The sequence below is a fragment of the Pseudoalteromonas sp. HF66 genome, assembly GCF_011806445.1.
Lineage (GTDB): Bacteria > Pseudomonadota > Gammaproteobacteria > Enterobacterales > Alteromonadaceae > Pseudoalteromonas > Pseudoalteromonas apostichopi.
The window spans coordinates 57,672-220,309 of the sequence record NZ_JAATOU010000006.1; the positions used below are offsets into that span (position 1 = coordinate 57,672).

The 162,638-nt window shown below is 41.4% G+C and carries 142 protein-coding genes and 1 tRNA gene (1 of these 143 only partly in view); 69 read left to right on the forward strand and 74 right to left on the reverse strand.

Annotated elements, in window-relative coordinates; all coding sequences use genetic code 11:
- The 4 genes from HCZ11_RS08000 to HCZ11_RS08015 all read left to right on the forward strand — a co-directional run.
- Window positions 1-1,841, forward strand: partial view of a TonB-dependent receptor gene (locus HCZ11_RS08000; protein WP_254869127.1) — the 3' portion only. The gene continues 1,108 nt to the left of window position 1, outside the view; the window shows 1,841 of its 2,949 coding nt (coding positions 1,109-2,949); its start codon lies off the left edge, out of view; the stop codon is at window positions 1,839-1,841.
- 91 nt (window positions 1,842-1,932) lie between these two features.
- Complete coding sequence (locus HCZ11_RS08005) at window positions 1,933-3,474, forward strand: tryptophan halogenase family protein (protein WP_167658155.1); 1,542 nt, start codon at window positions 1,933-1,935, stop codon at window positions 3,472-3,474.
- Between the two features lie 20 nt (window positions 3,475-3,494).
- Window positions 3,495-4,220 (forward strand): SapC family protein, encoded by a 726-nt coding sequence (locus tag HCZ11_RS08010; RefSeq protein WP_167658157.1) that lies wholly within the window; start codon window positions 3,495-3,497, stop codon window positions 4,218-4,220.
- Window positions 4,220-5,230, forward strand: a complete 1,011-nt coding sequence (locus tag HCZ11_RS08015; RefSeq protein ID WP_167658158.1) for a cupin-like domain-containing protein — start codon at window positions 4,220-4,222, stop codon at window positions 5,228-5,230. Before HCZ11_RS08010 ends, HCZ11_RS08015 begins: the two co-directional genes overlap by 1 nt.
- 65 nt (window positions 5,231-5,295) lie before the next feature.
- On the opposite strand, the gene HCZ11_RS08020 is transcribed toward HCZ11_RS08015, so the two are convergent.
- From HCZ11_RS08020 to HCZ11_RS08030, 3 genes are read right to left on the reverse strand one after another with little or no spacing between them, the layout of a single operon-like run.
- Complete coding sequence (locus HCZ11_RS08020) at window positions 5,296-6,321, reverse strand: family 16 glycosylhydrolase (protein WP_167658159.1); 1,026 nt, start codon at window positions 6,319-6,321, stop codon at window positions 5,296-5,298.
- On the reverse strand, window positions 6,312-8,828 hold the full coding sequence (locus tag HCZ11_RS08025) for an exo 1,3/1,4-beta-D-glucan glucohydrolase (RefSeq protein ID WP_167658160.1): 2,517 nt from the start codon (window positions 8,826-8,828) through the stop codon (window positions 6,312-6,314). Before HCZ11_RS08025 ends, HCZ11_RS08020 begins: the two co-directional genes overlap by 10 nt.
- A 9-nt stretch (window positions 8,829-8,837) precedes the next feature.
- A complete protein-coding gene (locus tag HCZ11_RS08030; protein WP_130049588.1) occupies window positions 8,838-10,106 on the reverse strand; it encodes a sugar MFS transporter in 1,269 nt (422 codons plus the stop codon).
- 230 nt (window positions 10,107-10,336) lie between these two features.
- On the opposite strand from HCZ11_RS08030, the gene HCZ11_RS08035 reads away from it, so the two are divergent.
- Genes HCZ11_RS08035 through HCZ11_RS08045 form a run of 3 tightly spaced genes read left to right on the forward strand, consistent with a single transcriptional unit; the run spans window position 10,337 to window position 14,041 of the window.
- Window positions 10,337-11,665: a GH1 family beta-glucosidase gene (locus HCZ11_RS08035; RefSeq protein ID WP_167658161.1), complete on the forward strand. Its 1,329-nt coding sequence runs from the start codon at window positions 10,337-10,339 to the stop codon at window positions 11,663-11,665.
- Window positions 11,666-11,689: 24 nt separating this feature from the next.
- On the forward strand, window positions 11,690-13,021 hold the full coding sequence (locus HCZ11_RS08040) for a glycoside-pentoside-hexuronide (GPH):cation symporter (protein ID WP_130049590.1): 1,332 nt from the start codon (window positions 11,690-11,692) through the stop codon (window positions 13,019-13,021).
- 21 nt (window positions 13,022-13,042) lie between these two features.
- Window positions 13,043-14,041, forward strand: a complete 999-nt coding sequence (locus tag HCZ11_RS08045; protein WP_167658162.1) for a LacI family DNA-binding transcriptional regulator — start codon at window positions 13,043-13,045, stop codon at window positions 14,039-14,041.
- Here HCZ11_RS08045 and HCZ11_RS08050 read toward each other — a convergent pair.
- From HCZ11_RS08050 to HCZ11_RS08070, 5 genes are read right to left on the reverse strand one after another with little or no spacing between them, the layout of a single operon-like run.
- A complete protein-coding gene (locus HCZ11_RS08050; protein WP_167658163.1) occupies window positions 14,028-15,995 on the reverse strand; it encodes a response regulator in 1,968 nt (655 codons plus the stop codon). The genes HCZ11_RS08045 and HCZ11_RS08050 overlap by 14 nt on opposite strands.
- Window positions 15,996-16,045: 50 nt before the next feature.
- Window positions 16,046-16,507 carry a response regulator gene (locus HCZ11_RS08055; RefSeq protein ID WP_130049593.1) on the reverse strand — a complete coding sequence of 154 codons (462 nt, stop codon included), beginning with the start codon at window positions 16,505-16,507 and terminating at the stop codon, window positions 16,046-16,048.
- Window positions 16,507-17,985 carry an ATP-binding protein gene (locus tag HCZ11_RS08060; protein WP_167658164.1) on the reverse strand — a complete coding sequence of 493 codons (1,479 nt, stop codon included), beginning with the start codon at window positions 17,983-17,985 and terminating at the stop codon, window positions 16,507-16,509. The genes HCZ11_RS08055 and HCZ11_RS08060 overlap by 1 nt, the downstream gene beginning before the upstream one ends.
- 22 nt (window positions 17,986-18,007) lie before the next feature.
- Complete coding sequence (locus tag HCZ11_RS08065; protein WP_130049595.1) at window positions 18,008-18,223, reverse strand: histidine kinase; 216 nt, start codon at window positions 18,221-18,223, stop codon at window positions 18,008-18,010.
- Between the two features lie 6 nt (window positions 18,224-18,229).
- A complete protein-coding gene (locus HCZ11_RS08070) occupies window positions 18,230-19,570 on the reverse strand; it encodes a sigma-54 dependent transcriptional regulator (protein ID WP_130049596.1) in 1,341 nt (446 codons plus the stop codon).
- Between the two features lie 216 nt (window positions 19,571-19,786).
- Here HCZ11_RS08070 and HCZ11_RS08075 point away from each other — a divergent pair, with 216 nt between their 5' ends.
- Window positions 19,787-20,299 (forward strand): NUDIX hydrolase, encoded by a 513-nt coding sequence (locus HCZ11_RS08075; protein ID WP_167658165.1) that lies wholly within the window; start codon window positions 19,787-19,789, stop codon window positions 20,297-20,299.
- A 44-nt stretch (window positions 20,300-20,343) separates the two neighbouring features.
- Here HCZ11_RS08075 and HCZ11_RS08080 read toward each other — a convergent pair whose 3' ends face one another.
- The 3 genes from HCZ11_RS08080 to HCZ11_RS08090 are packed head-to-tail and all read right to left on the reverse strand — an operon-like array spanning window position 20,344 to window position 22,500.
- Complete coding sequence (locus HCZ11_RS08080; protein WP_167658166.1) at window positions 20,344-20,850, reverse strand: YgjV family protein; 507 nt, start codon at window positions 20,848-20,850, stop codon at window positions 20,344-20,346.
- A 49-nt stretch (window positions 20,851-20,899) separates the two neighbouring features.
- Window positions 20,900-21,466 (reverse strand): Crp/Fnr family transcriptional regulator, encoded by a 567-nt coding sequence (locus HCZ11_RS08085; RefSeq protein ID WP_130049599.1) that lies wholly within the window; start codon window positions 21,464-21,466, stop codon window positions 20,900-20,902.
- Entirely contained in the window at window positions 21,463-22,500 is a 1,038-nt protein-coding gene (locus HCZ11_RS08090) for a nitronate monooxygenase family protein (RefSeq protein WP_167658167.1), read from the reverse strand. Before HCZ11_RS08090 ends, HCZ11_RS08085 begins: the two co-directional genes overlap by 4 nt.
- A gap of 165 nt (window positions 22,501-22,665) precedes the next feature.
- Here HCZ11_RS08090 and HCZ11_RS08095 point away from each other — a divergent pair, with 165 nt between their 5' ends.
- Window positions 22,666-24,042 (forward strand): NAD-dependent succinate-semialdehyde dehydrogenase, encoded by a 1,377-nt coding sequence (locus HCZ11_RS08095; protein ID WP_167658168.1) that lies wholly within the window; start codon window positions 22,666-22,668, stop codon window positions 24,040-24,042.
- A gap of 206 nt (window positions 24,043-24,248) precedes the next feature.
- Here HCZ11_RS08095 and HCZ11_RS08100 read toward each other — a convergent pair whose 3' ends face one another.
- The 3 genes from HCZ11_RS08100 to HCZ11_RS08110 form a co-directional block, all read right to left on the reverse strand.
- Window positions 24,249-25,322: an endonuclease/exonuclease/phosphatase family protein gene (locus HCZ11_RS08100; RefSeq protein WP_167658169.1), complete on the reverse strand. Its 1,074-nt coding sequence runs from the start codon at window positions 25,320-25,322 to the stop codon at window positions 24,249-24,251.
- A gap of 17 nt (window positions 25,323-25,339) precedes the next feature.
- The gene (locus tag HCZ11_RS08105; protein ID WP_167658170.1) at window positions 25,340-25,654 is read right to left on the reverse strand and encodes a hypothetical protein; all 315 of its coding nucleotides are present in this window, start codon (window positions 25,652-25,654) and stop codon (window positions 25,340-25,342) included.
- A gap of 100 nt (window positions 25,655-25,754) precedes the next feature.
- Entirely contained in the window at window positions 25,755-26,201 is a 447-nt protein-coding gene (locus HCZ11_RS08110; RefSeq protein ID WP_167658171.1) for a hypothetical protein, read from the reverse strand.
- Window positions 26,202-26,453: 252 nt separating this feature from the next.
- On the opposite strand from HCZ11_RS08110, the gene rhlP reads away from it, so the two are divergent.
- From rhlP to HCZ11_RS08125, 3 genes are all read left to right on the forward strand, one after another.
- Complete coding sequence (gene rhlP / locus HCZ11_RS08115; RefSeq protein ID WP_167658172.1) at window positions 26,454-27,266, forward strand: rhombotarget lipoprotein; 813 nt, start codon at window positions 26,454-26,456, stop codon at window positions 27,264-27,266.
- Between the two features lie 88 nt (window positions 27,267-27,354).
- On the forward strand, window positions 27,355-29,412 hold the full coding sequence (locus tag HCZ11_RS08120; RefSeq protein ID WP_167658173.1) for a TonB-dependent receptor: 2,058 nt from the start codon (window positions 27,355-27,357) through the stop codon (window positions 29,410-29,412).
- A gap of 59 nt (window positions 29,413-29,471) precedes the next feature.
- Window positions 29,472-30,710, forward strand: a complete 1,239-nt coding sequence (locus tag HCZ11_RS08125) for an MFS transporter (protein ID WP_167658174.1) — start codon at window positions 29,472-29,474, stop codon at window positions 30,708-30,710.
- Here the strand turns inward: HCZ11_RS08125 and HCZ11_RS08130 are convergent.
- The 5 genes from HCZ11_RS08130 to HCZ11_RS08150 all read right to left on the reverse strand — a co-directional run bounded on the left by HCZ11_RS08130 (window position 30,703) and on the right by HCZ11_RS08150 (window position 36,645).
- Window positions 30,703-31,113, reverse strand: a complete 411-nt coding sequence (locus tag HCZ11_RS08130; RefSeq protein WP_130049607.1) for a GFA family protein — start codon at window positions 31,111-31,113, stop codon at window positions 30,703-30,705. The two genes, HCZ11_RS08125 and HCZ11_RS08130, sit on opposite strands and share 8 nt — an antisense overlap.
- A gap of 1 nt (window position 31,114) precedes the next feature.
- Window positions 31,115-32,128, reverse strand: coding sequence for a fatty acid desaturase (locus HCZ11_RS08135; RefSeq protein ID WP_167658175.1), 1,014 nt, complete (start codon window positions 32,126-32,128; stop codon window positions 31,115-31,117).
- Between the two features lie 47 nt (window positions 32,129-32,175).
- On the reverse strand, window positions 32,176-34,347 hold the full coding sequence (locus HCZ11_RS08140) for a bifunctional diguanylate cyclase/phosphodiesterase (RefSeq protein ID WP_130049609.1): 2,172 nt from the start codon (window positions 34,345-34,347) through the stop codon (window positions 32,176-32,178).
- A gap of 383 nt (window positions 34,348-34,730) precedes the next feature.
- Window positions 34,731-34,815, reverse strand: a tRNA-Leu gene (locus tag HCZ11_RS08145).
- 177 nt (window positions 34,816-34,992) lie between these two features.
- A complete protein-coding gene (locus tag HCZ11_RS08150) occupies window positions 34,993-36,645 on the reverse strand; it encodes an acyl-CoA dehydrogenase family protein (protein ID WP_167658176.1) in 1,653 nt (550 codons plus the stop codon).
- A 141-nt stretch (window positions 36,646-36,786) separates the two neighbouring features.
- Between HCZ11_RS08150 and HCZ11_RS08155 the strand changes: the two genes are divergently transcribed.
- Window positions 36,787-37,287 carry an RDD family protein gene (locus tag HCZ11_RS08155; protein WP_167658177.1) on the forward strand — a complete coding sequence of 167 codons (501 nt, stop codon included), beginning with the start codon at window positions 36,787-36,789 and terminating at the stop codon, window positions 37,285-37,287.
- Window positions 37,288-37,361: 74 nt separating this feature from the next.
- On the opposite strand, the gene lptG is transcribed toward HCZ11_RS08155, so the two are convergent.
- Together lptG and lptF are read right to left on the reverse strand one after the other, a co-directional pair.
- Window positions 37,362-38,429: an LPS export ABC transporter permease LptG gene (gene lptG, locus HCZ11_RS08160; protein WP_130049613.1), complete on the reverse strand. Its 1,068-nt coding sequence runs from the start codon at window positions 38,427-38,429 to the stop codon at window positions 37,362-37,364.
- Window positions 38,426-39,538, reverse strand: coding sequence for an LPS export ABC transporter permease LptF (gene lptF / locus HCZ11_RS08165; protein WP_130049614.1), 1,113 nt, complete (start codon window positions 39,536-39,538; stop codon window positions 38,426-38,428). Before lptF ends, lptG begins: the two co-directional genes overlap by 4 nt.
- 322 nt (window positions 39,539-39,860) lie before the next feature.
- Here lptF and pepA point away from each other — a divergent pair, with 322 nt between their 5' ends.
- The 3 genes from pepA (at window position 39,861) to HCZ11_RS08180 (ending at window position 44,827) form a co-directional block, all read left to right on the forward strand.
- Window positions 39,861-41,375 carry a leucyl aminopeptidase gene (gene pepA, locus HCZ11_RS08170; protein ID WP_130049615.1) on the forward strand — a complete coding sequence of 505 codons (1,515 nt, stop codon included), beginning with the start codon at window positions 39,861-39,863 and terminating at the stop codon, window positions 41,373-41,375.
- A 126-nt stretch (window positions 41,376-41,501) separates the two neighbouring features.
- Window positions 41,502-41,948, forward strand: a complete 447-nt coding sequence (locus HCZ11_RS08175) for a DNA polymerase III subunit chi (protein ID WP_167658178.1) — start codon at window positions 41,502-41,504, stop codon at window positions 41,946-41,948.
- A gap of 23 nt (window positions 41,949-41,971) precedes the next feature.
- Window positions 41,972-44,827: a valine--tRNA ligase gene (locus HCZ11_RS08180; RefSeq protein ID WP_167658179.1), complete on the forward strand. Its 2,856-nt coding sequence runs from the start codon at window positions 41,972-41,974 to the stop codon at window positions 44,825-44,827.
- A gap of 114 nt (window positions 44,828-44,941) precedes the next feature.
- On the opposite strand, the gene HCZ11_RS08185 is transcribed toward HCZ11_RS08180, so the two are convergent.
- Entirely contained in the window at window positions 44,942-46,219 is a 1,278-nt protein-coding gene (locus HCZ11_RS08185) for an outer membrane protein transport protein (protein WP_130049618.1), read from the reverse strand.
- Window positions 46,220-46,555: 336 nt separating this feature from the next.
- On the opposite strand from HCZ11_RS08185, the gene HCZ11_RS19635 reads away from it, so the two are divergent.
- Complete coding sequence (locus HCZ11_RS19635) at window positions 46,556-46,879, forward strand: hypothetical protein (RefSeq protein WP_167658180.1); 324 nt, start codon at window positions 46,556-46,558, stop codon at window positions 46,877-46,879.
- On the opposite strand, the gene HCZ11_RS08195 is transcribed toward HCZ11_RS19635, so the two are convergent.
- The 3 genes from HCZ11_RS08195 to HCZ11_RS08205 all read right to left on the reverse strand — a co-directional run bounded on the left by HCZ11_RS08195 (window position 46,839) and on the right by HCZ11_RS08205 (window position 49,294).
- Window positions 46,839-48,056, reverse strand: coding sequence for an HD-GYP domain-containing protein (locus HCZ11_RS08195; RefSeq protein WP_167658181.1), 1,218 nt, complete (start codon window positions 48,054-48,056; stop codon window positions 46,839-46,841). The genes HCZ11_RS19635 and HCZ11_RS08195 overlap by 41 nt on opposite strands.
- 189 nt (window positions 48,057-48,245) lie before the next feature.
- A complete protein-coding gene (rraB, locus tag HCZ11_RS08200; protein WP_167658182.1) occupies window positions 48,246-48,581 on the reverse strand; it encodes a ribonuclease E inhibitor RraB in 336 nt (111 codons plus the stop codon).
- Window positions 48,581-49,294, reverse strand: coding sequence for a 1-acylglycerol-3-phosphate O-acyltransferase (locus tag HCZ11_RS08205; RefSeq protein ID WP_175580404.1), 714 nt, complete (start codon window positions 49,292-49,294; stop codon window positions 48,581-48,583). The genes rraB and HCZ11_RS08205 overlap by 1 nt, the downstream gene beginning before the upstream one ends.
- A 272-nt stretch (window positions 49,295-49,566) precedes the next feature.
- Here HCZ11_RS08205 and HCZ11_RS08210 point away from each other — a divergent pair, with 272 nt between their 5' ends.
- Window positions 49,567-51,882, forward strand: a complete 2,316-nt coding sequence (locus tag HCZ11_RS08210) for a M66 family metalloprotease (RefSeq protein ID WP_167658183.1) — start codon at window positions 49,567-49,569, stop codon at window positions 51,880-51,882.
- 32 nt (window positions 51,883-51,914) lie between these two features.
- On the opposite strand, the gene parC is transcribed toward HCZ11_RS08210, so the two are convergent.
- Genes parC through HCZ11_RS08245 form a run of 7 tightly spaced genes read right to left on the reverse strand, consistent with a single transcriptional unit; the run spans window position 51,915 to window position 59,713 of the window.
- Window positions 51,915-54,212 carry a DNA topoisomerase IV subunit A gene (gene parC / locus HCZ11_RS08215; RefSeq protein WP_130049623.1) on the reverse strand — a complete coding sequence of 766 codons (2,298 nt, stop codon included), beginning with the start codon at window positions 54,210-54,212 and terminating at the stop codon, window positions 51,915-51,917.
- A 10-nt stretch (window positions 54,213-54,222) separates the two neighbouring features.
- Window positions 54,223-55,323, reverse strand: a complete 1,101-nt coding sequence (locus HCZ11_RS08220; RefSeq protein WP_130049624.1) for a sorbosone dehydrogenase family protein — start codon at window positions 55,321-55,323, stop codon at window positions 54,223-54,225.
- 52 nt (window positions 55,324-55,375) lie between these two features.
- Window positions 55,376-57,265, reverse strand: coding sequence for a DNA topoisomerase IV subunit B (gene parE, locus HCZ11_RS08225; protein WP_130049625.1), 1,890 nt, complete (start codon window positions 57,263-57,265; stop codon window positions 55,376-55,378).
- A gap of 33 nt (window positions 57,266-57,298) precedes the next feature.
- Window positions 57,299-57,859 (reverse strand): YqiA/YcfP family alpha/beta fold hydrolase, encoded by a 561-nt coding sequence (locus HCZ11_RS08230; RefSeq protein ID WP_130049626.1) that lies wholly within the window; start codon window positions 57,857-57,859, stop codon window positions 57,299-57,301.
- Window positions 57,844-58,626, reverse strand: a complete 783-nt coding sequence (locus HCZ11_RS08235) for a metallophosphoesterase (protein ID WP_130049627.1) — start codon at window positions 58,624-58,626, stop codon at window positions 57,844-57,846. Before HCZ11_RS08235 ends, HCZ11_RS08230 begins: the two co-directional genes overlap by 16 nt.
- A complete protein-coding gene (locus HCZ11_RS08240) occupies window positions 58,613-59,071 on the reverse strand; it encodes a DUF1249 domain-containing protein (protein ID WP_130049628.1) in 459 nt (152 codons plus the stop codon). The genes HCZ11_RS08235 and HCZ11_RS08240 overlap by 14 nt, the downstream gene beginning before the upstream one ends.
- 9 nt (window positions 59,072-59,080) lie before the next feature.
- On the reverse strand, window positions 59,081-59,713 hold the full coding sequence (locus HCZ11_RS08245) for an NUDIX domain-containing protein (RefSeq protein ID WP_130049629.1): 633 nt from the start codon (window positions 59,711-59,713) through the stop codon (window positions 59,081-59,083).
- A gap of 150 nt (window positions 59,714-59,863) precedes the next feature.
- On the opposite strand from HCZ11_RS08245, the gene tolC reads away from it, so the two are divergent.
- The 3 genes from tolC to HCZ11_RS08260 all read left to right on the forward strand — a co-directional run bounded on the left by tolC (window position 59,864) and on the right by HCZ11_RS08260 (window position 62,873).
- On the forward strand, window positions 59,864-61,204 hold the full coding sequence (gene tolC / locus HCZ11_RS08250; RefSeq protein ID WP_130049630.1) for an outer membrane channel protein TolC: 1,341 nt from the start codon (window positions 59,864-59,866) through the stop codon (window positions 61,202-61,204).
- 107 nt (window positions 61,205-61,311) lie between these two features.
- Window positions 61,312-62,238, forward strand: a complete 927-nt coding sequence (lpxL, locus tag HCZ11_RS08255) for an LpxL/LpxP family Kdo(2)-lipid IV(A) lauroyl/palmitoleoyl acyltransferase (RefSeq protein ID WP_167658184.1) — start codon at window positions 61,312-61,314, stop codon at window positions 62,236-62,238.
- Window positions 62,239-62,297: 59 nt separating this feature from the next.
- A complete protein-coding gene (locus HCZ11_RS08260) occupies window positions 62,298-62,873 on the forward strand; it encodes a TcpQ domain-containing protein (protein WP_130049632.1) in 576 nt (191 codons plus the stop codon).
- Here HCZ11_RS08260 and glnE read toward each other — a convergent pair.
- Entirely contained in the window at window positions 62,870-65,656 is a 2,787-nt protein-coding gene (gene glnE / locus HCZ11_RS08265) for a bifunctional [glutamate--ammonia ligase]-adenylyl-L-tyrosine phosphorylase/[glutamate--ammonia-ligase] adenylyltransferase (protein WP_167658185.1), read from the reverse strand. The two genes, HCZ11_RS08260 and glnE, sit on opposite strands and share 4 nt — an antisense overlap.
- Window positions 65,657-65,728: 72 nt before the next feature.
- Here glnE and HCZ11_RS08270 point away from each other — a divergent pair, with 72 nt between their 5' ends.
- The 6 genes from HCZ11_RS08270 to ruvX all read left to right on the forward strand — a co-directional run bounded on the left by HCZ11_RS08270 (window position 65,729) and on the right by ruvX (window position 69,989).
- Window positions 65,729-66,622, forward strand: coding sequence for a hypothetical protein (locus tag HCZ11_RS08270; RefSeq protein WP_130049634.1), 894 nt, complete (start codon window positions 65,729-65,731; stop codon window positions 66,620-66,622).
- A 28-nt stretch (window positions 66,623-66,650) separates the two neighbouring features.
- The gene (locus HCZ11_RS08275; protein WP_167658186.1) at window positions 66,651-67,112 is read left to right on the forward strand and encodes a hypothetical protein; all 462 of its coding nucleotides are present in this window, start codon (window positions 66,651-66,653) and stop codon (window positions 67,110-67,112) included.
- 69 nt (window positions 67,113-67,181) lie between these two features.
- The gene (gene rsmE, locus HCZ11_RS08280; RefSeq protein WP_167658187.1) at window positions 67,182-67,916 is read left to right on the forward strand and encodes a 16S rRNA (uracil(1498)-N(3))-methyltransferase; all 735 of its coding nucleotides are present in this window, start codon (window positions 67,182-67,184) and stop codon (window positions 67,914-67,916) included.
- A 68-nt stretch (window positions 67,917-67,984) separates the two neighbouring features.
- Window positions 67,985-68,938 carry a glutathione synthase gene (gshB, locus tag HCZ11_RS08285; protein ID WP_167658188.1) on the forward strand — a complete coding sequence of 318 codons (954 nt, stop codon included), beginning with the start codon at window positions 67,985-67,987 and terminating at the stop codon, window positions 68,936-68,938.
- A gap of 24 nt (window positions 68,939-68,962) precedes the next feature.
- Window positions 68,963-69,520: a YqgE/AlgH family protein gene (locus HCZ11_RS08290; protein ID WP_130049638.1), complete on the forward strand. Its 558-nt coding sequence runs from the start codon at window positions 68,963-68,965 to the stop codon at window positions 69,518-69,520.
- Window positions 69,521-69,539: 19 nt separating this feature from the next.
- Window positions 69,540-69,989 carry a Holliday junction resolvase RuvX gene (ruvX, locus tag HCZ11_RS08295; protein WP_167658189.1) on the forward strand — a complete coding sequence of 150 codons (450 nt, stop codon included), beginning with the start codon at window positions 69,540-69,542 and terminating at the stop codon, window positions 69,987-69,989.
- On the opposite strand, the gene HCZ11_RS08300 is transcribed toward ruvX, so the two are convergent.
- The 3 genes from HCZ11_RS08300 to HCZ11_RS08310 are packed head-to-tail and all read right to left on the reverse strand — an operon-like array spanning window position 69,986 to window position 73,047.
- Window positions 69,986-70,858, reverse strand: coding sequence for a hypothetical protein (locus tag HCZ11_RS08300; RefSeq protein WP_167658190.1), 873 nt, complete (start codon window positions 70,856-70,858; stop codon window positions 69,986-69,988). The genes ruvX and HCZ11_RS08300 overlap by 4 nt on opposite strands.
- Complete coding sequence (locus HCZ11_RS08305) at window positions 70,859-71,992, reverse strand: PilT/PilU family type 4a pilus ATPase (RefSeq protein ID WP_130049641.1); 1,134 nt, start codon at window positions 71,990-71,992, stop codon at window positions 70,859-70,861.
- Window positions 71,993-72,006: 14 nt separating this feature from the next.
- Entirely contained in the window at window positions 72,007-73,047 is a 1,041-nt protein-coding gene (locus HCZ11_RS08310; RefSeq protein WP_130049642.1) for a type IV pilus twitching motility protein PilT, read from the reverse strand.
- A gap of 2 nt (window positions 73,048-73,049) precedes the next feature.
- Between HCZ11_RS08310 and HCZ11_RS08315 the strand changes: the two genes are divergently transcribed.
- The 9 genes from HCZ11_RS08315 (at window position 73,050) to HCZ11_RS08355 (ending at window position 81,313) form a co-directional block, all read left to right on the forward strand.
- Window positions 73,050-73,763, forward strand: coding sequence for a YggS family pyridoxal phosphate-dependent enzyme (locus HCZ11_RS08315; RefSeq protein ID WP_167658191.1), 714 nt, complete (start codon window positions 73,050-73,052; stop codon window positions 73,761-73,763).
- 17 nt (window positions 73,764-73,780) lie between these two features.
- The gene (proC, locus tag HCZ11_RS08320) at window positions 73,781-74,602 is read left to right on the forward strand and encodes a pyrroline-5-carboxylate reductase (protein WP_130049644.1); all 822 of its coding nucleotides are present in this window, start codon (window positions 73,781-73,783) and stop codon (window positions 74,600-74,602) included.
- 21 nt (window positions 74,603-74,623) lie between these two features.
- Window positions 74,624-75,157 carry a YggT family protein gene (locus HCZ11_RS08325; protein ID WP_167658192.1) on the forward strand — a complete coding sequence of 178 codons (534 nt, stop codon included), beginning with the start codon at window positions 74,624-74,626 and terminating at the stop codon, window positions 75,155-75,157.
- Window positions 75,158-75,215: 58 nt separating this feature from the next.
- Complete coding sequence (locus HCZ11_RS08330) at window positions 75,216-75,656, forward strand: DUF4426 domain-containing protein (RefSeq protein ID WP_167658193.1); 441 nt, start codon at window positions 75,216-75,218, stop codon at window positions 75,654-75,656.
- 7 nt (window positions 75,657-75,663) lie between these two features.
- Complete coding sequence (locus HCZ11_RS08335) at window positions 75,664-76,263, forward strand: XTP/dITP diphosphatase (RefSeq protein WP_167658194.1); 600 nt, start codon at window positions 75,664-75,666, stop codon at window positions 76,261-76,263.
- Window positions 76,260-77,393: a radical SAM family heme chaperone HemW gene (gene hemW / locus HCZ11_RS08340; RefSeq protein WP_130049647.1), complete on the forward strand. Its 1,134-nt coding sequence runs from the start codon at window positions 76,260-76,262 to the stop codon at window positions 77,391-77,393. The genes HCZ11_RS08335 and hemW overlap by 4 nt, the downstream gene beginning before the upstream one ends.
- Before the next feature lie 40 nt (window positions 77,394-77,433).
- Window positions 77,434-79,269 carry a DUF885 family protein gene (locus HCZ11_RS08345; protein WP_130049648.1) on the forward strand — a complete coding sequence of 612 codons (1,836 nt, stop codon included), beginning with the start codon at window positions 77,434-77,436 and terminating at the stop codon, window positions 79,267-79,269.
- 99 nt (window positions 79,270-79,368) lie between these two features.
- The gene (locus HCZ11_RS08350; RefSeq protein WP_167658195.1) at window positions 79,369-80,052 is read left to right on the forward strand and encodes a hypothetical protein; all 684 of its coding nucleotides are present in this window, start codon (window positions 79,369-79,371) and stop codon (window positions 80,050-80,052) included.
- A 4-nt stretch (window positions 80,053-80,056) separates the two neighbouring features.
- Window positions 80,057-81,313 (forward strand): lipopolysaccharide biosynthesis protein, encoded by a 1,257-nt coding sequence (locus HCZ11_RS08355; RefSeq protein ID WP_167658196.1) that lies wholly within the window; start codon window positions 80,057-80,059, stop codon window positions 81,311-81,313.
- Here the strand turns inward: HCZ11_RS08355 and HCZ11_RS08360 are convergent.
- A complete protein-coding gene (locus tag HCZ11_RS08360) occupies window positions 81,302-82,018 on the reverse strand; it encodes an SIMPL domain-containing protein (protein ID WP_167658197.1) in 717 nt (238 codons plus the stop codon). The two genes, HCZ11_RS08355 and HCZ11_RS08360, sit on opposite strands and share 12 nt — an antisense overlap.
- 169 nt (window positions 82,019-82,187) lie before the next feature.
- Here HCZ11_RS08360 and HCZ11_RS08365 point away from each other — a divergent pair, with 169 nt between their 5' ends.
- Together HCZ11_RS08365 and HCZ11_RS08370 are read left to right on the forward strand one after the other, a co-directional pair.
- Window positions 82,188-84,857 (forward strand): bifunctional acetate--CoA ligase family protein/GNAT family N-acetyltransferase, encoded by a 2,670-nt coding sequence (locus HCZ11_RS08365; protein ID WP_130049652.1) that lies wholly within the window; start codon window positions 82,188-82,190, stop codon window positions 84,855-84,857.
- Window positions 84,858-84,870: 13 nt separating this feature from the next.
- A complete protein-coding gene (locus tag HCZ11_RS08370) occupies window positions 84,871-85,821 on the forward strand; it encodes an ion transporter (protein ID WP_167658229.1) in 951 nt (316 codons plus the stop codon).
- Window positions 85,822-85,844: 23 nt separating this feature from the next.
- Here the strand turns inward: HCZ11_RS08370 and HCZ11_RS08375 are convergent, their stop codons facing one another.
- The 3 genes from HCZ11_RS08375 to HCZ11_RS08385 are packed head-to-tail and all read right to left on the reverse strand — an operon-like array spanning window position 85,845 to window position 90,993.
- Complete coding sequence (locus HCZ11_RS08375; RefSeq protein WP_167658198.1) at window positions 85,845-90,350, reverse strand: EAL domain-containing protein; 4,506 nt, start codon at window positions 90,348-90,350, stop codon at window positions 85,845-85,847.
- A 15-nt stretch (window positions 90,351-90,365) separates the two neighbouring features.
- Window positions 90,366-90,791: a GNAT family N-acetyltransferase gene (locus HCZ11_RS08380; protein ID WP_167658199.1), complete on the reverse strand. Its 426-nt coding sequence runs from the start codon at window positions 90,789-90,791 to the stop codon at window positions 90,366-90,368.
- A gap of 1 nt (window position 90,792) precedes the next feature.
- Window positions 90,793-90,993 carry a DUF3283 family protein gene (locus tag HCZ11_RS08385; RefSeq protein ID WP_130049656.1) on the reverse strand — a complete coding sequence of 67 codons (201 nt, stop codon included), beginning with the start codon at window positions 90,991-90,993 and terminating at the stop codon, window positions 90,793-90,795.
- 153 nt (window positions 90,994-91,146) lie between these two features.
- On the opposite strand from HCZ11_RS08385, the gene HCZ11_RS08390 reads away from it, so the two are divergent.
- Window positions 91,147-91,848 carry a transporter substrate-binding domain-containing protein gene (locus HCZ11_RS08390; RefSeq protein WP_233786787.1) on the forward strand — a complete coding sequence of 234 codons (702 nt, stop codon included), beginning with the start codon at window positions 91,147-91,149 and terminating at the stop codon, window positions 91,846-91,848.
- On the opposite strand, the gene HCZ11_RS08395 is transcribed toward HCZ11_RS08390, so the two are convergent.
- From HCZ11_RS08395 to zntR, 4 genes are all read right to left on the reverse strand, one after another.
- Complete coding sequence (locus HCZ11_RS08395; RefSeq protein WP_130049657.1) at window positions 91,845-92,090, reverse strand: DUF1289 domain-containing protein; 246 nt, start codon at window positions 92,088-92,090, stop codon at window positions 91,845-91,847. The genes HCZ11_RS08390 and HCZ11_RS08395 overlap by 4 nt on opposite strands.
- Window positions 92,091-92,189: 99 nt before the next feature.
- The gene (locus HCZ11_RS08400) at window positions 92,190-93,320 is read right to left on the reverse strand and encodes a 1-acyl-sn-glycerol-3-phosphate acyltransferase (RefSeq protein WP_167658200.1); all 1,131 of its coding nucleotides are present in this window, start codon (window positions 93,318-93,320) and stop codon (window positions 92,190-92,192) included.
- Between the two features lie 154 nt (window positions 93,321-93,474).
- Entirely contained in the window at window positions 93,475-94,755 is a 1,281-nt protein-coding gene (locus HCZ11_RS08405) for an SO_0444 family Cu/Zn efflux transporter (RefSeq protein WP_167658201.1), read from the reverse strand.
- Window positions 94,739-95,152 carry a Zn(2+)-responsive transcriptional regulator gene (gene zntR, locus HCZ11_RS08410; protein WP_130052199.1) on the reverse strand — a complete coding sequence of 138 codons (414 nt, stop codon included), beginning with the start codon at window positions 95,150-95,152 and terminating at the stop codon, window positions 94,739-94,741. Before zntR ends, HCZ11_RS08405 begins: the two co-directional genes overlap by 17 nt.
- 94 nt (window positions 95,153-95,246) lie before the next feature.
- Here zntR and HCZ11_RS08415 point away from each other — a divergent pair, with 94 nt between their 5' ends.
- Window positions 95,247-96,191, forward strand: coding sequence for a D-2-hydroxyacid dehydrogenase (locus HCZ11_RS08415; RefSeq protein WP_167658202.1), 945 nt, complete (start codon window positions 95,247-95,249; stop codon window positions 96,189-96,191).
- A gap of 162 nt (window positions 96,192-96,353) precedes the next feature.
- Window positions 96,354-96,734 carry a DUF3192 domain-containing protein gene (locus HCZ11_RS08420; protein ID WP_130049661.1) on the forward strand — a complete coding sequence of 127 codons (381 nt, stop codon included), beginning with the start codon at window positions 96,354-96,356 and terminating at the stop codon, window positions 96,732-96,734.
- A gap of 31 nt (window positions 96,735-96,765) precedes the next feature.
- Here the strand turns inward: HCZ11_RS08420 and HCZ11_RS08425 are convergent, their stop codons facing one another.
- The 3 genes from HCZ11_RS08425 to HCZ11_RS08435 all read right to left on the reverse strand — a co-directional run bounded on the left by HCZ11_RS08425 (window position 96,766) and on the right by HCZ11_RS08435 (window position 102,545).
- Complete coding sequence (locus HCZ11_RS08425) at window positions 96,766-97,689, reverse strand: diguanylate cyclase (RefSeq protein WP_167658203.1); 924 nt, start codon at window positions 97,687-97,689, stop codon at window positions 96,766-96,768.
- Window positions 97,658-101,086 (reverse strand): response regulator, encoded by a 3,429-nt coding sequence (locus HCZ11_RS08430; protein ID WP_167658204.1) that lies wholly within the window; start codon window positions 101,084-101,086, stop codon window positions 97,658-97,660. The genes HCZ11_RS08425 and HCZ11_RS08430 overlap by 32 nt, the downstream gene beginning before the upstream one ends.
- A gap of 61 nt (window positions 101,087-101,147) precedes the next feature.
- Entirely contained in the window at window positions 101,148-102,545 is a 1,398-nt protein-coding gene (locus tag HCZ11_RS08435; RefSeq protein ID WP_167658205.1) for a PhoH family protein, read from the reverse strand.
- 299 nt (window positions 102,546-102,844) lie between these two features.
- On the opposite strand from HCZ11_RS08435, the gene rapA reads away from it, so the two are divergent.
- The gene (gene rapA / locus HCZ11_RS08440) at window positions 102,845-105,739 is read left to right on the forward strand and encodes an RNA polymerase-associated protein RapA (RefSeq protein ID WP_167658206.1); all 2,895 of its coding nucleotides are present in this window, start codon (window positions 102,845-102,847) and stop codon (window positions 105,737-105,739) included.
- A 56-nt stretch (window positions 105,740-105,795) separates the two neighbouring features.
- Here rapA and HCZ11_RS08445 read toward each other — a convergent pair whose 3' ends face one another.
- Window positions 105,796-106,026 (reverse strand): hypothetical protein, encoded by a 231-nt coding sequence (locus tag HCZ11_RS08445; RefSeq protein ID WP_130049675.1) that lies wholly within the window; start codon window positions 106,024-106,026, stop codon window positions 105,796-105,798.
- A 133-nt stretch (window positions 106,027-106,159) separates the two neighbouring features.
- On the opposite strand from HCZ11_RS08445, the gene rluA reads away from it, so the two are divergent.
- Window positions 106,160-106,813 (forward strand): bifunctional tRNA pseudouridine(32) synthase/23S rRNA pseudouridine(746) synthase RluA, encoded by a 654-nt coding sequence (rluA, locus tag HCZ11_RS08450; protein ID WP_130049676.1) that lies wholly within the window; start codon window positions 106,160-106,162, stop codon window positions 106,811-106,813.
- An 81-nt stretch (window positions 106,814-106,894) separates the two neighbouring features.
- Window positions 106,895-107,824 carry a DUF3530 family protein gene (locus tag HCZ11_RS08455; protein ID WP_130049677.1) on the forward strand — a complete coding sequence of 310 codons (930 nt, stop codon included), beginning with the start codon at window positions 106,895-106,897 and terminating at the stop codon, window positions 107,822-107,824.
- Here the strand turns inward: HCZ11_RS08455 and djlA are convergent.
- Genes djlA through HCZ11_RS08470 form a run of 3 tightly spaced genes read right to left on the reverse strand, consistent with a single transcriptional unit; the run spans window position 107,807 to window position 110,357 of the window.
- Window positions 107,807-108,679 (reverse strand): co-chaperone DjlA, encoded by an 873-nt coding sequence (gene djlA / locus HCZ11_RS08460; RefSeq protein WP_167658207.1) that lies wholly within the window; start codon window positions 108,677-108,679, stop codon window positions 107,807-107,809. The genes HCZ11_RS08455 and djlA overlap by 18 nt on opposite strands.
- A gap of 23 nt (window positions 108,680-108,702) precedes the next feature.
- Window positions 108,703-109,359 carry an N-acetylmuramate alpha-1-phosphate uridylyltransferase MurU gene (murU, locus tag HCZ11_RS08465; protein ID WP_130049679.1) on the reverse strand — a complete coding sequence of 219 codons (657 nt, stop codon included), beginning with the start codon at window positions 109,357-109,359 and terminating at the stop codon, window positions 108,703-108,705.
- On the reverse strand, window positions 109,356-110,357 hold the full coding sequence (locus tag HCZ11_RS08470) for an aminoglycoside phosphotransferase family protein (RefSeq protein ID WP_130049680.1): 1,002 nt from the start codon (window positions 110,355-110,357) through the stop codon (window positions 109,356-109,358). The genes murU and HCZ11_RS08470 overlap by 4 nt, the downstream gene beginning before the upstream one ends.
- Window positions 110,358-110,460: 103 nt before the next feature.
- Here HCZ11_RS08470 and lptD point away from each other — a divergent pair, with 103 nt between their 5' ends.
- The 7 genes from lptD (at window position 110,461) to HCZ11_RS08505 (ending at window position 119,189) form a co-directional block, all read left to right on the forward strand.
- Window positions 110,461-112,707, forward strand: a complete 2,247-nt coding sequence (gene lptD, locus HCZ11_RS08475) for an LPS assembly protein LptD (RefSeq protein ID WP_167658208.1) — start codon at window positions 110,461-110,463, stop codon at window positions 112,705-112,707.
- A gap of 36 nt (window positions 112,708-112,743) precedes the next feature.
- Window positions 112,744-114,036 carry a peptidylprolyl isomerase SurA gene (gene surA, locus HCZ11_RS08480; RefSeq protein ID WP_130049682.1) on the forward strand — a complete coding sequence of 431 codons (1,293 nt, stop codon included), beginning with the start codon at window positions 112,744-112,746 and terminating at the stop codon, window positions 114,034-114,036.
- Window positions 114,037-114,041: 5 nt separating this feature from the next.
- Window positions 114,042-115,034: a 4-hydroxythreonine-4-phosphate dehydrogenase PdxA gene (pdxA, locus tag HCZ11_RS08485; protein WP_130049683.1), complete on the forward strand. Its 993-nt coding sequence runs from the start codon at window positions 114,042-114,044 to the stop codon at window positions 115,032-115,034.
- Entirely contained in the window at window positions 115,031-115,837 is an 807-nt protein-coding gene (gene rsmA, locus HCZ11_RS08490) for a 16S rRNA (adenine(1518)-N(6)/adenine(1519)-N(6))-dimethyltransferase RsmA (protein WP_130049684.1), read from the forward strand. Before pdxA ends, rsmA begins: the two co-directional genes overlap by 4 nt.
- Window positions 115,821-116,210, forward strand: coding sequence for a Co2+/Mg2+ efflux protein ApaG (gene apaG, locus HCZ11_RS08495; RefSeq protein WP_130049685.1), 390 nt, complete (start codon window positions 115,821-115,823; stop codon window positions 116,208-116,210). The genes rsmA and apaG overlap by 17 nt, the downstream gene beginning before the upstream one ends.
- A 6-nt stretch (window positions 116,211-116,216) precedes the next feature.
- Entirely contained in the window at window positions 116,217-117,032 is an 816-nt protein-coding gene (locus HCZ11_RS08500; RefSeq protein WP_130049686.1) for a symmetrical bis(5'-nucleosyl)-tetraphosphatase, read from the forward strand.
- Between the two features lie 141 nt (window positions 117,033-117,173).
- The gene (locus HCZ11_RS08505; protein WP_130049687.1) at window positions 117,174-119,189 is read left to right on the forward strand and encodes a methyl-accepting chemotaxis protein; all 2,016 of its coding nucleotides are present in this window, start codon (window positions 117,174-117,176) and stop codon (window positions 119,187-119,189) included.
- Between the two features lie 152 nt (window positions 119,190-119,341).
- On the opposite strand, the gene HCZ11_RS08510 is transcribed toward HCZ11_RS08505, so the two are convergent.
- From HCZ11_RS08510 to rplU, 5 genes are all read right to left on the reverse strand, one after another.
- Window positions 119,342-119,719, reverse strand: coding sequence for a DUF3718 domain-containing protein (locus tag HCZ11_RS08510; RefSeq protein ID WP_062566166.1), 378 nt, complete (start codon window positions 119,717-119,719; stop codon window positions 119,342-119,344).
- A 79-nt stretch (window positions 119,720-119,798) separates the two neighbouring features.
- A complete protein-coding gene (folA, locus tag HCZ11_RS08515; protein WP_167658209.1) occupies window positions 119,799-120,290 on the reverse strand; it encodes a type 3 dihydrofolate reductase in 492 nt (163 codons plus the stop codon).
- A gap of 67 nt (window positions 120,291-120,357) precedes the next feature.
- Window positions 120,358-121,512, reverse strand: coding sequence for an Obg family GTPase CgtA (gene cgtA / locus HCZ11_RS08520; RefSeq protein WP_130049689.1), 1,155 nt, complete (start codon window positions 121,510-121,512; stop codon window positions 120,358-120,360).
- Between the two features lie 162 nt (window positions 121,513-121,674).
- Complete coding sequence (gene rpmA / locus HCZ11_RS08525) at window positions 121,675-121,932, reverse strand: 50S ribosomal protein L27 (protein WP_054551015.1); 258 nt, start codon at window positions 121,930-121,932, stop codon at window positions 121,675-121,677.
- Between the two features lie 16 nt (window positions 121,933-121,948).
- A complete protein-coding gene (gene rplU / locus HCZ11_RS08530) occupies window positions 121,949-122,260 on the reverse strand; it encodes a 50S ribosomal protein L21 (protein WP_036965957.1) in 312 nt (103 codons plus the stop codon).
- A gap of 410 nt (window positions 122,261-122,670) precedes the next feature.
- Here rplU and ispB point away from each other — a divergent pair, with 410 nt between their 5' ends.
- A complete protein-coding gene (gene ispB, locus HCZ11_RS08535) occupies window positions 122,671-123,642 on the forward strand; it encodes an octaprenyl diphosphate synthase (protein WP_167658210.1) in 972 nt (323 codons plus the stop codon).
- A gap of 106 nt (window positions 123,643-123,748) precedes the next feature.
- Here ispB and mdh read toward each other — a convergent pair whose 3' ends face one another.
- Window positions 123,749-124,684 carry a malate dehydrogenase gene (mdh, locus tag HCZ11_RS08540; protein ID WP_130049690.1) on the reverse strand — a complete coding sequence of 312 codons (936 nt, stop codon included), beginning with the start codon at window positions 124,682-124,684 and terminating at the stop codon, window positions 123,749-123,751.
- Between the two features lie 225 nt (window positions 124,685-124,909).
- Between mdh and argR the strand changes: the two genes are divergently transcribed.
- Window positions 124,910-125,377: a transcriptional regulator ArgR gene (argR, locus tag HCZ11_RS08545; protein WP_054551012.1), complete on the forward strand. Its 468-nt coding sequence runs from the start codon at window positions 124,910-124,912 to the stop codon at window positions 125,375-125,377.
- Here the strand turns inward: argR and HCZ11_RS08550 are convergent.
- The 11 genes from HCZ11_RS08550 to ampD all read right to left on the reverse strand — a co-directional run bounded on the left by HCZ11_RS08550 (window position 125,374) and on the right by ampD (window position 140,503).
- Window positions 125,374-126,273 (reverse strand): Dyp-type peroxidase, encoded by a 900-nt coding sequence (locus HCZ11_RS08550; RefSeq protein ID WP_130049692.1) that lies wholly within the window; start codon window positions 126,271-126,273, stop codon window positions 125,374-125,376. The genes argR and HCZ11_RS08550 overlap by 4 nt on opposite strands.
- Window positions 126,274-126,325: 52 nt before the next feature.
- Complete coding sequence (locus HCZ11_RS08555; RefSeq protein ID WP_130049693.1) at window positions 126,326-127,369, reverse strand: ABC transporter ATP-binding protein; 1,044 nt, start codon at window positions 127,367-127,369, stop codon at window positions 126,326-126,328.
- Complete coding sequence (locus tag HCZ11_RS08560) at window positions 127,366-129,000, reverse strand: iron ABC transporter permease (protein WP_167658211.1); 1,635 nt, start codon at window positions 128,998-129,000, stop codon at window positions 127,366-127,368. Before HCZ11_RS08560 ends, HCZ11_RS08555 begins: the two co-directional genes overlap by 4 nt.
- Window positions 129,001-129,069: 69 nt before the next feature.
- Window positions 129,070-130,074, reverse strand: a complete 1,005-nt coding sequence (locus HCZ11_RS08565) for a Fe(3+) ABC transporter substrate-binding protein (RefSeq protein ID WP_130049695.1) — start codon at window positions 130,072-130,074, stop codon at window positions 129,070-129,072.
- Window positions 130,075-130,856: 782 nt separating this feature from the next.
- Entirely contained in the window at window positions 130,857-131,498 is a 642-nt protein-coding gene (locus HCZ11_RS08570; RefSeq protein WP_130052202.1) for a tRNA-uridine aminocarboxypropyltransferase, read from the reverse strand.
- 190 nt (window positions 131,499-131,688) lie between these two features.
- On the reverse strand, window positions 131,689-133,113 hold the full coding sequence (lpdA, locus tag HCZ11_RS08575; protein ID WP_054562783.1) for a dihydrolipoyl dehydrogenase: 1,425 nt from the start codon (window positions 133,111-133,113) through the stop codon (window positions 131,689-131,691).
- A gap of 188 nt (window positions 133,114-133,301) precedes the next feature.
- Entirely contained in the window at window positions 133,302-135,197 is a 1,896-nt protein-coding gene (aceF, locus tag HCZ11_RS08580) for a pyruvate dehydrogenase complex dihydrolipoyllysine-residue acetyltransferase (RefSeq protein WP_167658212.1), read from the reverse strand.
- Window positions 135,198-135,206: 9 nt separating this feature from the next.
- Window positions 135,207-137,873, reverse strand: coding sequence for a pyruvate dehydrogenase (acetyl-transferring), homodimeric type (gene aceE, locus HCZ11_RS08585; protein WP_167658213.1), 2,667 nt, complete (start codon window positions 137,871-137,873; stop codon window positions 135,207-135,209).
- 85 nt (window positions 137,874-137,958) lie between these two features.
- Window positions 137,959-138,708: a pyruvate dehydrogenase complex transcriptional repressor PdhR gene (pdhR, locus tag HCZ11_RS08590; protein WP_130049698.1), complete on the reverse strand. Its 750-nt coding sequence runs from the start codon at window positions 138,706-138,708 to the stop codon at window positions 137,959-137,961.
- 378 nt (window positions 138,709-139,086) lie between these two features.
- A complete protein-coding gene (gene ampE / locus HCZ11_RS08595) occupies window positions 139,087-139,938 on the reverse strand; it encodes a beta-lactamase regulator AmpE (protein WP_167658214.1) in 852 nt (283 codons plus the stop codon).
- A gap of 22 nt (window positions 139,939-139,960) precedes the next feature.
- The gene (gene ampD, locus HCZ11_RS08600) at window positions 139,961-140,503 is read right to left on the reverse strand and encodes a 1,6-anhydro-N-acetylmuramyl-L-alanine amidase AmpD (RefSeq protein WP_167658215.1); all 543 of its coding nucleotides are present in this window, start codon (window positions 140,501-140,503) and stop codon (window positions 139,961-139,963) included.
- Between the two features lie 187 nt (window positions 140,504-140,690).
- Here ampD and nadC point away from each other — a divergent pair, with 187 nt between their 5' ends.
- From nadC to yacG, 7 genes are all read left to right on the forward strand, one after another.
- A complete protein-coding gene (gene nadC, locus HCZ11_RS08605; protein ID WP_167658216.1) occupies window positions 140,691-141,539 on the forward strand; it encodes a carboxylating nicotinate-nucleotide diphosphorylase in 849 nt (282 codons plus the stop codon).
- Between the two features lie 493 nt (window positions 141,540-142,032).
- The gene (locus HCZ11_RS08610; protein WP_167658217.1) at window positions 142,033-142,467 is read left to right on the forward strand and encodes a pilin; all 435 of its coding nucleotides are present in this window, start codon (window positions 142,033-142,035) and stop codon (window positions 142,465-142,467) included.
- Between the two features lie 231 nt (window positions 142,468-142,698).
- Window positions 142,699-143,928: a type II secretion system F family protein gene (locus tag HCZ11_RS08615; RefSeq protein ID WP_167658218.1), complete on the forward strand. Its 1,230-nt coding sequence runs from the start codon at window positions 142,699-142,701 to the stop codon at window positions 143,926-143,928.
- 123 nt (window positions 143,929-144,051) lie between these two features.
- On the forward strand, window positions 144,052-144,948 hold the full coding sequence (locus HCZ11_RS08620; RefSeq protein ID WP_130049704.1) for an A24 family peptidase: 897 nt from the start codon (window positions 144,052-144,054) through the stop codon (window positions 144,946-144,948).
- Window positions 144,949-144,950: 2 nt separating this feature from the next.
- The gene (gene coaE / locus HCZ11_RS08625; protein WP_167658219.1) at window positions 144,951-145,550 is read left to right on the forward strand and encodes a dephospho-CoA kinase; all 600 of its coding nucleotides are present in this window, start codon (window positions 144,951-144,953) and stop codon (window positions 145,548-145,550) included.
- Between the two features lie 195 nt (window positions 145,551-145,745).
- Window positions 145,746-147,422, forward strand: coding sequence for a type IV-A pilus assembly ATPase PilB (pilB, locus tag HCZ11_RS08630; protein ID WP_130049706.1), 1,677 nt, complete (start codon window positions 145,746-145,748; stop codon window positions 147,420-147,422).
- Window positions 147,423-147,496: 74 nt separating this feature from the next.
- Complete coding sequence (gene yacG / locus HCZ11_RS08635; protein WP_130049707.1) at window positions 147,497-147,730, forward strand: DNA gyrase inhibitor YacG; 234 nt, start codon at window positions 147,497-147,499, stop codon at window positions 147,728-147,730.
- A 62-nt stretch (window positions 147,731-147,792) separates the two neighbouring features.
- On the opposite strand, the gene HCZ11_RS08640 is transcribed toward yacG, so the two are convergent.
- Complete coding sequence (locus tag HCZ11_RS08640; RefSeq protein WP_167658220.1) at window positions 147,793-148,311, reverse strand: Spy/CpxP family protein refolding chaperone; 519 nt, start codon at window positions 148,309-148,311, stop codon at window positions 147,793-147,795.
- A 171-nt stretch (window positions 148,312-148,482) separates the two neighbouring features.
- Here HCZ11_RS08640 and HCZ11_RS08645 point away from each other — a divergent pair, with 171 nt between their 5' ends.
- The 3 genes from HCZ11_RS08645 to HCZ11_RS08655 are packed head-to-tail and all read left to right on the forward strand — an operon-like array spanning window position 148,483 to window position 151,501.
- Window positions 148,483-149,172, forward strand: a complete 690-nt coding sequence (locus HCZ11_RS08645; RefSeq protein WP_167658221.1) for a response regulator — start codon at window positions 148,483-148,485, stop codon at window positions 149,170-149,172.
- Window position 149,173: 1 nt separating this feature from the next.
- A complete protein-coding gene (locus HCZ11_RS08650) occupies window positions 149,174-150,559 on the forward strand; it encodes an ATP-binding protein (RefSeq protein ID WP_130049710.1) in 1,386 nt (461 codons plus the stop codon).
- Complete coding sequence (locus HCZ11_RS08655; protein ID WP_130049711.1) at window positions 150,560-151,501, forward strand: alpha/beta fold hydrolase; 942 nt, start codon at window positions 150,560-150,562, stop codon at window positions 151,499-151,501.
- Here the strand turns inward: HCZ11_RS08655 and HCZ11_RS08660 are convergent.
- Window positions 151,480-152,388 carry a cation diffusion facilitator family transporter gene (locus HCZ11_RS08660; protein ID WP_130049712.1) on the reverse strand — a complete coding sequence of 303 codons (909 nt, stop codon included), beginning with the start codon at window positions 152,386-152,388 and terminating at the stop codon, window positions 151,480-151,482. The genes HCZ11_RS08655 and HCZ11_RS08660 overlap by 22 nt on opposite strands.
- A 102-nt stretch (window positions 152,389-152,490) precedes the next feature.
- On the opposite strand from HCZ11_RS08660, the gene trmL reads away from it, so the two are divergent.
- Together trmL and HCZ11_RS08670 are read left to right on the forward strand one after the other, a co-directional pair.
- Window positions 152,491-152,955, forward strand: coding sequence for a tRNA (uridine(34)/cytosine(34)/5-carboxymethylaminomethyluridine(34)-2'-O)-methyltransferase TrmL (gene trmL / locus HCZ11_RS08665; protein WP_054550977.1), 465 nt, complete (start codon window positions 152,491-152,493; stop codon window positions 152,953-152,955).
- A gap of 291 nt (window positions 152,956-153,246) precedes the next feature.
- Entirely contained in the window at window positions 153,247-154,944 is a 1,698-nt protein-coding gene (locus HCZ11_RS08670) for a bifunctional diguanylate cyclase/phosphodiesterase (RefSeq protein ID WP_167658222.1), read from the forward strand.
- Window positions 154,945-155,026: 82 nt separating this feature from the next.
- On the opposite strand, the gene gpsA is transcribed toward HCZ11_RS08670, so the two are convergent.
- Genes gpsA through HCZ11_RS08690 form a run of 4 tightly spaced genes read right to left on the reverse strand, consistent with a single transcriptional unit; the run spans window position 155,027 to window position 157,291 of the window.
- The gene (gene gpsA, locus HCZ11_RS08675; protein ID WP_130049714.1) at window positions 155,027-156,034 is read right to left on the reverse strand and encodes an NAD(P)H-dependent glycerol-3-phosphate dehydrogenase; all 1,008 of its coding nucleotides are present in this window, start codon (window positions 156,032-156,034) and stop codon (window positions 155,027-155,029) included.
- 3 nt (window positions 156,035-156,037) lie between these two features.
- Entirely contained in the window at window positions 156,038-156,526 is a 489-nt protein-coding gene (gene secB / locus HCZ11_RS08680; protein ID WP_058586639.1) for a protein-export chaperone SecB, read from the reverse strand.
- Window positions 156,527-156,567: 41 nt separating this feature from the next.
- Window positions 156,568-156,825 carry a glutaredoxin 3 gene (gene grxC / locus HCZ11_RS08685; RefSeq protein ID WP_130049715.1) on the reverse strand — a complete coding sequence of 86 codons (258 nt, stop codon included), beginning with the start codon at window positions 156,823-156,825 and terminating at the stop codon, window positions 156,568-156,570.
- A 34-nt stretch (window positions 156,826-156,859) separates the two neighbouring features.
- Entirely contained in the window at window positions 156,860-157,291 is a 432-nt protein-coding gene (locus HCZ11_RS08690; RefSeq protein ID WP_167658223.1) for a rhodanese-like domain-containing protein, read from the reverse strand.
- 192 nt (window positions 157,292-157,483) lie between these two features.
- On the opposite strand from HCZ11_RS08690, the gene gpmM reads away from it, so the two are divergent.
- The 4 genes from gpmM to HCZ11_RS08710 are packed head-to-tail and all read left to right on the forward strand — an operon-like array spanning window position 157,484 to window position 162,269.
- Complete coding sequence (gene gpmM / locus HCZ11_RS08695; protein ID WP_130049717.1) at window positions 157,484-159,028, forward strand: 2,3-bisphosphoglycerate-independent phosphoglycerate mutase; 1,545 nt, start codon at window positions 157,484-157,486, stop codon at window positions 159,026-159,028.
- A 3-nt stretch (window positions 159,029-159,031) separates the two neighbouring features.
- Window positions 159,032-160,171: a murein hydrolase activator EnvC gene (locus HCZ11_RS08700; protein ID WP_130049718.1), complete on the forward strand. Its 1,140-nt coding sequence runs from the start codon at window positions 159,032-159,034 to the stop codon at window positions 160,169-160,171.
- Window positions 160,172-160,206: 35 nt separating this feature from the next.
- On the forward strand, window positions 160,207-161,475 hold the full coding sequence (locus HCZ11_RS08705) for a S41 family peptidase (RefSeq protein WP_167658224.1): 1,269 nt from the start codon (window positions 160,207-160,209) through the stop codon (window positions 161,473-161,475).
- A 35-nt stretch (window positions 161,476-161,510) separates the two neighbouring features.
- Window positions 161,511-162,269: a divergent polysaccharide deacetylase family protein gene (locus HCZ11_RS08710; RefSeq protein WP_167658225.1), complete on the forward strand. Its 759-nt coding sequence runs from the start codon at window positions 161,511-161,513 to the stop codon at window positions 162,267-162,269.
- Window positions 162,270-162,638: the final 369 nt, after the last annotated feature.

The following is a 162,638-nucleotide window of genomic DNA, read 5'->3' on the forward strand; positions in this document are numbered from 1 at the left end:
CAGACAACTTAAACATTGAGTTTGATGCACACAACTCATCGGCAGAAAGTGCCGGTGTTGGTATTGGCCATGATGCATTTATGATCATCGGTAACACCTCATGTTCATGGTGTGAAAACCCAACCGTCAATATCGACGAAAAAATGGCTGACTTCAGCAAAGGCGAAATTCCGCTAATCGATATGACCTTAACTAATGGCCAAGCAGAAATTTTACCTAGCGACATGGGGACGCTTTTTGCCGGTGTAAACAAAGACACTAACACGAATGACCTTGACCAATATCAACTAAAAGGTACTTGGTATAATGAGGACAGCGGTGCTCTTTCGAGCATTAACTTTGGTATGTCACACACTAAAATCGACTTCCGCACCACGACTGCTTATTCAGGTCAGCTAGCTGCTGGTTGGTGGTTAAACTCTGCTGATTGGTACGATGACAGCATGTTCACTCGAGTAGATAGCTCAGGTTTACTTGACGGTTTCTCTGGCGGTGGTAGCGATAAGCTATTAAATTACTATTATGATGCTGATTTTGATGACATCGTTGCGATTGCAGAAAGCATTGACTGTGATCACCCAGATGGCGGCATTGGTGCATGTAGCTGGCCTGCTGATGTAAATGGTATGGTGCAATCAGGTCCAATCGATGACGATCACCGTGTCAGCGAAGAAACAACAGCCGTATACGCACAAGCTAACTTCGAAACAGAGTTCAACGGTATGCCAGTGAACATCACTGCGGGTTTACGTTACGAATCAACGGATGTTACTGCAAACAGCTTAGAGCGCCCTGCTGTTGCAATGGAATGGGTTAACGGTAACGAGTGGTCATACATTTACGCTGATGAGCGCTCTTTCTCAAATGGTGAAGGTAGCAGCAAAGAGTTTTTACCTAGCATCGATATGAACATCGAAGTAGTTGAAGACGTCATCGCTCGTTTCTCTTACAGCCGAAGCCTTGCTCGCCCTCCAGTTGGCGCGCTTCGTTCAACAACGTCATTTTTAGGTAACCCTAAAGTTGGTCAACGAAAAGTTGCTGTAGGTAACCCAAACTTAAAACCTTATACCGCTGACAATATCGACCTATCACTTGAGTACTACTACGGTGAAGGCAGCTATGTATCAGCAGGTTACTACCGTAAGCAAGTTGATAACTTCTTAGTTAATATTACAACTGAAGAAACGATCGACGGCATTACTGACCCATTCATTGGTGATCGTGCAGAGCAAGCTCGTGAAGATTTAGCAGCAGCAGGTGAGCAACCATCTGACCAAGCAATTCACGATAAGATCAACGAAAACCAAGGTACAGAAGAAGGCACGCCTATCGTTGGTAACGATACAGATCCACTCGCAAGCTTCTTCATTTCGCGTGATAACAACGTTGAAACAGCAAATCTATGGGGCTGGGAACTGGCAGCTCAACATATGTTTGGTGATTCAGGTTTTGGTATTGCAGCCAACGCGACTTTCGTATTTGGTGATGTTGAAGCTGACCGAGATGCAATCGGCTATCAATTTGCTTTACCTGGTTTAAGTGATTCAGCTAACTTCTCAGCAATTTATGATTTAGACGGTTTATCAGCACGTATTTCTTATAACTGGCGTGATGAGTTCTTAACAGGCTTTGACCAACATGCTTCACCTATCTTTACTGAGTCTTACGGCCAGTGGGATATCAATGTGAACTACGCAGTTAATGAAAAACTAACGGTGTTTATTGAAGGTCTAAATCTTACAGACGAAACGCAACGTACCTACGTTCGTTACTCAGAGCAGCTGTTACGTGCAAACCAATACGGTGCGCGCTATAACATCGGCTTCCGCTACTCGTTCTAGCATTTTGTTGTCAAAAAAGCCGCTCAACAGCGGCTTTTTTTTTTCGCAATTATGCTAGTTTGTCTATATAGCATTTTAGGTAGCCTTGAACATGCAACAGAATGAAGTAAAAAAAGTCGTCATTTTAGGTGGGGGTACTGCGGGTTGGTTATCTGCAGGCTTAATTGCTGCCCAACCCCACTTAACTCACAACGCACACATTACACTAATTGAATCGCCAGATATTGCCACTATAGGTGTTGGTGAAGGTACTTGGCCAACCATGCGACAAACCTTAAAAACCATCGGCATTAGCGAAAGTGAATTTATTCAACGCTGTGATGCGTCTTTTAAACAGGGTTCACGCTTTGATAGCTGGTGCGACGATGAAGGCGACGCACATTATTATCACCCATTCAGCTTACCGGTGGCTTATCAGCAATTAAATATTGCACCTTACTGGTTTGCCAACAAAGATGCCGTGAGTTTTAGTCACGCAGTCGCAAGCCAAACCTACTTGTGCGATCACCATAAAGCGCCGAAAAACCACTTACATAGCGCCTATCAAGGTGAAGCAAACTATGGCTATCATTTAGATGCTGGTAAGTTTGCCATGCTGCTGCAACAGCACTGCACTACAAAATTAAAAGTTGAGCATATCGTCAGCCATGTTGAAAGCATCAATAGTGATGAGGATGGCTATATTAGTTCATTACAAACACACGATCATGGCGCTATCACGGGTGATATATTTATTGATTGCTCTGGCACCCACGCAAAGCTGTTACATCAGCATTACGGTATCGAACTAATCGAGCAACAAGATGTGCTATTTAACGACCGAGCAGTTGCCGTTCAGGTACCTTATTTAAACCCGCAACAAGAGATTCTTTCTTATACCAAAGCCACTGCTCAAGATGCGGGTTGGATTTGGGATATTGGCCTACAAAGCCGCCGTGGTCTTGGTATGGTGTACTCAAGCCGCTTTGCCAGTAGCGAAGATGCGAAACATGCACTTAGCAAATACATTGCAAAAACCCAGCCTGGCACAGAACAAAGTGAATTGACATTTCGTGAAATCAGTTTTAACCCCGGCTATAGACGCCGTTTTTGGTATAAAAACTGTTTAGCTATTGGTATGTCTGCAGGCTTTATTGAACCACTTGAAGCCTCAGCGTTAGTCATGGTGGAACTTGGTCTTAATAATTTACTTGCCAATTTCCCCACTCATCGTGCTGCAATGCCGACACTGGCAAAGCGTTTTGATGAGCAATGCCATTATCGCTGGCAACGTATCATTGAGTTTTTAAAGCTGCATTATGTGCTGTCAAAGCGCACTAGCCCCTATTGGCAAGCTCATAAAGAGGCAAACTCAATCCCTGCGCAGCTGCAAGAAAACTTAGCACTTTGGCAATATCAAAGCCCGTGGCTAAACGACTTTGACCGCACTCAAGAGGTCTTCTCTGCGGCCAGTTACCAGTATGTACTTTATGGTATGAAACAACTACCACAATTCCCTGTACTTGCAATGCCAACGGCTATTATTGAGCACTTTAGTGCTAACCAACAACAAGCCAAACGCGGATTACAACAACTACCAACTAACCGCGAGCTGTTAAATCATATTCAGCAATTTGGCATACAACCTATTTAATCTCAGCATTAGGAGGCCCAATGGCCAATCATGTATTACTTGATAACATCAGCCATAAAGACCTAAAAGTCATCACCACACGCGGTGCTAACTGGGGCGATAATATTAGCTGCGCTACCGTATTTCCAAGTGAATTTGCTAAAGTCCAAGCAAATCAACCTATCGTATTTCGTAAGCACCCTCAAACAGGTCAATTCGAAGCCTTAGCTTTATTTGGTTTTGAAAATGGCGAGAACTTACTGCTTAACGAACAAGGTGAATTACAGCTGAGTTACTTACCACTGAGTATGCAGCGCCAGCCATTTTTAATTGGTCAACAAACTCAGTATAACAATGGCATTCCTGAGCAATCACTGGTGGTACATATTGATTTAGATAGCCCACGCATAAGCACACACGATGGCGAAGCAATTTTTCTTGAACATGGTGGTAATAGCGATTATTTAAACCATATTGCTCAAGTACTTAACGCGTTACATCAAGAACATCAAACAATTAACCACTTTTTTGAGCGTTTGCTTAGCGTTAATTTACTCGAATCTTTCAGTATTGAATATGCGGATAAAAATGGCGAAAAAGTCACAGTGAACGGCTTTTATACCATTAACCAACAGGTACTACATGATTTAACCGCTGAGCAACTTAAGCAGTTGCAACAGCAAGGTGACTTGCAGGCTATTTATATGGTGTTGGCATCAATGGAAAAAATCCCTCATTTGCTTAATAGAAAATGGGCTCAGCAGTAATGTTTGCGGCTGCGCCAATAAAAGAATGCCAGGCTTCAAGCATTGCTGATCTTAAACCTTTTTTAGCTGAGCTTACTGAACCACTGGTAATAAGAGATCTCTGTGCTGATTGGCCCCAAGTGATTGCAGCTAAACAAGGCTCTAAAAGCGCTTTAGACTATCTTTTAGGTCTTGCCAATAATGCTCCGGTGCGAAGCTTTAGTAGCGAGGCAATTCATCATGGTCGGTATTTTTATAACGCTGATTTATCGGGGCTTAATTTTTCACAGCACGCCGATAGTCTTCAGGCTGTATTGCAAAAACTAGCATTAAAACTGTCGCAAACCGATAATGATTCGTTGTATATGGGTTCCACTGCAGTAGAGTATTGCGCTCCGGGCTTTAGCCTTGAGAACCCATTAATAGTGACCGATTATAATTGCCTTACAAGCCTCTGGGTGGGGAATCATAGCCAGATTGCGGCTCACTATGACAATGCCGATAACCTAGCTTGTGTTGCAGCTGGTGAACGCACTTTTACTCTAATGCCAACCGATCAGGTCAATAACCTTTACGTTGGCCCGCTGGAGTTTACACCTGCTGGACAAGCAATTAGCTTAGTTGATTTTAGTAACCCAGATTTGAGCCGTTTTCCACGTTTTAAAGAGGCTCTTTCAAAGGCTCAATCAGCTACCCTTACCCCTGGCGATGCTATCTATATACCTGCTCTATGGTGGCATCAGGTTAGCGCGACCAGTCCATTTAATGTATTAGTAAACTATTGGTGGCGACAAGCCCCAGAGTATTTGGCAAACCCATTTGATGCCATGCTGCACAGTATGTTGGCGATTAAAGACTTACCAAACGAGCACAAGCAGAAATGGCAGCAACTATTTAATCATTATGTCTTTGCTGATGATGTGGATTTAGCAAGCCATGTAGCTGAGCCTGTACAAGGGATATTAGCAGATATCGACGAAATAACAGCGAGAAGATTAAGACAGCTATTACTACAAAAGCTCAACCGATAGAATGAACCAAAAGCCAGCTGATACAACGAGTTCGGCGATGTATCTGCAGGCTTTTGGCTCATAATTTACTTACCCTTTATTTGTACTGCAGATGGCTGTGTAGTTGCACAACCAATGCCTGTTTCAATGTTTTTACTACATTGAAAAACACGTACATAATCGACCAGCATTTGCTTAGGGTAACCCGCAAAATCAACGCCTTTGTCATTCACATTTGCAGGCCAGTTTCCACCTACAGCAAAGTTAAGGAGTAAGTGAAAACGCTGATCAAATGGAGCAAACCCCTTATTTTCTATAAACGAGCCGTCTTGTTGTTGTGATGTTGAATACCAATGGTCGTGGTGAAATGTCGCATAATGAACATCATCAACATACCAACGAATTTCATCTTGTTGCCATTCAAGGGCATAAACATGAAAATTATCAGCCGGGTTATCTGCTTCGCTGAAACGATAAGGCGTACCACTGTAGACATTTTCTGGCGCAGGACCACCGTAATGCAAAGTGCCGTGTACGCGTGTCTCAAGGCTACCTGCTGGCGCTGTTTTGTCATCAGTAAGGGTCTTTAGATTCACCGCTTCCATGATGTCTATTTCGCCTGAAGATGCCCAGCGGCCATAATGCCAATCAGTAGGTAACATCCAAATCGCAGGCCACGCCCCTTGTCCTGCAGGCAATTTAGCGCGAATTTCAAAACGGCCATATCGCCAATCAGCTAAGTTTTTAGTACGTAAACGTGCAGAAGTAAAAGGCTGTGTTGCCACCTTTTCTCGCTCAGCATCGCTGCTTACTTCATCGCGATTATGTAAAGGCCCAGTGTATTGCTCTTGCCGAGCAACAATATGCAATAAGCCATTTTTGACAAAACTGTTTTCACTTCGTGCGGTGTAGCATTGCTGCTCATCATTACCGCCACCTCGACAATTGACTTCATGTTGCCACTTAGCCAAATCAAGAGTATTTTGTGAAAATTCATCTTGCCAAACTAACTGCCATCCATCACCTAAGCTAGCTTTGACAGGCTCAGCAGTTTGCTGACAGGCGCTAAGTACACCTGTTAGCAAAATAACGACATATGGTTTTACTGACATGAGACTGAAGAGTCCTGCGTGTGTGAGCTACTTAATGATAATTTAGCAATTGATATTTGCCATGCACCTTCAGTAGCTAACTGCCACGGTGAGAACACTTGCCCAAGCTGCACACCTTGTTCAGCAAAGCAGCTCAAATCAACGGTTAGCGTCTGCCAATCACTTGTACCTTTAACTTGTTTGCTAATATCAAATTGACCGTCACAGTTTTCACCACACTGCATACCTAGCATTAACGGCGCATCAGCAGCTTGATCTACTTTAATTTGCATTTCTAACTGACCAGCTTTTTCAACGTATGAGCGCAGATCCGACGGGAACGCCGCCATTAAACGAACAGCAGCTGCTTCCTTACCATTAAAGCTGATTGCGCGCGCATCTTCTTGCACGTCTTTATCAAAGGTTTTTACGCTAACAGCATTTAATGCTGCACGGCTGCTGGTCATAGCTTGCAGCTCAGAACCACTTTGCAACTGTAGTGACCATGGTGCTTTTACGGCACGTTCAAATAATACTAAGTCTTCTAATTTAGCAGAAACTTGTGATTTTTCGCTCAGGTCATCCGCTAATGTATTTTTATCTTGATAAGTTAAACCAAAGCCATAAGGCAGTAGTGGCGCATAATCTTTATCACCACGATTTTGGTTACCTACAGGATTATTTGGCCATGAAAAAGATAACTTACCTTTAAAGTCATGATTGATAGAGCCATCTTGCTTTTTAAAGATAACATCGCTAATTGCATCACCTTCGCTACCAGGTAACCAAGTTGCAACAAACGCATCACTAGCATTAAGCTCAGCATTCACCCACATTGGGCGACCACTAATAAATAGTGACACCACAGGAATACCCGCATCTTTTAACTTTTTAAGAAGTGCTAAATCAGTTTTATTACCGCGTTGATATTCAAGGTTATCTAAATCACCATTGCCTTCTGCATACGGCTGCTCACCAAATACTACAATCGCAACATCTGGCTTAGTCTCAAAGGCACCATTTTCATCGTATTGAACTTGCCCACCGGCTTGCTCAACGGTTGCTTTAATGCCATCAAAAATAGAGCTACCACCCGGGAAGTCACTATTTTCATTGCCTGTGCCTTGCCATGTAATCGTCCAGCCACCAGACTGCATGCCAATGTTATCAGCACCCTGACCTGCAACTAATACATTTGTATTTGGTGATAGAGGTAATAACGCTTGCTTATTTTTCAAAAGCACCAATGATTCACGTACCGCTTGTTTTGCAATTGCACGATGCTCAGCACTGCCAATAATCTCTGTTTTACCAGAAAGCGGACGCTTAGCTGGGCTTGGTTTATCAAATAAACCAGCGCGCATTTTTACACGTAAGATACGCGTTACCGCATCATCAATTCGGCTTTGCGCAATTTCACCACTTTTCACTTGCTTGATAAGGTTTTCGTATAGTGGTTTCCATGCATCTGTCGGAACCATATACACATCAAGGCCCGCATTTGCGGCTTGTGCACAATTGCCATTAGTACACCCCGGAATTTGACCGTGGCCATTCCAGTCACCGACAACAAAACCGTCAAAGCCCATTTTGCCTTTTAACACGTCGGTAAGTAGATATTTGCTGCCGTGAATTTTTTCACCATTCCAGCTGTTAAATGACGCCATCACGGTTTGTGCACCCGCACCTAAGCCACCAACATAACCTTGCGCATGAATATCAAATAACTCTTGCTCTGATGCCGTGTTATTACCTTGGTCATCACCACCTTCGGTACCGCCATCGCCTAAAAAGTGTTTAACAGTGCTAATTACGCGCTTATCAGATAAGAAATCGTCATCAACCGCGCCTTGCAAACCTCTAACGATAGCTGCTGAGTAAGATTTAACAATTTCAGGGTCTTCAGAGTAGCCCTCGTAAGTTCGACCCCAGCGGTCATCACGCACAACAGCCACAGTTGGCGCGAACACCCAGTCGATACCAGTTACCATCACTTCTTGCGCTGTAGCAGCTGCAATTTTTTCGATTAGCTCAGGGTTATTTGTCGCACCCAAGCCAATGTTATGTGGGAATAATGTCGCACCAATAACGTTGTTATGACCATGTACTGCATCGGTGCCCCACATGGTAGGTATAGAGCTACCATCGAGCGAGTCATCTATAGAGGCTTGATACATTTTCTCAGCAAGGTCAATCCAGTCAGCGGCGCTGGCATGTTTGTCATTGTTAGGGAATGCTCCACCACCATTAAGATAAGAACCAAAGCCATATTTACGCATATCTTCAACGGTAATATCGCGAATTTCTGGCTGGATCATTTGAGCAATTTTTTGCTCTAGGGTCATATTTGTGAGTATTTTCGCAATTTTTGCTTCCATCTCTGGATTTGCTGCAATACCTGTTTCGATGTTTGGCCAAATTTCTTGCTCAGCGTTCACGTTTGTAACCTTGTCTTGCCCACTACAACCTAGCATGCTGACGCTTGCCATCATTAACGAACAGAGAGTGAATGTTTTTTTCAATTTCATTTTTTTCACCTATGATGATTGCTGAGTCTGAGTCGATACTTTTGAGCCAACCAGCGCAAAGTAAGTAATGTATAAGTAACATGCAATTGGTAAAAATAGCGCCATTTGCACACCAATAGAATCCGCTAAAATACCTTGTAATAGAGGAATAATTGCACCACCCACAATCGCTAAACATAAAATGCCTGAGCCTTTAGAGGTGTATTTACCAAGACCATGTAGCGCTAGGCTGAAAATCGTTGGGAACATAATCGAATTGCATAGACCCACGAGTAAAATTGCCCACATAGCAAGGCTTCCCTCACCCGTCATGGCAATCACAACAAGCATTACGGCAAGTAAGCCATGACATGCTAATACCTTACCTGCATTAAATTTTTGCATTACAGCCGCACCAATAAAGCGACCAACCATGGCTCCTGCGAAATAATAACTAATATAATGAGCGGCCTCTTTTTCTGCTAAACCCGCAATATTATCAAGGGTCAAAAAGCCCACTAAGAAGCTACCAATTGCCACTTCTGCGCCCACATACACAAAGATACCTACGGCGCCTAAAATTAAATGGCGATAACGCCAAACACTGCCTAAATCAACAAAGTCTTCTAAATCTTGATGAGCCGCTTCACTGTCACTTTCTTTACCTAGTTTTGGTAGCTTTAAAAATGCGAAGATAACGGCAAGTATTAATAAGCTTAACGACAACATTAAATAAGGTAGCTTCACTTCTTCTGCCGTGGCTTGGCTAATTTCAGATAGAATCAACCAACCACCAAAAATTGGCGCAACCGTCGTTCCTAATGAGTTAAATGCTTGTGTCATAGTCAAACGTGAAGAGGCTGTCTTTTGCGGACCAAGTACGCTTACGTAAGGATTTGCAGATACTTGTAAAATAGTGATACCTGATGCCAGTACAAACAAGGCCAGTAAAAATAGCTCATAAACATGGGCAACAGCGGCAGGGTAAAATAGTGCACAACCAACGGATGCAACCACCAAACCCACAACAATACCAAGCTGATAGCCAATTCGACTGACCAACTTACCTGCCGGAATTGACATCACAAAATACGCACCAAAGAAGCAAAATTGGATGAGCATAGCCTGCGTATAGTTAAGTGAAAACATACCTTTTAAGTAAGGGATTAATATGTCATTTAGACAAGTTATAAATCCCCACATAAAAAATAATGTGGTCAATGATGCCAGTGCGAAGTGTTGCTTTGGCATATCTGCTTGGCTTGAAGCAGCCGAAACAGGAGTTGATACATGAGCCATAATTTTCTTCTCTAGTTAATTATATTTATCAGTTTGTTACAGCAAAATTTGGTACTTAATCACTAACAACAAATAGCGAAATATGTTGCAACATTAAATGTAAGCGCTTACATTTATAACATATTAATCATATTTAGCAATTTATTTGCAGAAAAATTGTAAGCGCTTACAGCCGAGTCTAAACTCTAATCAGCTAAGTCTTACACTAACCCGAAGGACGCGTATCAACTGTGCATAAATCAATTTCACTGTTACCTGATTCACCTTTACTCAAACCCGAGTTCACTTTCGGTGTTGCAACGGCCTCATTTCAGATTGAAGGTGCACGCGAGCAACGCCTCGATTGTATCTGGGATACATTTTGTGAAAAGCCTGGAACCATCGCAGACCAAAGTCATGGTAATGTAGCTTGTGACCATGTTGCTCGTTGGCAGCAAGATGTCGAGATGATTGTAGACTTGAGCGTAGATGCTTACCGCTTATCTATTTCGTGGCCTAGAGTCATGCTTCAAGATGGCTCGGTAAACGAGCAGGGAATGGCGTTTTATGTTCAGTTATTAACAGCTTTAAAAGCACGTAATATTAAAACCTATGTTACTTTATATCACTGGGATTTACCCCAATACCTTGAAGATAATGGTGGCTGGTTAAATCGTGAAACGGCCTATAAATTCAAAGAATATGCCGAACTTGTGACTCGCCATTTGGGTCACCTGGTTGATTCATTTGCAACCTTGAACGAGCCTTTTTGCAGTGCCTATTTGGGTTATGAGGTGGGTGTACATGCACCTGGTATTAAATCACAACAGGCGGGTCGTCAAGCAGCTCATCACTTATTGCTTGCTCATGGCCTTGCCATGCAAGTATTACGTAAAAACTGCCCAGAAACAGAAGCGGGTATCGTATTAAACTTCAGCCCGACCTACCCTTTAACAGCCGATGATATAAAAGCCGCAGAACTTGCTGATCAGTACCATAATCAATGGTATATCAAAGCTGTTTTAGAAGGCGCTTACCCATCTTTATTTAATGATTTAGCTGATGAAGTTAAGCCCACTATTGTTGCTGGCGATATGGCGATAATTAGCCAAGCCGTCGACTTTATTGGCGTTAACTACTATACCCGCATACACTACAAAAATACCGCTGATGGCTGGTTTGAAGAAGCAAGCCTTGCGGGTGTACGTGTTACAGATATGGGCTGGGAAGTTTACCCACAAGGTTTAACTGAGCTTTTGGTATCACTGCATCAGCAATATGATTTGCCAAAAATGTATATCACTGAGAATGGCGCAGCCATGGCCGACACGTTAGAAAACGGTGAAGTGAACGACATTGAACGTGTAGATTATTATCATACCCACTTAAATGCGGTTTGTGATGCAATTCGCCAAGGCGTCGATATTCAAGGCTACTTTGCGTGGAGCTTAATGGACAACTTTGAATGGGCGTATGGCTACGAAAAGCGCTTTGGATTAGTTTATATTGATTATCAAAACCAACAACGCATTTTAAAAGAAAGCGCAAAACAATATCGCACACTACTTAAACAGCGATAAAAATAACAACAATCGAGAACACACATGCTGACTAAAAGAGAAAAAATAGCCTACGGATTAGGCGACACAGCAAGTAATATCATCTTTCAAACGGTGATGTTATTTTTAACTTTTTTCTATACTGATATCTTTGGTATTTCACCCGCTATTGTTGGCACCTTGTTTTTAGTGGTGAGAGTCGTTGATGCAATTACTGACCCATTGATGGGGGCTTTAACTGATTCAACCCGTACTAAGTGGGGAAGTTATCGTCCCTACTTACTCTGGCTTGCCCTACCATTCGGGGTGATCAGTATGATCACCTTCACCACGCCAAACCTACCTGAGTCAGGTAAAGTAATATACGCTTTTGTTACTTACACTTTACTGATGCTGGTTTATACCGCTATTAATATTCCTTACTCAGCGTTAGGGGGAGTATTAAGTGGCGACCCTAAAGAGCGAGTATCTATTCAGTCTTATCGATTTGTATTTGGCATGCTCGGCGGCTTAATTGTCAGTGCCTGTACTTTGCCTTTAGTCAACTGGCTTGGAAAAGGTGACAACGCCACAGGCTATCAACTCACTATGGCCTTGATGAGTGGCTTAGGCGTCATTCTATTTTTAATTTGTTTTCGCTTTACCAAAGAACGCGTTGCGGCTCATAACAGCTCATCATTAAGCTGGAAAAACCGCATGAGCACGCTTTGGCAAAATGGCCCGTTTAAGGTGTTGTGCTTTGCTGCATTTATGCTGTTAACCAGTATGGTATTACGTACAACCCTTGCCATTTACTATGTAAAATATGTACTTGGTGAAGCCGAGCTAGTCACTTATTTTGTTACCATCGGTATGATAGGTAACATTCTTGGTTGTGCTTGTGCGAACCCACTGAGTAAACGAGTTGATAAGAAAACCGCCTATATTCGTTTGCAATATATCTCTGCAGCAATTAGTTGCGTGGCATTTTGGTTGCCTGGCGAGCAGCTGATACTTGCCTTTGTGGTGTACTTTTTATGGTGTTTTTTCACGCAAATGGCGACCCCTTTATTGTGGGCAAAAATGGCTGACACCATAGATTATGGGCAATGGAAAACTGGTGAAAGACTGACAGGCCTTGTTTACGCGAGCGTAGTATTTTTTATTAAGCTTGGTCTTGCCCTTGGTGGTGCAATTGCAGGTTGGTTACTCGCATTTTATGGCTATGAAGCAAATACCGAACTGAGTGAGCAGACACTTTCGGGTATCTTAATTTCATTTACCCTTTACCCTGCAATAGGTAGTATGCTTGTCGCTTTTATCATGAAAAGGTATATTCTTGATAATCAAACAGTTGAGCAGATCAGTGCCGACTTATCGTTAAAGCAGCATCCATAACTTTGTTTAGTAAGGAATAACATGGCCACCATTTATGAGGTGTCGAAACTTGCAGGTGTTTCCCTTGCAACCGTTTCACGAGTAATGAACAACAATGCAAATGTCAGTGATGCCACCCGTAAAAAGGTCACTGCTGCAATGGATAAACTTGGCTATAGACCTAATTCAATTGCTCAGTCATTGGCATCAAATTGCTCTAACAGTGTTGGCTTATTGGTCTCTGAATTACAAGGTCCATTCTACGGGCCTATGATGAGTGGCATTGAAGATACCTTTCGTAATCAAGGCAAACACCTGATTATTGCTGCAGGTCACAGTGATGAAGAACGCGAAAAACAAGGCATTGAATTTCTGATTAGTCGTAATTGCGATGGTCTTATTTTGCATGTTGAAGCAGTTAGCGACGAGTATCTTATTAAACTCAGTAAAGGTCGAACTCCCTTTGTATTGATCAACCGCTATATCAGTGAACTCAGTGACCGCTGTATTCTGCTTAACAATATCAAAGGTGGTTATTTAGCTGCTAAACATGTTTTAGAACATGGTCATAAAAAAATTGCCTACATCAGCGGGCCTCTTTGGAAACAAGATGCCAAAGACCGCCTAGAAGGACATAAGCAAGCACTACATGAGTTTAACCTTGAGTTTGATGAAAACTTATTATTCCAAGGTGATTTTATGGAAGAGAGCGGCTATGAAGGATTAAAAGCCCTCCATCAACAAACGAATCCTTTCACTGCTTTGATATGTGCCAATGATGAAATGGCGGTTGGTGCCATGGCAAGTGCTAGAGATTTAGGTTTAACTTTACCTAAGCAATTATCGATTATGGGTTATGATAACGTGTTTTTCACCCGCCATGTTTACCCACAATTGACTACGGTTAACTACCCAATAGATGAAATGGGTCGTATGGCAGCGGACTGGGTGTTAAATCATGTTTATCAAAAACAAACCCCACCGCTACAAACATTATTTGAACCTGAGCTAGTAGTTAGGCATTCAATTAGCTGTCAATAAGCTCTGATAACAAGCCAAGATTAATCGGCTTTAAGAGGACTTGCTCAATCTCAAGAGGTTCGATTTTTTTAGGCTCTGGCTCTGCGCCACTAACAATAACTAACTTTAAGTTAGGGTGGCGCTGTTTAATTTCGCTTGCTAAATCAAGGCCTTCACCATCTGGCAAGTGCATGTCGAGTAAGACTTTATCAAAGTTTTGATCGTCTTTGAGTGTCGCAAGACACGCAACACAGTTTGGTGCTATTACCGTTTCAACACCTAAACTTTCAAGCAATAACTGAGTGATTTGCGCCGCATCACTGTCATCTTCCACCAATAAATAGCGAGTGCTCTGTATGGTCATTTCAGGGCTGTCATCTTGCTCAACCACAGGTTCAGTTTTACCTTCGCAAATATAATGATTTAGCACTTGGTAAAGCAACCCAGCATCAACAGGTTTTGCAATCATATCGTTAAAGCCAAGCGCACTTAATTCTGTTTTCACCCCTTTCATAGTGGCGGCGGTGAGGGCAATAATGGGCCCTTGATAACCCATTTTGCGAAGCTCAATAGTGGCTTCTTTGCCACCCATAACGGGCATATGCAAATCAATAAATACTATATCAAAAGGCTTACCTGCTTGCTCTGCATTAGCTACTTTTTCAATCGCTTGTTTACCGTGTTCTGCATATTCTACTTCTGCGCCAGTACTGGTGATCATATGACCAACCAGATTGCGTAAATCTTTTAGGTCGTCTACCACTAATACCCGCCCACTTGTTTTAAGCGTGGTTAGTTTTTGCTGAAAATCTGGGTTTGAATCAAAGCGAAGTACTTGGCGTTCAATATCTCGAATGTTGCCAGGGTAAATAGAAAGAGTAAACTCTGAGCCCACGCCTTGGGTTGACTCAAGTTCAATACTGCCTTGCATACGGCTCAGTAGTTCTGAACAAATTGCAAGGCCAAGCCCTGCTCCCCCCACATCTCGGGATTCAACATCAGCAATTTGTTCAAATGGCTTAAATATCAATGCTTGTTTTTCTGCTGGAATACCTAAGCCTGTATCTTTAATGCTAAAAAACAGCATTTCACGCTCCTGGACCCAAGCAGTCCAAGCGCGAACGGTAATTTCACCTTGGTTAGTAAACTTAATAGCATTATTAATGATGTTAATTAGAATTTGGCGCAACCGAGTAGCATCGGTATTGATCACTAGAGGTAGTGCCTGTTGTGACTCAAAATTAAGAGTTAAGCCTTTATCAAGCGCTGAGACACGCATTAGGGTATAAACATCAGTCATTAAACTATCTAAATTGACATCACAGCAGTTTAGTTCAAGTTTATCAGCAGCTATTTTTGATAGGTCGAGGACATCATTGAGTAAGCTCAATAAGTGCTTACCATTTCTATAAATCACGCTCAACTCATTTTGGGCATGTAGATTTTTATCGCTGTGCATGAGTAACTCAGTGTAACCCAAGATGGATGACAATGGTGTACGTAACTCATGACTTAAATGTGCCAAGAAGCGGTCTTTAGAGCGGTTTTCTGCTTCGGCTTTTAAGCGCTCTACACGCTCATCTTCAACATCTCGGCGAGCTAAAGCATAACGAATAGCACGGGCAAAGCGGCTAGAGTTCATCTCACTCTTGACAAGATAATCAACCGCACCAGCATCAAGCGCTGCAGAATCGAGAGCTTCATCAGATTGCCCTGTCAGCATAATAATCGGACCGCGAAAACCGTTATCAACGGCCCGTTTCAGCACTTCTAAGCCATCAGAGGCACCTAAGCGATAATCTAACAAACAAATATCATGCTTGTTTTCGCTAAGCACACTAATGGCTTGTTCTGGGCAGCTTAACCACTCAACATCGAATGTATGGGAACCTAATTGTTCTAGGTAGTCGCAGGTGAGAATATAGTCATCTTCATCGTCTTCTACTAAGAGTAATCGGGTTACCTTATCTAACATTCTGGCTCCTTATGCCAATTAGCTTAATTAAGTATTGTCGCTAATCGAAATTAATCGTTTCGTGATGTTGGCAGCTCTACAAACTCTACCCAGTATTTTCCTAGTGTTTGCATCAATTCGACTAAACCTTCAAAAGTAACCGGTTTCGTGATGTATGATGCAGCGCCTAAGTCATAGCCTCTAACCATATCTTCTTCTTGTTTTGATGTGGTTAAAATCACAACCGGAATGCCCTTCAAGTTAGGGTTCGCTTTGATTGCTTGGAGCGCTTCTCGACCGTCCATGCGCGGCATATTTAAATCAAGTAAAATCAAGCCCGGACGTGGCGATTTTTCTTTTTCACTAAATTTGCCTTTACGCTCAAGATATTCAAGCAGCTCTACACCATCTTCAACAAAAAATAGTTCGTTCAATACACGGCTTTCGGCCAATGCATCTTGGGTTAATAAACGATCATCTTCGTCGTCATCAGCCATTAAAATAGTAATTGGTTTAACTTTATTAAGTGGCATTACGCCTCTCCTTGTAGTGTGAAAAGCGATGTTTCCACAGGTAATTTAATTGTAAAGCTTGCACCTTCATTAACGCGACTATTCGCCGTGATTTCTCCACCATGGCGTTCAACGATTCGGCGACAAACTGATAGGCCTATGCCTGTGCCCTTATATTGAGAGCGACCATGCAAACGCTGGAATGGTACAAATATTTTTTCTAGGTACTCTTCAGAAAAGCCAATTCCGTTGTCTGAAATAGTAATTATTTCCCACTCTACCTCTGCGTTATGAACTTGACTAAACTCTTTGGTTCGCTGGTAACTAATGTTGATTACAGGCGGCACATTTTCACGCCTAAACTTCACTGCATTAGACAGAATGTTTAAGAACAATTGCAGCATTTGGCTTGGATCAGCTTGAATGTGCGGTAACGTATCGAGATTAACAGTGGTTTCAGATTCATTAACCGCGATTTCAAGATCATCAAGTACTTCTGCAACAACCTCATTTAAGTCAGTATCAGTAAAGTCTTTGCCCCGAGTCGTTACTCGTGAAAATTCAAGCAAGTCATTGATTAAGTTAGACATTCGCTGAGCTGCGTTTTTCATGCGATTAATATAATCAATGCCTTTTTCACCGAGATCATCTTTGAACATTTTTTCAAGGCGGTCACTAAAAGCTTGAATCTTTCGCAGTGGCTCTTGTAAGTCATGACTTGCAACAAAAGCAAATTCTTCAAGCTCTCGATTTGAGCGGCTTAATTCATCTGAATAGATGGTCAGCTCTTGGGTGCGCTCTGCTACTTTTGCCGCAAGGTTCTCATTTTGATTTTCAAGTTCAGCTCGGTACTTGGCTTGGTTACGCAAATTGATACGTGTTAACAAGAACATACCAATAATTAATAAAGTGCTAGTAACAGCAGTAATTGCAAATGTTAACTTAGCATCGTCTTTTATTTGCGAGAGTTTAGTGAACTGATCTATCTTGAAATTAAGCTCACGCATTTGAATTTCATCAACTGCTAGGCGAATTTCTTTATATAAGTCGCGACCTTGGTTAGTTAATAACAAACTACGAGCCTTAACGTCTTTATTGGCTAAAGCCAGATCGGTCGTTTTAGTCATTACCGCAATTTTGTCATTTACTAAGTAAAGAAAACGAGCAATGCGATCTGCCTGACCCGGTATTTCTGAATGCAAACTTTTCACAAGCATTATCTGTGCTTGCATCGAGGCAATTGCATCATTGTAAGGCATTAAGTAATCTTCACGATCAGTGAGTAAATAACCACGTTGACCCGATTCAGCTTGCACCAAAGATAAGTGTAATCGCTCAATTGCTGTATTGAGCGAGTTCGTGTTATCTAGGCTGTTTTGTGTTTCAGTGAGCGAGCGAATACTATCAATAGCTAAAAAAGCGTTAGCCACCACGATACAGAGCACCACGGCAATAAAGCCAGCCCAATTGATCGCTATTTTTCCTTTTTGTTTGTGCATTTACTTCCTAATCTATGAGTGCTTAGTCAGCCCCGTGAGTGTCACTTATTTCTTGTAAGTGCTCACTACACTGCTGGCAATTAGCTATTATTTTATTTAATGCCTCAAGTGCTTTTTGCTTTGGCATATCATTTTCTAATACGAGCTTAACTAACTCTGCATTCATTGAAATACGGTTTAGCGGCGCACGAGCGTCGTGCACCATTTTTCGTAAAGACTCGTTATTATTCATAGCCATCCTTTGTTATTTATATTCGCCAATGCCTCCATAAGCATTTAAACGGTTATAAAGAGTTTTAGTACTGATCCCCAGCATTTGTGCTGCAATCGTCTTATTACCTTGTACTTTATCTAAAGTAGCGTGGATCAACTCTTTTTCAACTTCTTCAATAGTTTGCCCTGCAACAACTTGATTTGCTTGGCTCTCTTTATTCACTTTAGAGAACGGAGACTCTAATGATTCAGGCAAGGTAATAGCTGTGCCTTTAGGGTCACTCATAATAAAAGCCCGATGAATAGCGTGGCGAAGCTCACGCACGTTACCAGGCCAATCATGCCCTTCTAGCTCTTTGATTTGCGCTGCTTGCCATTTAAAGTCGGTGCCGTTTTCTTCATTGAGTTGCTCTAAAAAGGCATTGGCGAGCAGTGGAATATCTTCTTTTCGCTCACGTAGCGGTGGAATATCAATGGGGAATACCGCTAAACGAAAATAAATATCTTCACGAATAACATTGTTTTGCGCAAGGTCGGTTAAGGTGCGGTTGGTAGCAGAAATAACACGGCAATTCACTGCTTGCTCTTTGGTGCCACCCACTCGGGTTACTTTTTTGCTTTCAAGAACGCGTAGTAAGTTTGGTTGCATATCAATCGGCATTTCGGTGACTTCATCTAAAAACAAAGTACCACCAGCAGCTTGTTCAAATACACCCTCTTTGCGCGCAATAGCCCCTGTAAACGCGCCCTTTTCATGACCGAACAATTCGCTACCAATCAGCTCTTTTGAAAATGCACCACAGTTGGTTGCCACTAACGGACCATCACATTCAGTCGCATTATGAATTGCCTGCGCCACCACTTCTTTACCTGCACCACTTTCACCCATCAACATCACATTGGCAGAAGTGGCTGCAACACGCTCAATCATAGTATAAAGCTTCTGCATCACCTCAGATTCACCAATCAGGGTGCCAAAATGACGTTTTATTGCTGGTGTTGCTTTTTTCTTAGGGGCTGATTTTTTCGGGTTGAGTACACGCTCGATATCTTCGCGTTGTAAAGGTTTAACAAGATGCCCTACATTAGGTTCACACATCTCTGCTAGCTTACCTTTTACTGAAGGGTGCCCTGAAATTAATGTGACTCGAGGAGATTGACCTATTGCTTTTAAATGCTCAAGTAAATGAAGGCCGCTGCCATCTGGCAACATGAAGTCTAAAAAGACATGATCAAACGTGTTGTTTTCAAACCATTGCTCAGCTTCTGCCAAATTTGCTGCGGTATTTATATTATGCCCAAGAAACTCCACTATGTGACAAACTACATCGCTAAATTCACTGTCATCATCGACCAAAAGTACGTTCAACATATTCATTTCCTAAGCTTTTTTCATCATTCTACGCAAATTTTTTTCGAAAAGAAAACCAAATACGCTAGATACCTAAATAGTTCTTAATTCCAGTTATATTACCTTATTAGTTTCAATTTGGGGTAAGTATAATGAATTAAATGCGAAAAAAAGGTTATTATGGCGCATTCAATATTAAGCTGAGCTGTACTTGCGTTAATTTAAAGTTGTAATCCCATGAAGCTATTAAGAAAAGTAATTCACCCAAGTTTAAGTAATGACTATGGCACGATATTTATTCGTAACACTGCGCGCGCTATCGTATTAAAGGGTGAACAAATACTACTTTTATATACCGCCCGTTATGATGACTACAGCCTACCAGGTGGTGGAGTTGATGAAGGCGAAAGCATTGAGCAAGGGCTTCACCGAGAATTACATGAAGAAACAGGCGCACAACACATCCAAGTAAACCGACCACTGGGGTTATACGAAGAAATCAGGCCTTGGTACAAAGACGACTTCGACTGTGTTCATATCAAGTCTTATTGCTACTTCTGTGAAATAAGCGATGAATTTGCAGAGCCAAAAATGGAACATTACGAAGTGCAAAATGGCATGCACCCTAAATGGGTAAATATTTTTGATGCCATAGCACATAATGAAACCACTATGGTAATGAGTGATAAACAGGGCTTATCAATTCAGCGCGAGACCTTTTTATTAAAGCGAATTGCTGACTCGCTTTAGTTTTATTTAAATGGAAAGCATGCTGTAACACTTTGAATATGCATCTATTGACATGTTTTCATCGCTTTTGGAGCGATATAAAAACGCCAAAGTCCTAGTAAATTACTCAATAAAAACACTGCTTCCATTACCACTGCTACTGGCGAGAAAATCAGAACATTATGTGTTAACCAACATAGTGTACCTAAGAGCATAAAAAGCCTTAGTAACAAATCTTTACTCTGAAACGAAGCATAAGTCTGAATTAAGGTCGCTGTTAGGGCAATAAAACTCACCCAAGTGTGCCAAGTAAATAGCACTGCGCTTATGCTCAAAAGCATAAATGCAATCATCACCCAAGTTTTGCGCGCAAAAATAAAGTAACCATAACGTAGTGCTGCGATCAGCATTAAACATGCTGCACTTAAGTTATCGAGCAGCATAAAGTGCACAGATGTGAGTAAAACAGAGCTAAACAAACAAGCTAAAATTGCTTGTCTTTGTTTAAACTGAAATGAAGCCAAATCGAGTAATGTGGCAATGGCCACTAAGCATTGAGATAAAATAAACATAACGACTCCTGAAAAATCAGCAGTGTAATGTTCACTGTTTTGCTGCGCCTTAACTTAAGTTAAGACGCCGCCTAATTCGTGATAAAGAAATAGCTGAGATCCCTAAATACATAGCAACTTCGTTTAAACTCAGTTGTTCAAGCCAGTGCGGTTTTTGATCCCGTAAATATTGATAACGCTGCTCTGGCGTATTCAGTAATAAAAATGCTTCTTTTGCTTCTTTAAATAGTAGCTGCTGACTAATCAGGTTATGTTTGATTGCTTGCCAGTCGGCTCTCTCGAGTAAAACTAAAGGCACCTTAATAAGCTCAGCATCACGTATTACTTTAAGTTGGTAAAGCGCAGGGGTTTTAGTTAACCAATTACCATAAAGCAGTGCAAATTCATCTTGAAAGTAAAACTCTTTACACTTTTGTACGCCTTGTGATGATGCATGTAATGCGCCAAGCACCCCAGACACAATTAAGTAACCAGCATCTTGTTCGTCGCCTTGTTGTAATAAAACATCACCTTTAGCGCAACGTTTTATAGAGCATTGCCCAGCTAGCTTGTTACGAAATTCACTGGCAAGCTGATGATAACTATCACCTAGCGGAAGTAACTGGGGATCAGTCAAGATTGCCAACCTTGCATTAATAACGTAGTAATTTGCACTGCGTTAATACCTTCTCGAACAATAAAGCGCTCACCACACCAAAGCGGTGAAAAACCACTATCGCCTTTGGCTTCGGCTTTTGAGCGTAATGCGGTCATCGCAATCGACGCATAAGGAAAAGGCGGTGCCTGCTCTGGCATTGCACCTAACTCTTGCATGACTCGGTTGCGAACTCCTCGTGCTGGGCGACCCGAAAATAAGGTCGTCAATTCTGTAGAATCTGGCTCGGCCGTTTTTAATACTTCACGATGTAAAGCACTTGTCGTAGCTTCTTCACAAAGTAAGTAAGCACTGCCTACCTGCACTGCAATCACGCCCAAGGCTTGGTACTGTGCTACATCTTCAGAAGTACAGATCCCCCCTGCTGCAATAACGGGTATATCAAGCTCTACACACTCTCGTACTAATTGCACAGTAGTGGGTTGCAACGATAAATCCATCGATAAAAAATGCCCACGGTGGCCGCCTGCTTCAATCCCTTGTGCAATAATCGCATCGGCCCCATTTGCTTGTAACCAGCGCGCTTCATCTAACGTTGTGGCTGATGAAAGAACAGTCCCGCCCCACGCTTTGATCTGAGAAACAATATCCTTACTTGGCAGACCAAAATGAAAGCTGACAACAGCGGGCTTATGGGGCGCGATAATATCTATCACTTGTTGATTAATTGGCTGACGAGAAGCATTACGGGTTAATTGTGAGGCATCTACATTTAACTCTTCAAAATAAGGTGCTAGCACCCCATGCCAAGCAGTTTGCTGAGCCAATGTATAGTCAGGTGTCTGATGACAAAAGAAATTAAGGTTATATGGCTTATCAGTATTCAGGCTTATGTAATCAAGTTCTGACTTAAGCTGCTCTGTCGAAAGCATAGCACAAGGCAACGATCCAAGCCCCCCGGCTTCACAAACAGCCACAGTCAGCTTAGCATTTTGCACACCCGCCATCGGCGCTTGAATAATTGCAAGTTCAGTATTTAACACAGAATTTGTCATTACGTATTCCTTGTAAGTTTTGCAGCCTGTTGCAGTATTTACATAAAAAGAGAGCGAAGCAAACACAAGATAAAAATAAAGTTATTACAAAACAAAAACATAGAAAAATAAAAAACAGGTATTAGCTTTGCAGACTCTCTCCTACAATTTTGTAAGGAGATAATGATGACTGATACTGTTACTACAATCAATCCAGCCAATGAGCAAACCTTAAATACGTATAATTTATTGTCATTGCAACAAGCACAGAGTGAAGTTGACCAATGCCATCAAGCTTTTTTAAAGTGGCGCACAACATCCCATAAACACCGTGCAAAATTACTTGATCAACTAGCAGAAGTGATTGAGTCTAATCAGCAAGAAATAGCACAACTGATGACAGATGAAATGGGCAAGTTATATCAACAAGGTCTTCAAGAAGTTGAGCTGTGCGCTGCAATTTGTCGCTACACCGCAGAACAAGGGCCTCAAGTGCTTGCTGATGAAAAGCGAGATATGCAGGACGGTCATGCAATTATTAGTTACCAACCAATTGGTGTGATTCTAGGTATCCAACCTTGGAACTTTCCGCTTTATCAGGTTATTCGATATGCTTGCGCTAATATCATGGCGGGTAATACCACGGTGCTAAAACACGCTGGTAATGTATTTGGCATGGCCGAAAAGATTGAGCAAATGTTTTCACAAGCAGGCTTTGATGATTATTGCTTTAAAAACTTACTGATTGACGGCAAAACTGCAAGCGAGCTAATTGCGCACTCAGCTATTCGTGGGGTGACATTTACTGGCAGCGATGAAACTGGCAAAAAAGTTGCTGAGCAAGCTGGCAAACAAGTAAAAAAAACCGTCCTAGAACTTGGCAGTAATGATGCTTATATCGTACTTGATGATGCCGATTTAAATACTGCCATTAGCGCATGTACACAAGGTCGTTTGATCAACAATGGGCAAACCTGTGTAGCAGCAAAACGTTTTATTGTTGTTGATGCGTTATATGATGATTTTAAAGCCTTAATTAAAGAACAATTTGAGCAAGTTGTGCTTGGCGATCCAAATGATGAAAAGACAACGCTCGGTCCAATGGCTCGCAAAGATCTGCGTGATAAACTGCATCAACAAGTTACAGACTCAGTCAATGCTGGAGCTAATATTATCACCGGTGGCAAGGTTGCTGAGCACACCGGCTTTTACTACACCGCTACCCTTCTTGAGAATGTTAAACCAGGAATGCCTGCTTACGATGATGAATTATTTGGCCCTGTCGCATCACTTATCAGAGCAAAAGATAATGCTGAGGCAATGCAAATCGCTAATGACTCTCGCTATGGCCTTGGCGGCGGTATTTTCTCAAAAGACGAACAGGCAGCCATTGAGCTTGCAAAGCAGCACTTTGATACTGGTATGGTCAATATTAACGGCTATGGTCTTGCGCAACCAAACTTGCCATTTGGGGGGGTAAAAGACAGTGGCTATGGCCGTGAACACGGCGGATTTGGGTTACGAGAATTCGTTAATATCAAAACCATTATGGTCAACGATTAAAATAAAAAGGGCTCATATGAGCCCTTTTTTACACCACTTCACTTAATTAAGAGATCAATTTTAAGGTAATAGAAGCTCGTTGATAACAGGCAAAAATTTAGTTATTTAGTTTTTCTAAGTCAGAAATTTTTCATGTAGGTAACGATAGGGTTAATCACTCAAAGTGATTAAGTATTATTGCGGGTTGGTATTACACCTAATATTTATTACTCTTTAAACATTGGCACTTGCTGCTTAGACGCAGCAGGCATTTTCAACTCATCAATCGCTTCCTCTTTGTCTATTTGTTCTAGCTGTTTTTGATTAGCTGAGTCTGGGTTATAAACAAGCTCTGTAAGTAGGGCAAAATGGTCAGAGCCATATTTTTCCAAACGCTCTATTCGCTTGACACTGAACTCATTACTATGAAAAAGATGATCAAGTGGCCAACGCATAAAAAAGTAACTTGCATGAAAGGTGTTAAAAAACCCGCGCCCTTTACGTGGGTCCAATAGACCGCTGATACGCATAAACAAACGTGTGCTGCGTGACCAAGCAACATCATTTAAATCACCAGCAACGATACAAGGTCGCAGTCTGTTTTTAAGTGCTTTCGCTAAGATTATCAACTCAGTATCACGGGGTCGTGAACTGTCTTCTTCTGTTGGACTCGGAGGAGCAGGGTGAATAAAGTGCCCTTGTACTTCTACGCCATCGGCATCTTCAAACAAAATATGAATTGAGGGGATATCGCTTTCTATAAGCTCACTGACTTGCTGGCGTTTAATTTTGAACTTGCTGTACAAGTGCATGCCATAACGATTGTCTTTTGGGCAGTAAACACGATATGGGTACTCTGGTTCTAAACAGCTCAGTTTATTCTGCCAAGTTTGATCAGACTCTAACGTAATGAGGAAATCAGGTTGGTGCGTTTTAACTAAGCCAATGAGTTTGTCATATTCAGTGTTCGACATCAATACATTTGCCGACATGATACGAATACTGTGCTTATCGCTTTTATTGCTTGAGGCAACTTCTTTGTTAGCCAGTTTTGTGTAGGGGTAAATCCATCCGACTTGCAAAATCAGCACAATGATACTTGCAACTGCGCAACCAATAAAAAGCCATGAATCAGTGGTGCTAATTAAATAACCTGCCGCAATTAAACTCGCACAAGCAAGGTAAACCACTTGCAAGCGTACAAAATCACAACTGCGAATTAGATAATGTTGGGAGTATGAAAATGGCAAGATTGAGACCACTAGCAGCATGGCCAATAGTGAACTCAATCCATAAGTCATGATCGATGCAAACAAAATTAGCGGCTCAAAATAGAAATAATTTCTCGGGTGTCTTCCACTAAACGCACGACAGTACCGTCGACTTGAATTGAAATTAGACCATCTCTATCTCGTGATTTAATCACTTTACCGCGGCGGTAAATATCACGGTCTAGGATATCGCCTTTACGTAATTTTTTTTGCCAACCAGGAGGTAAATCACCACCATTATCAAGTTTTTTTTCAAGGCCCGGCGGGAGACTTTTACCTTTATCCTTATCCTTGTCTTTTGCAAGTGCGCCAGCCGTCACTAGGCTTAAACCTATCACTGCAACAGTTAACAATGCTTTCATGCGAGTGTTCCTTCTATTAGTTTCAGTTAAGCGTAGCAAGTTTTTCTGAACTGGATATGAAACAAGCAAAAAAAAAGCCGCTAAGCGGCTTTCGACAGGATTAACGATGGCGAGTGACAATTGATAAAATCTCTCGCGTATCGTGTACTAGATGAATCAGGCGATCGTCGATTTCGATGGCAATAATGCCATTTCGGTCACGACGTTTAATCACTCGACCATGGCGATATATATCACGGTCAAGAATATCACCATGATGATAACGCTTATACCAACCTGGTGGTAAGCCACCACCATGCCCTATTTTTTTGTATAAACCGGGTGGCAAATCACGATAGCTGTAGCGGTCATATCGATCATAGTAGCGATCATGTTTGTCATGATGACAATGCTTGTGGTGTTTCTTATGTTTATGGTGCTTTTTATGCTTTTTACGTTCGTGTTTTTGTTCGTATCTATCATGGTCACGATCATGTTTCGCGTTTGCTTCCATAGGTATCAAACTTAAACCTAAAACGGCAACTGAGATAGTAATTAATTTATTCATAATAGAGACCCTTAACGTTTGCTCTTGGTAAAAAGCCTAACGTTTTAGCCTGAATCATAGATGAAGGGTTACAATTTAAAAACGTAACTATTTACATATCAACACATTAGAAAGCCAATCTTTACATTTCTTTAAACTTCTTTGGCACTATTTATGAAAAACCGGGTCTGAGTTACAGCTCCGTTTGCATCGTTTGTCGTTATATTTACCAACACAAACAAACGCTTCTTCACTACATAATAAGGATAATTTATGAATGTACTAAAATGGTGTTTGATCATTAGCATTACTGCACTAACGGGCTGTAGTGCCATGATGAGTCAATATGGAAATCAAAAAACGCAATCAAGTTCTTTGGTTGAGTACCTTTATCCAGATCAGCAAGACAGAGCTGCCCATCAAGCGACCATCCCAACCTTGAACTTACCTGCCACTGTAGGGATTGCCTTTATCCCTAACAAGTACAATGGTGGCTTGCATCATAGTGACGAAGTGGCACTGCTAAACAAAGTTAAAAAGCAGTTTATGCAATATGACTACATAGACCGCATTGAAGTGATCCCAAGCACTTATTTAAAAGGCGGCGAAGGGTTTACCGCATTAGAGCAAGTATCTCGTTTATATGATGTGGATATTATGGCGCTTGTTTCGTACGACCAGGTGTCGCAAAGCTTAGAAAATAACGCTGCATTTTTATATCTAACTATTGTTGGTTTATATGTGATTCCGGGCAATGAAAACTCAGTACAAACCTTTGTAGATACCGCCGTATTTGATGTAAAAAGCCGAAAAATGCTGTTTCGCGCTCCAGGTATTCATAAAGCAGAGCAACGCAGCACAGCTATTGGCATAGATGAAATGGCAAAAGAGCAGTCGCTGGCAAGCTTTAATGGTGCCGTTGATGACATGATCACAAATCTCGATGCTGAATTGGCGCAATTTAAAACCCGCGTAAAAGAAGAAAAAGTAGCCAATGTCACGCACAGAAATGGTACTGGCGGCAGTAGCTTGTTTTGGTTAGTTGCAGTACTGGCAGGTTTTGCAGTGCATCGCCGAAGCTCATAACAGACAAAGTTATTAATCGCGAAAGCTTTTACCCATCCTAAAAAGCAGTTACCCTTTGGTTTTTGTTGTACCTAACCAAAGGGTTTTCATGAAGTTGTCGATACTCTCAGTGCTTGTGAGCACCTCATTATTTAATCAACAAGCCTTTGCTAATAATGAACTAGAACATATTACAACTACGGCCTCGCGTAGCGAAGTGTTGTCAGATCCATTGCCTGTTGTGGTCAGCAGTATTTCACAAAAGCAACTGGCGCTTATCGCTCCAACTCACATTGAACAAGCCCTTAAACAGGTTGCTGGTGCTAATCTTCAACACGGTAACGGCCAAGAGTATTTACCCGCTTTACGTTCGCCTGTACTTTCTGGTGCAGGAGCCTGCGGCGGCTTACTTACCGCTGAAGATGGTATTCCACTTCGCGCAGCTGGTTTTTGCAACATCAATGAATTATTCGAAGCCCACACTGAAATGGCAGAGCGCATCGAAGTACTGAAAGGCCCTGGCTCTGCTCTTTACGGTTCAAACGCAGTACATGGTGTAGTCAACGTGATCACCCCAGATACAACCTATGACCACAACCAACTTGGTTTTGATTACGGATCGTTTGGCTACACCCGCTACAAACTGGGCACTGGCCGTGATTTTGGCCAGCAAGGTTTAGGCATTAATGCCACGATCACCCGAGATACGGGTTACCGTGATGACGAAAGTGTTGACCAAGAAAAGCTATCACTGCGTCACCGTTTTGATGGCGAAAAACTAAGTGTAAGTACAGGCCTAACCTACACTCACTTAGATCAACAAACTGCAGGCTACATAGAAGGCTTTGAAAGTTATAAAGACGAGCAAATAGCACAGTCTAATTTTGATCCAGATGCGTTTCGTAAAGCGCGTTCTTTACGTATTTGGTCAAAACTAAATTGGACACAAGATGAGGCTAACAACTTTACCCTAACGCCTTATATCCGCGACCAAAACATGACCTTCTTTAAGCATTTTTTACCGGGTACTCCCCTTGAAGAAAATGCTCAGCAAGGTGTTGGCCTTCAATCAAGCTGGCAGCATAAGTTAACTGGTGCAAGCCTCTTAACAGTTGGCTTTGATGGTGAGCTGACAGATGCTGATTTTTTACAATATCAGGATAGCCCGACTCAAGGCTCAGCGTTTTTAGTCGCCACCGTGCCTCAAGGTAAACATTACGATTATCAAGTAACTAGCACCCTATTAGCACCATTTGTTAACCTTGATTGGCAGCTTGATGACTTACTCATCAGTCTTGGTGGTCGATACGAGCGTATGCGCTATGACTACACTAACCATATGTTGGCTGGTCGTACAAAAGAAGATGGCACAGAATGCGCAATGGGCGGGTGCCGTTATTCTCGACCAGAAAGTAGCGTAAATAGCTTTACGAACTTCTCGCCAAAGCTTGGTTTAAGCTATCAATATGCTGATAACCAGTTTATCTACGCCAATGCTTCAGAAGGGTATCGAGCACCGCAAGCGGCAGAGCTTTATCAATTACAACGCGAACAAAATGTTGCAGATCTTAACTCTGAAATAGCTAAAAACCTCGAGCTTGGTTTAAAAGGTCAACAAGCACAACTGCATTATGTATTTAGCATTTATGCAATGAATAAAAAGAACACCATTTTCCGCGACAGTGATTTTTATTATGTCAACGACGGCCAAACCCAGCATCGTGGTGTTGAGCTTGAATTAGCCTATACCATTACACCAAGCTTATCGATGCAAATAGCCGCAAGTCATGCCAAACACACATATAGTTATAATCAGTTACTCGGTGGGGTTAATATCAATGGCAATCTCATTGATACTGCACCACGTAACATTGCAAACTTACAGCTACTTTGGCAAGCAAACGATATAACACGTGTTGGACTTGAGCTGCATACCACCAGCAGCTACTTTACTGATCCTGAAAACCAGCATAGTTACGAAGGCCACTCATTAGTTAACTTAAGAGCAGCATGGCAGCTAACACCTAACTTTACCCTTACTGCACGAATAAACAATTTAACCGATGAGCACTATGCTGAGCGCGCAGACTACACCACATTTAGTGGCGACCGCTACTTTCCGGGTAGACCGCGCAACGCCATGATATCAGCAAGCTATCAGTTTTAAGTAACCGTTTTATTTGGTGAGCTATCTCATAGTTCACCCACGCTGTTTAGTGTTTTGGTATGATAAAAGTACCTATAGCTATCTTTCCAAACAGCGTGTCATCTTCTCAAAACGTAATTCGTAACCTTCTATTAGTACTGGGCATTTTTCTAATTGCAGCCAGTTTACGTGCTCCTATCACTGGGATCGCACCTGTACTTGAACAAATCATTGAACAATTTCAGTTAAGTGCATCACAAGCCGGTATGTTGACTACTTTACCTTTAATCGCGTTTGCTATTGCCTCCCCCATGGCGGCGAGCCTTGCTAAAAAGTGCGGTCTTGAAGTATCGCTGTTCATTGCCCTTGTGCTTATAGGCGTAGGAGTCGTATCTCGCGTTATTGACTCAGCCACAGTGTTATTTATTGGCACTGCAGTGATTGGCGTCGGTATCGCGATTGGTAATGTGTTATTGCCAAGCCTGATAAAACGGGACTTTCCCCATAAAGTGGCTGTTATGACGTCTAGTTATGTTTTGGCAATGGGGATATTTGGCGGAAGCTATTCAGCAATAATCATTCCGCTGGCAGAATATAAAGAACTTGGCTGGCAATTAGCCCTTGCCAGTTATGCCCTATTAGTTGTACTGGCTACTGTTGTGTGGTTACCACAACTTAAGCAACATACCATGCCAAAAAAATCATCTGTGCCAAGTAGTACACAAAGCAAAATTTGGCACTCAGCACTTGCTTGGCAAATCACTTCACTGCTCGGCTTTAACTCATTTTTCACTTATATCATGCTAGGTTGGCTGCCCAGCATTTTAATAGAGGGTGGTCATAGTGCGCAGCATGCTGGTGCTTTACAAGGCGCCTTTCAAGTTGCCTCCGCCCTGCCAGGGATAGTGCTTATTCCGTTACTTGCCAAATTAAAAGATCAACGTATTTTAACTTTAAGCCTTGCGTTACTTGGGGCGCTTTGTTCACTTGGGTTATTAGTTGCACCTAGTTTCGCGATGTTTTGGTCAATCACTCTAGGTTTTTGTTCAGGCGCATGTTTTATTCTAGGTTTATCATTCGTAAGCCTGCGAACTCAAGACTCAATGCAAGCCGCAGCTTTGTCGGGCATGGCACAATGTATCGGATATTTATTGGCTGCAACCGGCCCTATTATTGCGGGTGCCTTACATAGTTATTTTAATAATTGGGAAGGAGCACTTTGGCTGTGTATTGCATCAAGTCTACTGTGTGCTTTGTTTGGTTATTTAAGTGGCCGAAATCTAAGTATCGGCCAACAACAAAAAGGGGCAGCTAATTAGGTGCGGTTTCAAAGATACTCATATCACTTAGGTTATCGAGCCAAGGCTTATGTGAACGATACCAAATATGCGCTTTAGGGATAAGCTCATCAGCTTGCTCTACAGCGCCAATACGTAAGCCATAAATACGCTCACCTGCACCTACAGAAGTCGCGTACAAGGCTGTACCACAGTTACCACAAAAGCCTTGCGCACGCTGATTACCACTTTCGGCTATTTTTATATATTCTTTTGGCTCAGCACCTGTAAAAGTAACCCCATCTGGCACAGACACCACAACAGTGCGAAAAGGCGCACCCGAGATAATTTGGCAATCTGTACAGTGACAGTTAATCACTTTATTTTCATCAACTTCTGCATTGTAAGTTACCTCACCACAATGACAACGACCTGTTACCTTCATATTAAATTCCTTGTTGAGATGACTGCTCTTTTACTGGGTAGTGATTGGCATGTTTTAAGCTTTGTAAGTCATTAAAACGTACCCCATGCTGGGCCATAATAGGATGTATTTTTTTACTGATCAATTGCCTAATGTAAAAGGGCTGATTCGGTACAAAATGGTGGATTGTGTGTGTACGACCAAAATCAAAACAAAATAATTGAAACGGTAAAAACCAGCGACTGGTGATCACATGCGTTTGCTCTAACAAATTATTTACACCACCATAATAATGCATTGAAGATGTCACCAAGTTAAGAGACGTTGAGCGAATGATATTAGGCACGATAAGTACCACCATTAAGAATTCAGCCCCAGTAAGTAACTCTACTCCCCAAGCGGGTAATGTAAATGGCTGCACAAATTGCAGAGCATAGTAAGCAATTACCCCATAAAGAGTCGCAAAATACGCTGTTGCAACAGGAAAGCCAGCATTAAAAACTCGTAAAAACTTAAAGCCACTAATTTCTTTATTAAATCGCTTGGTATTAATTAATAAACCTAGCAAGCCATCAGTGATAACCAACACCCTCAAAAATGGTGATTTTATGCCATTGCCCACTAAGCGCTCCTCTAAATCTTGCGAGGTGCCGGATACTTTATGGTGATGTAAGTGAATTTTTCTGCGATACCAAGGGTTAACCGTATTTGGCCGCATTAGCCACACGGTTAGCATCATCAGGTTATGTGTAAAAGGACGATTACTAAAATACTGCTTATGGATCAGATCATGTTCAAGTTCATGCGATATCGAGGTAATAAAAGCAGCCAAAATGATACACAGCCATGCAGGAATAATAGCTAAATAATAGAGTGTCGCAACGCCGAACAGTGAACATAACGACACGAGTAGAATAGCCATAGCAATCGTATTTTGCTGATTAAGTATAGGATAAAGCGCTCTTAGCGACTGCTCTTCAGCCTTAATAGCTGAAACTATCGTCTTTATATTTTGTTTCGCAGTTGATTTTGACATAGTAAGCTTTTACTAGCAGGTTGATATCAAAATCATACCTTAATTACCTACTGCGCTCGAGGAAATTGCGTTAAAAATGGCAGTATATCGCTTGCTGGCAATGGCTTTGAAAAGTAATAGCCTTGGATATAGTCACAGCCAGCTTCTGTTAGTACAGCCAATTGTTCGCGTTCTTCAACCCCTTCAGCAACAACTTTAATACCCAGAACACGACTCATTTGAATAATTGATTTGACCAGCGCTTCGTCACCTGAATCAACATGTACTTCATCTATAAAAGACTTATCTAGCTTAAGTACATCGACAGGAAAACGGCGTAAGTAGCTAAGAGACGAATAACCCGTACCAAAATCATCTAATGAAATTAAACACCCTGCTTGCTTCAACTGCCTTAACACATCTAGATGATTGGTGTTTTCTGGAGCTAAAACACTTTCGGTTAATTCAAATGAAATTTGGGATGGTTTAACCCCTTGGCTTTTAATAACCTCAAGCCATGTATTACGCTCAGGGTTATACTCAGTAAACTCAAATAAAGAACGGTTTACGTTAAAAACAACGTTTTCATAACCTTTTGCTTCTAACTCTTTCACTTGCTGACAAGTTTTAGTCAACACGAGTTCACCGAGTGGAATAATCACCCGAGACTCTTCAGCCAAAGGAATAAACTCAGCAGGTGATAGCCATTGGCCTTGATTATTCCAGCGTACTAAACTTTCGAATTTAGCAACTGTGTTATTTTCAATATCGATAATAGGTTGAAAATACACTTCAATATCATTGTTTTTCACAGCTTGGGTAAGCTGTTCTACTAACAAATTGTGTTTTTTGACCTTGTTATCCATCTCTTTACAGAAAAACAGGTACTCATCACCTGTTTGCTTGGCATTTAAGGTGGCAAGTTCAGCTTGGCGTATTAAACGACGGGCAACCTTTTCAATTTTATAATTTGAAGTAGCCGTTTCAGTTTGCTCAAATTGACTCATTCCCAGCGTAACTGAAACCTGCTGACTAATACCACCAATCGAAAAAGGTTCAACAAGTAACGCGGTAATTTGTTTGCAAACATGCTCAAGTTCACTAACGTGCTGATAAGTTTGTAAGATGGCAAAGCTATCACCATCAATACGCGAAAAAGCACACTCTTTAAAACTGCCATTAAGCCGTTTTGACAGCTCGCATAGTACCTTATCGCCAAACGTTAAGCCGTAGACTGTGTTGATGTCTTGAAACTTATCAACATCGAAGTAGATCACTGCTAAGTTAGTATTCGCATCATCTTGGTAAGACAAAGACGATATTAGCTTGCATAAATACTCTTTAAAGTAAAAACGATTGGTTAAACCGGTGAGTTGGTCATGGTTTGCGTGAAAATAAATTTTCTGTTCAGCTTCTTTTTTCTCGGTGATATCCAAAATAAACGCAACATAGCAATCTTCACCATTATTTTGCATTTTGGTAATAGATAAAAATTGCGTATACAGCTTACCTTGTTTGGTTTTATTCGTTATTTCACCAGACCACTTACCCTCTGTATTAATTTGATGCCACATCGCTTTGTAAAAATGTGGATCATACTTGTTTGAGCTTAAAATTTTTGGGTTTTGCCCTAATACTTCACTCAGCGAGTAACCGGTCATTTCAGTAAATGCCGTATTTGCATAAGTAATATGTACATTATGGTCGCAAATAAAAATCGCTTCGTGGCTTTGCTCGATAAGTTGATTTGCAAAATCAAGTTTAGCAATAAAGCGGTCTTTTTCGATTTCTCGCTGAATAAGACCTGTAAATAACGAGAAGAAAGACTCTATTTGCATCGCATCGTTTATTTCATGCTGAAATAGTGCGACAAGAATAGTATCTGTTTTGCCAGATATACTTTGTAAAGGCACACCCACATAGGCTTCTATGCCCATATCAACAAGTAACTGATCGTTAGGGAATAGCTGCTGAACTCCAGAGCTGTAACTTGAGATACTACCACACCTTACATCGTTGCATGGCGTACAGCGGATATCGTAGCTGATGTTTTCTACAATTTCGTCATGCTCAGCCAAAGCGATGGTTGTCGCATGCAAAGTCGACTCATCAACTTGAGCTAAAAAAACATGAGAAGCACCAAGCACTTCCGATAAAGACAGGCATATTGCATTATAAAAGTTTTCACTTTTTAAATTTGAAATACTTTCAACTATACGCTTTAAGTCGTATGTACCCACGCTAAGTTACCTTACCCGATATTGTGCACTAAGTGATTGACCTCACTTATAGTTTAGAAAACAAATTGTATTATAAGACGCATGCAAACACCATCGTACTCTAGTCTTAAACGGTTACTTTCCAAGCAAATAAGCACACATTTTTCATGGTTATTTGTAGATCAAACATAGTTTGAACTTGGTCGGTTATAAATAGAACAAAAGTTGCTTTAATAGTGGTGGAGTTGGTACTTAAATTTGAGTTATAAGCTCTGGGTCCTAGGTTCTGGGTACTAGGCGATAGGCGATCACTCGGCTGATAGCTGATAGCTGATAGCTGATAGCTGATAGCTGATAGCTTTCAGGCATAAAAAAACCCTAACCGATTGGCTAGGGTTAAAAAGTGGTACCAGTAGGCGGACTTGAACCGCCACGCCCGAAGGCAACGGATTTTGAATCCGTCATGTCTACCAATTCCATCATACTGGCTTCATTTTTCTTTAACCTTCTAAACACGAGAAGATAAAGAAAAACCACTTTAGAGCAAAAGCTTTTTTAAACTGCTTTTGTCTCTATGCCAAGCATTATACAAAGAATAGGTAAGGCAGCAAGCGTTTTATGCGGTGCCACTACTCAACCGCACAATAATTAAACAAGTTGTTAACTTTAGAGTTTTGGCATCATTCGTGAAACAATAGCCTGACAATCGATGTCATGACTAAGACAGCCGTACTGGCTAAAACTCACTTCATTTAGACGACTCTTCACAAACGCGTCTGCAGTAAGTGGCTCGCCAAATTGTAATAGCGTTGATGCTTGCCAAAGTAGCGCAAGCCTTTCAATTATGCGTCGAGCATGCATTTCGAGATTCGCGGCATCAGTGAGCATTCGTTGTAGTTCATCTAACTTTGTCGCGTAGTCGAGGCTCAAACTGCGTGCCTTTTCAAGCTCATTCATAAGCACCTTCAGAGATTCAGGCTCACGATTAAATACACGCAAAAGATCAAGGCACTGAACATTACCAGAACCTTCCCAAATTGAGTTAACAGGTGCTTCTTTATAAAGTCGACTGATAATGTTGTCTTGCACATAACCCACGCCACCAATACATTCCATAGCCTCATAGGTCTGCTGCACCGCACGCTTACAGATCCAGTATTTACCTATTGCAGTGGCACTGCGTACTAATGCAACTTCATTGCTATTACCTTGATTATCAAGAGCATGTGCAATACGCATGGAAATAGCAAGTGCAGCTTCAGCCTCGATAGCTAAATCTGCCAGTACATTAAGCATTAGTGGCTGCTGGTGCAGGTTTTTACCAAATACACTTCGCCCTGAAGTGTGCCATATCGCTTCTTTCACAGCTTGCAACATCAACGAACTTGAACCAAGCATACAATCATAACGAGTCAAAGCGACCATTTGAATAATAGTTGCAATGCCTCGCCCTGGCTCTCCTAGCAACCAGCCATGCGCGCCTCTGAACTCTATTTCAGAGCTCGCATTCGATTGATTACCTAACTTATTTTTTAAACGCTGAATATACATGGCATTTTTCTCACCCGTTTCGAGCCAACGCGGCACTAAGAAGCAGGATAATTGGTTTTCATCAGTGTTAGCGAGTACTAAAAATGCGTCACTCATGGGCGCTGAGCAAAACCATTTGTGCCCAGTTAAAGCATATAATTGCCCTGCGCCACTTTCATTAATAGCTGCGGCTTTAGTGGTATTGGCTCGAACATCAGAGCCGCCTTGTTTTTCGGTCATCGCCATACCTATGGTGACACCCTTTTTTTCAGACCAAGGCTTATTATCTGGGTTGTAATGATTTGCCATTATTTTCGGTAGCCACATAGCTGCGATATTTTCTTGGCTGGCAATAGCTGGCACACTGGCAAAAGTCATGGTTAATGGACAGCCGGAGCCCGGATCTGCATGATTGTGCAGCACTGCCATCACCGCTCTTACAACATGACTCCCGGCTTTTTGTTGCTGCCAAGGCAATGCGCAGTGCCCTTGCTCTATGGCATGCTGCATCAGCTCATGATAGCTTGGATGATAGTCAACTTGGTCTATGCGTTCGCCAAACCGACTGTGAGTCGTTAATTCTGGTAAGTGTTTGTTTGCTAAAAAACCAGCTTGCAGTAATACGCCACCCACTTGCTCCCCAAACGCAGCTAAATGCACAGTTCCCCACTGCCCTGCAAAACGGTTTTGCCAATACTGTAATACGGTATCAGCCTCGTAGGCATTGTAGTTTTCAAGTGGTTTGGGTTGATTAAATACCTGATGGGTTTCGCTTTGAGAAACTGCCATAATTGTGTGCTCATTTTTTATTATTTTCTCAACTATAGCAGGTCAGACCTGTTTGTCGACTTGCTAAACGGCCGTTAAGTATTTCTTGTTTGCTCGGGACTTTGCTAAACTACTGCGCAATTTAATTGGATGAGATTGTTTATGTCAGCTGAGTTTCCACGTGCCGGTTTCTGGCGCCGCTTTGCCTCTTTAATCTACGATACCTTGGTTATCATTGCCTTTGCGATGCTGACTACCGTACTGTATTTATTAGCTGTTCAAGGGCTAATTTCTTTAGACTTACTAAGCATTGGTGACGCTGAGGATGTATCTGCTTTCATTCAAAACTCGCCATTACTGTATGGCATTCGAAGTGCATTATTGGTAATAGTGAGTATTAGTTTCTTTAGCTACTTTTGGGCTAAGAGTGGCCAAACAATTGGTATGCGGGCATGGCGTTTAAAGGTGCAAACCCTCGATGGTAAATTAATTAGCTGGCAACAAGGTGCACTTAGAGCCATTACTGCGCTATTAGGTTTAGGTAATTTAGTGGTGTTGGTCGATTTTAAAAATAAGCGCGCATTGCAAGATTACATCGCAAAAACTGAAGTGATCACCCTCACCAAAGAAGAAAATAAACGTATTTATCGCTCACTTGATTAAGTGATTAAGCAACACATCAAGTACAAAAAAAGCGTGGCAACAAACCACGCTTTTTTGTGCATTTTAAACGAGCATTACACTCGTTTATTCAATAGATAAGTAGCAAACCCTATAAACAGTAAGCTTGGTAACACAGCACCAACCACAGCTGGAATTTGATAAACCATCACCACAGGACCAAAAATTTCATTGGTTAAGTGGAAAGTAATACCTGTTATTACACCCATGATGATACGTGCACCCATGGTTACTGTGCGAAGCGGGCCGAATATAAACGATAAGGCAACTAACAACATAACGGCTATAGATACCGGTTGCATAACCTTACGCCATAAAGCTAACTCATAAGTGCTGGTGTCTTGCTCATTTTGCTGCAAATAACCTAAATATGACCAAAGCCCAGTAAACGAAAGCGCCTCGGGCTTCACTGATACAACTCCTAACTTTTCAGCGGTCAGCTGCGAGTCGTAAAACTCTTCCTTGTGCTGTTCAGTACTGATCTGCTCAGGTGTGATCACCACCTTATTCACATCACGAAGTAACCAGCCATCTTTACGATTTAATGCCTCTTCAGCCTTTGTGATCTGAGTAAGTTGCAACGACTTATCAAAGTGATACATATGCACGCCACGTAACGTACCTTGCTGGTCGACATCTTCGATATTAATAAAATTGCTGCCATCTTTTGCCCACACACCTTGCTTGGCATTAAAAACATCACCACCATAAATTGCTTGATTGCGTATTTCTTTTGCCTTGAGCTGTGCTTCAGGGGCGCCCCATTCACCAAGCGCCATCATACAAATCGCCATAAACATAGCGGTTTTCATAACTGAAGTAATAATTTGCAGACGTGACATACCCGCGGCTTGCATTACCACCAACTCACTGTTGGATGCTAAAGCGCCAAGACCGGTCAATCCGCCAATCAGTGCAGCCATAGGAAAGAAAATAACCAAATCACCCGGCATGCTGTATATGGTGTAGATCAGCGCGGTTGCAATATCATAGCTACCACGACCAACCGATTTTAACTGCTCAATAAACTTAATCAGGGTACTAATACCCACCAGTACCATTAAAGCAAAACCGGTTGTTTGAATAATGCTGCGGCCTAAATACCAGTCGAGAGTTTTCATCATATGCTTAGCTCCCTCTTAGTCACAATTGACCTTAACCATGCGCCGAGCGGACGACCTTTAATAATCAAGAAACCACCAATAAACAAAGCTGATAAATGGATCCACCACAAGCCAATTGAAGGTGGGATTTTGCCATCTTCAACTGCAAATTTAGCGGCATTCAGTAAAATGAAATACCCTAAATACAAGCTGATTGCGGGCACCAATTTAGCGAATTTACCTTGGCGCGGATTCACCACACTTAGCGGTACTGCTAATAAGGTTAATAATGGAATTGAAAGCGGGATAGCTAAACGCCACTGCCACTGTGCAATGGCTTCAGAGGTTTTCATTTTGAATAAATCAAGCGTTGAAATAGCTTCTAACTTACGGCGCTGATGTTCAATTTCTTGATCTTGAATTTGCACACTGTAACCATCGAACTCTGTTAAGTTTAACGCAGCAGACTCGCCATCTGTTTCGTAGCGCTTACCATCGTTAAGAACAAGTTGCTGTTCACCGTTTTCTTGCTCAATCACCACACCACGTTCTGCATACACCAAACGTGCTAAGTCACCTTTTTCACGATCGGGTAGCTGAGCAACAAATACTTTGTGTAGCTCTTTTCCGCTATTTTCGATGTTGTGAATAAAAACAACCGCTTTTTCGTTTCCAGTTTGCTGAAAACGTCCTGCACGAAGTGCCGATAAGCCAGCATCCGCTTTTGCTTGCTCTTTTAATTGATATTCTTGTTCACTGGCCCATGGCGCAACATAAAGTGTCAGCGCCCCAGCTAAAACAGCCATCGCAGTACTTGAGATAAGTGTGACACGAACCACATACCACTCACTAACACCGCAGGCTTTGAAAACAGTCATTTCGCTGTCAGCATAAATGCGACTGTACGCCAAAATAATACCCAAGAAGATACTCAAAGGCAGTATAAGAGAAGCTAGTTGAGGAAGTTTTAGTGCAATCATCGAAAGCACAAGTTTAGCTGGAAGACCCCCTTCAGAGGCGTCTCCTAAGATAACGACAAACTTTTGAGACACAAAAATAGTCATCAAAGTTAAAAATACGGCGACCTGCGACTTGAAGACTTCAGTGGTCAAATAACGAAAAATTAGCAATGCTCGCCCCTGTTAAACATCGAGTTTCACTGGAATAGTAAGGAATTTTGAGTAAACTAGTTATTTTACTCACTTTATTATATGCCATCAAAGTTAAATATCATACCTAGCAAGAACATATAATCTTGCATAAATGGTGCAGATGGCGTCTATTATGTGATATTGATATTCACATTAAGATAAAGTTCAAAAACACATAAATAGAGTCATAGTTTATGTACTAAGATTAGTGCTATTAAACTAAAAAATGTAAGAAAGGACTCGAAAAAGAATTTCTTACCCTTATAAACTAAGGTTATACGACTCAATATCAGGAGTAACAATGGAATTTAGCGTAAAAAGTGGTAGTCCAGAAAAGCAACGTAGCGCATGTATTGTAGTAGGCGTTTATGAGCCACGTCGTTTATCCCCCATTGGTGAACAATTAGATAAAATCAGTGACGGTTATATCTCAAATTTGCTACGCCGCGGTGACCTTGAAGGTAAACCAGGCCAAGTATTGCTATTACATCATGTACCAAATGTACTGAGTGAGCGTGTGTTGTTAGTCGGTTGTGGTAAAGAGCGTGAGCTTGATGACAAACAATATAAACAAATCATCTCAAAAACGATTAACACGCTAAACGAAACCGGTTCAATGGAAGCAGTATGCTTTTTAACAGAGCAACACGTTAAAAGCCGCGACACCTACTGGAAAGTGCGCCAAGCAGTTGAAACAACTCAAGACTGCTTATACACCTTCAACCAACTGAAAAGCAAAAAGAGCGATCCGCGTCGCCCACTTCGTAAAATTGTTTTCAACGTGCCAACACGCCGCGAGTTAACAATTGGCGAAAGCGCCATTGAGCATGGCTTAGCAATCGCTGCAGGTAGCAAATTATGTAAAGACGTTGCCAACATGCCACCAAATATCTGTAACCCTGCGTATTTAGGAGAACAAGCACAAGAGCTTGCTAATAACTTCGATAATGTAAGCGTTGATATTATTGGTGAAGAAAAAATGGCTGAGCTTGGCATGAATTCATACTTAGCGGTAGGTCGTGGTAGTGCTAATGAATCAGTTATGTCAGTAATCAACTATCAAGGTGGCGACAAAGACCAATCACCTATCGTATTAGTAGGTAAAGGCTTAACCTTTGACTCAGGCGGTATTTCAATCAAGCCTGGCGAAGCCATGGATGAAATGAAATACGATATGGGTGGTGCAGCGGGTGTTATTGGTACTATGCGCGCATTGGTACAAATGCAATTACCTATCAACGTTGTCGGTGTTTTAGCCGGTTGTGAAAACATGCCAGGGTCAAATGCTTATCGCCCTGGTGATATTTTAACAACGATGTCAGGTCAAACAGTTGAAGTGTTAAACACTGATGCTGAAGGTCGTTTAGTGCTGTGTGATGCCCTAACTTATGTTGAGCGTTTCGAACCAGATACTGTTGTCGACGTAGCAACACTTACGGGTGCGTGTATTATTGCTCTGGGTTCACATGCAACGGGCTTACTATCTAACCATAACCCACTTGCCCATGACCTACTTAAAGCGTCTGAGCAAAGTGGCGACCGCGCATGGCAGCTTCCGCTATGGGATGACTATCAAGAGCAACTTGAAAGCCCATTCGCTGATTTTACCAACTTAGGTGGTCGTGCTGCAGGTACGATTACAGCAGCATGCTTCTTATCTAAATTCACCAAAAAATACAACTGGGCGCATTTAGATATCGCAGGTACAGCATGGCGCAGCGGCGGTAAAAACAAAGGTGCAACTGGTCGTCCGGTTCCTATGTTAACCCAGTATTTGTTAAACCGTGCGGGCATAAGTGAAGCAAGTCACGATTAAGCCTTGTCGAAAGCTTAAAACTAACCCTAAATAAGGCGCCAAATGGCGCCTTATTAATTGAAGCAATTCGCGTTCTATGTCAAAATCCCTGCTTTGATCTGTGTATCTGTGGGGACGAAAGTCACTATGAATATGAACGCACAATTTTACGTTCTAAAACAAGATGATAGTGTCCACCAAACGGCAGACGCTGTTTTCGATCTTGCAGCCAAAATTGCTGCAGATCAGTATCGTCTAGGTCATCGCGTATTTATTTACGCCGATAACGCCGACACGGCCCACACAATCGACGACATTATTTGGTCATTTGAACCAGATAGTTTCGTACCTCACAACTTACAAGGTGAAGGCCCTAAAGGTGGCGCTCCGGTTGAGATTGGTATGACTCCACCTGTCGGCAACAGAAAAATATTAATCAACTTAGCTGAACACCTACCGGATTTTATCCGTCGTTTTCAGCAGGTTTATGATTTCGTACCCGTTGAGCCAAATGCTAAACAAGCCGCCCGTGAGCGGTTTAAAAAGCTTCGCCAACTGGGCGCCCATATTGCAACGCAAGAAATTGACATTTAAGCATTTATTTAAGGTTCTGTGTAATGGATAAAACCTATAATCCGCAAGATATTGAACAGTCTTTATACCAAGGCTGGGAAGAAAATGGCTACTTTAAACCGTCTGGCCAAGGTGACGCATACTCAATTATGATCCCGCCACCAAACGTCACGGGTAGCTTACACATGGGCCACGCGTTCCAAGATACCATCATGGATACGCTAACGCGCTTAAAGCGTATGCAAGGCAACAACACATTATGGCAAGTAGGTACTGACCACGCGGGTATCGCAACACAAATGCTTGTTGAGCGTAAGCTTGCTGCTGAAGAAGGTAAAACACGTCACGACCTAGGCCGTGAAGCATTTATCGATAAAATCTGGGAATGGAAAAACCACTCTGGCGGCACGATCACTAAACAATTACGTCGTTTAGGCGCTTCTGTAGATTGGGACCGTGAGCGTTTCACTATGGATGAAGGCCTTTCTGAAGCCGTAAAGGAAGTATTTGTACGTCTTCACAAAGAAGATTTAATCTACCGTGGTAAGCGCCTAGTTAACTGGGATCCTAAACTACACACAGCGATTTCTGATCTTGAAGTTGAAAACAAAGACAAACAAGGTCACATGTGGAACCTACGTTACCCACTTGCTGATGGCGTAAAAACCAAAGATGGTAAAGACTACATCATTGTTGCGACAACACGTCCTGAAACAATGCTTGGTGATTCAGGTGTTGCTGTTAACCCTGATGATGAGCGTTACCAAGACCTAATCGGAAAAGAAATTTTACTGCCTATCGTAAACCGTCGTATTCCAATTGTTGCCGATGAGCATGCAGACATGGAAAAAGGCACAGGTTGTGTGAAAATCACGCCTGCCCACGACTTTAACGATAACGAAGTGGGTAAACGTCACCAACTACCAATGATCAACATCTTCAATAAAGATGCTGCTGTATTAAGCGAAGGCGAAAGCTACACATTCGACGGTAAAGAGCTTGAGTTAGATGCGCCAATTCCAGAGCGTTTACACGGCCTTGACCGCTTTGATGCTCGCAAAGCAATCGTTGCTGAATTTGAAGAACTTGGCCTACTAGAAAAAATCGAAGATCACAGCCTAACGGTACCTTACGGTGACCGTTCTGGCGTAGTAATTGAGCCACTTCTTACAGACCAATGGTATGTTCGCGTAGCACCTCTAGCAGAGCCTGCGAAAGAAGCAGTTAAAAATGGCGATATTAAATTTGTACCTCAACAATACGAGAACATGTACTTTTCGTGGATGAACGACGTACAAGATTGGTGTATTTCACGTCAGCTTTGGTGGGGTCACCGCATTCCTGCTTGGTACGACAACGAAGGTAACGTATACGTTGGTCGTGACGAAGCTGAAGTACGCCGCGATAACAACCTTGCTGATGATGTTGCACTTAAACAAGACGAAGACGTTTTAGATACTTGGTTCTCATCTGCGCTTTGGACTTTCTCAACGCAAGGCTGGCCGGCAAACACTGATGATTTAAAAACTTTCCACCCGTCTGACGTATTGGTAACAGGTTTCGACATCATCTTCTTCTGGGTTGCTCGTATGATCATGATGACCATGCACTTCATCAAAGATGAAGACGGCAAGCCACAAGTACCATTTAAAACCGTTTACGTAACTGGCCTTATCCGTGATGAAAACGGCGATAAGATGTCTAAGTCGAAAGGTAACGTACTTGATCCTATCGATATGATTGACGGTATCGACCTTGAAAGCCTCGTTGAAAAGCGCACTGGTAACATGATGCAGCCACAACTAGCGAAGAAGATTGAGAAAAATACCCGTAAAACATTCGAAAATGGTATTGAAGCACACGGTACAGACGCACTGCGTTTCACCCTTGCGGCAATGGCTTCAACGGGTCGTGATATCAACTGGGATATGAATCGTCTTGAAGGTTACCGTAACTTCTGTAACAAACTATGGAACGCGAGCCGTTACGTATTAATGAATACAGAAGAGCAAGACTGTGGCTTCGCTACAGATGCTGAAAAACAGTACTCACTAGCTGATCGTTGGATTTTAGGCCAATTTGAAGCAACTGTTAAAACCTATACTGAGCATCTAGAAAACTACCGTTTTGATCTAGCAGCAAACACCATTTATGAGTTCACGTGGAACCAATTCTGTGACTGGTACCTAGAGCTTACTAAACCAGTATTGTTTAAAGGTAACGAAGCACAACAACGTGGTACTCGTCATACCTTAATCACAGTATTAGAAAGCCTACTACGCTTGATGCACCCGTTAATGCCTTACATCACTGAAACGATTTGGCAACGTGTTGCGCCACTTGCAGGTATCGAAACTGCCAACACTAGCATCATGGTTCAAGGTTTCCCTCTTTACAATGAAGCAAATGTTGATAGCCAAGCGATGGCTGACCTAGAGTGGGTTAAGCAATTCATTCTTGCTATTCGTAACATCCGTGGTGAAATGGATATCAGCCCAAGTAAGCCTCTATCTGTATTGCTTGCTAACGCGTCTGATGAAGACAAGCGCCGCTTAACGGAAAACGAAGCATTCTTAGCTTCTCTTGCTAAGCTTGAGGAGTTCACGCTACTTGATAACAAAGACGATGCACCAGCGTGTGCAACTTCGTATGTTGGCAACCTTGAGATCATGATCCCAATGGCTGGCTTAATCGATGTTGAAGCTGAACTTGCTCGTATCGCGAAGCAGCTTGAAAAAGCAGAAAAAGGCTTAGCACAAGTTCAAAACAAGTTAGCTAACGAGAAGTTCGTAAATAACGCACCAGAAGCAGTGCTTGCTAAAGAGCATGCTAAACTGGCTGAATTTACAGATGCGAAAGACAAACTATTAGCGCAAAAAGCGAAAATCGAAAGTCTATAACTTACAAGTAATTAAGCGTGATATAAAATCACGCTTACAAAAAAGCCGCGCTATGACATTGTTATAGCGCGGCTTTTTAATGCTCTGTAGCAGCGACTTTACGTCGCGTCACAATTAAAATTTGTAGTTGTACTGAGCACCAACTAGTACTGCGTGACCTTTTGATTCATATTCCCATGAAACATCTTGGCCTAAAGAAGCCGCTAAGCTGTCTTTTTCTGAGAAGTTCTGTGTTTTACCACGAAGGATACTTACACCTAAATCAACATTTGAGTTTTCACTAAATGCGTAGTTACCACCAAATGAGAACCAAAAACGATCTGTATCAGGGATAGAGATTGAAAGGTGTGATTGGTCTGCTGGCGACTCATCGTAGGCAATACCTGCACGAAGTAAAAGTGCATCGCTGTATTGGTAGTCAGTACCAATAGAGTAACGCATTGAATCAGAGAAGTTCTCTGCTTTAGAGAATACTGGCGTTTCTTGGCTTGGTGTATAAGCTTCTAACTTTTGGAAGCTGTCCCAACCAGTCCATAAGATGCTGTAATGTACACCAAGCTTCTTATCAATTTGGTGTGAACCTGAGAACTCAGCAATTGCTGGTAAAGTTAATTTTAACTCACCAGGTACTACAGTACCCGCTAAGCCGCCAACAGCTGCTGGAAGTTGGTTTGAGTACTCACCTTCAAAGTCGATATCAGTTTCGCTACGGTAGTTAAAACCAAAACGACTGTTTTCGTCTAACTGATACATTGCACCAATATTCCAACCAAAGCCGTAGTCGTCACCTTCAAGGTGAGCGATTTGCGTGCTAGCTGGTAAACCAAACGGGTTAGTACCTGCATTACGAACAACTTTAGCATCTGCATAAACATAGTTTAAGCCAAGGCCTAGACTGAACTGTTCATTAATTTTGTATGAAGCGCTTGCATTCATGTTAATTGTAACGATTTCAGTTTCACCTGCGATAGAACCCGCTGCGTAATCGTCTTTAAATTCAGTTGAAAGACCGAAGTTTGAAAAAGCACCAAAGCCTAAAGACACTTTGTCGTTTAAAGGCATAGTGAAGTATCCTGCAGGTATAAATGCAGATGGAGCGATACTATCATCATCGATAGAGCTTTTATCTAAGCCGTACGCAGCACTTTCACCTTTTAAGCTTACATCTGGAATTACCGCAATACCTGCAACTGAAATTTGCTTGTCTTTGAATAAAGACATAAGTGCAGGGTTACGAGCAACAACAGACGCGTCATCAGCAACAGCTGCTTCACCAGCGTATGCACGACCTAAACCTGATACGTTTTGCTCAGCTAATTGGAAAGCTGCAGCAAAGCTGTCAGCAGAAACAACAGCAAGTGATGCTGCAATAAGTGTTTTAGTGAACTTCATAAATCTGTGTCCTCTTGCAAACTTGTGCGAAAGCTAATCCAACAACGAGGGCAACCTATTAGTTAAGCATAAAAGATTAGCGCTGTATGTTGGTATTAGATGTTTTATTCTAATAATTACAAACTTTCGAACATTACCTTAATTAAGATCAAAAAACTGTAATTTTTCGTTATAATTAGGTAAAAAACCGACATTTTAACAACAAGATAACAACTTATTAAAACTCATCAGAGGTCTGATTACAAAAACACCAAGTGATAGTAGTTATCATTTGCATTGACATCTATTTCACGTCCTATTAGACTAAAAATAAAGGTTTTTCTGTAGAGCTTGAGTATGGAAATCGCATTGATTATTGCAGCACTGATATTATGCGGTGTCAGCGTTCATTATTTTTGTAAAGCAAACTATTGCGCTTGTACTAAAGCAGGTGATTGCGATAACCCAGTTAATCACTATTGGCTAGGTGCTATGCTGAGTGCTGTTTTATCGCTTCTATTCTGTTGCGTGGCCTTACATGTGGAAAAAGGCTCTTTGCTTTGGTTGGTATTAATGACAAGTTGTTTTAGTGGTGCATTTATATCAGCAAAACGCAGCGCCAAAAAACGCTGTATTAAGTCTAAACAAGCAGATGCTCTTTTAACAAACGAGCCAAATTAAGCTGATAATCTAATGGTTTGATGCTAGCCATAATTTTTAGTTCTTTTTCTACGCTTAGATCGACATCTTTAGCTGTAATATGGTGCTTGTGCTTAGCATTATAGAAAACCTTTATCTTTGGCTTAATAGGATTTTCGTGGTTACCTTCCATAACTAGCGCTAAGCGCTCATTGTTTAACTTAACGATTGTGCCAACTGGATGCACACCCAAGCATTTAATAAAACGTTGTACTAATTCAGAATCAAACAATTGTTTATTAGCAAGTAAATAACGCAGAGCTGAGATTGGCTCTTCACCCATTTGATGAGGTCTATCTGCAGTCATCGCATCATAAACATCAACAATGGCCATCATTCGTGCTGCGCGACTAAGCTTTTCAGCAGCAATACCACGTGGGTAACCTGTACCATCTAAACGCTCATGGTGATTTACTATCATATCGAGCATTAATGGTGTAATGCCCTTTTCACCTTTTACTAAGCCAAGGCTCTGTGCCACATGCTTTTTAACAACTTGCATTTCATTGTCATTCAAAGCGCTTGGTTTAGATAGTACACCTTGTGGCATTTTCGCTTGACCGATATCGTGCATCAATGCACCCATTGCCAGCTCTTTAATTGTCTTTTCTTTGTAGCCTAAATACTTGGCAAACACACTCACCAAAATCGCGGTGTTGATCATGTGCCGCCAGTTATAAATATGCTTATCTTTGAGGCGAGTTAAAATAGTTAATGCATTGTGATTACGAAATACCGAGCTGACTATATCAACGGCGATATCATCAAGCACCGATACATTCATTTTCAAACCCGATGTAATATCAGAGTAGAAACTTTGCAGTTTTCGGCTATGTTGTTCGTAATGCACGCTGGCTTTTAGAAACTCTTGTTGAACCGTGATCCCTTGCGGTGATCCATTAGCTGCAGGCTTTTGTTCAACTTTTGGTTTAGCTGGTTCAGGTTTTGGTTGGTATTTTTTAGGCAGTGCAACATCGCTTTGTGTAAAGTCGATGAGTAGCTCTTCAACCCCCTCAGAGATCAGGCGTTGAATAATTGTTTTATCACGCACTAAACCACGTGTTTTGATCTTAATACTATTTACATGCTCTTGTTGCTTACTGACACTGTCAACAAACATCCCTGGTACAAGTTCGGCAATGGGTAAGGTAATAAGCATATGTGAGCTTAGCGCATAAAAATATCGAGTTTTTTATTATCGCTAATTGATTACAAATGTCTATAGATTGGCTAGCGAATACGAAATAGGTATGAGTTAGAAAGGAGGAAGTTAGAAAGTTTCTAGGGGAAAGTTAGAAAGTAGCAACTCGCTAACTTTATCCCTGAAAGCTGACAGCTCTCTAGCTGTTTATTCCTGAAAGTAAGTACCCCAGCCGTCGTATTCAACACCTGTTTGCTGAGCAAGTGCTTCTAGCTTATCGACATCTTCCATAATAGCTTCTACGTCAAGCTCACACTCAACAACCACGTCAAAGCTCCATACTTTCTCGCCGTCTTCTAGCTCAAGTTCAGCTGGCTCTTCAACATCGTAGCCTAGTTTAAAAGCGGCTAAAGCTGCTTGCTCTAACTTTTCAAAATTTTCGCTAACAAAGTGGTGTTCCACTTCATAAAGTACTTCAGGATCTGAGCCATCTTCAAGTAATGAAGTAACGATGTCTTCAGTAATTTCGCGCCAATTTTCCATTATTTGTTTCTCACTTGAGCATCTAATTCAGTTATTTTAGCAGCCATAATCTGATGAACATGTGAAGCATGGTCACGAGCAGATACGTCTTTATCAAGATAAATCGGCGCTAACATTTCGAGGTAAATTGTACCATTATCCCAGCGATTTAGCTTAATAGTTTTGTGCGTTGTACTCATACAAACTGGCACAACGGGCACATCAGCACTCATTGCTGTGTGAAATGCCCCTGTTTTAAAAGGTAATAAACCACGACCATAGCTTCGTGTGCCCTCAGGAAACATCCAAACAGATAGACCTTTTTGTTTTATTTTCTCAGCTGATTTAGAAATTGTGCCTGCGGCTTTTGAACGATTTACACGGTCAATCAATATGTTACCCGATAACCAATACAGCTGACCAAAAAACGGGATCCATTTAAGGCTTTTTTTACCTAGGCTTACGCAGTTCTCTGGCACCATGGCAGGTAAAGTGAATAGGTCATAGTTATTTTGATGATTTGCCACATACACAGCAGGGCCTATATTTTTTGGATCATCGTGGTATTTAAGCTCAAGTTTTACACCTAAAATTTTAGCTACCTTGCAAAACCAACCTGAAATAATATGTACATTATTGGTATGAAATGGCTTAACAATACATAAGAGCAAACCAAACACACAGCTTAAAATTATAAATAAAGCCATGAAAATGATGCGAAAAAAAGCTAACAAACGAATTCTCCTCGTACTAAACAGCGCGCATTATAACGTGAAAAGTGCCATAGCCATAGCTTTAAGCGCACATGTGTAAGCCTAAGCAATATATCATCATTTCACTACAAATAATGAGCATAAAAACGACAAACAAACGTGAGAGGCCTCTTTGTATTTACAGATTTTTCTCAAAAAAAATTATGAAGCCTCTTAAAGAGTAATGGCTTTTAAAATGCTAACTTTTTCATACCCCTACCCTATTTATAAACTACAAAAAACGGTAAGTGCTAATGAAAAAAACTCCTATAGTCATAGCGTTACTTGGCTCATTTGCATTGTGTCACTCCTTTAATGTATCGGCCTTACAGACCAATACATTTAATCAAAACGAGTTTCATAGTGACACAACAGGAAACTTCCCAGCCACGGTCCTTTTTGCACAAAACTCAATTACGCCATCACAAAATGGGGTTGAAGACGACATTCAACCTCACTTGGTAGCCGAACGAAGAACGATGATCATGTTTAAGCCACATGATAAATTGAATAATGATGCAAAAATTATATTAAGCGTACTTGATCACAATAATAGCCTGCTTTACCAAACATATATGCGCTCGCCAGAAAACTTCACTAAACCTTTTGGGTTTGAAGATAGTGACAACCCAATTAGTTATAGTGAAGACACATTTTCAACTATAGTCCCCGCATCTGTTGTTAAACCAAATATGCGCCTCTCTTTCCAGTTTGAAGAGAAACAAGGAGAGCTGAAGAACGTTACTGTAGGTGGAAGCTCAAACTTAATCATTAACACAATAGATATTGGTTTACTTACGCCTTATCGTGACAAATTCACATTTCAAAATGATCCAGACTTACATCGACAGTATTTCCAACAAGTCCCGCTCAGTAAATTAACAGTTAATAAGTTCGAGCCGATTCACCTTACTGAAGTAATGTTGCCAAATGGTAACTTACTTACCGACTCAGATCCGAGTAAAGGAGGGGTTTATAGCGGTGATATGCGTCATCAAATCGCAAAGAACTTATTTTCCCACGGTATTAATAACGCTAACTATGGAATTAACGCTTCAGGAATGTCTGGTCCCACTTCACATCCATTCAGTAGTGCACAATTAACCGCTCATAATGCTATCGGTAAATATAGTAATGGTATTTTTGTTCATGGTTTATCCGGAGGGGCTGGAATGGTCACCTTGCGCCGCTCTGAAGGAAATGAGTTTAGCCATGAACTTGGCCATAATTATGGTATGGGACACTACCCTGGTGGTGTAGATGGTGTGTTGCATCGTCCTGCGGATGAACGTAACTCAACCTGGGGTTGGGATGCGGATTTAGATAAATTTATACCTAACTTTTCATCTATAGTAACTTACAAAGACCGTTGCTATAAGGAAACGTGTATTGCGTCTTTTAATGGCCACCAATATGGTAAAGGATCAATGTCTGGTGGTGGGCCAATGTATTACGAATTCAATAAATATACGTTACACACTCCATATGAGCTAAATCGTATTCAGCGTTTTTTTGAAAGCAAAGCTAATTTTTCTCCAAGTTCAATGACAGGTTTCACAAAATGGAATCCTGTTAGTAAAAAAATGGAACCGTGGAGTAATATTGTAGTAGATACAAATACGAAGAGTAATTTGCAAAGAACACCTTACAAGCAAGATGTTGCCATTACGACTCTGATTGGCTTTTATGATCCCAACAAGCAACTTTCAAGCTTTATCTATCCTGCGCTTCATGGCTCATCTGGTGCGGTGTATAAAGATAACTTTGCAAAGTCTAGCTGCCAATTAATTGTGGTCACTGAAAAAGCAGGTACAAAAACTTTTAATTTGCCTGAGAATCGATTAAATACAGATAAAATGAATAAGTTTCATATCAATATCGAACAGTCTGCCAATCCTGTTTTTGCTTCGATTCACTGTGGTTCAAATATCTTAGCAGCTAAAAATTTAAAACCCGCAAAACAAAATTTAGCAACCTCGATAGTCAGTACATTTGACAAGCCAAAAGCCTGTATTGTTAATATCGAAACAAATGAGGAGTTTTGTCTTGAGGATGGGCAAAAAGTAAGTTCTTTACCTGCATTTGTGCACAAGAAGCCAATTTATGTGAGAGCACCACAAGGTTTGCAAGTCATGTTATCTGATTACACTAATTTGTCTTATAACCGTATAGCTACGTTCAATGGAACTGTTGAACATGAAAAACTTAAAAAAGTACTTGCTAAAAATGGCCATTACCTTGACTTTTCTAAGCCAAGATCAATGCGCGTTTTTAGTTCAAAAGAAGCCTTAGGTTGTATTGTGAGCTTAATAGATCAAAGTGAGTACTGCCTCAGTGCAAATGAACGCTCTGGTTACAAACTACCTTCTTTTATTTATAAACACCCAGTTTATATAAAAGCAGCCCCCGGTGTAGCCGTTGTATTATCAGATTGGCCGAACCTCTCTTATCGACGAACAGCTCAATTTACCGGGCATACAAGTCATCAGGAATTAATGGAAGTAAAAGCTGATAATGGTCATTATCTTAACTTTTCTAAGCCGGCATCAATGAAAGTTATAGCGAATTGATGCAAAAAATAAGGCCCTTTCGGGCCTTATTTTTATTCTGTTACTTCTGAAGTTGGCTCTTCATTATCATCAACTTGTGTAAATTCAATAACAGCTTCATCTACCCGTTGTAGACCACGCGGTAACTTGTTACCTCGCCTACCCCGTTCGCCATGGTAATGCTCAAGATCACTTGGTTTAAGTGTCAGTTTTCGCTTTCCTGCATGTAAGGTTACACTACTGCCTTCTGGTACAACCGCGAGCACTTTTACGAACTCTTCACGAGCTTGTACTTTCGCACTAGGAATAGAAATAATCTTATTTCCTTTACCCTTACTAAGCTTAGGTAGATCGCGCAGTGGGAATAACAACATTCGGCCTTCGTTAGAAATAGCCATACAGTAATCTGTCGCTACATCAGTAACTCTAATTGGCGCGAGTAATTCACCGCCTTTAGGTACGCTAACCAGCGCTTTACCGTTTTTGTTCTTACTCACAAGATCTTTAAAGTCGCTAATAAAGCCGTAACCCGCATCTGAAGCCATTAACAACACTTGGTTATCTTCTGCCATCACCACATGCTCAAAGTTAGCGCCAGAGCTTAAATTAAAACGCCCAGTCATTGGCTCACCTTGGCTTCGTGCTGAAGGTAAGCTATGCGCATCAGTCGCAAAAGCACGACCACTTGAGTCAAGGAACACTGCTGGCTGATTACTCTTACCTCGCGCAGAGGCTTTATAGCTGTCGCCTGACTTATAACTTAGTCCTTCAACATCTAAATCATGACCTTTACCGACACGAGCCCAGCCTTTTTCAGATAATACAACGGTGACTGACTCTGAAGGGATAAGATCTTTTTCACTAAGTGCTTTAGCTTCGACACGTTCAACGACAGGCGAGCGACGCTCATCACCGTACATTTCTGCCGCTTCTTGGATTTCTTTTTTCATCAAGGTCGACATACGACGCTCTGAACCAAGAGTTTGCTCTAACTTGTCACGCTCAAGCGCAAGCTCATCTTGCTCACCTTTTATCTTGAACTCTTCAAGTTTTGCTAAATGACGTAGTTTTAACTCTAAAATCGCTTCCGCTTGAATATCAGTTAAACCAAAACGCTCCATTAAAACAGGCTTTGGTTTATCTTCAGTACGGATAATTTCGATGACTTCATCAATGTTTAAAAAGGCCGTTAATAAACCTTCTAAAATATGTAAGCGTGCGAGTACTTTATCTAAACGGTGTTGTAAGCGACGGCGAACTGTTTCGCGGCGGAAAGTTAACCACTCTGTTAAGATACTACGTAAATCTTTAACTTGCGGACGACCATCAAGGCCAAGCATGTTTAGGTTTACACGGTAGTTTTTTTCTAAATCTGTGGTTGCAAATAAGTGAGCCATTAATGGCTCAGCTTTAATGCGGTTTGAGCGTGGAACAATTACAATACGGGTTGGATTTTCGTGATCAGATTCGTCACGTAAATCCGCAACCATCGGCAGCTTTTTAGCATTCATTTGAGCTGCTATTTGCTCGAGCACTTTTGCACCTGAACACTGGTGAGGCAGCGCAGTGATCACTATGTCGCCTTGCTCTTCAGTGTAAATTGCACGCATCTTGATAGAGCCACGTCCAGTTTGATAAATCTTACGAATATCGTCTTTCGGTGTGATGATCTCAGCTTCTGTTGGGTAGTCAGGCGCATGCACTAACTCAAGCAACTCTTCGATTTCAGTCTTTGGCTTATCAAGTAATAAACAACAAGCACTGGCAACTTCACGAACATTATGTGGGGGTATATCAGTTGCCATACCCACCGCAATACCGGTTACACCATTAAGTAAGATATGCGGTAAACGCGCAGGCAATACCATTGGCTCATCGAGTGTGCCGTCAAAGTTTGCGGTCCAATCTACGGTGCCTTGACCAAGCTCTTTTAGTAGAACTTCTGAGAACTTAGATAAACGCGCTTCGGTGTAACGCATTGCAGCAAATGACTTAGGATCATCCGCAGCCCCCCAGTTACCTTGACCATCCACCAGCGGGTAGCGATAAGAAAACGGCTGTGCCATTAACACCATCGCTTCGTAACAAGCACTATCACCATGCGGGTGGTATTTACCTAGTACATCACCCACGGTACGCGCTGATTTTTTATATTTTGCTTGCGCCGATAACCCCAGTTCGCTCATTGCATAAATGATACGACGCTGTACAGGTTTTAGACCGTCACCTACGTGAGGTAAAGCACGGTCCATAATGACGTACATTGAGTAGTTTAAGTAGGCGTCTTCAGTAAAGCGCCCCATTGTTTGTTGTTCTACGCCTTGCATCAGCAAGGTATCTGTATCACTCATTAACGCTTACCTATTTTTTCTTAGCACTAACACGATAAATCGCGTTAGCAAAGTCGTCTGAGATCAATAAGCTGCCATCTGCAAGCTCTGCAAATGCAACTGGGCGACCAAATGTTTCTTCGTTTTGCATAAAACCTGTGATGAACGGGGTGTACTTAGTAATACGACCTTGCTCAACATTCGCTAGCATCACTCTATAGCCTGATTTTTTACTGCGGTTCCAAGAGCCATGCTCAGCAACAAACAGCTGTTCTTTGTATTTCGCAGGGAACTGCTTGCCGTTATAAAAATGAATACCCAGTGGTGCAACATGAGCACCTAATGCAAGAGCTGGTGATTTGTAGTCGGCAATACTTTTACCTTTACCAAACTCAGGATCTAAAATTGCACCTGCGTGAACATAAGGGAAACCATAATGGGCGCCCTCTTCACCTTCACCAACACGGTTAATTTCACAAGGTGGCATATCATCACCCATCATGTCACGGCCATTGTCGCTGAACCAAAATGCATTAGTTGTAGGGTGATAATCAAAACCAACTGAGTTACGAACTCCTTTGGCGATTGTTTTAATTTCTTTTGTATCCACATCTAACGAAAAGATACGACCGTACTTGTCGTCTTCAGCACAAATGTTACATGGCACACCCACAGGCACAATTAGCTCACCCGTTGGCGCAAAACTAATGAACTTCCAACCATGGTGACGATCAGTCGGAAACTTGTCGTAAACCACATCGAATTTTGGATCTTTTAGGTTTTTATCGATGTCTTTAAAACGAATGATGCGTGACACTTCAGCCACATATAAGTCACCGTCTTTGATTGCTAAACCTGATGGCATTTCAAGACCTGTGGCAATAACCATTTTTCTATCAGCCACACCATCACTGTTGTGATCAATCAGAGCATAAACATTTCCTGCTTTACGGGAACCTGCGTAAACAATGCCTCTTTTTGAAACCGCTATTTGACGCGCATTTTCAACATCATCAGCAAACAGACTAATAGAAAAACCATCAGTAACTGTTAACTTATCAAGAATATCTTTTGCCATTACAGGCGCTGATAACAAGCTCAGCGATAATATTGAGGTCAGTATTTTTTTCATTTTTGTCTTGCCCTTTAATTCTTTGCTAGAAACTAGATTGCCACACACTTTATTAAACTTCAGCGCGGTTACCGTGATCTTCTAACCACTGACGGCGGTCTGACGAACGTTTCTTCGCAAGTAACATATCCATCATTTCCATAGTTTGCTCTTCTTCGTCCAAGGTTAATTGCACTAAACGACGTGTATTAGGATCCATGGTCGTTTCGCGTAATTGTAACGGATTCATTTCACCTAACCCTTTGAAGCGTTGAACATTGACTTTACCGCGTTTTTTCTCGGCTTCAATGCGCGCTAAAATACCGTTCTTTTCATCTTCATCAAGGGCGTAATAAACCTCTTTACCAATGTCGATACGAAATAGCGGAGGCATAGCTACGTACACGTGGCCTTGTTTTATTAGCGATGGAAAGTGACGAACAAACAGCGCACAAAGCAAGGTGGCAATGTGTAATCCATCCGAGTCAGCATCGGCCAAAATACAAATTTTGTTATAACGCAGACCAGATAAATCACTTGAGTCAGGGTCGATACCAAGGGCCACAGAAATATCATGCACCTCTTGTGATGCTAAAATTTGCCCTGACTCAACTTCCCACGTATTTAATATTTTACCGCGCAGCGGCATAATTGCTTGGAATTCACGGTCGCGCGCTTGTTTTGCTGAACCACCTGCAGAGTCACCCTCTACTAAAAACAGTTCAGTGCGGTCATTATCTTGAGCGCTACAATCAGTTAATTTACCGGGTAATGCAGGGCCTGAGGTAATGCGCTTACGCACGACTTTTTTAGCAGCACGTAAACGGCGCTGTGCATTTGAGATACATAGCTCAGCTAATAATTCAGCGGTTTCAGTATGTTCGTTTAACCATAAACTGAATGAGTCTTTCACCACACCCGAGACAAACGCAGCACATGAGCGAGATGATAACTTCTCTTTCGTTTGGCCTGCAAACTGCGGGTCTTGCATTTTAACCGACAATACGTAGCTACAACGCTCCCAGATATCATCTGGCGTAAGCTTTACGCCTCGTGGTAATAAGTTTCTGAATTCACAGAATTCACGCATTGCTTCAAGCAAGCCTTGACGCAAGCCATTGACATGCGTACCGCCTTGAGCGGTAGGAATTAAGTTAACATAACTCTCAGCGATCGATTCACCGCCTTCTGGTAACCACACAACAGCCCAGTCAGCGCCTTCTGTTGAGCTTGAAAACTCACCAATAAAAGGTTCTTTTGGTAATACTTCAAAGCCTTTAACTGCTTCAACTAGATAGTCTTTTAAGCCCGTTTCGTAATACCACTCTTGGCTTTCTTTAGTTTGCTTGTTGGTAAACTTTATGCGCAGGCCTGGGCATAATACCGCTTTGGCTTTTAATAAATGATTAAGCTTAGTAAGAGAGAAGTTAGCTGAGTCAAAATAGCTGGCATCAGGCCAAAAACGCACGGTTGTACCTGTGTTACGTTTGCCCACAGTGCCAATCACGTTTAAGTCTTCAACTTTATCGCCGTTTTCAAAGGCCATGCGAAATTGCTGTGCATCACGACGGACGGTAACTTCAACACGAGTCGATAGCGCATTCACAACCGAAATACCTACACCGTGTAAACCACCTGAAAACTGATAGTTTTTATTAGAGAACTTACCACCAGCGTGCAGCTTGGTAAAAATAAGTTCCACACCCGGAATACCCTCTTCTGGGTGTATATCAATTGGCATACCACGGCCATCATCGATAACCTCAAGCGAGTTATCTTCATGAAGGATGACATCTATTTTTGTTGCATGACCTGCCATTGCTTCATCGACACTGTTATCGATAACCTCTTGACCTAAGTGGTTAGGACGAACCGTATCGGTATACATACCTGGGCGGCGTTTTACGGGCTCTAACCCGTTTAAGACTTCAATTGCTTCGGCGTTATAATTTTGCTGACTCATAGTTTTTATATCTTTTATGCGCTTAGCTATGTTTTACGTGATTTTAAGAAAATCTACAATACTTGCAAAGGTTTGTTCGAAGCCGATAAAACTATGATCGCCTCCAAATTCAACGTGTTGCTTACACTGAGAATAATATTTAACCGCCTGCTGAAAAGGCAGTACTTCATCGCCCGTTTGCTGTAACAAATAAATCAATGAAGGGGTGTCTAATTGCGGCAAATATAAACTGCGCAATGCATCCATGTGACGAGTACCAAGTTCATAGTGACTATCTTGATACGGGTTATAATTTTCCCCTAAATAGTTATCGAGTAACTCAAATGGGCGAACCGCAGGATTAATTACCACCGCGGGTATCGAATAACGTTGCGACAAATAGGTCGCATAAAAACCGCCTAATGAACTACCTAGTAATACAGTATCATCATTTAACAGTTGTTCTAATTGTAAAATTGCATGTAACGGCTCATGAGTTAGTCGCGGCACCTGATAATCTACATCGAATTGCGCCATATGCTTACCAAAACGAACTGCTTTATAAGATTGCTCAGAGCTATTAAAGCCGTGTATATAAATTACTCGTTTAGCCATACTACATCCGTGCTTAACAGTAAATTTTGTTGCCCATCAATGTTTAAGTTGATGAGTCGAAATGCAGGGCCTAAGTCCTCTTGCTGCCATGCCATGGTGTGCTTAGTAAATTGTATCGAACTGGCTGGTGTCGCAAACACACTGAGATCACGGTAGTTTTGAGTGTACTCATGATGAACATGGCCATGGAACACGCCAATACACTGCTGACTGTTGACACAGGTATTTAAAAACTGCGGACCATTTTCTAACATATGCTTATCTAAGTAAGCCTGAATAGGTAGCGGATTATGATGACAAAACACTACGCTCGGGACTTGTCCTATCGCCTCGCTTAATTCATTTAAATGTGTTTGTGTTACCCAGCCTGCAGGGGTCGAACCTTTTGAGTTTACCAAAAGTAGTTGCCCACCTAAAAAGGTAATACGTTTACTACTTAGAATTTGTGAACTTGTAAGCGCTTCATATTCAAAAAGTTCATCATGATTACCCGGCAGCCAAAATACCGGACAATTGAGCGCTGCGTCTTCTATTAACTTAGCAAAAAGCTGATAAGACTCACTGCTGTGATCTTGTGTTAAATCACCACCAAACACCACACAATCCGCATTTTGCTCAGCAATAGCCTGTAAACAACGCGCAAAATATGCTGCCGTATTCACGCTAAAGTATTCACCACTAGTATCTTTTGATAGATGGCAGTCAGTGATATGAGCGACTTTTAGCGCTGTTTTATCAAAATGGTAGGCATTACTAAACCAAGCCATTGTTTACATCCCAATTTAAAACTGCTCGGCCATTTTCAACACAAGCAATCAGCCAGTCATACAAAAAGGCATTAAGCTGATATTTTTCATCTTTTTGATGCATGTTCGGGTTTGGATAAGCGTAAGAAGGCTTAATACGCTGATGAAAATCATGATGCACAATTTCGGCTACTTTCGCATCATGGTACATACGCACAGTTAAATACAAAGGCTTAACTGAGGCTAAATTACCCGCCTCTTGGCTAATAGAAATATCTGTGGTGTATTTTGCTGTATCGTCAACTTTAACAGCAAAGGTACTATGGCCTAATTGCACCTTTCGCTCCTGACCTACACGACGCTCATGTGGTAATAGTTTAAGCGCACGCACATAGTTATGCTCACACAAAGTTAAATACTTAGGTAAGCTTTGAATATAACGCTGCTGGGCACTGACATACGACAAAATAATCCCCTATGAGTTTTTCCAATCAGACAGTATACGTTGCTTATTCAGTGCTAACCACTGTAATGAGATAACTGTGGCAGCATTGTCTATTTCACCTTGCTCTAAACGTAACATAGCCTCATCGTATGACATTACATGAGTTTTGATATCTTCATCTTCATTATCTAGACCAAAAATTCCACCTTGATACCCAGCTAAGTCAGTGCGTGCTAAATATAAATACAAACGCTCTGTTGTACCACCAGGGCTTGAAAGGTAAGACATCATAAATTCTAGCTCATTAAGCTCAATGCCCGCTTCTTCAAATGCTTCTCGCTTAGCAACATCTTCGTAATCAGTACTGCCATCAGCCATGCCTGCAATACACTCAAGCAACCAAGGTGACTGCTTGGATGCTAACGCACCTATTCGGATTTGCTCGATTAATAAAACTTGGTCGGTCGTAGGGTCATAAGGAAGTACTGCAACAGCATGACCACGTTCTAATATTTCGCGTTTAACTTCTACCGATTTACCACCAGCAAACAATGCATGATGAAAGCGATAAGTATTAATTTTAAAGAAACCATCATAAACACGCTCAATCGGCTTTAACTCTATGTCATCATGGTTAAATTGTGAGATTGCTGATATTTTCATTCACTATTTCCTTTACGTTTTAAGTAAATGTTACGGCCAATTATATTCTGTTACACTTGGACATGCAGATTTACGTAATTTTTTTTTGGTTATTCATTAAAAAAGAGTACCATGGTGACAGTACAAAATTGTCTAAGGACTGAACGAACAATGAAAAAAACACTACTCGCTGCGCTGATCGGGTTTTCAAGCGCACTGACTGCAACAGCTAGTTATGCTGAAGACTTACTGCAAGTATACGAGATTGCTACGGCAAACGATCCTACCGTACTTAAAGCAAAAGCCCAAGCAGATGCGCAAGCCTATGAGAGCGATCGCGCGTTAAGTGCACTATTACCACAAATTGGTTTAAGCCTTGGTTACCAATCAACCAAATCAGATCTTTATGACGGTAATGATGCAACGGGTTATACCGGTTATGACTATGATCCTGATGAATTTAGCCGTAGTATCAGCTTAAACCAAACACTGTTTGATTTAGGCGCATGGAATTCACTTGGTATTGCAGATAAACAAGCACTACAAGCAAATGCTCAGTACGACTTTGCTCGCCAAGATTTAATCGTTCGTGTTGCTGAGGGTTACTTCAACGTACTAAGTGCAATCGATAACCTTGAGTTCGTACAAGCAGAAAAGCGCGCTATCGAGCGCCAATTGCAACAAACTAAAGAACGTTATGCGGTTGGTTTAACAGCGATTACTGATGTTCACGAAGCGCAAGCTCAGTACGATAACTCTGTTGCGCAAGAAATTGTTGCTAAGAATAGTGTTGAAACAGCTCGTGAGCAGCTTCGCGAAATCACAGGTAAATACCACGCTAAATTAGATATGTTGAATACCGAAACGTTTTCAACGGTTGCACCTAAAAAACAGTCAACTGACTACATCGAAATTGCAAAAGACAACAACTTAAATCTGCAAGTTTCAAAAGTCACGGTTGATATTGCTAAAGATCAAATCGATTTAGCAAAAGCGGGGCATTATCCGAAGCTAACATTAAATGCTTCATATGGTGACAGCCTAACTGACTTAAACAGTAACTCACATAAGCCACGTGAAGATAGTGCTAAAATTGGCGTAAACTTTAGCCTGCCTATCTACTCAGGTGGTGCAACTACCGCTGCAACTGAGCAAGCTCGTGCTTACTATGTCGCGGCAAGTGAAGACTTAGAAGCAAGCTTACGTGCAGTAACCCGCTCAGTTATCACATCATACAACCAAGTGGTATCTGACATCGCAACTTATAAAGCTCTACAACAAGCTGTTGTTTCTGCTGAAAGTGCGCTTAAAGCAACTGAAGCAGGCTTTGAAGTTGGTACACGTACTATCGTAGACGTACTGATCAGCACGCAAAACCTTTATAATGCAAAAAGTAATTTAGCAAACGTTCGTTACCGCTATGTTGTTTCAACACTTCGTTTGAAGCAAGCTGCTGGTACACTAACAAGCGAAGACCTTGCGGCAATTAACCAAGGTTTAAAAGAAATCTAGTAATTTCTTCTAATGAGTCCTTATTTAAAAGCCAGCCTCGTGCTGGCTTTTTTGTATTTTTAAAGACATACAGTTAAACTAGCTTTTTTATTTTCAGAGATTTTTTTGTGGTTAGTTCATCTCCTTTTAAGGCGTCTTTTTTAGGCCCTCGTTACTGGTTAACTTGGGTTGGCGTGTTCTTTTTATATCTTATCTCTTGGTTACCACATAAATTACAACTAGCGCTTGGAAAACTACTTGGTCGTTTAGTACACCGTTTTATGAAGCGCCGCCGTCATATTGCTGAAGTGAATATTCGTTTATGTTTTCCTGATATGCCAGAACATGAACAACGCGAATTAGTACTTAAAAATATGGAAAATACCGGTGTTGCAATGATGGAAACCGGCATGGCTTGGTGGTGGCCCCAGTGGCGTATCAATAAAGTGTTTGGTTCAGTTAAAGGTCTTGAGCACTTTGAAAAGGCTCAGCAAGCAGGTAAAGGTGTGCTGTTACTTGTGCCACACTTTTTACACTTAGAAATGGCGAGCCGTATTATGGGTGTAAAACACCAAGGCATTGGCTTTTATCGCCCACACAATAACCCTTTGATGGAATATTTCACGACTAACGGTCGTCTTCGTTCAAACGAATACTTAATTGGCAAAAAAGATGTCAAAGGCTTATTAAAAGCACTTAAAAATAAAAAAGTTTGCTACTACTTGCCAGATCAAGATTACGGCCGTAAACGTTGTGAATTTGCCCCCTTTTATGCGGTAAAAGAAGCTGCAACAACAACGGGGACGCTGCTATTTTCAAGTAGCCGCAACTGCGAAACGGTGAGTTTAACTAGTCGTCGTGATGAAAATGGTCGCTACCACCTAGAAGTGTTACCTGCTCTTGAAAACTTCCCAAGTGGTGATGATCTTGTTGATGTTACTCATGTAAATCAACGTATGGAGCAAGCCATCGATTTAGCGCCAGAACAGTACATGTGGCTACATCGCCGCTTTAAAACTCGTCCAGACAAGAATGCCCCTTCTTATTACAAGTAGAGTGACATTTTGCTGTTTGTATGGTTTTATAAAGCTAATCAACAACAAGAGTATTAGAAATGTGGTTCTGGGTTAAGCATTTATCACTAGCATTTATTTTAATTGCTGCTGCTATTTACTTTTTATTCGGTAGTGGTCCAGTAATGGACATGAAAGATACTAAGAATGCTGCGGCACAAGGCTTATCGCGCTTTTATGCAGCACTACGTAACCAAGTAAATGACAAAAATAACGAACGAGATAAGTACGTTCTTAAATTGCCTACGCCAGAAACCAGCCTTGATGTAGCACTTTTTGAACGTGAAAAAGTAGTCGATCCTTCATCGCCAAACTGGACTGGAGAGATTCAACCACGTCGTTTTGAAAGTGGTAATACTCTAAAAGATGTACTCGCGGATTATGCCCGCCACGAAGATATCGTGCTGTACTGGTATTTAAGTAAAGACTATGTGGTAAAAGACCATTTTCGCGTTGATAGTAATTTTGTCTCAACACTTTACCAAGTTGGCCGCGCCATCAACGATGATTTCGAAAATGAGGTTTACACTTACTTCTGCTTTAAGCAAAGAGCAGCGGTAATAACCGAGCTGCCCTCAGCTTATGTGCGCGAAAACTGCCGTCGCTTAAAAAGCTAAAACACCTGCTGCCACGCCTGACTAACTAAGTCGATGTGCTGAGTTAACTCAGCACGTGGCGCACAACGCCCTTGCTGATTCAAACTCATCACATGATAGCGTGAACGATACGCAATATACGCAGCGATTAACTCTTGCTGCATTTGTTCACTGATACAATCCAAACGAGCTGCATCAGCTAAAATACGCACATTATCAGACCAAGTAGTTAGCTCAGGGTGCTGCATAGCATTATTCAACACCAAGTACTGAGTGATAAACTCAATATCTGTAATACCGCCCCTATCTTGTTTTAAGTCAAATAGCTCATCATTCCCTTTAGCAAGGTGAGCGCGCATTTTTTCACGCATCTCAACGACATCTGTTTTCAGCTTTTCATTATCGCGGGCTTGGCATAAAACGTCTTTGCGAATTTGTGCAAAACGCTCGCTCAATGAGGTTTGCCCATAAATCATTCGTGAGCGGACTAGTGCTTGATGCTCCCAAGTCCATGCTTGAGTTTGTTGATAGTGATAAAAGCTTTCTAGATTAATAGCCAGTAACCCAGACGCTCCTTCAGGCCTTAAGCGAGTATCAAGCTCATACAAAATGCCAGAAGCGGTGCGAGTATTGAATAAGTGCATTAAGCGCTGCGCCAGCTTTAAGTAGAACTGCCTAGAATCAATCGACTTATCACCATCAGTGTAACTGCTACCATCGTGGTTATGCACAAACACAAGATCAAGATCTGAATCGTAACCGACTTCAAAACCGCCCGTTTTACCATACGCTATCACTGCAAAGCCTTTTTCTTGCTCTGAAGTATTCGCTGGTTGACCAAAGCGCTCAACACAGGCATGCCATGCTATATTTACAGCTTGCTCTACAATAGCCTCAGCAAGCGCAGTAAGGTGATCACTTACTTTCATTACACTAAGAACACCTGTTGCATCTGCTGCGGCAATACGTAATTGATGTGTTTGTTTAAACTGACGAAGTGCTTCCATTTGCAATTCTAAGTCACCATGCTCAATGCGTAAGAAATACTGTCTAATTTCATTTTTGTAAGCAGACAGAGGCGTCGGTTTATAGAGCACCTGAGGATCGATCAGCTCATCAAGTAAAATTGGGTAGCGAGAAATATGCTCACCTATCCATTTACTATGACAACAAAGTGAAACCAGCTGATTTAACGCACCGGGATTTTCGTATAACAGCTCCAAGTAGGCGGTTCGTGAAATGATCTTATTCAGTACTTGGCAAATCATGGTAAAGGCACCACAGCTCGCTTTAGTTACAGTGAGTTGTTTAAGTAAAAGCGGCATTAATTTATCGAGGATATCACGACCTCGACTGCCAATTTTCGCCTTAGTTAATCGCGCTTTAAAATCTTCAAGCGCCGGTTGCCAATCAAGGTTCGGCTCACACATCAGGCTAACATCAGTCATTTCCCAAGCGCTAATATACTCACTTTCACAAGGATCCGCCGTTTCACTTTCAAAGCCAATCACTTGTTCGAATTCACTATGTACTTGGGACATGGTCTGCTCAATGCTAATTAAACACTGATTAAAATCTTCTTTGTTGAGCAAATAACATAAACGTTGTTGGTTTAGCTCGTCATCAGGCAAGGTTTGCGTTTGTTTATCATCGAAAATCTGTAGGTACTGCTCAATTTGACGTAAATCTAAATAGTTCTGTGTTAATAACTCAGCTTCTTTATTCGACATAACTTGGTTGTTTACGAGCTCTTTTAAAGCAACCAATAATGACTGAGTTTGTAAATTAGCTTCACGCCCTCCTCGCACCATTTGCAGAGCTTGCACTATAAACTCCACTTCTCGAATGCCGCCTGCACCCAATTTAATATTGTTTGTAAGGCGCTTTCGGCGTACCTCTTGAGCAATCATTTGCTTCATTTTACGTAACGATTCAATCACCGAGAAATCAATATAGCGACGATAAACGAACGGGCGAAGCAATTCATAAAACTCGTCCCAATAACGATTTTCTGAGCCAATTAAACGCCCTTTTAGCATGGCATAACGTTCCCACTCACGCCCTTGCTCTTGGTAATAGTCTTCCATTGCATTAAAACTCATCACCAAAGGCCCACTTTCACCAAATGGGCGCAGACGCATATCGACCCGAAATACTTGGCCATTTACCGTAGTTTGGTTAAGCGCCATAATTAGTTTTTGCGCCACTTTAGTATAAAACACCTGGGCTTCAATGGAGCGGCGACCACCTTGTGTTGCAACATCGCGTGGATAAGAGAAAATTAAATCAATGTCAGATGAGTAGTTAAGTTCTCCTCCGCCAAGTTTCCCCATGCCTAAAACTAACATTGGCATTGCATTACCGTCATCATCAAGCGGCATGCCGCTGACTTTAGCTACTTGTGCAAATGCCCATTGATTAGCACTATCGATAAGCTGGTTTGCAAGCGCTGAGATATAAGCAATACTGTCAGCAATTGGGTTAGCACAACACAAATCAAGAAAAGCCACTTTCAACCAGTACCTTTCGCGATATAAGCGCAGCTTTGCCATCGCTGCATTGTCGTCAAGTTCGCTAATTTCAGCACTGTTTAACGGAGCTTCAATCTTACGGTTAGTGAGTTCATTATCATCTAGTAACCAATCTTTTAGGTCTGGTTGAGACTGTAAGCAATTCCACGCAAAGTCACTTAAAGACAATAAGTTAATAATTTTCTCTTGCTCCGTTTGCCCTTTATACAGGCTCTCGAAGCGGGTTTGGCCTAACTGATGTAGTGACTCGGTAAGCGCGTGTAAATTACTCATTAAATACTCTCTTTTAACTTGCCAATAACCGTACTAGAATGATTATCAAAGAATTATTTAGCAGGGACCTGCATGTCATATTTATCACTATCTAACACTAGTTTAGTCGCGATTGCTATTAGTTTCGCTGTAATTTGCGTCACTATAGTACTGCTACGTATTCTAACGCAAATCAAAGCAAAACAAGCGCTTAAAGAAGAGCTTGCACAGCATGATAACTTTGCTATGGGGATCAGCTTTGCCAGTGAGATCATGGTTGTTATTGCTACCATTGCCTATATATTTGATGAAATTAGCTTAAGTGCAGCGCAGTCTAACCCGCTCAAGGTCCTATTACTTATTGTGCTGTTATTTAGCTTTATCAAAATAGGTCACTTAATTCACCGTAAATGGATTTTGCATCGCTTTAACGAAGAAGCGGCCATATTAAAACAAAATGTCTGTGCTGCTTTAGTCGACTCAGGCATGTTAATCGCAAACTGTATTATTGCTCTTGGTCTATATAACTGGTGCCATACCCAAGGCTATAGCAGCTTGCTGATCGCCACTGTAAGCTTTTTTGTGCTGCAAGGTATGTTTGCCCTTGATAGTAAAATCCGAGAGTATCGCTTTGCCAAAGCCAACCAAGGTGCATCGCTACAAAGTAATTTTAATCTTGAAAATACTTCTATTGGTATTCGCTATGCGGGTAAGTCTATTGGCCTAGCACTTGCGGGTTATGCTGGTCTTGCCAGTGCATCCTTTATTAGTGGTAAGATGGTAGAAAATTTATTCACTCTAGTATCTCATTGCGGTGCAATGTGGGTATTGTTGTATATTTTGAGCTATATTATTAAATATATATCTTTACCCAATATCGACACATCGTTAGAAGTAGACCACCAAGATAACATTGGCATAGCCTGTATTGAGTTTGCCGTTTTCGGTGCAATAGGCTATTTACTAATAAGTATGTTTTCAATTTGATACGGAAGTTCTTGAATCGTGAGGCGTTATGCCATTTAAAGTTAATAATTATTTATTAGTTGATATCGATAATGAGTTTAGTCGTGCATTTGCTCAGCACTATTTTGCAAATGCCGAAAACTCAACCCTTGTGGTGGCTGGAGCTAATAGCCGTAGCATGGTAAAGCTCATGTTCGATCAACTCGTTAAAGATTATTGCTACTGTGATTTTAGTAATGAGATTAGTGTTTCAGAATTAGCTAGCTATTTACATGAACATCACAACATACAAGGTGTATTGATAAACCAAACTGACTACCAACTGGCAGACGACGCACAAAAGTTTATCTATAACTCATTGCACAAAATACGTTACTTAGTGCAGCAAGAAGGACAAGGATTTGGCTTTACTCCCTGCCCTGATGCAGCTCACATTAATCACTTATCTTGCCAATCTGAAATAGCCGAAACAACTGCCCACGCCTTAACTGCCAAAGATGAGTTTAATTAACAAATAAATAATTGCACCTAAACCGCTGTATACTTACCATATTGCTAAAATTATTGATAAGTGACAGCCATGCGAGTTCCACATATTTACCAACCCTCAGCGATTTCTTTAAACACACCATTAGCACTTGATGATGATGCAGCAGGTCACATTGGCCGTGTATTACGTATGCAAGTCGGTGATAAGGTCTCGATTTTTAATGGTGAAGGAGGTGAATACCTCAGTGAGATTATTGAAGTCAGCAAAAAAAATGTGGTGGTCGAGCCACAAGAATTTATTGATCATGATGTTGAATCGCCTTTAAAAATTCACTTGGGCCAAGGTATTTCTCGTGGCGATAAAATGGATTTCACTATTCAAAAATCTGTAGAGTTAGGTATCACAGAAATCACTCCTATTTTTAGTCAACGTTGTGGTGTAAAACTCAGTGGCGATAGACTGCATAAAAAACACCAACAATGGCAAAAAATTGCAATTGCTGCAGCAGAACAATCTGGCCGCAATTATGTACCAGTTGTACATCCTCCTATCGATATAAAAGAATGGTTAGAGCAAGCAAGTGAAGCAATAAAACTCACCTTACATCCACGTGCTGAGCACAGCATTAAAACTATTCATGTGCCTAGCGAGGGCGTGCGTTTTTTAGTGGGTCCTGAAGGTGGTTTTACCGATGAAGAAATCGATATAGCTAAACAACAAAAATTTGTTGATATTCGTTTAGGCCCTCGTGTTTTGCGGACAGAAACAGCGGCCCTGACTGTGTTAAGCGCACTGCAATTACAGTTTGGCGATTTAGCGAATTGAAAACCGTAAAAACACCCATATATCAAAGTAACAAAACACAGTATGGCATACGATTCTAAGGCAAAATAATGGCAATTAAGTTAGGCATAATCTCTGATCCAATAAGTGGCTTTAATATTAAAAAAGACACTGGCTTTGCAATGATGATGGAAGCACAAAAGCGCGGTTACGAAATTTACTACATGGAAATGGATGACCTGTCTCTGCGTCAAGGTCAAGGCTATGCAACTGCAGCCAAAGCCCGTGTTTTTGATGATGTAAATCACTGGTACGAGTTAGAAGAAAAAGCCACTATTGCTTTAGCTGATTTAGACGTAATTTTAATGCGTAAAGATCCACCTTTTGATACTGAGTATATCTACGCAACCTATATTTTAGAGCGTGCCGAGCAAGCCGGTACTCTTATTATCAACAAGCCTCAAAGCTTACGTGATGCCAACGAGATGCTATTTACAGCTTGGTTTAGCGAACATACCCCTGATACATTGGTAACTCGAAGCCAAGCAGACATTCGTGCATTTTTAGCTGAGCATAAAGATATTATCTTAAAGCCGCTTGATGGCATGGGAGGGGCATCTATCTTTCGTGTTAAAGAGGATGATGCGAATATAGGTGTGATCTGCGAAACATTAACCGAGCATGGTAACCGTTTTGCAATGGCACAAAATTATATTCCTGAAATCAAACAAGGCGACAAACGCGTACTTGTAGTTGATGGTGAAGTGATGCCATATTGCTTAGCGCGTATTCCACAAAATGGCGAAACGCGCGGTAACTTAGCAGCGGGTGGTCGTGGCGAAGCACGCCCTATTAGCGACTCAGACCGCAAAATTGCTGAAGCAGTTGCGCCGACATTGAAAGAAAAAGGCCTTATTTTTGTTGGTCTAGATATCATTGGCGACCGCTTAACTGAAATCAATGTCACTGCGCCAACGTGTGTAAAAGAGATTGAAGCTGCTTATGATATTTCAATCACTGGTCACTTATTTGATGCCATTGAAAGAAAACTGAGCCATACTTAATTTAAACAACAAAAGGGGCGACCTATGCAGTCATTAGAGAATCATTTCTTAATCGCGATGCCGAGCATGCAAGACCCTTTTTTTAAGCGTGCTGTCACTTATATTTGTGAGCACAATCAAGATGGTGCAATGGGCTTGGTGATTAACCAGCCTATCAACATCACTGTGGGCGAGCTACTCGATAAAATCGAAATTGATAACGACAAAAGCAAACAAGCTGCAGGCTTAGCTGTGTATGCTGGCGGACCTGTAAAAACCGATCGCGGGTTTGTTTTACATTCGCCAAAGCCTGGTTATGCAGCGAGTCAAAAGCTCAGCAGTGACATTATGATCACGACCTCAAAAGATGTGTTAGCAAGCTTAACCACAAGTGAGGCACCTGATCAATTTATTATCACTCTTGGCTATGCTGGCTGGGATCAAGGCCAATTAGAACAAGAGCTGTTAGAAAACTCCTGGTTAATTATCAAAGCTGATCCTGAAATCATCTTTAATACTCCAGTCGAAAAACGCTGGGAAAAAGCGGTTTCTATGCTCGGTTTTGATGTCGGGCAATTAAGCTCTGAAGCAGGCCACGCTTAACATTTAAAATTTTAAGACTATGACAAAACGAACTTTTAAGCCGGTGGGTGAACGCACCGTAATGGGTTTTGACTTTGGAACCAAAAGCATTGGTATAGCTATAGGTCAAGAACTCACAGGAACAGCATCAAGCTTACAAGCAGTAAAAGCGAAAGATGGTATTCCTGATTGGCAGCTCATTAAAAAGCAAGTGGACGAATGGCAACCTGATTTAATGGTGGTTGGTTTACCGCTTAATATGGATGGTACGAATCAAGAGGTGACCTTTAAAGCGAAGAAGTTCTCTAATCGCTTACACAACCACTTTGCTATTCCGGTTGAAACTCATGACGAACGACTAACAACTGCAGATGCCAAAGCCCGTTTATTCGAACAAGGTGGCTATCGAAACCTTGGTAAAGGCAATGTTGATAACATGTCTGCAGTGATCATCTTAGAAAGCTTCTTTGAACAATTTTACGGCGACTAGCGCTCTTCGTTAATCACAATATAGTCTTTTAAATCTGGAATAAAGCCTGCCTCTCGGTAGGCTTTTTCAATTGCACCTGATTGACGAAGTTGTGCAAGCCCTTTTTGAATTGCAGCAAAGGCTTCTTTGCCATCGGGATGACTCTTCGAAATGATAAAGTGGCGGCTATCTTTAAGCTGAAGTAAAAGGTTAGGCACAGCAACCAATTCAATATTCTCTAAGGAATAACGATTATTGAGGCTGGGCATCAGGGGCATCATCATAAAATCAACCCACTGCATCGATACAGTGCGGACTTGTCCTAGCCACTCGTCTTCTCTAAGTAATTCTTTCAGTGGCAGAGCCGATAACGTTTGCCAATCGGTTTGCCAGCGTGGCGTTGACACCGCAGTTAATTGCTTAAAGTCAGTAAGCTGTTTTATTTGCAGCGCTTTTTTATTGTTCGGTGAGGTAAAAATGCCCGCAAAATACTCACCATTTCGAATCACAGGCTCTGATATGTACACCGACTCTGCAAGCGACTTTGCATCAACAGACCATACACTATCAAAGCTGAGTAAAAGCTGGCCATCTTCTAACAGCTTGGTATTACGGTAATTAGCATTACCTTTGTGGTAGCGAAATGGCTTAGTGTAGCCGCCTATATTCAATGCTTGTTGAGCTATGATCATATCGACTACATCGCGACGAATGTAAGCACCACTGAAGTCTTTAACTTCAATAGGCTTACGACCATTCAAAAAGCGACTGTAATCGTCATAAACATCATCGCGAATAAAAATAACCACACCTTTATTGTCATTACCGTATACATGAAACGTACTCACTAATAGTAATAACCAGCTGATTAAACTTACTCGCAATCCCATTTATGTGTCACTCTTTCCATCAAGACCATCGATAGTCACGCCTTGTAAAAAGCCTGCGCCACTTTGCTCATTGTTTTGTAGCTTAATCATTAAGCGTAGGTCATTTGGCGAATCAGCATGATGCAACGCATCGGCGTAGTTAATGCGACGCTGCTTATAAAGCTCAAACAATGCTTGATCAAAGGTCTGCATACCCATTTCTTTCGATTTCGCCATGGTTTCTTTGATAGAACCAACATCACCTTTTTTAATAAGCTCTGCCACCATAGGTGAATTTAGCAAAATTTCGATAGCAGCTACACGTCCTTCGCCATCGGCAGTTGGAACCAACTGCTGAGCAACAATAGCGCGAAGGTTAAGTGCTAAGTCGTATTTTAACTTATCGTGCTTTTCTTTAGGTACTAAGTGCATAATACGGTCGATTGCTTGGTTAGCATTATTCGCATGCAGTGTTGCCACACACAAGTGACCTGTTTCTGCAAAGCTTAATGCATACTCCATGGTTTCTTGTGAGCGTATTTCACCAATTAAGATTACATCAGGCGCTTGACGCAACGAGCTTTTTAGCGCTGATTCGAAGCTTTCTGTATCTAAACCTACTTCACGTTGAGTAATGATACTTTTACGATGCTCGTGAACAAATTCAATAGGATCTTCAATCGTTAAAATATGACCTCGCTGGTTGCGGTTACGATAACCTAAAAGCGCAGCGAGCGAGGTCGATTTACCCGTACCTGTACCACCCACAAACAGAACTAAACCACGTTTAGCCATAATCACATCGGTTAAGGTTGACGGCAACCCTAGCTCATTGACATCAGGTATCTGAGTCACGATACGACGAATAACCATACCAGCTCTGTCACGCTGCCAAAAAGCAGAAACACGGAAACGGCCCTCATCAGTTGCAATCGCAAAGTTACACTCTTTAGTATCATGAAATTCTTTACGCTGCTTATCGCTCATGGCTGACTCAACCAAATCGAGTGAAGCTTCATCAGAAAGCTTTTCGTCGGTAAGATGTACTAGCTCACCGTTTATTTTTGCACTGACAGGCAGTTGGCTAGAAACAAACAAGTCAGACGCTTTTTTGTCGATCATAACTTGTAAAAAATGATTTAAAGGTAAAGACATTTTAAATAACTCCGTTAACCACCAAACTGGGTTTTATCCTGTGCTTTAGCACGCGCATCATTGGTTGTAATAATACCGAAGTTAACTAAGCTTGCTAAACATTGATCCATGGTCTGCATTCCATGGGACGCACCGGTTTGAATTGATGAATACATTTGCGCGATTTTATCTTCTCGGATTAGGTTTCGGATAGCAGGAATACCTATCATGATTTCATGGGCTGCTACTCGGCCACCGCCCACTTTTTTAAGTAAGGTTTGTGATATTACGGCACGTAGTGATTCAGACAACATTGAACGCACCATGTCTTTTTCTTCACCAGGGAATACGTCAATGATACGGTCGATAGTTTTTGGTGCAGAAGTAGTATGCAAGGTACCAAACACCAAGTGACCTGTTTCTGCCGCGGTCATCGCTAAGCGAATTGTTTCAAGGTCACGAAGCTCACCCACCAAGATTACATCCGGATCTTCACGTAATGCGCTTCTAAGTGCATTAGAGAAGCTATGCGTGTCACGGTGAACTTCGCGTTGGTTAATGAGACTCAGCTTATTCTCGTGCACGAATTCGATAGGATCTTCGATAGTTAAAATATGGTGATGCTTATGTTGATTAATATAATCAACCATCGCCGCTAAGGTAGTTGATTTACCAGAACCAGTCGGGCCTGTAACCAACACTAAACCACGCGGATTATCGGAAATGGTTTTAAAAATATCAGGCGCACCTAAGTCATCAAGCGTTAAAACATCACTTGGGATAGTACGAAACACCGCCGCTGGGCCACGGTTTGAGTTAAATGCGTTTACACGAAAACGCGCAAGGTTTGGTACTTCAAAAGAAAAATCCACTTCGAGATTTTGTTCGTAGTCCTTACGCTGATTATCGTTCATAATATCGTATACCAGACTATTTACATCTTTTTGTTCTAATGCTGGAATATTAATACGACGCACATCACCATCAACACGTATCATAGGTGATACGCCTGATGACAAGTGTAAATCCGAGGCTTTGTGTTGCACACTAAAGGCCAATAATTCGGTAATATCCATTTATGACTCCACAACCAACTGATAATTATATGGTTACAATAGCAGAACGACTTACATCCGCCTACGCAAGAATTGCTCAAGCTGCAAAAAATAATCGCCGCGATGAGCAATCAATCAACCTATTGGCTGTTTCAAAAACAAAACCTGCCGACGATATTATTGCTGCCTATGAGCATGGCCAACGCCAGTTCGGCGAATCTTATGTCCAAGAAGCGGTAACAAAAGTAACAGCATTGGCTGATTATAAAGACATTATTTGGCACTTTATTGGCCCTATTCAATCAAATAAAAGTGCTCAAGTAGCCTCTCATTTTGATTGGGTGCAAAGTGTTGACCGCACAAAAATTGCAAAACGTCTTAATGAGCAACGGCCAGCCGACAAAGCCCCGCTCAATGTATTAATTCAAGTTAATATTAGTTTAGAAGAGGCTAAGTCAGGCTGCCACCCAGACGAGCTAATGGCACTGGCCGAATTTATCAGTCAATGCCCTAATTTGTGCTTGCGCGGTGTGATGGCAATTCCTGCCAAAACCGACGATGCCCAGCTACAATTACAATATTTTGAGCAATTAAGCGCTTGCTTTGATAAACTAAAGGCCCAATATCCCCAAGTAGACACCTTGTCGATGGGTATGAGTAACGATGTTGAAGCGGCGATTGCTGCGGGTTCAACCATGGTACGCATTGGCACGGATATATTTGGCCAACGAAATTAAAAGGTGATAACAGACATATGTCAGACAAAAAAATCGCATTTATAGGCACGGGTAACATGAGCTACGCCATCATTGGCGGCATGGTAAAGAACGGTTTTGCAGCTAAAAACATCATTGCAACCAATCGCAACCAAGAAAAATTAGCTAAGGTTGCTGCTGATTTCGGGGTGCAAACTACCGCGGATAACAACGCGGCACTTCGCGATGCTGATGTAATTGTCTTATCTGTTAAACCACAAATGATGGGCGATCTTTGCCAATCATTCCAAGACTCTGGCGTTGATTTTAGCGACAAGCTATTTATTTCAGTGGCAGCGGGCCTTAGCGTAAACCGTTTACGTGAAATGCTAGGTCAAGACGTGAAAATGGTGCGTTGTATGCCTAATACACCATCATTACTCGGTCGTGGTGTTTCAGGTCTATATGGCGCAGGCGAAACCGCTGAAGAGCACAAGTTTGTACAACAAGTTTTTGAGTGTACAGGCATTGTTGTTTGGGTTGAGCAAGAGTCACAAATCAACGACATCATCGCTGTTACAGGTTCATCACCTGCTTACTTCTTCTTATTTATGGAAGCTATCGAAGAAAAAGCTAAAGCACTTGGCTTTAGTGATGAAGATGCGCGCCGTTTAGTACAACAAACTGCATTAGGCGCAGCCGAAATGGCACTTTCGCAACCAGACATCAGTATTGCTCAGCTACGTGCAAATGTAACCTCTAAAGGTGGTACCACTCACGAAGCGGTTGAGCATTTAAAATCACAAGGTTTAGTAGGTACTGTTGCAGATGCAATGGATGCCTGTATAGCCCGCGCTGAAGCGATGGAAAAAGAACTTTAAGCTTACTTTTAAGGTAAAATTATGCAAGCCATGCACTTTTTAGTTGGGATTATTTTTGATCTCTTTTTAATGGTGGTCCTTTTACGCTTTTGGTTACAAGCGGCAAAAGCTGACTTTTACAATCCTATGAGCCAGTTTGTGGTGAAAGCCACTTCGTTCGCAGTAAACCCGCTTCGTAAAATTATTCCAGGAGTGGGTGGCTTTGATATTGCTTCGTTAGTGCTTGCTTATTTAGTTGCAGTAGCGAAACTCAGTGTTATTTTTCTGATGTTTTATAATGCTTGGGCGCCAGGTCCGGTATTTATTCAGGCTTTAATAACTGTCGTTAAAGAAGGGTTAAACATACTATTTTGGGTTTTAATTATTCGTGCTTTACTAAGCTGGGTAAGCCAGGGTTACAACCCAATTGAAGCTGTATTCCACCAGCTAACTGAACCTATGTTACGCCCTATTCGTAAGGTTATTCCACCACTAGGTGGTTTAGACTTATCAATCTTAGTGTTGATTATTGGTCTACAGTTTTTACAGTTTCTATTGTTGGATTTAATTGGCTAAACGTTTAACGTGACGCAGTAAGGGGCCGAAAGGCCTCTTTTGTTAAGTGAGATATACCATGAAGCAATTTATTTATTTTTCTTTAATTGTATTAAGTTTATTTACAAGCTATGCCAAAGCGGATGAACAGGCAGGCGCTCAGTACAAGGTACTTGGCCCTTGGGAAGTTCACTACATTGCATTTCCATCGACCTTTATCCAGCCTAATATCGCCAAAAACTACGATTTAGAGCGTAGCCCTAGCAAAGGGATTATTAATATTTCGGTATTAAAAAACAGCGATAAAACAGCACAGACTGCAACTTTAACAGGCACAGCACGTAATTTGCTTGGTAATAAAAAGCCGCTTAAATTTAAAGAAGTTGTTGAAGGCGATGCAATTTATTACCTAGCTCAAATCGATTATAGCAACGAAGAAATCTACCGTTTTGATATCGAAATAAATCAAAATGGCAAAGTACAAACGCTGAAGTTTCAGCAAAAATTTTACGTAGATTAATAGACCTATGAATAACACCTTGGTTTTAGCCACGGGTAACCCTGGCAAAGTAAAAGAGTTGGCAAGTATGCTCAGCCCTCTTAATATTAACGTGGTTCCACAAAGCGATTTTCAAGTACCAGACGTGCCTGAAACAGGCACCACATTTGTTGAAAACGCCATTATTAAAGCGCGCCATGCTGCAAAGATCACTGGCATGCCCGCTATTGCTGATGACTCAGGTCTTGAAGTTGACGGCCTAAATGGTGCACCGGGTGTATACTCTGCACGCTTTGCCGGAACGGGTGCAAGCGATCAAGATAATATCGACAAGCTATTAAAAGAGCTTGCTGATAACCCAGTTCGCAGTGCGCGTTTTTGGTGTGTTTTGGTATTAATGCGCCACGCCGACGACCCTACACCACTTATTTGTAGTGCCAGTTGGGAAGGCGAAATCACCCATAGCCAAGATGGTCAGGGTGGATTTGGTTATGATCCTGTTTTTTACGTACCGTCTGAGCAATGCACTAGCGCTCAGTTAACTAAGGAGCAAAAAAATGCCCTTAGCCATCGCGGCCAAGCTTTAAAACAACTACTTGCGCAATTGCAGCAAAAAGGCGGCCTGTGAGTTTACCGCCTTTAAGTTTATATGTGCACGTGCCTTGGTGCGTGCAAAAGTGCCCATACTGTGACTTTAATAGCCATGGCCAAAAAGGCACAATCCCCGAAAAAGAATATGTTCAGCATCTAATTGATGATCTCAAGGCCGACTTGCACTTAGTGCAAGGGCGTAAAATCCACAGCATATTTATTGGTGGCGGTACCCCAAGCTTATTAACGGGTGACGCTTATACCCGCTTACTAGGTGAAGTCGACAGATTAATTGGCCTAAGTGATGACTGTGAAGTTACCCTAGAGGCTAATCCCGGTACCGTCGAAACAGGTCGCTTTAAAGAGTATGTTGCCGCTGGCATCAATCGTATTTCGATTGGCGTACAAAGCATGCAAAATGACAAGCTAAAAGCCCTTGGCCGTATTCATGGTGCTGACGAAGCAAGCTATGCAGCTAAACAGGCACACCAAGCGGGGTTAAATAGCTTTAACCTTGATTTAATGCATGGCTTACCCGGACAATCTCTTGAAGATGCCTTAAGCGACCTTGAAAAAATCATCGCGCTTAATCCTCCACACATATCTTGGTATCAACTAACGATTGAGCCGAATACTCAATTTGCTTCTAAGCCACCGACCTTACCGCATGACGACACTCTGTGGGATATTCAAGAACAAGGTCAAGCATTGCTGGCAGCTGCAGGTTATGAGCAATACGAGATCTCAGGCTACGCGAAGCCCGGCTACCAATGCCGTCATAACTTGAATTATTGGCGATTTGGCGATTATCTCGGTATCGGCTGCGGTGCACATGGTAAAATTACCGATGAAAATAAAGTCATCACCCGTACGGTGAAAGTAAAACACCCACGAGGTTATATGGATCTTGCCAAACCGTATTTATACGAACAATGGCAAGTAGCAGAAGACGACTTAGCTTTTGAATTCTTTATGAATCGTTTTCGTTTAGTCGAACCCTGCCCCAAAGCTGATTTACCTTTGCTTACAAGTTTGTCACTGCCAAGTCAGGAACAAGCCTTGACTGATGCAATTGCAAAAGGCTTACTAATTGATGATAAAGATAACTGGCAGGTAAGCCAAAAAGGCCACCGCTTTTTAAATGACCTGCTAGAATTATTCGTTTAAGAATTATAATTAAATTTCTAACAACTACAAAGGAACGATAATGCGTAAACTGACCTTCATCGCTGCGGCGGTAAGTGTTGCATTACTTGGCGGCTGCCAACAAATGCAAGAGCAACCGAAGCCTGCACCAAGTGTACAAAGCCAACCTGTACAAAGTGAAATCGATAAAGCAAATGCCTTCTTCGAAGATACTTTTAACCGTGATGTAATGAAAAGCCCTATCTATCAAACATACATGGGCATCAAAAAAGATTACGACAAATGGGACGATGGCAGTGAAGAGCGCGTTTTAGAAGACTTTGAACAAACTAAAGCTGATCTAGTTGCGCTTAAGGCAATTAACCGTGACCTATTAGATGACGCGACGAAAGTAAGCTACGACCTTAAAAAGCAAGATTTAGAAAACGAAATTGCTGATTTCAAATGGCGTCATTACAACTACCCAGTGAACCAAATGTTTGGTGTTCACTCGATGATCCCAGCGTTTTTAATCAACCAACATCAAATTGCTGATGTGTCAGATGCTAAAGCGTATATCTCACGTTTAAATGGTGTTACAACGGTTATTGATCAACTAATCAAAGACCTTGAAGTACGTGCAGATAAAGGCATTATCGCCCCTAAGTTTGTTTTCCCACACGTAATTGATTCAAGCAATAATATCTTACGCGGCGCACCATTCCATGATGGTGAAGACTCAACGTTACTTGCTGACTTTAAACGTAAAGTAAACGCATTAGAGATTGCCGACAGCGAAAAATCAGCACTTATCAGCGATGCAGAAAAAGCCTTAAAAGCAGCAGTAAAACCTTCTTACACTAAACTAATTAACTTCTTAGCTCAGTTAGAAAAGCGCGCTGATGACCGTGATGGTGCTTGGAAATTCCCTGACGGCGAAGCGTTCTACAACAATGCGCTAGCACGTACCACAACAACTGATTTAACAGCGAAAGAAATTCACACAATCGGTTTAGCTGAAGTCGCGCGTATTCACGACGAAATGCGTGAGATTAAGGACAAAGTAGGCTTTAAAGGTGACCTTAAAGCATTCATGCAATTCATGAAAACTGATAAGCAGTTCTACTACCCGAATACCGCTGAAGGTAAACAACGTTACCTTGATGAGGCAACAGCACTTATCGATAACATGAAGTCTCGTCTAGACGAGCTATTCATAGTTAAGCCAAAAGCAGACCTTAAGGTTAAAGCTGTTGAAGCATTCCGCGAAAAAGCAGCAGGTAAAGCGTTCTACCAACAACCTGCACCAGATGGTTCACGCCCAGGTATTTATTACGCAAACCTTTACGATATGGAAGCAATGCCAACATACCAAATGGAAGCACTTGCATACCACGAAGGTATTCCAGGTCACCACATGCAAATTGCTATCGCGCAAGAGCTTGAAGGTGTGCCTAAGTTCCGTAAGTTTGGCGGCTACACAGCCTATGTTGAAGGTTGGGGTTTATACTCTGAGCTAGTACCAAAAGAAATGGGCTTATACGAAGACCCATATTCAGATTTTGGTCGTCTTGCGATGGAATTATGGCGTGCATGTCGCCTAGTAGTAGATACAGGTATCCATGCTATGAAGTGGACTCGTCAAGAAGGTATCGACTACTACGTAAATAACACACCAAATGCGACGTCTGATGGCGTTAAAATGGTTGAGCGTCACATTGTAATGCCTTCACAAGCAACGGCATACAAAGTGGGCATGCTGAAAATTTTAGAGCTTCGTGAAGCGGCTAAAGAAAAACTAGGCGATAAATTCGATATTCGTGAATTCCACGACGTAGTACTTAAAAATGGTGCAGTACCATTAAACGTACTTGAGAAGTTTGTTGACCAATGGGTTGCTAAGAAACAGGCAGCTTAAACAATAAAGACTTGAAAAAGGCCGCTCAGCGGCCTTTTTTATTTATTTAAACAAGTAGTTGAGCTATAAATGTATAAATAATAAAAAGCGAGTATTTCCATGCAAAGCGCGATTGAGCAATTGAACAGCCGACTACAACATCATCAGTTAAAAGAACTCATTGCCGATTACCAAAGTTTATCGGGGGTTTTGCAAGCGGCACAATTACAACATATCTATCAATTAGCTTGCAGTAGTGAAGTTAAATATTTGTTTTTACAAAATGTTGCAGCGCATTTACTCGAAGCAAGCCCGCTACCAAGTGAAGCTGTGGGCTTGATTGATGATATCGATAAATTGAGTTTTTTCACTCCAGGCCTTAAGTTTCAAAATGCCTTTTGCGTAACAGACAACCAAGGGAATACCCTACTACATCATTTATTTACTCAGTGTCAGCCCGATAAACTGCCCTTTAATTATTTGCGCTCGTTAATGTTATTTGAAAGCAACGAGAGCCTAGGAAGTGCGTTAAAAACATTAAATAAGCAGCAGCTCACCCCTATTGGTTGCTTTATAGCGCAAAACACGACAACCCAAATGCTAGCAAAACATGAGTTTTCAGCATTATTAGCCATGATGGAAGTAGACCAAAGCCATAGCCCAACTGCTGTCAGTGCCTTGATAAATACTCTCAAGCATTTTTACAGTGCCAATAAACCAACGAGTACTGATAGCAAAGTTCTACTGTGTGCGGCCTATTTGCAGGTGCCAACGGCGCAGTTATTAAACGCGCTCAATAAATAACTCCATGAATAAGGATGTTGTTAAAGCGTTTTTATCGCTCAGCAGCTTTACAGCCCTTAACCACGGTAGCCGTATTGTACTTACCTTGTGCCTTGCAAGGTTATTAAGTACTGATGAGTTTGGCACGTTCGCGGCATTACTCGCACTTTGTGAAATTCTTTTATTACCCGCGAGCATGGGTTTTGCATCGTCTTTAATGCGTATTAGCTATCCGCTCTTCAAGGCTCAGCAACATGAGTTATTACGCGGCTTAAAACATGTTTATTTAGCTGCATCTTGTTTATTCGGGGTGATTTTTGTCGCTGCTGTGGTGATTAGCTTTCAGGCTATTTCACCACACCAAAGCGCCCAAGAGCATGTGGTTTATTTACTATTACTGGTGCCAATTGGCGCCATTATGCAAAGCCAATCTGCTTTTTTAGTGGCTTTAAACAAACCCCAAATTGGCCTGATAACGCAGCAGTGTATTTTTGAATTGCTAACGGCTGGGTTTTGCTTTTTAGTCTATCTAATACGTGGTGACTTATCTTTAGTCGAGATTTGTATCCTGTTGTTTTGTAGCATCTTATGTGTGGTCATTTATCAATATTGGTTAATCAAAAAAATGATCGTCGCAAGCACTGCCCGCTACCAAACCAAGCAATGGTGTAAAGACTCATTGATCATGCTCGCCAGTGGCGCAGGAACCGTGTTGGTAGCAAAACTCGATGTCTTACTGGTGCATCACTGGTTTGGTGCACAAGGCGTGAGTATCTTCTTTCCTGCAGTAGTGATTGCTGGCTTACTGACTATTTTAGGCAATGCTGCCAACCAATATTTAAAACCCATTTTAATGGCTGATGAGACGACCGAGCAGCAACTTAGCGAGTTAATGAAAGTGGTATGGCGTTTTAACTTTGCCGCTATTTTTCTACTCGCCCTGCTCGCAAAGCCACTACTCACTCTCTATGGCGAAAGCCAATTGCAAGAAGGGTTTTGGATTTTAATGCTGCTGTTACTCGGGCAGCTGTTATTACCAGCAAGAATTTTAGCCAGTAGCATGATCAAGTTAAAAGGGAACCCGCTTATCAACTTGTACGTATTACTTGGCGCAACCAGTGTCACGGTTTTAATGGCAGTACTGTTAAAAGATCAGTTTGGCTTATTGGGGGTGGCTGTGGCATTTAGTGGTGGCTTTATGCTAGGTGCGCTTTGCCGCATGGTTATTGTATGCACACGCATGCGGCTGCCTTTATCTGTGGTATTGGGTTTAGTCAGATAGATAATATTCAACACTGGTAACAACACGCACTTTTTTCAGCTGAGGTGTGTTTGAATCTCTATCTGTTATTGAAAACTGCCCCTGACGCGCTGTTTTAATTTTACCTAATTTAGACTGTGAATCTTTGGCAAATTTCATTGCCACTTCGCGGGCTTTTTCGGTTGCTTCTTGAATCATATTTGGCTTAATTTCATTTAAGCCATTAAATAAATATTGAATACGCGTTTCGTAATTGTCTTGTACTATCGCGATGCCTTGCTTCGCTAATTGGCTTACTGCACCTAAGGCATGTCGCACTTTTTCGATGTCATTTGAATAAACAATGACATTATTACGGGCAATATAACGAAACTGCTGATTCTCGCCGCCATATTCACGGGCTTGCTTATCAATAATGGATTGACTACCAAGACTTATTTCTTCATCACTAAAACCATGTAACTTTAAAAAAGCCACAACCGCATCGCTTTTCTCTTCAACTCGACCAACTAATTTTTCAAGATTATTGTCGGCATCTGAAAACTGTAATGGCCAAATAACGGTGTCAGCTGGCACTTCCATTTCAGCTAAACCTTTAACGTGGACAGTGCGCTCCATACCCTTTACATCAAGGGCCGCACTTTTCAAAATAAAACCTAATCCAAGTAAACCAACCGCTAATGCACACGCTGCAATAACGATATTAAATGGTTGCGCTTTATTCATGCTTTTCTCCTTGATGTAGGTCACTGTTTTTGACTCGAAAAGTAGTTATAAACAGGTTATCTTATGAGTATCACTTTTAATACTTTAGAAGCGTGTCGGTTCTAGTTTGGGTGTATTAAACTTAACAGACCCTGAAGTTTTAACAAACAGCGCAAGCGAAGGAAACAGCATGAGCGTTAAACGTATTAGCCATTTTTTTAATCCTAAATCGGTCGCGGTCATTGGCGCCTCAAATTCCCCTAATCGAGCGGGTTTTGTGGTGATGCGCAATTTGCTACAAGGGGGCTTTAAAGGCCCGATCATGCCGGTTAGTTTAAATCACAGCGCTGTACACGGGGTATTAGCCTATCCAAGCATTGCTGCACTGCCAAAAGTACCCGACCTTGCCGTTATTTGTACTAACAAAAATACCTTAATCAACATCATTAATGAACTTGGTGAGCTTGGCTGTAAACATGCGGTGGTGATTGCTGCGGGTTTAAATGTAGAACAAAAACAAGCATTAAAAGAGGCTGCAACTCAAGCAAATGTGTCTTTACTAGGACCTAACTGCTTAGGCTTACTCATTCCTCATATCGGCTTAAATGCCAGTTTTTCACATACGATTGCCAGTCCAGGAAAACTCGCCTTTGTATCCCAATCAGCTGCCGTTTGTTCAACAATCCTTGATTGGGCCAAAAATAAAGAGATTGGCTTTTCATATTTTGTGTCTGTCGGTGACTGCCTTGATATCGACTTTGATGAGTTACTCGACTTTTTAGGCCGAGATGCAAAAACCAAAGCTATCTTGTTGTATATCGATAATATTGAAGATATTCGTAGCTTTATTTCCGCAGCTAGAGCCGCTGCGTTTAGTAAACCCGTCATTGCCATTAAAACCGGTAAAACCAGTGCGGGCGCTCTTGCTGCAGAGATCCATACTGGTGGCAAGCAAAGCTCAGATGCAGTCTATGATGCGCTATTCCAGCGAGCAGGTATGCTAAGGGTAAACGACTTACGTGAGCTTTTTGCTGCTACACAAACACTGGCAATGCACCCAAAATTACTAAAAGTCGAACAACTGACTATCTTAACAAATGGTGGCGGCCCAGGTGTCATGGCAGTGGATACGCTATTACAGAGCTCAGGAAAACTAGCTGAGCTTAGCGACGAGACCAGAGCGGCGCTTAATAAAGTGATCCCGCAATCAGAGATGACCTCGAATCCGGTGGATATTTTTGGTGACTCAGCACCAAGGCGCTATCAACAAGCCTTAGAAATTTTGCTGCAAGCCAAAGAAGTCAAAAACCTGCTGATCATTCATACCCCTTCTGCGCTTGCACCGAGTGAAGACTATGCTGAGATTATTGTCGAAACCTTAGAAAAAATCCCGAAGATGGCTCGCCCTTATGTTATGACAAACTTTATGGGTGAAGATGCTGCGTATGCCGCACGTAAAGTCTGCGCTAATAATGCCATTCCAACTTACCGTACACCTGAAGGTGCGGTTGGTGCGTTTATGCACTTGGTAAGTTATCGCCGTAACCAAAAGCATTTAACGCAAACGCCAGAATCAAACACCGATGATGCAAAAATAAATAAAGACGCAGCACGCACAGTCGTAAATGAGTTTTTAGCCGAAGAGCAAAGCTATTTATCAACCCATGAAGCAAGCCAAATACTCACTCATTATGGTATTGATTGTATTCAAACTGAAGTTGCTTACACACCAACCGAAGCCAAAGAACAAGCCATAGAGCTGGGCTTTCCGGTAGCGTTAAAACTAATTAGCCCAAGTATTCCCTCTAAATCAGAAGTCGGTGGTGTTGTCCTTAACTTAAATGATGCGCAAGAAGTTGAGCAAACAGCTTTTGCCATGCTGCTACGAATCAAAAATACCTACCCTGATGCCCATATAGAAGGCTTTTCACTGCAAAAAATGGCGCCGCGAGCAGGTGCGAATGAGCTGCGTATAGCTATTAAAACAGAGCCGAACTTTGGCCCAGTAATTTTACTGGGCGAAGCAGGAACTGGACTTGAATTCGCTCAAGCGGCAGTGGCATTACCACCACTTAATATGAACTTGGCAAAATACTTGATTGCTGCGGCGCACGATAAGGGCGTTCTTAAAGACCGTGTTCTGCCAGAAAAAGTCGATAAGTATCGCTTATGCGCCTTGCTAACTCGTATCTCGCAGCTTGTAATCGATCAACCCGATATAATCAGTGTCGAACTAAATCCTATTTTAGCCAGCAATGGACAATTTTTAGTACTTGATGCGACAATTGGCCTGAGCCGTTATAAAGCAAAAGCAAATCGTAAACGTTTGTGTATTCGCCCCTACCCTATTGAACTGGTTAAAGAAGTTACTCTTAAAAATAACACTCAAGCACAATTAAGACCTATAAAACCTGAAGATGAACAAGCACATTTAGAGTTTGATCAGTCACTGAGTAAAGAAGACAGATATAAGCGCTTTTTTGGTGAGTTACCGCAATTTAATCATGATCAGCTGGCAAAAATGACGCAAATTGATTATGACCGAGAAATGGCATTTATTGTCAGTCAAGAGCAAAACGGCTCAGCCTGCACACTAGGGGTTTCTAGGGTGTTGATGGATCCTGACAAGCTAGATGCAGAGTTTGCAATTGTGGTGCGCTCTGACTGCCAAGGTTTAGGGCTCGGTACAATACTAATGAATGCCGCGATTGAGCATTGTAAAAACCAAGGCGTTAAACAAATTGCCGGGATCACCCTGCCGGAAAACACTGGCATGATTGAGCTGGCACGAAAACTAGGGTTTAAGATCACCCGCGATTTTGAAGAAGGCAGCATTAATATGGTGCTAAAACTAAACTAATAAATGGATCATTATTTTGCAGCGGTTAAGAAATTACACAGCGCGCGTTTTTGAAGGCAACGGCAAGTATCGGCGTATAGGTCGTACACTTGACGTGTTCTTAATGTCACTGATCATGATCAATGTAGTGGCGATTGTTTTAGAGTCGGTCGGCCCTTTAGCAAAACAATATCATCACGAATTTTTAATGATTGAGCTGATTTCTGTCGGTATTTTCACCTTAGAGTATGTACTTAGACTTTGGTGTTGTGTAGATAAAAGCGCACATAAAGAAAGCCCGTTAACAAACTCAAAAATTCGTATTAAGTATTTCTTTTCGCCTATGGCGCTGATTGATCTCGTTGCCATTTTACCCACCATTTTAATGGTGTTTGTGAGTGTTGATTTACGTTTCTTACGAGTACTTAGGTTGATGCGGATCTTTAAGCTCACTCGTTATTCACGCGCCATGCAACTACTTTTAAACTCATTTAAAGAAGAAAGCAGTTCCTTGCTTGCGGCGTTTTTTATAATGGCTGTGGTGCTGATCATCGCTTCATGTGGTATTTATTTAATTGAACATGATGTTCAGCCCGATAAATTTGGCTCTATCCCTGCAGCAATGTGGTGGGCAATGGTCACACTAACAACCGTTGGTTATGGCGATGTCGTGCCTGTGACCCCCCTTGGTCGCTTATTTGGTGGCGCTATTACACTCGTTAGTATGGGCATGGTGGCAATTCCAACCGGTTTGTTAGCTTCGAGTTTTTCTGAGCAGCTACGAAAACGTAGACAAGTTTTTACCGATGCGGTACACGAAGCTATTGAAGATGGCCATCTTTCACCCGTTGAAGAGGAACACTTAGAAAACTTGCGTTATAAACTAGGGTTAAGTCAGCAAGAGGCGAACAAAGCGATTCATAACGAACTGAAAAACCGTAATCGTAGCCTTTATTGCCGCCATTGCGGAAAGCGCCAAGATTAACTAAAAGGGTAAAGCGTTTAGCTTTACCCTAAAAACTCATCGCTCCACTGTGTATCTAAAAGCGCTTTCACTTCGTCTCCCGCCACAGGTTTGCTGAACAAATAACCTTGGAAATACTCACACCCTAAAGAACGTAAGAATTGTAACTGGGTGCGATTTTCAACTCCTTCAGCTACACACTCTTTACCTAAACTTTTTGCAAGGGTAAGTGTTGAGTTAATGATAGCCTCATCGCCTTTATCGACTCCGATGTCATTAACAAAGCTCTTGTCTATTTTCAGTACATCGACCGGGAAACGTTTTAAATAGGTCAGTGAGGCATAGCCCGTACCAAAGTCATCCATATAAATACGACAACCTAGCGCTTTGAGCTTTTCCATACTTTGCTGCGCTTTATCCGAATCATGCATCATAACTGATTCGGTGATTTCAAAAACTAATGCACTCGCAGGTACATTAATTGCGCTTATTGATTGATGTATTTTTTCAACCAGATTTTCGCTTTCAAAATCAAGGGCGGAGAGATTAATTGAAATATATAAATCAGGATGCGTAGTACGCCACTGGCGCAATTCAATCAATGCTCTTGATAGAGTTTGCAACATAATTTTGGTAATAAGCCCTGAACTTTCTGCGGCATTAGCGAAGTCTTCAGGTTTATATTCATCATTACTCGGCCAACGTAGAAGCACTTCAAGCCCTGCAACTTGGCAAGTTTCTGCGCTTACTATTGGCTGATAAAAATTACAAAACTCGTGCTCTTGGTAAGCTTTACTTAACTGAGATTCTAAATGCAAAGTGCGCTGCACTTGTAAATTCATTTCTTGCTTATAGAACTGATAACACCCTTCAACATGACTTTTCGCGTGATAAAGTGCCACATTAGCTGCTTTTAATAACGCTTTTGTGTCTTTTGCATCATCTGGGTAAACAGCAACACCGACGCTAAGGTTTACTTTTACCGCTTGTTGGCTCAGTTCAATATGTGTATCAACACAATCCATTACTTTAGCGCATAGTAATAGTAATTCATCCAGCTGTTTAAAATCTTCAGCAAGGATCACAAACTCATCACCATCGAAACGTGCCACACTATCTTGCGGGCGAAGTACATGCTTTAAGCGCTTAGCAACTCGCTTGATTAGTTCATCTGATTCTTCGCGCCCAAGTGAATCATTAAAATGCTTAAAGCGCTTAATATTAACGTTTAATAACGCCACTTTTGTTTGATGATAATCAGCCTGTTCAATAGCGTGGACCACCCGATCATTAAACAAGGTTTTATTAGGTAGGCCGGTTAAAGCATCATAATTAGCGAGTAAATGTAGCTCACTTTCAGCCAGCTTTTGCGCGCTAATATCAGTAACAATAATCACATAGCTATCAAGTTGGCGGTTATTACCTGCTACTGCACTTATTTTTATCAATACTTGGCGCTTTTCACCGCTCGCAACTGAAACTACATCTTCTGCAGAGAAGTGCTCACCAGATTTAAGCTTTTGCATAATGCGCAAGTAATGAATTCGTGTAGGAATTGGCATCCCTAAGGTTAACGAGCGACTAGAACGCGGCTCAGCCGGAAAACCAAATGCATCTTGAAAGGATTTATTGGTAGCTCGAATACGTAAGTTTTTATCTAAGATAAATACCCAGTCTCGTGTTTGTTCGAATGCCGCACCAAACAAGCGAGCATTTTCTTCAAATACTAACTCACGAGTCATATTCGTATAAGTGCCAGCTACTTTTTCAGGAGCATTGCCTTGCCATTCAACCACTTTGCCAAAGTCTTTATACCAACGCCAATTACCATCGGCATGACGCAGCCTGTAAGTACAATTGAAATAACCTTTTTGAGTCGATAAAAACTCTAACCACTCTAAACGGAAGGTTTGTTTATCATGTGGGTGAATCTTTGCTAAATAATCATCTAAGTTTACGCTATCGGTCTCATAGCCGAGCTCATTTTTAAGACGTGGTTGATAAATAATTGGGCTTTGCGATGACCAATCCCATACACCTGAATGACTACCTTCAAGAGCGAGCTTTAATCGCGCTTCACTCTCTTTACTTTCTTTATGAGCTGCTAGCAATATTTGTTGCATTCGATTACGTCTAAATATCCAAGCAGCTACAAATAGTGCAACCAGAATCACATATAAAATAATGAAGTGTGGTGCGCGCCAAACTGGGTATTTTACTTCGATATTCAAAATAGCGGGCGGCGTTAAATCTCCCGTTAATGGATCTTTAGCCCAAACTTTAAGATGGTATTTTCCTGCGCTGAGTTTTGGGAATAACACACGGTTGTTATTTCGTGTGTACGTTTTTTGGCCATCCCCAAGCTGATATTCATAAATAATACGCTCTTGATAATTGAATGCCATTGCCGAAAACGCAACTTCTAATCCTATATCATCATGCTCAAGGACAACACTGTCGATTGGCTGTTTTAACTCAGCGGGTAAATCACGAGACATCAAATCAAGATTAGTGATATTAACGTGATCAATTAAAGCTTGCTGATAGTGGTTATCCATTGGATAAAAGTAAGTAAATCCTTTTAACGTACCATAGACAATTTGCCCTGATTCAAGCTTAGTAAATGCACCACTATTAAACTCGGTTGAGAATAACCCCTCTGAGCCAGTAAACTGTTGAAAGTGCAGATTATTTGGATTTAGTCGCCATAATCCTTTGTGGCTACTCATCCATATCATGCCCGCTTCATCAAGTACCATATCGTAAAGCAATGTACCTAACTTATTCTTTTCTAAATCAATTGTGTAAATATGTTCATAAGTATCGGCATCTAAACCAATCAAACCAAAATTCGATAATGATAACCACAGTACATTGTTGTTATCTATGATGTATGACATCACATTCACAGCCACATTTTCGTGTTGCTCTGGGACTGTATAAATCGTGGTTAGTTCGTATGTGTTAGGATCTACTTGATAGAGAATACCTGCATTATAAAATAGAGGTGCCTCTGGGTTAGATGATAATGCAGGCAAAAAACCGTAAGCTAAGAACGGCTCAAACTCATCAAATTTACCGCCTAACCGGGTGACTTTTTGGCTATCAATATTATAAACAAACATGCCGTAATCAGGATGAACATAGTAAAGGTCACCCGATGGCATCAACAATATGCCATGAACCCAATCATTAATTAAAACCTGTTTCTCTGGATCTGCCGCTTTTACTGGTGTTGCCTGCCCTGTTTTCGGATCAAAACTTAAAACGCCTCGATTGGTATGTAACCATAGCTTATCTTTATAGGGCATTACTTGGTAGATACTAAACTCAGTTGTAATAAGATCGACTTGATAATCCTTTAAGAAAACCTCGCTTTCGTAAGTTTCTAAATCAACCGCTGTTAAACCATTATGCGTAGCAAGCCAAAGGCGATTTTGAAACTCTGTAATACTCCAAATTGAATGATGAGATAATCCATCACCCTTTAATGTATTGGCTGTAACATTGATAAAGTTGTAGTTATCATAAGATTGGTAAAAGGCACCGTCATTTTTGGTTGCTAGCCACATCCCACCAGAACGGTCTTTCACTATATCAATAATGCTGGTATCAGCTAGAGTATAGCCACTTTCTTTTAAGCGCATATTCTTAACTAACTCGCCAGTTTCTAGGTTATATTCAAATAAGCCCTTATCAGTGCCTAAGGTAACTGAGTTAGCCTCTGGAATAATCTTCCAAATATTCAAATCACTGATCAGTGATTTATTTTTAAAGGCGATGTCAGGAGTATCAAACATGGCTTGCAAATTACTAATATCTACCTGATATAGTCCTCTCACAGCCCCAACTAACAAAGTATTGTTGTTTATCACCGAGAATGACTTCACATAGTTTTGGTAGATGTGGCTTGGCTCATTTTGCAAATGTTCTAACTTACGGACCTTGCCAGATGCAAGTTCATAAACATAAGCGCCATTGCTAGTGCCCATAAAGATAAAACCTTGATACGCGTAAAGTTCACGTATAACACTGCTTTTTACCCGCTCAGGAATTTCAAAAATAGAGGTGATTTTTTTCGTTTCTAAGTCTAGCTTGGCAAAATCCCAACCACGCCCTAGCCATAGTGTTTTGTCATCAACCGCCACCATACTAAACACTGACTCAATAAAAATTTGCTCTTCAGTGGTCGGTTTAGCAATAAACTGCTGATAAGTGTCGGTGGTGGGATCATAACGGAATAAACCCGCTTGTAGGGAAGCTATCCAGATATAACCTTGCGGGTCTTGGTAAATACGGTCAATGATTGAGTCTTCAAGTTCACCATTAGGGCCTTTGATATGCACAACCTGATAACCATCGTAACGATTGAGGCCCCCTTCAGTCGATAACCATAAGTATCCACTATTATCGATGAGCATGGTGTTAACATAACTTTGTGATAAGCCTTCACTTGTTGATAAACGTTTTACCTGGGAAAAGGCAGAATGGCTAAACAAGCCACAAGTCAAAATAAAAAATAACGCTATACTGGAGAAGAACTTAGTCATTGACGTTCCAAATTGCTAACTTGGCACTGTGTCACGCGTAAAGTGCATCGCAACTACTTTTCGATGCGCATATACCTCAAACAACGATTGCAAAGAATTGGGTAATGTTAATGCATAGTTAAACCCATTTTGTAGATAAAGATCAATCAGATTTTGGTACACGAAGGTAAAAACGGTTCCTTTTTGTGCATCAGCTACAGTAGTAAGCAATTGTGAGGCTACCTTTTGACCCCGCCACATTTCATCAACATAAAGAGTAGACAAAAACAATTGTCCTGATTGGTCTTGAACCCGGCAGGCAGCAATTATTTCTAACTCTTTGTAAACAACCCACACCTGATCCGCTTTGGTCGCTCGACCACGGGCATTGTTTTTGTCATAAAATTTATTTACTAAGGGCGTTTTAATCGGCTCAAGTAAACAAAATCTGAAGTCTGCCATGTTAGCTCATTAGCGAAAGGTAATGCTCAAATTGCTGCTTAAGAAAAGCTTGCTCAGAGATAGGGCGATTGTTTATTGCAGTATAAACGCCCTCACGCGTGTTTTTTCCGCGCTTTATTTGATAGGCCCAAAAAGACGCTTCGTAATCCAATTGAATTTGATATTTTTGCTCTCGCGGCAATTTACATAAATTGAAACTCATACTTTCTCAGCAATAAATTTTTTGATTTAACAAGTATAACAAAATTAGACCGCTTTAATCGCTTTTATTAGGCTAAAAAGACCACGACAAACTTGATTTTGGAGGCACATATAAGTAGATTAACGAGCAATTTATGTACGCAAGGAATGCACGTTGTCGAAGTATCTTAATTACGGATTTGCCTTATTTTTGCTGCTTTTTTGCTTCTTAAGTAACGCCAGCACAAACTTACTGATTTTTAATCGTCCTGCCGATACACCACAAGCTCGCTATGTTATTGATTTAATGAAAATGGCTTATAAGGAAATAGGTTATGAGGTCCATATTATCGATTTCAATCATCAAAATGCTTTAGTGGCCGCTAACCAAGGTGTGCTCGATGGACAGTTAGGTCGCATTGCTGATGTTAAGGATAATTATCCTAATTTATTGAAAGTCGATTATCCGCTTTTTGATTTTAATTTAGTGCTGCTGAAAAATTGCCAGCAATGTCAATACGAAGAGCTCAAGTCTTTAGCAATTCAATCAAGCTACCCAGCTGCACAGAGTTATATCGAACGTCACCCATTTAATGGTGATGTTATCAAAGTCAGAAATGTCACTGCTCAGCTTAATTTACTAACACAAAAACGTGTTGAAGGGACAATATTGCTAGACTTTTTACTGTCAACTAAGCACCCAAACTTTAATCAAACAGCCTTTCATAAACAAGTGTTAATGCCAATGCAGAGCTATCACTTTGTTCACAAACGCCATAAAGCAATAATTCCACAACTGACCATGGTACTCAAAAAGCTTGATGAAAACGGTACGGTGCACTTTCTAAAATCAAAATACCACCTCACTGAATTTTAAAAATCAAAACCACCTTGCTCAGGGTTTGTTTGCTGCTGTTGTGCTTGCTGTTTTTTCTGAAGGTAACGTTTGTAACGCTGTTGGCATAAGCTAATCACTTTACGCTTTTCCGCGTTAGTAAACTGATTCCAATAAAAACGCTCATCCCGACTGCGATAGCAGCCTTTACAATAGCCTCGGTTATTAACTTGGCATATCCCTTTGCAAGGGCTTGGAATTTCAAATATTTCAATTTGTTGCATCACAAATGCCGGTTAATAAAGAATATTAAAAGTATAGCCTGAAAATTAACCATAAAAAAAGCCACTTTAAAAAGTGGCCTCTTAAACTAACTGTATCGCTTACTCAGACTCGCTTGTAGCAAGTTCTGCTTTACGATGAAATGGTTTTGCATACATCGCTAATACCAAAGGTTTTAACTCTTCTGGCACTTTCGCCATGCGCTCATTAAAGGCAGCGGCATCTTCTTCATCAATTATAGCTTGCGTGCAACCACCCGCTATATAGTTACCTGGGTGTAAGAAAAACGAATCAACTATTTGCTGATCAATCGTTTTTGCAAGCTCCTCAGGCGATTCACAGCCCGATTCAATTGGCTCGCCAAAAGCTAAATGCACATGACCTTTGGCTGTACTAAAGCCTTCAACAATACTGGCAATGTCTTCACCCTGCTGTTTAACATACTGACCATGTTGCTGTTTATGATAAAGCTCTTTCGCTTTAGCAATCGCACATGGCTCGTATTGATAAGAGATAGACACAGGTACAATTTTTAGTTCGCGTACGTACTCAGCAAATTCTTTCTTCTGCTTACGACCTTGTAACTGCAACATTTTAAGTAAGGCTGGATCTGTTTGATCAAAACCGTCTTTTGCTCGGCCTTCTTTTTGCGCTATCCAAATTGAGTGGCCTTCAGCGAGTGAGTCATAGATATAAGCAGACAGCTGCGACAGCGCTTTTAGCATCTCTTTGGGTGCTTTCGCTGAACGCTTCACAATAAAGCTCTTATTTAAACGCATTAACTCAGTGATATAAGGGATTTGCAGTAAATTATCACCAATTGCGATGCGCACTGTCGGCATATTGTGCTTAAACAAGCCCCAATTCACCAGCGCAGGATCAAGCACGATATCGCGGTGATTAGAGATAAATAAGTAGGCTTGTTTTGGATCTAGTTTATCTATGCCAGAAAACGTCACTTCTGAAGTCGTACGGGTAATTAATTTATTTAAATAATCAGCCACTTCATGCTGAACTTGCTCAACCGATGAGGTGTTACCCCATTTTTTACGCAGTTGGCTGCGTACCAATGGACGAGTAAGAAATGGGAAGTTCGATAAAAAGCGCGGTAGGTTATACTTAGCGATTACATCTACAAAGGCATTATCAGCAATCAAACGCGCTACTGAATCAGCTACTTCATCATCATTGTAAGGTCTTATGTCGGCGTATTTATCCACACTTTCACTCATTAAAAACTACTTAAGTTAAAAAACGGCACGCGATGCGTGCCGTTAAAAATAATTGGCGGATTATAACTCAGACAATTTTAAATGCGAACCGAGACGCGATAGTTAACCAACTTAAATCCCAATCAATGTAAAAAAATATTTTTATAACAAATAATTAAGTAATGCTCTTACCAGTTTGAGACGACTTTTTTAATACCATTTTGAGGACCAATCTAAGCATTAAAATCGCCAATACAATACCCGCTGCAAGACTTAACCAATGAGGTAAAACTTCATGCTCTTCGCCCATCATAGGCGCAACCACAAAACCATACTGCGCCACTAAATAATCGGTTAAAAAGCCAAATGCTAGCGCCGTTCCAATTACCCCTAATAGGTAGGCAAATACTGCTCGCTTGCCAAGCTCTTTTCCAACCACACCAAGCGTTGCAATATTAGTTGCTGGCCCAGCTAACATAAACACAAGCACCGCACCGGGGGACACACCACTGAGTAATAAGCCTGCCGCAATAGGTGTCGATGCAGTCGCACAGATGTACATAGGAATACTGATTAAAATGACCACCAGCATCGCAAGGATGCCATTACCCCACTGGCTTAAATAAGATTCTGGTACATAAGTTTGTACTAGAGCAGCAAAGAATAAACCGATCATTAACCAGATCATGGTGTCTTCAAGCAGCTTGTTACAACTAAAACTCGCCGCGCGTTTCAGTTTGCTAAAACGACTTTCAACGGTTTTAGTTGAGTGCTCACTGCTACAACAGCTTTTCTGCGAAGGTGCTTCTTTTTCTGTTGAGCAACTGTGTTGCTGACCCTGTGTTGGTTGCAGTTCCTTGCTACTACAACAACTTGTTTTTTTAACAGGCTCAGGTTCTTTAAGCGTTTGCTTATTACAACAACTTTGCGCGGGCTTAACAGGTGCCTCTTTGCTGCAACAGCTTGATGCGGTCATAGGCTCTGGTTGTTTACTGCTACAACAAGAGTCTGTTTTAGTGCTTTCTTTATTTGGTATTGTGCTTTGCTGTTGATGAAGTTCACTGTCTTTACCTACTAAAACACCTGCCACAATCGCACTGCATACGGCTGCAATAGGGCGAATCACCGCCATAAATGGACCTAATAACACATAAGATACGGAGACCGAATCGACCCCAGTTTCAGGAGTTGATACCAAAAATGCTGTGGTGGCACTTTTTGACGCCCCCGCTCTTCTTAAACCAATTGCCGCAGGGATTACGCCACATGAACACAGTGGCATTGGGGCACCAATAAAGGCCGCTTTCACTGTGGTCCATAAGCCTTCTTTGCCTAAATGGCGATTAAGAAAGTTGGCAGGCAAATACACATTTAAAAGACCTGCGATGAATAAGCCTAGCATTAACCAAGGTGCTGAGAGTAAAAACAGGTGCCAAAAATTAATGAGTAAGTCCATCGATATCCTCCAGCGTCGTTAGTATCGAACAGTTTTCAGCAGGTTCTTCACCGCCACAACATTTATCTGCCAATAATGAAAGTGAGTCATAAAAGCGAGTAAGCTCTGCAATTCTTTGTGCAACGAGATCACGTTTTTGTAACGTCATCTCTTTAACTTCATGGCAAGAGTGCTGATCTTTATGAAATTTAATCTGAAGTAGCTCTTTAATCTCAGCCAAACTAAAGCCAACATTCTTTGCTCTGAGAATAAAAGCCATTTGCTTATAATCATCCTCAGAGTAAAAACGATATCCTACGTCTGAACGCGAACTTGGCGTTAACAAACCATGCTTTTCGTAGTACCTTAGCGTATCTGTTGAGACACCTAACTGACGGGCAAACTCACCTATTTTCATCACCGTCTCCATTGTGAAGCGTTTATTTATTATGCTCACTATAAACCTTGGAGTACACCCCAAGGTCAAGCAATAAATTAAAAAAGGAAAGCACATGAATATTACTGTCCTTGATGCAGCGACATTAGCCAACACTTCGTTAGATGCCTTAGCGCAATTAGGTAAATTAACCTGTTATGACTTAACCAGCCAAGAACAAGTTGTTGAGCGCAGCCAAGATGCAGATGTAGTTATCAGTAATAAAGTGGTGATTGATCAGCACGCCATGGCTAAGCTGACTAAATTAAAACTCATTTGCGTTGCAGCCACAGGTACTAACAACATTGACTTAGAGGCGGCTAAGAAGCATAACATTGCAGTGACAAATGTAGCGGGCTATTCAACACCAAGTGTGGTGCAACATACCTTTACTCTAATCACTAATTTATTGGGTAATACTCACAGATACATTAATGATTGTCAGCAAGGCTTATGGCAAAAAAGCCCGATGTTTTGTCGCCTAGATTACAGCTTTAATGAAATTACCAGCAAAACATTGGCAATTGTTGGTTATGGGTCACTGGGTAAAGCCGTTGCCGACGTAGCACGAGTCTTTGGTGCCAAAGTCATCATCAGTGAGCGTAAAGGCCAAGCACCTCGTGAAGGTCGCGTCAGTTTTAATGACGCCCTAAAAACAGCGGATATTATTAGTGTTCACTGCCCGCTAACTGATGAAACTCGCAACCAAATAGCCGCGGAAGAGTTAAGCATGATGAAACCGTCAGCCATCATTATTAATACCGCCCGTGGTGGTATCATCAATGAAGCTGATTTAGCAGATGCATTGGCTAATAATATCATTGCTGGAGCTGGTGTTGATGTACTCAGCAAAGAACCCGCAGAGCAATCAAACCCGCTAGCACTCTACAAAGGGTCAAACCTATTGCTCACGCCTCACATCGCATGGGCAAGCCAAGAGTCTATTGTTCGCTTAGTTAACGAAATAGCTTTAAATATTCAGGCATTTAATCAGGGCGAGATGCGTAACAGGTTGGTCTAAAAGGCAATATATTAGTCAATAGAGCTAAGTAGTTAGTGACTTTTTACTTAGCCCCATTGCGCAAAATAACATTAACCCAATGATTTTATTAGAAATAAAATTTTTGGCAAGCAGTTTGCTATCAAGGTTTAACTATAAAACAATTTCTTAGGGATAAAAAACATGAAAAAAGCACTTCTAATTGCCGCTCTAACTGCACCATTTTTAACTGGCTGTGTCATCGCTGTTTCTGACGGTGAAGCCGACACTCATTGGGCTGGTAGTTCTTCTAGCTGGGAAAAACAGCATAAAAGTAACCGTGAAGTGATTTCTAATCTCGCATTAGATACAAGCTACCAAACCGTATTAAACAAACTGAATACACCTAACTTTACCGAGTTGTTAAAGCAAGGTGATGATGTTTATCAGGTATTATTCTATGTAACACATAGCATTCATTCTGATGGCAAGATGACTAAAGACGAGTGTACGCCACTCGTATTTAAAAATGATAAGTTAATTGGTGTGGGTGATACAATTTATAAATCGCTAAGTAACGGCTAATTAGCAAGCTAAAGTTAAGAGTAGGCTTTGCCTACTCTGATTCATTTACAGCGATCATTCTCGATACAATTTGATCTCGCCCGGCATCTTTAGCCTGATAAAGACCTAAATCAGCCTCTTCTAGCAAGGTTTGTTCTGCATAAACCTGACCATTTTCTGTGGTCGCAATACCAATACTAATTGTGACATGGTCGGCATTTAGCGACGCTTTGTGTAGAATGTTTAACTCATTCACTGCATTTCGTAGTTTATTTGCAAACGAGATAGCCTCATTGGCAAAGGTATTTGGAAGTACCGCAGCAAACTCTTCACCACCATAACGAGCAACAAAGTCACTGCCTCGCTCACACGCCCCAACTAAGGCATGAGCAATTTTTTTTAAGCAGTCATCACCTGCACGATGGCCATAGCAATCGTTGTAACGTTTAAAATGATCGACATCCATTAATAACACTGATAACGGAGTTTGATCTCGACGACACCGGCGCCACTCTCGCGCTAAGTTTTCATCCAAATAACGTCTATTTGGGATCTCAGTTAAGCCATCAATTGAGGCGAGCATTTCGAGTAAGTCATTTTTTTGTTTGATCAGCAGCTGATTGCGTACACGGGCACGAACGATAGCAGCACTAAATGGTTTCGTGATGTAATCCATCGCGCCTAATTCAAGGCCCTTAGCTTCGTCATCATGGCTGGTATTTGCAGAAATGAATATAACAGGCAACATACTGGTGGCAGCGTTTTCTTTTAACTTAGTTAGCACTTCATAACCGTCAATGCCTGGCATCACAATATCCAAGATCAATAAATCAACAGTCTGCGTTTTTAAAAACGTCAGTGCTTTTTCGCCACTCTCTACACAAAAAACATCATAGTCTTGCTGTAATGTTTTCTCTAATACCAAGCGATTTAACGGATCGTCATCAACAATCAGTACCTTGGCTCTTTTCAACATCAGTAGATCCTTGTTCAATGATAAATGCAATGACCTGTTTTATTTGCCATTGCAATTCATCATTTAATTGCTCGGGCAATTCGCCATCTGCTTTAAGCCTAGCTTCACATTGTTGTGCGCACGCTGACAATCGCTTAAAACCAAGATTGCCAGCTGATCCTTTAACATTATGAACTACACGAACCAACTCATTGGTAGTTTTTAATGTAGAGATTTGTAATAGCTGCTCAGCTGCCATAGTCGCAAACTTCGACAACATAGTTAATACTAACTTAGTATTATTTGCAAACTGAGACATTATAAAAGCTTGATCAAAAAAGACTTCTTTTGGCCTATCCAACTCACTCATTGCTAAAAATAATTTACTGGCAACAATAGGTTTAGTGAGATGCTTATTCATACCGGCCGAAATAGAATGCTCAATATCTTCGCTTTCACTGTGTGCAGTGAGTGCATAAATAGGCATTTGCTCTTTAGTGAAAGACTGACGAATAATACGCGTTGCCTGACAACCATCCATTTCTGGCATCTGAATATCCATAAAAATGAGATCAGGTCTGAGGCTTTTTGCCAGCTCAATGCCTTTTTCACCACTGTGTGCACACACAACAGTGACATCAATTTGCTCTAAAATGCTTTTAATAATGCTTAAATTTAGTGGATTATCATCCACAGCAAGTACTAAAAGTCCAGATAGATCAGTACTAGAAGGCAATGAAACCAGCTCTTTTTTCACAGGCTCTACGGCTTTATCGAGCTGCAAGCAAAAGCAAAATTCACTGCCTTTGCCTTTTTCACTTTCAAGCTTAATTTCGCCTCCCATCAATGCAACTTCGTATTTAACAATCGCTAAACCTAAACCAACCCCCTGATGAGAGCGCGTTAATGATTCATCGCCTTGGGTAAATGCATCAAATAAGCGGCTTTGATCGGCCTTACTAATACCAATACCGGTGTCTTTGACTGTAAAACAAATAAGTTGCTGCTCAGCAGATTCCTCCACCAGCATTAAGTTTAATGTCACTGTACCTTGCTCGGTGAATTTTACTGCGTTAGTGAGTAGGTTAGCTAATACTTGCTGCAAGCAAATTTGATCACCAACCAAGTTATCACTAATACTTTGGTCACATTTGACTTTAAACTCGATATTTTTATTCGCACATAAGGGAGCTGTGATCCCCTGACAGTAATCGATTAAATCAGGCACACTAAAAGGGGCTTTATTAAGTTGTACTTGCGAGCTTTCAGCGCGGGCAAAATCTAGCATACGATTTAATAAGGTAAGCAAGCTATTGGCTGCAGATTTTGCTTGCTCGGCATGGTTACGCTGCGGCTGTGTTAACCCTTGCAGTGCAATCACATCAATTAAGCCTAGTACAGCATTAAGTGGTGTGCGTATTTCATGACTTAGGTTAGCTATAAAACGGCTTTTAGCTAATGTTGCTCGCTCTGCATCATCTTTTGCTTGCACTAAATCCGTCACATCCTGTACATGAACAACATAGTAATCGGGTGTTTGCTCAGCATTCCAAACTAATGACACGCTAATTTGTAACCACCGCTGTTGCTCTTGCTGCTCAAGACTAAAGTGATAAACTTTTTTCTTCTCATGCAGTAACTCTGTCAAGGTATCCTTTAGCGTCTGATAAGATGGCTCTGCAAATAAGTCTATTAATTTGAGGTCATTGGCGTTTTCAATTGCAAAGATTCTACGTGCTGCTTTATTTGCTTGCAGCACCTGATCTTCAAGCGAAACCAACAGCACTCCATTAGCAGCATATTCCATAGCACTGCGTAATTTAGCTTCAGAGCTTTGTAATGCATTAAGCGCATTATGCTGCTCGGTAATATCACGACCAATCGCCATAGTGCCAAGAAATTGCTGATGCTCGTTGTAAAATGGCACAATGCTAAACAGATAACTACTATCTTCTGTGGTCAATCTTTTTTGATAAGCTTGGCGGTCTTTAAGCACTTGCTTTTCAAGCTCGTTTAATTCGCCGTTATCATCACTAATATCACATAATTGCTGGCCCACTAACTTCTCTTGTGGCAAGCCAATATAACGCTCATACGCCTTATTACAGCCTAAAAACGAGCCATCGATATTCTTAAAGTAAATAAGATCCGGCACGTTATTTAGCATAGTATTTAATAACGCTAAGTGACGCTCTTTCGCATCAATACTACGGCGCAATTGTTTTGACTTTACCTGTACTTGGGAATCAAGCGCTTTATTTGCCTCTTGTAAGGATTGAACGAGCTCCTCATTACGACTAAACACCTTTTTCACACGGCTGAACCAAGGCTGCCAATCAACAGGAATCCGATAATGAACTAACGCTTGTTTGCCTTCATCATGCTGCTCAAGGTAATTCATTAAGTGCGTCATCGGTTTTACAAAAATGCGCTGACTCAACCAAAAAACAGCGCTGAACATCATCACTAAAAAAACACTCAAAAATGCGAACTCTAAAAAGATGTCATAGCCAACTGGTTCACTAAGAGCTTGCTGTGATTCATAGAAACGAGTGTAAATAGGTAAGTTGGTAGCTTCTTGTACTAAATGACTATCGTTATTTTTGCGCATATCTACCGCGACATGCGGCCAATGTTCGCTGGCACTAATGGTCGTATTAAGCGTTGCCTTTGAGCTGGCAATAACTTGGTTATCTTGATTGATAAAAATATACTCACCATAGTTAGGCGCTATTTTTTTTAACCAATTAGAAATTGCTTCAAGATCATAAATCAACACAATGTAATCGCGACTATTAGCATCTCTTTGCTTGCCAATTGCAAAATAGGCATGACCATTAATGGTCAACACAGAGCTAGAGGCAAGATTGTTGCTATTTATTAATAAAGGTCGAAATTTGTTATCTAACACACTGGTCAGAAATTCACTTTTTGTTATGCTACGGCGCTTGATGTAAACAAAACCTTGCTCATTAACATAAGCAACACCTTCTAAAGATTGAATAAGTGACAGCGTAGTATTAAAAGAGGGACCAAGCGCAATGACTCGTCGCCATTGATTAATTGCATAAGCCGTTGAGGCAAACTTTCCTTGCCCGACTATCTCCCCCACTCCATCGCCCACACTTTGATAGTAATAGTGATCATATTGATTCACATTACGTGTCCAACTAGGATCAAAATCATAAGAAAGTGGCTGTTCATAAAGCTTGAACATGGTGTCTATGAGGCCATCCGCGGCATTCATCGCATGGGAAAGCTGAGCAGTAATATTATTAAATCCGTTTTGCCTGCTTTCTATCACTCGCTCAAGTTTTAAGTTATACAGGTGTAAACACAAAAAAAACGCCACCAGCAGCGGCACAATAAGTGCCACTGCCAAAGAGCGATAATAATGCTTTAATGGTAAAAAATTCACTGGCTTATATGTACCTTACCTCGTTACAGCTAGGTTAACGAGGCATAAGTATACTGGCAAGCTATAAATTTTCTTCAGCAAAGCTGGCTAACCTGCTACGTACTACACCATTTAAGTTAACAGTAGCACTGCCCTCAAAATCTTTAAAACGTTCAACAATATAAGTTAAGCCAGAGGTCACTGGGGTCAAGTAGTTACTATCGATTTGAGCAAGGTTACCTGAGCAAATTAGCTTAGTGCCTTCGCCACAGCGAGTGATAATAGTTTTCAACTGCGACGCAGTTAAGTTTTGACTCTCATCCAAAATAACAACGGCATTTTGAATGCTGCGACCACGCATAAAGTTTACTGATTTAAACTGTACGTTGGCTTTTTCCATAATGTAATTGCGACTCGAAATTGGGTTTTCATCGCCTTTATGTAGTACCTCTAAGGTATCGGTGATCGCAGCCAACCAAGGCGCCATTTTCTCTTCTTCCGTGCCTGGTAAAAAGCCGATTGATTCAGCAATTTCAGGAGTATTACGGGTAACAATAACTTTATCGTAAATGCCTTTTTCTATAATCATTTCAAGGGCGCTGGCAAGCGCGAGTAAGGTTTTACCACAACCAGCGGGGCCGGTTAAGATCACTAGTTCAATACTTGGGTCAAGCAGTGCATCAAGTGCCATTCCTTGATACACATTCTTTGGTTTAACGCCCCAAGCAGTATGACTCATCAAACGTTCAACACTGATATCTTTTAAAGTAATTTGTTTATCATCGTAGCTTGTTACTCGAGCCGCAAAGTGGTCGCTTTCATCGAGTATGTATTCATTACAGAACACATCGCTAATCGTGCTTTTTGCAACATGGTGATAGGTATCACGGCCTTGTTGTTCTGTTTCGCACTCACCAACATGTTGCCAAAAGTCGCCTTCAATTTTTTTATAGCCACTAGTAAGCAACGCTATGTCATCAATTAATTGGTCAGTTCTGTAATCTTCAACAAATTTAAGCCCGGCCCCTTTCGCTTTGAGGCGCATATTGATGTCTTTAGTTACAAGCACCACTTTGCTGTCGCTATGTTGCTTTTGTAAATGCACAGCACAATTGATAATTCGGTGGTCATTTTCGTTGCCTGGTAAACCTGAAATACTGTCTGCAAATAAATGGTCATTAACGATAATTAAGCGGCCACGAGAATCTGTTTTAGCCTTTTTGTTACTAGGGAGCGCGACACCCTGCAACATTTGCTCTGGCGAAGCGTCCTTTAGCACTTCATCTAAACCACGAATAGCAACACGGGCGTCACGGCTAACGTCATGTTTTCTATCTTTAATGTGGTCGAGCTCTTCTAATACTGTCATGGGGATAACAACATCGTGTTCTTGGAAAGATAAATAAGCGAGGGGTTCGTGGAGTAACACATTGGTATCAAGCACATACATTTTACTATCAAGGTTCGAAGCTTTTTCCATAGCACTTTCCTTACGTTTTATGATTTTTATGCTATACCCAATAAACTAAACAAGCGGCGGATGAAGCTATGGTTTATTCGTCAGGTATATACTCAGTTTAGTCTATTTACGACAAAAGTCCTTTTTATGACAAACAAATATATAATTATTTAACCGGTTAGAATACATACAATTTTTACCTTTAATAATGACTTAAAAAGGTTGACTAAATTTAATTGTGTGCGGCGAGTTTACTGCCTTGAAGTAGCATGGCGTTACAGGTAACATAGCCGCCTTTTTTCTTCATAGACGAGACATACATGAATTTTTCCTTAGGTCAGCGTTGGATCAGTGATACTGAGTCAGATTTAGGATTAGGCACCGTAGTTGCCCTTGAAGGCCGCCAGGTCAGCATTTTATTTCCAGCCAGTGGAGAAAACAGAGTTTATTCTTTAACAGAAGCACCTGTTACTCGTGTCGCATTTAATCCAGGTGATGTTATTCGCAGCGTTGAAGAGTGGGAATTAGAAGTTGAGTCAGTTGAAGAGCAAGGCGAGTTACTATGCTATCATGGCACACGCGTTGATAACGGTGAAAAAGCACAGTTAAAAGAAACTTTTTTAGATCACTTTATCAAATTCAACAAACCACAAGACCGTTTATTTGCAGGTCAAGTGGACCGCTTTGACCGCTACACTCTACGTTACCAAACTTGGCAGCATCAGTTTGAGCGCCAACAATCACCTTTAAAAGGTTTAATTGGTCAGCGAGCAAACCTTATTCCGCATCAGCTTTATATCGCACAAGAAGTCGGTAAACGTTTTGCGCCACGCGTATTACTTTCTGATGAAGTGGGTTTAGGTAAAACCATTGAAGCAGGTATGATTTTACATCAACAAATCATCAGTAGCCGCGCTAGTCGCGTACTGATTGTTGTGCCTGAAAATTTACAACATCAGTGGTTAGTAGAAATGCTACGCCGCTTTAACTTACATTTTTCTATTTTTGATGAAGAGCGTTGCGATGAAGCCTTTGCTGACTCACCAAACGTATTTGAAACAGAACAGTTAGTACTTACTAGCCTTGAATTTTTAAGTAAGAAAAAACGCTGGTTTGAGCAAGCAACTCTGGCTGATTGGGATTTACTGGTTGTTGATGAAGCACACCATTTAAGTATCAATAATGGTAAACCAAGCACTGAATACCAACGTATAGCGGAGTTAAGCCAAGACATTCCAGGCCTTATCTTATTAACTGCAACGCCGGATCAACTAGGCCATCGCAGCCACTTCGCACGCCTACAATTACTCGACCCAGATCGTTTCTACGACTACGATGCGTTTGTTGAAGAAGAAAGTAACTACAAAGAGGTTGCCGAAGCAGCCAACCAATTACTCGGTGAAAAAGGCCTTGATGATGCGTCTCGTGCAACATTAAAAGAGCTATTAAAAGAAACCGATATCACTGATCTTTTAGCCGAAGCAGAGAAAGGTGATGAAACGGCGCGCAACGAAATTTTATCAATGTTGTTAGACCGCCATGGTACGGGTCGCATTTTATTTAGAAATAGCCGTAGCGGTATTGATGGGTACCCAAGCCGTAAGCTTCATGCATACCCTATGGCAATGCCTAAACAATATAAAACGGCGATGTCGGTACTGGGTAACATGGGCGGCATTCAAAATGCTGAGCTAACAGCCCTTCGAGCTTTATTTCCTGAAAAGATCTTCCAAGAGTTTGAAGGTGAAAATGCTAGCTGGGGCGCATTTGACCCACGTGTTGATTGGTTAATCGAAACGTTAAAAACCCTTAAACACGAAAAAGTACTGCTTATCTGTGCTAAAGCCGAAACCGCACTTAGCCTAGAACAGATTCTACGTGAGCGTGAAGCGATTAAAGCCTCTGTTTTCCACGAAGGTATGTCGATTGTTGAACGTGACCGTGCAGCCGCTTACTTTGCCGACGAGTACGACAGCGCACAAATTCTACTTTGCTCTGAAATTGGCTCTGAAGGTCGTAACTTCCAATTCTCGCATCACTTAGTATTGTTTGATTTACCGCTCAACCCTGACTTACTTGAGCAACGCATTGGTCGTCTTGACCGTATTGGTCAAACTCAAGACGTAAACATTCATGTGCCGTATTTTGAAAACACCGCACAGGAAGTGTTATTACGTTGGTACAACGAAGGCTTAGATGCGTTTGAAACAACATCGACAACAGGGCAAATGCTGTATAAAGAGTATGGCGAAGAACTACTTGAGTTTATTGGTGCACACAATTGCGATGAAGAAGAGCTAGACCCACTGCTAGAACAAGTGGCAGGTCAAAATGCCAAGCTTCGTAAGCAAATGGAAAGTGGTCGTGACCGCTTACTAGAGCTGCATTCAAGTGGCCAAGGCCGAGCAGAAAGTCTTGTTGCAGATATCGAAGAGTTAGACGATCAATTTACACTACCAAGTTACATGATCAATGTGTTCGATACTTTTGGTGTAAGCCAAGAAGATAAAGGTGAAAATACCATTATCTTAAAACCAACTGAGCACATGCTAAATCCATCTTTCCCATGTTTAAAAGATGATGGCATCACAGTAACGTTTGATCGCAGCACCTCGCTTTCGCAAGAAGACGCCCATTTCATCAGCTGGGACCACCCAATGGTGCAAGGCAGCTTAGACATGATTTGTGATGATGACTTTGGTACTGCCTCTGTGGCGTTACTGAAAAACAAAAAGCTACCTGCTGGTACCTTCTTTGTAGAGCTCATTTTCATTGCTGAGGCGATGGCGCCTAAAGCACTTCAGGTTGGCCGCTTCTTACCACCAACGCCTATTCGTATCTTATTAGATAAGGGCAGTAACAATCTGGCTGATAATGTTGCTTTTGATGCTTTCAATCAGCAGTTGTCTGCGGTTGGTCGCCAAACTGCAAGTAAATTAGCCAGCGCGCTACAAAGTGCCATTCACCCAATGATCACCAGCGCACAAGGTATGGCACAAACAAAGCTAGAAACACTGCGTGCTGAATCACTAGAGAAAATGCAAACCGCCCTTGGTGAAGAGCAAGCTCGCTTAACAGCACTTAAGCAAATCAATCCGAATATTCGTGATGAAGAGCTGAGCTTCTTTGATAAGCAGCGTAGCGAACTCACTACTTACATCGAAAAAGCCCAAGTTAAACTTGATGCAATTCGTTTAATTGTCGTTTCGCACTAACGTTGAAGCGCTAAACTCAAAACTACAAACGCGATGTGCTTTCACATCGCGTTTTTTTATACAAAAAACACCACAAGGGTAATAATTACGGCCACTGCCGCTAGCTTACAAAATAACTTAGCTAAGCTTTTATTTCTTTGTATTAAATCGTCTTTGTAAGCTTGCTTCAAATATACTGCTTGTAGGTCTGAAAAGCCTTTACAATGCGGACACTCTGGCTCAAGATCATTCACTTCTAAGCCACAACGTGTACAAGGCTTACAGCGAATTAAACCAAGGCGAAACATTCATTTGTCCTTTTCTTTAAACTCCATACCTTAATTTACTGTATCTTAGCTACTACTCAAAAACCAGCACTGGCATTGTGTATGCGCTCATACTCCTTTAAAATAGCGCCCTTGCATATCATCGAGGCTGGCTGTGTTACTCAATTATAATCCCCCAATGACACCTTATTTAAGTATTGTTTATCAAGATGATGACTTACTTATTGTGAATAAACCAAGTGGTTTACTTACTGTGCCGGGAAAAGACCCAAAACACGCTGACTGCCTTATTGCTCGCATTAATCGCGTTTTTCCAACGGCGAAAATTGTTCACCGCCTTGATATGGCTACCTCTGGCATTATTTGTTTAGCTATGCACAAAGAAGCGCATCGTAATTTAAGCATTCAGTTTCAAGATAGAAAAACCGCGAAACGCTACATTGCTCGTGTATTTGGTAAGCTTGAGCAAGAAACTGGATCGGTAGATTTACCACTTATTTGTGATTGGCCGAACCGACCAAAGCAAATGGTTGATCACGACAATGGCAAACCGTCATTAACCCATTTTAAAGTGCTTGAATATGAAGGTAATGCAACTCGTGTTGAGCTGACCCCAATTACAGGGCGTTCTCACCAACTGCGTGTGCATATGCTGTCATTGGGTCACCCTATTTTAGGCGATAAGTTGTATGCTCACCCCGAGGCATTCGCCATGGCTCCTCGCTTACAACTGCATGCCGAAATGCTAACCTTAGCTCACCCAGCCAGCGGTGAAACACTGATTTTTGAAGCTGCTCCTGAGTTTTAAGACAATTCGCTAAATATTTAATAAACACTGCCGATAACCTAGTTAATCACTGATTTAATTAATGACTCAGGTAATATCGGCATGAATTTAAAATCCTCACATCGCTTAGTTTACGCAGCCTGTTTTGCGTTGATTAGCAGCGTGAATGCAGCCGACTTTATCAAACCGACGCCTTGGTCAAGCTTGGTCACAAATGATATTCAACGTTTTTTACCAACTGACGAAGTGCGTCCCCTGCTTGCTGGTGAAGATGAGTTTATCAGCTTATATCGTCAATCGATGGCTGCAAGTCAACGTGGAATTGTGCTCATTATTCCCGATTGGCAGCACTTACCAACAAACAATGCTGGCATTAACTTTTTACGTAAACAGTTAAATGAAATTGGCTATGCAACTCTTGCCATGACTATGCCAGACATTGATTGGCACCCTGCTGACATGGCAATGCCTGAGCCATCTGAGAGCTCTGAAGACGCTGAAGAGTCAACTACGCAAAGCGATGAACAAACTGCTCCTGCCACGCCAGCCCAAGCACAACAAGCGCCTCATTTTGTTACAGGTGCACCCAATATTAGTGAAGCTGTGCTTGATGATTACAAGTTAAAGTTAATAGCCAGGTTCAATGCCTTGTATAACAGTGCAATGGATGAGGGCGGCAACATAGTTGTTGTGGCTCAAGGTGCCAGTGCGGGGCTATTAATTGAGCACTATGCTAGCTTTCCAAATAACGAACTTAACGCCTTTATTAGCTTAGGGAGTTATTTACCCAACAGTATTCGTAACCAGCATCTCAATGCTACGCTATCGACCATCAGCCCACCGTTATTAGATATTTTCTATAGTGAGGGTAACCCTGACACGCTGCAAAGCGTAAAAGACAGGAAACGCTGGGTAAGAAAACACGCAAAATATGACTACCGACAAAGAGAGTTATTTGGTGTGCCTTCAGAGCCTGAGCAGCACGAGAGGCTGCTCAAAGAAGTTGATGGCTTCCTACGCCGCCTTTTTTAAATACTCATAGGCTGCTTGAATATCTTGGCTTTTCTTTACTGCGACTTCCATCATATGTTTTGGTAAACCTTGCGATACCAGCTTATCGGGGTGATGCTGAGCCATGAGTTTGCGATAGGCTACTTTAATATCTCGCGCAGAAGCATCATTGTTTAAGCCTAAAAGAGCCAAAGCTTGCGCGCGATTCATACCATTATTGGGTGGCACACTGTGCCCTCTTTGTTCACTATGACTGCTGCGATTTTGCTGGCTTTGTTGACGTTGCTGCTCATAAAAGCGCTGTTGTTGCTGGCGAAACGCAAATTCGGCTTGGTAGCGCTTTAATAAAAATCCGAACTGAGTGCGCGAAATACCAAGCTGCTTACTCACCTCTTGCAAGAGCTGCTTTTCTTGCTCTGCAAGGTGGCCATCAGAAAAGGCCATTTGAATTTGTATTTCGAGGAATAATTGCAATAAATCATGACGTCGGGCAAAGCGCTCCTTAAAGTCATGAACGGTTTCTTTTAATGAAAAATCCGTTTCTTTACCGCTACGAAAGGCATCTTGAGCTTCACGGCGCTCATCGCCCGATAGGCCCATTTCGTCCATAAACAAACTTGCAGCACGAATATGAGTTTCACTAACGCGACCATTCGATTTGGCAATATGCCCCATTACCGCAAAACAGCTTGAAAAGAAAAGAGCTTGGCGTTCGTTAATGTCATCGCCTTTAAACAAACCAGAAAAACCACCTGCTTTATCAAAGTCTTGTTTTAAACTGCGATCGAACATATGGCCTAGGTATAAACCTAGTAGGGCACCAATAAACTTGCCAAACATAAAGCCAAAACAAAAACCGAGTACTTTTCCCCACATAATTTGGCAAACCTCTGTTGTTATTACAAAGTGAAACGCTGATTTATTTCATCGAGTCTGGCAGGCGTGCCAATGTCATCCCACTGACCTAAATAAAGCTCAGTAGAAACTTGATGCTCTGTGAGTTTTTCTCTCAAAATGGGCCCAAGTGGACGAATACCTGCGCTGAGACCTTCAAAAAAATCAACATGATAGCGGCTTATACCCGAAAAAGTATACTTTTGACTATCTGGGCTTAGATGACTTAGAGCAAAATCACCATCAGGATTATGAGCAGGATTTTCAACAAGGACAATATGCGCCTCCCCTACTTGCAGATGAAGCTGCATCAACGAAGTAACATCGTAATCAGTAAACACATCACCATTGATGACAATAAATTGCTCACCCAATAACGGCAATGCTTGAATAATACCACCGGCGGTTTCAAGACCCCCAGCCTGCTCTTGGCTGTAAGTGATCGATACACCAAACTGCGAACCATCAGCAAAATACTCTGTTATTTTGTCACCTTGCCAAGCAAGGTTAATGACAATATCGGTAATGCCTGCTTGGCGTAAGTTATTAATATGATGCTCTAATAATGGCTTGCCGTTAATCTTTAGCATCGGCTTTGGCATCGTTTCTGTTAGCGGCATCATGCGCTTACCGCGCCCTGCCGCTAGGATCATTGCTTTCATTTCATCTCTTTTGTTAAACGCTGCTTAGTCTGTGGAATAATTATCTGCTCTATCCACTGACCAAGGGCTGTTAACTCTGGGTATTCTTTACTGACATTACTGATGTATGTAAGGGTTGGCAGTACATTACTCAAATAGCCAGACTTACCGTCACGCAATTTCAAACGGCAAAATATACCTGCCGCTTTTAAATGACGCTGCACGCCAGTTAAATCAAACCAACGTTTAAACATCGTAAATGAGATGTCTTGCAAAAGCTTTTGCTCGCAAAATTCGTCATAAGCGTAATGTAAAAGGTAATCGAGCTCTTGCTCTGGCAACTTAAAATAGCAATCTCTTAATAACGAAACAAGGTCATAACACACTGGCCCTTGTACGGCATCTTGATAATCAATGATCGCCCATTGCTGTCCTGTGCGCATAATATTGCGGCTATGGAAGTCTCGGTGAACCGTAACAATCGGTTGTTCAAGGGCATTATTAACTAATAGCTCACAAGCCTGTTGCCACATTTGCTGTTCATCAACAGAAAGTTGCTCACCAATAAAGTTATCAACTAACCAATCTCTAAAAATGCTCAGTTCAAACTGTAAAAACTCACCATCAAATACTTTCATATGTTGGGCAGGTGGGATTTGCGCCCATTGTGCACTTAACTTTATTAAATGTTTGTAGTGTAAAGTGCGGTCTTCGTCGCCCAGTAAATCGGCCAAATGAGTATTGCCTAAATCACTCAATAAGAAGAAACCTTGCTTTTCATCTGCTTGAAGAATTTTTGGTAATTTAAAGCCATGTTGAGAAAACACTTTATTGAGTTCTATATAAGGCGTGTTATCTAATTTATTGGGGTCTGAGTCCATGACGATATAGCTCTGTTCACTTGTATTTACGCGGAAATAACGGCGAAAGCTCGCATCCCCAGTGATGGCGGCTAATTGATATTCATCCTCTTTAAAATGAGGATTTAAAAACTGCTGTAAACTTTTATAACGATTCATTTAGTAAGATATCTATTTTTCACTAAGTCAATTACTGTATTTGCCATTGTTTTCCTTTATTATGTCTAGCTTATATCCAACCAAAGAGCATTAAGGTCATTAAATGAGCAAAACCTGGGGCATAATGATGCTAAGCGTACTTAGCGCACCATCGTTCGCCGAAACTGAACTGACACACAATCTTTGTGGCACTTCAATGCAAACCAGAGCTTGGCAACCGCTCCCTGGCCTTGAACTTAATATGATCGATATCAAATCAGATGATATTGAACTATTGGGTACCCAAAGCGCAGAATTTACCGGTAATGTAGATATTAACACCCTAACGATGAATTTGTCCGCACAAAGTGCACTGATTGACAAACAACGTGGGTTACTTAATGCAACCGGCCCTATCGTTTATCGCGATAAAGTAAGCCAAATTAATAGTTCTGGGCTCAATGCGGATTTAAATAATTCTGAATTAAGCTTGCTTGGTGCTGATTATAAGCTCACCGACCAACTTGGTCATGGTGGCGCAGAAAAACTAACAGTAAACGAGTCTGGCTTAAACCTGATGAACGCAAGCTTTACTACCTGCCCGGGCGAAACACCGGTGTGGGCAATTGAAGCTGACGAAATTGATCTATCCAGTGAAGATGGTTGGGGCGAAACCCGCAATACCGTATTACGGGTATTTGATACGCCGGTTCTTTATATTCCCTATTTTACGTTTCCATTAGATGACCGCCGTAAATCAGGCTTATTAACACCTAACTTCTCAAGTTCAGGCCGCTACGGTATTGAAACCATCACACCGTATTACTGGAATATTGCACCTAATTACGACGCCACCATTACGCCTCGCTATATGTCAAAGCGCGGTTTACAGATTATTAGTGAATTTCGTTATTTAACGGAGCAAAACAACGGTCTTATTGCTGTTGAATACTTAGATAAAGATGATGAAGAACCAAATGTTGACTCGCGTTATCTATTCCATTGGCAGCAGCAAAGCTACTTTGGTGAAAACTGGCGCGGTAATATAGATATTACTAACGTTAGTGATGATAACTACTTAACTGATTTAAATTCTGGTTATGCGACTCGCACAGATACTCAGTTATACCGCACAGGTTCACTAACTCATTTAGGTGACACTTGGCGTACCAATATCAAGTTGCAAAGTTTTGAAGTACTTGGTGATCACCGCGAGTCATACGCGGCACTGCCACAAATTAGCTTTTCGCAAACTGATGCGTATGATTTTTATGGCGTTGATTTAACCCTTGATGGTGAGCTTAGCTATTTCACTAATGATAACGCAGTCATTGATGAAGCAAGTCGTGTTCATATCGAACCGAAAGCAAGCTTTGGTTACCAAGAATATGCATGGTCATTTTTATCTGAATTCAGTTTACTGCATACAGAATATAACCAGCATGGTGATTTAACAGGAACCGACTACGACGAAAAAGTCACGCGTACCCTGCCAAAAGTGCGTTTATACAGCCAATTAAATTTTGAACGTGATACTGGATTTTTCTTTAAAGATGGTATTCAAACACTTGAACCACAAATTCAGTATTTGTACACCCCTAATAAAGACCAATCAAACATTGGCCTTTACGATACAACAAAATTACAAGACGACTTTTTTGGTTTATTTAGAGACCGTCGATTCTCAAGCATCGACCGTATTGCCACTGCGAACCAATTTACGTTAGGTGCGACAACCCGCTTATTTAGCAATGAGAACGAAGAAGTATTTAACTTTAGTGCCGGACAAATCTTTTATTTAAGTAATGACGCAAAACCTACAACACAAGGCATTAATGTTGATACTAACTACAATGCCTTGTTCGCAGCGCAAACCATGTTACATTGGCACCGTCGCTGGTATTTATCAGGTGGGATTCAGTACGACACTGACGGCAAAGATATTATTCAATCAAATATCACCTTAGATTATAAAGGTGACGATAAACAGCTCGTGCAATTGAACCATCGCTATGCAAATGATGTCTCAGGCAATACAATCGAGCAAATTGGTTTATTTACAAGCATTCCGCTATCGCAAGATTGGCAGTTTGTTGGTAGCTACCACCGCGATTTAGAAAGCGGTCGTAGTATTGAAGTTTTCAGCGGTCTTCAGTATGAATCCTGCTGTTGGGCGTTTCAAATCACAGGCCGTCGTCAAATCGAAACAGATTTGAACCAGGCGATTGGTCAAGAACAAGCAACTTTTGATACCAGTATTGGCTTCAATATCGTATTAAAAGGGCTTGGAAGTAAAAGCCGTTATGATGCACAAAAATTATTACAACAAGGTATTTTTGGCTATCGTAGACCGTATTTTCTTAATAACTAGTACCGCAGTACTATTAGCAAGAGTATTAGAAAAAGTATGAATTTAAAAAAATTATTAGCATCTGCATTATTAACAGTTGGCCTATGCCAAAGCGTTTTCGCAACACCTGTCGAAATTGACAAAGTCGTTGGTGTTGTTAACCAAGGTGTTATTCTACAAAGTGAAGTCGACACCATTATCAACCGTGTAAAAACTCAAGCAGCAGAGCAAGGTCAAGAGTTACCGTCTGATGACACGCTTCGAATTCAAGCTATTGAGCGTTTAGTAAACCAAACTCTGATGATGCAACTTGCTGAGCGAATGGGTTTAGAGATCTCTGACTCTCAGTTAGACCAAACACTAGAAAACATGGCTCGTGAGCAAGGCGGTACAATTGCGGATTTACGCCGTACTATCGAAGCAGCAGGTGAAAGCTATACAGCTTACCGTGAAGAAATTCGTAAAGAAATCACCACGCAACAAGTCATGCGTGCGAACGTTGACCGTCGTATTTATATCAGCCCGCAAGAAATCGATAACCTTCTAAAAATCATGGAAACCCAAGGCAAAAGTGCCGAAGAATACGATATCGGTCACATCTTGATTGATATTCCTAGTGATGCGTCAGCAGATGAAATCGCGAGTGCTAAAACTCGAGCAGAAAAGGTTATCGAGTTTTTAAAAGAAGGCAAAGAGTTTAAGCGTATCGCTATTTCATCTTCAAGTGGCTCAAAAGCACTTGAAGGTGGTCAGCTAGGTTGGATGGGTATCAACGAAATGCCATCGCTGTTTGCTGAAGCGGTAAAAGGCCATAAAAAAGACGATATCGTTGGCCCTCTACGTTCAGGTGCAGGTTTCCACATTATCAAAGTGCAAGATGTTCGTGGCCGCCAAGTAGTTGAAACAACTGAAGTTCGTTCACGCCACATTCTAATTAAACCATCAATAATTTTAAGTGAAGAAAAAGCCCGTGACATGCTAAAAGGCTTTGCTAAAGATCTACGTGAAGGCAAAGCAGATTTTGGCGAACTTGCTAAAGAATACTCTGAAGATCCAGGTTCAGCATTGAAAGGTGGTGAATATGATTGGACTGATCCAAGTACTTATGTACCAGAATTCAAAAATACTTTGCTTTCTCTAGATAAAAATGAAATCAGTGAGCCATTCAGAACTCAATTCGGTTGGCACATTGTACAGCTTCTTGACAAGCGTGTAGCAGATAAAACTGAACAAGCTAAGCGCAACCGCGCACATCAGCTACTGTTTAATCGTAAATTTAAAGAAGAAAGTTTCAACTGGCAGCAAGAAATGCGTGAGCAAGCGCACGTTGATATTTTCCCAACAGAATAAAAATTATGACCATTAGAATCGCAATTACCCCAGGTGAGCCAGCCGGTATTGGCCCTGATTTACTTATCAAGTTAGCGCAGCACCAGTGGGATGCCCAACTGGTGGTGATTGCTGATGGTGCGCTTTTAAAACAGCGCGCCAAATTACTTGGCTTAGATATCAACTTAATTGAGTTTGATGATAGCAAAGCGCCAAGCCTTGCACCTGCTGGCAGTGTTTACTTACATCAAGTGGATTTAGGCACTGACGTTGAAGTCGGCGTACTTAATGACGCTAACGGTCAATACGTGTTGGATACGCTACGTATCGCCAGCGAAAAAAACATGGATGGTACATTTGCAGCTGTTGTCACAGGACCTGTCCATAAAGGTATTATCAACAAAGCGGGTATCTCGTTTAGTGGTCATACTGAGTATTTCGCACAGCAATCAAATACTGCCGATGTAGTTATGTTGCTAGCAACAGAAGGCTTACGCGTGGCACTCGTAACAACACATATACCACTTGCTTATGTGTCTCGTGCGATTACTGTTGAACGTTTAAGTAAAGTGGCTACGATTTTAAACCATGACTTACAAACTAAGTTTGGCATTGAAAAGCCGCGTATATTAGTGTGTGGACTCAACCCGCATGCGGGTGAAGATGGCCATTTAGGCACTGAAGAAATTGACACCATAACGCCAACTTTAGAACATCTGAATAACCAAGGTATGAACTTAATTGGCCCATTGCCAGCTGACACCCTGTTTCAAGATAAATATCTATCACAAGCAGATGCTGTGCTTGCAATGTATCACGATCAGGGATTACCTGTGCTAAAATACAAAGGTTTCGGCAATTCGGTCAACATTACCCTTGGCCTGCCATTTATTCGCACCTCAGTAGACCATGGTACGGCACTAGATTTAGCTGGCACTGGTACTGCTGATGTAGGTAGTTTTGAATTAGCGATCCGCGAAGCAATTAAGCTCGCCCATGAAAAAGCACAGAATCAATGACAGATAAAGTACATTTAGGACACCGCGCTCGTAAGCGTTTTGGTCAAAACTTTTTAAACGATGACATGATCATCGACAAAATCGTCACGGCTATTGATCCTAAACCTGAAGACAATTTAGTAGAAATCGGCCCAGGCCTTGGTGCAATCACTGAGCCTGTAGCTGAATTAAGTGGCCATCTAACTGTTGTTGAGCTAGATAAAGACTTAGCAGAACGTTTAACGAGCCACCCATTTTTAGGGCCTAAATTAACAGTGCATCAAGGCGATGCAATGAAGTTCGATTTCAGCTCTCTGATCAAGTCTGACGAAAAGTTAAAGATTTTTGGTAACTTACCTTACAACGTTTCGACCCCGCTGCTATTCCATTTATTTGAGTTCGCAGATAATGTTGAGCACATGCACTTTATGCTGCAAAAAGAAGTTGTCAAACGTATGGTAGCAGGCCCTGGCAGTAAAGCCTTTGGTCGTTTAAGTGTGATGACACAGTATTACTGCCACGCAATGCCAGTGATTGATGTGCCACCTGAATGCTTTAAGCCTGCACCTAAGGTAGATTCAGCGGTTATCCGCTTGATCCCTAAAAAGCCAGAACAACGTTCAGCTAAAAGTACTAAGTTATTAAACACCGTTTGTTTAGAAGCTTTTAACCAACGTCGTAAGACACTGCGTAATAGCTTATCTAACTTACTTACAGCTGAAGAACTAACAGGTATAGGTATTGATATCACTCTTCGTGCAGAAAGCCTATCTTTACAACAATTTATTGATATAGCTAATTGGATTTATGACAACAAGCAGTAATTTAGGTTCTCCAATTAAGGTTTCGGTTGAAACCTTCTATGTAGAAGGTCAATCAGAGCCTGAACAAGATAAATACGTTTTTGCTTACTCAATCACCATTAAAAACCACAGCTTATGTAGCGCTAAGCTTTTAAGTCGTTATTGGTTAATTACCGATGCCAATGGTAAAGAAGTTGAGGTACAAGGCGAAGGGGTTGTTGGTGAAACACCCACTATTGCTCCTGGCGAAAGCTATAAATACACCAGTGGTGCTGTACTTGATACCCCGGTTGGCACAATGCAAGGTCATTACACCATGCGTAACGAGTTTGGTACTGAGTTTGAAGCGCCAATCGACGTTTTTCGTTTAGCCTGTCCAAACATTTTGCACTAGGTAACAATGGCTGATTACGCAATTGGTGACTTACAAGGCTGTTACTGTGAATTTGATACTTTACTCAAACGTGTCAACTTCAACCCAAGCCAAGATCACCTTTACTTAGTTGGCGATATTGTCGCTCGAGGCCCTGACTCACTCGCCTGCCTCGAGCGTCTTTATAAAATGCAAGGCAGTGTAACCATTACCCTTGGTAATCATGACTTACACCTTATTGCCTGTCATTATTTAAATAAACCAGCAAATCCTAAAGATAAGCTTGATGCTGTTTTTTCTAGTCCAAAACGCTCTGAATATATTCATTTTTTGCAACAACAGCCTTTAGCCTTGTGGCTTGAACGCTACGACATGCTAATAAGCCATGCCGGCTTAAATCCAAATTGGTCGATTAAAAAAGCATTAAAGCGCGCTCGCTTTGCAGAAAGTTGCTATCAAGGTAGCGATGCCAATCATTACTTTGCCAATATGTATGACTCCCATCCATTAGAATGGCAATCAACGATGAGTAATGAAGCCAAGTTTCGTTATATTGTTAATTACTTCACTCGTATGCGTTTTGTAAATTTGCTCGGTGAGCTAGATTTCAGCAATAAAACCAGCGTTAGTGAAGATAGCTCAATACTACCTTGGTTTGAGCATCCGAATATTTCTGAACTCAATCAACAGATCACATTTGGTCACTGGGCCGCTTTAGAAGGTAAAGTAAACGCCGAAAATATTCATGCCCTCGACACTGGCTGTGTATGGGGAGGCGCAATGACACTCATGGAACTCAGCAAAAAAGACTGTTTTGTCGAAAAATCCCACTCTTTTATCTAAATAAACTGAAAAATAGCTGAACATCTGTTAGATTTATAACAATTAAAGTTGATTTAATTTAAAGCTAATTAAATTTAATTACTTAACTAATTGGCAACCTTGCCGATAAGTGTTGATTAGTACTATTTTCTGGAATTACATATGAACTTGACCGTTAGACAGCGAATTTGGGGTGGCTTTATTGTTATTACGTTACTCCTGCTATTTATTGGTGGTAACTCGTTGATCAGAATTACCAACATTGATCAATCGACACAGCGAGTTAATCAGCTGTCATTACCGGCTCTCGACAAAAGTTATGAGTTGCAAGTTGAATTCATTTTGATGAGTAAGTCAGCGCAAGCGAGCTTTTACACTACATCACAAGATGAATTAGCTGCACTTAGAAAAAACTTTAACGAACAGAAAAAGCGTTACGATAACTCCTACCAAGATTTACAACAGGTAGTTAGTAACGATCCGAAACTGAAACAAAGCAGCCAAGAAGTTGAACAAACTTATAAACGCTTTGCTAAATCTGTTGATAACCTTTTTGCAGACAAACAAACTCAACTTGAGCTCAACAAAACACTGCGCACCCAGCTTGAAAACATCGAGATAAGTGCTGAAGATGCTAACTCTGTTGTACTTGATATTATTGATATTGATGGTCTTGAAGAAAACCACTCGCGTGCTTATCAAGCTGCCAATAACATGGAAAATAACTTCCAATCAGTAGTAACTAATAGCACAGACATGCTAACGGTTAAAACGCTTAATACCTTAGATATCATCAAAAACGAACAAACTTATTACCTAGAAGAAGTTGAACGAAGCCTTGGCCTTATCCGTCCAGCTATCATTGATAATAATGCGGATTTATATAATGACCTAAATGGTTATTTTGAAAGTCTTGCTGACAACGTTCGCGGCAACAACAGTTTATCAGCAAATAAAAAACGTTTAATTGATGCAATTGCACAAACTCAATCTGAGCTAGCCAATGCAGAAAAATCAACCACTGAGGCCCTAAAGCAACTTAAAGAGCTTGTTGACCAAGCTACGGTTCTTGCCTTTGACTTACAACAAGATGTAAGTGGTAACGTATCTACTGCAACGATTTGGACTTGGATTGCCATGGTTATCGCCACTTTAATTGCTATTGCTGTTGCAGCAATTACTGTTAGCCGTATTACTAAACCACTTTCTGAAGTAAACCGTATTCTTGATATTGTTGCTAGCGGCGATATGACTCAACGCCTAGACGACTCTGCTAAAGACGAGTTCGGTGAGCTATCACGCAGTTGTAATACGCTAATCGAAAGTTTACGTACGCTTATTCAAGGTATTATCTCTCGCTCTACACAGCTTGCTGCGGCATCTGAAGAAACTTCAGCAATCACTGAAGAATCAAGCCAAGCTATTCGTAATCAACAAGCGCAAGTTGAACAAGCTGCCACAGCAACCACGGAAATGAGCAGCACATCACAAGCGGTAAGCAGCAGTGCTCAACAGGCACTTAGTGAAATCAAGAACGCAGATAAAGAAGCTGACCGTGTTAAAGGTATTTCTTCGCAAAACAAAGCGACTATTGAACAACTTGCTCGTGAAGTTGATGATGCATCACAAGTTATCAATAAGCTACACAAAGATAGCGCATCAATTGGTGGCATCTTAGATGTTATTCGTGGCATTGCAGAGCAAACTAACCTACTTGCACTGAATGCTGCAATTGAAGCTGCACGTGCTGGCGAACAAGGTCGAGGCTTCGCTGTTGTAGCTGACGAAGTACGCTCTCTAGCGAGTAAGACTCAAGAATCGACGCAAGAGATCCAAGCTATGATTGAATCGCTTCAGGTTGGTGCAGAGGCTGCTGTATCGGCAATGTCGAAAGGTAAGCAACAGGCTGAGTCGTGTGTTGAGCAATCAGACCTTGCCAACACAGCTCTTGACTCAATCACCGCAGCCGTTGCACAAGCTCATAATGTAAGTGAAGAGATCTCGACAGCCGCTCACGAACAGCAACAAGTATCGCAAGAAATTAGCGAACGCTTAGAGTCAATTGTGGCAATTGCAGAGCAAACAGCTGAGGGCGCAAACCAAACCAATATTTCAAGTTCAGAAGTTGCTAAGTTAGCCGAAGAACTACGTTTATCGGTAGACGCGTTTAAAGTTTAAGAAGCTGTAAACGAGCTACGATCTAACAAAGATAGAAGCCGTGTTTGTGAAAGCAAACACGGCTTTTTTATATGTATTCACTTTATAAGGTGTTATTCAGGCACAAAAAAACCGCAACGAGTGCGGTTTCTTAAATTCTATTGGCGTTTAAATTAAAGGCCAGCGCGGTCTTTAATAACAGCGATCAGTGGTGAACCACCGTGACCGTTTGATTCAGCCCATGCGATGTCTGCACCGTCTTCTAAAGAGCTTTTAGATAAGTTCTTAACGATGTATTCACCAGCATCCGCAGCGCCGCTTTCAATTGCATGACGAAGCATATTGTTGCCATTACATTTTACAGCATCAAAGATGTTACGAATTTTCACACGTGAGCTTTTCAGCTTACTACGTAAACGGTTTTTATCATCAGCTGCGATGTACTCACAGATAGAAACCGCTAATTGATCATCAGCTTTTGCTGGTGCTGTATACGCAACTGACGCTGAAACAACAGCCGCTGCAAGTAACATGTTTGGTAACTTCATCATATTTTGCCCTTATGTAATACTTTTTTCTTACCAAGATTGTGTAATATTGTACCAACTAATTATTTTTACCGCAATAATGTTACGAATTTTTATACAGCGTTACAAAGGTATACGAGTAAGAGTTTTTGTTATCAGGCTGATGCTGTTCTTGCTCTACAACTGTCCAATTAGCAACACTTTCGTAATCTGGAAACTGCGTATCACCGGCCACTTCAAGGTCGATGAATGTTAAGTATAGACGATCTGCTTGAGATAGAAATTGTTCGTATATATTTCCACCGCCTATAATCATAACTTCTTCAACATCAGCAACCAATTCCAGCGCAGCCTCAGGTGAAGTAACCACCTCAATACCCTCTGCGGTATAATCAGCATTACGCGTGATAATAATATTTTGACGGCCTGGCAAAGGGCGGCCTATTGATTCAAACGTTTTACGGCCCATGATCACAGGCTTTGCCATGGTTACTTTTTTAAAGTGTTGCAGATCGGCAGGTAAATGCCATGGCATTTGGTTGTCTTGACCAATTACTCGGTTATTTGCCATAGCAGCAATCATTGAAATTTTCACACTAAACCTTAATACTTTTTTCTTATTAATAAAAAAGGAGCGCATGGCTCCTTTTCAGTTTTAAATTTTATCGTTGGTAGATAACTTCTACATCGTAGTCATCATCATCCCAGTCGTCATCCCAATCATCATCGTCTTGAGAGGTCGCTTTCTGATGATAAGTATCCCACTTAAATTCAACTTCTTCTTTCTCTTCTTCAGCGAATTTCTCTTTCGGCATACTATCAAGTAGCGCCATAATGTCATGACAAAGTGCTTGAGTATTTTGTTTATTCGCGGCAGAGATACGGTAAACGTTAGCCTCTTCACCTAGCTCTTCGGCAATTTCATTACACAGGGCTTCAGCTTCACCTTCTGGTAATAGGTCAATTTTGTTAAACACTAACCAGCGCGGCTTTTCAGCAAGTTTAGGGCTGTATTGGTGCAGCTCATTAATAATCGCAAAGGCATTATCAACCGGATTTGTGCCATCAACAGGCATAACATCAATGATATGCAGTAATACACGACAACGCTCTAAGTGCTTTAAGAAGCGAATACCCAGGCCAGCACCATCTGAAGCCCCTTCGATTAGACCAGGGATATCAGCAATTACAAATGACTTATTAGCGTCTGGGCGTACTACACCAAGATTAGGAATAAGCGTCGTAAACGGGTAATCAGCCACTTTTGGTTTAGCTGCAGAAACACTGCGGATAAACGTTGATTTGCCGGCATTTGGTAAACCAAGTAAGCCAACATCCGCAAGTAGCATTAGCTCTAGGCGTAAGCTGCGAACTTCACCAGGTGTGCCTAGTGTTTTTTGACGAGGCGCACGGTTTGTACTTGATTTAAAACGTGCATTCCCCAAGCCATGGAAACCACCTTTTGCAACAACAACCTTTTGACCATGCTTGGTCAAATCACCTAATGACTCTTCAGTATCAACATCAATGATACGTGTACCCACAGGTACTTTAAGCGTTAAATCAGCGCCTTTTTTACCAGTCATGTTACGGCTTTGACCATTTGTGCCGCGCTCTGCTTTATGAAAACGCTCAAATTGGTAATCAATTAACGTATTTAAGTTTTCATCGGCTTGTAGATAAACGCTGCCGCCATCGCCGCCGTCGCCGCCATCAGGACCGCCATCTGGTACATATTTTTCACGTCGGAAAGATACGACACCGCTGCCGCCATCACCCGCGTCACAACGAATTTCTACTTCATCTACAAACTTCATGATTACTCACTTTAAGATTGGCTTGTTAATAACTCTATTATATACCTAAGTGCCCTATTCAGCACCCAATGCCAAGGTGCTTAGGTATATATTTATACGCACTATTATGTGCCTTAAAACAAAAAACCCCGCAAAGGCGGGGTTTTTCAAATATCGAGATGATTACTCAGCTACGATATTTACGTATTTACGGTTTAAAGGACCTTTCTGTTCGAATTGAACTTTACCATCTGCTTTTGCGAAGATAGTGTGGTCTTTACCGATACCTACGTTTGCGCCAGCGTGGAAACGAGTACCACGTTGACGAACAATGATGCTACCCGCTAGAACTGATTCGCCACCAAAACGCTTAACACCTAGGCGTTTGCTTTCTGAATCGCGACCGTTACGAGTACTACCAGCTGCTTTTTTATGTGCCATTTCTCAGTACCTCTAATTAAGCGCTAATGCCAGTGATTTTAACTTCAGTGAACCATTGACGATGGCCCATTTGCTTACGAGAATGCTTACGACGTCTAAATTTAACAATCTTAACTTTCTCACCGCGACCGTGTGAAACAACCTCAGCTGTTACTTTACCACCGTTTACGAACGGTACACCGATCTCGATTTTCTCACCATCAGCAACTAAAAGTACTGAATCAAATTCAACTGCTGCACCAGTTTCAACGTCTAATTTCTCAAGACGAATTGTTTGACCTTCAGTCACACGGTGCTGTTTACCACCACTTTGGAAAACCGCGTACATAATTAACTCCGTCTGTGCGCCCTCAAATCGACGCAACTAAAATATTCTTCAATAGGGCGCGAAGTTTACGCTAATGTGCAAAAACTAGCAAGCCTCTTTTTCGATAAAATGAATAAAAAATAGCTGCATTGAGAGCAATTCAATATTTTTCTCTATTCTATCTTAAAAACACCACATGCCAAGCGGTTTTTACGATCTCATGACAATTAAATTACGCTAATAATACGCATTTTAAAAATTCAAAAAGCTGATCACTTATTAATCAAGGTTATAAATTTATCTCGGCAAAATTGATCTCAAATAAAAAACTTTACAGTGTTTTTTTAATGAATCATCACAAAATATCGAGCAAGTGCTTTTTTTGTTGTACAATCAGCCCCGTATACCCATAAATATTGGCTCGGAGATCAATGGATATAAAAGCTATCCAGACGTTAATCGAAAATGAAATGGATGACGTCAATCAACTTATACATGCCCAAATGCGTTCAGATGTCGCTTTGGTTAACCAACTCGGTTTATACATAGTAAACAGCGGCGGTAAACGCGTTCGTCCTATGTTGGCCATTTTAGCGGCAAAAGCACTCGGTTATGAGGGTAAAGACCACATTACGCTTGCCACTATCATCGAATTTATTCATACCGCTACTTTATTGCATGACGACGTTGTCGACGAGTCACATTTGCGCCGCGGCACACCTACAGCAAATGCTGAGTTCGGTAATGCAGCAAGCGTATTGGTGGGTGATTTTATCTATACACGTTCGTTTCAGCTAATGGTTGGCCTTGGAAAAATGCCAATTATGCAAATTTTGGCTGATGCAACGAATGTCATCGCTGAAGGTGAAGTATTACAGCTAATGAACTGTAACGACCCTGACACCACAGAACAAAGCTACATGCAGGTTATTTACAGCAAAACAGCCAAATTGTTCGAAGCTGCAACAGGCCTTGCCGCAATTATTACTGAGCAAGATGAACAAACCCTTGAAGCATTAAACTTATACGGAATGCATCTTGGGACTGCATTCCAACTAGTAGATGATGTCCTTGATTACAACGCCGATGCCGAGCAACTTGGTAAAAACATTGGCGATGATTTAGCTGAAGGTAAACCTACCCTACCGCTTATCTACGCAATGCAAAAAGGCACTCCCGAGCAAGTTAAGCTGGTACGAGAAGCTATTGAGCTTGGTAATGGTATGGATCACTTAGAGAGCATTCTAGCAGCACTAGCTGACACTAAAGCGCTTGAGTTTGCGATGCAAAAAGCAGAACAAGAAGCTAACAAAGCGATTGCTTGTATTGCTTTCTTACCAGACACACCTTACAAACAAGCATTAGAGAGTTTGGCCCGCATCGCCGTTGCCCGCGATCATTAAACTCTATTTATTCGAGCCATTAAAAAAGCCTGCATTTGCAGGCTTTTTTGTTTTCAGCGCTTTTACTAAGTTAACGAATAAGCAAAGCGCCTATCATCCGGCGGAATTAACCGTTGATGAAATCAACACCTTCTTGGATGTCTTTGTTAAGTGTAGCTAGCATGTCGTTTTTAGCTTGCTCTTCGAATGCACTTAACTCACCGTAAGAAAGGATTTCTTCAACGCCGTTTTTACCTAGACGTACTGGGTGTGCGAAGTATGCTGCGTCACCGTTTTCAACTGCAACGTATGCATAATCAACAACTTCTTCACCTTGTAGGCCTTTCACTAAAGACATACAGAAGCGCGCTGCTGCTGCCCCCATTGAAAGAGTTGCTGAACCGCCACCGGCTTTAGCGTTAACAACTTCAGTACCTGCGTTTTGGATACGTGGTGTTAATGCTGCAACTTCTTCATCAGTGAAAGTAACACCTTCAACTTGAGAAAGAAGAGGAAGGATTGTAGTACCTGAGTGACCACCGATCACTGGAACTTTAACTTCAGTTGCGCTTAAACCTTTAAGTTCAGCTACAAAAGCTTCTGAACGGATCACGTCAAGCGTTGTGATACCGAATACACGGTTAGCATCGTAAGTACCCGCTTTTTTGAATACTTCAGCAACGATTGGCACAGTGCCGTTTACTGGGTTAGTGATAATACCTACTAACGCTTTAGGACAGTTTTTAACGATGCCTTCAGCTAATGTTTTGATGATACCTGCGTTTACGTTGAAAAGGTCCGCACGGTCCATGCCAGGCTTACGTGGCATACCCGCTGGGATAAGAACGATATCACAACCAGCTAATGCTGCGTCTAAGTTGTCAGCACCAAAGCCTTCAACTTTAACGTCTGTTGGGATGTGAGAAAGATCAACCGCTACACCAGGAACAACAGGGGCAACATCATATAACGATAATTCAGAACCTGCAGGTAAACTTGTTTTTAATAATAAAGACAATGCTTGGCCGATACCGCCAGCTGCGCCTAAAACAGCAACTTTCATTGGAATTCTCCGTAATTTGAGGTAGGAAATATTTGTGGCCCTAAAGATAATGAAATTAGCGACTAAAAACAAATTTATCCTGCTTATTTCGCGTATAATTTCGACCATAGTTGTAAACTTAGCTGTAAAGACACAGCATTTTGGACGACTTTGTAAACTAATACTGCATAAATATGCAGAGTTGTGTAGAATTACTCCACATTTTATGAATAAAGAAACGGCAACATGCAACCACAAGACAAACAAGAAGCACTAATCAAAGCGTTTAAAGCGCTATTAAAAGAAGAAAACTTCGGCTCACAAGGTGAGATTGTCGAAGCATTGAAAGAGCAAGGCTTTGATAATATTAGCCAAAGTAAAGTCTCTCGCATGTTAAGCAAGTTCGGTGCTGTACGTACCCGTAATGCAAAGCAAGAAATGGTTTATTGTTTACCGGCTGAAATGGGTGTACCAACAGCGAAAAGCCCGCTGCGTCAGCTTGTTATCGATATTATGCATAACGAAATGATGATCATTATTCGTACTAGCCCAGGCGCAGCTCAATTAATTGCTCGATTACTTGATTCTCTAGGTAAGGCGGATGGTGTACTAGGCACTATTGCAGGCGACGACACTATTTTTATCGCCCCTGCGAAGATTTCAGAAATCGATGTCACGCTTGATCGCGTGCGCACTTTATTCGATACAGTTTAAAGCTGCTTTAAAAAGTTTACTGACGGGGCGAAAAACGCAGATCCCATATCGGCTTGAGTAAAATCGAGCCAATGATCATAGCAATCGCCCTGCCCTAACCGGCTCTTTAATACCTGCTCAAACGCATCCCCTTGCGCCGCACACGAAACCATCAAAATCCCCTGTTTATGCACATCTCCAAATGGCATGCTTTGATTAAGTAATAGTGGCTGACCGTGCTCATCTTTTAGTTCACTGCGAACCGCATGACTAGTTTCTACAGCAGGCACAATCAAGGTATTATCAAGACGCGTACGCCCCATGATTTGTTCTTGCTCGAACAACGACAAATGCTGCCAGACACTCAAGTCATGCACAAAACGCTGCACATGAATATAGCTGCCTTGGTCTTCAAAGTGCCCCGGTTTGTTGATAAGAGCCGTGCTACGCTTTTGACGACCATGAGGGGTATCACCAGCATAAATAAAGCCATTAAAATCACGCCCATCTAAAAACCGAAAATTACGTACCTGCTCCACCAGCTCTACATCCGGTGTTAATAACTTTAGAATTTGCAGAGCAAATAGATGGTTTACATCTTCGCGGTCTGAGCGAATTTGTACAAACAAGTCAAAAGGCTGTGCACTGATCACATGCTCACTATGAGTCACATTAGGAAAGCTTTGTAATTGACTTGGAATAAATTCGGGCAGGATATGCGGCCAATACTGAGCACCAAGGGCAACCACGCACGACAGCATGGCTTCAGAGAACTGATCTGCAAACTCATCTTGAATAACGCTGACGCGTTTTAGTTTTTTACGTAATGACTCATCATGGCCATCGTAAACATTAAAAAACAGGTGCAAACCATGTAAGTTTGCTTCAGCACAAATCCCAGATTGCGCTTGCGCCATAGTGAATCCTTAGCTTCTCGTTATTTGCACCTAGCCAAGGATTCAAGATTGATTAATCATGAAAAAAATTGACTGTGTGCGGCATTATTTTTATTTTTACAGGCTGCTCAACAGCTAACACGCGATCTTGCTCTGCGGCAACTTCACACTCTTGCCCTGCAATATTGATACGATACACATAACGCGTACCGATAAAGCGTCTTTGCAAGATTGTTAAACTGTTTGCGTCACTGTGAGCAGCTTCACACAACTGAATATAGTGCGGTCTTATGTACACTTGACCTTGCTGACAATCTACATTGTTCGCCGTCAATGAGTGAACCACACCAAACGCCGTTTCGTATTCAGTTGGCGTTAATACTTTCGCCGTTAAGTATATGCCCGTACCAAGAAACTCTGCAACCACCTTTGAGTTAGGTTGGCTAAATAACTGCTCCGCGGAGCCCTGTTGGGCGATTTTTCCACCATGCATAACCGCAAGTGTGTCGGCAAAGGCGAAAGCTTCTTCCTTCGAGTGGGTAACAAATACCGCAGATACCTGCTGATCTTTAATAATGCGACGTATATCTGCAATAAGCTCAAAGCGTACTTGTGTGTCAATATTCGAAAATGGCTCATCAAGTAATAATAAGCTTGGCTTATAAGCAAGAGCACGAGCAATCGCGACTCGTTGCTGCTGACCACCTGAAAGTTGATGAGGGTAACGTCCAGCACAACCATCTAATTTAACAAGGCTGAGCATTTCGTCCACGCGCTCACGCTTTTGTGCTTTGCTCATATTACTGAGGCCAAACGCAATGTTGTCACTAACCGTTAGATGAGGGAATAACGCATAGTCTTGAAACATCATGCCGATATTACGTTTTTCAGGTGCAACAAATAGTCCGCTATCATTGACCACATTTGAATCTATGCTCATATAGCCTTGCTCGGGCTGTAAAATCCCCGCGATTGCCTTTAAGGTGGTGGTTTTGCCACAGCCACTTGCGCCAAGCAAACAAACAATTTCATCTTGCTCAACATTAAGATTGAGTTCACTCAATACCTTAGTGCCATTATACTGATAAGCTAGGTCTTGAATTATCAAATGACTCATGAGTGATTTTGCTCCATCGAACGATTAACGAAATACAAAGGTATTAACCCAACTAACACGATAAACAAAGCTGAAATAGACGCAAGCTCTAACTGCTCATCACTAACATACTGAAAAACATGGGTCGCAAGCGTTTCAAAATTAAAAGGCCTAAGTAATAAAGCTGCTGGCAACTCTTTCATGCACTCAATAAATACTAACAAACCAGCAGTAAGAATCCCTCGTTTTAACAACGGTAAATGTACCCGCCATAAGGTTTGTAATGGTCCTTTGCCCATTGATTGACTAGCCATATCTAGCGATGGACTAATACGCAGAAAGCTACTTTCAAGCGCACCATGCGCAATCGCATAAAAACGCACAACATAAGCAAAGATCATGGCAAATAAAGTGCCACTCAAAAGTAACCCAGGCGATAAACCAAAAGGCTCAAGCCAGTTATTTAATGCATCATCTAGCTGAGTTAATGGGAGTAATACGGCAATGGCCAACACTGTACCTGGCAAGGCATAACCTGTACTAGCTAAACGTCCAGGAAGTAAAGAGTAAGCTTGTTTAGCAATTCGCTGATAAAACAATACCAACAAGCTCAATAGGATGGTTGCAATACTCACCACAACAGCGACTTTAAAACTCTGCCAAGCGTAATTAAAAAATGCCCCATTCCATGCTTCATCGGAATACGCAATGGCGTACTTAATTAACACCCCTACAGGCAGTATAAAAGCAAGTAACAGAACTAACATGCAAGCTAAGCTTGCAGCCCATGCAGCCCAGCCTTTTAAGCGATATAATGTTGCACTGTTGATACTTGACTGACGTTCATATACAGCTTGATTACGTCGGCTAAAGCGCTCCACCATGATGGTTAAAAACAAAATGAGTAGCATAATGCCAGAGATTTTCGCTGCAGCCGTCAATGAGTAATAGCCAAGCCAAGTATCGTAAACAGCAGTCGTTAATGTACTCACCGCAAAATAATTAACGGTGGCAAAGTCAGCCATTGCTTCCATGCTGATTAATGTTATTCCTGCCACAATAGCCCCTCGACCAAGGGGCAAACTAACTCTTAAGAAACTTTTAAATGGCGATAACCCCATCAACTGACTAGCTTGTACTAATTTAAAAGACTGCTCTCTAAGCGCTGTTTTAAAAATAAGGAATAAGTATGGATAGAGTACCAGAGCAATCATAATAATGGCCCCGGTTAACGTACGAATATCAAAAAACCAATAATCATCTGGTGATTGCCAACCAAACCACTCTCTTAGCGCTATTTGAATTGGCCCAGCATAATCAAGTAAGTCAGTATACACATAAGCTATGAGGTACGTTGGCATTGCTAATGGCAGCATTAAAGCCCACTCAAACTGCTTACGTCCCGGAAAATCACAATAGGCAGTTAACCAAGCTAACGGTAAAGCAATAACGCAGCTTAATAGTCCCACTCCGACAATGAGTAATAGCGTATTACGGGTATAATCCCAAAGCACCGTGTCAAATAGGTGCTGAAATACGTCTGAATCCCCTTGCAGAGATTCAAATAACAAAAAGCCTAATGGCGTAACAAGCAACAGGCCAATAAGCCAGGCTATAAGCTGCCAACGCGACAGCGAAAACTTCACATGCATAAGTGGATTAATACCAGATAAAATAAAAGCTGTTAAAAAACAGCTTTTATAAAACGAGGTGTGTTCTCGTTATAAATCAAATTTTACTTCGTCAATTAGCTTCAGTGCCACAGGGCGATATTTGCTGATCTCATCAAGAGGAAGACTGTCTTCTTTAAATTCCCCCCATGATGCAACCATCTCAGATAATGCAACCCCTTGCTTTACTGGGTATTCCATATTAACTGAAGCATACATATTTTGCGCCTTATTGTCGGTCATATACTCAATCAGTTTCAAGGCATTTTCAGGGTTTTTAGCGTAACGGGTCATAACAACGCCCGATACGTTAATATGAGAACCACGGTTAGTTTGGTTAGGGAAGTTAATATAAACAGCTTCTGCCCAAGATTTTTGCTGCTCATCTTGCAGCATTTTACCGAAATAGTAGCTGTTGCCTAACGCCAGATCACATAAGCCTTCTTTTACAGCTTTTACTTGTGCTCTGTCATTACCTTGCGGCTTACGCGCTAAATTAGCTTTAACACCTTCTAGCCATTGCTTAGTTTTTACTTCGCCATGGTGAGCAACCATCGAAGCAACTAAACCTAAATTGTATGGGTGTTTGCCTGAGCGCGTGCAAATTTTGCCTTTGTACTTTGGATCGGCTAAATCTTCATATGTTAACTCAGAAAGAGCACCAATACGCTCTTTTGCAGAGTATACATTACGTACACGTTTAGTAAGCGCTATCCACTGACCATCCGCATCGCGAAAGGTGCTTGGCACATTCGCATTTACCACATCACTATTAATTGATTGTGTTAAACCTAAATCTTCTAATTGAATAAGTGCACTAAAATTTGAGGTTAATACTAAATCAGCTTTACTGTGCTTGCCTTCACGCTTTACACGCTCAATCAGACCTTTTTTCGCAAATACCACATTAGTTTTAATGCCAGTTTGCTTAGTGAAATCATCCAAAATAGGCTGAATTAAGAATGGCTGGCGAAACGAGTAAATATTTACTACGTCTGCAGCAAATGCCGGCACGCTCAATAATGCGCTAACTAATACTAAGGCTGTTTTCTTCATTTTATAGCACCTAAATAATAACAATTATCAAAATATTTTACCTAGAGTTAGCGCAAAGTGCACCCGTTTAAACTCATATTTCAATCAACCTAGCTGCCATTTAGGAATTTACATGTAAGAGATGTCTCACCTATATGGCAGCAATTGAGTAAAAAGCACCAGAAAACACTGCCAAAAAACACATAACCAATTGAAATTTAATAATATATATTAAATGACAATAAAATAACCAATAGATTAAGTAGGATTTTGACCTACTCAGCTTTGACCATTTCTCTATAATTGTTTACATCAACTAAGCAAGAAGCTTAATGAGTAGATGGATAAGGAAGCATTACTCATAAAACCGCGGAATAAGGTTCATTTGGAGAATAAGGAATTAAGGACAGGCTCAGGAAGAGTAACGCAAAGGAGTGACAACCTACGGACAGCATCAGGATGATGTGGAATGGAATAACAGCAGGATGTTGTTATACAGGAAGTTAAAAAAGTGGAACAAAGGACAGGCCGTTAGGGCATCGCAACGGATTTGCAAATAAAAGGATAGTGTCTGGATGACACGTAAGGGAAGGGTAAAGTAATTACCAGCAAGGATGTAATGGACTTACAAGGAAACAAGGCGGGATTGCCTTATATTACACAGAACCAATAAGTAAAGTGTAATCGCATGGAGTGGCAAAGTTTAGGGAGTTGATTAGATTCAATTGCAGGATGCAAAAAATTAAGAAGATTCCGCAAGCGCGACTAGAGATAGTTCGCGCTTTTCTTTTATCCAAAGGGAACTACTCTGGACGCCCTTTATTTCTCTTACCAAGCAAGTATGCATCTCTGAACTTAAAAAAATGTTCCTCTAGCTTTTTCGTAGCATCCATTTCACCAGCTAGCTCAAGCACCATAATAGCAACCTCAGCGGTGCCTAATTGATGTTCATGTGGGGCAACACGCAATCGATAATCTGAGAGCTTTTCAGGCGTAATAGAAAGCACAGGTAAGTTATCTAGATAAGGGCTTTTACGGATCATTTTCTTTGCTTCGCGCCATGTACCGTCTAAAAAGATAAACAATGGACGTTTACCGTCCTCAGGCACTACTTCAGTGATCACACGGGTTTCATCTTCAACATCACTAGCAGGAAAAATAACCATAGGCTGATACTGTGGATCTGCCAACAAGCTTAACAAAGCATCATCTGGGTTCGTTCTATCCCATTTAAAAGCGTGGTTATCTGGAACGATCTCAGCAATTAAACGCCCAGTATTTGATGGCTTAAAACTCTCATTGTGATACATAAGTAAGCAGACCGCCGATTCACACTCAGCCTGCTCTACCCCTTCGCAGATACAATAATGCTCAGCTAATAAACAGCGCTCACAACGCGTTAATTTAGCTCCTCGCGCTTTAAATTCACGACGAGACTCAGCCATTTGTAAAGCACGAAGTACTAACACGGAGTTATTTGAGATAGTAGCCACTGTATTTACCAGAAAATTGAACGGCGCGTATTGTAGCTAAAAATAAGGGGAATAGATATTAATCTGAGTGGTTTGTTTTAGCTCTAAACTAAAACAAAAAACCCAGCAGAAGCTGGGTTTTTAAGCTATTCGTCAAAAGAACTTACTTCTTTTTAACTGCTTTTTTATTTGGAAGGTCAGTGATTGAACCTTCGAAGATTTCAGCAGCTAGACCGATTGATTCGTTTAACGTTGGGTGAGCGTGAATAGTTAACGCTAGGTCTTCACCGTCTGCGCCCATCTCAACTGCTAGGCCGATTTCGCCTAACATTTCACCTGCGTTGATACCAACCATAGCACCACCGATAACACGACCAGAATCTTTATCGAAGATTAGCTTAGTTTGACCTTCAGTACGTGCAGAAGCAATCGCACGACCAGAAGCAGCCCAAGGGAATACTGCAGTTTCGATGCTTAAACCTTGCTCTTTAGCTTCTTTCTCAGTTACACCAACCCATGCAATTTCAGGATCTGTGTATGCGATTGAAGGAATGCACTTAGGATCGAAGAAATGTTTCTGGCCAGAGATAACTTCTGCAGCAACGTGAGCTTCATGAACCGCTTTGTGCGCAAGCATTGGTTGACCAACGATATCACCGATAGCGAAGATGTGATCAACGTTTGTTTTAAGCTGTTTATCAACATTGATGAAACCACGCTCATCAACGTTAACGCCCGCTTTGTCTGCATCAAGTAATTTACCGTTAGGTGTACGACCCACAGCAACAAGTACTTTATCGTAACGTACTGCGTCAGCCGGTGCGTTTTTACCTTCGAATGAAACGTATAGACCGTCTTCTTTCGCTTCAACGCCAACAACTTTAGTAGAAAGCATTACGTTGAACTTGTTCTTAACGTATTTTTGGTAAATCTTAATAACGTCTTTATCAGCTGCTGGTACTAATTGATCAGCAAACTCAACTACGTCGATTTCAGAACCTAGCGCACGGTATACAGTACCCATCTCAAGACCGATGATACCACCACCTAAAACAAGTAGTTTCTCAGGAACGTCTTTAAGCTCTAAAGCACCCGTTGAATCAATTACACGGTCATCTTCAGGGATGAAAGGTAAGTTAACAGGTTGAGAGCCTGCAGCAATAATAGCATTATCAAAAGTGATCGTTGTTGTACCGTCTTCACCTTCAACAGCAAGGGTGTTGCTACCAGTGAATTTACCGTAGCCGCTAACTACTTTCACTTTACGCATTTTAGCCATGCCGTCTAGGCCGCCAGTTAATTGGCCGATTACAGACTCTTTCCAATCACGGATTTTGTCAAGGTCGATTTCAGGCTTACCAAAAGTAACGCCGTGAGATGACATTTCAGCTGCGTCATCAATCACTTTAGCTACGTGTAAAAGTGCTTTTGAAGGAATACAACCCACATTTAGACATACACCGCCTAACGTGTTGCGAGATTCTACTAATGTAACTTCTAAGCCCAAGTCAGCAGCACGGAAAGCCGCAGAATAACCACCAGGACCACCGCCTAGTACAACAACTTGAGTTTTTAATTCGTTGCTCATGCTATTACCTTAAATGTTTGAACGGGACACTGCCCTTAAGTTTAACTGCCATGTTTCTGCAAGGCAGAAAGGGAGAGCAGATATCTATACCAAGATTGTTCTATGGCAAAGATTGTATCATTGCCAATGGTAAAAATCCCAGCAAAAAACAACTTGCTGGGATTTGATTCTTATAAATTATGAAACGATTACATCACCAATTGACGGATATCGCTCATATAGCTAGCTAGTGTCACAGTAAAGCGTGCCGCTAGTGCACCGTCAATAACCCTATGGTCGTATGACATTGATAATGGAACCATTAATTTAGGCTCAAACTCTTTGCCATTCCACTTAGGCTTCATTTCTGATTTAGATACACCTAAGATAGCAACTTCTGGCGCATTCACAATTGGTGTAAACGCTGTACCACCGATACCACCAAGGCTTGAGATTGTGAAACAACCGCCTTGCATATCAGATGAAGTTAATTTGCCTTCACGTGCTTTCTTAGAAATATCCATCAATTCGCGAGAAAGCTCAATGATGCCTTTCTTATCAACATCTTTGAAAACAGGAACAACTAAGCCATTTGGCGTATCAACTGCAACACCAATGTTGATGTACTTCTTCAAGATTAAGCTTTCGCCGTCTTCAGATAGAGAAGAGTTAAACGTTGGGAATTCAGCAAGTGCTTTCGCAGCAGCTTTCATTACGAACACAAGCGGCGTGATTTTAACACCTAGCTTTTTCTTCTCTGCAAGGGCATTTTGCTCTTTACGGAATGCTTCTAGGCTTGTGATATCCGCTTCATCAAACTGTGTAACATGTGGGATTTGTACCCAGTTACGGTGTAAGTTAGCACCAGATAGCTTCTGAATACGAGAAAGTTTCTTCTCTTCGATCTCACCAAACTTAGCAAAGTCTACTTTCGGCCAAGGAATAAGACCTAACTCACCGCCACCAGCATTACCTTTACCTGCAGAAAGCTGACCTGATTCAACTTTCTTCACAAGGTCTTTCACGTAGTTTTGTACGTCTTCTTTAACAACACGACTCTTACGACCCGTGCCTTTTACGTTTGCTAGGTTAATACCAAACTCACGCGCTAAACGACGTACAACAGGCGATGCATGTGCATACGCTTTGTTATCTGCAAAACCTTCGTTGCTTGCCGGTGCTGATGCAGGCTTCTCGGCCGGTGCAGCTTTTGCTGCAGGTGCAGGAGCTGCTTCAGTTTTTGCAGGAGCAGGTGCCGCTGCTGCGGGTGCACTACCCGCTACCTCAAATACAAAGATAAGTGAGCCAGTTGATACTTTATCGCCTGCTGCTACTTTGATTTCTTTAACTGTACCGGCAAATGGTGCAGGTACTTCCATTGATGCTTTATCGCCTTCAACGTTTAAGATTGATTGATCTTCTTCAACCTTATCGCCAACAGCAACCATCACTTCGGTTACTTCAACTTCATCACCACCAATATCAGGCACATTTACTTCTTTTGTGCTTGATTCAGCTGGAGCCGCTTCAGCTGGAGCTGATTCTGCAGCTGGTGCTTCTGAGCCACTTGATGCAGTTTCAAACACAAAGATTAAAGAGCCCGTTTTTACTTTATCGCCAGTCGCGATTTTGATCTCTTTAACAGTCCCTGCGATTGGCGCTGGTACTTCCATTGACGCTTTATCGCCTTCAACGCTTAATAAAGATTGCTCTTCTTCAACCGTGTCACCTACCGCAACCATGATTTCAGTTACTTCAACTTCATCATCGCCGATATCTGGTACAGTGACTTCTTGTGTAGCTGAACCTGAAGATTGCTGAGCAGGTTCTGCTTTAGCTGCTTCTTTTGTTTCAGAAGGAGCAGAAGCTTGCTCTTCACCTTCGAAGATCATGATAAGTGAACCTGTGGTTACTGTATCACCTTCAGCTACTTTAATTTCTTTAACCGTACCTGCTTGTGCAGCAGGTACTTCCATTGATGCTTTGTCGCCTTCAACCGTTAGTAACGATTGGTCAACCTCAACCTTATCGCCAACGCTAACAAGGATTTCGGTTACTTCAACTTCATCGCCACCGATATCTGGTACATTAATTTCAATACTCATTGGAACCTCTTATGCGTATAGCGGGTTAACTTTGTTTGTGTCGATGTCAAATTTCTTGATTGCTTCAACAACCACTGACTTTTCAACTTCACCACGTTTTGCAAGCTCAGATAAAGTTGCAACCACTACATAGCCAGCATTTACTTCGAAGTGACGACGCAAGTTTTCACGGCTATCAGAACGACCATAACCATCAGTACCTAGCACTTTGTAGTTGCTGCTTGGTACAAATGAACGAACTTGCTCAGCATAGTTCTTCATATAGTCTGTTGCAGCTACAGTCACGGCATCTGTTAATGCGTTGGTGATGTAAGCAGTCTTCTGTTCTGCTTCAGGGTTAAGCATGTTGAAACGCTCAGCATCTTGACCGTCACGTGTTAACTCATTGAATGAAGTTACAGAGAATACATCAGAACCAATACCATACTCTTCGCTCAGGATTTGTGCTGCTTTACGCACTTCAATCATGATAGTACCTGAACCTAGTAACTGTACTTTCGCTTTATCGCCAGCCACAGTTTCAAGTTTGTAGATACCTTTACGAATACCTTCTTCAGCGCCTTCAGGCATTGCTGGTTGATGGTAGTTTTCGTTCATTAGCGTTAGGTAATAGAACACGTTTTCTTGGTCTTCACCGTACATGCGACGGATACCGTCTTGCATGATTACCGCTACTTCGTATGCGAATGTCGGGTCATAAGAAATACAGTTAGGAACCGTGTTAGCAAGAATGTGGCTGTGACCATCTTCGTGCTGTAAACCTTCACCGTTTAGCGTTGTACGACCTGCAGTAGCACCTAGTAAGAAACCACGAGCTTGTTGGTCACCAGCCATCCACGCCATATCACCTACACGTTGGAAACCAAACATTGAGTAGTAGATGTAGAATGGGATCATTGGTAAATCGTTAGTGCTGTATGATGTTGCAGCAGCAACCCATGATGACATTGCACCTAACTCGTTGATACCTTCTTGTAGTACTTGACCTGATGTAGCTTCTTTATAGTAAGAAACGATATCACGGTCTTGAGGTGTGTAGTTTTGGCCATGCGGGTTATAAATACCAATTTGACGGAATAAACCTTCCATACCAAAGGTACGTGCTTCATCGGCGATAATAGGAACGATGTTTTTACCAATGCCTTTATCTTTTAGTAACACGTTAAGTGCACGTACAAAGCCCATTGTTGTAGAGATGTCACGTTTTTGCTCTTCAAGTAGCGGCTTGAACGCGTCAACTTCTGGCAATGTTAGGCTTTCAGAAAACTTTGGAATACGCTTAGGCGTGTAACCTTGTAGCGCTTCACGGCGTGCATGAAGGTACTTATACTCTTCAGAGCCTTCTTCAAGAGTTAAGTATGGTAAGTCTTTAATTTCTTCGTCTGAAACTAAGTCTTGTAGACCTAAACGTGAACGTAAGTGTTCAACATGGGTCATATCCATTTTCTTAACTTGGTGTGCGATGTTTTTACCTTCAGCAGCGTCACCCATGCCGTAACCTTTTACAGTTTTCGCTAGGATTACTGTTGGACGATCTTTGGTTTCTTCCGCTTTTTTGAATGCAGCGTAAAGTTTTGATGGCTCATGGCCGCCACGCTTAAGCGCGAAGATCTCTTCATCAGTCATATCAGCAACAAGCGCTGCTGTTTCAGGGTAACGACCAAAGAAGTGCTCACGTACGTACGCACCATCTTTTGCTTTATATGTTTGGTAATCACCGTCAATGGTTTCGTTCATTAACTGAAGCAATTTACCTGTTGTATCTTTAGCTAGTAAGATATCCCAACCGCTACCCCATACAACTTTAATTACGTTCCAGCCAGCACCTTTGAATAGGCCTTCAAGCTCTTGAATGATCTTACCGTTACCCATTACTGGGCCATCTAAACGCTGTAAGTTACAGTTGATTAGGTAACATAGATTATCTAATTTCTCACGAGCTGCGAATGAGATTGCACCGCGTGATTCTGGCTCATCCATCTCACCATCGCCTAAGAAAGCGTATACACGTTGGTTTTTAGTATCTTTTAAGCCACGACCATCTAAATATTTTAAGAAACGAGCTTGGTAGATTGATGCAATTGGACCAAGACCCATCGATACTGTAGGGAACTGCCAAAACTCAGGCATTAATTTAGGGTGTGGGTATGAAGGAAGACCGTTACCATCAACTTCTTGACGGAAGTTATCAAGCTGCTCAGCTGTTAAACGACCTTCAACGAATGCACGAGCATAAATACCAGGAGAGATGTGGCCTTGGTAATAAACTAAGTCACCGCCATCTACATCATTTGGTGCTTTAAAGAAGTGGTTAAAACATACTTCATAGAATGCAGCTGAAGACTGGTAAGAAGCCATATGGCCGCCTAAGTCTAGATCTTTTTTCGACGCACGTAATACGATCATGATCGCATTCCAACGGATAATTGAACGAATACGACGTTCAATGTTTACGTCACCTGGGTAAGCAGGTTCTTGATCTACCGGAATGGTATTAACGTAGTTAGTGGTTGTGCCAGTAGGCATATCAACACCGTCTAAACGGGCTTGCTCTAACACTTGCTCAAGTAAGAATTGAGCACGTTCAACACCTTCTTCACGCACAACAGACTCAAGGGCTTGTAACCACTCTTGTGTTTCTAGCGCGTCTACGTCAATTTTATTGACTTCAGACATATGGAGGTTTCCTTATGTTTAAAATACTAATTATTTTAATAAATCTTAAAATTAAGTTGTTAACTAAACTTAGCTAATCACTTGCTTAATGTTGTTTGGTGCGTCTTAAACTACGTTCAATCCGCGAATGCTCTTTGCCAGCCTCAAGTAAGGCTTCTTCGATAAAGGCTAAGTGAGCATTACTAGCAAGACGAGCTTGCTCTGGGTTTCCTTCAATAACCGCATCCATCAACAGTCGTCTATGTTCTGCGAGCTGTTGGCTGATCTGTGGTTTTTTTAACAGTACAGTTAAATTCTGTAATACATTTTGCTCAAGCAATGCCTGCATGCCACGTACTAAATGTAGTAACACAACGTTATGAGATGCTTCTGCCACACTAAAATGAAATGCGTTAATTGCTTTTGCTTTTTGCACAAGGTCGTCATTAACGAGCGCAATATTGTCAAAGCTTTGTTTTACTTTTTTAAAGTCATTTGTCGTACCGCGCATAGCCGCATAGTATGCAGCAATTCCTTCAAGAGCATGACGAAATTCTAGTAAATCAAATTGTGACTCTGGATGCTTACTAATCAAATCAAAAAGCGGATCAGTGAGCCCCTCTTCAAGCTGATTTTTTACAAACGTTCCACCGCCTTGGCGACGCGTTACTAATCCCTTGGCTTCAAGTTTTTGAATTGCCTCTCGTAATGATGGTCGCGATACTTCAAATTGTTTCGCTAATTCACGTTCAGGAGGCAGCTTTTCGCCTGGCGCTAACGACCCCTCAAGAATCATATTCTCAAGTTGTTGTAAAATTACATCAGATAACTTTGCTGCTTTAATCTTTAAAGACATTTATTAACGTCCGCATTATTATGCGCTAACCCCATAAATATCGGGTACTTAGCCTTGTGCTTTGACCAAAAAGGTAAATTGGTCATACCAAATTTATCGCATACGTTATCAAAAACCCGAATTTCTGTCAATTTCACTACACTCAGCGCCCGGTTACACCCTAACGCAATTCGTCTAAAGATTAAACAGTATGGATTAAAGTGGCTTTTTCTAAAGGAAAAAACAATAAAAAATAAATGGTCAGACCAGATTGGGCGACTGAGCTTTTAGAGGTTAGGTTTTAGATGTTAGTTGAATTGAGTAGCTTTGTAGCAGCGGGTTTACCCCGCGACAAAACTCGTACACACCTATAAATCAAAACGCGATATAAAATCGCGCCTACGCCAAGCCACCAAACAGGGTTAATGCAGCGATAATCACTAAAAAGAACAAGACATTTCTTTTTACAAGCTTCATCATGCAAGTGGCTTCATAAGTACAGCCAAAATGTTGTTGCTCGATTTGCTCAGCGGCAAGTGCGGTTTGCGTAACAACTTTTCGGTTACTCACTGAAAAGTCGAGCACATACTTCAGCCAACAACTAGTACCTTTATTAAAGTTACCAATCACTAAATAACCAAAGCTCGCAACCCGTGCTGGTAACCAGTCAAGCCAGAACAATAAACTATGGATTAGTTTAAAACGCTTAGCGTAGGGAACATGGTGATCATCTCTTACTTTGTCAGTAAAAGTACGAACCAGCGCATAAAGAACCGCACCAGGTACACCTAAAACCACAAACCAAAAAATAACGGCACAATAAAAGCGAAAATTTAACCAAGCTAAAGTTTGTCCAAAGGTCTCTCCAAGCGGCTCATCTTCTGTTTTCTTTTGGCCCATTTGTAATGCATATAAGGTAGCCGCTTCTTGATCGTTTCGTGTTAAGGCATTTAAGTAAGACTTATACAAAGCACGTTGCTTAGCACAGCCAAAACAAACCAGCAGCACAGCAACATTCACAGCCAACTGCCAGATAATAAAATCAGAGAGTTGATAAACTAACCCCGCGGCAAGTACAGGTAACATTAACCATATCAAAAAACCAATTGGCGAATTAAACAACCCCTTTTCTGACAGTTGCTTTTGCGAATGCTTTAAATAGGTATTGGCATAAAAACCGATTTGCCAGTAATCAGCTCGAGCTCCTAAACGTTCAATCACCAAAGCAATAATTATTGAAATTAAGATCATGCTTTTACCTATATCCTTTCAACTAAAACACTAAATCAAAATAGTACTGCCAATCAAAACTACTACCCGGATCAGTTTTTCTGCCGGGAGCAATATCACAATGGCCAACAATGCGTGAACGGTTTATTGCAGGATACTTATCCATTAACGCCTTAGTCACTAAGTGTAATGCATTATATTGTGCTTGGGTATACGCTTGCGTATCTGTGCCTTCAAGCTCAATGCCCACACTAAAGTCATTACACTGCTCTCTGCCTTCAAACATTGAGATACCCGCATGCCAAGCTCGCTTCTCAAAAGGCACGTACTGAATAATTTCACCCGTGCGACGAATAAAGCAATGCGCAGACACTCTTAACCCTTTTAAATCAACAAAGGTTTCATGTGCCTTACAATCAATTGCCCCCATAAATAAATCATCAACATAGGGCGTTGCAAACTGCCCCGCTGGCAATGAGATATTATGAATAACAAGTAATGATACTTCGTTTTCAGGGCGCTCATCAAAATGTGTACAAGGCCTTTGTAACACATTGTTTAATTGCCCTAATTCATTTATATGCATATTAAAAACTAACGATGACAATAAAGTTAAATAGTGTAAAGGGTTAAAAACTCAGGGTCTAGTTGCTTTAATTTACTCGCTTAAAGTGAGGCTAAGGTTACATTAATGTGGGCAATCTTTGTCTTCTATTAAGAAGTTAAACATAGTAAAATTTCGCCAATTTATTAATAAACAATGAGCTTTTGACATGTCAGTCCCTCACACTTTAATTAGCCAACTGGTAAAACTTGCCCTTGATGAAGATTTAGATTACCAAAGCGCAAATGACGGTGATATTACCGCGCAACTAATTCCAGAAAACGAGCTAGCCAATGCCAAGGTAATTACCCGTGAAGACTGTGTATTTTGTGGTAAAGACATTATTTTAGAAGTATTTAACCAAGTCGACCCTTCAGTAAAAGTTGAGGTACTCGTAAATGACGGCGACAGAGTCACAGCAAATTCTACGCTCTTCACTGCATCTGGCTCAGCTCGGGCTATTTTAACTGCAGAGCGAACTGCCCTTAACTTTGTACAAACCCTCTGTGGTACAGCAACAACAACCGCTCATTATGTAAAAGAACTTGAAGGCACGACCACGCAACTACTCGATACGCGCAAAACCATTCCAGGCTTACGCGCCCTACAAAAATATGCCGTAAAGTGTGGTGGCGGCGCGAATCATCGCATCGGCTTGTTTGATGCCTTCCTAATTAAGGAAAACCACATTGCTGCCTGTGGTGGAATTGATAAAGCAGTCGCACAGGCTAAAATCAACCACCCCACAAAGCCAGTTGAAGTGGAAGTGGAATCACTTGATGAGCTTGAACAAGCGATTAACGCAGGGGCTGATATCATCATGCTTGATAACTTTACCGTAGAACAAATTCAACAAGCAGTCGTGCTTACAGACAAGCGAGCAAAACTTGAGGTATCTGGCAATATGACACTTGAAACCTTAAAAGCCTATTCACAGGCAGGTGTAGACTTTATTTCAAGTGGTGCACTTACAAAAAATTTACAATCAATCGATCTTTCAATGCGATTTAACGGCTAAAACTCTCCTTTACGTATTTAATGCTTTACCTAATTCATTGACAAGAAATTAAAAAAAGCATTAAATACGTAAAAAGCCTGATCTAGTAACAAAAAACCAACATTCACTCAGCGTTTTTAATTATTTTGTATACCCATGTCCTGAACCTACACAAGATTGCAATCAATTCAATAAGTTCCTAAAGAGATGCGGTGTTTATAAATAGTACAAAGAACTAGATCTAAGCTTATTTTACATCAAACAAAGGTAGGAAAGTTCTGAAAAACTGCTTATTGAACAGGAAAATGGCTTCCAAAAAAGCTTAATAATGCTAAAGTAATTTTATGAACTCTGAACATAGGACGTTCATGAAAAACTTTTTTAATAATCAAGCTTTACTCAAATTTATTTTAAGTAAAACTGTAAGATTTATCCTGTAAATTGAGCCTTGGTTTTACAATGCTGAAGTTACAGCTAAACTTACAAAAAACATATCCTTTAGGAGAGGAACAAAATGACACAACAAAAGCAACAGGGTTTCACCCTAATTGAATTAATGATTGTAGTTGCAATCATCGGTATTTTGGCTGCAGTAGCTCTTCCTGCATACTCTGACTATCAAGCATCATCTAAGCTAACTGCAGGTCTGGCTGAAATTACAGGTGCAAAGACCGAAATGGAAATTGACGCTAATAATGGTGAAGCAATTGCAGATGTTTCTGAGTTAAAAGCAATTAAAGATCCAACAACTCAAAACTGTACTATCACTGCAACCCTTGCGAAAACGGGTGTAGGTAGCATCGCATGCGCAATTACCAATGCCCCTTCACAGATTTCTGGTGCTGTTATTACATGGTCACGAGCAGCAACAGGTGAGTGGACATGTGCAACAACAGGTTTAACTGGTGATGCGCAAGAGCTTGCACCTAAAAGCTGCCCTCATTCATAACAAGCTAAATTACAAAGTGCCTTTGATAAATAAGGCACTTTGTTTAAATTCAATCAGCTCACCTTTGATACAAGCTTAGCCCTTAGGCAGTTTACTTTAAGTTTTTCAGCATTACGTTTAGCTTTCTGAATTTAAAGTATCTACTCAAACTCCAATGCTGCAGAATTTAAAATATTAGCGATAAGCTCAAGGCTTTTAACAATTCAGCCATTACATTTATAGGTTTCCTCTATGGCTACAAAAGATGAAAATAAAGATTTAGACACTTTCTTATGGGTTGGTGTAAACACTAGAGGAAAAAAACTAGAAGGGGAGCTAACTGGGAGTAGTATTGCTCTTATTAAAGCTCAATTACGTAAACAAGGCATTACTCCATCAAAAGTAAAGCGTAAACCTAAACCACTTTTTGGTATTAAAAGTGTACAAAAAATAACACCTAAAGATATTGCATTAATAACCCGTCAAATAGCAACTATGCTCATGGCCGGTGTACCTTTGATTCAATCAATCGAGCTTATAGCATCAGGTGCAAAAAACAAAAGTGTTGCGAAATTAATGGACGAAGTTGGTGATGAAGTCAAAGCCGGTGTACCACTTTCTCAAGCTCTTCGTAAGCATCCTCGTTACTTTGATGATCTATACTGCGACCTAGTTGCTTCTGGTGAACAATCTGGTGCCCTTGATAAAATATTTGACCGTGTTGCTATATACAAAGAAAAAGCCGAGGCTTTAAAGTCAAAAATAAAGAAAGCCATGTTTTACCCTATTTCAGTAATTGTCATAGCAGTCATTGTTACTTCAATCCTTTTAATTTTTGTTGTACCACAATTCCAAGACATTTTTAGTGGCTTCGGTGCTGAATTACCGAGTTTCACTTTAATGGTGATTGGTATTTCAGAATTTCTACAAGAATACTGGTGGATAATCCTAATCGCTTTAATCGCATTTGGTTATATATATAAAGAAGCATTAATTCGCAGCAAAAAACTCAGAGATGCCAATGACAGAGCCATCTTAAAACTGCCTGTCATTGGTATGATTTTGAATAAAGCTGCAGTTGCTCGTTATGCTCGCACTTTATCAACTACTTTTGCTGCTGGTGTACCCTTAGTTGATGCGCTTGATTCTGCTGCGGGTGCCTCTGGTAATGCGGTGTACCGTTATGCGATTTTAGAAATAAAAGCCGAGGTAAGTTCAGGTAACTTAATGAACTGGGCAATGCGTAATACTAAAATTTTCCCTGATATGGTCGTACAAATGGTCGCTATTGGTGAAGAGTCGGGTTCACTCGATGGTATGCTTGCAAAAGTAGCCACCATTTATGAGCAAGAAGTCGATGATGCCGTTGATGGCTTATCAAGCTTGTTAGAGCCTTTAATTATGGCGGTATTAGGTGTACTTGTCGGTGGTTTAATTGTTGCTATGTACTTGCCTATCTTCCAATTAGGATCGGTGATTTAAAATATAGCTGTAAGCAAAATTCTGAACGCTGATTGATAGCTTGCAAGATAAAATGAATAATAAGAATAGTTCAACACAGCGAAGTAAAATCGGCCTGTAAATGGCCAGAAGTTAGGTATTTTAATGGAAAACTTTTTTCTTGATATAACCACTGCGATGCAAACTCAGCAGTGGTTTTATTTTTTGACCGTCGGCTTAGTCAGCCTATGTATTGGTAGCTTTTTAAATGTGGTGATTTATCGTTTACCACTGATGATGAAAAGAGAATGGCAAACTGAATGCCGTGTCTTATTGGCCGGTGAGCTCAATTCAAAACAACAGACAGAACAAGCGCCATTTAATCTGGTAAAGCCAAATTCGACCTGCCCTAAATGCAAAGCACCGATCAAAGCTTGGCAAAATATCCCTGTGCTAAGTTGGTTATTATTAAAGGGTCGCTGTGCAAATTGTAAAACCGTTATATCTGTTCGTTACCCTATTGTTGAAATGCTTACAGCAGTTTTAAGTTTAATTGTTGCTGCTGTTTTTGGCCCAACGAAGCTTGCTCTTCTTTATATAGTGATTACTTGGGTTTTAGTCGCTTTAACCTTTATCGATATAGATCACATGTTGCTGCCTGACCAGCTAACCCTCCCATTGGTTTGGCTAGCGCTGATTGCCGCTACTATTGATATTACCATTGCCCCAACCGATGCCATAATAGGTGCCGCGGTTGGTTATTTAAGCTTATGGAGTGTCTACTGGTTATTTAAGCTTGCCACTGGTAAAGAAGGCATGGGTTATGGTGACTTTAAACTATTAGCCGTGTTCGGTGCGCTACTAGGTTGGCAAGATATATTAACCATAGTGCTATTATCAAGTGTCGTCGGTGCTATCATCGGCATTGCGCAAATCTTTATTCAAGGTAAGGACAAAACCACGCCAATCCCTTTTGGACCCTACCTTGCCATAGCAGGTTGGGTAACTTTGCTTTGGGGTCAGCAAATTCAAAGCTATTACTTTAACTATTTAGGTTACTAATTATGGCAAACTGGGTTTTAGGGTTAACCGGTGGTATTGGTTCTGGCAAAAGTGCAGTAAGCGCCATGTTTGAAGAGCTTGGTATTCAGGTGGTTGATGCCGACATAGTTGCCAGAGAAGTCGTCGAGCCTGGCTCTGTTGGCTTTACAAAAATTACAGCACATTTTGGTGATGAAATACTCACGGATAACGGCACACTTGATCGTGCAAAACTAAGAACGATTATCTTTGCAGATGAATCAGAAAAGCAATGGCTAAACAGCTTATTACACCCACTTATTAGGGAGTCAATGATCACGCAATTAAAGCAAGCCACCAGCCAGTATGTCATCTTAGTTGCTCCCTTACTTTTTGAAAATGGCCTAGAAAAATACTGCGATCACACCTTACTAATTGATGTTCCGGTTGAAGTGCAAATAACAAGAACTACAGCTCGTGATGATGTTTCTACTGAATTAGCTAAGCAAATCATAGCCTCACAAATGTCGAGAGCTGACAAGCAAAAAAAAGCAACGGATATATTAGATAACAACCGCCCTCTTGAGGAGGTAAAAATTGATGTGCTAAAGCTACATAAAAAGTACCTGCCACACTCGAACTAGGCTATTGATTTTGTTTATAGATTTTCATTAAACAAAGCCTACCCAAAACCAATACAAAAGTACCAACAAGCATTCTAAATGACTGAGTTTATGGTGAAATTATTTTGCAATTTTTCCTAAATCAGACAAGACTGATGTAATAGCCTTACTTTTTCTGTTAGATTGTGGCAAATAAAGGATCAAACTAGGTGTTCAATGAATATAAACTCACCGCTACTTAGAAAATTTATTACACTCGGTCGTATTGATGCAGAGACCGTAAAATCAAAGCAGCGCGAATACAGCTCTACTGCCGAGCTTATTTCTAAAACATGTGGAATGGATGGGCATGAACTTGCGGAGCAATGTACAGACCTATTTCGTGTGCCTTATTTTGATATTAGAGATTTTGATGTAGCGTATATTTCTGAAGAGCTTATTAAAGACAAACTCATTCGTGAACACCATATTCTGCCGTTAGTAAAAAAAGGCCGTAAGCTCTATATTGCCGCCTCAGATCCGACCGACTACGGTGCATTTGAAAACTTTGAATTTAGTACCGGTCTTTCATGCGAAGTGGTCGTTGTTGATTATCTTCAACTTGAAAACAAAATTGAGCAATTACTTGATGCTGCAGGAAGCTTGCATCTAAGTGAAAGCGAATTCAAAGAACTTGGGGATTTAGAATCAGAGAGCCCACAAAACTTAGCACCTAAAGATGAAGACAAAGACGATGCACCTATTATTGTTTACATCAATAAAATTTTGATGGATGCGATTAAAAAAGGTGCCTCGGATCTGCATTTTGAACCTTATGAACACCGCTACCGTGTGCGTTTCCGTATCGATGGTATTTTGCATGAAATGGCAAGCCCACCCAATAGCTTAGCCAGCCGTTTATCGGCGCGGATCAAGGTAATGTCACGACTTGATATCGCAGAAAAACGAAAACCTCAAGACGGCCGTATTAAGCTTAAAATTACTGAACGAAAAAGTATCGATTTCCGTGTCAGTACATTACCGACCCTTTGGGGCGAGAAAATCGTTATGCGTATTCTCGACTCATCAAGTGCTATGCTGGGTATCGATGTTCTTGGTTATGAACCAGAGCAGAAAAAGCTGTATATGGATGCACTTGATCAACCACAAGGCATGATCTTAGTAACGGGTCCAACGGGCTCTGGTAAAACAGTATCATTGTATACAGGTTTGAATATTCTCAACCAGCCAGAACGTAACATCAGTACAGCCGAAGATCCTGTTGAGATAAACCTTGAAGGGATTAACCAAGTACAGATCAATCCGAAAGCAGATATGACCTTTGCCAATGCATTAAAGGCCTTTTTACGACAAGATCCTGATGTGGTAATGGTTGGTGAGATCCGTGACCTTGAAACAGCTGAAATTGCTATTAAAGCGGCACAAACAGGTCACTTGGTATTATCTACCCTGCATACAAACTCAGCACCTGAAACCCTCACCCGTCTTTTGAACATGGGTGTACCAGCTTACAACGTAGCTAGCTCAATCAGCCTTATTATTGCTCAGCGTCTAGCGAGACGTCTTTGCCCTAAGTGTAAAACGCCAGAAACACTTCCTGAAGAAGAGCTGATTCGCCAAGGTTTTGATAAAGATAAGCTCAGTGAAGTCCAGTTATTTGCACCAAATGGTTGTGATAGTTGTACAGATGGCTATAAGGGTCGAGTTGGTGTTTACGAGGTAATGCAAATTACCCCTGAAATCGCGCAAATCATTATGCGTGGTGGTAATTCGCTAGAAATTGCTGAAGTAGCGCTTCGTTCAGGCTTTAATAATCTGCGTTTATCTGGTCTTAAAAAAGCTGCCGATGGAGTTACCTCATTGAAAGAAATAAACCGAGTAACGAGTTTTTAAAACAAATTCGTTACTGGATTATCAGCTAACTGTTCAGTAAGATCTGACTAAAGTGCTTATTTAAGAGTTATTCCATGCCAACAGTTGTAAACTGCCCAACATGTAAATCAAAAGTCGAATGGTCGGAGCAGAGTCCGCATCGCCCATTTTGTTCAAAACGCTGCCAGCTAATTGATTTAGGCGAGTGGTCGTTTGAAAATAATAAAATTTCTAGTCCTATCAACAATGCCAATGAGCTAAGCCAAGATATGATTGAAGACATCGAAGCGATGCTGGCTAAAAATGATGATGCATTCTTTAAAGAATAAAGTCTGATTGCAGTGTAATACAAAAAATGCGGCATTTGCCGCATTTTCATATATATTTACTTTTAACCTTCTGAACGCTCGCCTTTATTCAGGCCATAATGGCCCTTTTTGTGACCTTTTTTACGAAGGTGCTGTTTGATTTTTTGATAACTTTCGCGCTGCTCCGCATTCAAAACTTGCCAAATTGCATGGTCAGATTTCATTTTCAGCATTGCAAACTGCTGGCCTTTTTCTTGGCGAGCTTTAATCAGCTCCAATGCGGCATTTTCGTCAAATGCTTTCGTTGCTAATAACGCATCCATTTTCTCTTTGTGTGCTGCACGAGAGGCTTTCATTGCATCTTTATCACCGCGAAGTGCTGCAAATTGCGATTTTTGCTCAGCAAAAATCGCTTTTAGTTGCGTTTGCTGATCTTCGCTAAGTTGTAACTTATCAATGCCGCGCTCAGAAAGTAAAAAACGAGCCTGTGGGTTCATACCACGGTTAAAGTCACCTTTCGCCATTGCTGAAGTAGCACCTACACTGGCTGCTGCTAAACCACAAACAAGTACGAATTTAGAAAGCTTTTTTGAAATAGTCATAATCATTACCTTTTGTTGGGTTGTGCTCTGTTGTCGTTTCCGACCAATGTGATAACTATATCTAACTCAATGCAAAGGAACGCAAACCAGTGTAAAGGTTGTGTAAAGATTCACCTTTACACAATTTAGTGAGTAAAATAGCCTTAAAGAAGTAAATAGCTAGGTGTCAAAATGAAACTATTGATGATCGACGACGATACAGGATTGTGTGAATTACTCAGCGAGTACTTATCAGCACAAGGTTTTACAGTAGAGTGTGTTCATGATGGTGCTGAGGGCCTAAAACAAGCTATTAAGCATAGCTATGAGCTCATATTGCTTGATGTTATGTTGCCATCTATGAATGGCTTTGAGGTGTTAAAACAATTAAGACAGCATAAGCTTACCCCTGTGATCATGCTAACCGCGAAAGGCGAAGACTTTGATCGCATCTTTGGTTTAGAACTGGGCGCAGATGATTATATTCCTAAGCCATTTAACCACAGAGAGCTGCTAGCCCGCGTTAAAGCAATAACCCGTCGTATAGAGCATATCAATAGCTTATCGAGTCAACATGCCAGCTCATTGAGTGTAAACAGTATCAATATCAATTTCGCAACGCGAGAGGCTTCGGTAAACGACATCGTACTGAGCCTAACAGGCACTGAATATGAAATTCTTACTATGCTCGTACAGCATGCAGGTGAAGTGATAAGTAAAGAACAAATAAGTGAGCAAGTCCTGGGTAGACGCCTCGCCCCTTTTGACCGCTCAATCGATATGCATGTGAGTAACATTCGTAAAAAGATTGCAGAACACGTGAGTAATGAACGGATCAAAACCATGCGTGGCAGTGGTTATGTATTAATACAAGGCGAATAATATGCAAACACCGAGCTGGCTAAAGCATCCCCGCCACTATTTATTTTTAAAAATCTTTGCCTGGTTTTGGGTTACTGTCATAGCCACTATCACTATATTGGTGTTTTTAAGCCAGTTAACGAGCAATGTAGGCAATGATGACCTGCGTGGACCGATGCTTAAAAATCTTGAGTACACCGCTAAAAGTATTGAACGCATAGTTGCTAAACACGGTAAATCTACTCAAGAGGTACTATCTCATCCGCGCTTATCCAAACATAAATTATTGTACTTAAATGGTGAGGTGCATGGTGTTGAGATGCTCAGCGAACCGGTATCCAAAGACATTGATTTGAGCTTGCTTAACTTTACCAAGTATATGCGTCCGCAAATTATTTTTACCGATGAATATCAAGCCTATGGGCCTGTAGTATTGAATGTACCTGAAGGTAAATTTTATCTCTACGAGATTGATGAAAAACGCAAAAAACCGTTTTTTGTCAGCTTATGGCTGATGCCAATTTGGCTAAAACTACTCATTGCTTTAATTGCTTCATTAATGCTTAGTTTCTTCTTTAGCCGTAATTTAATTGCCCCTATTAATAGCCTAAAAGAAACCGCAAAAAAACTGGCTCATGGTGATTTAACTGCCCGTGCCGATGTATCCCCTACTCGTCAAGATGAGCTAGGTGTACTTGGCCGAGACTTTAATACCATGGCAGTGCAACTTGAGCAGCTTATTAGCGCCCAAAAGCGATTACTCGCAGATATTTCCCATGAACTACGCTCACCATTAACGCGTTTAAAAATGGCCACAGGACTTGCGCAAATGCAAGCCGATGACGCACAAAACGCTTATTTAGAACGCATTGAAAAAGAGGCAAATCAGCTCGATAAAATGATTGCTGATGTCCTCCAAGTATCTCGCTTAGAGGCTAAAAGCCAAACACTGGCGTTAAGTAAACAATCTCTGCAAGTGATTGTTGATCACGTACTAAACGATGCTAAATTTGAAGCCAAGCAAAATAATAAAGAGCTCATTGTCAATGGGGCACTAACAGCCGACATCAAATGTGACGAAACCTTAATTGCCAGCGCCCTCGAGAATGTTCTACGTAATGCGATCAAATACGCTGAGCACTCTATTTCAATAGGTTTAATTGAATCAGATGCTATCTACATTACTATTTGTGATGACGGTAAAGGGGTTGAAGAAAGTAACCTTGCAAGACTTTGTGAGCCTTTCTTTCGTCAAGAGCATTCCCGCGATAGGAGTACAGGTGGTACCGGTTTAGGTCTTGCAATTGCAAAGAATGCTATCTCAGTACATGATGGTACACTAACACTTGAAAACCAAGAACACGGTGGACTTTGTGTAAACATCCGCCTTCCTTTTAAGAGTGAGTAAATGTTTTATAGCAGCGAAGCAAGCCTTGTCAGTAACATACCTAATATTAATAAGTTCTTTTCTGAGCAATTACAGCAAGACTTTCTGAGTACAGCTCATGGTAAGCTTTATTACGGTTATGCTATTCCTCGCCAAGCAAAAACCGCTGTTGTTATTAGTAGTGGTCGAATAGAGTCTTTGGTTAAATACAAAGAGTTGCTATGGGAGCTATATCAAAATGGCTTTGCTGTTTTTAGTGTTGATCACCAAGGACAAGGCCGCTCTTATCGCCATTTAGAAAACACACATAAAGGCTATGTAAACCGCTTTACTGATTATGCTGATGACTTTGCTATGTTTATAGATACAGTAGTGAAGCAACACTGGCAAGGAAAACAAGTACTGCTCGGACACTCAATGGGGAGCGCCATTGCCTATGATTACCTGTCACGATATCAACATCAATTTTCGGGGGCATTTTTGTCAGCGCCCATGTTTGATATTTATACCAAAGGGACACCAAAGCCTGTAGCAAAACTGGCTGCTAAAATTGCATCTTTAATTGGTCTTAGCCACAGTTATGCATTTGGCCAAAGCGACTACTTACCGGTCGACTTTGCAGCCAATGAGCTAACCAGTAGTGAAATTCGCTATAAACTGTTCAGAGAGCTGTATGCTGCAGAAAATGATTTACAGTTAGGTGGGGTAACCTATGGTTGGCTCAATGCATCGTTTGATTTTATCGCCTCTTTAGTCGATAAAAAAGTCGATATTCCTTTGTTTATCGCCAGTGCTGAGCAAGATACAGTGGTCGATAACGCCGCTCAGTTTGCACTTACACATAAACAAAAACAGGCACAACTAAAAAGCTATGCTGGTGCACGCCACGAACTGTTATGTGAACGCGACGAGATAAGGCAGGCTGTACTCAGTGATTTTTATCAGTTTTGTGCTGCACTTTGACGTGTTTTATTAACCACTGAAAGCGGGTCTAGGTGCATGAGAATATCCATTTCACAATCAAAATGTGTTTGAATTAAGGCCTCTACTTCATCTGCGACTTGATGCGCCCTGATCAATGATAATGAATCTTCAAGCTCTAAATGCATCTGAATAAACTTAATTTTACCACCTTGGCGAGTACGGATATCATGGGCGCCAAACACGTCTTGATGACTATTCACAATCTCCAATATTTGTTGTTTCTCTTCATCAGGAAGCTCTTTATCCATTAAGTGGTCAGCACTTTCGCGAGCAATATCCCAGCTGTTATAAAGCAAATAAACAGCCACACCAATAGCAAACAATGGATCGGCATAAGCGACACCGTACTTAGCTAATACGATTGCCAGTAATACAGCCAAGTTTAAGATTAAATCGCCTTTATAATGAATAGAGTCTGCTTTTATCGCAATTGACTCAGTGTGATTAATCACTTTTGTTTGAACAAATACCACCACAAGCGTACAAACGATAGCAAAAATACTAACCCAAATACCGAGATCAGAGTGCTTTAAAATAACAGGGTTAAATAAGCGCTCAACAGCATGAAAAGCTAAGAAACAACCCGAGCCGGCAATAAAAGCGGCTTGTGCAAGCCCAGCTAACGCTTCAGCTTTACCGTGACCAAAGCGATGATCATCATCAGCAGGACGTAATGCATAACCTAGTACTAAAAAGCTCATCAGTGATGCAGTGATATCCATTAACGAATCAGTCAATGAACCGAGCATCGAGGCTGAGCCTGATGCAAGCCAAGCCCAGCTTTTTGCCGCAATCATCAAACTCACCATTACAATGGTGACTAGACTGGCTGTTCTAACCCAAAACTCATAACTACGATGCTGCACAACAACTTACCTTCAGAGAGTAACTAGACTGAGTATATCATCTTTTCATTCTAGTTCGTGTATACTCAGCAGCAGATCTAATCCTTTTTAAATGAGATTCAAATGCTTGATATTGTGTTGTACCAACCAGAAATTCCACCGAACACGGGTAATATCATTCGCTTATGCGCGAACACGGGTTATGCGCTGCACCTAATTGAACCACTTGGTTTTGAGTGGGATGATAAACGGGTCAAACGTGCTGGTCTTGATTATCATGAATTTAGCCATGTACAGCGCCATGCGTCGTTTGAAGCATATCTTGAAAAGTGCCAGCCGAAAAAAGTCTATGCGTGTACCACTAAAGGCAGCCAATTTCACCACCAAGCGCAATACCAACCAGGCGATTGTTTAGTGTTTGGTCCAGAAACCCGCGGCCTACCTGATGAGCTCATTCAATCATTACCTAAAGAGCAGCGAGTTCGCATTCCGATGCAAAAAGATAGCCGTAGCATGAACTTATCTAACTCTGTGGCTGTATTTGTTTATGAGTCTTGGCGTCAACTGGGGTTTGTGAACGGTCAATAACTTATTGAAAAAACGCTCGTAATAAATATTTACTAATTGTTTAGCACGACCATTTTTTATGGACTAACCTAAATAGGTTAGTTTGTTCCCTAAAGATGGATTTTAATGCGCTTTTTCGCCCAAGTAGGCAGTATCATTTTGCTGATGCAGCACTTTTCTAGTGCTGCTTCTACTGCTGTTTCAAATCCCACTATCTCGCAAGCCCCAAACATAGCGCCCCTTTTACTGCTGATTCTTTTAGCTATTGTCATCCTTATTGGAGCGGTCATCTATTATCAAAGAAATCAAAAGATGACGCTATTGGATGCCCTACTCTCTCAGTCTAAAGATGGAATTTGGGTCAGCGATGAGCAGTTTCGGATCATAGAAATCAATAACGCATTTAGTGAAATATCGGGTTATAAAAAAAACGATGTACTTGGCAAAAAATTCAAAGCATTAACGCAAGCTGGTCGCGATAAGCAACTCGAAGAAATCATACAACAGGAGTTAAGTAATGACGGTTATTGGTCTGGCGAAATTTGGAATTTACGTAGAGATGGGCAACCCTACGCCATTGATTTGTGTATAACAAAAGTGACCACACCACGCTTTGCGAAAAGCTCTGTAAGATACGTTGGTATGTTTTCTGATGTGACAGCTCGTAAGAATAACGAGCGAGCTATGCTCAAGCTCACTACCAAAGACAGCATAACAGGCTTATCAAACCGCGCCATTTTTATAGAATCACTTGAAAAAGCAATTAAAGCCTGTAATGACACTTACCCAAGCCTGTTGATCATCTTTATCGACATAGACAATTTCAAAAAAATTAATGACTCACTAGGCCACACGATTGGCGATGTTCTGTTAAAAGAAGTCGCCTGTCGTTTAACCGACTCCCTAAATTCAGGCTTTACTATTGCAAGAATTGGTGCTGATGAATTCGCGGTACTGGTGCCGCCCTACCTATACTCTGGCAAAACGGTGTTCTTCGCCAAAAAGACCGCAGACATCGTACTACAACAATTTAAGACCCCTTTTATGTTAGATGGTTTTGAAACCTCGCTAACAGCGTGTTGTGGCCTTGCTATCTACCCAGACAATGCATACAACTGTGAAAACTTAATGCGCAGCGCAAATAGTGCCCTAAATCATGCTAAGAAAATGGGCCGTAATACTTATCAGTTTTTTGATAAAGACCGCCACACGCTCGACCCAACCGAATTAACCAAAGAAAGCGCTTTATTTAGAGCGATTACCAACAATGAGTTTGAGCTTTACTTTCAACCTAAGTTTGATGCTCAGCACAACCAATTGTACGGTTTTGAGGCTTTAGTTCGTTGGCCACAAGAGGATGGCAGCATCATTATTCCTGATGAGTTTATTCCTCTCGCAGAACAAAATGGGGCAATTATTCCGCTCACCCAATTACTGATGGAGCAACTTCTTAATCAGCTGGCTCAGTGGCGAAAGCAAAGCATTTCATTTGGTAATGTAGCTATTAATATTTCAGCCTTACACTTTCAACAAAGCAGCCTTATCGAAACGCTAATCGACAACTTGGCTAAATTTGACGTGCCTGCACATTGCTTAGAACTTGAAATCACTGAAAGCGCCATGATGGATAACCCTGAGTTTGCAGAACAGCAAATGAAACGGATTAAATCAATTGGTGTACATATCGCGCTTGATGACTTTGGCACTGGCCATTCATCGCTAAGTTACCTAAAGCGTTTTCCAATAGATACGCTCAAAATCGACAAGTCATTCGTAAAAGACATCGATAAGAATGAACAAGATCGCAATATCACTGCCACCATAGTGCGACTAGCTAAATATTTGGATATAAATGTGGTTGCTGAAGGAGTGGAAACTGAGGAGCAGGCCTATATGCTGCATATTATGGGTTGTCATTTCCAGCAAGGTTATTATTACTGTAAACCATTAAAAGCCGAGCAAGTCAGCGAATTTATTAATGACACGTTAGAGAACCAGCAATCTAGCTAGCAGTTAAAATTGCAAATAAAAAACGCGATTCATGAATCGCGTTTTTTATTTTACAGTGCACAATCTGAATTTTTAAGATTGTTTATTCGGATTTTTGCTCACGGCCAAGCAACGCCATCGCAGCTTCTTTTACATCTTTATTTTCATAAAGCACTTTGTAAATTTGCTCCGTAATTGGCATTTCTATGCCTGTACGCTCAGCAAGTAGGTACACTTCTTTAGTATTTCTATAGCCTTCTACGACCTGACCTATTGATTCAATCGCAGCTTCAACCCCTTCACCTTTACCAAGCGCAAGACCAAAACGACGGTTACGAGATTGGTTATCTGTACAGGTTAAGATTAAGTCACCAAGGCCAGCCATCCCCATAAAGGTATCTGAACGTGCACCTAATGCACAACCTAAACGACAAAGCTCAGCTAAACCACGAGTGATCAAAGCTGTTCGTGCATTAGCACCAAAACCAAAGCCGTCAGACATACCTGCGCCAATTGCAATCACATTTTTAACCGCGCCGCCAAGTTGTATACCAATGAAATCATCATTGTTATACACCCTAAATGAACGTCCACAGTGTAAAAGGTCTGCCAGCTGCTTTGCAAAATCTTTAGAAGTCGACGATACCGAAATAGCCGTTGGTAAGCCCATTGCCATTTCTTTAGCAAAAGTAGGCCCAGAAAGCACAGCCAATGGGATATCATCCCCAAGCTCTTGCACTGCTACTTCTTGCAATAAACGGCCAGTATTAGGTTCTAAACCTTTAGTAGCCCATGCAACTTCGGCACCTTCTGACAACCAAGGTTTAATTTTTTGAAGCGTGCCTGCAAACGCATGACTTGGCACAACAACAAGAATGATCTTGCTTGCTTTAACTGCCGTTTCTAAATTAGCTTCTAATTGAAGCGTTTCAGGAAAGCTAACATCAGGAACATAACGTTGATTCTTCCGCTCAGCTGCAAGCGTAGCAACGTCATCGCTATTGCGGCCCCACAAGGTAACTGGGTGACCATTTCTGGCAAAGCAAATAGCAAGGGCGGTGCCATAAGACCCCGCCCCTAATACTGTAACAGCTGATTGTGCTGTACTCATAGCTTATGCGTCTGCAGTTGCCTGTTGGTCTTGAGCAGCACGTTGTTGCATGTATTGAGCAAATAGTGCGTCAAAGTTAACTGGCGCTAAGTTTAATTGTGGGAAAGTACCACGGTTAACTAGGTTTGATACTGCTTCACGAGCGTAAGGGAAAAGTACGTTCGGGCAGAAAGCACCTAACATGTGCGCAAGCTGAACTTCTTCAACTTCACCGATAGTGAAAATACCCGCTTGTTGGATTTCACAAAGGAAAGCTGTTTCTTCACCGATTGAAGCCGTCACAGTTAAAGCAAGAACAACTTCAAATACACCTTCTTCTAATTTGTTAGAACGAGTATCTAAGTCTAGCTTAACTTCAGGGGTCCACTCTTTTTGGAAAATAGCAGGTGAATTAGGTGTCTCAAAAGAAACATCTTTAGTATAAATGCGTTGAATTGAGAATTGAGCGCCTGCTTGTTGTTCTGCTGCTGCGTTTTGATTTTCTTCGTTCATTGTAATTCCTAACTTGTATTCGTTTTTATATTTAAAATTTATTAAGCGTTAAGCTTTGCGTCTAAAAGGCCTTGCGCTTCAATTGCCATCATGTCGTCACAACCGCCGATATGTTCATCATTAATGAAAATTTGCGGAACCGTGTAACCACCATTAGCTTTGTCGATCATTTCATCACGACGCTCAGGGTGAACACCAATATCGATATTCGTGTAGTTTACACCTTTGCTCTCTAATAACGCCAAAGCGCGTTGGCAGAATGGACAGTATGCTTTGGTGTAAAGAACAACTTTACTCATAATAATTCCTCTATCGGGCTGTTAGCTGCTTTGTTTAACGACCGGTCGTTGTTGGTAAGCTAGCTGATTGCCAAGCGCCCATACCGCCCGCTAATACATAAACACGCTCAAAACCTGCTTTATGCATTGCAGTTCCGATACCTGAGGCAGTCATGCCCGTGGTACATACTAGTATAATGGGTTTAGTCTTAAACTTTTCAAGGCTTGAAAAATCAGATTGCTTTGCTTTTTCTGGATTTAAGTGAGTTGCGCCTGCAATACGGCCAGAGTTAAACTCTTTTTGTGAACGTATATCAACGACTTGACCATCATCACGGTTAATTAGCAAAGTAAGTTGCTGTGGATTGATTTGACGAATAGCCGAAAATTTACTTTTAAACCAACTGCTGATCAGCATTGCGACTAATGCCAACCAGATAATGCTCAAAACCGGATGATTTGAGATAAATTCAATATATTGATCCATGCGTTTTCCACTAAGAAATTTAGGTGCCACAGCGCATAGCCATGGGTTAATTAAAATTTGCCACGCAAGTATACGTGCTTGAATTGAAAATGCTAGGGCGTGAAATATTTTAATATGACATATTGATAGCTGATCAAAACCATAAAACACGGTATGCTAGTGATATATAAGTGCCAATCTTCAGGAGCTATAATGACAGAGCATAAAAAACCATTGGTATTAATGATCTTAGACGGTTGGGGATACCGTGAAGACACAGAAAGTAACGCTATTCTTGCTGCTAATACCCCAGTACTCGATAACCTTTGGGCAACCCGCCCACATACATTAATTTCAGGTTCGGGACTTGATGTTGGTTTACCTGCAGGACAAATGGGTAACTCTGAAGTAGGCCACGTAAATTTAGGTGCTGGCCGTATTGTTTACCAAGATTTCACTCGCATTACTAAAGCGATTGATGATGGTGAGTTCGATAGCAACCCAGCACTTGTTGATAATATTGACAAAGCTGTAAAGGCTGGCAAAGCCGTTCATATTATGGGTCTTTTAAGCCCAGGTGGTGTTCATAGTCATGAAGATCACATTGTCGCAACGATTGAACTTGCTGCCAAGCGCGGTGCAAAAGAAGTTTACTTTCACGGTTTCTTAGACGGCCGTGACACGCCGCCACGCAGTGCAAAAGCATCAATTGAACGAATCGAAGCCGTATTTACAGAACTTGGCTGCGGCCGTTTAGCTACGCTTGTTGGTCGTTACTATGCAATGGATCGTGATAACCGTTGGAACCGTGTCGAGCTTGCTTATGACGTTATGGTTAGTGGCATTGCTGAATACAGCTATACAGATGGCGTTACCGCACTTGAAGCCGCTTATGCACGTGACGAAAACGATGAATTTGTTGCTGCAACAACTGTTGTGCCAGAGGGCCAATCAGCTGCTGAAATTAATGACGGTGATACAGTTATTTTTGCTAACTTCAGAGCTGACCGAGCACGAGAAATGACTCGTGCCTTTGTTGATGCTGACTTCAGTGGTTTTGATAAGAAAAAATCACCTAAGTTAAGCGCTTTTGTAATGATGACTGAGTATGCAGCAGACATCAAAGCGCCGATTGCATTTGCACCGGAACCCTTAACAAACGTATTGGGCGAATGGTTAGAGAAACAAGGTAAAACACAGCTACGTATTTCTGAAACTGAAAAATACGCACACGTTACCTTCTTCTTCAGCGGTGGCCGTGAAGATGAGTTTGTTGGTGAGACTCGCGAACTGATCCCATCACCTCAAGTAGCAACCTATGATCTGCAACCAGAAATGAACTCTGAAATGCTGACCGATAAACTTGTTGAAGCAATCGCTAGCGGTAAATACGATGCTATCATCTGTAACTACCCTAACGGAGACATGGTAGGTCACTCAGGTGTATTTGAAGCTGCAGTTAAAGCTTGTGAAGCAGTTGATCACTGTATTGGTCGTGTGGTTGCAGCACTTGAAGAACATGGCGGTGAAGCTCTGATCACAGCCGATCATGGCAATGCTGAACAAATGGCTAACCCAGCAACGGGGCAAGCACATACTGCACATACAAGTGAGCCTGTGCCATTTATCTATGTTGGCCGTGATGCAACACCGCATGATGGTAAGACATTAAGTGACGTGGCACCAACCATGCTCCACCTACTCGGCTTAGAGCAGCCAAGTGAAATGACTGGTAAACCAATCATGACGCTGAAATAAGCTATGAGTAAATGTATTAACCACTTCCTTAAAATTGGTTTAATACTGACTTCATTAGTAGCAACTTCGGTTGTTGCTAATGAAGATCAAACCAAAAAAGACCTATCAGATATTCAATCAGCTTTACAAAAAACAGAGGCTGAACTTAAAGGTCAACGCAAGTCAATTGCCCAAATGCGCAAAGATCTCCGCGCCCATGAACTCGACATTGCTAAAAATGCAAAAGCATTAAATCTTGCAGCCCAATCGGTTAAAGAAAACGAGCAACAACAGCGTGAACAGCAAGCAAAGGCACAAAAGCTGAAAGCCCAACAAGCACAGCGACAAACCTTATTAGCTGCACAGTTAAAAAGTGCTTACATGGCTGGTAGCCATGACTACTCAAAAATGCTGCTTAACCAGCAAGACACTGCCAAAATTGAACGTACACTAAGTTATTATAATTACTTAAATAAAGCACGCATCGAACAAATTGAAGAGCTCAAAGCACTGCAGCAAGAAATTGCAGACAACCAAGCTGAACTTGAAAAAACTAAACAACGCCTAGTTGCTTTATATGACGAACAAAAAAGACGTCAGCAAGCCTTAGTCAATGCACAGCAAGAACGTAAAACTAACCTCAACAAACTACAATCAGCATTAAAAGAAACAAAGAGCTCAATTGATTATCTAAAAGAAAACGAGCAAACCCTAATAACCGCAATAGAAGAGCTAGAACAAGAACGAAACCAAAAAGTAGAACTACTAGGCTTACAAAGTAGTAAAGGCAAACTTGACTGGCCAACTAAAGGGTCATTACGCCATCGCTTTGGGCAACGTAAGCACGGCAACATAGATTGGAAAGGCGTACTTATCAGCGCTAAAGAAGGCAGTAATGTAAAAAGCGTACAGAACGGCCAAGTTGTTTACGCTGACTGGCTAAATGGCTTTGGTTGGGTTATCGCTATTGATCATGGCGATGGTTTCATGAGCTTATATGGCCACGCACAAACTCTACTTCGCGATGTTGGCGACCTTGTTAGAGAAGGGGAGACAATTGCTTTAGTAGGTCAAAGCGGCGGACAACCGGATCCTGGTCTATACTTCGAAATACGCCACAAAGGACGCGCAGTAAATCCTGTAAAATGGTGCAGACGCATTTAATTGATTAAATAGCTGCACTCTATGAGGAGCAGCTGATGCTAAAAACTAAACATTCTTGCAAAGCACACTTTTCCCCAGCTAAGTTTTTCACTCAGCTGTCTTTAATGATGCTTATAACCTTTCTCTGCCTGATGCTGCAATCGTTTCAGGCTAATTCTAAGCCCTCGTTACAGTCTCTTCAGCATCATGAATTAAACGAAATCCTTTTTAATATTCATACGTATTATGTAGATGATCTTAAACTACAAAATTCATTTATTAACCAGCCAAATAATTTACAAGTCGAAGAATTGTTCGAACGCCTTGACCCTTATTCAAAGTATCTGGATGAGAATGAGCTCGATGCCATCTTCAGTAGCACTAATGGTCGATACACAGGACTAGGTATCGAAGTCAAAGTAGAAGATGGTCGAGTATTTATAGTCAACATCATTGATAAATCACCTGCAGCAGTTGCTGGTTTACAAGTAAATGATGAAGTTATTGGTATAAACCAACAGCCAATTATAGATAAAAGCATTGAAGAAGTAGCGAAATTAATTCGTGAAAGCGGGCAAAGCGCTGTCGATGTAGCAGTTAAAAGGGAGAAAGAAGCTGAGCTCAACTTCTCGATTAAACGCCAACAAATTAATTTGCAGAGCGTTAGTGGCTATTTAGCAGATACAGGCGTTGCACTAATCAGTATCAATGCATTTAACAATCACACACTGCACGATGTTGCTCGAGAACTTGCAAAAATGCAAGTCACCAATAGCTTTCCACTTTCTGGGCTAATAATTGATTTACGTGACAATCCTGGTGGTACATTACAAGGGGCCATTGAAGTCGCTGATCTGTTTTTAGATAACGGCACTATTGTTTCAACCAGAGGTCGCTTCAACGAAGCCAATCAAAAGTATCAAGCGCATAAGGGTGACATACTCAATGGTGCCCCTATCGCCCTACTTATTAACGAGAACTCAGCATCTGCGGCTGAAATACTCGCAGCAGCATTAAGAGATAATCAACGAGCAGTGCTAATTGGCGAAACCTCATTTGGTAAAGGCTCTGTGCAGTCGCTTATTCCATTAGGTAACGGTAATACAGCATTAAAACTGACCACAGCACGCTATTACACACCTGCAGGTCAATCAATCGATGGTAAAGGGATTCCCCCAGATGTGAGTATTAATCAAACAATGCTTTCAGAAATTGACCAAGACGTTATAATAAAAAACATTCAAGAATTGGCGCTTTTTAGCTCACTTCTAGATAGACAAGACAAAAAGCAACTTACAGCAAAGCAGCTAGTTATTATGCAGTAAGTAAATGCTCACAATGGATATAATAATTACAAAAAGTGAATCTACGAACAGGCTTATTACTCGCCGTATGTTGCCTACCGCTATTCTGCCAAGCAAAGCAAATAGCCATAGTAATCGATGATATAGGTAATCATCAGCGCGATCTTGAAATATTAAAATTACCAGGGCAAGTGACATTCTCAATCTTGCCCCATACCCCCTATTCGCAAATTTTTGCAGAGCGTGCCAGTAAAACTCATAAAGAATTGCTTTTACATGTTCCAATGCAAGCGCTTGATAAAAGCAAAGCGCTTGGTCCAGGAGCCCTAACAGATACCATGACTAAGTCCGAGTTACAAACTACTCTCGGCCATGCGTTAGCCTCATTGCCACAAGTAAAAGGTGTCAATAATCATATGGGGTCTGAGCTAACACAGCTAACTGAGCCTATGAAATGGACCATGGAAGTCCTAAAAAAGCGTGGTTTGTACTTCTTAGATAGTCGAACAACTAGCCAAAGTGAAGCGCAAAATGTTGCCAACCTTTATGGTGTCGCAAACGTATCTCGTCATGTATTCCTTGATAACAATGTCACCCAAAGCCAGCTACAACATCAACTTGAAGAACTAAAGACCAAAGCTGAGCACTTCAACTATGCAATCGCTATTGCACACCCCTACCCAGAAACCGTTGCATTTCTACAGCAAGCACTCCCAAAACTACAACAGCAAGGCTTCGAACTTGTTCCACTCTCACAGCTAGTAGAAACCAAATACATTCAATTAGCCAAGGCTGAACAAAGACAAGGGGAGTAAGCTGAACAAAACACGATTTGCGAGTTAGAAAGAGTAAGTCATAAAGGCTCTAAGTTCTAGGTTCTAGGTTCTAGGTTCTAGGTTCTAGGTTCTAGGTTCTAGGTTCTAGGTTCTAGGAAGAGTGTCGTTGTAGGAATGGCTTTAGCCATGAATGTGTTTGTTAAGGTCTAGATACGGCACTGACGTGCCTCCTACAGGGTTTTGTTGCTGAGGGAGACTCTGCACAAAACACCCCCACCGCTCAGCTGACATTTATTATCTGACGTCTGATGTCTCTGTGTTTCAGCTGACGTCTGACGGCTGAAAGCTGACAGCTCCAAACGCAAAAAAGCCCGACTCTTTCGAATCGGGCTTTCTTTAATTTGGAGC

Coding starts and splice junctions, on each gene's coding strand:
- lptG (WP_130049613.1), bottom strand. CDS start 38,429: ATGATGAAAACTCTCGACTGGTATTTAGGCCGCAGCATTATTCAAACA.
- apaG (WP_130049685.1), top strand. CDS start 115,821: ATGACAACAAGCAGTAATTTAGGTTCTCCAATTAAGGTTTCGGTTGAA.
- gpmM (WP_130049717.1), top strand. CDS start 157,484: ATGACAGAGCATAAAAAACCATTGGTATTAATGATCTTAGACGGTTGG.
- HCZ11_RS08045 (WP_167658162.1), top strand. CDS start 13,043: ATGGCCACCATTTATGAGGTGTCGAAACTTGCAGGTGTTTCCCTTGCA.
- HCZ11_RS08705 (WP_167658224.1), top strand. CDS start 160,207: ATGCTAAAAACTAAACATTCTTGCAAAGCACACTTTTCCCCAGCTAAG.
- HCZ11_RS08075 (WP_167658165.1), top strand. CDS start 19,787: ATGAAGCTATTAAGAAAAGTAATTCACCCAAGTTTAAGTAATGACTAT.
- HCZ11_RS08570 (WP_130052202.1), bottom strand. CDS start 131,498: ATGGCTGAGTCTCGTCGTGAATTTAAAGCGCGAGGAGCTAAATTAACG.
- HCZ11_RS08405 (WP_167658201.1), bottom strand. CDS start 94,755: ATGGACTTACTCATTAATTTTTGGCACCTGTTTTTACTCTCAGCACCT.
- HCZ11_RS08650 (WP_130049710.1), top strand. CDS start 149,174: ATGCAAACACCGAGCTGGCTAAAGCATCCCCGCCACTATTTATTTTTA.
- HCZ11_RS08230 (WP_130049626.1), bottom strand. CDS start 57,859: ATGGCTAAACGAGTAATTTATATACACGGCTTTAATAGCTCTGAGCAA.
- HCZ11_RS08620 (WP_130049704.1), top strand. CDS start 144,052: ATGGAAAACTTTTTTCTTGATATAACCACTGCGATGCAAACTCAGCAG.
- pepA (WP_130049615.1), top strand. CDS start 39,861: ATGGAATTTAGCGTAAAAAGTGGTAGTCCAGAAAAGCAACGTAGCGCA.
- parE (WP_130049625.1), bottom strand. CDS start 57,265: ATGAGTCAGCAAAATTATAACGCCGAAGCAATTGAAGTCTTAAACGGG.
- HCZ11_RS08420 (WP_130049661.1), top strand. CDS start 96,354: ATGAAAAAAGCACTTCTAATTGCCGCTCTAACTGCACCATTTTTAACT.
- gshB (WP_167658188.1), top strand. CDS start 67,985: ATGGCAATTAAGTTAGGCATAATCTCTGATCCAATAAGTGGCTTTAAT.
- HCZ11_RS08155 (WP_167658177.1), top strand. CDS start 36,787: ATGTCAGCTGAGTTTCCACGTGCCGGTTTCTGGCGCCGCTTTGCCTCT.
- HCZ11_RS08375 (WP_167658198.1), bottom strand. CDS start 90,350: ATGACTAAGTTCTTCTCCAGTATAGCGTTATTTTTTATTTTGACTTGT.
- HCZ11_RS08105 (WP_167658170.1), bottom strand. CDS start 25,654: ATGAAAGCATTGTTAACTGTTGCAGTGATAGGTTTAAGCCTAGTGACG.
- HCZ11_RS08125 (WP_167658174.1), top strand. CDS start 29,472: ATGATAAAAGTACCTATAGCTATCTTTCCAAACAGCGTGTCATCTTCT.
- HCZ11_RS08500 (WP_130049686.1), top strand. CDS start 116,217: ATGGCTGATTACGCAATTGGTGACTTACAAGGCTGTTACTGTGAATTT.
- HCZ11_RS08270 (WP_130049634.1), top strand. CDS start 65,729: ATGTCATATTTATCACTATCTAACACTAGTTTAGTCGCGATTGCTATT.
- surA (WP_130049682.1), top strand. CDS start 112,744: ATGAATTTAAAAAAATTATTAGCATCTGCATTATTAACAGTTGGCCTA.
- HCZ11_RS08210 (WP_167658183.1), top strand. CDS start 49,567: ATGAAAAAAACTCCTATAGTCATAGCGTTACTTGGCTCATTTGCATTG.
- HCZ11_RS08305 (WP_130049641.1), bottom strand. CDS start 71,992: ATGTCTTTACCTTTAAATCATTTTTTACAAGTTATGATCGACAAAAAA.
- rraB (WP_167658182.1), bottom strand. CDS start 48,581: ATGGAAAATTGGCGCGAAATTACTGAAGACATCGTTACTTCATTACTT.
- HCZ11_RS08135 (WP_167658175.1), bottom strand. CDS start 32,128: ATGTCAAAATCAACTGCGAAACAAAATATAAAGACGATAGTTTCAGCT.
- nadC (WP_167658216.1), top strand. CDS start 140,691: ATGTCAGTCCCTCACACTTTAATTAGCCAACTGGTAAAACTTGCCCTT.
- HCZ11_RS08100 (WP_167658169.1), bottom strand. CDS start 25,322: ATGACTTATGGATTGAGTTCACTATTGGCCATGCTGCTAGTGGTCTCA.
- HCZ11_RS08060 (WP_167658164.1), bottom strand. CDS start 17,985: ATGCACAAACAAAAAGGAAAAATAGCGATCAATTGGGCTGGCTTTATT.
- lptD (WP_167658208.1), top strand. CDS start 110,461: ATGAGCAAAACCTGGGGCATAATGATGCTAAGCGTACTTAGCGCACCA.
- gpsA (WP_130049714.1), bottom strand. CDS start 156,034: ATGAGTACAGCACAATCAGCTGTTACAGTATTAGGGGCGGGGTCTTAT.
- rapA (WP_167658206.1), top strand. CDS start 102,845: ATGAATTTTTCCTTAGGTCAGCGTTGGATCAGTGATACTGAGTCAGAT.
- HCZ11_RS08565 (WP_130049695.1), bottom strand. CDS start 130,074: ATGAAGAAAACAGCCTTAGTATTAGTTAGCGCATTATTGAGCGTGCCG.
- HCZ11_RS08300 (WP_167658190.1), bottom strand. CDS start 70,858: ATGGGATTGCGAGTAAGTTTAATCAGCTGGTTATTACTATTAGTGAGT.
- pdxA (WP_130049683.1), top strand. CDS start 114,042: ATGACCATTAGAATCGCAATTACCCCAGGTGAGCCAGCCGGTATTGGC.
- coaE (WP_167658219.1), top strand. CDS start 144,951: ATGGCAAACTGGGTTTTAGGGTTAACCGGTGGTATTGGTTCTGGCAAA.
- HCZ11_RS08325 (WP_167658192.1), top strand. CDS start 74,624: ATGCAAGCCATGCACTTTTTAGTTGGGATTATTTTTGATCTCTTTTTA.
- HCZ11_RS08610 (WP_167658217.1), top strand. CDS start 142,033: ATGACACAACAAAAGCAACAGGGTTTCACCCTAATTGAATTAATGATT.
- HCZ11_RS08445 (WP_130049675.1), bottom strand. CDS start 106,026: ATGTTTCGCCTTGGTTTAATTCGCTGTAAGCCTTGTACACGTTGTGGC.
- HCZ11_RS08020 (WP_167658159.1), bottom strand. CDS start 6,321: ATGTCAGTAAAACCATATGTCGTTATTTTGCTAACAGGTGTACTTAGC.
- HCZ11_RS08455 (WP_130049677.1), top strand. CDS start 106,895: ATGAATTTAAAATCCTCACATCGCTTAGTTTACGCAGCCTGTTTTGCG.
- HCZ11_RS08030 (WP_130049588.1), bottom strand. CDS start 10,106: ATGGCTCATGTATCAACTCCTGTTTCGGCTGCTTCAAGCCAAGCAGAT.
- HCZ11_RS08400 (WP_167658200.1), bottom strand. CDS start 93,320: ATGAGTGAAAGTGTGGATAAATACGCCGACATAAGACCTTACAATGAT.
- aceF (WP_167658212.1), bottom strand. CDS start 135,197: ATGAGTATTGAAATTAATGTACCAGATATCGGTGGCGATGAAGTTGAA.
- HCZ11_RS08385 (WP_130049656.1), bottom strand. CDS start 90,993: ATGAGTTTCAATTTATGTAAATTGCCGCGAGAGCAAAAATATCAAATT.
- HCZ11_RS08640 (WP_167658220.1), bottom strand. CDS start 148,311: ATGACTATTTCAAAAAAGCTTTCTAAATTCGTACTTGTTTGTGGTTTA.
- HCZ11_RS08275 (WP_167658186.1), top strand. CDS start 66,651: ATGCCATTTAAAGTTAATAATTATTTATTAGTTGATATCGATAATGAG.
- HCZ11_RS08050 (WP_167658163.1), bottom strand. CDS start 15,995: ATGTTAGATAAGGTAACCCGATTACTCTTAGTAGAAGACGATGAAGAT.
- HCZ11_RS08040 (WP_130049590.1), top strand. CDS start 11,690: ATGCTGACTAAAAGAGAAAAAATAGCCTACGGATTAGGCGACACAGCA.
- HCZ11_RS08260 (WP_130049632.1), top strand. CDS start 62,298: ATGTGGTTCTGGGTTAAGCATTTATCACTAGCATTTATTTTAATTGCT.
- HCZ11_RS08290 (WP_130049638.1), top strand. CDS start 68,963: ATGCAGTCATTAGAGAATCATTTCTTAATCGCGATGCCGAGCATGCAA.
- proC (WP_130049644.1), top strand. CDS start 73,781: ATGTCAGACAAAAAAATCGCATTTATAGGCACGGGTAACATGAGCTAC.
- HCZ11_RS08005 (WP_167658155.1), top strand. CDS start 1,933: ATGCAACAGAATGAAGTAAAAAAAGTCGTCATTTTAGGTGGGGGTACT.
- HCZ11_RS08180 (WP_167658179.1), top strand. CDS start 41,972: ATGGATAAAACCTATAATCCGCAAGATATTGAACAGTCTTTATACCAA.
- HCZ11_RS08070 (WP_130049596.1), bottom strand. CDS start 19,570: ATGTTGAACGTACTTTTGGTCGATGATGACAGTGAATTTAGCGATGTA.
- glnE (WP_167658185.1), bottom strand. CDS start 65,656: ATGAGTAATTTACACGCGCTTACCGAGTCACTACATCAGTTAGGCCAA.
- pilB (WP_130049706.1), top strand. CDS start 145,746: ATGAATATAAACTCACCGCTACTTAGAAAATTTATTACACTCGGTCGT.
- HCZ11_RS08315 (WP_167658191.1), top strand. CDS start 73,050: ATGACTCCACAACCAACTGATAATTATATGGTTACAATAGCAGAACGA.
- HCZ11_RS08470 (WP_130049680.1), bottom strand. CDS start 110,357: ATGAATCGTTATAAAAGTTTACAGCAGTTTTTAAATCCTCATTTTAAA.
- HCZ11_RS08510 (WP_062566166.1), bottom strand. CDS start 119,719: ATGATGAAGTTACCAAACATGTTACTTGCAGCGGCTGTTGTTTCAGCG.
- mdh (WP_130049690.1), bottom strand. CDS start 124,684: ATGAAAGTTGCTGTTTTAGGCGCAGCTGGCGGTATCGGCCAAGCATTG.
- HCZ11_RS08220 (WP_130049624.1), bottom strand. CDS start 55,323: ATGAAAAAAATACTGACCTCAATATTATCGCTGAGCTTGTTATCAGCG.
- HCZ11_RS08185 (WP_130049618.1), bottom strand. CDS start 46,219: ATGAAGTTCACTAAAACACTTATTGCAGCATCACTTGCTGTTGTTTCT.
- trmL (WP_054550977.1), top strand. CDS start 152,491: ATGCTTGATATTGTGTTGTACCAACCAGAAATTCCACCGAACACGGGT.
- HCZ11_RS08555 (WP_130049693.1), bottom strand. CDS start 127,369: ATGAGTCATTTGATAATTCAAGACCTAGCTTATCAGTATAATGGCACT.
- HCZ11_RS08150 (WP_167658176.1), bottom strand. CDS start 36,645: ATGGCAGTTTCTCAAAGCGAAACCCATCAGGTATTTAATCAACCCAAA.
- rpmA (WP_054551015.1), bottom strand. CDS start 121,932: ATGGCACATAAAAAAGCAGCTGGTAGTACTCGTAACGGTCGCGATTCA.
- HCZ11_RS08615 (WP_167658218.1), top strand. CDS start 142,699: ATGGCTACAAAAGATGAAAATAAAGATTTAGACACTTTCTTATGGGTT.
- rsmE (WP_167658187.1), top strand. CDS start 67,182: ATGCGAGTTCCACATATTTACCAACCCTCAGCGATTTCTTTAAACACA.
- HCZ11_RS08065 (WP_130049595.1), bottom strand. CDS start 18,223: ATGGCTATGAATAATAACGAGTCTTTACGAAAAATGGTGCACGACGCT.
- HCZ11_RS08080 (WP_167658166.1), bottom strand. CDS start 20,850: ATGTTTATTTTATCTCAATGCTTAGTGGCCATTGCCACATTACTCGAT.
- HCZ11_RS08335 (WP_167658194.1), top strand. CDS start 75,664: ATGAATAACACCTTGGTTTTAGCCACGGGTAACCCTGGCAAAGTAAAA.
- HCZ11_RS08645 (WP_167658221.1), top strand. CDS start 148,483: ATGAAACTATTGATGATCGACGACGATACAGGATTGTGTGAATTACTC.
- parC (WP_130049623.1), bottom strand. CDS start 54,212: ATGAGTGATACAGATACCTTGCTGATGCAAGGCGTAGAACAACAAACA.
- ruvX (WP_167658189.1), top strand. CDS start 69,540: ATGACAAAACGAACTTTTAAGCCGGTGGGTGAACGCACCGTAATGGGT.
- HCZ11_RS08425 (WP_167658203.1), bottom strand. CDS start 97,689: ATGTTGAAAAGAGCCAAGGTACTGATTGTTGATGACGATCCGTTAAAT.
- HCZ11_RS08015 (WP_167658158.1), top strand. CDS start 4,220: ATGTTTGCGGCTGCGCCAATAAAAGAATGCCAGGCTTCAAGCATTGCT.
- HCZ11_RS08415 (WP_167658202.1), top strand. CDS start 95,247: ATGAATATTACTGTCCTTGATGCAGCGACATTAGCCAACACTTCGTTA.
- lpdA (WP_054562783.1), bottom strand. CDS start 133,113: ATGAGCAACGAATTAAAAACTCAAGTTGTTGTACTAGGCGGTGGTCCT.
- HCZ11_RS08010 (WP_167658157.1), top strand. CDS start 3,495: ATGGCCAATCATGTATTACTTGATAACATCAGCCATAAAGACCTAAAA.
- HCZ11_RS08365 (WP_130049652.1), top strand. CDS start 82,188: ATGAGCGTTAAACGTATTAGCCATTTTTTTAATCCTAAATCGGTCGCG.
- argR (WP_054551012.1), top strand. CDS start 124,910: ATGCAACCACAAGACAAACAAGAAGCACTAATCAAAGCGTTTAAAGCG.
- cgtA (WP_130049689.1), bottom strand. CDS start 121,512: ATGAAGTTTGTAGATGAAGTAGAAATTCGTTGTGACGCGGGTGATGGC.
- ampE (WP_167658214.1), bottom strand. CDS start 139,938: ATGATCTTAATTTCAATAATTATTGCTTTGGTGATTGAACGTTTAGGA.
- HCZ11_RS08355 (WP_167658196.1), top strand. CDS start 80,057: ATGAATAAGGATGTTGTTAAAGCGTTTTTATCGCTCAGCAGCTTTACA.
- HCZ11_RS08055 (WP_130049593.1), bottom strand. CDS start 16,507: ATGCCACTTAATAAAGTTAAACCAATTACTATTTTAATGGCTGATGAC.
- HCZ11_RS08670 (WP_167658222.1), top strand. CDS start 153,247: ATGACGCTATTGGATGCCCTACTCTCTCAGTCTAAAGATGGAATTTGG.
- HCZ11_RS08395 (WP_130049657.1), bottom strand. CDS start 92,090: ATGCAACAAATTGAAATATTTGAAATTCCAAGCCCTTGCAAAGGGATA.
- HCZ11_RS08025 (WP_167658160.1), bottom strand. CDS start 8,828: ATGAAATTGAAAAAAACATTCACTCTCTGTTCGTTAATGATGGCAAGC.
- HCZ11_RS08175 (WP_167658178.1), top strand. CDS start 41,502: ATGAATATGAACGCACAATTTTACGTTCTAAAACAAGATGATAGTGTC.
- pdhR (WP_130049698.1), bottom strand. CDS start 138,708: ATGTCTTTAAAGATTAAAGCAGCAAAGTTATCTGATGTAATTTTACAA.
- HCZ11_RS08380 (WP_167658199.1), bottom strand. CDS start 90,791: ATGGCAGACTTCAGATTTTGTTTACTTGAGCCGATTAAAACGCCCTTA.
- HCZ11_RS08550 (WP_130049692.1), bottom strand. CDS start 126,273: ATGGCGCAAGCGCAATCTGGGATTTGTGCTGAAGCAAACTTACATGGT.
- HCZ11_RS08120 (WP_167658173.1), top strand. CDS start 27,355: ATGAAGTTGTCGATACTCTCAGTGCTTGTGAGCACCTCATTATTTAAT.
- djlA (WP_167658207.1), bottom strand. CDS start 108,679: ATGTGGGGAAAAGTACTCGGTTTTTGTTTTGGCTTTATGTTTGGCAAG.
- HCZ11_RS08560 (WP_167658211.1), bottom strand. CDS start 129,000: ATGCATGTGAAGTTTTCGCTGTCGCGTTGGCAGCTTATAGCCTGGCTT.
- HCZ11_RS08505 (WP_130049687.1), top strand. CDS start 117,174: ATGAACTTGACCGTTAGACAGCGAATTTGGGGTGGCTTTATTGTTATT.
- HCZ11_RS08435 (WP_167658205.1), bottom strand. CDS start 102,545: ATGGAAAAAGCTTCGAACCTTGATAGTAAAATGTATGTGCTTGATACC.
- HCZ11_RS08310 (WP_130049642.1), bottom strand. CDS start 73,047: ATGGATATTACCGAATTATTGGCCTTTAGTGTGCAACACAAAGCCTCG.
- HCZ11_RS19635 (WP_167658180.1), top strand. CDS start 46,556: ATGGAAATCGCATTGATTATTGCAGCACTGATATTATGCGGTGTCAGC.
- HCZ11_RS08235 (WP_130049627.1), bottom strand. CDS start 58,626: ATGGCTTGGTTTAGTAATGCCTACCATTTTGATAAAACAGCGCTAAAA.
- grxC (WP_130049715.1), bottom strand. CDS start 156,825: ATGAGTAAAGTTGTTCTTTACACCAAAGCATACTGTCCATTCTGCCAA.
- rplU (WP_036965957.1), bottom strand. CDS start 122,260: ATGTACGCGGTTTTCCAAAGTGGTGGTAAACAGCACCGTGTGACTGAA.
- yacG (WP_130049707.1), top strand. CDS start 147,497: ATGCCAACAGTTGTAAACTGCCCAACATGTAAATCAAAAGTCGAATGG.
- HCZ11_RS08245 (WP_130049629.1), bottom strand. CDS start 59,713: ATGAAAATATCAGCAATCTCACAATTTAACCATGATGACATAGAGTTA.
- HCZ11_RS08130 (WP_130049607.1), bottom strand. CDS start 31,113: ATGAAGGTAACAGGTCGTTGTCATTGTGGTGAGGTAACTTACAATGCA.
- ampD (WP_167658215.1), bottom strand. CDS start 140,503: ATGCATATAAATGAATTAGGGCAATTAAACAATGTGTTACAAAGGCCT.
- HCZ11_RS08700 (WP_130049718.1), top strand. CDS start 159,032: ATGAGTAAATGTATTAACCACTTCCTTAAAATTGGTTTAATACTGACT.
- ispB (WP_167658210.1), top strand. CDS start 122,671: ATGGATATAAAAGCTATCCAGACGTTAATCGAAAATGAAATGGATGAC.
- HCZ11_RS08360 (WP_167658197.1), bottom strand. CDS start 82,018: ATGAATAAAGCGCAACCATTTAATATCGTTATTGCAGCGTGTGCATTA.
- HCZ11_RS08345 (WP_130049648.1), top strand. CDS start 77,434: ATGCGTAAACTGACCTTCATCGCTGCGGCGGTAAGTGTTGCATTACTT.
- HCZ11_RS08655 (WP_130049711.1), top strand. CDS start 150,560: ATGTTTTATAGCAGCGAAGCAAGCCTTGTCAGTAACATACCTAATATT.
- HCZ11_RS08195 (WP_167658181.1), bottom strand. CDS start 48,056: ATGCTTATTACCTTACCCATTGCCGAACTTGTACCAGGGATGTTTGTT.
- rhlP (WP_167658172.1), top strand. CDS start 26,454: ATGAATGTACTAAAATGGTGTTTGATCATTAGCATTACTGCACTAACG.
- rsmA (WP_130049684.1), top strand. CDS start 115,031: ATGACAGATAAAGTACATTTAGGACACCGCGCTCGTAAGCGTTTTGGT.
- HCZ11_RS08110 (WP_167658171.1), bottom strand. CDS start 26,201: ATGAATAAATTAATTACTATCTCAGTTGCCGTTTTAGGTTTAAGTTTG.
- zntR (WP_130052199.1), bottom strand. CDS start 95,152: ATGAAAATAGGTGAGTTTGCCCGTCAGTTAGGTGTCTCAACAGATACG.
- HCZ11_RS08350 (WP_167658195.1), top strand. CDS start 79,369: ATGCAAAGCGCGATTGAGCAATTGAACAGCCGACTACAACATCATCAG.
- HCZ11_RS08095 (WP_167658168.1), top strand. CDS start 22,666: ATGACTGATACTGTTACTACAATCAATCCAGCCAATGAGCAAACCTTA.
- HCZ11_RS08330 (WP_167658193.1), top strand. CDS start 75,216: ATGAAGCAATTTATTTATTTTTCTTTAATTGTATTAAGTTTATTTACA.
- murU (WP_130049679.1), bottom strand. CDS start 109,359: ATGAAAGCAATGATCCTAGCGGCAGGGCGCGGTAAGCGCATGATGCCG.
- HCZ11_RS08090 (WP_167658167.1), bottom strand. CDS start 22,500: ATGACAAATTCTGTGTTAAATACTGAACTTGCAATTATTCAAGCGCCG.
- aceE (WP_167658213.1), bottom strand. CDS start 137,873: ATGTCTGAAGTCAATAAAATTGACGTAGACGCGCTAGAAACACAAGAG.
- secB (WP_058586639.1), bottom strand. CDS start 156,526: ATGAACGAAGAAAATCAAAACGCAGCAGCAGAACAACAAGCAGGCGCT.
- HCZ11_RS08690 (WP_167658223.1), bottom strand. CDS start 157,291: ATGGATCAATATATTGAATTTATCTCAAATCATCCGGTTTTGAGCATT.
- tolC (WP_130049630.1), top strand. CDS start 59,864: ATGAAAAAAACACTACTCGCTGCGCTGATCGGGTTTTCAAGCGCACTG.